General features: G+C 63.4%; 170 protein-coding genes, 2 tRNA genes and 1 riboswitch (2 of these 173 cut by a window edge). Of the genes, 89 read left to right on the plus strand and 83 right to left on the minus strand.

Features of this window, described 5'->3' with window-relative positions:
* From OKA05_RS05755 to OKA05_RS05765, 3 genes are all read right to left on the minus strand, one after another.
* On the minus strand, positions 1-791 hold the 5' portion of the coding sequence (locus OKA05_RS05755) for a hypothetical protein (RefSeq protein WP_264486158.1). 292 nt of this gene lie to the left of the window's left edge; 791 of the gene's 1,083 nt are visible here — the first part of the coding sequence; its start codon is at positions 789-791; its stop codon lies beyond the left edge, outside the window.
* A gap of 9 nt (positions 792-800) precedes the next feature.
* Positions 801-1,910, minus strand: a complete 1,110-nt coding sequence (locus OKA05_RS05760; RefSeq protein WP_264486159.1) for a hypothetical protein — start codon at positions 1,908-1,910, stop codon at positions 801-803.
* 74 nt (positions 1,911-1,984) lie between these two features.
* The gene (locus tag OKA05_RS05765; protein ID WP_264486160.1) at positions 1,985-4,012 is read right to left on the minus strand and encodes a hypothetical protein; all 2,028 of its coding nucleotides are present in this window, start codon (positions 4,010-4,012) and stop codon (positions 1,985-1,987) included.
* Between the two features lie 164 nt (positions 4,013-4,176).
* Here OKA05_RS05765 and OKA05_RS05770 point away from each other — a divergent pair, with 164 nt between their 5' ends.
* Positions 4,177-5,004, plus strand: a complete 828-nt coding sequence (locus tag OKA05_RS05770; protein ID WP_264486161.1) for an LOG family protein — start codon at positions 4,177-4,179, stop codon at positions 5,002-5,004.
* 5 nt (positions 5,005-5,009) lie between these two features.
* On the opposite strand, the gene OKA05_RS05775 is transcribed toward OKA05_RS05770, so the two are convergent.
* The gene (locus OKA05_RS05775) at positions 5,010-5,633 is read right to left on the minus strand and encodes a GNAT family N-acetyltransferase (RefSeq protein WP_264486162.1); all 624 of its coding nucleotides are present in this window, start codon (positions 5,631-5,633) and stop codon (positions 5,010-5,012) included.
* 89 nt (positions 5,634-5,722) lie between these two features.
* Here OKA05_RS05775 and OKA05_RS05780 point away from each other — a divergent pair, with 89 nt between their 5' ends.
* Positions 5,723-6,457 (plus strand): copper homeostasis protein CutC, encoded by a 735-nt coding sequence (locus tag OKA05_RS05780; RefSeq protein ID WP_264486163.1) that lies wholly within the window; start codon positions 5,723-5,725, stop codon positions 6,455-6,457.
* 5 nt (positions 6,458-6,462) lie between these two features.
* Here the strand turns inward: OKA05_RS05780 and OKA05_RS05785 are convergent, their stop codons facing one another.
* The 4 genes from OKA05_RS05785 to OKA05_RS05800 all read right to left on the minus strand — a co-directional run bounded on the left by OKA05_RS05785 (position 6,463) and on the right by OKA05_RS05800 (position 11,372).
* On the minus strand, positions 6,463-7,749 hold the full coding sequence (locus OKA05_RS05785) for a WD40 repeat domain-containing protein (RefSeq protein ID WP_264486164.1): 1,287 nt from the start codon (positions 7,747-7,749) through the stop codon (positions 6,463-6,465).
* A gap of 20 nt (positions 7,750-7,769) precedes the next feature.
* Positions 7,770-8,840 carry a hypothetical protein gene (locus tag OKA05_RS05790; protein WP_264486165.1) on the minus strand — a complete coding sequence of 357 codons (1,071 nt, stop codon included), beginning with the start codon at positions 8,838-8,840 and terminating at the stop codon, positions 7,770-7,772.
* Complete coding sequence (locus OKA05_RS05795; RefSeq protein ID WP_264486166.1) at positions 8,837-10,420, minus strand: LamG-like jellyroll fold domain-containing protein; 1,584 nt, start codon at positions 10,418-10,420, stop codon at positions 8,837-8,839. The genes OKA05_RS05790 and OKA05_RS05795 overlap by 4 nt, the downstream gene beginning before the upstream one ends.
* Before the next feature lie 217 nt (positions 10,421-10,637).
* On the minus strand, positions 10,638-11,372 hold the full coding sequence (locus tag OKA05_RS05800; RefSeq protein WP_264486167.1) for a helix-turn-helix domain-containing protein: 735 nt from the start codon (positions 11,370-11,372) through the stop codon (positions 10,638-10,640).
* Between the two features lie 140 nt (positions 11,373-11,512).
* Between OKA05_RS05800 and OKA05_RS05805 the strand changes: the two genes are divergently transcribed.
* Both OKA05_RS05805 and OKA05_RS05810 read left to right on the plus strand, forming a co-directional pair.
* Positions 11,513-12,751: a putative DNA modification/repair radical SAM protein gene (locus OKA05_RS05805; RefSeq protein WP_264486168.1), complete on the plus strand. Its 1,239-nt coding sequence runs from the start codon at positions 11,513-11,515 to the stop codon at positions 12,749-12,751.
* The gene (locus tag OKA05_RS05810; RefSeq protein WP_264486169.1) at positions 12,738-14,177 is read left to right on the plus strand and encodes a UdgX family uracil-DNA binding protein; all 1,440 of its coding nucleotides are present in this window, start codon (positions 12,738-12,740) and stop codon (positions 14,175-14,177) included. The genes OKA05_RS05805 and OKA05_RS05810 overlap by 14 nt, the downstream gene beginning before the upstream one ends.
* 22 nt (positions 14,178-14,199) lie before the next feature.
* Here OKA05_RS05810 and OKA05_RS05815 read toward each other — a convergent pair whose 3' ends face one another.
* Positions 14,200-14,748 (minus strand): hypothetical protein, encoded by a 549-nt coding sequence (locus OKA05_RS05815; protein ID WP_264486170.1) that lies wholly within the window; start codon positions 14,746-14,748, stop codon positions 14,200-14,202.
* A gap of 385 nt (positions 14,749-15,133) precedes the next feature.
* On the opposite strand from OKA05_RS05815, the gene OKA05_RS05820 reads away from it, so the two are divergent.
* The 5 genes from OKA05_RS05820 to OKA05_RS05840 all read left to right on the plus strand — a co-directional run bounded on the left by OKA05_RS05820 (position 15,134) and on the right by OKA05_RS05840 (position 21,321).
* Positions 15,134-15,799 (plus strand): SMI1/KNR4 family protein, encoded by a 666-nt coding sequence (locus tag OKA05_RS05820; RefSeq protein ID WP_264486171.1) that lies wholly within the window; start codon positions 15,134-15,136, stop codon positions 15,797-15,799.
* Between the two features lie 562 nt (positions 15,800-16,361).
* Positions 16,362-17,948 (plus strand): DUF4331 domain-containing protein, encoded by a 1,587-nt coding sequence (locus OKA05_RS05825; protein WP_264486172.1) that lies wholly within the window; start codon positions 16,362-16,364, stop codon positions 17,946-17,948.
* A 98-nt stretch (positions 17,949-18,046) separates the two neighbouring features.
* A complete protein-coding gene (locus OKA05_RS05830; RefSeq protein WP_264486173.1) occupies positions 18,047-19,486 on the plus strand; it encodes a tetratricopeptide repeat protein in 1,440 nt (479 codons plus the stop codon).
* Positions 19,483-20,574 (plus strand): HupE/UreJ family protein, encoded by a 1,092-nt coding sequence (locus OKA05_RS05835; protein ID WP_264486174.1) that lies wholly within the window; start codon positions 19,483-19,485, stop codon positions 20,572-20,574. The genes OKA05_RS05830 and OKA05_RS05835 overlap by 4 nt, the downstream gene beginning before the upstream one ends.
* Positions 20,575-20,601: 27 nt before the next feature.
* Positions 20,602-21,321, plus strand: a complete 720-nt coding sequence (locus tag OKA05_RS05840) for a uracil-DNA glycosylase family protein (protein WP_264486175.1) — start codon at positions 20,602-20,604, stop codon at positions 21,319-21,321.
* 7 nt (positions 21,322-21,328) lie between these two features.
* On the opposite strand, the gene OKA05_RS05845 is transcribed toward OKA05_RS05840, so the two are convergent.
* From OKA05_RS05845 to OKA05_RS05865, 5 genes are all read right to left on the minus strand, one after another.
* On the minus strand, positions 21,329-22,060 hold the full coding sequence (locus OKA05_RS05845; RefSeq protein ID WP_264486176.1) for a 3-keto-disaccharide hydrolase: 732 nt from the start codon (positions 22,058-22,060) through the stop codon (positions 21,329-21,331).
* Positions 22,061-22,159: 99 nt separating this feature from the next.
* Entirely contained in the window at positions 22,160-23,530 is a 1,371-nt protein-coding gene (locus tag OKA05_RS05850) for an L-serine ammonia-lyase (RefSeq protein ID WP_264486177.1), read from the minus strand.
* A gap of 165 nt (positions 23,531-23,695) precedes the next feature.
* Positions 23,696-25,183 carry a sulfatase family protein gene (locus OKA05_RS05855; RefSeq protein ID WP_264486178.1) on the minus strand — a complete coding sequence of 496 codons (1,488 nt, stop codon included), beginning with the start codon at positions 25,181-25,183 and terminating at the stop codon, positions 23,696-23,698.
* A gap of 148 nt (positions 25,184-25,331) precedes the next feature.
* A complete protein-coding gene (locus OKA05_RS05860; protein WP_264486179.1) occupies positions 25,332-26,900 on the minus strand; it encodes a LamG-like jellyroll fold domain-containing protein in 1,569 nt (522 codons plus the stop codon).
* Entirely contained in the window at positions 26,897-27,487 is a 591-nt protein-coding gene (locus OKA05_RS05865; RefSeq protein WP_264486180.1) for a sigma-70 family RNA polymerase sigma factor, read from the minus strand. Before OKA05_RS05865 ends, OKA05_RS05860 begins: the two co-directional genes overlap by 4 nt.
* Before the next feature lie 151 nt (positions 27,488-27,638).
* Between OKA05_RS05865 and OKA05_RS05870 the strand changes: the two genes are divergently transcribed.
* The 4 genes from OKA05_RS05870 (at position 27,639) to OKA05_RS05885 (ending at position 35,041) form a co-directional block, all read left to right on the plus strand.
* The gene (locus tag OKA05_RS05870; RefSeq protein ID WP_264486181.1) at positions 27,639-28,373 is read left to right on the plus strand and encodes a hypothetical protein; all 735 of its coding nucleotides are present in this window, start codon (positions 27,639-27,641) and stop codon (positions 28,371-28,373) included.
* Positions 28,374-28,462: 89 nt separating this feature from the next.
* The gene (locus OKA05_RS05875; protein ID WP_264486182.1) at positions 28,463-32,029 is read left to right on the plus strand and encodes a hypothetical protein; all 3,567 of its coding nucleotides are present in this window, start codon (positions 28,463-28,465) and stop codon (positions 32,027-32,029) included.
* Positions 32,030-32,075: 46 nt separating this feature from the next.
* Positions 32,076-34,469 carry a hypothetical protein gene (locus tag OKA05_RS05880; protein WP_264486183.1) on the plus strand — a complete coding sequence of 798 codons (2,394 nt, stop codon included), beginning with the start codon at positions 32,076-32,078 and terminating at the stop codon, positions 34,467-34,469.
* A gap of 77 nt (positions 34,470-34,546) precedes the next feature.
* A complete protein-coding gene (locus OKA05_RS05885) occupies positions 34,547-35,041 on the plus strand; it encodes a hypothetical protein (protein ID WP_264486184.1) in 495 nt (164 codons plus the stop codon).
* Between the two features lie 5 nt (positions 35,042-35,046).
* Here the strand turns inward: OKA05_RS05885 and OKA05_RS05890 are convergent, their stop codons facing one another.
* On the minus strand, positions 35,047-36,498 hold the full coding sequence (locus OKA05_RS05890; protein ID WP_264486185.1) for an arylsulfatase: 1,452 nt from the start codon (positions 36,496-36,498) through the stop codon (positions 35,047-35,049).
* Between the two features lie 126 nt (positions 36,499-36,624).
* On the opposite strand from OKA05_RS05890, the gene OKA05_RS05895 reads away from it, so the two are divergent.
* Complete coding sequence (locus tag OKA05_RS05895) at positions 36,625-37,221, plus strand: TetR/AcrR family transcriptional regulator (protein ID WP_264486186.1); 597 nt, start codon at positions 36,625-36,627, stop codon at positions 37,219-37,221.
* Between the two features lie 79 nt (positions 37,222-37,300).
* On the plus strand, positions 37,301-38,380 hold the full coding sequence (locus OKA05_RS05900) for a class I SAM-dependent methyltransferase (RefSeq protein ID WP_264486187.1): 1,080 nt from the start codon (positions 37,301-37,303) through the stop codon (positions 38,378-38,380).
* A gap of 155 nt (positions 38,381-38,535) precedes the next feature.
* On the opposite strand, the gene OKA05_RS05905 is transcribed toward OKA05_RS05900, so the two are convergent.
* The 4 genes from OKA05_RS05905 to OKA05_RS05920 all read right to left on the minus strand — a co-directional run bounded on the left by OKA05_RS05905 (position 38,536) and on the right by OKA05_RS05920 (position 42,845).
* Positions 38,536-38,961: a hypothetical protein gene (locus OKA05_RS05905; RefSeq protein ID WP_264486188.1), complete on the minus strand. Its 426-nt coding sequence runs from the start codon at positions 38,959-38,961 to the stop codon at positions 38,536-38,538.
* Positions 38,958-40,046 carry a class I SAM-dependent methyltransferase gene (locus OKA05_RS05910; protein ID WP_264486189.1) on the minus strand — a complete coding sequence of 363 codons (1,089 nt, stop codon included), beginning with the start codon at positions 40,044-40,046 and terminating at the stop codon, positions 38,958-38,960. Before OKA05_RS05910 ends, OKA05_RS05905 begins: the two co-directional genes overlap by 4 nt.
* Positions 40,047-40,132: 86 nt before the next feature.
* Positions 40,133-42,073: a helix-turn-helix transcriptional regulator gene (locus OKA05_RS05915; protein WP_264486190.1), complete on the minus strand. Its 1,941-nt coding sequence runs from the start codon at positions 42,071-42,073 to the stop codon at positions 40,133-40,135.
* A gap of 40 nt (positions 42,074-42,113) precedes the next feature.
* Positions 42,114-42,845 (minus strand): N-acetylmuramoyl-L-alanine amidase family protein, encoded by a 732-nt coding sequence (locus tag OKA05_RS05920; protein ID WP_264486191.1) that lies wholly within the window; start codon positions 42,843-42,845, stop codon positions 42,114-42,116.
* A gap of 98 nt (positions 42,846-42,943) precedes the next feature.
* Here OKA05_RS05920 and OKA05_RS05925 point away from each other — a divergent pair, with 98 nt between their 5' ends.
* The 3 genes from OKA05_RS05925 (at position 42,944) to OKA05_RS05935 (ending at position 46,305) form a co-directional block, all read left to right on the plus strand.
* The gene (locus OKA05_RS05925; RefSeq protein ID WP_264486192.1) at positions 42,944-43,306 is read left to right on the plus strand and encodes a hypothetical protein; all 363 of its coding nucleotides are present in this window, start codon (positions 42,944-42,946) and stop codon (positions 43,304-43,306) included.
* A 61-nt stretch (positions 43,307-43,367) separates the two neighbouring features.
* The gene (locus OKA05_RS05930; RefSeq protein ID WP_264486193.1) at positions 43,368-44,054 is read left to right on the plus strand and encodes a tetratricopeptide repeat protein; all 687 of its coding nucleotides are present in this window, start codon (positions 43,368-43,370) and stop codon (positions 44,052-44,054) included.
* A 4-nt stretch (positions 44,055-44,058) separates the two neighbouring features.
* The gene (locus tag OKA05_RS05935) at positions 44,059-46,305 is read left to right on the plus strand and encodes a ComEC/Rec2 family competence protein (protein ID WP_264486194.1); all 2,247 of its coding nucleotides are present in this window, start codon (positions 44,059-44,061) and stop codon (positions 46,303-46,305) included.
* Here OKA05_RS05935 and trmB read toward each other — a convergent pair.
* On the minus strand, positions 46,294-46,869 hold the full coding sequence (trmB, locus tag OKA05_RS05940) for a tRNA (guanosine(46)-N7)-methyltransferase TrmB (protein WP_264486195.1): 576 nt from the start codon (positions 46,867-46,869) through the stop codon (positions 46,294-46,296). The two genes, OKA05_RS05935 and trmB, sit on opposite strands and share 12 nt — an antisense overlap.
* Before the next feature lie 234 nt (positions 46,870-47,103).
* Here trmB and accB point away from each other — a divergent pair, with 234 nt between their 5' ends.
* From accB to OKA05_RS06005, 13 genes are all read left to right on the plus strand, one after another.
* Positions 47,104-47,571 carry an acetyl-CoA carboxylase biotin carboxyl carrier protein gene (gene accB / locus OKA05_RS05945; RefSeq protein WP_264486196.1) on the plus strand — a complete coding sequence of 156 codons (468 nt, stop codon included), beginning with the start codon at positions 47,104-47,106 and terminating at the stop codon, positions 47,569-47,571.
* Between the two features lie 89 nt (positions 47,572-47,660).
* Positions 47,661-49,013, plus strand: a complete 1,353-nt coding sequence (accC, locus tag OKA05_RS05950) for an acetyl-CoA carboxylase biotin carboxylase subunit (protein WP_264486197.1) — start codon at positions 47,661-47,663, stop codon at positions 49,011-49,013.
* A 113-nt stretch (positions 49,014-49,126) separates the two neighbouring features.
* Positions 49,127-49,699, plus strand: a complete 573-nt coding sequence (locus OKA05_RS05955; RefSeq protein WP_264486198.1) for a hypothetical protein — start codon at positions 49,127-49,129, stop codon at positions 49,697-49,699.
* A 100-nt stretch (positions 49,700-49,799) separates the two neighbouring features.
* The gene (thiE, locus tag OKA05_RS05960; protein ID WP_264486199.1) at positions 49,800-50,429 is read left to right on the plus strand and encodes a thiamine phosphate synthase; all 630 of its coding nucleotides are present in this window, start codon (positions 49,800-49,802) and stop codon (positions 50,427-50,429) included.
* 52 nt (positions 50,430-50,481) lie between these two features.
* Complete coding sequence (locus OKA05_RS05965; RefSeq protein WP_264486200.1) at positions 50,482-51,417, plus strand: PfkB family carbohydrate kinase; 936 nt, start codon at positions 50,482-50,484, stop codon at positions 51,415-51,417.
* Positions 51,418-51,859: 442 nt separating this feature from the next.
* Positions 51,860-52,930 (plus strand): TIGR02597 family protein, encoded by a 1,071-nt coding sequence (locus OKA05_RS05970; protein WP_264486201.1) that lies wholly within the window; start codon positions 51,860-51,862, stop codon positions 52,928-52,930.
* 37 nt (positions 52,931-52,967) lie between these two features.
* The gene (locus OKA05_RS05975; RefSeq protein WP_264486202.1) at positions 52,968-53,615 is read left to right on the plus strand and encodes a hypothetical protein; all 648 of its coding nucleotides are present in this window, start codon (positions 52,968-52,970) and stop codon (positions 53,613-53,615) included.
* Between the two features lie 281 nt (positions 53,616-53,896).
* Positions 53,897-54,526 carry a PEP-CTERM sorting domain-containing protein gene (locus tag OKA05_RS05980; RefSeq protein ID WP_264486203.1) on the plus strand — a complete coding sequence of 210 codons (630 nt, stop codon included), beginning with the start codon at positions 53,897-53,899 and terminating at the stop codon, positions 54,524-54,526.
* A gap of 112 nt (positions 54,527-54,638) precedes the next feature.
* Positions 54,639-55,286: a PEP-CTERM sorting domain-containing protein gene (locus OKA05_RS05985; protein WP_264486204.1), complete on the plus strand. Its 648-nt coding sequence runs from the start codon at positions 54,639-54,641 to the stop codon at positions 55,284-55,286.
* Between the two features lie 118 nt (positions 55,287-55,404).
* The gene (locus tag OKA05_RS05990; protein WP_264486205.1) at positions 55,405-56,061 is read left to right on the plus strand and encodes a PEP-CTERM sorting domain-containing protein; all 657 of its coding nucleotides are present in this window, start codon (positions 55,405-55,407) and stop codon (positions 56,059-56,061) included.
* 1,083 nt (positions 56,062-57,144) lie between these two features.
* Positions 57,145-58,314 carry a sensor histidine kinase gene (locus tag OKA05_RS05995; RefSeq protein ID WP_264486206.1) on the plus strand — a complete coding sequence of 390 codons (1,170 nt, stop codon included), beginning with the start codon at positions 57,145-57,147 and terminating at the stop codon, positions 58,312-58,314.
* Between the two features lie 21 nt (positions 58,315-58,335).
* Complete coding sequence (locus OKA05_RS06000) at positions 58,336-59,004, plus strand: response regulator transcription factor (protein WP_264486207.1); 669 nt, start codon at positions 58,336-58,338, stop codon at positions 59,002-59,004.
* Between the two features lie 383 nt (positions 59,005-59,387).
* Positions 59,388-60,047 carry a GDSL-type esterase/lipase family protein gene (locus OKA05_RS06005; RefSeq protein ID WP_264486208.1) on the plus strand — a complete coding sequence of 220 codons (660 nt, stop codon included), beginning with the start codon at positions 59,388-59,390 and terminating at the stop codon, positions 60,045-60,047.
* Positions 60,048-60,158: 111 nt separating this feature from the next.
* On the opposite strand, the gene prfB is transcribed toward OKA05_RS06005, so the two are convergent.
* Positions 60,159-61,302 (minus strand): peptide chain release factor 2 gene (prfB, locus tag OKA05_RS06010; RefSeq protein WP_264486209.1). Its coding sequence is split into 2 segments (ribosomal slippage): positions 60,159-61,223 and positions 61,225-61,302, totalling 1,143 coding nucleotides; the frame shifts between segments, so codons are not numbered across the junction.
* A 121-nt stretch (positions 61,303-61,423) separates the two neighbouring features.
* Here prfB and OKA05_RS06015 point away from each other — a divergent pair.
* The 8 genes from OKA05_RS06015 to OKA05_RS06050 all read left to right on the plus strand — a co-directional run bounded on the left by OKA05_RS06015 (position 61,424) and on the right by OKA05_RS06050 (position 69,292).
* Positions 61,424-63,058: a DUF4139 domain-containing protein gene (locus tag OKA05_RS06015; protein ID WP_264486210.1), complete on the plus strand. Its 1,635-nt coding sequence runs from the start codon at positions 61,424-61,426 to the stop codon at positions 63,056-63,058.
* A gap of 53 nt (positions 63,059-63,111) precedes the next feature.
* Entirely contained in the window at positions 63,112-63,387 is a 276-nt protein-coding gene (locus OKA05_RS06020) for a metal-sensitive transcriptional regulator (RefSeq protein ID WP_264486211.1), read from the plus strand.
* A gap of 5 nt (positions 63,388-63,392) precedes the next feature.
* Complete coding sequence (locus OKA05_RS06025; protein WP_264486212.1) at positions 63,393-65,834, plus strand: copper-transporting P-type ATPase; 2,442 nt, start codon at positions 63,393-63,395, stop codon at positions 65,832-65,834.
* Between the two features lie 68 nt (positions 65,835-65,902).
* On the plus strand, positions 65,903-66,277 hold the full coding sequence (locus OKA05_RS06030) for a hypothetical protein (protein ID WP_264486213.1): 375 nt from the start codon (positions 65,903-65,905) through the stop codon (positions 66,275-66,277).
* 87 nt (positions 66,278-66,364) lie between these two features.
* Positions 66,365-68,497 carry a multicopper oxidase domain-containing protein gene (locus tag OKA05_RS06035; protein ID WP_264486214.1) on the plus strand — a complete coding sequence of 711 codons (2,133 nt, stop codon included), beginning with the start codon at positions 66,365-66,367 and terminating at the stop codon, positions 68,495-68,497.
* Positions 68,498-68,526: 29 nt separating this feature from the next.
* On the plus strand, positions 68,527-68,769 hold the full coding sequence (locus tag OKA05_RS06040) for a hypothetical protein (RefSeq protein ID WP_264486215.1): 243 nt from the start codon (positions 68,527-68,529) through the stop codon (positions 68,767-68,769).
* A complete protein-coding gene (locus tag OKA05_RS06045) occupies positions 68,766-69,071 on the plus strand; it encodes a hypothetical protein (RefSeq protein ID WP_264486216.1) in 306 nt (101 codons plus the stop codon). The genes OKA05_RS06040 and OKA05_RS06045 overlap by 4 nt, the downstream gene beginning before the upstream one ends.
* 71 nt (positions 69,072-69,142) lie before the next feature.
* Complete coding sequence (locus OKA05_RS06050) at positions 69,143-69,292, plus strand: hypothetical protein (protein ID WP_264486217.1); 150 nt, start codon at positions 69,143-69,145, stop codon at positions 69,290-69,292.
* A 10-nt stretch (positions 69,293-69,302) separates the two neighbouring features.
* On the opposite strand, the gene OKA05_RS06055 is transcribed toward OKA05_RS06050, so the two are convergent.
* The gene (locus OKA05_RS06055; RefSeq protein WP_264486218.1) at positions 69,303-70,565 is read right to left on the minus strand and encodes an MgtC/SapB family protein; all 1,263 of its coding nucleotides are present in this window, start codon (positions 70,563-70,565) and stop codon (positions 69,303-69,305) included.
* Between the two features lie 273 nt (positions 70,566-70,838).
* Between OKA05_RS06055 and OKA05_RS06060 the strand changes: the two genes are divergently transcribed.
* Both OKA05_RS06060 and OKA05_RS06065 read left to right on the plus strand, forming a co-directional pair.
* A complete protein-coding gene (locus OKA05_RS06060) occupies positions 70,839-72,656 on the plus strand; it encodes a hypothetical protein (RefSeq protein ID WP_264486219.1) in 1,818 nt (605 codons plus the stop codon).
* A complete protein-coding gene (locus tag OKA05_RS06065) occupies positions 72,638-72,934 on the plus strand; it encodes a hypothetical protein (RefSeq protein ID WP_264486220.1) in 297 nt (98 codons plus the stop codon). Before OKA05_RS06060 ends, OKA05_RS06065 begins: the two co-directional genes overlap by 19 nt.
* A 49-nt stretch (positions 72,935-72,983) precedes the next feature.
* On the opposite strand, the gene OKA05_RS06070 is transcribed toward OKA05_RS06065, so the two are convergent.
* The 3 genes from OKA05_RS06070 to OKA05_RS06080 form a co-directional block, all read right to left on the minus strand.
* Positions 72,984-73,058 (minus strand) — tRNA-Glu (locus OKA05_RS06070).
* Positions 73,059-73,200: 142 nt separating this feature from the next.
* Entirely contained in the window at positions 73,201-75,348 is a 2,148-nt protein-coding gene (locus OKA05_RS06075) for a tetratricopeptide repeat protein (RefSeq protein ID WP_264486221.1), read from the minus strand.
* 22 nt (positions 75,349-75,370) lie between these two features.
* Positions 75,371-76,363 (minus strand): YybH family protein, encoded by a 993-nt coding sequence (locus tag OKA05_RS06080; RefSeq protein WP_264486222.1) that lies wholly within the window; start codon positions 76,361-76,363, stop codon positions 75,371-75,373.
* A 392-nt stretch (positions 76,364-76,755) separates the two neighbouring features.
* Here OKA05_RS06080 and OKA05_RS06085 point away from each other — a divergent pair, with 392 nt between their 5' ends.
* Positions 76,756-78,339: a hypothetical protein gene (locus OKA05_RS06085; RefSeq protein ID WP_264486223.1), complete on the plus strand. Its 1,584-nt coding sequence runs from the start codon at positions 76,756-76,758 to the stop codon at positions 78,337-78,339.
* Positions 78,340-78,945: 606 nt separating this feature from the next.
* Here the strand turns inward: OKA05_RS06085 and OKA05_RS06090 are convergent.
* A complete protein-coding gene (locus OKA05_RS06090; RefSeq protein ID WP_264486224.1) occupies positions 78,946-79,251 on the minus strand; it encodes a hypothetical protein in 306 nt (101 codons plus the stop codon).
* Here OKA05_RS06090 and OKA05_RS06095 point away from each other — a divergent pair.
* Positions 79,229-80,719: a tetratricopeptide repeat protein gene (locus OKA05_RS06095; protein WP_264486225.1), complete on the plus strand. Its 1,491-nt coding sequence runs from the start codon at positions 79,229-79,231 to the stop codon at positions 80,717-80,719. The genes OKA05_RS06090 and OKA05_RS06095 overlap by 23 nt on opposite strands.
* 83 nt (positions 80,720-80,802) lie before the next feature.
* Here OKA05_RS06095 and urtA read toward each other — a convergent pair whose 3' ends face one another.
* The 10 genes from urtA to OKA05_RS06145 all read right to left on the minus strand — a co-directional run bounded on the left by urtA (position 80,803) and on the right by OKA05_RS06145 (position 87,916).
* Entirely contained in the window at positions 80,803-82,062 is a 1,260-nt protein-coding gene (urtA, locus tag OKA05_RS06100) for an urea ABC transporter substrate-binding protein (RefSeq protein ID WP_264486226.1), read from the minus strand.
* 114 nt (positions 82,063-82,176) lie between these two features.
* Positions 82,177-83,022, minus strand: a complete 846-nt coding sequence (locus tag OKA05_RS06105; RefSeq protein WP_264486227.1) for a hypothetical protein — start codon at positions 83,020-83,022, stop codon at positions 82,177-82,179.
* A 195-nt stretch (positions 83,023-83,217) separates the two neighbouring features.
* Positions 83,218-84,057: an urease accessory protein UreD gene (locus tag OKA05_RS06110; RefSeq protein ID WP_264486228.1), complete on the minus strand. Its 840-nt coding sequence runs from the start codon at positions 84,055-84,057 to the stop codon at positions 83,218-83,220.
* Complete coding sequence (locus OKA05_RS06115; protein WP_264486229.1) at positions 84,054-84,689, minus strand: REP-associated tyrosine transposase; 636 nt, start codon at positions 84,687-84,689, stop codon at positions 84,054-84,056. The genes OKA05_RS06110 and OKA05_RS06115 overlap by 4 nt, the downstream gene beginning before the upstream one ends.
* Before the next feature lie 88 nt (positions 84,690-84,777).
* A complete protein-coding gene (gene ureG / locus OKA05_RS06120; protein ID WP_264486230.1) occupies positions 84,778-85,413 on the minus strand; it encodes an urease accessory protein UreG in 636 nt (211 codons plus the stop codon).
* Positions 85,391-86,029: an urease accessory protein UreF gene (locus OKA05_RS06125; protein ID WP_264486231.1), complete on the minus strand. Its 639-nt coding sequence runs from the start codon at positions 86,027-86,029 to the stop codon at positions 85,391-85,393. Before OKA05_RS06125 ends, ureG begins: the two co-directional genes overlap by 23 nt.
* A 139-nt stretch (positions 86,030-86,168) precedes the next feature.
* A complete protein-coding gene (locus OKA05_RS06130; RefSeq protein ID WP_264486232.1) occupies positions 86,169-86,582 on the minus strand; it encodes an urease accessory protein UreE in 414 nt (137 codons plus the stop codon).
* A gap of 56 nt (positions 86,583-86,638) precedes the next feature.
* The gene (locus OKA05_RS06135) at positions 86,639-87,064 is read right to left on the minus strand and encodes a VOC family protein (RefSeq protein WP_264486233.1); all 426 of its coding nucleotides are present in this window, start codon (positions 87,062-87,064) and stop codon (positions 86,639-86,641) included.
* A gap of 16 nt (positions 87,065-87,080) precedes the next feature.
* Positions 87,081-87,476, minus strand: a complete 396-nt coding sequence (locus OKA05_RS06140; RefSeq protein WP_264486234.1) for a hypothetical protein — start codon at positions 87,474-87,476, stop codon at positions 87,081-87,083.
* Positions 87,473-87,916, minus strand: a complete 444-nt coding sequence (locus OKA05_RS06145; protein WP_264486235.1) for an SRPBCC family protein — start codon at positions 87,914-87,916, stop codon at positions 87,473-87,475. Before OKA05_RS06145 ends, OKA05_RS06140 begins: the two co-directional genes overlap by 4 nt.
* A gap of 275 nt (positions 87,917-88,191) precedes the next feature.
* On the opposite strand from OKA05_RS06145, the gene OKA05_RS06150 reads away from it, so the two are divergent.
* Positions 88,192-91,329 carry a PVC-type heme-binding CxxCH protein gene (locus tag OKA05_RS06150; protein WP_264486236.1) on the plus strand — a complete coding sequence of 1,046 codons (3,138 nt, stop codon included), beginning with the start codon at positions 88,192-88,194 and terminating at the stop codon, positions 91,327-91,329.
* Positions 91,330-91,387: 58 nt separating this feature from the next.
* Here the strand turns inward: OKA05_RS06150 and OKA05_RS06155 are convergent, their stop codons facing one another.
* Entirely contained in the window at positions 91,388-91,747 is a 360-nt protein-coding gene (locus OKA05_RS06155; protein ID WP_264486237.1) for a hypothetical protein, read from the minus strand.
* Between the two features lie 222 nt (positions 91,748-91,969).
* On the opposite strand from OKA05_RS06155, the gene OKA05_RS06160 reads away from it, so the two are divergent.
* From OKA05_RS06160 to OKA05_RS06195, 8 genes are all read left to right on the plus strand, one after another.
* The gene (locus OKA05_RS06160; protein WP_264486238.1) at positions 91,970-93,328 is read left to right on the plus strand and encodes a hypothetical protein; all 1,359 of its coding nucleotides are present in this window, start codon (positions 91,970-91,972) and stop codon (positions 93,326-93,328) included.
* Between the two features lie 311 nt (positions 93,329-93,639).
* On the plus strand, positions 93,640-94,428 hold the full coding sequence (locus tag OKA05_RS06165) for a hypothetical protein (RefSeq protein WP_264486239.1): 789 nt from the start codon (positions 93,640-93,642) through the stop codon (positions 94,426-94,428).
* A gap of 184 nt (positions 94,429-94,612) precedes the next feature.
* Positions 94,613-95,656: a hypothetical protein gene (locus OKA05_RS06170; RefSeq protein ID WP_264486240.1), complete on the plus strand. Its 1,044-nt coding sequence runs from the start codon at positions 94,613-94,615 to the stop codon at positions 95,654-95,656.
* Positions 95,657-95,678: 22 nt separating this feature from the next.
* The gene (locus OKA05_RS06175) at positions 95,679-98,252 is read left to right on the plus strand and encodes a hypothetical protein (RefSeq protein ID WP_264486241.1); all 2,574 of its coding nucleotides are present in this window, start codon (positions 95,679-95,681) and stop codon (positions 98,250-98,252) included.
* A gap of 35 nt (positions 98,253-98,287) precedes the next feature.
* Positions 98,288-107,029 carry a hypothetical protein gene (locus OKA05_RS06180; protein WP_264486242.1) on the plus strand — a complete coding sequence of 2,914 codons (8,742 nt, stop codon included), beginning with the start codon at positions 98,288-98,290 and terminating at the stop codon, positions 107,027-107,029.
* 43 nt (positions 107,030-107,072) lie between these two features.
* A complete protein-coding gene (locus tag OKA05_RS06185) occupies positions 107,073-109,676 on the plus strand; it encodes a Calx-beta domain-containing protein (RefSeq protein ID WP_264486243.1) in 2,604 nt (867 codons plus the stop codon).
* Positions 109,677-109,694: 18 nt separating this feature from the next.
* Positions 109,695-110,675, plus strand: a complete 981-nt coding sequence (locus OKA05_RS06190) for a peptidyl-prolyl cis-trans isomerase (RefSeq protein ID WP_264486244.1) — start codon at positions 109,695-109,697, stop codon at positions 110,673-110,675.
* Positions 110,676-110,701: 26 nt separating this feature from the next.
* Positions 110,702-123,661, plus strand: coding sequence for an Ig-like domain-containing protein (locus tag OKA05_RS06195; RefSeq protein ID WP_264486245.1), 12,960 nt, complete (start codon positions 110,702-110,704; stop codon positions 123,659-123,661).
* A gap of 174 nt (positions 123,662-123,835) precedes the next feature.
* Here OKA05_RS06195 and argJ read toward each other — a convergent pair whose 3' ends face one another.
* A complete protein-coding gene (gene argJ / locus OKA05_RS06200) occupies positions 123,836-125,089 on the minus strand; it encodes a bifunctional glutamate N-acetyltransferase/amino-acid acetyltransferase ArgJ (RefSeq protein WP_264486246.1) in 1,254 nt (417 codons plus the stop codon).
* A gap of 43 nt (positions 125,090-125,132) precedes the next feature.
* Entirely contained in the window at positions 125,133-126,179 is a 1,047-nt protein-coding gene (gene argC, locus OKA05_RS06205) for an N-acetyl-gamma-glutamyl-phosphate reductase (protein WP_264486247.1), read from the minus strand.
* An 84-nt stretch (positions 126,180-126,263) separates the two neighbouring features.
* Between argC and OKA05_RS06210 the strand changes: the two genes are divergently transcribed.
* Together OKA05_RS06210 and OKA05_RS06215 are read left to right on the plus strand one after the other, a co-directional pair.
* A tRNA-Pro gene (locus OKA05_RS06210) sits at positions 126,264-126,340 on the plus strand.
* Positions 126,341-126,521: 181 nt separating this feature from the next.
* On the plus strand, positions 126,522-126,797 hold the full coding sequence (locus OKA05_RS06215; RefSeq protein ID WP_264486248.1) for a hypothetical protein: 276 nt from the start codon (positions 126,522-126,524) through the stop codon (positions 126,795-126,797).
* 108 nt (positions 126,798-126,905) lie between these two features.
* On the opposite strand, the gene OKA05_RS06220 is transcribed toward OKA05_RS06215, so the two are convergent.
* Positions 126,906-127,790, minus strand: a complete 885-nt coding sequence (locus OKA05_RS06220; protein ID WP_264486249.1) for a PEP-CTERM sorting domain-containing protein — start codon at positions 127,788-127,790, stop codon at positions 126,906-126,908.
* 212 nt (positions 127,791-128,002) lie between these two features.
* Between OKA05_RS06220 and OKA05_RS06225 the strand changes: the two genes are divergently transcribed.
* A complete protein-coding gene (locus OKA05_RS06225; RefSeq protein ID WP_264486250.1) occupies positions 128,003-129,715 on the plus strand; it encodes a cation:proton antiporter domain-containing protein in 1,713 nt (570 codons plus the stop codon).
* 17 nt (positions 129,716-129,732) lie between these two features.
* Positions 129,733-130,452 carry a metallophosphoesterase family protein gene (locus OKA05_RS06230; RefSeq protein ID WP_264486251.1) on the plus strand — a complete coding sequence of 240 codons (720 nt, stop codon included), beginning with the start codon at positions 129,733-129,735 and terminating at the stop codon, positions 130,450-130,452.
* Between the two features lie 211 nt (positions 130,453-130,663).
* On the opposite strand, the gene OKA05_RS06235 is transcribed toward OKA05_RS06230, so the two are convergent.
* The 8 genes from OKA05_RS06235 to OKA05_RS06270 form a co-directional block, all read right to left on the minus strand.
* Positions 130,664-131,119: a Crp/Fnr family transcriptional regulator gene (locus tag OKA05_RS06235; RefSeq protein ID WP_264486252.1), complete on the minus strand. Its 456-nt coding sequence runs from the start codon at positions 131,117-131,119 to the stop codon at positions 130,664-130,666.
* Between the two features lie 37 nt (positions 131,120-131,156).
* The gene (locus tag OKA05_RS06240; protein ID WP_264486253.1) at positions 131,157-131,513 is read right to left on the minus strand and encodes a DUF3307 domain-containing protein; all 357 of its coding nucleotides are present in this window, start codon (positions 131,511-131,513) and stop codon (positions 131,157-131,159) included.
* On the minus strand, positions 131,510-131,998 hold the full coding sequence (locus tag OKA05_RS06245; RefSeq protein ID WP_264486254.1) for a Crp/Fnr family transcriptional regulator: 489 nt from the start codon (positions 131,996-131,998) through the stop codon (positions 131,510-131,512). Before OKA05_RS06245 ends, OKA05_RS06240 begins: the two co-directional genes overlap by 4 nt.
* Before the next feature lie 56 nt (positions 131,999-132,054).
* Entirely contained in the window at positions 132,055-133,869 is a 1,815-nt protein-coding gene (gene glsA / locus OKA05_RS06250) for a glutaminase A (protein WP_264486255.1), read from the minus strand.
* Between the two features lie 91 nt (positions 133,870-133,960).
* A complete protein-coding gene (locus OKA05_RS06255) occupies positions 133,961-142,039 on the minus strand; it encodes a cadherin-like beta sandwich domain-containing protein (RefSeq protein ID WP_264486256.1) in 8,079 nt (2,692 codons plus the stop codon).
* A 4-nt stretch (positions 142,040-142,043) separates the two neighbouring features.
* Positions 142,044-143,165 (minus strand): hypothetical protein, encoded by a 1,122-nt coding sequence (locus tag OKA05_RS06260; RefSeq protein ID WP_264486257.1) that lies wholly within the window; start codon positions 143,163-143,165, stop codon positions 142,044-142,046.
* Between the two features lie 277 nt (positions 143,166-143,442).
* Positions 143,443-145,515, minus strand: a complete 2,073-nt coding sequence (locus OKA05_RS06265; RefSeq protein ID WP_264486258.1) for an adenylate/guanylate cyclase domain-containing protein — start codon at positions 145,513-145,515, stop codon at positions 143,443-143,445.
* Between the two features lie 10 nt (positions 145,516-145,525).
* Positions 145,526-149,137 carry a TonB-dependent receptor domain-containing protein gene (locus OKA05_RS06270; RefSeq protein ID WP_264486259.1) on the minus strand — a complete coding sequence of 1,204 codons (3,612 nt, stop codon included), beginning with the start codon at positions 149,135-149,137 and terminating at the stop codon, positions 145,526-145,528.
* 221 nt (positions 149,138-149,358) lie between these two features.
* Here OKA05_RS06270 and OKA05_RS06275 point away from each other — a divergent pair, with 221 nt between their 5' ends.
* From OKA05_RS06275 to OKA05_RS06290, 4 genes are all read left to right on the plus strand, one after another.
* The gene (locus OKA05_RS06275) at positions 149,359-150,381 is read left to right on the plus strand and encodes an A/G-specific adenine glycosylase (RefSeq protein WP_264486260.1); all 1,023 of its coding nucleotides are present in this window, start codon (positions 149,359-149,361) and stop codon (positions 150,379-150,381) included.
* Between the two features lie 55 nt (positions 150,382-150,436).
* A complete protein-coding gene (locus OKA05_RS06280; protein WP_264486261.1) occupies positions 150,437-151,198 on the plus strand; it encodes a S1 family peptidase in 762 nt (253 codons plus the stop codon).
* A 21-nt stretch (positions 151,199-151,219) separates the two neighbouring features.
* On the plus strand, positions 151,220-151,615 hold the full coding sequence (locus OKA05_RS06285) for a hypothetical protein (protein WP_264486262.1): 396 nt from the start codon (positions 151,220-151,222) through the stop codon (positions 151,613-151,615).
* A gap of 65 nt (positions 151,616-151,680) precedes the next feature.
* The gene (locus tag OKA05_RS06290) at positions 151,681-153,774 is read left to right on the plus strand and encodes a TonB-dependent receptor plug domain-containing protein (protein WP_264486263.1); all 2,094 of its coding nucleotides are present in this window, start codon (positions 151,681-151,683) and stop codon (positions 153,772-153,774) included.
* A gap of 97 nt (positions 153,775-153,871) precedes the next feature.
* Here OKA05_RS06290 and OKA05_RS06295 read toward each other — a convergent pair whose 3' ends face one another.
* The 8 genes from OKA05_RS06295 to OKA05_RS06330 form a co-directional block, all read right to left on the minus strand.
* On the minus strand, positions 153,872-156,178 hold the full coding sequence (locus OKA05_RS06295) for a transglycosylase domain-containing protein (RefSeq protein WP_264486264.1): 2,307 nt from the start codon (positions 156,176-156,178) through the stop codon (positions 153,872-153,874).
* Between the two features lie 206 nt (positions 156,179-156,384).
* Positions 156,385-162,165: an alpha-2-macroglobulin family protein gene (locus OKA05_RS06300; RefSeq protein ID WP_264486265.1), complete on the minus strand. Its 5,781-nt coding sequence runs from the start codon at positions 162,163-162,165 to the stop codon at positions 156,385-156,387.
* Between the two features lie 116 nt (positions 162,166-162,281).
* Complete coding sequence (locus OKA05_RS06305; RefSeq protein ID WP_264486266.1) at positions 162,282-162,782, minus strand: hypothetical protein; 501 nt, start codon at positions 162,780-162,782, stop codon at positions 162,282-162,284.
* Positions 162,783-162,927: 145 nt separating this feature from the next.
* The gene (locus OKA05_RS06310; protein ID WP_264486267.1) at positions 162,928-164,859 is read right to left on the minus strand and encodes a right-handed parallel beta-helix repeat-containing protein; all 1,932 of its coding nucleotides are present in this window, start codon (positions 164,857-164,859) and stop codon (positions 162,928-162,930) included.
* Between the two features lie 64 nt (positions 164,860-164,923).
* Entirely contained in the window at positions 164,924-165,529 is a 606-nt protein-coding gene (locus tag OKA05_RS06315; RefSeq protein WP_264486268.1) for a DUF6940 family protein, read from the minus strand.
* Positions 165,530-165,560: 31 nt separating this feature from the next.
* The gene (locus tag OKA05_RS06320) at positions 165,561-166,928 is read right to left on the minus strand and encodes an MBL fold metallo-hydrolase (protein ID WP_264486269.1); all 1,368 of its coding nucleotides are present in this window, start codon (positions 166,926-166,928) and stop codon (positions 165,561-165,563) included.
* Between the two features lie 279 nt (positions 166,929-167,207).
* Positions 167,208-168,827 carry a SpoIIE family protein phosphatase gene (locus OKA05_RS06325; RefSeq protein ID WP_264486270.1) on the minus strand — a complete coding sequence of 540 codons (1,620 nt, stop codon included), beginning with the start codon at positions 168,825-168,827 and terminating at the stop codon, positions 167,208-167,210.
* Between the two features lie 18 nt (positions 168,828-168,845).
* Positions 168,846-169,211, minus strand: coding sequence for a hypothetical protein (locus tag OKA05_RS06330; protein ID WP_264486271.1), 366 nt, complete (start codon positions 169,209-169,211; stop codon positions 168,846-168,848).
* Positions 169,212-169,322: 111 nt separating this feature from the next.
* Here OKA05_RS06330 and OKA05_RS06335 point away from each other — a divergent pair, with 111 nt between their 5' ends.
* Both OKA05_RS06335 and OKA05_RS06340 read left to right on the plus strand, forming a co-directional pair.
* Entirely contained in the window at positions 169,323-170,018 is a 696-nt protein-coding gene (locus OKA05_RS06335; RefSeq protein WP_264486272.1) for a 3-keto-alpha-glucoside-1,2-lyase-like domain-containing protein, read from the plus strand.
* A 422-nt stretch (positions 170,019-170,440) separates the two neighbouring features.
* Positions 170,441-173,500, plus strand: a complete 3,060-nt coding sequence (locus OKA05_RS06340; RefSeq protein WP_264486273.1) for an anti-phage protein — start codon at positions 170,441-170,443, stop codon at positions 173,498-173,500.
* A gap of 46 nt (positions 173,501-173,546) precedes the next feature.
* Here OKA05_RS06340 and OKA05_RS06345 read toward each other — a convergent pair whose 3' ends face one another.
* The 9 genes from OKA05_RS06345 to OKA05_RS06385 all read right to left on the minus strand — a co-directional run bounded on the left by OKA05_RS06345 (position 173,547) and on the right by OKA05_RS06385 (position 179,348).
* Entirely contained in the window at positions 173,547-173,813 is a 267-nt protein-coding gene (locus tag OKA05_RS06345; protein WP_264486274.1) for a hypothetical protein, read from the minus strand.
* A gap of 251 nt (positions 173,814-174,064) precedes the next feature.
* Positions 174,065-174,679, minus strand: coding sequence for a hypothetical protein (locus OKA05_RS06350; RefSeq protein ID WP_264486275.1), 615 nt, complete (start codon positions 174,677-174,679; stop codon positions 174,065-174,067).
* Positions 174,680-174,854: 175 nt separating this feature from the next.
* Positions 174,855-175,385 carry a hypothetical protein gene (locus OKA05_RS06355; RefSeq protein ID WP_264486276.1) on the minus strand — a complete coding sequence of 177 codons (531 nt, stop codon included), beginning with the start codon at positions 175,383-175,385 and terminating at the stop codon, positions 174,855-174,857.
* Between the two features lie 31 nt (positions 175,386-175,416).
* The gene (locus tag OKA05_RS06360; protein WP_264486277.1) at positions 175,417-175,953 is read right to left on the minus strand and encodes a hypothetical protein; all 537 of its coding nucleotides are present in this window, start codon (positions 175,951-175,953) and stop codon (positions 175,417-175,419) included.
* Positions 175,950-176,363, minus strand: a complete 414-nt coding sequence (locus tag OKA05_RS06365; protein WP_264486278.1) for a hypothetical protein — start codon at positions 176,361-176,363, stop codon at positions 175,950-175,952. Before OKA05_RS06365 ends, OKA05_RS06360 begins: the two co-directional genes overlap by 4 nt.
* A gap of 190 nt (positions 176,364-176,553) precedes the next feature.
* Positions 176,554-177,216: a hypothetical protein gene (locus OKA05_RS06370; RefSeq protein WP_264486279.1), complete on the minus strand. Its 663-nt coding sequence runs from the start codon at positions 177,214-177,216 to the stop codon at positions 176,554-176,556.
* On the minus strand, positions 177,213-178,217 hold the full coding sequence (locus OKA05_RS06375) for an MlaD family protein (protein WP_264486280.1): 1,005 nt from the start codon (positions 178,215-178,217) through the stop codon (positions 177,213-177,215). Before OKA05_RS06375 ends, OKA05_RS06370 begins: the two co-directional genes overlap by 4 nt.
* A gap of 63 nt (positions 178,218-178,280) precedes the next feature.
* Positions 178,281-178,550, minus strand: a complete 270-nt coding sequence (locus tag OKA05_RS06380) for a hypothetical protein (protein ID WP_264486281.1) — start codon at positions 178,548-178,550, stop codon at positions 178,281-178,283.
* A gap of 48 nt (positions 178,551-178,598) precedes the next feature.
* Positions 178,599-179,348, minus strand: coding sequence for an ABC transporter ATP-binding protein (locus OKA05_RS06385; RefSeq protein ID WP_264486282.1), 750 nt, complete (start codon positions 179,346-179,348; stop codon positions 178,599-178,601).
* Positions 179,349-179,681: 333 nt separating this feature from the next.
* Here OKA05_RS06385 and OKA05_RS06390 point away from each other — a divergent pair, with 333 nt between their 5' ends.
* Entirely contained in the window at positions 179,682-181,028 is a 1,347-nt protein-coding gene (locus OKA05_RS06390; protein WP_264486283.1) for a glutamate--tRNA ligase, read from the plus strand.
* 205 nt (positions 181,029-181,233) lie between these two features.
* Here OKA05_RS06390 and OKA05_RS06395 read toward each other — a convergent pair whose 3' ends face one another.
* The gene (locus tag OKA05_RS06395) at positions 181,234-181,836 is read right to left on the minus strand and encodes a class I SAM-dependent methyltransferase (protein WP_264486284.1); all 603 of its coding nucleotides are present in this window, start codon (positions 181,834-181,836) and stop codon (positions 181,234-181,236) included.
* Positions 181,837-182,001: 165 nt separating this feature from the next.
* Between OKA05_RS06395 and OKA05_RS06400 the strand changes: the two genes are divergently transcribed.
* Positions 182,002-183,156 carry a phosphotransferase enzyme family protein gene (locus OKA05_RS06400; protein WP_264486285.1) on the plus strand — a complete coding sequence of 385 codons (1,155 nt, stop codon included), beginning with the start codon at positions 182,002-182,004 and terminating at the stop codon, positions 183,154-183,156.
* A gap of 9 nt (positions 183,157-183,165) precedes the next feature.
* Here the strand turns inward: OKA05_RS06400 and OKA05_RS06405 are convergent, their stop codons facing one another.
* Entirely contained in the window at positions 183,166-183,903 is a 738-nt protein-coding gene (locus tag OKA05_RS06405) for a cupin domain-containing protein (RefSeq protein ID WP_264486286.1), read from the minus strand.
* Positions 183,904-183,970: 67 nt separating this feature from the next.
* A complete protein-coding gene (locus OKA05_RS06410) occupies positions 183,971-184,297 on the minus strand; it encodes a DMT family transporter (RefSeq protein WP_264486287.1) in 327 nt (108 codons plus the stop codon).
* A gap of 21 nt (positions 184,298-184,318) precedes the next feature.
* Positions 184,319-184,388, minus strand: a riboswitch (guanidine-III (ykkC-III) riboswitch).
* Positions 184,389-184,575: 187 nt separating this feature from the next.
* Between OKA05_RS06410 and OKA05_RS06415 the strand changes: the two genes are divergently transcribed.
* Positions 184,576-185,925: a PQQ-dependent sugar dehydrogenase gene (locus OKA05_RS06415; RefSeq protein ID WP_264486288.1), complete on the plus strand. Its 1,350-nt coding sequence runs from the start codon at positions 184,576-184,578 to the stop codon at positions 185,923-185,925.
* Here OKA05_RS06415 and OKA05_RS06420 read toward each other — a convergent pair.
* Genes OKA05_RS06420 through OKA05_RS06435 form a run of 4 tightly spaced genes read right to left on the minus strand, consistent with a single transcriptional unit; the run spans position 185,922 to position 189,249 of the window.
* Positions 185,922-186,200, minus strand: a complete 279-nt coding sequence (locus OKA05_RS06420) for a class I SAM-dependent RNA methyltransferase (RefSeq protein ID WP_264486289.1) — start codon at positions 186,198-186,200, stop codon at positions 185,922-185,924. The genes OKA05_RS06415 and OKA05_RS06420 overlap by 4 nt on opposite strands.
* A gap of 36 nt (positions 186,201-186,236) precedes the next feature.
* Entirely contained in the window at positions 186,237-186,605 is a 369-nt protein-coding gene (locus tag OKA05_RS06425; protein WP_264486290.1) for a hypothetical protein, read from the minus strand.
* Between the two features lie 10 nt (positions 186,606-186,615).
* Positions 186,616-187,830 (minus strand): class I SAM-dependent RNA methyltransferase, encoded by a 1,215-nt coding sequence (locus OKA05_RS06430; protein ID WP_264486291.1) that lies wholly within the window; start codon positions 187,828-187,830, stop codon positions 186,616-186,618.
* 48 nt (positions 187,831-187,878) lie between these two features.
* Positions 187,879-189,249: a hypothetical protein gene (locus OKA05_RS06435; RefSeq protein WP_264486292.1), complete on the minus strand. Its 1,371-nt coding sequence runs from the start codon at positions 189,247-189,249 to the stop codon at positions 187,879-187,881.
* A 117-nt stretch (positions 189,250-189,366) separates the two neighbouring features.
* Here OKA05_RS06435 and ahr point away from each other — a divergent pair, with 117 nt between their 5' ends.
* A complete protein-coding gene (gene ahr / locus OKA05_RS06440) occupies positions 189,367-190,377 on the plus strand; it encodes an NADPH-dependent aldehyde reductase Ahr (protein WP_264486293.1) in 1,011 nt (336 codons plus the stop codon).
* A 210-nt stretch (positions 190,378-190,587) separates the two neighbouring features.
* Here the strand turns inward: ahr and OKA05_RS06445 are convergent, their stop codons facing one another.
* From OKA05_RS06445 to OKA05_RS06470, 6 genes are all read right to left on the minus strand, one after another.
* Complete coding sequence (locus tag OKA05_RS06445; protein WP_264486294.1) at positions 190,588-191,583, minus strand: autoinducer 2 ABC transporter substrate-binding protein; 996 nt, start codon at positions 191,581-191,583, stop codon at positions 190,588-190,590.
* Positions 191,584-191,644: 61 nt separating this feature from the next.
* The gene (locus tag OKA05_RS06450; RefSeq protein ID WP_264486295.1) at positions 191,645-192,640 is read right to left on the minus strand and encodes an ABC transporter permease; all 996 of its coding nucleotides are present in this window, start codon (positions 192,638-192,640) and stop codon (positions 191,645-191,647) included.
* Positions 192,641-192,654: 14 nt separating this feature from the next.
* Positions 192,655-193,593: an ABC transporter permease gene (locus OKA05_RS06455; protein WP_264486296.1), complete on the minus strand. Its 939-nt coding sequence runs from the start codon at positions 193,591-193,593 to the stop codon at positions 192,655-192,657.
* On the minus strand, positions 193,590-195,095 hold the full coding sequence (locus OKA05_RS06460; RefSeq protein ID WP_264486297.1) for a sugar ABC transporter ATP-binding protein: 1,506 nt from the start codon (positions 195,093-195,095) through the stop codon (positions 193,590-193,592). The genes OKA05_RS06455 and OKA05_RS06460 overlap by 4 nt, the downstream gene beginning before the upstream one ends.
* Positions 195,096-195,234: 139 nt before the next feature.
* Positions 195,235-196,434, minus strand: coding sequence for a TIM barrel protein (locus OKA05_RS06465; protein WP_264486298.1), 1,200 nt, complete (start codon positions 196,432-196,434; stop codon positions 195,235-195,237).
* Between the two features lie 91 nt (positions 196,435-196,525).
* Positions 196,526-197,113, minus strand: coding sequence for an NlpC/P60 family protein (locus tag OKA05_RS06470; RefSeq protein ID WP_264486299.1), 588 nt, complete (start codon positions 197,111-197,113; stop codon positions 196,526-196,528).
* 151 nt (positions 197,114-197,264) lie between these two features.
* On the opposite strand from OKA05_RS06470, the gene OKA05_RS06475 reads away from it, so the two are divergent.
* The 7 genes from OKA05_RS06475 to OKA05_RS06505 all read left to right on the plus strand — a co-directional run bounded on the left by OKA05_RS06475 (position 197,265) and on the right by OKA05_RS06505 (position 205,106).
* Positions 197,265-198,677 carry a PQQ-dependent sugar dehydrogenase gene (locus OKA05_RS06475; RefSeq protein ID WP_264486300.1) on the plus strand — a complete coding sequence of 471 codons (1,413 nt, stop codon included), beginning with the start codon at positions 197,265-197,267 and terminating at the stop codon, positions 198,675-198,677.
* Between the two features lie 4 nt (positions 198,678-198,681).
* Complete coding sequence (locus OKA05_RS06480; RefSeq protein ID WP_264486301.1) at positions 198,682-199,203, plus strand: hypothetical protein; 522 nt, start codon at positions 198,682-198,684, stop codon at positions 199,201-199,203.
* 16 nt (positions 199,204-199,219) lie between these two features.
* The gene (locus tag OKA05_RS06485; RefSeq protein WP_264486302.1) at positions 199,220-200,620 is read left to right on the plus strand and encodes a PQQ-dependent sugar dehydrogenase; all 1,401 of its coding nucleotides are present in this window, start codon (positions 199,220-199,222) and stop codon (positions 200,618-200,620) included.
* A gap of 317 nt (positions 200,621-200,937) precedes the next feature.
* Entirely contained in the window at positions 200,938-202,446 is a 1,509-nt protein-coding gene (locus OKA05_RS06490) for an efflux transporter outer membrane subunit (protein ID WP_439331376.1), read from the plus strand.
* Complete coding sequence (locus OKA05_RS06495) at positions 202,443-203,606, plus strand: HlyD family secretion protein (protein WP_264486304.1); 1,164 nt, start codon at positions 202,443-202,445, stop codon at positions 203,604-203,606. Before OKA05_RS06490 ends, OKA05_RS06495 begins: the two co-directional genes overlap by 4 nt.
* A 7-nt stretch (positions 203,607-203,613) precedes the next feature.
* Positions 203,614-204,663 carry a DUF2955 domain-containing protein gene (locus tag OKA05_RS06500; RefSeq protein ID WP_264486305.1) on the plus strand — a complete coding sequence of 350 codons (1,050 nt, stop codon included), beginning with the start codon at positions 203,614-203,616 and terminating at the stop codon, positions 204,661-204,663.
* Entirely contained in the window at positions 204,660-205,106 is a 447-nt protein-coding gene (locus tag OKA05_RS06505) for an ion channel (protein ID WP_264486306.1), read from the plus strand. The genes OKA05_RS06500 and OKA05_RS06505 overlap by 4 nt, the downstream gene beginning before the upstream one ends.
* Here the strand turns inward: OKA05_RS06505 and OKA05_RS06510 are convergent.
* Together OKA05_RS06510 and recQ are read right to left on the minus strand one after the other, a co-directional pair.
* On the minus strand, positions 205,069-206,211 hold the full coding sequence (locus OKA05_RS06510; RefSeq protein WP_264486307.1) for an AI-2E family transporter: 1,143 nt from the start codon (positions 206,209-206,211) through the stop codon (positions 205,069-205,071). The two genes, OKA05_RS06505 and OKA05_RS06510, sit on opposite strands and share 38 nt — an antisense overlap.
* A 317-nt stretch (positions 206,212-206,528) precedes the next feature.
* Positions 206,529-208,712: a DNA helicase RecQ gene (recQ, locus tag OKA05_RS06515; protein WP_264486308.1), complete on the minus strand. Its 2,184-nt coding sequence runs from the start codon at positions 208,710-208,712 to the stop codon at positions 206,529-206,531.
* Positions 208,713-208,990: 278 nt separating this feature from the next.
* On the opposite strand from recQ, the gene OKA05_RS06520 reads away from it, so the two are divergent.
* From OKA05_RS06520 to OKA05_RS06580, 13 genes are all read left to right on the plus strand, one after another.
* Positions 208,991-209,386: a Fur family transcriptional regulator gene (locus tag OKA05_RS06520; RefSeq protein ID WP_264486309.1), complete on the plus strand. Its 396-nt coding sequence runs from the start codon at positions 208,991-208,993 to the stop codon at positions 209,384-209,386.
* Between the two features lie 24 nt (positions 209,387-209,410).
* Positions 209,411-210,169, plus strand: a complete 759-nt coding sequence (sufC, locus tag OKA05_RS06525) for a Fe-S cluster assembly ATPase SufC (RefSeq protein WP_264486310.1) — start codon at positions 209,411-209,413, stop codon at positions 210,167-210,169.
* Positions 210,170-210,188: 19 nt separating this feature from the next.
* The gene (gene sufB / locus OKA05_RS06530; RefSeq protein ID WP_264486311.1) at positions 210,189-211,625 is read left to right on the plus strand and encodes a Fe-S cluster assembly protein SufB; all 1,437 of its coding nucleotides are present in this window, start codon (positions 210,189-210,191) and stop codon (positions 211,623-211,625) included.
* 161 nt (positions 211,626-211,786) lie between these two features.
* Complete coding sequence (locus tag OKA05_RS06535; RefSeq protein ID WP_264486312.1) at positions 211,787-212,239, plus strand: hypothetical protein; 453 nt, start codon at positions 211,787-211,789, stop codon at positions 212,237-212,239.
* 12 nt (positions 212,240-212,251) lie between these two features.
* Positions 212,252-213,559: a Fe-S cluster assembly protein SufD gene (gene sufD / locus OKA05_RS06540; RefSeq protein ID WP_264486313.1), complete on the plus strand. Its 1,308-nt coding sequence runs from the start codon at positions 212,252-212,254 to the stop codon at positions 213,557-213,559.
* Between the two features lie 41 nt (positions 213,560-213,600).
* Positions 213,601-214,686: an ankyrin repeat domain-containing protein gene (locus OKA05_RS06545; protein ID WP_264486314.1), complete on the plus strand. Its 1,086-nt coding sequence runs from the start codon at positions 213,601-213,603 to the stop codon at positions 214,684-214,686.
* A gap of 106 nt (positions 214,687-214,792) precedes the next feature.
* Complete coding sequence (locus tag OKA05_RS06550) at positions 214,793-215,248, plus strand: thiol-disulfide oxidoreductase DCC family protein (protein WP_264486315.1); 456 nt, start codon at positions 214,793-214,795, stop codon at positions 215,246-215,248.
* 28 nt (positions 215,249-215,276) lie between these two features.
* Entirely contained in the window at positions 215,277-215,714 is a 438-nt protein-coding gene (locus tag OKA05_RS06555; RefSeq protein WP_264486316.1) for a hypothetical protein, read from the plus strand.
* The gene (locus tag OKA05_RS06560; protein WP_264486317.1) at positions 215,711-216,115 is read left to right on the plus strand and encodes a hypothetical protein; all 405 of its coding nucleotides are present in this window, start codon (positions 215,711-215,713) and stop codon (positions 216,113-216,115) included. Before OKA05_RS06555 ends, OKA05_RS06560 begins: the two co-directional genes overlap by 4 nt.
* On the plus strand, positions 216,112-216,555 hold the full coding sequence (locus tag OKA05_RS06565) for a hypothetical protein (RefSeq protein WP_264486318.1): 444 nt from the start codon (positions 216,112-216,114) through the stop codon (positions 216,553-216,555). The genes OKA05_RS06560 and OKA05_RS06565 overlap by 4 nt, the downstream gene beginning before the upstream one ends.
* Complete coding sequence (locus tag OKA05_RS06570; RefSeq protein ID WP_264486667.1) at positions 216,555-217,466, plus strand: MBOAT family protein; 912 nt, start codon at positions 216,555-216,557, stop codon at positions 217,464-217,466. The genes OKA05_RS06565 and OKA05_RS06570 overlap by 1 nt, the downstream gene beginning before the upstream one ends.
* 213 nt (positions 217,467-217,679) lie before the next feature.
* Complete coding sequence (locus tag OKA05_RS06575) at positions 217,680-220,322, plus strand: AMP-binding protein (protein ID WP_264486319.1); 2,643 nt, start codon at positions 217,680-217,682, stop codon at positions 220,320-220,322.
* A 186-nt stretch (positions 220,323-220,508) separates the two neighbouring features.
* Positions 220,509-222,713 carry a hypothetical protein gene (locus OKA05_RS06580; RefSeq protein ID WP_264486320.1) on the plus strand — a complete coding sequence of 735 codons (2,205 nt, stop codon included), beginning with the start codon at positions 220,509-220,511 and terminating at the stop codon, positions 222,711-222,713.
* A gap of 36 nt (positions 222,714-222,749) precedes the next feature.
* Here the strand turns inward: OKA05_RS06580 and OKA05_RS06585 are convergent, their stop codons facing one another.
* Positions 222,750-224,318 carry a hypothetical protein gene (locus OKA05_RS06585; RefSeq protein ID WP_264486321.1) on the minus strand — a complete coding sequence of 523 codons (1,569 nt, stop codon included), beginning with the start codon at positions 224,316-224,318 and terminating at the stop codon, positions 222,750-222,752.
* 115 nt (positions 224,319-224,433) lie between these two features.
* Between OKA05_RS06585 and recJ the strand changes: the two genes are divergently transcribed.
* Positions 224,434-226,131, plus strand: coding sequence for a single-stranded-DNA-specific exonuclease RecJ (gene recJ / locus OKA05_RS06590; protein ID WP_264486322.1), 1,698 nt, complete (start codon positions 224,434-224,436; stop codon positions 226,129-226,131).
* 61 nt (positions 226,132-226,192) lie between these two features.
* On the opposite strand, the gene OKA05_RS06595 is transcribed toward recJ, so the two are convergent.
* Entirely contained in the window at positions 226,193-226,654 is a 462-nt protein-coding gene (locus tag OKA05_RS06595) for an aminoacyl-tRNA deacylase (protein ID WP_264486323.1), read from the minus strand.
* 375 nt (positions 226,655-227,029) lie between these two features.
* Between OKA05_RS06595 and lpxK the strand changes: the two genes are divergently transcribed.
* The gene (gene lpxK / locus OKA05_RS06600; RefSeq protein WP_264486324.1) at positions 227,030-228,241 is read left to right on the plus strand and encodes a tetraacyldisaccharide 4'-kinase; all 1,212 of its coding nucleotides are present in this window, start codon (positions 227,030-227,032) and stop codon (positions 228,239-228,241) included.
* Positions 228,242-228,289: 48 nt separating this feature from the next.
* On the plus strand, positions 228,290-229,045 hold the full coding sequence (locus OKA05_RS06605) for a hypothetical protein (protein ID WP_264486325.1): 756 nt from the start codon (positions 228,290-228,292) through the stop codon (positions 229,043-229,045).
* Here OKA05_RS06605 and OKA05_RS06610 read toward each other — a convergent pair.
* Positions 229,026-230,686 carry the 3' portion of an FdhF/YdeP family oxidoreductase gene (locus OKA05_RS06610; RefSeq protein ID WP_264486326.1) on the minus strand. Its footprint extends 571 nt past the window's final position, so 1,661 of the gene's 2,232 nt are visible here — the last part of the coding sequence; its start codon lies beyond the right edge, outside the window; it ends in the stop codon at positions 229,026-229,028. The two genes, OKA05_RS06605 and OKA05_RS06610, sit on opposite strands and share 20 nt — an antisense overlap.

Consider the following 230,686-nt stretch of genomic DNA (forward strand, 5'->3'; position numbering starts at 1 on the left):
TCGTGATCGCGACCGTTGGCGCCGATGCGCTCGCGGGCAAGCAACCGGAACCCGCCCTCGCCCTTGCCCTTGCCAGAAAGGAACAGGACCCAAGGCTCGCTGCCAGCCCGGGTGAATGCGTGCCAGTCGATCTTCCACTCGCCCGCTTCTTCAAAGAAGACGCCCTCCATCTGTTTGCCATCTTCCTGCTTCCACATCGTCTCGATTGCCGGGCCGGCCGGTGTGTGGATGACCTGATGGAAGAGCGGTGAAATGGGGGCCTCGGTCGCGAAGATCGGACTGAACTGTAGCGCGCGCGCCATTTCCGGTAGGATCTTGTCCGCTCTCAGCACGTGGGGGGATTGCCCGCCGATATTGGTCGCTGAAAGAAACTGGTTCATCCGGTCCGCGCAGCCTTGGAGTTCATCCTGGATCAGGCGCTGGTCCTCCATGGCCTGACCGCCGATGGACTGCGCCTCCACCAGCGAGGTGGCCTCGCTGGCGTCCGGCGACATTCTCCTTAGCCAAACCGCCAGGGTGCCGAGCAGGACCACCCAGACCACCACGAAGATCGCCAGTGCGCGTGCCTTGCCTTTACCGCGACGGTGGCGCTTGGGCCGGCCCGGCTGCTCCTTCGGCTTGCGGACCTTGCGGCGGATGCGGACTTGGGCTGGCGCTCCCGTCGTCTCGTGGCCGGTTACCGGATCAGCGCCGCATTCCGGGCAGAGGCCGCGCTGATCCGCATCCGCTGCTGCACGGAATAGCGTGCCGCAGCGGGCGCAATGGAACCAGGCACCAGGAATGTCGCTCACGGCTTCTGGTTACGGGCTGACCCAGCCTTTGTGAAGCATCTCCGTGATTTCAAACAGGTGCACACCTTCACGTAGCGGGCCGGAAATCCTCAGCGTCGCGGGAATTGCGTTGGTCTTCTCAAGCAGCACGGAGCTTTCGTTGAACTCCGCCTCAAGCAAACCCGCCGTGCGCGAGGAACGCCGGACAAAGGCCCACACGAACTCCTCGCGCGCCCCATCGAGCAACTGATAGGACCGGAAGTCCGACTCCGGGAACTCCGGCGTGTAAAAGCCGCCCGGTTGGACCACCACGCGAACCTTGGCACCCTTCACCACCGCTTTCGAATTCCGCAGTTCCGGGAGCTGGGCCTCGCCGATGCCAAGGCTGGCCTCCCAATCGATCTTCAGCTGGCTGCCCTCGCGGACAAAGACCAACTCGAAGCGGGTAAAGTCCGCCTTGGTGCCGGTCAGAATGAGCGCCGGGCGGGCTTCGCTGTCCGAGATCAGGGTTTCGACGGGTAGATCCTTTGCCAGACTACCCATCGGTTGCCAGAGCGCGGTCAGGCGCTCCCTGACGCGTGACGCATCCCTTACCAGCGGCAGCACTTGCTCCGCTGACGTTGCCGCCGAGTATTGTTCCAAAAGGACTTCAGCCTCGCGGGTCAGCGCGCCCGTGTGCTCGAGGAAGTACGCTTTCTCTTTGCCGAAGGATTCTTCGGGCACAAAGGTGATGGCGGATTCCGGGGTTTGGGATTGCTTGGCCCTTGCCACCATGACTCCCGTGACGGCGGCGACCGCGAGCGTACAAGTTCCCGCCGCCATCCACACGGTCCAGGTGGTAAGGCTCCGCTTTGTTCTTTTGCGCCGCGGCACGTAGGGCGCTGCCGGCCCCAGCTCGCTCATTGGGCGAGCGCGCAGGGGTTCTGGCGCTTCCTCCACTTCCAGTCGATGCACCGGGCCGGTCGCTCGGCGGTCGGGCCCGGCATTCGTTTGACCGGGCCCGATCTGTAGGCCGATCTCCAGACGATTGCCGTTTTCAGGCACGGGAGCTTGCCGGCTCTCGCCGATCACTCGGACCTCGAATCCCGCGCGCAGTCCGTCACTTTCGTCCTGCGCTTCGTTTTTCTTATGCGGCAGCATGCGCTGGGCGGGAAGGTGTCACGCACCTCTGTTTCCGCAAGCTTTTGGCGGTTAAGTGGGCTTTTCGCAATGATTCATGGCTTTTGATAGACCGTGCGCCCCGTTGAAAGTTTGTAGAATTGCCCCGATTTCAATCCCGCGTCGCTGTCCGCGGCAGCGTGACCGGAGTAAACCGGGAGCTCCGCCTTGAGCCGCGCAAAGTCGGCAGACCCGTCTTTTGCAATGCCCGCTGCCCGCGTTCCTGCGGAACCGGCACTGGCGTCCTTGAACACCGCAAAGACATCACCGGTGTGCGCGCTGGTCGACGATACTGCCAGCGAGGGCGTGCCGGTGCGATCTCCCGCGAAGAACTCGGCACCGGCGCTCGCCCCCCGCCAGGCTTGCGGCAAGCCGTCTGCCCAGCCGGAGTTCGAGTTGTTCCAGAGCAACCTGCCCCCGTTGCCGATGATGGCGAAGCAGCGGTTGGAATTGCCGCTGTGGAGGCCGATCGTCTCCGTGTCGTCGAGTTTGGATACCGCGAACATCGGCCGGTAGTTCACGCCGCTGTTCACGCTCGACCAAAGGTCCAGCATCATTTGTGGCCCGGCTGCGCCGACGATTCCAAGGGCATTGCGCCGGAAGCGGGTGCCGTATTCAAAATCCGCCCGGTTCACCATCCCGCCGTTGGCCGCGGACGGCTTGAGGGCGGCCGACAGGGCGTCCATGATGATCTGGTTTTGATAGTTGTTCCCCAGCGCCGTGAGGTGCACGTCACCGTCGGCGACCAGGCGCAGCTCGATCATCGTGTCGATGTCGGGGAACATGCTGCGCGCATTGATGAACAATTGTCCTTTCGCCAGCGCGAAGTCCCTCAGGGCGAGATCTTCGGTGACCAACTCGTTTCCAGCGGCATTCGGCGGGTAATAGGCGGCATTCATCGGGTGGCGTGACACCATCACCCAGTCCATTGGCCAGGCCTGTTGGATCCTGCCGTAGTATTCGCTGAACTCGTCCGGCTTCCATAGGTCCAAGGCCTTGTAGGTGCAGAAGTCGGGCTGGATATTGCGCAAGATGGTGTCCCAAACCCCCTGCGGCGTCTCGCCTCCCCTGAACACTTCGATGCCGCCCTGCGCGAGATCGTGAACGGCACAGCCACCCCGGTTGACGGCCGCATTATCGCGGATGTCCGAAAGCACGAAGCCCAGCACACGGACGGTGCCGGATACCCATTTTGCACGCACTCGCCGCCGTTCGGTCGAAGAGAAGTCGTAGCTGAAGACACCGGCTCCAACGCCTTCCGCCGATGCGGTTGTAATCGATGGCGGACCGTTCACCTGCTGCCAGGCCCCGCCGTTCGTGCTGGTCTCCAAGGCAAAGGATCCTCCATCCGCCGCGGTGGAATAGAACACCTTGATCCGATAGGCTTCGATCTCCGGCGGAAACTGTGCGGATTGGCCGTTGCCATCGAGCTTCCAAACCGTGCCGGTGGGAGCCAGATCGAATCGCTCGAACTCCGCCGTGGCGCCACCTTCCATCACCGCCACCGGGCCAAATCCAAGCTCGCGCACCGGTGCCACCTGGGAATCGAGCACCCCGCGCAAGTCTGCCACGTAGGAGTCGCCGAGCAGCAGGCAGCTCAAGCGAAATGCCTTCGCACCTCCGTTAAGACGGTTGGCGAGGATGCGGCCTTGGGTCCGGGGCAGCACCGGCGGTGAAACGATGTCTTGCGGGTTGGTGGCGGTGCCTCCTCCCGTCACCGTTGGCCCCCATTGGCCGTTTATGGAGGCGAGGCCATAGGGTCCGTAGGGGCCATAGGGTGCAGCGCTTTCCGCGGAAGCATCATCCCGTAGCCGGAAGTAGGCGCGTTCCAATCCACGGTTCGAGAGCACCGCCGACATCCGGCCGCCGGTTCCCCGGAACGCGTAGCCCTCCCGGTCCCAGTGAAAAAGATCGGCCGATATTTCGAATTGATACACCTTGGTATCGGTGGAGGCGAAGGCGACCTGCACGGCCGACCTCTTGACTTCGCGGATCTCGAGATTCGGCCCGACTGCCACATTCTGGGCGGTAAGCGGCCCGATTAGGGCGAGCCATGCAATCATCAGGAATGCGTCGAACTTCATGGGATAGGGATCGGTGGTGATCTGAAAAGCGGACGGAATCGCGCCGCGGATGTCGCCTGCAAGCGTCCGCGGGACGATGGTGAACGCAAGGCTTCGTTGCGAGTCCGGAAGTGCTGGGGATTCCCCGTGGCATCGCCTTGAATGTCGTGTTAGAGAATCCCCTCATGAGCCCGCCCGACTGCCCCGACCTTCCACAACCGACCGCGGAGCACGCGATCAGCCCGGAAGCGATTCGCGAAGAAGAGCGCTTCGAGTTGGAAATCCCCGAACGAGGCTTTCTCGCCGGGCCGCGCTCTCGCTTGCACGATCTGGGCACCATCTTCCGCGTCGGCTTGGATTTCGTGCGGGCATTCCGCACCCTGCATTTCGTGGGACCGGCGGTCACCATCTTCGGGTCCGCCCGCACCCAGCCGGCCACGACCTATTACGAAATGGCCCGCCAGATGGGCGCGGCGATCGCCGAGCTCGGCTTCACCGTCATGACCGGTGGTGGCCCTGGCATCATGGAGGCGGGAAACCGCGGCGCGCACGAGGCTGGCGGCCGCTCCATCGGCGTGAATATCGAGCTACCCTTCGAGCAGCATCTCAATCCCTATGTCGATCGCTCGGTGACCATGCGCTACTTCTTCACGCGCAAGACCATCCTGATCAAATACTCGTACGCCTTTGTTGTCCTTCCTGGCGGGGCGGGGACGCTTGACGAGATGTTCGAGACCATGACGCTGATCCAGACCGGCAAGATCCGCAATTTCCCGATCATCCTGATGGGGAAGGACTACTGGCAGCCGCTGATGGACTTCGTCTATCACATGGCCGAGGCCGGCACCATCAGCCCGGGCGATCCCGAGCTGATCTTCCTGACCGACGATGTCACGGACGCGATCGCCCACCTTCAGCGCCACGCCGTTCGTCAATTCGGACTGCGCCGCCAAAAGCTGCCGAAACCGAGCGCGCTCTTTGGCGAAAAGGGCGTCGTGAAATCCCCCGGCTGACCAGCCTACAACATCACCGGCGAAAGCTCGGCCAACCGCCCGGCCAAGTCCGCTCCGGCGGGTGTCGCCGGGATCGCATTCAGGTCGCCGAGCGTCCAGCGAAAGACCGCATTGTAGCCGTCCCACTCGCCCGCGGCGCCGGTGTCGCGCATCCACCGCAGCGCCCGCGAATTCTCCGGCATCGTGTAGCCGGTGAGCGTCTCGATGCCGCAACGGAATGCGACCAGCCATAGGATGGAAAGCAGCAGCGTCGCCACACCGCGGCCTTGATCGGCATCCATGACGGTGACCGAGAACTCCGCTTCCAGCGGATCATTTTCGGACCGCCAGAAACTTGCCGCGCCCAGTCCAGGAAAGCCCTCCCGGGTCGGATCGAAGACCGTCCAGATCGCGTGCTCGGGCAACCGGCCGGAGAGCAGGCGGTCCAGCATCGCATCCCCGATGATTTCTCCCTGCCGCACCCAGAACCGCTGGTAGCGCGCTTCCGGTGAGAGGAGCCGGTAGCCGTCCGCCACATAGTCCCGGTCGGCCGGCGTCAACGGCCGCGCCACCACGGGGGTGCCGTCGTGCAGGTGAACGTCGAGCCGCTCGGGAATCATCGCTGCTATCCAAGCGCATCTTCGTCTCATGTGCCACTCGTGAGTTTGGGAGATTCGGGATGGTAGATAGTAGATGGGAGGTGGTAGATGCCCGCGCCGCTGGCGCTTCCCCGATTCCCATGACCCTTGAAATCTGCGTCGATTCCCTCGACTCCATCCTCGCCTGCGCCGAAGCGGGTGCCGACCGCATCGAGCTCTGTGCCTCGCTCACGGAAGGCGGCCTCACGCCCAGCGGTGGCATGGTCGTCCAGGCGCGGACTCTCTTTCCCGGCGAGATCGCGATGATGATCCGCCCGCGCGGTGGCGACTTCCTCTATCAGCCGGAGGAAATCGCAGCCATGTGCGCCGATATCGAACTCGCCCGCGACCTCGGGGCTGATGCCGTCGTCTTCGGCTGCCTCTCTCCGGATGGCTCTCTTGACCTTGCTGCCATTGAAACGTTGCTCGATGCCTGCGACGGCTTTCCCGCCGTGTTTCATCGCGCCTTCGATGTCTGCGCCGATCTTCCCGCTGCCTTGGAAGCGCTCGCCGAACTCGGCTTCGAGCGTATCCTAACAAGTGGCGGCGCGCCCTCCGTCATGGAGGCGCTCGATCCCATTGCTGCTCTCGTGCAACAAGCCGGGGATCGTCTCGAAATCCTTCCCGGCGGAGGGATCAAGCCGGAGTATGTCGCGGAGATCATCCGCCACACCGGCGTGAACCAGGTCCACTTGTCCGCCCGTTCCGTTCAGAACAGCCCGATGACATTCCGCCGTCCCGAGATACCGATGGGTGCGACGACGGTGCCGGCCGAATACGAACGCCGCGTCGCCGATGCCGCGCTGATTGCCGCGGCCCGTTTGGGCCACGGCTGACCGTCTCACGGTGCCTGCTTGAAAACGCCGCGGCGGGCAAATTTCAGGTCGCCGTTCATGGAGTCCGAGTAAGCGATGGCAGGCTGCCCATCGTGGCCGAAGACGATCGAGCTGGAAGACCCGACGATGTAGGAGCCCCCGGTTCCATCGCCATCCACCATGCTGATGGTCCACGTGCTGCCATCGAAGCGGGCGAATTTCAGATCTGCCGGTCCGGTGTAAAAGTAGGAGGCCGCCGGCTGTCCATTCGGTCCAAAGGCGAATGCGGCGTTGCCCGTGACAGGATCACCGCCGCCGTCGAAGGATGTGCCCGGCCATGTCTGGCCATTGAACCGGAAAACCCAGACCGTGCCGTTCGCAATATGACGGCAGCAGATCGCGGGCCGTCCGTCCGGTCCGAAGGCGAGCGAGCTGAACCCTCCGGTCAAGGATGAGGTGGAAGTCACCGGCTCCAGCAGCCAGGAGCTGCCGTTGAACCGGGCATACTTCAACTGGGCACCGGTCTGGTTGTAGTAGGAGATTGCCGGCTGCTGGTCGGGACCGAAGGCCAGCGAGGCATGCCAACCCACCGTTCCCGCATCCTCATCCGGAGAGGAGAAGACCCAAGAGCTTCCATTGTAGCGGGCGAATCGGAGGTTGGTATTCGTCGAGTCGAAGTAAGCGATCGCAGGCTGGCCGTCCGGTCCGAAGGCGAGGGAGCAATAGGTGCCCACATTGGCGATGGGATCGGGCACCGCACCCGTGCTCCAGGCGCTGCCATTGAATCGCGCGAACTTCAGGTCGGCATTGGTCAAGTCGTAGTAGGCGATTGCGGGGTGGCCATCCGGTCCGAATTTCAGCGATGACTTGTTACCGACGTCGCCTGCGTTGACGTCCACGGTCACCGTGGCCCAGGCGCTGCCATTGAAGCGGGTGAACTTGAGATTGGTATTCGTGGAGTCGTAGTAGGAGATCGCCGGATGACCGTCAGGGCCGAACGCGAGCGATGAGGCTCCACCCACGTTGCCGGTGCTGTCCACCGTCTGGATGTTCCACGCCATCTCGACGTTCGATGCGGCGAGTAGATTGATGAGGCCTTGATGGTCTTCCTTCAGCCGGGTGAGATCCGTGCGTGCCGCGGTGAGGTCGGCCTGCGTTTGCGCCGCCTGGGTCTCGAGCGTGCCGATCTTGTCCCAAAGCTGCTGGAGCGTCTTCATGCTCGCGGCGGGCGCTCCCGCCGGCGGCGTCAGCGGGCCTTGGGCGAAGACCGGCGGCAACAGCAACGAGGCGATGGCGAGGAAGGGAGCTTTCATCAGGAGGCTGCTGTTAGATCTCATGGCACACAGTTCTGTTTCACGGTGGCCGTGATGGCTTGTCCGGCGGGTGCCGTGCAGCCGGTCGCCACGACGGCTTCGATGGCGGTCCCGCCTCCGGAGCTGCGTTCGCCGCGGCTGTTGCTCACCGTGCCATTGGAGGCCCAGATCGCCCGCGATCCACTGGCAGTGATGCCGGTGCAATTCGTAATCGTGGAGCCGACGATGGCATTGCCCGAGGTCACGGTGCTCTTGCTGTTAGAAATCACGTCCGCGAAGATTCCCGCGCCGCTGCCCGTATTGGTGACCACGCAATCGGTCACGCTGTCGGCGGTGATTCCCGTGCCACCGGAGGTGCCGGCACCCTTTGCGTGGCAGTGGCTGACCTGTCCGCCACGGATACCCGTCGGCGCACCCGGCCCGCCTCCGAGCGACTCGGAGGTGCAGCCGCTCACCCTGTCGCCCTCGATCCCGGTGGCTTCGCAGACGAAGGCGCTGCTATCGACGACACTCGCCGCACGGATCCCGTGGGAGCTGCAGAGGCTCACCGTGCAGTCCTTCACCACGCTGCCGACGATCACTTTCACGTCGATCCCGTACTTCGCCCCGGAGACGCTCACTCCTTCGATGATCACACCAGTGGTGCCATTGGATCCTACGATTCCCTCGAAATTTCCCGCGCTGAAAACTCCGGATGTCCGCGTCACACCTCCCAGGATTTGGCCGTTCTTGATTTGCACGTTGCGCGCGGTGGAACTCATCACGATCCCGTCGCCATCGGCATTGCTGCGCGCGTCGATGGTGAACCCGTTCAAGTCGAGCGTGATCCCGGCTCCATTGATGCTAAACGCAGTGCCCGAAGCCGACGTGATATTGCCGGTGAGATAGTAGGACCCCGGGGCGTTGAGTGTCGCGGGTGCGGAAAGCGGGATGCGCTTCTCCACCGGTTGGCCGTTCACCTTGTCCCAGATCTCTTGCAAGGTCTTCATCCCTGCCGTGGGGACACCGGGCGGAGGGGTGATCGGTCCTTGGGCTCCGGCGAGAAGCGGAAGCAGGAAAATCGAGGCGATGGCAAAGTGGAGGCGGGTCATGGCTGAAGGGGTTTCGCGACTTGGACGCGGAAGAAATTCCGGGGTGAAGGCTGGACAGAGATTCCTTGTGAAGTGGTGGAGCCGGATGAGCCGGGGAAGAGGGACGTCTCGCTGTACCAAGGTGTTACCCCTACATCAGGGGACGTCTGGTAGCGGTAGAGTCGCCGCGGTGAACTGGTGAAGGTCGCATCCCAGCTATTGTATCCTTCGCCGGGGAAGAACCCGAGTTGCTGGCTGACGATTCGCAAGCGGCTGTTAGAGTCGTTGGGATTCGAGTCGGCAAGATGCTCGTCCTTGTCGGACACACTGTCCTTGTCCGCATCCGTCGTGGCGCTGGCGGCAGTGAGACTGCCGAATTTCTCGCGCTCCCAGGCATCCGTGATGCCATCGCCATCGGTATCCGGCGCATGGAGGGTGGCGGTCTTGAGACTGGAGAGATCGATCCAGCCGACATTGGCCCCATAGGCGAGGCCGGCAAGCTGGCCGGTCAGGAGATCGAAACGTGGCCGGTTGGCGTCGGTCGTCGGCCGCGGGGAACCGGTGGCATCGAGTCCAAAATTGATCCACCCGAGATTCGCGCCCCACGCGAGGCCGGAGAGGTTTCCCATGCCATCGTGATTCACGCCGCTATCGTTGCCGTCCGCGTTCGAGTAGCGGATGCCATTCACCGGCGTCCCATCGCCGAAATGGATCCATCCACAGTTCGCGGCGTGAGCGTAGCCGGAGCTGGCGTATTCACCGATCACGACGCCATTGACGGGAGCCGCCGCGTGGATCCAGCCGATGTTCGCTCCATGGATGTAGGGCGAAGCCGCGGCAACGGTGGTGGGCACCGGCAGGGTGATCCCCTGCGGCGTGGGCCCGCCGAGCGACGCAATGTCCGCGGCGCTGAGTTCCTCCGCCCAGAAGCCGAGCGTGCTGAGCTTGGCGGGCTTCAGTTCGGAGCCTCCCACGGTATTGTCCGAGAAGAGCAGGAAGGAGGATTGCAGGGAGAATGCGCCGTCGAAGGAACTGGTGCGCGGGGTGCCGTTCGGCACGCCATTGAGGTAGCACTTCATCGTCGTCCCCCCACCGTTGCCATCGTTCCCGCAGGTGATGGCGAGCCGGTACCATGTGTTCACCGCGATAGCGCCGGATGAACTCAGCCCCGAGTTCAAGCTGCCGGTCAGGTTATTCGTCGAGAAGACATAGATCGAGACGTCGGTGTCATTGAGCGGATTGAAGTGGATCAGCCCGGCGTAAGTTTGCAGCGCATCCAGCTTCACATCCATGACGATGCTCCACTGATTCGTCCGGGTCGCACCCGGGCCGCCATTCGGTCCGGCGGCATTCGTGACGATCAAGCGCTTGGCCGGAGTGGAAAAGGGCTGGGTCTGCAGGAACTGGTAGCCGGAGCCATCGGTGCCAAAGCTGTAGTCTACCCCCGCGGTTAGAGTGGAGGCATCGAGTACGACATGGGATGGCAAGGTACCGGCGAAGCCCGAGTCCAATTGCCAAACTCCCTGGGGAGTGAAGATCCCGGCTTCGGCGGTGCAGGCGGCGAGTGCCACGCAGGCAGGTAACAAGCGGGTGGGGTGCATGGGTGATAGCGGGAGACTGCGGCAGGGATGCCGCGCCCTCCGCCGGGTGAGAGGGCGGAGGGCGCGGGTCAGGCGATGAAGCCAGACATTCCGCCGTGGCATTCCCGGAGGTTCACTGGGAGGGGAAAAGACGAACCAACGCGATGGCCATGGATGAACCATCACAGTCTCCTAAAAATCAGCTCTCGTGAAAATACGCAGGACAGCGTACGCGGCGTCACTCGCCGCGAGTCGCCCTTACCGCCGCAGTCCGGGTCTCCGCGCCGGTCTTCCGCAGGATGTTTTCCACGTGCTTGTCGATCGTCCGGGACGAGCAGCCGAGTATGATGGCGATCTCCGAATTCCGCTTACCTTCGCGGAGCCAGCCGAAGACCTCGACCTCGCGCGTCGTGAGCGATTCGCCCGTACCTCCCTGGCGCAGGCGGTCGGTCAAACAGGCCTGCCGGTGCGCCAGCCGGATGTGGCGGCTCGCCAGCTCGAGCATCGTTTTCGAGCGACCGTCGATCGCGCGGTCCCGGTTGATCGTGAGGGAATTGATCCACCCTTCGCGTGACAAAAGGACGTTGACCTGATGCTTGATGCCGTGGGGGCGGAAGATGTCCTGATAGAAGTCGGTCTTGTGAAACTGACGGCGCGGCATCAGGTCGGAAATGTCCACCACCGGTCCCGTCCCGCCTCCCTGGATGTAGCTGTAGACCGGATTCTCGCGATAGAGTTCAGCGATGCGGGCCGCCATGCGCATCTGATCGGCGGCGTCCAGTGGAACATTGTGGTCGATGGAATACTGGCTGTCGGATTCGCGGATCTGGTCGAAGGCGATGGTCGCCCCTGGCAAGAGCTCGGCGGTCAGCGCCACGATTCGCTCGCCGAACGCGCCCACCGGCATCGGCTCTTGCAGGCCGGCGACGAAGTCGAGCAAGCGCCGGTAATCGGAATGCCGCAATCGTTCCATGGGGGACGCCAGTCTAACGGCAAGCGGGCAGCAAGCAAGCGACTGCGAAAGTCGTGCATTCTGCCGTTCTAACTGCTGCCTCCCTTCTTAACTTTTCCTTCGCGATTCCACCCGCTTGGAATACTGTCCGCACGAACAGTATGGATCTCGACCAGAAGCTTTCCATCTTGGCGGACGCCGCGAAATACGACGCGTCTTGCGCAAGCTCCGGTGCAAACAAGCGCGACTCCAGCAATGGGAAGGGCTTGGGCTCCGCAGGTGGCGCAGGGATTTGCCACAGCTACGCTCCGGACGGCCGCTGCATCTCGCTGCTGAAGATCCTGCTTACCAACCGCTGCCTCTACGATTGCCACTACTGCATCAATCGTAGATCGAGCAACGTTCGACGCGCGGCCTTCACGCCGGAGGAGGCGGTGAAGCTGACGCTCGACTTCTACAAACGGAACTACATCGAGGGCCTCTTCCTGAGTTCCGGCATCATCCGCAGTGCCGATTATACAATGGAGCAGGTTGTGAGCGTCGCCCGGACGCTGCGGGAAGAGCACGATTTCCGCGGCTACATTCATCTCAAGACCATCCCCGAGGCCTCGCCAGAACTCATCGAGCAGGCTGCCCGCTATGCCGACCGCATCAGCATCAATCTCGAGCTGCCCACCCAACAGAGCCTCGACCGCCTTGCTCCGGAAAAGAACCTCGGCCGCACCAAACAGGCGATGGGCCGGATCCGCGTGAAGCTGGACGATGCGGCGGACCGCAAGCGCGGTGGCGATCGCAAGCTGCGCCATGCCACCGGGCAAAGCACCCAGGTGATCGTCGGCGCGGATGCCTCCACCGATGCCGATTTCCTCGCGCGGTCCGACGAGCTTTACAGGGCCTACCGGCTGCGGAGGGTCTATTACTCCGCGTTCAGCCCGATCCCCGAGCCATCGTCCATCTTGCCGCCATCGGCGCCGCCGCTCATGCGGGAGCACCGGCTGTATCAGGCGGATTGGCTGATGAGATACTATGGATTCAGTACTTCGGAGATCCTCACACCGGATCAGCCGAATCTGGATTTGACGCTCGACCCGAAGCTCGCTTGGGCATTTCGGAACCGGCACGAATTCCCGCTCGATCTCCAGACGGCACCCCGCGACCAGCTCCTGCGCGTGCCGGGCCTTGGCGTGAAGAACGTGGACCGCATCCTGTCGATCCGTCGGCTCACGATTTTGCGCCTAACAGACCTGGCGCGGCTGCGGATCTCGCTGCCCAAGGTGAGGCCTTTCATCATCGTCGCGGACCATCATCCGGCGCGGGAGGGACTTGATACCGATCGCCTGCTGGCGCGGTTGGCACCGCGACCGGTCCAACTCGATCTCTTCGGCGATGGACTGCGTTGATCCCGGCGATTCCTTTGTGTCGTGGCGGGCCGCGGCGCGCGGGCTTCTGGCGCGGGACATTTCTCCGGCGGAGGTGATCTGGGAAGCTCCGGCGGGCAGCTTGTTCGAGTCCGCACCTGTGGTTTCAATGGTGTCCGATTCCATTTCGGTGCCGCCCGCTTTCGTGGATCTGGCCCGGAATGCTGCCTGCCATGCCGATCCACGTCGCTGGGCGCTGCTCTACCGCATTCTCTGGCGAATTGTGAAAGGGGGCGAGCGGAGGCTGATGGAAATCGCCAGCGATGCGGATGTGGCGATGGTGCGACTCTTTGCCAAGAACGTCCGCCGTGAGATCCACAAGATGCATGCCTTCGTGCGCTTCCGGAAGGTCGGGGAAACGGAGGATGGCCGCGAGCGCTTCGTCGCATGGTTCGAGCCCGACCACTTCATCGTGGAAGCGGCCTCGCCGTTTTTCTGCAAGCGCTTCGCGAACATGGACTGGTCCATCTTCACTCCGAAGGGCTGCACGCACTGGATCGGTGGCGAGTTCAAGCTGGCACCCGGTGTGACGCGGAATCCGTGCGATGATCCGGACGCCCTCGAAGGCATCTGGAGGACCTATTACCGCAGCATCTTCAATCCCTCGCGGCTCAAGCTGAAGGCGATGCAGTCGGAGATGCCGAGGCGCTACTGGAAGAACTTGCCGGAAGCCGACTTGATCGACGAACTGTCACGACACAGCGCATGCCGGAGCCGCGCGATGATCGACGGTCCGCTCCGCGACGTGAAGAGGGCGCCCGCGAATGCCTACCTCGATCGGCTGCGTGAGCAATCGATGCCAGTGGAGGTGCCGGAGAATCCTCCATCGTTCGCCGAATTCGGAGAGCTCAATCGCATGATCCACGCGTGCCGCCATTGTCCGCTTTGGGAGCACGCCACGGCGGCGGTGCCAGGCGAGGGGCCGGAGACTGCGCGCATCATGATCGTGGGCGAGCAGCCTGGTGATCGCGAGGATCTGGAAGGCCGTCCCTTTGCCGGGCCGGCGGGGAAGCTGCTCGACCGTGCCTTGGAAGAAGCCGGCCTCGACCGGTCCGGGATCTACGTCACGAATGCCGTGAAGCACTTCAAGTGGACGCCGCGCGGCAAGCTGCGCCTTCACCAGAAGCCGGACGCCGGGGAGATCGATGCCTGCAAGCCGTGGCTGCTGGCAGAGCTATCCCACATCGCACCAAGCGTCGTGATTCTGTTAGGCGCTACCGCCGCGCGCTCGCTGTTAGGTCCGGGCGTGCAGGTGACCAAGCAGCGGGGACTCGTGGCCGCGCCGCAACTTGCCGAGCGAGTGATCCTGACGGTTCACCCTTCGTATCTGCTGCGGGTGGACGAGCTGAGGAAGGAAGTGGAATACCGGCAGTTCGTCGCGGACCTGAAGCTCGCGCAGGACGATTGATGCGACATGGCGCGCAAACCCGTCAAAGAATCCCCAACTCGCGCGCTCCGACACTTTCGGTCCCGAATTTGTCCTTCAGCTCTTCCCTCCGCAGGGCATTCTCTTCTTCCAGGCGGGCCAAGTGCTCTTCGCCACGACGCTGCCGGCGACCTTCCAGTCGGCGTAGCCCGGTCGTCACAGCCGCGACCCCGGCGAACACGACGGACCATGCGACCACTCGCGAGAGCAAGCCTTCCGGCAGTCCCTTGGAGCAACACAGGGTTAGCAGGATCGCCTGAATCGCGGCCAACTGACCCCAGTGCTTCGCTTCCACCGACTCGGACCGCACGAAAATCATCCCCGCCCAAAACATCAGCACGCCCTGCGGCAAGATCGCGCCGACCCACATGAGAAAGCCGGGTACCGAGGCGACCTCACGGAAGCCGAAGGCTCCATCTCCTGTCTTGGTGCCGGCCCACAAGCCCGCCGCGCCAATCAATACTCCCGTCACGACCGCCAGCACGAAAAGCCCGGCCTTTCCCAGCACCCAGCCAAAGGCGTCCGCGAAGATATCAATGATGCCGCTTTTCATGATCCGGTATCCTGCAGGAATCGCGCCGCGAAAGCAAGGACGCCGGAGGGGTTGATTGGTGACTGCCACCCGGGACCGCTCAACCGGATGACCTGGTTCAGTGCGAAACCGTCCAGCGCCAACGAAGCGCCGTGACAAGGTCGAGCCGATGCTTTAATGCGGGAACCGACCCCAATAAAATCAAGCCGGAGCATGTTGCGGAAGCCATCCGCCGTACCGGCGCGAACCAAGTCCATCTCTCCGTCCGCAGCGTTCACGAAAGCCTCATGACCTTCCGACCTTCCGGAGTCCCGACAACCCGATGGGGGCGCTCACCGTGCCCAGCGAATACGAGCGCCGCATCGCCGATGTCGCGCTCATCGCGGCGGCTCGCACCTTGCTATGAATGAATGCCCTGCTCTCCAAGCTGACGGAAAGAGTCGCGACACCGCGTCGCTACACGAAGGATGATGGCTGGTGGTTGGTGGCCATGAAGGAGCAATATGCGGAGATGAAGTCCGCTGGCGGGCGCGATTTCGCCGGGGCCAAGCCGGCGAAGGGTCCGCAGCGCGGCACGATCGAATACAGCGATCTTTGCATCCGCGGTGGCGGAGCTCAGGAGGAGTTGGCGGAGGAGCTGGGGTTTCCTTTGCCGGACGACTACCGTTTCTTCTGCTCCATCTTCCGCGAATACCTCATCGCTGGAAGATCCATCATTCGCCTTTGGGATGCGGAAGACATCAGGGACGACATCGAGGGCTGGGATGTGCCGCGGAACGAGCCGGTGACGCTCTTCTACTTCGCCCGCCTGCCACAGGAGACTGCGCGCTTTGCCCTCCGGCGAAAGCCTGACGGAGAGGTGGATGTGGTCTTCTCGTGGGACTACGGCGACCTTGGTGAACCGGTCATTTCCTCGGACCAGGAAGACAAGTTCCGCTGCGATGTTTCCTTCTCCACTTGGCTGGAGCGGATGATCGGGACGGATGGCTTTCCGCTGTTCCCCGGCGGATCGGTTCCGACGTCCGAGGGATGGGGGGAGAGGGACCACCTGAAGCCTCCCACGGCGACGTAGCGGATTCTGCTAGAGGATGCCTAGCTCGCGCGCTCCCACGCTTTCGGTGCCGAACTTCGCCTTCAGTTCCGCTTTCCGCAGGACATTTATTTCCTCAAGCCGGGCCAATGCCAATGAGGTCAGTCCGCGCATCGAAACAAATCCCGTTGCCGCTTGAGTTCTGGGCGGGATTTGTCGGAGGATGGGTCGCCCTTTGCGTAGCGTTGTCTCACTTGATGGCCCGTGGAGGGATTGATTTCCCGAGAAAGCAAGGACGCGGGAGGGATGGTTGATTAGGGCCTCAGCTTTAAGAAAGACGCGGGAAGCCGGAATGGAGGGATTCGAGCTCGGCTTCACCGGCTCAAGATCGGTGCCCGGAGACGGCCCGAATAGGGGCATGCCGATTTTGGATCGCTACCCTGTCGACGGTCTGCAGTCCCGCGGTGATCGTGACTTCCTAAAACCATAATGGTTTAGCAAATCGATTATTCAAGCCACCTAACTAATAATCATATATTACGGGATTATTACTTTTCTTGAAGCATTCGCTTCACCCCCGACAAACCCCAATCAACTGAAAATCATGAAATCACAACCGACCGAGCCGAGCCGATTAGAGAAGGCGGCCGCTATTTTGACCCCGATCAAATCCACGGCAGGCCTCGCCCTCGCCACTTTCCTGTTGTCCGGCCCCATCCAGACGGCGACCGCTTCCAGCCACAGCGACGCCCCGCTGATCAAGCAAGATCCGCAGGCGAATCTCACCGACCTATACGCTTTCGTGCGTGCCCGTCCGACCGGCGAGCGGGTGTTGGTTGTCCAAGTCAGCGTCCGCCCCTTCTCGGAACCCGGCGACGGTGCAATGTACGAAGCCTTTTCATCGGACGCGCGCTACAGCATTCACATCACCAATCCGGTGACAGGCGTGGAGGCGCTGCGCTATGACTTCCAGTTCTCGCCCGTGGATTCGAATACCGGCGACTACAAGAACTTCGACACGATCCTTCGCTACGGCCGCGGTGCAAATATCGCTGGCAACCCGGACGCGGGCGCGATTCAGACGATCGGCGACGCACACCAGAATTTCGTCCAGACCTACACGGTCACGATGACCGATACCCGACCGAAGAAGGACATCGTCACGCGTCTCGACAGGGGCTTCAGACTGATCGTGGCACCACCGAACACCGGCCCGAACATCACCCCGAGATACAACGATGCGAATGGCTTCGCCGTTTCCGGAGCGATCAACCGGGCCGCGCTGGACCCCTACACCAATCAGGCAACGTATGATCTGTCCGGCGGCACCACCGTCTTTTGCGGACCGCGTGAAGACGGCTTCTACGCCGACACGCCGGCAATCTTCGATCTGCTCGACGGGCGGATCCTCGACAACAACGGCACGCCGGGCTTCGGCCAGGACGGCAATGGCGTGGATGGATTCAAGGGCTTCAATACCCTGCACTACGCGATCGTCATTCCGCTGACCCAACTGCCCAGTTATGAATACACCGGCGCCCTGCAACCGGCGAGCACGGGTGTGGGCGTCTATGCCTCGGTCAGCCGTCCGGAGATGACGCTCCGCCGCACCACCTTCAACAACCGCGACAGCGGTGACTGGATCCAGGTCAACCGCCTCGGCAATCCCTTGTTCAACGAGGTGCTCGTCGCGATCGGTGACAAGGACCGCTACAACCGCACCCAGCCGAACGAAGACAAGAAGTTCTTCCAGAAGTATGCGGAGAAGCCGGAACTCGCGGTACTGGTCAATGCCCTCTACGGCACGAGCTTCCAGACCATGAACCGTGCGGACCTTGTGGGCATCTTCATTCCGGACGTGGTGCGGGTGAATACCACCACCAATGCGATCCGCACCGCGGGTGATCCCGGCTTCAATCGCCTGAGCTTCATCGGCGGCGACACGGTCCCCACGAACCTCGGAGCGGGCCCGGCGATTCCGTCCGGATGGCCGAATGGCCGGCGCTTCGGCGACGACGTGGTGGATATCGCCCTCACGGCCTTGGCCAATGGTCCTGCCTTCGCGGCCCCTCTGACCGTGGTGGGAGATAACGTGGACACCAACGACCAGCTTTACAACCGCACCTTCCCTTACGCCGCGACCCCCCACTCGGGCCTGCGGAACCAGAAGGACTCCGGCGAAAACAACTGAGCGGAGCGAATCGGTTCGAATGACCTGACAACATCATGCGGATGCCGGCACCAACCTCACGGGAGGTGCCGGCATCTCTTTCAACTCGCGCCTTCCCCATGGATTCCATCCCGCAAGACACCTCACCCGCTGCCAGCAGATCGGGGACATGGCGGATCCCCGCGCTGCTGCTCTGCATCGCGGCAGCTTTCGCCGCGGCCTACCTGCAGAAGAAACACGATTCCGTGAGCGACCCGTCGGAGTCAAAGGAAGTGGCTCAGCCCGCGCCGATCCGCACAGCAACCGATATCCTCGCGGCGATTCCGCGAACCGATGATGGCAAAGCAACCGATCAGGCCTTGGCCAAGTGCCTTGCCACGGTTTCCGCGAATCCCGCACTGGCAGACCCGTGGGTGTCTCTCGGCGACATCCTCGCGCAAAAGCAGCGCGATACCTCTGACCCCGGCTACTACGCGCACGCCGAGTCGGCCTACATGAAGGCGCTGGAGCTCGATCCGCGCAGTGTGGATGCGATGGGCGGGCTGGCATGGGTTACCGGTGGCCGCCACCTCTTCGACAAGAGCATCGCATGGGCAAACCAAGCCCTTGAGATCGATCCGGGCCACATTGCGGCGACCGGCATCATCGGCGATGCGGCCCTGGAGCTGGGCGACTACGAAAAGGCCTATGAATACTATCAGAAGATGATGGACCTGCGCCCCGATCTCTCCTCGTGGAGCCGCGGCGCCTACCTGCTCTGGCTGACCGGTGACAAGATGAATGGCACCGCCCTGATGGACAGGGCGATCAAGGCCGGAGCCCCCTATGGGGAGAATACCGCATGGTGCCGCGCGCGGCTGGCGATGATGTATTTCAACGATGGTGCCCTGCTCCCGGCGCAGCAGGTGCTGGCACCGGCCTTGGAAAAAAATCCACCGAATCCCCATGTGGTCCTGGCCGCGGCGCGGATCGAGGCCGCCAAGGAAAACTATCCAGCGGCCATCGCCCTTTGCGAGCGCCTGTTAGAAAGTGAGCCGCATCACGAGGCGCTCGTTATTGCCGGAGATTGCCAGGCAGCCGCAGGCGACGCCGTGGCTGCGGAAGCCTACTACGCGCGGGTCGAGGACTTCCATGCGCAGCAGGAAGCCAAGGGTGGCCACGGCCACATGCAGATGGCCCGCTTCTATGCCGACCACGATCGGAATCTGGTGGTCGCCTTGCGGATGGCGGAAGAGCACAAGCTCACTCGCAATGTGGTCGAGGCCGACGTGCTTGCCTGGTGCTATTTCAAGAATGGCAACCTCCCGAGGGCCAAAGAGGTGATGAAGGTGGCACTCTCCCAGAACACGCCGGACGTGGAAATGGAGTATCATGCCGGCATCATCGCCGCGGCGAGTGGGCAGCCGCAGTCGGCCAAGAAGCACCTGCGGCTCGCGCTTTCCCGCAATGCCGGCTTCAACCCGCTGCAGGGACCGAAGGCCCGGGCGGCCTTGGAGAAATTGAGCACCGGTGCCTCCATGGCAGCGGAAAGCGATCACCCCACCCCTGCTGAACAGTGAGTGCCTCGTGTTGGTTTGGCCGCGGTCTTCGCCATCTCGGTGCCGTCCTGTTTTTACTCATCAGCTTTGCCCGTCCTGCGCTGGCGCATGACGAGCCGACGAGCTTCGTGGATCTCAAAGTCAGCGGGCAGGGAGTGGATGCCAGCTTGGTTGCCTCGGTCACGGATCTGGCTCACTACATGCCGGACACCGAGCCGGCGATGTTGCTCGCCGTGCCGCTCACGGAGGCCCGGCGGCTGGCACTGGCCGAACTTGTCACCAGCCGCTTCAAGCTGGGCGCCGATGGCGCACCGGTGACGCTCCGCCTGGTCGATATGGTTCCCTTTGCGGACAAGCGCGATTTGCGCCTGGAGTTCCATGCAGATTGGACAGCACCGCCGAAGGCTCTCCGGATCGAAAGCAACCTCTTCCCCTACGATACCCGGCACCGCACGTATCTGAACGTCTACACCACGGACAAGCTGGTCTATCAGCACGCCTTTGAAAATGGCTCACCGCCCCTTGAGTTGCAGGTGGGCGCGACGCAGGGATTGGGAGAGGTGATCCGCGAGTTTGTCTATGAAGGCATTCACCACATTTTCATTGGGCCGGACCACATCCTTTTCGTGATCGGTCTTCTGCTATTAGGCGGCAGTCTGAAACATCTTCTGAAGATCGTCACGGCCTTCACGATCGCTCACAGCATCACGCTCTGCCTTGCAACTTTCCGGGTCCTGACGCCGCCCGCGACTGTCATCGAGCCGGTCATCGCCCTTAGCATCGTGTTCGTCGGCGCGCAGGCATTGATGGGGATGCAGCATCGCGACCCGCGCTTGATCTTCGCTTTCTGTTTCGGGCTGATCCATGGCTTCGGCTTCGCCAACGTGTTGCAGGAAATGATGCTGCCCCCCAGCCAGTTGGGTTGGTCGCTTTTCTCATTCAATGCCGGCGTGGAGATCGGTCAGGCGTGCATCATCCTGGCCGTCGCACCGCTACTTTCCGTGATAAGGAAGCGAGATCCCAAGGTCGCCCGTAGCGTCGTTTCAGCGGCAGCATTGTTGGTGACGACCGCGGGAGCGTTCTGGTTCTTCCAACGGATCTTGCCGTAAGCGATCAAACCACGCTTGAGTCGCCGCGTGTCCGATGCCCTGATCGCCGCTTCCCGCACGCTTGCCGACCGCTTGCGACCGTTGACCTTTTCCACGGCCAGCCACGTCTATCTGCCGCTCGACTACGCCCGTGAGCCGCATGAGCTCTACCTCCAGCGCTTCGGTGGCGGGAAGAAGCGGGTGGTCTTCCTGGGAATGAACCCGGGGCCGTTCGGGATGGCGCAGACCGGGGTGCCGTTTGGTGAGATCCCGGCGGTGCGTGATTGGATGGGGATCTCCGCGCCTGTTGGCAAGCCGGCGGCTGAGCATCCGAAGCGGCCGGTCCAAGGATTCGATTGCCCGAAGTCCGAGGTCAGCGGCCGCCGTCTGTGGGGCCTCTTTGCGGAGCGCTATCCTGTGGCGGATGATTTCTTCCGCGAACACTTCGTGCTCAACTACTGCCCGCTCGTCTGGATGAGTGCGACCGGGGCGAACCTGACTCCGGACAAACTTCCATCCAACGAGATGGAGGCGGTGGAAAGCGCCTGTCTCGATCACCTCGCCGCCGCTCTGGAAGTACTGGATCCGCAGTATTTGATCGGTGTCGGCGGCTACGCTGAGGAACGCCTCAAGGCCGCGGCCGAGCGCACCGGCACGAAGGCAACGCTCGGTCGCATTCTGCATCCGTCTCCCGCCTCTCCCGCCGCCAACCGCGGCTGGGGCGAGGCCGCGACCAAGCAGCTGCTCGCGCAGGGAATCTGGACGTGATGGCGGGCTACTTCGCAATCACGGGGGCAGTCTGCTCCGCGGTCGCCATGCCACCGGGCAACTCGAGCAAGCGGATGTTCCGGAAGTGGATCTCCGAGCCCTCCGCCTCCAGGCACAGGTAGCCCTTTCGCACGCTCGCCTGGCTCATGCCGTTCACGAACTTGCCGTTGATCGACAGCTTGATCACGCCATCGACGCAGACGACTTCATAGCGGTTCCATTCGCCCACGCCGTTGCAGCGCATCTCTTTGGACATGCTGCGTTCCCCGCGCGGGAAATCCGGCACCGCTTGCAGGCCATTGGCTCCGAACAGTTCACCGGAGACGTAGCCGGGGTGGTTGGGTGAGCCGTCGGCCTTCGGATTGAGCCGCAGCCACTGGAGTTCCAGCATCTGGACCTCCATGCCCTTCGGCAGCCGCTGGCCCGGGGCGGGCGTGCCTTCGCTCCACACGAAGACGCCGGAGTTGCCACCCTCCTTCATGTGCCGCCACTCGATCTGCAGGATGAAGTTCTCATACTGCTTCTCCGACCGCATCACGCCGATCGGGTTGCCGGTGCAGATGAGCAGGTCGTCCTTCACCGTCCACGTCGCGGGCGAGGTATTCACATCCACCCAGCCGCTGAGGTCGCGGCCGTTGAAGAGAGGTTGGAAGGCAGGTGCCTCGTCCGCTGCCGCGAGGGGCGTCGCGATGAAGACGAATGGGAGAACGAACGAGGAAAGAATAGGTCGGACGGGCATGCTGGGAAGACTACGTGGAAAAGCGTTCCATTCTTTTAAATGAACGAACGTCGCGTGCCAGCAACCAACTCCCGCGTGCCGAGCTTCCCCGTCGGCATTCTAACACTCCACGACATTCACCGCCAGGCCGCCGCGGGACGTTTCCTTGTACTTGCTCTTCATGTCGCGGCCGGTGTCGCGCATGGTCTTGATGACCTTGTCGAGCGAGACGAAGTGCGAGCCATCGCCTGCCAGGGCGAGGCGTGAGGCATTGATCGCTTTCACCGAGGCCATCGCGTTGCGCTCGATGCAGGGGATCTGGACCAAGCCGCCGACGGGGTCGCAGGTCAGGCCGAGGTTGTGCTCCATGCCGATCTCGGCGGCGTTCTCGACCTGCTTGGGGGTGCCGCCGAGATACTCGACCAGTCCCGCGGCAGCCATCGAGCAGGCGACGCCGACCTCACCCTGGCAGCCGGCCTCCGCACCGGAGATGGAGGCATTGCGCTTGTAGAGCATGCCGATCGCGGCGGCTGTGAGTAGGAAGCGATGCACGCCATCCGGGTGGGATGGGTGACGGAAACGCGCCGCATAGTGCAGCACGGCGGGGATGATGCCGGCGGCACCGTTGGTCGGGGCCGTCACCACGCGGCCACCGGCGGCGTTCTCCTCGTTCACCGCGAGCGCGTAGAGGTTCACCCAATCGAGGATGGTCAGCGGGTCATTCAGACAGGCTTCCGAATTGCTACGAAGGTTCTCGTAGATCGCCTTGGCGCGGCGCGTCACCTTCAGGCCGCCGGGAAGCGTGCCTTCCTGCGAGCAGCCGCGCTTCACGCAGGCCTGCATGGCCTGCCAGATGGCGTCGAGGCGCGCGCGGGTTTCAGCTTCCGGCCGCAGCGCGTTCTCGTTGGCGAGCAGCAGCGAGGCGATGGACAGGCCCGTCCGCTCGCAGTGCGCCATCAGTTCCGCGGCATTCGTGAAGGGATAGGGCTGTTCGATCTCGGCCGCGGGCGGAGTTTTCATCTCGGCCTCGCTGGCGATGAAGCCGCCGCCGAGTGAGTAGATCACCGCATCGGCGAGCGGCGCTCCGTCTTGATCGAGCGCGGTGAAATGCATGCCGTTGGGATGCAGCGGCAATGGCTTGAGGCGCTTGAAGTCGAGGTCGCGCTTCTCGTCGCAATCCAGCTCGGCTCCCCACGGCGTGAGTAATTTCCCCGCACGGATCGCGGCGAGCTTTTCGGGAATGGAATCGATGACGACCGTCTCCGGCTCTTCACCGAGGAAGCCTAACAGAATTGCGGTATCCGTTCCGTGGCCCTTTCCCGTCGCGGCGAGCGAGCCGTAAAGATCGCAACGCAATCTCGCCACGCGCGAAGCGAGACCATCCGCCTCGATCTTTCGAACAAACCGGCACGCGGCGCGCATCGGCCCCACGGTGTGGGATGACGACGGGCCGACGCCAATGGTGAACAGGTCGAGAGCGGAGAGGGTCATGGTGCCGCCGGGCAGCGTGAGGGTTCGCGCGGATCGCCGCAAGAACGCGGGGGAAAATTGACCGATTCCGCGCCGGGAGCTGCGGGTTGATGTCAATGTGCCTGCCTTCAGGATCTTGCGTCGGCAGGAATACCTTGCCGGACAACAAACATCCGGCGCTCGTCCTCATTCATACCGCCACTTCAGCACCCAAGGATCCGCGGTCTCCTTTTGGGCCGCCTTGAGCCGCTCCTTCAGCCCGGTGAGCTGAGTGGCGAATGCCGGATCATCGGCCAGGTTTTTCGACTCCGCCGCATCGGCGATCAGGTCGTAGAGCTCGAACTTCGGCCGCTGGATATAGGAGCCGACGGTGCGCTTGCCGTACGGTGCCTCGACGCCCTTCTGGTATTGGGCTTGCCATGTCGATGCGGCCCACAGGTCCGACGCAAAGGGGTAGGGAAGCGGCGAGGCGATGTTCCAGATCAGCTTGAAGCGCCGGTCACGGATCGCACGCATCGGGTAATACATCTGGATCTCGTGGAAGGTGTGCGAGGCGATCACCTCGTCCCAGCCCTCGCCGTGTTCCTTTCCTAGCAGACCGGTCCACGAGCGCCCGTGATAGCGCGCGAACTTGGGCCCCGCGTTTTCGCCGACACCCAGCGTCGCGACCGGAAGCAGTTGCTTCGGGCCAGCCTTCTCCGCGTCGTAGCCGCCCGCGGCATCGAGCAACGACGGCGTGATATCGGTGTGGGAAATCATCGCGTCGTTTGCGATCCCTCCGGCCGTGCCGGGCATGCGGACGATGAACGGCACGTGAAGCCCGGCTTCATAGACGGTGGTCTTGGCACCGGGAAAAGCCATGCCGTGGTCGGCGGTGAAGACGATCAGCGTGTTGTCGTACTGCCCGGCTTCCTTGAGCGCGGCGATCAGCGCGCCGAGGGCTTTGTCGGTGCGCGTCACGCTTTGGTAATACTGGGCGAGCTCGCGGCGGCATTCCGGAGTGTCTGGCAAAAAGTCCGGCACCGGCAGCTTTGCCGGGTCGTAGGTGACTTCCTCCGTGCCCGGATACGATTCACCGGCTGGCGGATTGCCGAAGCGGTTCGGCTTCAGCTTCTCCGGAGCGCTTTCATCGGTCGCGCCGCTGCGGTGCGGATCATTGGTCCAGAAGCAGAGGAAGAATGGCGCGTCGGATTTCTCGGTGAAGAGCGGCTCGCAGGATTCGATCCACTTCGGCGTGTTGCTACCGCCGCCAGCGGGCTTGAGGTACTGATCGAAGTGATAGACCGACTCCGGTGCCACGTGGAGCTTGCCGATGTGCGCGGTGCGGTAGCCGAGCGACTTCAGTTGCAGCGGCAGGCTGAGCGCGGCGCAGCTCGCGAAGGTTTCGAACTTGTGGTAGTCATGCACGTGGCCGAACTGGCCATTGGCGTGGTTGTGCAGTCCGGTAAGGATGACCGAACGACTGGCCGAGCAGGACGCCGTGGTGGCGAAGGCCTGGGTGAAGCGCGTGCCTTCTTTCGCCAGTGCATCCAGATGCGGCGTCTGAATGATCGGCGAGCCGTAGCAGCCGGCGATCGGGCTCTGGTCGTCGGTAACGAAGAGCACGATATTTGGCCGGGCACCGGCTATGCCGGCCAGCAAGACGGCCACGACGACGGATAGGATCGCGTTCACGATCCCAAGAAGGCTCTAAGGCGGAGGGAATGACAATCCGTCTTAGCTCCTGGGCGATTTTAGTAAGGCACGCGTTGAGAATCGTCTAGACATGCGGACGCGGGCAAAGCGCTGGTCATGATGCTGAGGCCGGAGAGCGCGGGGCATCTCATGGTGGCGTCTCCGGCATCTCATTGCGAGTCTTCAGCGCGAGAATCTCGTCGTGCGAAAGGGCAGTGTCGAAGATGAAGACCTCGTCCACCTCGCCGCGGAAGAATCCGCCGTGATGGTGATCTGGAACACTCTGGTTGTAGGCGACGTTCCGCCCCAGCCAGACGCCGTGGCTCGCGCCTTCGGTTCGCGTGTTCAATGCTAGCAGGGAACGCCGCGAGATCGGCTCCAGCTCACCGTCCAGATAAATGAGCACATGCTTGCCAATGTCCGCGTGCGACGCTTCGAAGAGCACCACGGCGACATGGTGCCACTGGCCGTCGCGCAAATCAGTCGCGCCGACGATCTGGCCTCCGTGCGCGCCGACGCGCAGACGGCCCACCGGACCTTCCTCTAACAGCGGGTTGACGGAGACCTGCCAGACGCCGCCGTGGTTGTCGCCCGCAAATTGGCCCCATGAGACGATGCCGAAGCCTTCGCGCGTGCTGAAGTCCTGCGGCACCCTCACCCAGAAGCTGACGGTGCGCGGTTCTTGTCCGCCGATGCCGGGGAAGTCGCTCTCGGCATAGCCACCCTTGCCATCGAAGGCGAAGGCGGAGTCAAACACGCCCGGCACCGCGGAGGGTGCCTTGCCTTGCTCCATGGCACGGAGCTGCAGGTCGTAGCCGGTTCCCTGGAAGCCACGGACTTGCGCCGCATCCTTGCCGGTGGCGGCTCCTTCCAGCGGCCAGTGGATCGCCCGTGGCGCCCCCGAGCGCTGCGGCGGCAAGGCGGTGTAGAAGGATCCGGTGTCAGCGGCCATGCGTTCACCTCCCTTGCCGTCGAAGCGCAGGGCGTCGTTCTTCTTCAGCAGCACCATTTCACCGCCGGTCGGGATGGCTTCCACTTCGCCTTCGAGCACGTGAGTCTCCACCCCCTCGTTGCTGACGGAGACGCCGAACTCGGTGCCGTGGTCGACCGTGCCTACCGGCGTATTGAGCCGGTAGCCGTGACCGGCCTCGGTGAAGCGCATGAGCACACGGCCACGGTGAAGAACCGAGCTCATCGGTCCGGCGAATTCCAGGTCGGCGGGACCTTCCACGATCATCCGGCCACGACCGCCCATCTCCAGCTCCACCAGTCCGCTCTGGAAGCGCAGGCGGGTACCCGGCTTGAGCGCTTCTCCTTCCGTAAGTTGCGCGGCATCGCTCCAAGTGACCGTTTCGAGACGGCTCACGCTGCCCATCTTCTCCGGCCGCATGAACAGCCAGGTGGAGAAGCCGAACACGACCATCGCGGCGATCGCCGTGACGCGGTTCCGCCAGCTCCGGCGGCGGATCTTACCCCGCACGCCGGAAAGAAACTCGTCCTGATCTACGCGGTGCAGTGCCGCCATCAATTTCCCGTGACGGCGCTCGGCCGAGAACTCGTCTTCGAGCGCCACGCCTAACAGGCCCTCGACAACCGCGTGTCCGCCGAGGCTTTTGAGGGCCTCCGGGTCGGTGGCGAGTTGTCCCGCGAGTTCTTGCCGCTCCGCTTCCTCCAGATCGCCGGCCAGCAGCCGCGCAATGTCTTCGTCCCGCTTCATGATTCCCGCACCTCCATTTTCCGCTGCACGCATTCTGCCAAGAGTTCCCGCAGCCTGTGAAGCTGCATCGTCAGCGCCGAGTAGCCCCTGCCGCTCTCGGCGGAAATCTCGCGCACTGTCTTGCCCGTCACGTAGCGCTGATTGAGCAGCTCTCGCGAAGGACCATCGATCTTGCCGAGGCAGGTGTGCAGTGCGTCGAGCGCACCGCTTTCATCGCCGCTGGCAAGGAAGGTGTCCGCACCGCGGTCGATCAGCGCCTGCAGTTCGTCGTTGCCGCCGATGCATTGCTCGCGGCGCTTTCTCACGAAGTTCCGCAGGTGATTGATGGCGATCCCGCGCAGCCAGCCCTCGAAGCTGGCGTCTCCGCTGTAGGTCTTGATGCGGCGGAAGGCGGTGACGAAGACGTCCTGCGCCAGATCGTCCGCCGCGGCCCAATCGCGGATGCGCGAGCGGAGAAATCCACGCACCCAGCCCTCGTGGAGCCGCACGAGTTCCCCGAAGGCTTCCATCCAGCCGGGGCCGCGCGCTTGCATCCGCTGCAGCAAGGCATCCGAAGAAGAAGCCGGTGAGTCGAAGACAGGGTTCACAAGGGGCAAGTGTGTTGTGCCTCACAGGGTGCCACAAAAAATTTCGCGGCGGCGAAAAGAATCCCGAGCCGGGAGTTTTTCACTCCGGCGATGTGTTACCCGAATGGCCTGGCGACAAGTGACCGGTGACCCAACTGAGAGACCCTATTGCATGATCAAGAAAACAACCCTCCTGCTCATCGCCGGCCTTTGTGCCGGTACCACCAGTTCCCATGCTGCCTACGTCCTGATCAATGGCAGCTTTGAAGACACCTCGCTGCCCTTTCCCAATGGCTGGACGCCGGGAGGAACGATCACCGATCCCGGCGGCGCAGGCTTTGCGAATGGAACCGCCGACGCTTTCATGGATGCTGGTGAATCCATCACTCAGGACTTCAGTGGCGGGGTCACCACCGCCACCGCGGAGAACTACAACTTCCAGCTCGATTTCGCGTTTCGTTCGAGCTCGTTGAGCACCACCTCGGACCAGCGCTTCCGGCTGCGGGACCACAACAACACGGGAGAGATGATTTCCCTCGGTTTCGAGACGGCTGCGACCGGCGGTGGGACGGCACTCAGCTACTTCAATGGTAGTAGCTGGATCACCGCCATCGACGCCGCCTTCTCCCTCAGCACCACCTACTACTTCCGGGTGAACGGCTACAACTTCGACCAGGCCGGCCGCGACTACACCGTCGGCTACTCGACGGACGGGATCAACTTCACGACCGGCGCGAACATCACTGGCTTCCATGGCACCACCTTTGGGGCTGATTTCGAGACTGTCCGCTTCGAGTCCGGTGGCTCGCAGATGCGGATCGACGCGGTGTCCATCGTGCCGGAGCCCTCCGCCGCCTTGCTCGGCGGCTTGGGCTTGCTCGCCCTGCTGCGCCGCCGGCGTTCCTGAGCCGCCGTGGATTCCGCACTTCCATCATCGGAGCTGCCTTTAACCCGGGCGGCTCCGCTTTTTCCCAAACCCAAATCGACCTCTTACCGATGTCCCGTCTCCTTGTTGTCATCCCGCTGCTAGGCACGCTTCCTGCCGCCGAGCTTCTCCATAATCCCGGCTTTGAAACCGCGCCCTTTCCCGCCTCCTGGACTTCATCCGGCGGAGCCGTATCGGCGGCCGGGCTGAATGGCACCGCGGCTGCCGCCCGGCTGCCCTACAATACAATGGCCACCCTCTCGCAGATTACGGGATCGGGGGTGGCGGACTTTACCTTCGACGTCTGCTTCCAGATCGCGGGTACGAATGAAGCACAGTCGTTTCGCATGACCCTGCTTGCGGGCGGCGAGGATGCCATTGACCTGCGCACCGCCACCAGCGGCGTGCTGGAAGTGGGGATCGGCAATACCTCCCAAGTGCCGCTGACCGCCATCGCGGACGGTTCCACCTCGAATGTGCCGGTCAGTCAGACGGTGAAGCTGCGCGTCATTGGCCGGGGCTTCGGCACGGCCAATGCGAAGTATGACCTGCTGTGGACCGCGCCCTATACCGGCGCCAGCGTGCCCGCCTTCACGCGGGCTGCGCTCGACCTGTCCTCGTTCGGCGGGCCCTCTGCCACCACCTCGCCACTCAATGGCGTACGATTCCAGCGCAATGTCACCGCCGCGAATTCCTTCTCCGTGGACGGTCTTTCCCTTCAGGATGATGACGTGGTCCCTGGGATCGCCGCTACCCATCAGCTCATCGTCCCGCCGCCGGACAAGGTGGTGAATATCTCCGGAGTCTATCCGCACCTTGTGATGACTAACAATCACGCGGAATGCGGTGTGGGCGCGTTGGTACCGTGGGCGGGGAAATTGTGGGCGATCACCTATGGCCCGCACCTGCCGTATGGCTCGTCCGACAAGCTCTATGAGATCTCGTCCGATCTTTCCCGCATCGTGCGCTCGGAGTCGGTCGGTGGCACCCCGGCGAACCGGTTCATTCACACTGCGTCGAACCAGCTCAACATCGGACCCTACTTCATCGATGCCGACCGCAACGTCCGAGTGCTGCGCACCAACGGGGGGAGCGGTGGATTGGTGACGGGCCGCTTCACCGGCAGCGCCGCGCACCTCAGCGATCCGAACCGCATGTATATCTTCACCATGGAGGACGGCCTTTATGACGTGAATCCGACGGACCTGACGCACATCGTTCGCTATCCCGATGTGCAGGGCACCGGCGACAAGTTCCTCCACGGCTATCACGGCAAGGGCTGCTATACCGGCCAGGGGCGCTTCATCGCCACCAACAACGGCCGCAACTGGGACAATCACGTGCCCACCGGCCCCGGCGGCGTGCTCGCAACCTGGGACGGCACCACCGTGCAGCAGAATGGCGGCAGCTATCTCAGCGGACCCGGAGGATTCTTTTACTCTAACAATCGCGACGGCGGCACCCCCGCCACCCCCCAGCCCGATTACATGGCCGGCTGGAATCAAGTCTCCCTCACCCAGCACTGCGAGGCCACCGGCCCCGGCGGCATCTATGGAAATCCGAATCCCGCGACCGATCCGGTCTGGTCCACGGGCTTCGATGCGAAGTCCATCCTGCTCCACGTGATGGAAGGCCAGCAGTGGAACCTGTGGCGTTTGCCGAAGGGCTCCTACTCGCACGATGGCTCGCACGGCTGGCACACCGAGTGGCCGCGCATCCGGCAACTCGATCCGGCGGATCCGCAGGGCATCTACCTGATGCACATGCACGGGCTGTTCTTCGATTTCCCGAAGACCTTCTCGTCTAACAATTTCGCCGGTCTCAAGCCGATCTCGTCGTACTACAAGATGCCCACCGACTACTGCGAGTTCTCCGACGGCCGCATTGTGATGGGCAAGAACGACGCCTCGCAATTCAGCAATTCCCTCGCTTTGAAGGACCAGTCGAACTTGTGGTTCGGCACCATGGAGGATATCGAAAACTGGGGCGCACCCTCCGGCCATGGCGCGGTATGGATGAACGACAGCGTCACCGCGGAGCAGACCTCCGATCCCCTCTTCATCGATGGATTTGTCCAGCGCACGCTGCACTTGCGCAACCTCGGCGCCTCGCCGGTCAGCGTGGAGATCCAGACCTCCACCGGCACGCCCACCTGGACTCCGGTGCGCAGCGTGAACGTGCCCAGGAATGGCTACATCAATGAAATCCTCAGCGATCTCGCCGCCCCGTGGGTGCGCCTGAAATCGTCCGCGGCGAGCACGAATCTCACGGCCTTCTTCCACATGGGTTCGCCGTATCCGCACGGGACCCCCGCATCGGTGCACACGAATGAGTTCGCCGCGCTGGCTGACATCCGCGACACGCGCTCGATTTCCGACGGCATCGTCCGTGTGATGAATGATCCCGCGCTGCCGCTCGAATTCGCCTCGTCCCGCACCGCGTCCAATGGAGCTGCATCGAGCCACCGCTACCACCGCATCGGCGGCGACATGACGCTCAATGACGTGACCAATGCCACCGCTGAAAGCGCTTTGCGCACCTCGGCCGCGCTGACCCAGGAGTTCGGCTCGGATGCTGCCTCGGCGTGGATCGTTGAAGGAGCGACGCGGTTCCGGGTGCCGAAGCTGGATCCGCTCTATGACGCACCCTTCGCCGCCGGCTGGGCCCGCGGCATCCGCGAGACTGTCACCGAGCGCGAGATGCTGAATTGCCACGGCACCTTCTACGAGGTCCCGCGGGACAACTCCGGCGGCATGCGCAAGATGCGCGCGCTGGCCACCCATGGCAAACGTATCACCGACTTTGCCTCGTGGCGTGGATTGCTTGTTCTAACAGGTGTGCTCGACGATGCCCCGGCGTCCGACAAGCTCGTTCGCAATGCCGACGGCACCGCCGCCTTGTGGCTCGGGGAGATCGACGACCTCTGGCGCATGGGCGAGCCTCGCGGCAAGGGCGGCCCGTGGATGAATACCGCCGTCACCACCAATACCGCATCCGATCCTTTCCTGATGTATGGCTACGATCGCAAGGAACTGACGCTCACCGCCGCCGCGGCGACCACGATCACGGTGGAAGTGGACTTCCTCGCCGACAACTCGTGGTCCGTTTATCGGACCTTCCCGCTCGCCGCGGGTGAAACGGTGAACCACGTCTTCCCTGCGGGCTTCCACGCCCACTGGGTGCGGGTGATATCGAGCGCTGCCACCACGGCAACCGCGCAATTCATCTACGGCCCGGCAGATGCCCGCGATGCCTTCCTCGACTGGTCACGCGAGAATGAACTCGCCACCGGCTCCGGCCGCAGCGCCTTGGCAAATGCCGACATTGATGGCGATGGCCTGGGCGAGCTCGCCGAGTTTGTGTTCGGCACCGATCCTCAGATTCCGGATGCCAACCCCGTGCATGCGGCGGGCGGCTTCGCAGAGTTCTTCCAACGCAATCTACAGCCATCGGATGGCATCGGTTGCGAGTTCGAGTCTTCAATGACGCTTGAGAATCCGTGGACACCACGTCCCGACCTCAAGCTGGCGACGGTCGATCAATCCGGCGTGCCGGCGGGCTTCACCCGCGTCCGCTATCAACTCGAACCGGGACACGAGAAGTTCTTCGTTCGGGCTAGGACGTCACTTTCACCATAAATGGAGGTCCGGCGTGATACCCGGCCTTGTTCAAGACACTCTACTGATGATGCGAAGCTTCCTGACCACCCTTGCGTTCCTGACCACTCCGCTGGTCGCCGAGCCCGTCCAACTTTCCGGCATCTATCCGCAGCTTGCCATGTTCAATAACGAGGGCGAGTGCGGCACCGGGGCGGTGGTGCCGTGGGCGGACCGCCTGTGGGTGGTGACCTATGCTCCGCACGCGCCGAAGGGTTCGTCGGACAAGCTCTACGAGATCACCCCTGACCTTGAGCAGATCGTCCGTCCCGAGTCGATTGGCGGCACGCCGGCGAACCGGATGATCCACCGCGAGTCGAACCAGCTCTTCATCGGGCCATACGCCGTCTCGGCGGAAGGGAAAGTACGGGCCATCCCGTACTCGAAGATGTTTGGCCGACCGACCGGCAATGCCCGCCATCTCACCGACCCATCGGGCAAGATCTACTATGCCAGCATGGAGGAAGCGCTCTACGAGGTGGACGTGAAGACGCTCGAAGTCACCGAGCTATTCCGCGACGAGGCTGCGAAAGGCGGCCACAAGGCGAACCTGCCGGGCTATCATGGCAAGGGCCTCTACTCCTCACAGGGCCTGCTGGTGTATGCAAACAATGGCGAGTACGGTGGGGCCGCGCAGAGCCTGCCGGAGACTTCGTCCGGCGTGCTTGCCACCTGGGATGGAAAAGCCAGCGGCTTCGATGTCGTCCGCCGCAACCAGTTCACCGAAGTCACCGGTCCCGGCGGCATCTACGGGAACTCCAGTAGCAAGGATCCAATCTGGACCATGGGTTGGGACCATCGTTCGTTGATCCTGATGCTGCTCGACGGCGACCAGTGGCAATCCTTCCGGCTGCCGAAGGGATCGCACTCCTACGATGGCGCGCACGGCTGGAATACCGAGTGGCCGCGCATCCGCGAGATTGGCGAGGGCGACAAGCTGCTCGCCACCATGCACGGCACCTTCTGGACCTTCCCGAAAACCTTCTCCGCGAAGAACACCGCCGGTATCGCTCCTCGCTCGAACTACCTGAAGGTGATCGGCGACTTCGCCCGGTGGAACGACCGCATCGTCTTCGGCTGCGATGACACCGCGAAAGCCGAGTTCCTCAACAAGCGCAAGGCCAAGGGCGAGATCGCGGCACCGCAGTCGCAGTCGAACCTCTGGTTCACCGAGCCGGACCAACTCGACCACCTCGGCCCGGTGATCGGCCGTGGCGCGCTGTGGGTGCGGGAGGACGTGAAGTCTGGCACGACCAGCGATCCCTTCCTGATCTCCGGCTATGCACGCAAAGGGCTGCACCTTGCCAGCGCCAGCAAGTCCGCCATCGCGCTTGAAGTGGATGAGGATGGAACCGGCTCGTGGAAGAAGGTCCGCGAGATCGAGCATGCCGGGGGTTGCCAGTGGATTGACCTTTCCGGTCTCAAGGGCACATGGCTCCGGCTGATTCCTTCGGCCGAGCTTTCCCAGGCCACCGCTTCGTTCGCTTTCTCGAACTCCGACGAACGTAGTAGTTCACCGGATCCGATTTTCAACGGCCTCGCCAGCGCCGACGAGAAGAACGTCACCGGCGGCCTGGTCCGTGCCCGCGAGGGGAACAAGCGCACGCTCGCCTTCGCCGCCATGGGGCCGGACGCAAGGAATATCGGATGCTACGAACTCCAAGCCGACCTGACCTTGAGTCCCGCCGATGACAAGTTGCTCGCCCACACCAACGAGCACACGAAGATCCCCGTCGGCGTGATTTCCTCGGATGCCGCTTCGGTCGTGTTTGTCGACGACAATGGCAAGCGCTGGCGTTTGCCGAAGGGCGATGCCGCCTTCGATCAAGCCGGTCCGCTTGGCGACAGCCGTGCTGCCCGCGAAGTCGCCACGGAGCGCGATCTCTTCAATGCCCACGGCACTTTCTACGAGCTGCCAGCCAACAATGCCGGCGGCTTTGCCAAGCTCCGCCCGGTGACCACGCACAACCGCCGCATCCACGACTTTTGCTCGTATCGCGGCCTCTTCATCATGACCGGCGTCGGCGCGGAGGCATCGCAGGAGAACCAGCACCTCATCCATTCCGCCGATGGCAAGGCTGTCCTATGGGCCGGCGCGATCGACGACATCTGGAAGATGGGCAAGCCGCGCGGCCAAGGTGGGCCATGGAAAGACTCAGCCGTGACCGCCGGTGCGGTATCCGACCCCTACCTGATGACCGCCTACGACAAGAAGTCGCTGACGCTCGCCAGCGACCAGGACGCCACCATCACCGCCGAAATCGACATCAGCGGTGATGGAAACTGGGTGACCTATCAGAGCTTCAAGGTGACCGTCGGCAAGCCGCTCGCGCACGAGTTCCCGGATGCCTTCTCGGCCTACTGGATCCGCTTCACGAGCGACAAGGGCGCGAAGGTGACCGCGCAGCTCGACTACCGCTGAGCTTCGGTCTTCTGGGATCTTCGCGGGAAGATCCCGTTCGGTGGGGCGTCGTTTCGGGGACTCTGTGACTTCAATGTATGAGATTGCGCCGCTTTGGCGGAGATATCAGGCTTCCCTTCGTACTTCAGAAATTCGAAATGCAACGTCTGCGCGTCATTCTTCTTGCGATAGCCTTTGGTCTGGTGGGTGGACTCGCTGAGGGCAGCGATCAAGTGGATGAGGTTGCGGTAGGAGGTCGCATAAAGAAGCCGGGACATTATGATCGTATCGAGAATGAATCCCTGGCAGCCCTGATCAATCGAGTTGGTGGCATCCCTGCAACCCAAGCGGAGCTTGAACAGTATGAGCGTGGCGAACGGGTGTTAGGCGTTAGAATCTTCCTTTATCGGAAGGGTAAAAAGAGGGAGATCAATATCGACGCCAAGAGCAATGAGCTGTGGGAACTGAAGATCCTGCAGAAGGACGCGGTCATAGTAGCACGAGCAGAGCCATTGGAAGGGGTCAAATATCCAGCCGCGATCATCCTCAAGAAACAAGTGGCTGCACAAGGCGGCCGAGAAAGTAAACCGTGAGCCAGTCATGCTCCGGCACCCGGGATCTTCACGGGGAAGATCTCATTCGGTGTGGCCTCGCGTTTCAAGATCTCTGCGGCTTGCTCTATTAGCTCGGGATGCGCGGCGGACACGTCGGTGGTTTCGTTCGGGTCCTTCGCGATATCGAAGACTTGCCAAGGGCCGGGCTTCTTCCGGTTGAGGTTCGTCCGGATCACCTTGAAATCGCCCAGGCGCACGGCGACCTGGCCGCCGTACTCGGGGAAGACCCACAGCATCGGCTTCGCGCGTTCGACCTTGGCATCACTTGTTAGAGCGGGCCACAGATTGAGGCCATCGAGGCCGTCGGGCGCCTTCAAGCCGGTGGCGGCGCATAGCGTGGGGAACCAGTCGGGGAAGAAGCCGGGCGTCGCATTCTCCGCACCGGCCCTCACCTTGCCGGGAAGTCGCACCAGAGTCGGGACGCGCAGGCCGCCTTCATAGACGGAACCTTTCCGGCCGTTGAGTTCGCCGACGCTATTGAAAAATTTCGTGTCGGCACCACCGACATCGTGCGTCGCGCCGTTGTCGCTGGTGAAAACGATCAGCGTTTCATCCAGCACGCCCGCCTTCTCCAGGGCCTCCCGCACCGCCCCGACATGGCGATCGAGGTCGCTGATCATCGCCGCATAGGCTGCGTGCGGGCGGGGATGGGGCACGTAGCCCTTCTCACCGCGATAGGGCGTGGTGTCCCACTCCTTCGGATACTCGTCCAGCCGGTCGAGCGGCGGGTGAATCGCCACGTGCGGCTCGATGAAGGCGAGGTATAGGAAGAAGGGCTTCGCCTTGTTAGACGAGATGAACTCGCGCGCTTCCTTCACCATCAGGTCCGGCGCGTAGGTCTTCCCGATCCATGTTTCGGCCTTCACGTCGCCCTCGGGCTGCTTTGCATTGCCGGGGATCGGGGTGGGATTGATCTCCACCTGCTCGCCATTCCGCCACAGGAAGCGCGGGTAGTAGGAATGCGCGACGGCCTGGCAGTTGTAGCCGAAGAACAGGTCGAAGCCGTGCTTGTTCGGATCGCCGGTCGAGCCCGCCGGACCGAGGCCCCACTTGCCGATCGCCGCGGTGGCGTAGCCCGCCTTTTGAAAGGCCGCCGGCAGCGTCGCGATGTCCGCCGAGATCGGGTGCTGGCCTTCCTTGAACTGCGGGAAGGAAACCTTGGCCTGGCGGTTGCCGCGGATCTCGGCGTGGCCGAGGTGCTTGCCGGTCATCAGCGTGCAACGCGCCGGCGCGCAGACCGGGGCGCCGCTGTAGTGGTGGGTCAGCTTCGTCCCCTCCTTGGCGAGCCGGTCGATGTTCGGCGTGTGGATCTTCTCTTGGCCGAAGCAGCCGAGTTCCCCGTAACCCAGGTCGTCGGCGAGGATGAAGACCACGTTGAGAGCAGACGCCGGCAGTGCGCAGGCGAGCGTGGCGGCGAAGAAAAGGACGGGGCGCATCGGGATCAGGCTGGAGAAATCGCGGGAGGCTGTCTTTCCCAATTCGCGATCCGCGGCTTTGATTTTGCGCAGTGGGAAAAAGAAGCCGCTTGACCATACCAACCAGTTGGTCTAGTCCTCCCCGGCGTGTCCCTGAGCGAGTCCAAGGAGCGGATGTTGGCAGCAGCTAAAGCGCTGATGCTCGCCCAAGGCTATGGCGGAACGACCGTGGATGCGATCTGCGAAAAAGCCGGCCTGACCAAGGGCAGCTTTTACCACTTCTTCAAATCGAAGGAAGACCTCGGCCTGGCCGTGCTGGAGTGGTCGCTGACCAAGGGCGGCAAGCTGCTTTCCGAGGGTCCCCATGCCGCGATCGCCGATCCTGTGGCGCGGGCCTTCGGCTTCTTGGATCACGTGGAGGCTTGCGGAGCCGAGTTGTGGAGCGAGGGTTGCCTGCTGGGCACCTATGCCTCCGAGCTGGCCTCCACCAATGACCGCGTGCAGGCCACCGTGGCGCGGATGTTCCGCGAGGTCGGTGCCTATTTCAGCTCCGAGCTGGCGCCCTTGGTTGGCGCGGCACCCAAAGGCAGCCTTCCCGACGCGGAAGCGCTGGGAGAGCAATTTCTAGCACTGCTGGAAGGCGCTATTATCCTCGGCAAAGCCTACCGCGACCCCGCGCGCATCCGCGTGGCTGTCCAAGGCTTCCGCGAGAACATGCAGCGCGCGCTTGCCCTCCCTGTTTGATTTTTTTTGCCCAAGGACCATACCAACTGGTTGGTATGGTCGATTTAGAAGTGAACCGAACGAAACCAACCCATCCCAGATGAACTCGACCCTTGATGCTCCTGCGGCGGAAGTCCGCCCGGAACTCCTTGAAGCCTTCGCCGGCAAAGTCCTGAACGACCTCGGTGCCGCCGCCAGCGGTGCCTTGGTAGTGCTCGGCGACCGGCTGGGCCTCTATCGCGCCCTCGCTGAGGGTCCCACCACCTCCGCCGGCCTCGCCCTCCGCACCAAGCTGGATGAACGCTACCTGCGTGAATGGCTGTGTGCCCAAGCGGCCGCCGGCTACGTCGATTGCGATCCGGAAGCCGGCCTCTTCTTCATGTCGCCGGAACAGATCGCGGTGTTTGCCGATCCCGACCATCCCGCGGCGATGACCGGGGGCTTTTACACCATGGCCTCCGTCTACATCGACGAGCCGAAGGTGGCGGAGGTCTTCCGCACCGGTGCCGGCATCCCTTGGAGTGATCACCACAATTGCCTCTTCTGCGGCGTCGAGCGGTTCTTCCGCCCCGGCTACGCCGCGAATATCGTCCAGACATGGATTCCTGCCCTCGATGGCGTGGAGGAGAAGCTGCGTGCAGGCGGCCGCGTCGCCGACATCGGCTGCGGGCACGGGGTGTCCACGATCCTGATGGCGCAGGCCTATCCCGCGTCGCGCTTCAGGGGCTTCGACATTCATGAAGGCAGCATCGAGTCGGCCCGCCAGCATGCGGCCGAGGCCGGCGTGACCAATGTCGATTTCCAAGTCGCCACGGCGAAGGACTTCCCCGGCAACGACTACGACTTCGTGACGGTCTTCGATGCCTTGCACGATATGGGTGACCCGGTCGGTACGGCGCGTCACATCCGCCAAAGCCTGCGCCCCCATGGCACGTGGATGATTGTCGAGCCGATGGCCGGCGACTCGCTGGCCGACAACCTCAACCCGGTCGGCCGGATCTACTACAGCGCTTCCACCATGATCTGCACGCCGGGTTCACGCAGCCAGGAGGTGGGCCTCGCGCTCGGTGCCCAGGCGGGTGAGAAGAAACTCCGCGAAGTGGTCACCCAAGGCGGCTTCACCCGCTTCCGCCGCGCCGCCGAGACACCGGTGAATCTGATCCTCGAAGCACGGCCCTAACAGGTCCCCCGGGAGCGCCGGTCTTCAGACCGGCCCGAACGGTCCCTCCAAGCCGGTCTGAAGACCGGCGCCCCCTCGGACCAGAATCATCCGCACGCAGGCGGAGAGCCACAAATGATCGATCCCGGTCGGAGTGTCCGGCCGGGATCGTTCTGTTAGAAATACTGGCAGTGATCCGCGGCGAGTGCCTTCTCGCGCAGAAACCAGCCCGGATCGACAATGCCATCCGCTTCTTCGACGAGACCGTCCTCGCCCACATCGAAGGTCATCGCGGCATACTTGCAGCCGTAGAGCCGCACCTTGCCAGTGTCTTTCAACGCGGCCAGGAAGTCGCGAAGGTCGGTGGGATCGCCATCGCGCTCCAGGCGTTCACGAAGCCATGCTTCCTGATGCGCATGATCCTGGCTCATCCTCGTGGACTGGAGGCCGTCTGCGGTGAGCAAGCGCACCGACCACAGGGTGAATAGCACATCGACCTCGGTCCCTTGGCGCGCTTCGAGGAAGGCGAAGGTCAGCGGCGTGAGCACACGGTCGAAGGCATCCTCGCGGACGACAATGGCGAGTCGTTCGAGTGTTTTCATGGCTTCACGAGGTAGTAGTAGTTCTGGATGTCGTGCGGCAGCGTGTGGCGCGCGACGCTTGAGAACCCGGCGTTCGTCAAGAACTCGCGCGTCATCTGCTCGCCCCACATCGCGCCAACGCCAAGGCCGCCTTGAGACAACGAGACGGTCATGCAGTGCGTGCAGGAAAGGCTGTAGAGCAGCGTCCCTATCAGGTGATCACGGTTCTCCGCGACATTGCTGGACGCACCGATGTCCTGCATGAGGAACACCCCATCCGGCCGCAACGCACGACGGATGCCGGCCAGCACGTGGTCGGGCCGCGCCTGGTCGTGGATCGCATCGAAGGCGGTGATCAGATTGAAGTCCGCGGACGGCGCGGTTTTGTCAAAGTCCGAGAGATCTCGTACTTCGAAGCGGACATTGGTCAGGCCGAGCGCATGGGCCTCGTTCGCGGCATCGCGCGTCGCTTCCGCGCTGAGATCCCAACCGGTGAAGCGGCTATTCGGGAACTGCTTCGCCATCGCCAGGAGCGCCTTGCCGCGGCCGCAGCCGATGTCGAGCACGTCGATGCCGTTGTGAAGCGACAGAGCCAGCCCGGGAACCAGCGGCAGGATGTGCTCGAACAAGGCGCCAACCACCGTCTGCGCGCTGTCCTGCGCCATCACCTCGTGGAAGCGGGGAAAGTCGGAGTAAGGAATGCCGCCCCCGCGATGGAAGCAGTCGATGATCTTGTCTTCCACCGAGCCCATCATCGCGACGTACTGCGCGAGGTAGGCGAGATTCTCCGCGCCATCGCTGCCGGTCAACGAGGCCGAGGCGGCGGGGAGCAGGCTGAAGACGCTGCTGGTTTCATCGCAGGTCGCGATGCCGCCGCAGGTCATGGCGCCGAGCCATTCGCGGACGTAGCGTTCGTGGAGACCGGCGGTCTCCGCGAGTTCGTGGCTGGTGGCCGGACCGGCCTTGCGCATCGCGGCGAAGAGGCCGGTGCGGTAGCCGATGGAGATCATCACGGCGAGCGCGCCGTGGTTGAGGATGTCGAGGTAACGGCCGCCGAATTCGTCGAGCGATTCGGCGCTGAGTTTGGTATCACAGGCGAGGCACATGGTTGGCAGTGGGGTTGTGCCTCCCACCGTGCCGGAAAACCTCCCGCCGGAATAGATGTCGGAAGTACGGTATCCGCCGCGGCGGACTACGGTAGCTTCAGCCAGCCGCGCGACTGGGCGAGCGCCACCGCCTCGGGGCGCGTCCGGCAATTCATCCGCTCCAGCAGACGTCCCACGTGCATCTCGACGGTGCGCGTGCTGAGCTGCATCCGGTCGCCGATTTCCTTGCTCGTCAATCCGCTGGCGAGGAGGGAAAGAACCTCCACCTGGCGGGGCGTGAGATCGTTGCCATGGCCGTCCTTCAGCAGGGAAAGCAAGGGCCGCGCGCCAAGGCGGGTGGCGATCGCGATTGCCTCACGCCGGTCATCGGCAGTGCGGCGGCATTCGATCCACAGTTGTTCCAGTGGCAATCCCGCCTTGGCTTCGAGTCCGGCGGCTTCCTTCAAGTCGGCATCGAAACGTGAAGAGTCACCTTCCAGCTTTGCCTGCTCCGCGCCCAGCACCAGCAAGGCCGCGCGGCATTCCGGCAGGTCGTTGCGACGGCGGATGTGATTGAGGATGTCGATGCAGTCCGCGAGCTGCGCGGGCTTGCCGCGCTCGGCGTAATGAGCGCCGGCGAAGAGCAATCCGGGAATGGCATCGTGGAGATCGTCGGTCTCGCGCCACAACGTACGAATCTCATCGTAGCTCGCCGTGGCGGCATCCGCGTCGCCATTGGTCTCGTGCCAGTAGCCAAGCGACCACAGGCTCAGCAATTCCATCCCGACCATCCCCTCGGCGCGCTGGTATTTCAGTGAGTCGCCCAAGTGGCGCCAGGCCGCCGAGCGCTCGCCGCGGAAAGTCGTCACGAGACCGAGTACGCCGCAGGCGATCGCTTTCAGCGCCGGATGCAAGTCGGGAACGACAAGCACCTCGCGGGCGGTATCGACCGCGTCCTTCCAATCGCCAGTGCGGAAGCACGCATAGGAAAGGCAGCCCATGCAGACGACCTCGCTGCCATCGCCCGCGTCGCGGCAATAGCGGATGGCCACCCCATGCGACTGCTTCTCTAACAAATACTCGCCTGCGTAGTCGGCGATGTTCGCGCGGCGCTTGTAGGCGATTGCGGTTTGCTCCGGCAGCTCGTGGGCGATGGCCACGCGCAGGCTTTCCTCCACGCAATGTCTCGCGGTGTCCGCTTCACCTGCCATGGCCGCCAGTAGCCCCTTCCAGCCGAGCATTTCCGAACGCAACGCCGGGCTGCCGGACTTTTCCGCCGCGTCTTCCATCAGGCCGAAGGCCTGCCGTGCCGCAGCGATGCGGACGCGATTGCACAGGTGATCCACGTGAGCGAGCGCATGGTGCCATGCCTCGGCGGGTGGAAGTTCACGCGCCGCGACCTCGGCGGCCTCGGCCAGCAAGGTGCCGGTTTTGGCGACATCGGAGGAAAGCGCCGCGAGTTGGTGCAGCGACTCGGCGCGCAAGCCGTGATGGCCGGTATCGAGCGCGTGATCGGCGAGTTCCTCCCATGCCTTGCGGGCGGCATCGCAAAGCCGCGCATTGGCAGCACAGCGCGCCATTTCCCGCAGCACGCGCACCCGATCATCCGGCGAGTCGTCCCACGGCCAGAGTGCCAGGCAGCGGTCGATGTGCTCGAGCGCCTTGCGATAGTCACCGGCCGAACAAGCACACTCCCCGGCCTTCAGCCACTGCGCCCGCGCTAGGTCAAAGCGATGTGCCGCCTCAAAGTGAGCCGCCACGGTTTCCGCAGGCAGCCGTTGCTGCTTCGCCGCCTCGCCCAGCGCGAGGTGATGATCGCGGGCCCGCGACCACGGAATTGCGGCGACAAGCTTCTTCGGCTCGGCCGCGTTGGTGAAGCGGGCGAAGCCCGGTTGTTTGCCATCGGCCAGTGTGCCCGCGTCGAAGAGCGCGGCGAGATCGCTTTCCGAGACTCCGGACGAACGAAGCAAGGCCAGCGGGAACTCGCGGCCGAGCAAGGCCGCGCGTTCCAAGGCGGCGGTGGCATCGATCTTGGAACGGCGGCTCATGGGACGGCATTCGCGAATCGAGGAATGGCTCCGGGCGGTCTTACGATCCCGCCGGATCGGTCGGCCGGCTGGGCGGAGCGTTGATCGGGCGGGGCAGGGGACCGGTGCCGGCATCTCCTTTCGCCTGCTGGTCGAGGATGGCACGGGCAATCGCGGCGGCCATCTTGTCGCGATACGCCGGGTCGGCGCACAGCTTCGCCTCGGCGGCATTGCTGAGGTAGCCGAGTTCCAGCAGCACGCACGGGATATCCGGATTGCGGGTCAGGCGCAGGCGGCGGCGGACCAAGCCACGATTGCCGGATTCAGCGGGAGAAACCGCGGCCATGGCCCGCTGGAAACGGGTGGCCAGACCATGGCTATCCACCCGCCAGTAGTAAGTCTCCGGCCCACGGATACCGGAACTACTGGAGTTGTAGTGGAGGCTGACGAGAATCGTGCCGCCCTTGCCACTGGCGCGGGAAGCACGATCGTCGAGCTCGATGAAGCGGTCATCGCTGCGCATCAGGCGGGTCTTCACCCGGCCGCCGAGCTGGCGCTGGAGGCGCTTGGCGGTATCGAGCGCCAGGTCTTTCTCCTTCTGGCCCGTGGCGCGGGAAACCGCGCCGGGGTCCTTGCCGCCATGGCCGGCGTCGATGATGACAGTGTCGAACCCCTGCGGACCGGGGCGGTGGCCCCATTCATCGGGGCGACCATTGTTCGAGGTGCTCGAGCCGGGACCGGCGCAGGAGGCGGCCAGCAGGCAGGCGAACAAGGGGGCGAGTCGGGATTTCACGCCGCGCAGCATCGGCGGGCGAACAGGCGGAAGGCGATGAAAAAGGCGCGGTCGAAATTGGGGTTTGAAATTGCAGCCCGGGATTCCAGTTTGCCGCAGTGTTCCAGATCGTCTTCAATGAAATCAGCGCGGCCGAGATTTCCCGCCTCGACACGCTCGAGCAGCTCGACTTGCTCGACGAGTTCAAGGTGACCGAAAAGGACCTGGAAAGCCTCGACGGCGACCGCTTCGGCAAGATCGAGCGCGACGGCAAGACGCTCTATCGCTTCCGCGCCAAAGACTGGCGCTTCTACTTCGAGGTGAAGGACGGCCAGGTGATCGTCCACCGCGTGCTGCACAAGGGGACCTTCTCCGACTTTGCCTTCCGCTCGAAGATCCCGATCGGCGAGGACGAAGAGCTGGCGAAATCGAAGCACTTCTGGAAACTCATCGATGAAGGGCGGGCCGCGCGGCGGCTGTGAGTGACAGCGGCGGATTTTTAGCTTCCCGGCGGGTGCGGGCAGTTTCTTAGTCTCGCGACATATGAAGTGGGGTTTGTATGTCGTCTTGGTGCTCGTCACGCTGTTCTGCTGGGCAAATTTTGTGAAGGCAGGGAAAGAGGTGACGGAGAGCCAACAGAAGTTGGAGCAGGTGAGGAATGACGGCGAGGAATCCGAAGAGGTTATCAAGGGCCTCGATTCAAAGGTCCAGAACGCGGCAGGTAACCGGTTCGTGAACGGGCTTTTGCTCACTTTCCTTAGCGCGGGCCTGATCGGCATCGTCTTCGTCATCCACGTGCTGCCGATGCTCGCCCACCGCGTCACCCACGCCGTCTATGACAGTGGCGAGGAGGTGGAAAAGGATCCAATGCACGATGCCCGCTCCAAGGTCGCGCAGGGCGATTGGGAAGGGGCGATCGAGGCGTTCCGCCAAGCGGCGGCGGCCGATCCGCTCAACCGCCTGCCCTACGTCGAGATCTCGAAGATCCAGCTCGAGCAGCTTGAGGACCCTTCCTCCGCGGTCCAGACGCTGCGCCAGGCGATCGAGGGCCAGGAGTGGCAGGAAAACGACGCCGCATACCTCATGTTCCGCTTGGCGGGAATTTACGACGAACACATGCAGGACCGCACCTCGGCCGCGACCATCATGCAGCAGGTGATGGAGCAGTTCCCGGAAAGCCGCCACTCGGCCAACGCCCGCCACAAGCTCCACGAGTGGGGGCTTGTCTGAGGTCATGCGTGCCAAGCTCCGCCACTGGGTGGAGCTCCACCCCCTCCTGTGGGCCGCGCTGCTCGCGGTCGCGGCGGTGGCGGTGGCCGATGGGCACGTGGTCGCCGGGGTAGGGATGGGCCTGCTGATCTTGGCGGCGATCCTGTCGGCCGGGCGGGTCCATATCGCGGTTGCGGCCATCGGTTTCGCGGTCTTGGCCGGCTGGCTTCACGGCCAGCGGGTGGTGCCGCAGAGGGCCGCGCAGCAATGGGTGGCGGATTCCGGCGGGGTGTCGGCCACCGCGACGGCGAGGGTGCTTGCCGAGCCGCGGGGAACCGGCGGCGGCTGGTCGGCACTGGTCCGGATCGAGAGCGGCGGCCCGCCGGGGAAAGTGTCGTGGCTGGGGTTCGGCCCGGCGCCCGGGAAGGGCGCGAAGATCGAGGCACGCGGGCGTTTCCTGCCCTTTCCGACGAAAAGGAACCCGGGTGAATTTGACGTGGCGAGCTGGCTCCACCGTCAGGGAGCGTGGGGCACCTTCGAAGCGGGCGGCCTCGCCAAGCAGCTTGAACCTCCATCCGCCCTCGACCAAGCGGCCGGCAAGGCGCGGGCCTGGTTCCGCGAAGCGGTGACCGCCGGGCTGGACCCGCAGGGGCAGGAGGCGGCGGTGATCCGGGCGATGGTGCTGGGCGAGATGCCTCAGAACGAGGACGTGATGATCGAGGCGTATCGCCAGAGCGGGACGCTCCATGTCTTCTCGGTCAGCGGCATGCACGTGGCCATGGTCGGCCTGATCGTCTGGTGGGTCCTGCAGCTCTGGGTCCCGCGGCGGGTGGCGGTATTCGTGATCATCGCGGCGATGCTCGGCTATGTGTGGATCACCGGGATGAAACCTCCGTCCGTGCGTGCGCTCACGATGGCGACGGTGGTACTGGCTGCGTTCGTATTCCGACGACGCCCGGACCTGCTCAATGCGCTGGGCCTCGCCCTGCTGGCGGCGCTGCTGGCTGATGGGCACCTGCTTTTCCAAGTGGGCGTCCAGCTTTCCTTCGGGGTGGTGGCCGCCATCGGGATCGGCGCGGGGCTGACACGGCCGTATTTCGCCTTTTTGGTGAGAAAGGAGCCCTACCTGCCGAGGCAGCTCTACGGGCGCTGGCGGAAGGCGTGGCTGTGGTTTCGTCAAAAATGCGCGTCCGCGATGGGTGCGTCCACGGCTGCCAGCCTCGGCTCCTTGCCGCTGACCTTCTGGCATTTCGGGTTCGTCTCGTGGGTCTCGGCGCTGGCAAGTCCGCTGATCGGGCTGCCGGTGCTCGGGCTGATGATCCTGGCGCTGACTGCAACGGCACTGGCGCCCTTTCCCGCCGCCCAGCAGCAGGTCAATCGCCTGAACGGGCGCATGGCGTGGTGCTGCACCAAGCTTGCCACCTTCTTCGCCGCGATCCCCGCCGGGAATACCACTCGCCCGCGTGGCCGGCCGGCCGACGATTTCCTGATCGTCTATGACACCGGCTACGGCGGCGGGACGGCCTGCCTGCATGACGGGGAAACGTCGGTGCTCTTCGACACGGCCCACCGTCCGGGATTCCACCGGACGGTGCTGCCCTCGTTGCGGACCCTTGCGCTACGACCGCAAAGCATCGTGCTGAGCCATCCGGACGGCGGGCATCTCGGAGGCACGGTGGAGGCGCTCGATGCGTTCCCGGTGCGGCAAATCCTCCTGCCGGTCGAGCGGGCCCGCAGCACGGGCTTCCGCGACATCATGGCCGTTTCGCGGGACCGGGGAATTGCCACGTCGCTTGGTGCCAAGGGACAGCGATACACCATTTCTCCCGAAGCGTGGTTCGAGGTTCTTCATCAGCCCGACGCCCGCAATTGGAATGCCGTGGCAGACGAGCGGGTGATGGTCACGCGGCTTCACTGGCGCGGCTGGCGCGTCCTTTTCACCGCGGACGCCGGCCTGGCCACCGAACGCGCGATGCTGGAAGCCGGCGGCGATCTCCAAGCAGACGTGATTGTGGCGGGGCGGCACGGGAATGATTCCTCGCTCGGGGATGACTTCCTCGCGGCGGTGCGGCCAAAAGCCATCATCGCCGGTCACGCGGATTTCCCGCCGGAAGAACGGATACCGGCCGATTGGGCGGCGGCCTGCGAGGAGCAGGGAATCCGGGTCTTTCACCAAGGCCAGACCGGCGCGGTTACATTGGTCGTGGAGGAAGACGGCGCGCTGGTGATCCGCGGATTTCTGGATGGCTCCGAGCTGAGGCTACGCCGGTGATTTCCGCAGCCACAGCCCTTGCAGAGTCTTGCCCTCGCTCTCCCACAGGAGCTGGAAGTCGGTCTTGGGGTAAAAGAACGCGTCCTCCGGCCAATCGAGCCGCTCGAACTTGCCGAACGCCGCGACCTTTCCCTCGACCCACTCGAAATATTCGGGGTGGTCGGTCTTGAAGAGAAATTCGCCGCCGGGTTCGAGCAGGTCCCAGATCGCTTGCAGGAATTCCTCCTGAATGAGCCGCCGCCGGTGGTGGCGCAGCTTCGGCCACGGGTCCGGGCACAGCAGGTGCAGGCGGGAAACCGACTCGCGCGGCAGCAGCCACTCCGCGGTGTAGCGGCTCTCCAGGCGCAGCACCCGGGCATTCGTCAGGCCGAGCTTGCCGATGCGCTTGCAGACCTTCCGGACGCGGCCGAGCAGGCGTTCCACGCCGATGAAGTCGCGCTCCGGATAGCGGGCGGCCATTTCCAACAGGAACTTCCCGTCGCCGCAGCCGAGGTCGATTTCCAGCGGCCGTCCCTCGCGGACGAGCTCGTGCTTCTCCAGCCGCCGGAAATAATCGGCGGGCACGAATTCCTGGGGATCGGGGACGCGGTCAGGGCGCTGTGCTTCCATCGCACCGCGTTTCCAGACCGTACGAGCAAGTCTTTCAAGGCTTTCTTGGAACTTGGAACTTCTTACTCGGCACTTCAGGCTTCCGGGTTCCCGCTTGACGCTGTTTCCACCCATTCCCTAGCCTCCGCAACCGTGGCGCTGGCACCAATGCCGCCCGGGTCTCCTCAACCTAACCGCTTTCACACCGCCGTGGACCTCAAGGAAATCCGCAAGATCGTCGAACTCATGAACGAGCACGGGCTCACCCTCTTCGACATGTCGAAGGAGGGCTTCCATCTGAAGCTCCGCAAGGGCCAGGATCTCGAGTCGCTACGCGGACTCCTCGGCAGCCTGCCCATGGCCGCCCCCGGATATGCTCTTCCCCCCGCCGCCGCGGGTCCGGCCGCCGCAGCCTCCGCCCCGGCCGCCGCGCCTAAGGAAGATGGCACCGCCATCACTTCCCCGATGGTCGGCACGTTCTACCGCAAACCCGATCCGGAGTCGCCGGCTTTCGTCAGTGTCGGCGATGTCGTCAGCGAAGGCCAGACGCTCTGCATCATCGAGGCGATGAAGGTCATGAACGAGATCAAGGCGGAGAAGTCCGGCACCATCACTGCGGTGCTAGTGGACGACTCCACGCCGGTCCAGTACGGCGACGTCCTCTTCCGCATCAAATGAGTTGAGTGTCTTTGGTTGAGAGCCGAGAGCCCCGCTCCGGGCTTCCCGCCGCTCTCAACTCTCAACAACCCACCTTCAACTGATCCTTCATGTTCAAGCGCGTCCTGGTCGCCAACCGCGGTGAAATCGCCCTCCGCATCATCCGCGCCTGCCGCGAACTCGGCGTCGAATCCGTGGCCGTCTATTCCGAGGCCGATGTCGATTCGATGCACGTCCAACTCGCCGACGAGGCGGTCTGCATCGGCCCCGCGCCGAGCAAGGAGAGCTACCTGAAGCCCGACCGCATCATCGCCGCCGCCGAGATCACCGAGGCGGAAGCGATTCACCCGGGCTACGGCTTCCTTTCCGAGAACGCCCGCTTCGCCGAGATCTGCGAAAGCTGCAACTTCCAGTTCATCGGGCCGTCCGCCAAGGTCATCTCGATGATGGGCGACAAGGCCACCGCCCGCGCCACCGCGGTGGCGAATGGCGTGCCCGTAACACCCGGCTCCGAAATCCTGGCCGATGCCAAGGAGGGCCTCTCCGAAGCCAAACGCATCGGCTTCCCCGTGATGATCAAGGCCACCGCCGGTGGTGGTGGCCGCGGCATGCGCCCCTGCTTCAAGGAAGAGGAGTTCGAAGCGCAATTCCGCGCGGCTTCGGGTGAAGCGCTGGCGGCCTTCGGCAATGGCGAATGCTACCTTGAGAAGCTGGTGCTCAATCCGCACCACATCGAATTCCAGGTCATCGCCGACCGCCACGGGAATTTCATCCAGCTCGGCGAGCGCGATTGCTCGATGCAGCGCCGCAACCAGAAGATCATCGAGGAATGTCCGTCGCCGCTGCTCGGGCCCGAACTCCGCGCCCGCATGGCCGAGGCCTCGGTGAACCTGATCAAGAACATCGGTTACGAGAACGCCGGCACCATCGAGTACCTCGTCGATGAGAAGGGCGAGGACTTCTACTTCATGGAGATGAACACCCGCATCCAGGTGGAGCATCCCGTGACGGAAGAGGTGATGGGCTGCGAACTCATCAAGGAGCAGATCCGCATCGCCGCCGGCGAGCCACTCTCCGGCCATGTCCTCAATGCAGCACCGCGAGGCCACTCCATCGAGTGCCGCATCAATGCCGAGGACCCGTTCAACAATTTCTGCCCCAGCCCGGGCAAGATCGATATGTGGTATGCCCCGGGTGGCAAGGGCGTGCGGGTCGATACCCACGTCTATTCCGGCTACGCGGTCCCGCCGAACTACGACTCGATGATCGCCAAGCTCATCGTCACCGGTGCCAACCGCGAGATCGCCATCGCCCGCATGAAGCGCGCCCTCGGCGAGTTCATGATCCGCGGCATCAAAACGACGATTCCATTCCAGCAGGAGATCATCGCCCATCCCGACTTCGCCGCCGGCACCTACGACATCGGCTGGGTCGCCCGCTACCTTGAGGAGCGGAAAGGTTGATGCCATTTCCATGAAACGATCGAAGCGCGGGCCCGTCCTGCTTCCGGGATGGCCAATCAGATTTCATTCGCGGGCGGCTTGACCGGGTGGCAAGTGTCTTTCATTCCTCTAGTATGAAAAGAATCTGGCTCGTGGGGATACTGGCTCTGCTTTCAGTCGCATGCCAGCGCGAGGAGGAGGCCAGCTCGGGAGCTTCCTCCAAGAAGAAGCCCGGCCAGTCCGGTGGGGGAACGAGTGAGATGCCACCCGGAACGAGGTCGGCGAAAGCCACCAACCGTGGCGAATCAAAAAAGCCCATTCCAACTGCGGAAGCCGTGCCGGATCAGCCGGGCTTCGTGAAAAGCCCTTACAATGGCGAAATCGTTGACGTGACTGGCGTTCCCGCCGGAACCGTGGTCGACGACCCGGGTTATCCGGCCGAGGAAGAAAAGCAATTTCGCGTGCCGAAGATGGCAGAGGCGGGGGAGGACGAGATTCTACCTCCTCCCGATATCGAGGCGGCCAAAGCCGAAGCGCGCACGGCGAAGGTCGTGCCAGGCAAGCCGGGTTTCATCGTCTGTCCTTGGGACCAAAGCGAGTTCGATGCCTCCGGCTTCGAAGCTGGCGCGGTCATCATGGATCCCAGCTCCACGCCAGAGACCCCTCGCTTTCTCACGGTGCCAGATGATCACATCCAACCCGAATAGCGGGACTGGCTCCCCCTTTCCGGCACGGTAAACTGCAACGTTCTCTTCCGCTCTCACTGGACACCTGCGAGCCGTTCCGGCAGTGGAGGCTCCGCAGCTCATGAAACTCGTCGGCCAGTTCTACGCGATCCTCGATCTCGGGTACGTTGCCGCGGCCGCTGCCGAAGCGGTCTCGCGCGCACTTCTCGCCGGTGGTGCGGATTTGCTTCAGCTCCGTGCCAAGGGTCATCCCTCCGTGGAGATCGAGCGACTTGCCCGCCGCCTGCTGCCGCTCTGCCGCGATGCCGCGGTGCCCTTCATCGTCAATGACCACCCCGAGATCGCAATGGCGGTCGGCGCGGATGGCATCCACATCGGTCAAGACGATGGCAGCCTCGCAGCGGTTCGTGAGATCGTCGGCCCCGGCATGCTGGTAGGTCGCTCAACCCACTCGCCCGACCAAGCCCGCGCTGCCTTGGCGGAAGGCTTCGACTACATTGGCTTCGGCCCGCTTTTTCCAACGCCCACCAAGCTTGGCCGCCCGGGCATCGGCCTTAATAACATCGCTGCGGTCCAAGCGGAAGTCGGCTCGCGGATCCCGGTCTTCTGCATCGGCGGGATCAAGCGCGAAAATCTCCCAGAAGTCCTCGCCGCCGGCGCTCGGAACGTTGTCATCGTTTCCGACCTCCTCACCGCTGAGGATGTCGCCGAGGCTGCGCGCGGCGTAAAATCGGCGCTCGCGGGTTGCTGAAAGGCTGCTCTTGGCACTTGGCACGTTTCGCCCGGACCTTCAGCTTCCGCGCATGTCCAGCCCGCTCCCCATCGTCGTCGGAGGAACTATCGCCATCGACAACGTCAAGACGCCCTTCGCCGACGAAACCAATCTCCTCGGAGGCTCCGCTGCCTATGCCGCCCTGGCCGCCTCGTTTTCCGGCGTGCCGGTCCATCTCATCGGCATCGTCGGCAAAGATTTCCCGGCCCCGCACCTCGCCATGCTTGAAGGCCGCGGCATCTCCCTTGATGGCGTCGAGCGTTCGACCGGCGACTCCTTCACCTGGTCCGGCGAGTACTTCAACAACATGAACGAGCGCACGACCCACCGCGTCGGCCTCAATGTGCTTGAGAGCTGGCAGGTCAAGGTGCCGGCCAGCGCCGCTTCCGCCGCCTTCGTCGTGCTCGCGAACATGTCGCCGGACAACCAGCTCCAGATGCTGGCCCAGTGCCAAGCCACCGAGCGCTTTGTCATCGCCGATACCATGGACCTGTGGATCGAGATCGCCAACGAGCGCCTCCACGACGTTCTCAAGCAGCTCGACCTCTTTGTCATCAATGACAGCGAGGCCCGCGAGTTCACCCGCACCACCAATCTCCTCCAAGCCGGCCGCCAGCTCCTCGCCAAGGGCCCGCGCCACGTCGTCATCAAGCTCGGCGAATTCGGCGCCATGCTCTTCTCGGCGAATGGTGGCGAATTGCAATTTTTCCGCAGCCACGCCTACCCCATCGAAGAACTCGCCGATCCCACCGGAGCGGGCGACAGCTTCCTCGGCGCGCTGGCCGGCTACTTGGCTGCAAAGGGCTCCGCGGACCCGGATTTCAATAGCTTGCGGCAGGCCGTCGTCCACGGCTCGGTGGTCGCCTCCTTCACCTGCGAGTCCTTCTCGACTCGCCGTTTGGAAGAGCTGGATGCCACCGGTCTTCAAACGCGTTTGAACCACTTCCGAGCCATCACCGTTTGGTGAGGATCACGCCCTCGGCGAGGGCCCGAATCGGTTCAAACTACCCCTTCGCGGATTCCATCTCCGCTGTCCCTCAAAAGCGGGACAGCGGAAAAATGGACGGGGCACTTTTAGAGCGGAAAAACACCATTTTTCGCCAAGTGCGCGCCGAATTTGAAAAAACTCTTAGCCACTCGACCGCTGATTTTTGCGTCGACGCGCATTTTGTGAGCCAGATCGGAATCGGACCGCCCAGGACGCGGCTGAAAATGCAATGTAAGTCTTTGAAAATAAAAGGGCGGATGGGAAACCAAAAACTTTCTTGCTTAGCCCCCAAGAATCGTCGTCAATGCAGTTAATGAAGAAAATTTCGCTGGGCAACCATGTCTCATGACGAACGCGTCACGTTTCCCCTCCGCTTTTTTCCTCGACGAAACCCCAAACCAGACCTAAACCCACACTCGTCATGAAACCAATCATTCCCTTTGCGCTTCTCGGGGCGCTTCTTGCTGTCGGGGCAGTGAAAGCTGCCGAAACCACTCCAGTGGGCTACACCGTTACGACTTGCCCTTCCAACTCGGACACGATCGTTGGACTTCCGCTGCGCGTTTCCGCTGCGGCCGCTGGTGCGCTGACCGCTGCTCCTAGCAGCACGACCGGCACTCCGGATCTTACTTCCAGCACCGCCGCTTTTCCGGCTGTCGCCAACACCCACTATGTCAAGTTCAAGTCGGGTGCGAGCGATGGTAAGTGGTATCCGATCACCGCAAATACCGCGACAACGCTGACGATCAATCTCAATGGCGACACGCTGGGTGCTGTCTCCGGCGACACCTTCGAGGTGATCAAGTTCTGGACGCTTTCGGAACTCTTCAATCCCGCCACGGCGACCTCCGATCCGCTGACCACTCCGCACGCGATCGTCGCTTCGACCAGCCAGCTGGCCGCCGGCCGCCGCACCGAAGTGCTCCTCCCGAACCTCACCGGGGTTGGCATTAACTTGGCAGCGTCGACGACCTATTACATCAACGCTGGCATTTGGAAGAAGGCTGGTTCCGGTGCCACCGACTTCGGTGCCGACCAGCTCTGGCCTGATTCGTACTTCATCATCCGTAACCCCACCGCGGTGGCTTCTCCGACCACTTATACGATCGTGGGCGAAGTGGAACCGAACAAGTTCGGGATCGCCTTGAGCGTCGATCCGGTCAGCAAGCAGGACAACTTCATTGCCTTGCCGCGTCCGATTGACATCGCTCTCAACGATCTCGGCCTTGCTAATACTGCGGCCTTCGTCGACTCCACCAGCCAGCTGGCGGCCGGTCGTCGCGATGAGCTTCTTGTGTTCGACAATGCCCTGGCTGCTCGTAACAAGGCGGCTTCCGCCACCTACTACCGTAACGCCGGAATTTGGAAGAAGGCTGGTGGCGGTGCCACGGATTTTGGCACCGACAAGATCCCGGGTGGTTTTGGATTCATCATCCGTAAGTTCCCATCAGCAGGCGGAACAGTGTTCTGGAGCAACGCCCCAACCTACTAAATCGACTGACGTAACTAATAGAATCTCCCATTAAGATATGAAATCGAAATTACTGCTTGCTGCGCTAGCGGCGTCACTCATCGGTAGCGCTGAAGCTACGATTGTCCTTAATACGCAATTCGGAACCGCCTTCAACTCGGGTGGCGCTCCTGTCGCGGCGGGAACCCTCTATGCGCTTGTCATCGACACCGATAACAATAGCACTTTCGCCGGCGGTTTTGGCGTGAATACTACCCTCGGAGCTGTGGGAGCGAATTCGGTATTCACCACTGGTCAACAGCTTACCTTGGGCCAAACCTTGGGTGGCGACACCATCTTTCATCTCGGCGCATTCGACGGTGCCGGTGAAGGTATTACGGCTGAAGTCCTCTCATTGACCCTTGGCGTCAATGGCGTCCTTAACGGTCGCAGCTTCGCGATCTACTGGTTCCCGGGCGCGACGCTCGCTAATCGGACGGTTGGCACGCAAGTGGGTGGTATGAATTCCAACTTGCCAGCCGATGGCGGTCTGGACCCGATGATTATGCCTGCTGACGGTGCTACGGTGAACATCGGAGCCGCTACCGCTGATGGCAGTGGCACTCAGCCGAATATCCGTTTCACCGCTGTCGATTTGGTTCCTGAGCCTTCGGCGGCTCTTTTGGGCCTTCTCGGTGCTGTCGGTTTGATCCGTCGCCGCCGCTAAAGCACGGAAACAAAAGTTTGTTGATAAAAGGTGGGATGCCCAGCGGCATCCCACCTTTTTCTTTTTATAGAATGTAGTTGTTTCCCAAGAAACAATCCCCTCTTGGATCTATTGCTGGGTTGGCGAACCCCGCTCGGCAGCGGGTACTCCCGCGTCCTAGCATTTTGCCATCTTTTGTCTTAGCCGCCCAGTTCGAGCCCGTCCGTTGCATCGCTAAAGTATTCATAGCCATATATAACTAAAAATCTAAAAATATTAAATCGAAATTACTAGTTGCCGTTGTGGCGGCATCCCTCGTCGGCGGCGCTGAAGCTACCATCACCCTTAACACTCAATTCGGCACGGCCTTCGACTCTTCCGGACAGCCTGTCCCGGCAGGCACGCTTTACGCGCTCGTGATCGACACCAATCTCAGTGATACGTTTGCTGGTGGTTTCGGCCTTCAAGAAAGCCTTGGGAAACCGGGAGCGGATGCCGTGTTCACTCCTGGCCAAACCATCTCGCTCGGCGGGAATCTATCGGGAGATACCATCTTCTATCTGGGCGCATTCGATGGTGCAGCCGAGGGGATCACTGCCGAAACGATCCAATTGACCGTGGGTGTTAATGGCGTTGCTACAATTCGCAACTTCGCGATCTACTGGTTCCCGGGTGCGACGCTTTCCAGCGCCAATAGCGCCACGATCGGAACTCAAGTGGGTGGCATGCACGCTTTTAGCGAGCTAGGCACTGGTTTGGAGTCGATGACAATCCCTTCGGATGGTTCACTTGTTAATATTGGAGCTGCCACCCTTGCGGGAGGTGGAACTACTCCTCCATCTCGATTCACCGCGGTGGATCTGGTTCCGGAGCCTTCTACCGCTTTCTTAGGCATTCTCGGTGTCTTTGGCCTGCTCCGTCGCCGCCGTTGATTGGGGGTCGCGCAATCGGGGCTGAGCTTCAGTTTCTTGAACGCGAGGCTCTATACACTCTATCACCATTTTTTTATCTGAATAAGCCTAAATAACATTACCCGCTCGAGATATGAAATCGGAATTATTGCTTGCCGCGTTAGCGGCCTCGCTCATCGGCAGCGCTGGGGCGACGATCACCCTCAACACTCAGTTTGGCACGGCCTTCGACTCCTCCGGGAACCCTGTTCCAGCAGGCACGCTTTACGCGCTTGTTGCCGACACTGATAACAACAATGTGTTTGCTGGAGGATTCGGCCTCAACTCCAGCCTCACAGCAGGGGGGGCGGCTAGCGCGTTCACTAGCGGCCAAACCCTCCTTCTTGGCGGGCTTTTGGGGGGAGATACCATCTTCTATCTGGGCGCATTCGATGGCGCTGGCGAGGGCATTACAGCCGAAACGATTCAATTGGCCCTCGGCGTCAATGGCGTCGCTCCGGCACGCCGCTTTGCCTTTTATTGGTTCCCGGGTGCCACGCTTGGGAGCGCAAACAGCGCCACGATTGGAACCCAAGTGGGTGGCATTCATACGGGAGTGGCGGAAGGCGGGTTGGAAGGCATGGTGTTTCCCTCTGATGGATCTCTCGTTCCAATCGGGGCTGCCACATCAGCCGCCGGCGGTACTATCCCCGATTCACGGTTTACCGTGCCTGTGCCGGAACCCTCGACCGCTTTCTTGAGTCTCCTTGGAGCTTTGGGTCTGATCCGTCGCCGTCGCTGATGGCGCGGGGGCCGGGCAACCGGAAGTGAGCTTCAGTGTCTTGAAGGAAGGGCCTTACAAGCCCGTGTCGCGACCCATTTATAAGAAATAAACGTAAAGCACATTTCCCTCTGAAGATATGAAATCGAAATTATTGCTTCCCGCAATAGCGGCCTCGCTCATCGGTAGTGCTGGTGCCACGATCACCCTCAACACTCAGTTCGGCACGGCCTTCGACTCCTCCGGGACGCCTGTTCCGGCGGGAACGCTTTATGCGCTCGTCATCGACTCCGATAACAACAATACGTTCGCAGGCAACTTCGGCCTGAATTCTAACCTCGGGATTGTGGGGGCGAGTTTGGTATTCACCCCTGGGCAAACTCTTACGCTGGGCGGTTCTCTGGGGAGTGACACCATCTTCTATCTGGGCGCTTTCGATGGCGCTGCCGAGGGCATCACAGCCGAATCGATCCAGTTGACCCTCGGCGTCAATGGCGTCGCTTCGGGACGCAGCTTTGCATTTTATTGGTTCCCGGGTGCCACACTTGGAAGCGCAAACAGCGCCACGATTGGAAGCCAGATCGGTGGCCTTCACACGACGGGGACGGCGGAAAGTGGGTTGGAAGCCATGATGATACCCGCTGATGGTGCTATCCTTGCAATCGGAGCTGCCACATCAGACGCTGGCGGTACTATTCCCAATGAGCAGTTTACCGCGAACGGTTGGATTCCGGAACCCTCAACCGCCTTCTTGAGCCTCCTTGGAGCTTTGGGTCTGTTCCGTCGCCGCCGCTAAAGCGTCTTGCAAAACTTCCTTCAAAAGCCGGGATACTTCGCGGCATCCCGCCTTTTCTATGTCAGGTGACCCTCGCAAAGCGGAATTTTATCGCGAGCACCCTGCCCCGATCATCGTGCAGGCGGCGAAAGCTGGTGTGACGAGCCGGGTTTTTCTAGCTTCGGGCATCTCATGAGAAGATGCCGCGGATGCCGATGGTTCTACCTGCTCTTGCTTTTGGCCGACGCCTCAAGTGCTGCGGAGGAAGGCTGGGAGCATCAATTGGCCCGGCGCTTCTCCCGAAGGCTGGCCGGGATCGAAACCGAGACCGGGAAGCTCCGGGCGGAGCTTCCACGTCTACCGATGGTTCCCGTTTCAGATCAAGGAGGGACAGGTGGCTTTGCCTGTCTCCATCCAGCGGCGGAGCCGACGACTCCGGGTGAGTATTCGGTAACTCTCGACTTTCCGACGGTGGGACTTGTGGACTTGATCGCCTTGGTGCCGGCACGGCGCTACGGGGTCGGCGGTCTGGAATCGCAGTTCGGGTTACCGGATGGGTTTGAGGTCGAGCTGATGGACGGGGAGGGGAATGTGCTCCGCACCTTGGCGAAGGAAGACGGTCTTTGGTCAGAGCCGGTGCGTGCCGGGCATCCGTTTGTTTACCCGGTGCAACCAGCGATTGAAGCGGCGGGCCTGCGGATTTCCGCCCGCCGGCTGCGCTTGGATCCGGATGTGTCGAACGAATATGTACACGCTTGGGCGGAGGTCTTTGCCTTCCAGGGAGAGCGAAATCTGGCCCGGGGCGCGAGAGTGAACAGTTCGAGTGGAGTTCCTCCGTCCGCTCCGTGGCAATGGAATTACGCCTTCCTCGTGGATGAACAGACTCCTCTGGGAATCCCCGAGATGCCTGCGGACGGAGCCAGTTGTGAGGGATGGATTTCGCTGCCCCGACAAACTGCTGAGGATTCGATGTGGATTGAGGTGGATCTGGGCCAAGAACAAGGTTTCGACGCAATCAAACTCTACCCAGCGGCGCGCCCGACTTCTGATTTACCCAGCGGATTCGGATTCCCGCGGCGATTCACGATTTCGTTACCTGGTGAAGTGGCTTCCAAGGATCCGGGCGAATCCACGGATTGGGAAGTGGCGACCACCAATCCCGGGAACAATCCCTTTCTGGTGCAGTTCGACCCACTCCGGTCGCGGCGAGTCAGGATTGGAATCAGCTCGCTATGGAAGGCCTATGACAGCTTCCCGGCCTACGCCGCCTTCTGCGAGATCGAGGTCTTGGATGGAGGAAAGAACATTGCCCGGGGGGCGCCGGTTGGGAGCTCCGAGAGCGCGATGCGAATTGGCAGGACTGAGTCTCTGGCACCCACGGAATCCACGCTGACGGATGGGCTGGGCCAAAGGGGCCGCTTGGTGTCCAGCCGCGAGTGGTTGTTGGGGCTGGACCAGCGGCTAAAGCTGGAAAGGCAGCTCTACGGCTTGCAGCAGGAGAAAGCGGCCATTGCCAAGGACTGGCGGATCACCGGTTGGATTGTTTTGGCGGTGCTGGGAGGGGTGGGGACTCTGGTGCTCATCGTGTTGCCGGTTCGCTATCGGTTGCGGGAAAAGCTCCACATCTCCCAAGTGCGCGACCGCATCGCCAGCGATCTCCACGATGAGGTGGGCAGCAATTTGGGCAGCATCCAGATGCTCGCGGACCTCGCGGAAGGCCATGCCGCGGGGACTGGACCTACCAAAGAGCTGAAGCGGATCCAGCGGATCGCGGCGGAGACGGTCAGCGCGGTGCGCGATATCGTCTGGCTGCTGCGGCCGCAGGGCGATCACCGGATTGGCACGGTGGAGCATCTGCGGGAGACCAGCTCGATCATGCTGGAGCCGCTGGAGTGGGAATTCACTGCCAACGAGGCGGCGTGGCAATGCGAGATGTCCGACGAGTCGAATCGCCACCTCTTCCTCTTTTTCCGGGAAGCCCTGCACAATCTGCTACGGCATTCCGGCGCGAAGAAGGCGACCATTCGCGTCGAGTGCGATGACCAGCGGTTCCACCTCACCGTGGCGGACGATGGCTGCGGGATTCCACCCGAGAAGCTGGAGCGCCCCTCCACTTTGCGCGCGCTGAGGCAGCGGGTAGAGGCTCTGGGTGCCGAGTTCAAGGTCGACACCCGGCCCGGCGAGGGCACGCGCTTGGAGCTCGGCATTCCATTGGGGGTGAAGCCGAGGAAAAAGCAGGCTGCGGCAGCGCAGCCCGGCATTGCGCCCGGCTGAACGCGGGCGTTCAATGCCTGTGTGGCCGCCAACAAGACCGCTGATTCCAAGCCGATCCGCCTGATCCTCATCGAGGACCACGCCGACTTCCGCGAGTCGGTCTCGATGGTGCTGACCGAGCGCGGGTATTCCTGCGTTGGCGAGTTTTCCACCATGGAGGACGCGATCGAAGCGATCCGCGGCGGCTTGGAGGCGGACCTTGTGCTTTCCGATCTTGGCCTGCCTGGGATGAGCGGCGTGGAGGGGATCAAGAAAGTCCGCGAGCTGCTGCCGAAGGTTCAGGTGCTGGTCCTCACCGCCTTCACCGACAAGGCCAAGGTCTTTGCGGCCCTGGAAGCCGGGGCGCACGGGTATTTGGTGAAAGCGGGTAGCGCGACCCGGCTGATCGCTACCTTGGAAGAAGTCTTGGCCGGCGGCACCCCGCTCGACCCGAAGATCGCCGGGATGATCCTCCAGACCTTCCGCCAGCTCAGCCCGATTCAGGGGGCCGAAACGCTCTCCGCCCGCGAGGCTGAGGTCCTCCAGCTTTCCGCGAAGGGCTTGACCCGCCAGGAAGTCGCCGACCAGCTCGGCCTCAGCCAGCACTCGGTGACCGAATACATCAAACGCTGCTTCGACAAACTCCACGTCCGCAACCTGCCCGCAGCCGTCAGCGAGGCGATCCGGCGCGGGTTGCTCGACCTTTCCTAACGGTGTCCCAAATCTTAGGGACATGACAGATCCCGCATTTTCGGGCAGAGTCTACTCATCCGAAGGGCCTCCGGCCCTTAGGGAATGAAAATTTCATGACGAAATTCATTGGGGCCGCATGAGTGTGCGGCCCCTTTTCGTGTCCGGATGGTGGGTTCGCCGGAAGCAGGGGTGTCCCAAATCTTGGGGACATGACAGATCCAGCATTTTCGGGCAGAGTCTTCACATCCGAAGGGGCTCCGGCCCTCAGGGGGTGAAAATTTCATGACGAAATTCATTGGGGCCGCATGAGTGTGCGGCCCCTTTTCGTGTACCGGCGGTGGGTCGGCGCGATGACCAGATCCGGTGATGAAAGTTGGCAGGTGGTGCGGTAACGGGGTGGCATGAAGCGCCTGCTGTTCCTTTTCCTGTCTCTTCCTTTCCTCGCGCTGGCGGCCCCCGACCTGGATCCGGCGCGCTTTGCCAAGGAGATCGACGCCTTCGATGCCGCGGATGCGAAGGCTCCCCCGGAAAAAGGTGGCATCGTCTTCACCGGTAGCTCGAGCATCCGGATGCTGGACCTGAAAAAGGTGTTCCCCGGCCTCAAGGCCCTGAACCGCGGCTTCGGCGGCAGTCACACCTCGGACTTGAACCACTACCTCGACCGCTGCCTGCTGCGCTACGAGCCGTCACTGGTGGTCTTCTACTGCGGGGGGAATGACCTGTGGGACAAGAAGTCGCCGGAGCAGGTGGAGGAGGATTTCTCGGAATTCCGCCGCCGCTTGTTCGAGCGGTCCCCGGAGGCGAAGCTGATCGTGATGGCCGTGCGACCGAGCCCGGCGCGTGTTTCGATCCGCGACAAGGAAGCGGATCTCAATGCGCGCCTCAAAAAGGCAGCGGAGGCCGACAAGCGCATCGTCTATGTGGCCGGTTCTTGTGACAGGTTTTTGGACAAGACGGGCGAGACAATCCGTGAGCGCTTTGTCGAAGACGGCTTGCACATGAGCGATGCAGGCTATGCGATCTGGAAGGAGCTGCTGACGCCGCTGCTGCCGAAGCACTGAAACGTAGCTGGGCCATCTTGGCCCAGTTAATTGAGGGGGCGTCCCCGCCCCCTTGGAGAGCCGAGGCGAGACGCCTCAGCAACGGACTGGAGCGAGACGCTCCAGCTACCGTTAGTCGTCGTCGTCGTTGTTGCCGCCCTTCACGCGGACCTTGCCGCGCAGCTTGGCCTCGATGTAGCCATCGATGTCACCGTCCATGATGTTCTGGATGTTGCCCGATTCGTAACCGGTGCGGAGGTCGAGCACCTTTTGATAGGGCTGGAAAACATAGGAACGGATCTGGTTGCCCCAACCGATGTCGCCCTTCTCCCCGTAGGCGCGCTCGGACTCGGCCTTGCGCTTGTCCTCCTCGAGCTGGAAGAGCTTCGCCTTGAGGATCTCGTAAGCCAGTTCCTTGTTGGCTCCCTGCGAACGCGCATTGGTGGAGCGGATGAGGATGCCGGTCGGCAAGTGACGTAGCAGCACGCCGGTTTCCACCTTGTTCACGTTCTGGCCGCCTTTGCCGCCGGAGCGCATGGTGGTGATCTCGATGTCCTTGTCGTTGATCTCGATCTTGATCTCGTCGTTCACCTCGGGAGTGGCATCGACCGAGGAGAAAGAAGTGTGGCGTTTGCCCGCGGAGTCGAAGGGCGAGATACGGACGAGGCGATGCACCCCACGTTCGTTCTTCAGGTAGCCATACGCGTAGTCGCCAGTGATCTTCATAGTCGCGCCGCGCAGCCCGGCACCGTCGCCGTCCTGCCAGTCCACCGTCTCGCAAGCGAAGCCTTTCCGCTCCGCCCAACGCTGGTACATGCGGTAAAGCATCTGGGCCCAGTCGCAGGCCTCGGTGCCGCCGGCACCCGCCTGGATGATCAGGTAGCACGAGGCCATGTCGCCCGGCTTGTCGAGCAGGGTGATGAGCTCAAAGGAAGCGATGTCCTTGTCGAGTTCCTCGGCCAACTTGAAAGCGTCGGCCTTGGCATCGTCGTCGTCGAATTCCTTCGCCAGCTCGATGCCGGCCATCAGGTCGTCGTAGCGCCCGCTGAGCTTCTCGAAGGCTCCCAGCTTCTTTTTCAGTCCGGCGATCCGCGTGTTGGTGGCGCGAGCCTTCTCCTGGTTGTTCCAAAATTCGGGGTCACCCATCGCGGCCTCGAGCGAGGCGATTTCGCGTTCCAAGGTGGGGACGTCAAAGATACCTCCCGAGCTGGGTCAGACGGCTCTTCAGAGCGTCCGTATCCAGCGCCGAGAGGTCGGCGGTATGAGGTTCAGCCATAAGGTGGGCGGAAGGTGGGGACGCAACCGGGGGGAGTCAAGGAGTGTGTCGCAGGCCGCCGACCCCTACTTTTACCGAGCGTTTACGGACAGGCGGCCGCTCGCGGGCTATTCCGGGGACGATGAAACTCGCCTTTGCCCTCGCGTCCCTCTTCGCCGTCTCGCTCCATGCCGCCGAGGAGCTGCCGGTGATGCCGCAGATCGATTCGGTCGGTCTCTTCAAGAACGGCGTGGCCGTGGTCCGCGCGTCGTTTGAGGCTAAGCAAGCCGGCAACTACCGCTGGGACGAACTGCCGCGCAGCATCCACGGCAGCTTTTGGATCGAAAGCGATGGCGTCGTGATCGTCCGCGCCACCACCCGGATGATCGATGAATCCGCCGCCGCACCCACCGGCAACCTGCAGCGCGATCTCGCAGGGCAAGCGGTGACCCTTCGCCTGAAGAAAGGCAGCGAGGGCGGCGAGGCGCCGCTCGTGTCGGGCAAGGTGTGGGCGCTACCCGAGCAGCCGGTGAGTAAGTCGTGGGACAGCGGCTTCTTCAATGCATCGAATCCATGGATGGCGGCGACCCAGTCTCGCACAGAGACGCCGGCGACCACGGGAAATTTCCTGGTGCTCGAAAGCGAGCGCGGCCGGCAATTCGTGGAACTCCATTCGATCGCCTCGGTGTCGGTCGATGGCCCGGCGGTACTCGCCCCGCGCAAGGTCGAAAAACCGGTGATGGTCTTTGAAGTGACCGAGCCGCCACGCGATGGCGGCCGCGTGCGCATCACCTACCTCGCCCGCGGCCTTGCCTGGGCGCCCTCCTACCGCATGGACTTGGGAGCCGGCGGCAAGCTGGCCATCCGCCGCAGCGCGATGGTGCGCAATGAATTGATCGCGCTGAAGGAGACCGAGGTGCAGCTCATCTCCGGCTTCCCGAATATCGAGTTCGCCCACGTCGATTCCGCGCTGTGGGGTGGTGCCACGCTCACGGCCTTTTTCCAGCAGCTCGGCCAGCAGCCGGGGAGCGCGCGCGGTGCGGCGTCGCAGCAGCTGGTGATGTACAACGCGATCGCTCCCGCCGCGGCCACGTTGCCGGATCTCCAGGAGACGGGCGCGGGTGATGACCTTCACTATGAAGCGATTGGCAAGCGCAACCTCGAGCCGGGAGATTCGCTTTCGCTCGATCTCTCCGCGACCGAGACCAAGTGCGAACGCGTGGTCGAGTGGGTGGTGGAGGATCCGCGCGATGGCAATGGCCGCTACCACCGTTCCTCGAATGACGAGCCGAAGGAAAGCAACGAGCCGTGGGATGCGCTGAAGTTCACCAATCCCTTCGACTTTCCGCTCACCACCGCTCCCGTCGTGATCACCGAGGCCGGGCGCTTCCGCGGCCAGAGCCTCAGCCAGTGGGTCAATCCCGGCCAATCTACCTGCCTGCGGGTGACCAAGGCGCTCAGCCTGCAGACGCGTTCCGCGGAGACGGAAGAGGAAGGCCAGCGCGAGGTCGTTTGGGTGGGTGGCAATGACTTCCGGCGCACCAAGGTCAAGGGCTCGCTGGAGCTGCACAACTTCCGCAACAAGGAGGTGACGCTCGATATCCGCGCGGGCTTCTCCGGCGAGATGCTCGAGGCTGAAGGTGCGCCGACGACCCGGCTGCGCACCGACGGCGTCACCAGCGTCAATCCGCGCCGCGAACTCGTATGGTCCGTGAAGCTGGCAGCGGGCGAGGAAAAGACCGTCACCTACCGCTACTCGGTGCTGGTCGATCAGTAGCCGCGAAAAAAATCCAGTTGCGCAGTTTACCCATACCCCCTATGGGTATATTCATGGAGCGCGACTGCCACCAGAGCAAGCCACTGATCGGCCGGGTTAACCGGATTGTCGGCCAGGTCCAAGGGGTTGCCCGCATGATCGAGGAGAACCGGGAGTGCCCGGAAATCCTGCACACGATCTCCGCGGTGCATGCCGCCTTGCGTGGCCTTGAGGCGAAGTTGCTTGAGGATCACGTGAAGCACTGCGTCACCGATGCCGCGGCGAATCCGCAGCAGCTCGACCGTCGCTTGGAGGAACTCGTCGCCCTCTACAAACGCCGCCTCGCCTGATCACCATGAAATCCTGCTGTCATTCCGATTCACCGGAGAAGGAGCCCGAAGCTTCCACCAAGGAGGATCCCGCCATTCAGCGTCTGCCCGAAATCAACACGATCGAGCGGGCTGCATCCGGTCCTTCGTGCTGCGCGCCGCTGAAGGAAACCAAGCCGTCCTGCTGTGGCGGTCACCATCATCACAACCACGGCACTGCCGTTGGGACGGATGCCGAGCCGGGGCAGTTCATCTGCCCGATGTGCCCCGGGGTGGTCTCCGATGAGCCGGGCGACTGCCCGAAGTGCGGGATGCCGCTGGAACAGGTGCCGCCGGCAGTATTTGGGCCGACGATTTACACGTGCCCAATGCACCCGGAGATCGAGCAGGATCATCCCGGTGATTGCCCGAAATGCGGGATGCCCCTCGAGCCGAAGGTAGTGCCGAACGCTGGCGACGAGCACGCCCGGCGGGAGATCCGCGATTTATCCCGCAAGTTCTGGGTCGGCCTTGCGTTGACGCTGCCGGTTTTCCTGCTGGCGATGTTGCCGATGCTTCCCGGCCTCTCGCTGGAGGCGTGGATTCCAAAGCCAGTGTCCAAGTGGATCGAATTCGCGCTCGCGACGCCGGTGGTGTTCTGGGTGGGAGGCAGCTTCTTTGCGAAGGCATGGCGCTCTTTAAAAGGGTGGAACCTCAACATGTTCACCCTGATCGCGCTCGGGGTCGGGTCTGCCTATCTCTACAGCGTGGTGGCGGTGCTATTCCCGTCGTGGTTCCCTGGGGCGTTCCGCCACCACGGTCAGGTCGAACTTTACTTCGAGGCCGCTGCGGTGATCACCGTGCTGGTGCTGCTAGGCCAGCTTTTGGAAGCCCGCGCGCGCAGCCGCACGGGCCAGGCGATCCAGGCCTTGCTGGGACTGGCGGCGAAATCCGCCACCCGCCTGACTGCTGATGGCCGCGAGGAGCAGGTGGGGATCGACCGCTTGCAGGTTGGCGATCGTTTGCGCGTCCGCCCGGGCGAAAAGATCCCGGTCGATGGCACGGTTGTCGACGGATCCAGCCACGTCGATGAATCGATGATCACCGGAGAACCCGTGCCGGTGAAGCGAGGTGCGGGGGATCCCGTGGTGGGCGCGACCATCAACCAGACGGGAGCTTTCATCATGACCGTGGGCAAGGTTGGTGGGGAAACGCTGCTGGCCCAGATCGTACAAATGGTAGCCAAAGCTCAGCGCAGTCGTGCGCCGATCCAGAAGGTGGCCGACACCGTCGCGGCTTGGTTTGTGCCGGCGGTGGTGGCGGTGGCCATCTTGACCTTTGCGATTTGGGCGCTGTGGGGTCCGGAGCCAGCCATGGCGCTCGGTTTGGTCAATGCGGTTGCCGTGCTGATCATCGCGTGCCCGTGTGCCCTTGGCTTGGCCACGCCGGTTTCCATCATGGTCGGCGTTGGCCGGGCGGCCCGTGAAGGCATTCTAGTGAGGGACGCCGAGGCCATCGAAACCGCGGAAAAAATCGACACCTTGATCGTGGATAAGACCGGCACCCTCACCGCTGGCAAGCCGCAGGTCACCGCGTTCGAACAGGCGGAAGGCATTGAGGCCGATCGCGTACTCGCCGTTGCCGCCGCTTTGGAATCCCACAGCGAGCATCCGCTCGCCCGTGCGGTGGTGGCGTTTGCGGCCTCGCGTGGCCTCGCCTTGCCCGCTACCGCGGATTTCGAATCGACCACCGGCGGTGGCATTGCCGGCACGGCGGATGGCCATGCTTGGAAGATCGGCAAGCAGGCCTTCGCTGGCGAGCAGGCTCCCGCTGGACTGGCTGCAGCGGCGGCGACTGAACAGCGGCAGGCCAAGACCATCGCCTGGGTCGCCCGGGATGGTGAAGCTGTCGCCTTTTTTGCGATCTCCGACCCGGTCAAGGAGAGTACCCCGGCGGCGGTCGCCCGCCTGCATGAGCTCGGTGTGAAGGTCATCATGGCCACTGGCGACAATGAGCAGACTGCTCGTGCGGTTGCCGGAAGCTTGGGGATCGACGAAATCCATGCCGGACTTTCGCCCGCCGACAAGATCGCGCTGGTCCAGGAGCTCAAGGCCAAGGGTCGCCGGGTGGCGATGGCGGGCGATGGCATCAATGATGCGCCCGCTCTGGCTGCTGCCCATGTTGGCATCGCCATGGGCACGGGCACCGATGTCGCCATCGAAAGCGCCCACCTCACGCTGGTGAAGGGTGACCTTTCGGGGATTGCCCGCTCCTTCCAAGCGAGCAAGGCGGTCATGCGGAACATCCGCCAGAACCTGTTCTTTGCCTTTCTCTACAATGTCGCCGGCATCCCGATCGCCGCAGGCGTGCTGTATCCGCTCACCGGAACCTTGCTCAGCCCGATGATCGCTGGCGCGGCGATGTCGCTGTCATCCGTCTCGGTCATCTCCAACGCCTTGCGGTTGCACCGAATGAAGTTTGATTCCTGAATCAGATTGCTTTGAGCCCCTAGACTGGAATAGTGCCGTAACTAATCCGTCTCATCCTTGTCCGTTCCATGAACCTGCTCCGTAGCATCCTCGCCGTGCTGTTCGCGATTGTTATCGCGAACCCGGCCTGCTGTTGCACGGTGCGGAAAGCGGATGAGCCAGCGAAGGCCAGCCACTGCTGTGGTGGTGGCGGGACCAAGAAGGAGAAGGAAGAAAAGCCCTTCCACGAATCTTGTGCCTGTGCGGCCAAGAACCCGAAGCAGGTGCAGGATCCGCCGGTCCTTCCGGGAATCACGGTGGTGGATCTGCCGCCGTTGCTTCCTTCCACGATCGCCATCGTACTTCCGCCGGTGCCGGTTTGCGAACTGCCGCAGCCGGACTTTTTCCACGATACCGGCCCGCCGCGGCGGCGTCTCGTGATGCTCCAGAGGTTCCTGATTTGATCAAGCGATGCCGCATGGCCGTTCGTCGCGCCGTGCCCCATGTGTTTGCCGTGCACCTTCGTGCCCGCACCCGAACCGCATCGCTTCATGAAAACCATCCTCTTTCTCCTGCTTTCTCTAATCGTCGGCCACGCCCGCGTGGTCGAATACGACCTTCACGTCTCCGAACGGAAATGGGCTCCGCCCGGCCACCGCGAGGCGCGTGCCATCACCATCAATGGCGGCATTCCCGGCCCGACCATTCGCTTCCGCGTCGGTGACACCGCCCGCATCCGCGTTCACAACGAGCTCAAGAACGAGGAGACCTCGATCCATTGGCACGGCTTGCTCTTGCCAAATGCCCAGGACGGCGTGCCCGGCGTGACCACGCCGTCGATCCTGCCGGGCACCACGCACACCTTCGAGTTCCCCATCGTCCACGCCGGCACCTACTGGTATCACAGCCACACCGGCTTGCAGGAACAAGAGGGAGTCTTCGGCTCGATCGTCATCGCGCCGAAGGGCGGTGAGCCGGTGAAGGCAGACCGCGATCATGTGGTCGTCCTCTCCGACTGGACCCGCGAGCCGGCGGACGAGGTCATGCGCACGCTAGCCCGCGGCAGCGATTGGTATGCCTTCAAGAAGGGCACCACGCAAAGTCTAACAGGTGCCGCGAAGGCCGGGGCGCTTGCCGAGTACTTCGATCGTGAAAAAGGCCGCATGCCCGCCATGGACATTTCCGACGTCGGCTACGATGCCTTCCTTGCCAATGGCAGCGAGTCGCTCGATCTCCCCGGCAAGCCTGGCGAAACCTTGCGGCTGCGTTTCATCAATGCCGGCGCCTCCACCTACTTCTACCTCCAGTCCGCCACCGGACCGCTGAAGATCGTGGCTGCCGACGGACCCGCCGTGCAGCCGATCCGCGTGAAGCGCCTGCTCACCGGCATGGCGGAGACCTACGACGTGCTTGTCACGGTCCCGGCCGCCGGCAAGTGGGAGATCCGCGCCACGGCGCAGGATGGCTCCGGCCACTCCTCCGTGTGGATCGGTGAAGGCGAACCCCATCCCGCGCCGGACATTCCGAAGCCGGACAACTACCGCATGGACTCCCACCTCATGGCCGCGATGGAGGACATGGATGCCAAGCCCGTGAGCGATGCCGAAGCGCTCGCGAATGAACCCGAGCGCCCGCTTGCCCCGTATGCGCGGCTGCGTTCGCCTCATTCAACCGAGCTGCCCGCCAAGCTCCCGCGCCGCACGCTGACGATGCGCGCGACCGGCGACATGGAGCGCTACGTCTGGTCCTTCAATGGCAAGACCTTCGCCGAGGACGGCGTCATCCCGATCAAGCGCGGCGAGGTCCTGCGGCTGGAGCTCATTAATGACACGATGATGCATCACCCGCTGCACCTTCACGGCCACTTCTTCCGCGTGCTCATGGGGCAGGGGAAGTACTCGCCTCTCAAGCACACGATCGACCTGCCGCCGATGGCGCGCCGCACGATCGAGTTTGAAGCGAGCGAGTCCGGCGACTGGCTGTTCCACTGCCACCTGCTCTACCACATGCACGCCGGCATGACGCGGATCTTCTCCTATCAGGACCCCTCGTGGCAGGCACCGGGCAAGCTCAAGGAAGGCACCAACATCGTCTGCAATGACATCTGCTGCCTGCCTGGAAATCCGGATGCGAAGACCGGCACGGTCGATCCCCGCCAGCTCGGCCACGTCCCGCATGCCGGCGGGCACGATCACGACCCGCTCTACCTTTACCTCGATGGCAGCCTGCAGAGCCACCTGAGCGACGGCCGCCTCACACTCCGCAATGCACGGAACGATTACTACGCGGACTGGCTGCTCGGCTACGGCGATGATGAAGACGAATACGAAGTCGATGTCGCGTGGAGTCGCTACTTCAACCCGAACTTCTCCACCGTCCTCGGCGCACGTTTCACCGACAAGGAGGACGAGGAGAACCGCGCCTTCGCCGGTGTGAACTACCGCCTTCCCTACCTCATCGACAGCTTCGCGCAGCTTGATAGCGAAGGCGACCTGCGCGTCGGACTCGGCAAGTCGATCCAGGTGACCGACCGTCTCGGGATCTTCACGGAGATCCAATACGACACCGGCAGCGAATGGGAGTGGAGCGCCGGGGCCGACTGGATGCTCAACAAGCAATTCTCCCTCACCACCCAGTACCACTCCGACTACGGATTCGGCGGGGGCATCCGCTTCCGCTTCTAACAACCAAGAAACACAACCACGACACGATCATGAAAACGATACTGACCCTGATGACCGCCGCCCTTCTCGCCTCTTGCGCAGGCACCGGTGCCACCGCCTCGAATGTGAAACCCTACACCAGCAACATGTGCGCGCTGACCGACAACAAGCTCGGCTCCATGGGCACCCCCGTGACCAAGGTGTATGGTGACCAAGAGGTGAAATTCTGCTGCAAGCCCTGCATTGCGAAGTTTGAAAAGAACCTCGATGCCAACCTCGCGAAACTTCCATGAAATCCGCAATCCTCACCCTGCTGGCGATCGGCCTGGCGTCCTGCGCCACGCCGACGCCAGCGGCGCCTACCGAGAAGGCTCCTGCTTCCACCAAGGTCGCGAAGAAGGCCGCCGCGCCGAAGCCCAAGCCCTACCCGCTCAAGACCTGCCTCGTCACCGGCGATGGCCTCGATGACATGGACGAGCGCGTGTCGGTCGTCCATGAAGGCCAGACCTTCGAGTTCTGCTGCAAGCCGTGCGTGAAGAAGTTCTACAAGAATCCCGGCAAGTACGTGAGGGCACTGGAGAAAGCCAAGGGCTGACCCGGGATTCCTCAGCTTGCGAAGGGGCGGGATGGGGCCATCGTTGGCATTGAACCCCATTCCCTAAAGCCATGGGCGATAAGAATCCAAAAGCGAAACGGAAGCTTCAGGAGCAGCACGATCTGCAAAAGAGCCTCAGGGCAGAACAGCACCAACGCCATCAGCAGCGTCTTCACGAGCTTCACGAAGTGAAGCATCCGCACGAAGACCCGCACGGCTGAGCTGGCTGATTCACGGCCACAGCATCAGGATCGCAACGCCGCCTGCGAGGGCGGCGGTGAAGCCGGCCAGCACCGGCCTGCGGAATCCTTGTGCGCCGAGACTCAAGGCGAGCCCGGCCTTGAAGACGAGATTGGCGAGTCCTCCAAGGAGGATTACCCGCCAACCGGTTCGCGGATCGACGTCTCCCGAGTTCACCAGTCCTGAGGTGGAGAGGGTGATGGCGTCCATGTCGGTCAGCCCGGAAATTGCCGCCACGACGTACAGGCCTGCGTTGCCGAAGTGCTCCTTGGCGAGTGCCACGCCATAGAGCACCGCGACGTAGAGCAGCCCGAACATCACCGCTCCCTTCAGTTCGGAAGGCGGACTCTCTTCCTCAGGCGGACTTCCGGCCTTCGCGGCGAGGCGATGGATGACCACGGCGACCACGGCGGTCCAAACCATCATCGCCACCAAGGGCGGCAGCAGCTCCCGGAACTGGGCCGGTGCGGCGACCACGACCTCGGCGATCACGCGGATGAAGACGACCGACGAGGCGGTCATGACGATCGCCGCCAGCATCATCCCGCCAGTGCCGGCTGCCCGGCTGCGACGTGCCACGCTGGCCGTGGTGGCGGTGCTTGAAATCAGGCCCCCGAGAATGCCGGCCAGCGCCGCTCCCTTTGCCCCGCCGAAGAACTTCCTGATCAAATACGCCACCAAGCTGATGCCGACGATCAGCACCACCATCAGCCAGACTTTGAAGGGATTGAGCACGCCGAGGTAACCCATCTCGCGGTTCGGCAGCAGCGGCAGGATCACCAAGCCCGCCAGCACCAGCCGCGCGATTTCCCGCAGGTCCTCTTCACCGATCTTCCGCACCATGCCGTGCAGCCAGTCCTTGCTGTGGAGCAGCACCATCACCGTGCCGGCGCACACCACCGCCTCGATGATGTAGCCGGTCATGCACGCGGCACCGATGACGAACATCACCAGAATCGCGATCTCGGTCGTGAGGCCGGTGTCGGGATTGGAGCTGCGCAACTCGGCCAGATTGCCGACGATGACCATGGCCACGCAGGACAGCAGGGCGGCCGCGATCACCCAGCCGCCGAAGGTCAGCGACAGCAGCCCGCTGAGCGCGCCGAACAGGCTGATCAACGCGAAGGTGCGGATCCCGGCGACGCGGTCGCGCGTCCACTCGCGCTGCAGGCCGACCAGCAAGCCCAGACCAAGCGCGGTGCCCAGCGACTGGAGCAGCTCGGTGGTACCGGGGATGGAGGCGGGATCGGGCATGGCGGGGTCTGCCATGTTAGAGCGGCTTGTCCCGTGTTGCAAATCCTCATGAGGTCACGGGACCTGACAAGAATGGCACGGGACTAAGCCTGTGGACGGAGCGCCGTGGCACACTGGGAGCGCGGAATTCATTCCGCCTGGAAGCCTCGGCGAACCCACCGTCCCCCCTTCGCCAAGGCTACGGTGGGCAAGCCGGGCGGAATGAATTCCGCGCTCCCAGTAAAAGGCACTTTGGCTTGCCGGGGTTGGGGCCGGCCGATAGGTCACAGTGAAGTGATCGGAAAGGCCTATCTCCTGGTGCCGCTGGCCCTGACCGTAGGCTTTGCCTGTGGCTTCGGGTCCCGGCATTTCCATGAGAGTCCGCCGCAGGAATCGACCGCGACCCAGGCTGCGTCGGCACCAGGCACGGGCGGGCAAACGAGTTCGGGCGTCCCGATAAAGTCGAGATCCACGGACACCGTGGAAAGCCTGCTCGGCCTCGATGATCATTCGCTGTACCAGCGGCTGGCGCTATGGCTGCTGGACGCGGACGAAACCGGGATCAGGGCTTTTTTCGAACGTTACCAGAATCTGCCGGAGGCGGATGAGGACGTGTTGAAGCTCTTGTTCGCCCGTTGGACGAAGGTGGATCCGGCCGGCGCGATCAGAGCGGCGACGGCCACCTACCTTGAAGGACTGGCATGGTGGGCGTGGACGCTGAATGACCCCGAGCTGGCGGTCCGCGAGGTCCCCGAAGACTTCTTTGACGAAGTCATGCAGGCCTTGGCCCGCTTTCATCCCGAGCGGGTCGAGGCGGCGTTGGCGGCTCATCCGGAGTTCAGCATCAGGTCGGATCGCGAAGAGATCGCGCGGGAGCTGGCCGCCAGTGATCCCGGTGCAGCGCTCCAGCTTTTGCGAGAGCACGACGGAGAGTCCGAGAACGAGGTCATCGAGGAGTGGACCCGCCAGGATCCCCACGCGGCGCTGGCGTGGCTGGAGGAGCATCCGGACCGCACCGATGGATCGTTCGAGGAAGGCTTTCTTGAAGCGCTGGAGAAGGAGCATCCCGAGTTGCTTGCCGAGCTGGCCGCGCGGGCGAGGTCCGGAAAGCTGAAGTGGGAGCTGGAAGGAGCGGCTTTCCGGCATCTGGTGAAGGAAGATCCCGCCGCGGCGCTGGCGATGGCGGAAGCGACCGAATCGCTGCGGGTGAAAGCCGAGCGACTCGCGGCGCTTGGGCGGGAAGCCATCGCTGCCGATCCCCAGCAGGCCTTGGCGCGGTTCGCAGAGGTCTTCCAGACGCTCCCGGATGCCGCGGACCGCACGGCCTATGTCCGCTTTGCCGACGATAGCGACAATGGTGGCGATGGCGGGGATGCCATCGCCGGGCTCGATGACTTCGTCGAGGAACTGGTGGCGACCGATGCGCTCGCCGCGATGGACACGGCCGTCCGCCATGGCACGGAGATGGCGAAGGTGGTGGCGGACGAGTGGTCATCCGAGGATGTGGACGGCCTTTCGACGTGGCTGCTGGAGCAACCGCCCGGACCGATCCGTGATCAGGGGGTGAATTCGGTGGTGCACAAACTCGCGAACTCGTCCGATTTTGCCGCGGCCATCCGGTGGGAGTCGGAAATTTCCGGGGCAGATGCGCGGAGCGAGGCCCGCAGGAAAATCCTTACCTGGTGGGTGCCGGAAGAGCCGGACGCCGCCAAGGCGTGGCTTGAAAGTGCGGACCCCTCAGAATGGCATGGTCGGTATCGCTGGAAAAGCTCGCGATCCATTCGGGTATGGATCGCGCCTGCAACGGAGGCGTCTTCGCGCCAGCGTCCTCTATTTGTTTCCGGGCTAACGCGATCTGTTCCCGGGCGAGCGCGATTTCGTCAGGATCCGAAAGTTGGCCCAGCAGCTCTTCCGCTCGTTCAGGGCTTTGCTCGAGGAGCGCCTCGAACGATGACTGCACCACAGTCTGACGCTCTGCCTCGATGGAAGCCACTGCGGCTTTCGAGGCGCTTCCGGCGGAGAGGAAGGGACAAATCGCCGGGAACCTGCTGGGGGAGGCGGAGAGCGAAATTCCACCGGAGCTCGCGGCGGCGGTGGCCCAGTATCTCCTGATTCATCCCCTCGCAGCAGACGACGTCACTCCGGACGATGTGGAAACTAGCATCTGCGAACTCGCAAGCGACTGGGGGAACCGTGATCCGCTGGCGGCGAGCCGCTGGGTCGCCACCCTGCCCGAAGGTTCAGCCCGCGTGTGGGCCGCGAAAAACCTGGCCGCCCGCTGGGCCGAGTATGAACCCGCCGCCGCCCGCCTCTGGGTGTCCACGCTGCCGGTAGGTGACCGTTTCGAGGTGGTGGACTACCTCGACAGCGGCGCGGCTTGGAAGGAGTGAGCGTCGCGCCACGAAAAAAGCCACTCTCCGGAGAGAGTGGCTTGGAAAGTGGCAACCCGTAGGGGAATCGAACCCCTATTGCTAGAATGAAAATCTAGAGTCCTAACCGTTAGACGAACGGGTCTTGTTAATGGCGCCGCGTGCGGCGGGCGGGAAATTAGTCACGCGGATTTCAGTGGCAAGACAATTTTGACCCAAAAATCCCGGACTACGGGAAATCCCGGCCCGCCACCGCAGAGCGGGGCGGGCCGGAAGGTCAGGCACGCTCAGAGTGCCTTGTCGAAGTTCAGGCCGGGATCGCCTTGCGGGCCGCCTGCCAGCACGAAGTTCAGCTTCGCGTCGTCCGGCAGCTTGATCTCGCCGACCATTTGCGAGTCCTCGCTGGCGAGCACCAGCAGCCCGCGCTCGTCGATGCTGAAGGTGCCGGCGAGGTCGTTGCTCTTGCCGTCCTTGGCGAAGGCCCAAGTGAACTTGCCGTCCGCGCCGAGCGTCAGCGTCACCTTGCCCTGCGCGCCGCGGTCGCTGACCCAAGTGCCGACCAGCTTGTCGGCAGGCACGGGCGGCGGGGCGGGGGCTTTCTCGGCCTCGACCGGCGGATCCGCCGGGGCGTCGTCGCCCTTGGCGGGAGTGACGGATGACTTGCAGAGATCGCGGAGCTGGGCGGCGATGGTGTCCGCTGGCTGGAGCGCGGCAGCTTGCTCGAATTGCTCCCCGGCGCGGTCGAGGTGGCCGCAGACGAGGTAATGGTAGCCGAGCAGGAACCGGGTGGCGGCATCGGAGGGCTTCGAGCGGGCGTAGTCCTCCAGCTTGCGGAGCTGTTCCGTGTAAACGGTCTGCGAGCTGTAGAGGCCGGTCATGGTGGTCCAGTCCCAGCCCGGGCCGGAGGCAAGCACGGGATTGAGCACGCCGGCGGCCTCGCCGTATTTCCCGAGGGCGAAGAGGACCAGCGCGCGGTACTCGTGGAGCGCCGTGTCGCCGGGCACGTAGGCGATCGCCTCGTCCACCGACTTCATGGCGGCGAGGTAGTCGCCCTGCTTGAAGGACGCGCGCGAGGCTTCCAGCGCGGCGCTGGATTTCTCCTCGGCGGTGGCTTCGGCGGCCTCGTCTCCCGGCGGCATGGTGCCGGCGGAAACGGTGATCGGCTCGCTGTAGTTGATGATCGTGGTGCCGGTGCTGCTCTGGACCGGCGGGGCCGGGTAGGGATTGCTGTAGCTCTGGTAGCCGATGTTGTAGATCAGGTTCCCCAAGCCCCAGGCGGCGATGCCCCAGGCAACCCCTTCGGCGAGGTCATTGTCGTGATAGTAGTAGCCGGGCCAAGGCCGCGGGCGGTAGCCGTGGTAGTGGCCATACCAGCGCTTGTTCCATCCGTAGTTCCAACAGCCGTGGTGCCAGCCATGGTAGCGGTTGGCATTCCACCACGGGCGGCTGCCCCAGTAGTTCGGCCGGTAGCCCCAGTTGTTGTAGCGGCGGAAGTTGTTGTTGATGTTGAGATTTACGTTGTTGCCGATGTTGACGTTGTTCCCCCAACCCGGGCGATTGCCAGGGCGGGTGCCGGGCCGGTTGTTCCAGTTTCCCCAACTGCCCCAGTTGTTGCCCCAGGCGGGACGGTTCGCGGGGCGGTTGTTGAAGTTGGGGCGGTTGATGACCGGGCGGTTGTTGATGATCGTATTGCCGCCACCGGGACGGATGACCGTGTTGCCGCCGCCCGGGCGGATGATGTTGTTATTGTTGCCGCTGCCCGGACGATTGCCGGGGCGTGGGTAATTGACGTTGCCGGGCCGGGTGTTCGGACGATCGGGCAAGGGCATCGGCTTGACGTTGCCATTTCCGGGACGCTGGACACCGCCGCCACCTGCGCCGGGCCGCGTTCCGGGACGCTGGACGCCTCCACCACCCGCACCGGGTCGGGTTTCGGGGCGTTGGACACCACCGCCGCCAGCACCGGGTCGGGTTTCGGGACGTTGAACGCCGCCGCCGCCTGTACCGGGCCGGGTTCCGGGACGTTGAACGCCGCCGCCTGTACCGGGCCGGGTTTCAGGACGCTGGACACCACCGCCCCCGGCACCAGGCCGGGTCGTGGGCCGTTGGGTGCCACCTCCGCCGCCACCGGGGCGGGTTTGCGGGCGCTGGGCCGGACGGGTGGAGGGCTGTGGACGCGACGCAGGGCGGCTTTGCGGCCTGCTTTGCGGGCGGCTCATCCGGGAGCCGGTCATCGGGCTGCGGGAGGCTTGGCGGCTGGCTCCTCCACCACCACCGCCACCACGGGAAAATCCGCCGCCACCACCACCACCGCCGCGAGCGCCGCCGCCGCCACCACCACGGGCACCACCGCCTCCGCCGCCGCGGGCTTCCACGTCGGCGACGATGAGGGAAAGCACGGTCACGAAAACCATGAAGGGAGTGAAGAGTTTCATCGCTGGAAAAGGGGCAAGAGGTTCATTTGGTTTCGGGCTCCTCGGGAGTTCCCGCGAGTGGATCGGCGTCCGGATCGGGCGCGCGGCGGACGAAGCGCACCTCGATGTCCGGCAGGTGCTCGCCATCCAGCACCCGGTCGGTGGAGCTCCACACGATCGTGTCCTCGCCATCGAAGCTGAGCTTCTGGGTGGCGGCGTTGGTTTCGGCGTCGGCGGTGATGCCGCTGGTGCGGATCAGCCAGCCATCGCCACTGCGGGTCCACTGGCCGGTGGCGTTTCCGCCGTCGCTGTCGAAGGTCCACCAGAAGAGCGACGAAGTGGCAGGGTTCCAGCCGATGCGGACGCTGGTGGTCTGGATGTCGCCATCTTCGTCGGTGGCCACGGCGTCACCGAGCAGGAAATTCCCGCTGTCGTCGAGGTCCATGGCGAACTCGGTGCGGACGCCATCGTCTCCCTCGTAGGTCCACTCGCCGACCAATCCGCCGAGTGGCTTGAGATGTTCCGAGGGCGGCGTGACTTCGAGTTGGTCGCGGGTGCTGGCGATGAGCCAGGAGCCGTCGGCCTGTTTCACCTGGGTGGCGGTGTAGCTGATGGACTTCACCGGTTCGCTGTCCGAGACCGTGAAATGGACCACACCTTCCTCGATGGCGACGCCAGGGGCGACGAGATGCACCGAGGAGGCCTCAAGCGCGACCTGCGGGACGTCCTCGCCCTCGAAGATCTCCTTGTAGCGCGCCTCGATGGCCTCGCGGCCCTGGTAGGTCTCGCCATCCCGGCCGATCATTTCCCCCTCCGGGAGAAAGAGGCCTGCGATGGTGGCGGCATCCTTGGCATTGAAGGCGGCGACGAAGCGGGCGGCGGCCTTGCCGAGGGACTCGACATCGGCATCTTCGGTGGACGCCTCCCCGGCGGGCGGGGTGGCGGGTGTGGCCGGTTCTTGAGCGGGCGCGAGGGCTGGCAGGGCGGCGAAGAGGGCGGCGAGTAGTGGCCGCCGGAGGTAGGTCCGGAGTTTCATGGCGATCTCGGGAAGCGTGAAACCCTCATCTAACGGACGAGGGCAATCTAGTTGATAGCCCAAGGAATTTTCCGGGCCATGATTTTTTTAAGATGTCCCGGACAGGCGCAGCCGAAGCACCGCAGTCAGGCCTCGAAATCACCTCCAGCCCGCAGAAAAGACGTCCCAAGTGAGCACCAGAGAGCCCGAGTGGCCTCTGGCGTGCGTCGATTTGTTTGAGGGCGGGCACGCTTCGATTCGCGACTGCTTCCGCGCCCTTTAAGGGACAGCTGGGAACATCATTGGAATGTAAGATAATCAGGGGAATTTAACTGTTAGGCTGATTATTGACTTTCCCCGATTTTTTTACTTCAAGCTGAAGGGTCGCCATCACCCTACACACACACTGATAAATGAAACTCCCACTCCCGGGATACGGCCTGTGCCTGGCACTCACAGCCGTGATCTCCTCCCTGCCGGCCCTCGCCCAAGAGCCGACATTCACCCTGACCCCGTCCGCGGATCACCAGCAGCTCGGAGCCAACTATGTCGCCGTCGGTGACATCAATGGCGACGGGACCGTCGACCTCGCGATCTCCGATCCGGGCTACCGTGCTGATGGCAACTACAGCGCGGGCATCGTCCATCTGATCAGCGGCGCCGATGGCACCACCTTGCGCGGCTACCAGGGAAACATCGCCGGATCCCAGTTCTTCGGGCTGGGGCTCGCCGCACTCGACGTGAATCGTGACGGCGTCGCCGACCTAGCAATCGGTGCGCCGGGACAATCCGACGCGAGCGGCGGCTACGGAGCAGGCGCAGTCTGGATTTTCTCCGGCGCGAGTGGTGCCGTGCTCTCCACCACCGCGGGACCTGCGGGTTCGCAATACGGCGGGGCGATCGAAAATGCCGGCGACCAGAATGGCGACGGCGTCGATGACCTCTACGTCGGGGCGCCCGGTGCCGGTATCTATTATGGAGCCGTCCACGTGCAATCCGGGGCCGACGGATCGACCCTGCGGGTCATCAATACCACGGACTCCTTCACGAACTTCGGCACCATTCTGGCCACCGTTGGCGATGTCGACGGCGATGGCCGGGCCGATGTGGCGATCGGTGCCCCCGGATTCCGCGTCGCGGGGAACTACGCCGGCAAGGTCTCGATCGTCCGCAGTTCGGACGGAGGCACCGCGGCGGAAATCACTGGCACCGCGGTGTATCATCGCCTCGGGGAATCGCTTGCGGCGGTTCCGGACGTCAATGGCGATGGCCTGGCGGATCTCATGGTCGGCTCCTATTCCAGCGGTGGAGCGATCGTCGTCTCCGGACGCGATCTCACCACGCTGGTGGATCTCTCGCTGACATCGCTACCGGCTTACCAGCAGGTCCATGTCGGTGGTGGTCTGGACTATGACCATGATGGCACCATCGATTGGTTGATCGGCTCGCCGGGACTGGTCGCCAGCGGAAGCGGGCGCACGGGCGGCATCCGGTTGATCTCGGGGGCCGACAGCTCGACTCTCGTGGAGTACACGACGAACGCGCCCTACACCGGACTTGGCTTGAAGCCACGCGTCTTGGCGGGCCTGGGTTTTGCCGCGGGTGAGGACTCGCTGCTGGATCCCGAAACCAATGGCCACGGCTTCGCCCACGTCTGGCGGGCGACCCAAGTCATCATCGAGATCCCCGATACCGATGGTGACGGCGTGAAAGACGACATCGATGCCGTGCCAAACTCCATCCTCACCGCCACGGTGAAGATCCTCGGCATCGACAGCACCGTGAAGAACACGGTGGACGCCACCGGCACCTCGTTGGCCGACCGCTTCGCCAAGCTCGGCAAACTGTCCGACTACCGGAAGCCGGCGCTCTACCTCGCGAACGCGACCCTGCTGGCCGTGAATCTTGCCCGCGACAAGGTTGTCACGACCAAGGAAGCCGTGCGACTGACGGCTACGGCGGCAGTCGGCACCCTGCTGGGTTCGCTCCGTCGCTGAGGTCCCTGCTTTGGTTACTCGTTCCTTTGTGCCCCGGAGCATCCCGCTCCGGGGCATTTTTTGGGCTCTTCGTCCAATAACCGGCTTATTCCCAACGAGCCAGTTTGTATGAAGCGCTCCGTGAGAGAAATGAGTGAGTATTCAAAAACCCGTTGCGGTGCACAAGGGAGCACGACGAGAGTGAAAATGGGATGAATGGATGGGGCCAGCTACTCGTCTCATTATGGCCCAAGGGTAGAAATACCCGAACCCCACTCCTCGCATTATGAAAGCGCCATCCAACTGGATCGTTTTATTGGCGGTTCTGTCCCTCTTCGGCTCCGGCGTCGCTCCCGCCCAACGCGTGGCGGGACGCGGAGCCAACCAGCCGTCGGCGGGCCGCTCCGCCGCGCCCGCCCGCTCGGCCCCGTCGGTCCGTTCGGCACCGAGCTATCGGCCTGCGCCGTCGGTCCGCTCGGCACCGAGCTATCGGCCTGCGCCGTCGGTCCGTTCGGCACCGAGCTATCGACCTGCGCCGTCAGTCCGCTCTGCTCCAACCTATCGGCCCACGCCGTCTGCTCGTCCGGCACCCTCCCGGCAAGTGACTCCGCGCCAGATCGCTCCTCGTCAAGTCACTCCCCGGGTCACGCCGCAGCGCTCGACGCCCCAGCAACGGCCGACGGTGCGACCCACCCCGCAGCGCCAGATCACCCCGCGGCAAACACCTTCGCGAGTGCAGCCAAATGTGACGCAGACACCGCGGCCGACGGCCCGGCCGGGATCCACCGTCACGCCGTCCGCACCCCGGCAGTTGACGCGCCAGCAGCCATCGACCCGGCCGATGCCGCAGGTAGGGAAAGTAACGAAGCCGGGCGGCGTCGGATCTCTCGACCCGAACCGTTTCAACCGCGTGCCCACCAAGCTTGCGGCCACGGGGCGGCAGCTTCAGACCAACCAGCCTTCCCTCGCTCGACGTCAGGTGGGCTTCGTCCGCCCCGATGGCAAGCCTGGCCGGCTCACGCTGAGCCGGCCTGCCGACCGGACCGGCGTGCTGGCCCGGAATACCGGGCTGGATCCCGTGGCGCAGAAAAAGTGGGGGAACTGGGGCAAGTGGTCTTCCATGCCGCGTGACGGCACACCTCGGGTTGGCCTGCCGGGGGGCATGACGCGGCGAGGTGGCTCGCTCGATGCCGCCCTGATCAGCCCGAATTTCCGGCGCTCGGTGAACTGGAGCTACCACCCGAGCTGCTGGGGTTCGAATCCATGGTGGACTGCCAGCGCCTCCCATCGCGGCTGGTATCACAGTCACTGGAACTACTGCTGGAGTCCTAGCTGGTACCGCCGCTGTTACAGCAATTGGTATCCGTCCTGGTATCCTGGCTACTCCATCCGCTCCTACCCGGTTTCCTGGGGCCTCGCGTGCTGGGGCCTCGGCAGCGTGATCTACGACACCGGCTACTACTCTTATATTAATCCCTACACGCCCGAGCCCTACCGCTACGAGAGCACGGTGATCGACTACGAGCAGCCGATGTCGGTGATCGCCCGCGAGTACACCTCCGGCGACGAAATCGCCTCCAATCTCAGCGCCAGCCGTTCTGCCGATATGCTGGATCGCTCGCGCTCCGCCTTCCGCGACGAGGATTACCTCACAGCGCTGACCAACGTCGACGAAGCGATCTCCTATCAGCCGGGCGACTCCGCGCTCCATGAGTATCGCGCGCTGGTGCTATTCGCGCTTGGCAAATACCGCGATGCGGCAGGCGTGCTTCATCCACTGCTCGCCTCCGGTCCAGGCTGGGATCGTGCGACCATGACCGGCCTCTACGGCGCTGAGAGCAGCTACCTCACGCAGCTTGCCAAGCTGGAGAATTACGTGGCCTCCACGCCTGACCAGCCCGCCCCGCGCTTCCTGCTCGGATATCACTATCTGGTCGGCGGTGAACTCGATCGCGCCGCGAGGGAGTTCGACGAAGTCGCACGGTTGCGGCCGGACGACAGCATCAGCCGCCAGCTTCGCGATCTTGCGCGCTCGTCGGTGCAATCCCAGAGCGACGAACCGGTCCCTCCGCCCGCCGCCGCCGATGGCGAGCCAGCGGTCGAAGGTCCTTCCTCGACGCAACTCATCGGCACATGGCGTAGCAACCGCGCCGATCAGGGAGTCGTGACGCTGAGCCTGCGGCAGGACGCAGGCTTCACCTGGAACTTCACCAAGGATGGGACCTCAGCGAACGAATTGGCCGGCACGTGGGAGATCAACGACCGCGGCCTGCTTGTCCTCAGCGCGGACAACGCCCAGATGGTCGGCGAAGTGAAGTTCAGCCCGGAGCAGAAGATGACTTTCATCCTCGCCGGTGGGCCGGAGGGTGATCCGGGCCTGACCTTTGACCGCGTGCCTTGATGCAAAAACACAAACCCCGTCCCGCGGGAGCACGGGACGGGGCTGGTGGCGACTATTCCGGGGGGAGAATAAGTGTCCGTTAATTACTTCTTGTAGGTGCCCTTCAGGAAGGGCTCGCCAACGACGCCCTTGTATTCCTTGAGGATCTTGAACTGACCGTCGGCGCGCGTTTCGCCGATGTAGACGTTCTTGGTGAGGTGGCGGTTCTTCTGGGTGGTGACCTTGCCGCCGGGGCCGTCGAAGGAGATGCCGGCTTCAAGCGCGGCATTCACCTTGTCCACGTCGAAGGAGCCGGCCTTCTCGACCGCGGCCTTCCAGAGGTAGACGCCGTCGTAGCTGAGCACCATCGGCGAGCAGGTCACGCGGCCTTCCTTCACGATGCCGGGAGTGTCGGTCTTCTTCAGCCAAGCCTGGAAGCCATCGGTGAACTTCTTGTTCGCCGGCGACTTGATCGACTGGAAGTAGGTCCAGCAGCCGAGCTGGCCGACCAGTTGTTTCGCGGGCAAGCCGCGGAACTCGTCTTCCGAGATCGAGAAGCTGACGACAGGGCAGGTCTCGGCGGTGAGACCGGCGGCGGCGTACTCCTTGAAGAAGGGCACGTTGGTATCACCGTTGAGGGTGTTGATCACGCAGGCGCTGCCACCGGCGGCGAACTGTTTGATCTCGGCGATGATCTGCTGGTAATCGGTGTGGCCGAATGGCGTGTACTTGCCGGCGGAGACGATCTCGTCGCCTTCCTTGCGGAAGCCACCGCCAATGTTCTCAAGCGGCACGCCCTTGCTGAGCAGGTATTCGAGCAGCACCAGGTTGGTGGTCTGCGGATAGACGTAGTCGGAGCCGATCAGGTAGAACTTCTTCTTCCCTTCCGCGAGCATGTAGTCGACGGCCGGGGTGGCCTGCTGGTTCACGGCTTCGGCGGTGTAGAAGATGTTCTTCGACATTTCCTCACCCTCGTACTGCACGGGGTAGAAGAGAAGGCCCTTCTTTTCCTCGAAGACGGGGAGCACCGACTTGCGGCTGACCGAGGTCCAGCAGCCGAAGGTCACGGCGACCTTGTCCTGATCGAGGAGTTGCTTGGCCTTCTCGGCGAAGAGCGGCCAGTTCGAGGCGCCGTCCACGACGACGGGTTCGATCTTCTTGCCCATCACGCCACCGGCGGCGTTGATTTCATCGAAGGTGAAGAGCAGCACGTCGCGCAGCGAGGTCTCGCTGATCGCCATGGTGCCGCTGAGAGAGTGAAGGACGCCGACCTTGACAGTGTCTTGGGCGGTGGAGGGGGAAGCGCCGAAAGCGGCGGTGAGCGCTGCACAAGCGAGCAGGCGTTGGAAGACGGAGCGGGTCATGAATTTGGGACAGATGGTGTTTTTAGAGCAAGCGGCGAAAAGGCCCGTTCCTGGAGGGAACCGGGAACGGACCTTCCCGCTGCAACCGATTGATACCAAGGAAGGGGGGGTGGCCTAGAAAGCGCAGCCGATGCCGATGTTGGCGGTCAGGAAGTCATTGTCCGGACGGCCGGAGCGGCTGTTGCCGACGACATCGCTGTCGGTGAGGTAGTAGGTGAAGCCGCCGTGGATATTCCAGGAGCCGTAGTCTTCACCAAGGAAGTCCAGGGCGTAGGTGGCGTTGACGCCCAGCGAACCGTAGCCCAAGCCGCTGTCGATGCTGCCTGGGTGGAAGTCGTCATCAAGGAAGTAGGCGACGTTCAGCGGGAACGAGAAGGTCACCGGACCGGCTTCAATCGAGTGGGAGATACCGGCCACGATGACGGTACCATTGTTGCCGCCGGACGCACCGGGATCGACGCGGTTGTGGAACGTCAGCGAAGGATTGAGGAAGCAAGCGTAGGCGAACTTGATATCGACGATCTGTTCGTTGCCGCTGGCATAATACCAGTTTTGATAGAGGCCGGTGATGCTGAGATCACCGATCTTGTAGCCAAGTCCGGCCCAGATATCGACCTCCTGGAGGGAACCACCGATGGAGGAGGGAACCTTGTCGTTCATGTCCCACCACGTGCCGAGGATGAAGCTGAAGTTCGCTGGCAGGGACCACGTGAATTCGAGGGAAGGGTTGAAGGTGCCGCCTTCGAGGTCGTTGCCATCGCCCCAGACGTCCAGGCCGTAGGAAACGAAGTGCGAGTTAAGGTCGAGGTTCAGGGTGCCGGCCCATTTTTTCTCAGACTCGGGTGCCGCGGTGATGGTTGTCGTGGTGGTTTCGGCATCGCCCGCCATGGACGCGGCCGTGCCGAGCAGGGAGGCGATCAAGACGCTGGCGAACACGGAGGACTTCACAGGTTTCATCATGGTTGTTCGGTATGGTTGGTGCGGTGGGAGACTTCCCCGCCAAACCGCAGGAGCATTCGCGTGGCCATCCGTGCCAACTGCGGGATGTACATGACAGGAAACCGAATCCTGCCTAACAGGCGGATTCATGCGCCATCCTCATGCATCTGGAGATTGCGGTACGATGCGGCAGGAATGGCGTCGAAACCCGCAATTTCATGCAATGAGCCTGCCGAGCCGCGGCATCGGCTGGTGGCTTGCTTCATAGAGCAAGCGCCGCAATTCGCCGATCAAGGCGCGCGCCGCGAGGCTATCGGCACACAAGGCGCGCACGATGTGGACGCTCTCAAATAGCGGTCCGTGGCCGAGGTAAGTGCGCTCGCCATGGAGCGCATCGAGTTCGGCGGCAGGCCATGCGTCGGCAGCCATGGTGACGTAGACGGTCACGTAGTGCGCCGCGGGAAACTTCTCGCGCAAGGCGGTGAGGCTATGATCGCCGGGCTTCAGCTCGAAGCGCTCGCGGGCGACTAGCTTCCCCTGGGCGATGAGGTCGAGTTCCCAGCGCAGGCTTTCATAAGCGAAGACCTCACCGCGTGCGACGCGACCGGGTGCGATCCATTCGAAGAAGAGCAGGTCGGCGTTTTCCTCGAGTTGAATTTCCGTGCGTTGGAAGTAGCGCGCTCCCGCCTGTGGAATGAACGGCTCAGGAATCCATTCCATGAACGCGCCGCTCTCGACCGTCAGCCGCTGTTGGCAGACCGCCGGACTCTCACTGCGAGCGCGATAAACGCGCGAGGAACCCGGCGTGCTGAGGACAAGCCGAGTGCTTTTGCCAGCTGTAATATCGAGGTCGAGCCGGTCGCCATCGAAGAAGCCCGCGGTGGGATTCACGAGATGAACAAGCAGCGACCCCGACTCCACGTGCGCCTTGCTGAGATGGATCGGTGCGCGGAAGGACTGGCGCGAGAGGAATGGCGTGCCGTCGCCCCGCACATCGCTGCGGAGGTCGAGGTGGCCGCGGATGCTGCGACCTGTCACTGGGAACGCGGAATTCATTCCGCCCGAGTCCTCCCTTCATGCGGACTTGATCCGGTGCCCCAACCTATTCCGGCGCTGGAGAATCTCCATTCAGCAGGCGTCTTACACAGCCCCGCCTTCACGGGATTCTCACGGATGTATGCCACCGCGTTATGAAAGTGGTCCAAGTCCCGGATAAACCGGTCGTGATAGTCCTCCAGCCACAATGAGCCGCTGCGACCAAGCAGCCGGTTGATCTGAATGGCGGCCGGAGCTTTCCAGCCTTTCACGATTTGTCCCAAGGCGATTTCACCCGTCAAGCGAACCAACACATGCACGTGATTCGGCATGATGCACCATTCGATGAGCTTGTAGGCTCCATCGTGGCCGGCTAGAAGCAAACCTTGGACGATTGCCGCGCACTCGTGCATTGCGAGCACGCCTGAGCCGTGGCCGGCATCTTCGTAACGCGCGATGCGGCGATGCAGGTCTGTCTGGGCCCGCGGGGAAAGATGTCGCTCCGAACCTCCCAAGGAACCGGCCAGCTCTCTCCTCCACTCTTCGATCACAGACGTAGGGAGCGCGTCGCCCAGCCTGAACGTGATGGCCTGCACCGAGTCTTCGAAGTCCCAGTGAGGCAGGTAGCCACGATCATGGATGCCCTTGTGCACCGTGGAGATATTTGAAGAATGGGATTTATTCCGCGAGTTCGAAAAAGGCGAAAGACAGGCGGAATAAATTCCGCGCTCCCAGTGGGCATTAGACAAAGAGATACTCATGCTTCAGCCAGGCGAGGAGCTCGTCCTTGCCCTTCTCCGATTTCAAATCCGCGAACAGGAAGGGCCGCGTGCCGCGCTGCTTCGCGGAATCGGCCGCCATCACCTCGAGGTCCGCACCGACGTAGGGCGCGAGCTCGGTCTTATTGATGAGCAGCAGGTCGCTGGTGCGGATGGCGGGGCCGCCCTTGCGCGGGATCTTGTCTCCCTCGGCCACGTCGATGACGTAGATGTAGGCATCCACTAGTTCGGGGGAGAAGGTGGCGGAGAGATTGTCGCCGCCGCTTTCGATGAGGATCAGCTTCAGGTCCGGGTGCGCGCGTTCGAGGTCCACCACGGCGGCCATGTTCATGCTGATGTCGTCGCGGATCGCGGTGTGCGGGCAGCCGCCCGTTTCCACGCCGCGGACGCGGTCGGCGGGCAGCACGCCGGCACGCAGCAGGAACTCGGCGTCCTCGCGCGTGTAGATGTCATTGGTGATCACTGCGAGCGAGAGCTCGTCCTTCAGCCACTGCGAAAGCCGCAGCACGCACATCGTTTTGCCGGAGCCGACGGGACCACCGACGCCGAGGCGAAAGGGACGCTTGGGGGTAGATTCAGGAGATGAAGAGTCGGGCATCGGCACGGGCATGGCGGAGCGAGGCAATTTCTAACAGAGGATTGAACCACCCGTCGGGCGGACGGGAGAGCGAGCAGTCGAGATCAGCACCAAGCCGGTCGAGCGTGCGGCGGACGATCGACTGGCAAGCGGTCTGGCCGATCCGCAGCAGCTTCATCGACGCCGTCGCAAAGCCGGTGACCGTCTGGAACGCGAAGGCCCGCGCCGCGAAGGCGACCGGCAGTGATGAAAGCTCGATCGCGGTCACCACGAGATGGTGGCTGAAAGGGCAGGCGGCATGGTGGCTTTCCACCAGCGGCGATGGCGAAAGCTGCCGTAGCAGCTCCAGCCGCCGCGAGCCGATGCGCCGAGAAGCATCGCGCGTCTCGGCGGGCAAGCGCCAAGCATCCAGCTCGGCATCCAACTCTAACAGACCCGCGGCATCCTCCTTCAAAGCCGCCTCATGGGCCCGAAGGAAGTAAGGCAGCTCGAAGGTGAGCAGAGCCGGCACGATCTGCGTTTCGAGAAATCGCTCCAGTCCCGCGGCGTCCTTCACCGTTCCGCACTCGACCAATTCCTCCAGCCCGAAGGAATGCGCATACGCTCCCGAGGGATACTGGGAGTCGTTCGCCTGCATCAGCCACAGCAGCGCATCTCTTTCGTGGCGGAACGACTGCGTCGTTCCGGCTGGGGGCGGCGGGTCCAGAGACTCGGAAGTCCGTGATCCGGGTGGCCTCTCCTCACGGAACGGCGCAGCCGTTCCGCTAGATGACGGGTCAGACGGCATGGGCCATGGCCTTGAGGGGTTGGAAAAGCACGGCCGGCTCGGTGAAGGCCCAACCTTCCCGGTCTAACAACTGTGCCATCGCCTCATCGTGCAGCACGCGGATGCGGTCATCGAAAATCTGTGCCGGCAGATGCAGGTTGCCGGTCTTCCATGCAACCAGCGCGGCATGGGCCGGGCTTTCGAATGGCACCTCGTACACGACCTCGGGAAGCTGCCGGACGATGTAGTCCTTCCCGTCCTGCTGGAAGACCACGCCGCCATCGGCGAGCCGGCTTTCCAGATCGAAGCCGAACTCAGTGCCATCCTCCGCGATGCCGCGCCAGCGACGCTTCAGGAACTGGCGGCGCTCCGCAGCCAGCACCACCTGCTCCTCCGGCGGGCGGGAGGAGGCAGGTTCAAGCATGCGTGTGACGAGCTGCATCATCGGCGGGATCGCCCATGAGCAGCCCTCATGCCGAATTAGGATTGCTGCGTGTCCACCAGCACCATCCACGACACGCCGAAGCGGTCGATCAGCATGCCGAAGGCCGGCGAGAAGAAGGTTTCCACCATCGGAGCGCACACCTGCCCGCCGTCGCTGAGCACGCCGAAGATTCGCTCGGCCTCGGCCTTTTCCTTCACGGAGATCGAGAGCGAAAAGCCGTCGAACTTGGTCTTGCCCTCACAGTTGCCGTCGGAGGCCATGATCAGGCTCTCGCCGATCTTGAAGGAGGCGTGCATGATCTTTTCCGGATCGGGCGCGTTTCCACCGGGGCCGCAGTTGGCGGGCACCGGGCTATCCTTGAAGCGCATCGCCATCACCACCTGGGCGCCGAGGTTCTCCTGATAGAAGGTAAGGGCCTCCTGGCAGCGGCCGTCGAAGAACAGGTAGGGTTGGACGATCATGATTGGGTAGGAGATTTCAGCGGTTGGCGAGTCCGGCGAATTGCTTGCGAGCGACCCACAGCAGGTAGAGGGCGGCCACACAGGCGATCGGGGTCAGGAACGGCTTCTCAAAGATGCCCGCTCCGTTGGTGACGAAGATGTGGAAGGCGAGGATGTTGATAAGGATGGGGCCCAGGATCAGCAGCCCGAAGTTCCGGGTGCGCGGGATGATGACAAGGATCGCGCCGATGAGCTCGAAAGCCTTCACGAAGGTCATGTAACCCGTCGGCCCAAAGGCGGCCATGAAGTGTGCGGGCGGGCTTCCTTCCGGCGGAAGCGGTTGGTCCGGCATGAGCTTGAAGAAGAACATCAGAGAGGCCATCAGGAAGATGGCCCCGAGGAGGCCGCCGGCGATGCAAGGCAGGTATTTCATGGTGTGGATTTCAGGTGGTTTTCGAGGCGGTCGAAGTTTTCCTCGTTCGCCTTCAGGATGAAGTCGCGGATCTTTTCACCGGCCGCGGCGGGTTCAAATGCCATCTTCCAGGTCAGCCGCGTGCCGCCGGCTTCCTCCTCCCAAGTGATGGTCATGGTGAAGTCGTGCATCGGCTGTGAATGCCGGAAGACGACGCGCTCCGGCTCCACGACTTCGAGGAACTCCTTGTCGTTTTCGTAGTTCGCGCCGTCCGGGCCGTGCAGGGTGAGGCGGAAGCGCCCGCCGGGCCGCAAGTCGAATTCGTGGATCGTGCTGGTGAACCCATTCGGTCCCCACCAGAAGGCGAGGCGGGCAGGGTCGCGGAAGGCATCGAAGACCGCGTTCCGCGGGAACAGGATCAAGCGGGTGGAAACGATGCCGGGGGCGGAGGTGTCGGTCATGGCCGGATGCGGATGCAGAGGTTCGAGTTCCCGACGTTTCACGACGGCTGAACAGGACACATTCAGCACAAAAACCCGTCGTCGGAAATCCCGAGCGTGTCACGGGCTCAACCGAATCCGTGCCCCGGGCGATGTTTAAGGCAATAATCGGCATTGCCGGAGAGTGCGTTTCCACATTAAGCACTTGGATATTTGGCGAATCAAAGGCGTTTGTCGGAGCTGTTCGACAAAAAGCTGGCCTTCGCGCGGTATCGCAATTCACAAGAATCATCATCATGAAGCAAACCCTGCTATTCGCGATGGCGGCCATCGTCGCCCAACCCGCCGCATGGGCCGCCACTCCCCCGAAGAATGGCGAGCACATCGTCCTCCTCGGCAATGGCCTCGGCGAACGTTTCATCGACCACCCGTATTTCGAGGCGGATTTGCAGATGCGCTTCCCGGACAAGCAGCTTGTGGTGCGCAACCTGTGCCGCGTCGGCGATACGCCCGGCTTTCGCCCGCATCCCTCGCGCAAGTCGCAGTGGGCCTTTCCCGGCGCCGAAAAATTCCACCCGCAGCACCAGATCCATGCCGGCCAGGGCAATCACCCGACGCCCGACCAGTGGCTCACGACGGTGAAGGCGGACACCATTCTCGCTTTCTTCGGTTACAACGAGTCCTTCGACGGCCCGGCCGGCCTGGAGAACTTCAAGGGCGAGCTGGACGCCTTCATCACCCACACGCTCGCCCAGAAATACAATGGCAGCGCGGCCCCGCGGCTGGTGCTGGTTTCGCCGATCGCCTTCGAAGACCTTTCCGCGAAGCGCGACCTGCCGGATGGCAAGAAGGAGAACGAGAACCTCGCGCTCTACACCAAGGCCATGGCCGAGGTGGCCGCGGCGCGGAAGGTCGAGTTCATCGATCTCTTCGAGTCCACTTCCAAGCTCTACGCAACGCTGGACAAGCCATTCACCCGCAATGGATTCCTACCCAGCGACGATGGCTACAAGCTGCTCGGCCCGGCCGTGGTCGACCAGGCCTTCGGCAAGGTCCCGCGCAAGGCCACTGGGAAGCCGGCCAAGATCGTCGAGGCCGTCCGCGACAAGGATTGGTTCTGGTTCAATGACTACCGGATGCTCAATGGCGTCCACGTCGATGGCCGACGCTACAATCCCTTCGGCCCGCAGAACTATCCCTTCGAGACCACGAAGATGCGGGCCATGACCGAGGTCCGCGACCGCGCCGTGTGGGCGATCGCCAATGGCAAGGGCTTCGACCTCAAGACCGCCGACCATTCCACCCCCCCCCTGCCGGAGGTGAAGACCAACTATCAGCCCGGCGGCAAAAACGGCGATCCGGACTACAAGGAAGGCCGCGAGGCGGTGAAGGCGCTCGCCGTGCCGGAAGGCTACAAGGTCGAGCTCTTCGCCTCCGAGAAGGAGTTCCCGAACCTCGCCAACCCGATGCAGATGTCCTTCGACAACAAGGGCCGGCTGTGGGTGGCGACGATGCCCAGCTATCCACACTATCGTCCCGGCGACGAGCGGCCGAATGACAAGATCCTCATCTATGAGGACACCAACAACGACGGCCGCGCCGACAAGGAGACCGTCTTCGCCGACAAGCTGCACCTGCCGATCGGCATCGAGTTCGCGCCCGAGGGCGTCTATGTCGCGCAGGAGCCGCACCTGATGTTGTTCAAGGACACCAATGGCGACGACAAGGCGGACTCCAGCGAGGTCGTGCTGACCGGCTTCTGCACCCACGACACCCACCACGCGGTCAGCGCCTTCTGCGCCGATCCGTCCGGGTCCTTCGTGATGGGCGAGGGCGTCTTCCTCCACTCGAATGTCGAAACGCCCTACGGCCCGGTGCGCGGTGTCGATGGCGGCTTCTTCCGCTTCAGCCCGCAGCGCACGCATCTTGAGCGCACCGCGCAGCTCTCCATCCCGAATCCCTGGGGCATCGCCTTCGATGACTGGGGCCAGGACTTCTTCCTCCACACCTCCGGCCCGGGCATCGAGTGGATGCTGCCGGGCTCGCTCAAGACTCCCTATGGCGTCAAGAACCCGGGCTCACCCAATCTCGCGCCGAAGGGCAACGAGGTCCGCCCGACCTCCGGGCTCGAATTCGTCTCGTCCCGCCATTTCCCGGATGAGGTGCAGGGCGACATGCTGCTCTGCAATGCCATCGGCTTCCTCGGGATCAAGCAGCACAAGATCGAGGACGAACCGACGGGCTACAAGACCACCTTCCGCCAGGACCTGCTGAAGTCGTCCGACGGCAACTTCCGCCCCGCTGACCTTGAGTTCGCGCCGGATGGTTCGCTCTTCGTCATCGACTGGCAGAATGCGCTGATTGGCCACATGCAGCACAATGCCCGCGACCCGCATCGCGACCACGAGCACGGCCGCATCTACCGCATCACCTACCCGTCGCGTCCGCTGGTGAAGCCAGCCAAGATCGCCGGTGCCCCGTTGGCGACGCTGTTCGAAAACCTCAAGCTGCCCGAGTATCGCACCCGCTACCGGACCCGCCGCGAGATCCGCGGTCACTCGGCCGATGAGGTGCTGCCAGCGCTCCAGCAGTGGGTGGCCAAGCTGGACCCCAAGGACTCGCGCTACGAGCACCACCGCCTCGAAGCGCTGTGGACGACCTGGGCTCTAAACAAGGTGGATACGAAGTTGCTCGGTGAGCTGCTGGTGTCGCCGGACTACCACGTCCGCGCCGCGGCGGTCCGCGTGCTGCGCTACAATTTCCGCAGTGTGCCGAATCCGGCCGCGCTGCTGAGCAAGGCCGCGAACGATGCCGAAGGCCGCGTCCGCCTGGAGTCGATCGTCGCCGCCACATGGCTGGATAGCGGGGCTGCGAAAACGGTGGTCGAGCAGGCTTCCAAGCAGCCGCTCGACCGCTGGAGCCAGAATGCGGCGAAAACCGCCGCCGCCCGCCTCGCCGGTCGCGCCGAGGAAAAGATCGAGGAGCATCCCGCGCCAGCCGCGCCCAAGCACCTCATCGCCGCGGACCAGCAGCGCTATCTGGCCGGGCACGCGATCTACAGCCGCGAAGGATTCTGCCTCACCTGCCACCAGGCCGATGGCAATGGCCTGCCGTCCGCCGGCTTCCCGCCGCTCTCAGGCAGCTTCTGGGTCACGGGCAGCGAGGAGCGCCTGATCAAGGTCACGCTCCACGGCCTGATGGGTCCCTTGGAACTCAAGGGCGTGAAGTATCCCGGCCAGGTGCCGATGACCCCGTTCGCGGGAATGCTCAATGACAAGGAAGTCGCCGACGTCCTGACCTACGTCCGCAACAGCTTCGGCAACCAAGCCGCGCCCGTCACCGCCGAGACCGTGGCCAAGGTCCGGCAAGCGGCAGGCACCCGCTCGTTCTACACGCCGGAGGAGTTGCTCAAGGAGCACCCGCAGGAGAAGTGATCCCAAGTGAAAGGCCGGGGAGGGTGACCTTCCCGGCTTTTTCGTTTCGAGGAGAGCCTCACTGCGCTTTCACCGCCAGCACGTAGGAGAGCACCGCCTTTTCGTCGTCCGGCGCGAGACCGGCGTGGCGGATCATCTTGGGCATGGCGTCCTCCCATTCGTCCACGTCGACGTCCTTGGGGATCATGTAATTGTGGCACTCGCCGCATTTCAGCATGTAGGTCACGTGGCCGTGCTGTAGCTTTTCGAGCGAGGTCTTGCTCTTCGCGGCCATGGCTGGCGTGGGATTCGGCACCTCGGAGATCCCGCCTTCGGCTGGCTCGGCACCCGTTTGGATGTTCCCGTCGGTGGGAATGCCGGTGCCGCCGCAGCCGGTGAGGATGGCGACGAGCACCAGGGAGCCGAAAAGATTGCGCATGGCTCAGGCTAGCGGGGGAATGTTCCGGCTGAGAAGCGCCAAGTCTCGCGAGTGACTGGGAGATTGCACCCGGCGCGGATGCCGGAGAGCATGGAGGGAACGATGGCGCTCTCCGACATCTGGCGTTCGATCGCAACCCATAGCCTATGTGGGATGGCCGGGGTGGTGCTGTGGCATGCGTGGAATCTTCAATCCCCCCCGCGGTCCGGACCGGTGAACGAGATGTCCGTCCCCACGGAAGACCGCCGCCAGGCGGTGAATCGCCGGGCTCGGGAGCTGGTCGATCAGGCGATCCTGACTGAGAGCCCGCGGCCTAGGGTGGCGACGAAGGCAAAGCCCCGAAGCCCGCGGTCGGCAGCGGAGGAAGCGCTGGCGAATCGGGCCGGCATCCTCGCGGAGTGGCAGGGTAAGGTGGACGCCTTCTTGAAGGCGGCAGCGATTCATCAGGCCGACGGGCAACTGCTGGAGAAGATTGAGGACAAGCTGTTCCGGAACGATGAAGAGGACTTGTCGGCCATGGTGCTGGGACTCTTTCTCCAAAACGAGGACCGGGCACTTGCCGAAGTATGCCAAAGGGAGGCGCTGCACGGCACGGATGCGATCGAGGATGCCCTTGAAGCGCTGTCCGGGTCCACATTGGAGCGATGGGCCGCGGACCCGCAGGTTCCCCTGACAATCCGCGTTCAAATGTTGGCTTCCTTGGGGCAGCGAATGGGTCGGAACGGCGACCTCGAGGGGCTGCTCCGGACTTGGACGAATTCACCGAAGGCCTTTGACAGTTATCACCACGGCTCCTTGGTACGGGAGTTCCTCGGCGAGTGGATTTGCACCGACCCGGGCGAAGTGGTTCGCCGGATTTTTCAAGACTGGCCGGAGGACCTGCGGCTGGAGTTCCTGGAACAAACGAGCGAACACCCCATCTGGACCGATGCGCTCGCCTCGGCCATGCGCGAAGCACCGTGGGAACGGGTGCCGGAGGATTTGAAGAAAGAGACGATGGAGGCCATCGACACCTCGGACGATCCTTACCAGGAACTTCCGGCTCAAATGGGTCGGGCACCGGACAAAAGCTTGCCGGAGGGCTTGGAGCCGAGGGATGCACGGAGAGCGCTCACCTCTCACATGGAGCGGCTTCTAGACCGTGGGCCGGACATGATGGAGCAGCTCGCCGACGGGAGGATCGCGGTGGACGAGGTGGCGCGGGACTTGGCGTCGCGGTTGCCGGGTTCTGAACACTATCCGGAACTATTCGCCGAGGCCGTGTTTGAGGAGGCAGTGTCGACCGATCCAGCGGGTGCCCTGAAATACGCGGAGGGGAAGATCAGCCCCGAGCGCTTGGAGCAATTGGGCCAGGAAGCGTTGCAGTCGATGTTCTACAACGAGCCGTGTTTGGAACGGATTTTCGAGGCGGCGGCCTTGCTTCCAGCGAACACCTCGGAGCCCGGCTCGCTCACCGGAGACTTCATGTCGTGGCAGGCTTGGGCTCCGGACCAGGCCGCGGCGGCCTTGGACAAGCTGCCTGCCCGGCATCCATTGCGGCGGCGGATCGAAGAAGCGCTTGCGGGAAAGGAGGAGCCGTGAAACGGGCCGCAGGATACTTGCTATCGGCGCTCGTCGGCTTCCTGGTGGCGGCTTCCTTGCAATCGGAACGAGCGGGGAGACAGGACGAAGAACGTCGTAAGCCCCGTTCCTCATCGGGATCGGGCGTGGACCAGGAGGAGGGGACCTCGTTTTCCTTGGCTTGGCGGCTCTTGGCAGAACGGGATCTGGATCCTTGGGCCCGCTATCATTCAAGGGGTGAGTTACTCGGCCGGTGGGCAAGGGAGGATCCCCGGCATTTCCTACGTTTCTTCGAGGGCCGTGCGGCTCCCCGAGGCTGGAAAGATTTGGTGGTGAGCGAGATTGGGACGGAGCGACCGGAGTTACTCGCAAGGTTCGCCAAGGACCATGGCGGCATGGGTCTGATGGGGGAGATGGCAGGGCATCTCGATCCGCGTCGTGCATTTGAGGTCTTTGGAAGCGAGCCGGGAATCCCTCCGGCCCATTTCATCAGCATCGCAGCACGGGGTGCGGCGGTGGATCCGGAGTTCATCGGCCGCCTTGAGGAACTGCCGGATGGGCCGGCAAAGGATGCCTTTCGCGCCGGCGTCATGGAAACCCAGTTGGAAGCCGGGCGTTGGACGGAAGCCGTAGAGAACCTGAAGAGCTTGGAGGCACTGGGTCCGCCGATGGCGAAGGAGTTCGGCGAGGCACTCTCTGCCGAGGTGGCGTGGATAGAGCGGGGTGAGCTGATTCTGGCAGTTCCCGAGCCTTTCCGCGACGAGGCCTTTGAAGGGGCCATGTCCGCGTCCGATGAAGAGATGGAGGCGGGCTCCACCGACGCTTCGCAGATTCAAGGCTTTCTTGAGTCGATGGCGGCGGCCGGCCTCAGGGCATGGGTATCAGAATCCATCGAACTCTCCCCGGCCGATGCTTCGGCTTGGGGAACTTGGGCCTTGGAATTGCCGGAAGGCGGAGAATGGGAAGCGCTGCGCGCCTCGAGCTTGGCACTCTGGCTAGCGAACGATGAGTCGGCAGCGACCACGCTTCGCGATCTTCCACCTGGTGCCGTTCGGGAGACAGCCATGAGAGTGTTGGAGCGCGAGCTCGCCAAGGAAGGGGAAGATTCGTCCGCCGAGTGATGCTTTTCCGGGACACTTGCACGCTTTCGCAAAATGCCCGCGGGGAATTTAAGACGGGGAGGGGGAAAATCAGCCATATGATTAAGATTCCTTGAATATTTGACTGAAGTGGATAGCTAAGCGCGTCTCAGCTTCGGCGGCACCCATCTCCACACGCCGATTCTGCTCCCACCCTTCCTCCTCCATGATCCGAGCCGCGCTCCGGGCGTACGCCCGTCCCTTCGTCCTGTCGTCGATTTTCGCCGCGGGGAGCGTTTCCCTTCATGCCCAGGATGAGTTCCCCGGCCACCAGCGGACACAGGAAATTACTCTGCACAAGGGTTGGAACGCGGTCTACCTCGAGGTCGATCCAGCCGATGATGCGCCCACCTCGGTGTTCGCCGGGGTGCCCGTCGACAAGGTGGCGACGCTTTTCAAAAACCCGGGCAACCAGCAATTTGTCACCGATCCCGCCGTCAATCTGACCAAGGCACAGGGTTGGGGCGTGTGGTACGCGCCAGAGCTGCCGGAAGCTTTCCTGAAGTCGCTCGATGCGATCGATGGCAACCGCGCCTACCTCGTCCACGCGAAAGCGGATTGCCAGTGGCGGCCGAAGGGCCGGGTGACCGGTGATGCGGTGGCTTGGCAGCCCGATGCCTTCAATTTCACCGGCTTCCCAATCGCGGCGGTCGGTGGCCCGACGTTCGCCCAATTTTTCGCGGGCTCGAAGGCTCACAAGAACCAAGCGATCTATCGCCTGGTCAATGGCCGCTGGAAGCAGGTGCTCCAGCCTACCGCCGAGTCGATGCGCTCGGGTGAGGCCTTCTGGATCTACTGCAAGGGCCCTTCGGACTACCAAGGCCCGCTGCGCGCCGAGGTGACCGGTGGCGTGCTCGCGCTGGGCAAGGGACCGGCCGATCTCACCCTTCGCAATGAAGCTCCGCATCCGCTGACGCCAACGATCCATCACATCGCGGGCGATGCCTCACCGCTGCCGCTTTCGATCCTGATCAAGACTTACGGCGACCCGGAAGCCCCGGTGAAGTCGGTGCCCGCGAACCTGCCCGCCGCCGCGTGGCAGCAGCCCCTGCCGGCGCTCGAGATCGCCGGCGCGATCGCCATTCCTTTCGAGTGCCGCAGCGGCGAACTGCTCCGTCCGCTGCAGGGCTCGCTTTTGAAAATCACCACCGATCTCGGGACGGAGACCTGGGTGCCGGTGTCGGGCCGCCGCGACGATCTTGGCGACTGATTCTTCCCTCTCCTCCTTCGACATGAAGTCCTCCTTTTCTCTCTCCTCGTTGCTGGCGTGTGCCCTTTGGACCGCCGCGACGGCGAATTCATCCGCCGAATCCAGCCCCTACCGCGGCCTCTGGGTCGGCGAGGTGGCGCTCGGCAAGGTCAACGAGGTGACCGTGCCGCTCGATGCCCAAAACATCCCGCGCGCACCCGACCCGAACACGCCCACGCCGACCTTCGACGCCGCGAATTTCCGCGTGATCGTCCATGTCGATGCGATGGGCCGCGCCAGCCTGCTCAAGCAGGTGGCCATCCTCGCCCGCAAGTCCGACCTCCAGAAGACCGAGAGCGACATGGCGCTGGTGACCGATGAGCGGCTCTACGGTTCCTTTCCTGCGCAAGCGGCCAGCCGCATCTCCAGCGTGGTCTTCGACTTCGGCGATGCGAAGGCAACCGCCGCGGTGAATCAGGTCATCGAGCGTGCCGCGGCCGCCGCGACCACCGCTGCCACCCAATCCGGCGCCACCAAGGCCACTGTCAAAACCGCGGCCCAGAATGCCGCCACGCCGGTCATCACTCAGGCTGATGCCGCCGAGGCGTTTTCGAATTTCCTGCAAGCCAATCTCGACGCGATCAAGGTCCGCGCGATCGCCAATGGCACTTCCACATCCGCCGCCCGCAACGCGGCGAATGCCCTCAAAAACGGCTCCTTCTATCAGGACACCCGCGGCATCGAGATGATCGATGCGATCGAAGCCTCGCTTGCCGCCTTGCCGCCGTCGGCGACCCAGCAGCAGCGCGAGCAAGCAGCGCTCAATACCGCCGCCGCTTTCGCCGAGACGGATCAGGGCTACGACCGCTTCCTCGCCGGCGAGTTGCTGGGCGACGCGATCGAAGCCGCTGCCGGGAAAGTCGCGAGCACCGCGGAAGGCATCGCCTTCAAGCCGATCAGTACTTTCCAAAGCGCCGACTCCGGTGCCGCCGTGGCTGCCGTTTCCACGGCGCACGGCCTTGTCAGTACCGACGAGATCGCCATTCAAGGTGCCGCGATCTCGGCTTACAACGGCCTGCACAAAATCATCCGCCTCGACAACGACACCATCCGCATTGCCACGCCCTTCGTGGCCGGTGGTGCGATCGGTGGCTTCGCTCCTTCTAACAGCATCGCGCCGCTCCGCGTGAGTTCGCCGGCTCACGGCCTGAGCGATGGCGAGCGCATCACGGTGCGCGGCTCGCTGGCCGGCTACAATGGCAGCCACCTCGTCACGGTGGTCGATGCGAATACCTTCACCATTCCCGTCGCCTTCGACTCCGATCCACTCAGCCGCGGCGTGTGGTCGTCCGAGTCCGGCGATATCCTGAACTTCGAAGGCACCGGTGGCGGCAGCTCGGGCGTGAAGATCACCAGCCCGAACCACGGCCTCGACAATGGCCAGGTCATCGAGATCCAAGGCGCGGGCCAGGCCTCCTACAACGGCCTCAAGACGATCACGCGCATCGACACGAACTCATTCTCGATCCCTGTCGCCTTCGGCGGAAATCCCGCGATCAAGGGAAGCTGGGACATCCCCGAGGAAATCACCGCCTTCGCGCCGCCAGCCGCGGTGCCGACGCGGATCTCCTTCACCAACCACCGCCTCACCAGCGGTGACCGCATCGTGGTCTCCGGCTCCGGCAAGGCGGATTACAATGGCGAGCAGGTCGTCACCGTCGTCGATGCGAACTCCTTCTCAATCCCGATCCCTTGGGATGCCTCGACCGGCGATCCCGGCGTGAAGGGCACCTGGGCTCCTGCGTCCGGGGGCCAATGGCGCAAGACCGCCGCGATCCGCGCCGCTCTCGATCAGGTTGCGAAGGTTTCCGAGGCCCGCACCAAGGCGCTCAATGTGAAGCTCACGTCGTACTCCGACACCCGCGCGCCGGATGCACTGGAGCTGGTGCTCTCGTCCATCGTCGCCGAGGCCGCGTTGTCCGACTCGCCGCTGTCCTCTGAGATCGCCACGCTGGCGGAGAAGGCCGGCCGCGAAGCGCTGTCCGACTCGGTCGTCCGCTACCCTCGCGCCGCTGCGATTCCGTCCACGGACTACACCGACTTCGTCCGCTCCTCGACCTTCGCGGGCAGCGTCGCCACCGCCGCTGAAGCTGCCGCCACCGCGGCGCTTAAGGAGAAAGCCGACCTGCTCGCCACTCCGGCATCGATCAAGGACAAGGCCCGCGAAGCGGCGATCAATGCGCTCGCGCCGGTGCTTGCCGCTGCCTCGCGCTCGCTGCTCACCGAGCTGCCGATGTCCGGCAATTTCGGTGCCGCACTCGCCACCGAGGTCGTGCTGCCGGCGAATCACCCGACCAATCCTTTCCGCCACCGTCGCCATCCGGATCACACCACCGGCTTCGACATCCGCCGCCTGGTGAACCTCACCTTCCAGCCCGTCGATGGCCAGTTGCTGTCGCGCACCGGCTACGGCGTGGACCGAATTTCCGGAACCTACGCCGAGGAGATCTTCGGCCTGCACAAGCCGCTCGGCCCGTCGAAGAACACCGGCCTCAAGGTCGCCGGCACCTTCCAGCTTCATCGCGTCAGCCTGATCGACACCCTCAACGGTCGCTGAGCTCTTCCCCACCCGCTTTCGTTTTCACCCTTCCCATGATCCCGCTTTCGAATTTCCGCACGCTGTTTGCCGGCCTGTTGCTAGGTCTTGCCACCGCGTCCTCCGCGCGGGCGGACGTTTCCGATCTCCTCTTCACCGTCAAGATCGAGGGCGACACGAACGTCCCGACGATCCTGGTGACGAACAACTCGCCGAATCTGGAGATCACCCGCTTCGACTTCACCGTCGGCAATACCGCGAAGAACTTCGACGGCTACGAGCAGGCCATCACCGCACCACCCGGCGGCACCGCGGTCCGCGTCCAGCCGCTGCCCGGCCTGCGCAGCGATGTCGTCTCGTTCAATCTCACGAACTTCGGCCCCGGTGAGACCTTCACCTTCAAGGTCGATATTGACACCGACGGCTCGGATGACGTCCAGAACTTCAACAACGTCTTCTTCAACAACGGCAGCGCGGCAAACTCCGTCGCCACCGTCTACGCCGGTGCGGCCAATGCCTCGCGCACGCTGAATGACAACCCGGCATCGCTGACCTTCCGCGGCCCCAGCCGCTTCCTCCGGGTCATCAGTACTGAGGAAGAAGGCGGCGGTCCGGCCGTGCGCGGCGTCATCGTGAAGCGCGATGGTTTCGTCATCGCCGACGACGAGACCGAGTACAACAACATTCAGGTGGCCCATGGCGACCGCATCCAGATCATCGCCGAGCCTGAGGTTTATAAGAACATTCACGCCCAGTACATCAGCGACCCGGAGACGGTGAAGAACCAGGCCGAGGAGCGCTTTGTGGCGATCGGCATGTCGGTGAACAACATCGCGCAGACCGCGGACCCGACCAACTACGACTTCGAGATCACCCGCGATACCGACGTGCAGGTGAAGTGGCAGCACTACTATGCGTTGACCGTCCGCCACGACTTCAGCAAGACGCAGAGCCAGGAGATCATCGCCGGCACACCATGGGCCGGGCCGCTCGCCTCGGATGCCTCCGGTAATCCGAGCCCGCCAGCGAGCCGCCAGTGGGTGCTCAAGGGCGGCCAGCCGGTCGTGCAGATCGACGGCTACGTGCTCGACAATTTCAGCCACCCCGGCCTCGACATCCGCCACGTGGTGAAGGGCTACCGCGCCTACGGTCCGCCTAACAGCTTGGTCAGCAGCACGCAGAACAACGCCCGCTTTGCCCCGAACCTCGTGGACATCCGCGACTCGAGCGGCGGCACCGTCACCAACTATGCCGCCGGCGGTGGCGGCACGGTGGTGACGAATTCGCAGAATCATTCGGTCAAGGTTGGCGACTTCATCGAGATCACCGGCAGTGGCGATGCTGCCTACAATGGCACCTTCCCGGTCACGGCGGTCACGGCGACGACCTTCACGCTCAATGTTCCCTACAGCACGGTGCCGGTCGCCAAGGGCCTGTGGCGGAATGTCACCTACCTGAAGTTCTTCGGCTTCGCGACCGTGGAGCCGCGCCAGCAGGTGAAGCCGAACTTCCTGATGTATGGCCCCGCCGGCATCACCTACGTCTGGCAGATCCAGTACGGCGTGCGCCTGAACGCGGATGACCCAACCCGCGTCGGGCTGACCAAGGTCTATGAAGTCACCCCGGGTGGTGATGTCGATCGCACGATCCAGGACGGCGTTTCGTGGTTCGATCCCGGCACCCGCGTGAAGGTCGTATCCGCCGCGCAGGAGCCGGTGGCCAATGGCCTGGCGCTCACCGGCTGGGTGAATGGTGACGGCTACTACTTCGCCGCCATGGGTGAGATCGATCCCGCCAATGGCATCCCGACCACCGGCAGCCCTGCGATGGTGAATGGCAGTCCGGTGGCCACCTGGACCACCAGCGGCCCCAATGCCACCCGCGGCTACGAAATCGCGAATCTCCAGCGCCCGGTGCGCACGCTGTGGCGCTACGGTGCCGGTGCCATCGTGGTGAATGTCACCATCGGCAAGCACTGCTTCGAGGACTACCCGCAGTACGCCGCGATGTTCACACGGGCACCGAACCCGATCATCAACGCGGTGCCGGATCCGATCGCGATCGCTCCCGGCGGTGCCACGCCCGGCGCGGAGCTGATGGCGGAGTGGGACCCGGTCAGCGCCCGGCTTTACCCGACCATTCCCGGACGCTTCACCGTGCCGTGGAGGCCGGGAACGACCTCTAACAACGCGGTCGAGGTCCGTGTGATCGCCACGCTGCCGTTTGACCCGCAGCGCCAGATCCGCGGCCACTACCCGCACATCCAGGGTGCGCCGGCGGTCGCGCTCGATCCGGACTCCACCGACAGCTACAGCTTCAAGTCGATCAAGTACTCGACCGCCGGTGCAGCGGTGGATTCCAACAAGAAGTTCACCACCGAGCGACCCGGCATTTCGGTGCTGCTGTTCTCGCAGATCCAGAGCGGTGGCCGTGGCCAGCCGCGTGAGTTCCTCCAAGTCCGCGTGGTGGATACCCGCCCGTGGGATACCAACCTGCCGGCCATTCCAACGCAGGTCACCGTGGGCTCCAAGATCCTCGATCCATCCGTGGACCTCGCCAACCTCGGCACCGGCTACGTCTTGGACCTGACCGGCCGCGCCCGCTACAATCCCTTCATCTATAACGGTGCCAAGATGGACGGCATCGCCGCCAAGGACGTCTATGACATGGAGCTGCTGCGCGCCGACACCTCCTCGCTCAAGGTATTGAACAAGTCGGCGCTGCCCGGCCCGGTCATCGCGGTCAACGAACACCCCGGCGTCGCCGATCGCGAGCTGCCGATCATCGTCTGGTACGACGATCCTCGTAGAAACGACACGCTTCTGTGGCCATACGTTTCCCGCATCTACAAGCCGGTCTGGCCGGCGGCGAACACGCTGCCGCAGATCGTCATCGCCAGCCAGCTCGGCAGCGATGGCAAGAGTGCCACCAATCTGGACCAGATGGTCGCTCCGGCGATCGGCACCACCACGCCTGTGGCGACGACTTACGATCCGTCGCGGATCCAGGCAGTGCAGATTTACAATCAGCCGGACTTCAATGCACCGGGCTACAACCCGAACGAAGAGCACGCCTTGGTCGCGCCGTCGCTGCGCTTCCTCGATGTCTCGCCGCGTCCGCCGGCGATCTACGCGCTGCGTGCGGGTGACCTGAACTATTCGAACAACACGATCACCAGCGGCGTCGCGCGCTACACCTCGCACCCTTACGTGCTCGCCCAGTTCTTCGACGTGGCGGCGGACGAGGTGAAGATGAAGGCCTACGCGATCAAGAAGGAGAGCGCGAATGGCGAGAATCCGGCCTACCGCTTCGCGAACAACTTCACCGCCAGCACCACCAACCTGAAGACCCAGCCCTTCGTCTCGATGAAGGCGGGTGAGCCGGTGATCCCATTCTATCCGCTCGGTGTCGCAATCGGCGCAAGCCCCGCACCGGAGACCTTCGGCAACAACTTCTTCACCCAGGAAGCCTACTGGGAAGATTGGCGCGGCTCGTACTGGTCGATCTCCGGTGGCGACAAGGCGTGGTTCAACGTTTCCTTCTACTACCCGCTGGCCCCTGATTTCTGGTGGCCGCCGACGGTGCAGGTGCCGCCGGTCAAGGTGAACAAGAACGGCGCGACCTACACCGCCGCCTACGATAGCTCTCGTAATCCGAAGGTGCCGGGCGTCGGCGATTCAGTGGCCTTCCTGCCGTCTTCGGTGAAGACCAGCGCTGTCGCGAGCAATCTCCAGCAGCACCTTCCCAACAAGGTCATCTACAAGTCCGAGTGGCCGGACAATCCGGCCACGCTCAAGGCGGGTGAAACGCTGACCTTCTCCGGCGGCGAATTCCGCGCCGACAAGCCGACACAAGTGCTCGTGAAGGACGGTGTCTCGACCACCGTGCAGACGCCGGGCTTGCCGCAGTTGACTGCCTTCGCCTCGGCCGAAGTGGTGTTCGACTCGCTCAATCCGGACGCGCTGCCTGACCAGTTGAAGTCGCGTTGGACCGCCCGCGTGGTGCAAGCGCTCGACAAGCGCACCGCCGCGCTTTCCGTCGGCAACTTCCCGTCGGAACTCCAGCCCGCCAGCGGTCGCACGACGGTGAAACAGGGCAAGTATGTCTTCAATGAACTGCCAGCCTCGCTGCAGAAGCGCCTGCGCTACGACCCGCTCTCGACGCGCCCGGTGACAGTGGACGGCGTGACCAGCCAAGTGCCCGGCATCCTGGAATTCTCCGGCCTGCTCAATGACAAGGCCATCGGCGACGCAACGCTGACCGCCTCGCCGCCGGCCGTCTATTCGCTGGAGCCGAACATCCTCACCGCCGTGGAGCGCGATGCGATCCTCGCGCTGGTGGACGTCGGTTCATCTGCCCGCACCGCATGGGTGAATGCCGTCACGGATCTCTACAACACGACCCGCAATCCCGAGGGCGTTCCCAGTGCCGGCGGCGATTACCTGACGGGCCTGATGAAGACCCCGCAGTACGGTCCCGATGGCAAGATCCTCAAGGACCAGCTCGGCAACGTGCTCTACGCCAGCCCGGTCACCCCGTCGCCGATGCGCGCTTACGGCCCCGGTCTCGCGCTCGTGCCGAATGGCGATTTCCTCAACCCGCTCGGCACCTTGGCCGATGGCTCGCAGTATCCGGATGAAAGCTGGGTCACCGTGGTCGAGAACAACGACCCGACCCTCGGTGGTTCGCCGATCACGCCGCACATCGTCAAGGTGGACCGCAAGCAGCGCTACCGCGGTTCCATCCAGACCGTTCTTTCCGACAATGTCTTCGACGAGAACATCAACCTGCGCTCCACCGGTGACTTCGGTGCGAATGCCGACGACCTCGTCTTCGAGTGGTGGTATCGCCCGGACGATGGCAGCCTGAACGTGCCACCGCCCGACCTGATCCCGTCCGGCCAGACGAACCCGTGGAAGCTCTTCCCCGACCCGACCGGCCAAGCCGGCAAGGCGCGCTATCAGATCACCCTGAAGGGCAATCCGAACGCCCCCGAAGCGCTGCTCGCCGATACCTTCTGGTTCGCCCGCTACCGCCACAAGAACGACACGGCCAGCGGCACCAACTGGAAGCTCACCCAGCCGAACGGTCGCCAGGGCGTGAACTTCACCTGGGCCGGCGCTGGAAACTCGCAGCCTTTCGTGGATGCCGAACTCGATGGCTTCCCGGACTTCCGCGCGCAACTCGCCCAAGGCTGGATCAAGCGCGTGCTCGACGCGGTGAACCCGTATGAAGCCCGCATCCGCGATTTCGAAGGCGACGCCCCGTCCACGCTGGCCTCGATGGTTGCGCAGTTCGGCGCACGCTATGAAGGACCGGTCGCACTCAATCCCGCGAAGAACGTCATCGAGAATGTCGGCCTCATCGAACTCTATCAGACCGTCCTCAACCGCGGCCGGAACCTGAGCATCGATCTCTCGACGCCCGTTTCGACGCCGGCGATCTCCAACGCGTTGCAGCTTGCCGCCACCCGCGTCTCCGACTTCTACACGCTGCTCGGCAACGAGGCGTATGTGGATGCGCAGGACCCGACCATCGGCCACGGCAGCGACAGCGCCGACTACGGCAGCCTCGCGACCTCGGTCTTCACCTTCCAGAACCAGATGTCCTCGCCGATCGAGGAAGAGCTGGGACTGCTTCGCGGCGTAGACGACTTCTTCGCGCGGCCGGTTTACAACCGCCTGTTCTGGAACTTCACCAAGGGCGAAGGCGAAGCGGCTTATGCGACGAGCTACAATGTCAGCGACGTCAATGCCGACGGCTTCATCGACGAAGACGACGCAATGCTGATGTTCCCGCAAGGTCACGGCGACTCGTGGGGCCACTACCTGACCGCGACGCGCTCGACCTACGAGTTGCTCCGCCATCCTGCCTTCAACTGGGTCTCTCGCGCGGAGTCCTACAACCTGCAGGACATTGTGATCAGCGTGGACTTCTTCGATGAGCGGAAGTTCGCCGCCACCGCCGCCGCGAAGGCGAAGGCCGCCGCGGAGATCGTGAACCTCACCTACCGCGACCGCTACGTCGCCGATCCGAAGGCGCAGTGGCAGGGCTACACCGATAGCAATGCCGACCGTGCCTGGGGCGTGGACGAATGGTCGCGCCGCTCCGGCCAAGCCGCCTATTTCGACTGGGTCACCGCGAACGCGCTGCTGCCATCGCAGCACCCGAACACGAACTTGGAAGGCGTCCGCAAGGTGGACCGCCAATCCAATGCCGACATCCCCGTCATCTCCGCGAACCTCAATGCGATCCAACGCACGATGGATCAGGCGGACCATGGCTACAACCCGCTCGGGCTGGCCAATGGCGCGCAGGTCTTCGACCTGGATCCGGCGATTCTCGAGGGCGCAGGTGCCTCGCACTTCGACCAGATCGAAGAGCGCGCCGCCGGCATGGTCGAGAACGCCACCACGGTCTGGGACAATGCCAACACCGCCAGCAACATGCTGCGCCAGATCGGTAACAGCGAGGCGGACTTCCGCAACTCGACCTTCCAGGAAGACCTCGCCTACCGCAACCAGCTCATCTCGATCTTCGGCAAGCCGTATGAAGGCACTGTCGGACCCGGCAAGCTCTACCCGGCTGGCTACAGTGGCCCCGACCTCGCGCTCTACATGTATGTGCCGGTGCGCCAGATCAATAAGGACACTGTGCCCGGCCCGGCCGCGAGCTTCGCGACCTTCAATGACAGCGGCGCGCTCAATGGCGGCGATCTTTACAATGCCTTCCTCGCTTCCAAGCCGGACGGCAGCGGCAGCAGCGTGCTGAACAAGGAGACCGCGCTGAAGGATGTGAGCGTTGGATTGCGAAACATCTTCGCGCCGACCTTCGCGAGCGCGACGAACGAGCTGAGCTACGCGGCCGATACGACCAGCGGTGCCTTCGCGGTGAACTACATGGACCTGACGAATCCGAAGGTCGACCTCACCAACTTCAACAACCTGATGCCGGTGACCGCCGCGGGCTACACCTTCCAGGCTCCGCCGAATTGGGGCAGCCGTGCCTCGACCGGCCAGCTTCAGGACCTGATCAACCAGATGATCCAACAGGAGGCCGCCATCGCCGAGGCGATCGCCGCTTATGACGGTGTCACCGGTGAAGCGGTCAGCGTGCTGCGCATGATCAACTCGCGCCTCACCACCAGCGGCCGCAACCAGGGTCGCAACGAGATCTTCACCCGTGTGAAGTACTCGGTGAACAACACGATCAAGGTCATCGAAACCGCCAAGCAGGTCATCGACGCCGCCGAGCAGCTCACGTGGGAACTAAAGGAAGCGATCGTCGAAGGCGTGCCCGTCAACCTGCCGACCGGCGGTCTGGCGATCTCGCCGGGTGACGCGCTTTCGCTCGCCCGCTCCGGCATCGAGTTCACCGCCACCGGCACCCGCGCCGGTCTGTTCACGGCGGATAGCGCGCTGACCATCGGGAAGCTCATCGCTGAGATCTCGCTCGATATCGCCGAGAACGAACTCGCGCTCACCCAAGCCGACGAAGAGCGGACGCAGGAGATCCGCGAGTGGCTGAAGGAAGCCGAGGACGCGATCGGTGACGAAGGCATCATGCGCGTCGCGATCTTCAAGGAGATCCAGGCGCTGCGCGCGCTGTCGGACCAGTATCGCAGCCTGCTCGATGAAGGTGGCCGCCTGATTGATGAGCGCGCTGCCTTCAACAAGCGCGTCGCCGCCCAGACCCAGCGCAACCGCTACCAGGACATGACCTTCCGGGTGGCCCGCAATCACGCGCTGCAGACCTACCGCAGCTCCTTCGATCTTGCCTCGCGCTACGCTTACCTCGCGGCATCGGCCTACGACTACGAGACGAATTACTCGCTCACCGATCCGGCTTCGCCCGTCGATGCCTATGGTGACATCATCAAGGCCCGCAGCATTGGCGCCCTGTCGCAGGTGCTCACCCAGCTCAAGGCGAACCATGACTCGCAGCGTAGCTTGCTCGGTCTGAACAACATCCAGCGCGAGACCGGCGACATCTCGATGCGCCGCGAGTTCAAGCGCATCCTCGAGGGTGGCGAAACGCAGCCGGGCAGCCCGGTGAATGACTTCCCGGCACCCGGCGAGGATTCCGAGACGGTGTGGAAGCAAGAGCTTCAGAAGTCCCGTGTGGCCGACTTGTGGCAGGTGCCGGAGTTCCGCCAGCATTGCCGTCCGTTTGCCTCCGCGGTCGATGCCGCGGGCAAGCCGGTCCCGCAGCCGGGTATCGTGCTCCGCTTCTCGTCCGACATCAGCACCGGCAAAAACTTCTTCGGCAAGCCGCTCAGCGGTGGCGACCACGCCTACAGCACCAGCAACTACGCGACCAAGATTGGCAGCGTGGGTGTGGTCTTCGACGGCTATCGCACGGACAACGTCCTCAACGATCTGGCCGCCGCGCCGCGGGTCTATTTCATCCCGGCCGGCATGGACATCATGCGCGTCTCACGAACCGATGATCCGAACGAGCGCCGCTCGTGGCACGTCGTCGAGCAAGCGATTCCGGTGCCCTTCCCCGCGACCAGCTCGCAGATTAGCAAAAGCGGCTACATCCCGCTGCTGGATGGCGTGAATGGCCGACTTGGCGACACCCGCCGGTTCTCCGACTTCCGCGCTTATCCGGACAGCAATGAATCGCCGACGAGCGACATGCGTCTGCTCGGCCGCTCGATCTGGAACACCCAGTGGCTGCTCATCATCCCGGGCGCGACGCTCAATGCGGACCCGAACACCGGCCTCGATCGCTTCGTCGATCAGGTCTCCGACATCAAGCTGATCTTCGACACCTACGGCCAGAGCGGCGGCTGAGGCGGAAACATCGAACGCACCTAACACCCACCCCGATTTTTCCATGACTCCCAGGAACCGCTTCTCCCGACCGGCGCGAGCCGCCGCGATGCTGCTGCTCGGCACCTCCGCCGCGCACGCCTTCATCAGCGAGCCGGAGACCCTCGTTTACGGACGCATCCTCAACCGCGCCAATCCGAACCTCGAGCATCTCGTCACCGCAGGCACGCTGCATTGGACCATTCAGAAGCCGGATGGCTCCTCCGTGGTGCTGACCGGTGAGGTCGATGCGCTCGATGGCGGTTCGTTCTCCTACCTCGTGCGGATCCCGCACCAGGCGATGATGCTCGGCCAGCAGGCTTCGCCGCTGGTGCTGCCGCTCGGCACCACCACGACCACGGCATCGCACTCGTCGATTGCCTTCAATGGCGCACCGGCGAAGATGTTGGTGCCAGCGACCTCCGTCTTCGATCTCGACCAGTTGCTGCGCGCCTCGGCGATGCGTGTGGATCTGGAGATCAATGCCACCTTGCCCGATGAAGACGGCGACGGCATGCCGGACTGGTGGGAAGACGAGCATGGCCTCGACAAGCAGAATGCCGGCGATGCGCTGGTCGACGCGAATGGCAACGGCCTGAACAATCTGGGTGAATACCGCGCCGGCAGCGACCCGGCTCACAACAGCACGCACCCGCTGTTGCTGACCCACGAGGTGGTCGCCTATTCCGAGGCGGAGTCGCTTGTTTTGTTAGAATCGGCGGACAGCGATAGCACGCCGGCCCAGCTCACCTACACGCTTCACGCGGCGCCGACTGGCGGAAAGCTGGTGCTGCGCAATGCCGCCCACCTCCCGGCGCAAACTTCCGTCGAACTCATCTCCGGTGCGACCTTCACCCAGGCCGATGTCTCGGCGGGTCGCCTGGTCTTCGAACATGCCACCGGCGAAACCCCGGGCTCCTTCGAAGTCGGCGTGCGCGACCAGACCGCCGGTAACCCGGAAGCGCGAGGTCCCGTGCAGGTGATGCTCTTCGACCCCGCGGACAATCTGGTTGCGGCCACGGCCGAGGAAAGCGTGCGCCTGGAAGCTCGCCGCCTCGCCATCGATCACGGTCATCTCGTCGCCGACCTCGGTGCCACGGCGGGCAAGCACAAGCTGTCTGCTCCGACCGCCGGTCTCTCGGCCACGGCCTATGCCACGCACGCCGGGAACTACGGTGAGGAAACCCCGCACGTCTTCCTTGGCGGTCCCGCGGATGATACCTTCGCGGGCGGTGCCGCAGCGGACTACTTCCACGGTGGTGCCGGCGCGAACACCTTCACGGGCGGTCCCGGCGCGGACTCATTTATCTTTACCGGCACCTCGGCCTCGGTGGAAACGATCACCGACTTCGCGCCATCGCAAGGCGATGTGATCGACCTGGCCGGCGTGCTCGATGGTCTTTCGACGAAGCTCACCGACTACGTCCGCATCCGCCGCAGCGGTGCCGATGCCTTGATGGAGATCTCGGCAGCCGGATTGAACTCCGGCTTCACCGATCGCGTGATCCGCCTGCAGAACTCGACCTTGCAGCCGGCCGACGTCTTGAACCTCCACTACGCTGGCAACATCGAATCCGGTGCGATCACCCTGCCGCCGCGCGTGACCCTCACCGCGACAACGCCGCAGGCGAGCGAGAATGGCCCGGTGGCCGGTCAGTTCACGATCACCCGCGAGGGCGATTTCGATCTGCCATTGACCGTGAATCTTTCGATCAGCGGCAATGCCACCAATGGCATGGACTACCAGAGTGTCGCCTCGTCGATCACCATTCCGGCAGGTCAGGCAGGTGCCGTGATTTCCATCCTGCCTTATGCGGATTCGACACCCGAGTTCAATGAGACCGTCTATTTCGAGATCGCGGGTTCATCCGGCTACCTGCTGGGCAGCGCGATGTCCGCCCAGATCGTGATCGAGGATCTCAAGCCGCAGATCTCGCTTGAGGTGATCGAGGGAATTGCGGGGGTTGCCGGTGACGCGCGGGGCGCGGTGCTCATCCGCCGCAGTGGTGTGCTTTCGTCGGAGGTCTTCGTGAATTTCACCCTCGCGGGCACGGCAAAGAGCGGCACCGACTACAATACGGTCACGCCTTACGTGACGTTTAACGCGGGCCAAGCGACGAAGGTCATCGAGTTCGTGCCGAAGCCGACCGTCAACTTCGCGGGTGCCGATGCGAAGACGATCCGCATGACGGTGAAGCCGGATTCCGCCTATGCGAGCTTGGTGCCGGCTGCCGAGCTGGTGCTGGTTCCGCAGCGCCTCAGCTACGACGAGTGGCTGGCCGCACGCGGGGTGCCTGCTTCGGATGAAGCGCTGCTGCACTATGGCTTCAGCCAGACCACGCAGCCCGGCGACAACTCGATGTTCACCCGCATGCCGAAGGCGACGGTCGAGAACGGCTACCTCACGCTGCGCTTCCGCAAGAAGCCGGGGGTCAGCGACATGGGCTATCAGGTGCAATATTCCACCAACTTCACCCAATGGCAGACCGGTCCGGATGCCATCGAGGACATCACCTCGCAGGTCGCTCCGAACGATCCCGGTGCCGCGGTCTTCCGCTCCAAGCAGCCGATGTCCGCCGAGAAGGTCGCGGCCATGCGTGTGGAACTGCTGCTCGAAACCAACGACTGATCCCTGTCTCGCTTGCCCATGCTGCTCCGATCCTTGCCCCGCTCCATCGCCCTCTGCACGGCTGCCTGTCTCTTAAGCCAGTGCGAGAAACCGGCGGCGACGGGAGTTCCGGCACCAAACGCGCTCGCCACCGTGTCAGGCCAGGCCATTACCGAGAAGGACTTGGTGGAAGAAGCGGAGTGGCGTCGGTCTAACAACCAAGCGGTGCCCCCGGCACCGGAGCTGTTGAAGGAGATGGCCAACCGCCTCGCGCTGGTCGAGAAGGCCAAGCAATCGGGCATCGCCGACGATCCGGAAACGCGCCGCCGCGTCCAGAGCGTGATCATCGCACGGCTGCGCGAGAAGCAGCTCGATGTCGAACTCGCCAAAGTGGCGGTGACCGATGAGGAGCTCAAGGCGACCTTCGATTCACGGAGTGCCGAGTTCGCGCGCAAGCCTCTCGATCGCTTCGCCATCCTTTTCCAAGCCGCCGACGCGAAAGCTTCCGATGCGCGCAAGGCCGAAGCGAAGAAGCGTCTGGAAGACGCCCTCGCGCTCGCTGACGCGAACCCCGGGGGGGGCGAGGGCAGGGGAGCGACGACCGGTGGCTTCGGCCCAGTGTCCGTCCAGCATTCCGAAGATCAGGTTACGCGCTACCGTGGCGGCGACGTCGGCTGGATAGAGAGCGATGCAAAAGAAACCCGCCTGCCCGCGAATGTGATCGATGCCGGCCGCGCCCTGGAAAAAGGCAAGCGCAGCGGCGTCCTCGAAGCCACCGATGGCTTCTACGTCATCATGAAGACCGACGCGCGTGACGGTAGCGCACGTCCCATGGAGGAAGTCGCTGACAACCTCCGCCAGCAACTCCTGCGCGAGAAGCGCCGCGCGCTTGAAGAGCAATTCCTCGCCGACGCCTTCCAACTTTCCAAGGCATCCATCAATGCCGACGCCGCGGCCAAGGTGACCCTTCCCGTCACTCCCGCGCCCGCACCTGCCGCTCCCGAACTTTCGCCTCCTTGACCCTCTCCCATCTGCCTTTCACTCCCATGGACCTCCCTTCGCGCCTGCTTTCCCTTCTCGCGTGCCTCGCATTGACCGGCGTCGCCTCCGCCGTCGCGCCGAGCCTCACAAACATTTCCACCCTCGACGGGGGAAGCGAGGATCAGGATACCACCATCAGCTACGATGACCTCGCCAACGAGGCCAACGAGTTTGATGGCGACGGGGACGTCATCGTCTTTCGCTTCAAGTCGCTTTCCAGTGGCACGTTGAAGAAGAACGGCACGGCAGTGGCCGTGGATGGTACTCTCGCCGCGGGCGAAGAATGGGTGTGGACGCCGGCTCCCAATGCCAACGGCACCCTCGAGGCTTTCACCGTGCGGGCCTTCGCCGGTGGCCAGGAATCCTTCGGCGATGAGCCGGTCGACATCGCCGTGGACGCCGTGAATGACGCGCCGTCTTTCACCGCCGGTGCCAACGTCACGGTCAACGAGGATTCGGGCGCTTACTCGCAGAATTGGGCCACCGGCATCAGCCCGGGTCCGGCCAATGAAAACTCGCAGGATGTTTCCTTCACGATCACGTCCAACTCGAACGCCGCGCTCTTCTCCGCAGGACCCGCGGTGAACGACCTCGGCCGCTTGACCTTCACTCCCGCAGCGAACGCAAACGGCACCGCAACCATCGGGGTCCGCGTCGTTGACAATGGCGGCACTGCGAATAGCGGCACGAACCAGTCGGCCATCCAGACGTTCACCATTAACGTCAATCCGGTGAACGACGCGCCGTCCTTCACGGATACGAATGTGAATGTCGCGGAGGACTCGGGTGCCTTCTCGCAGGCCAACTGGGCAACGAACATCAGCCCGGGCCCGGCGGACGAGAGCGGCCAGACCACGAGCTTCACCATCACGAATAACACCAACGCGGCGCTCTTCTCGACCGCTCCTGCCCTCACCGCGAGCGGCACGCTGACCTTCACGCCGGCGGCGAACGAGAACGGCAGCGCCACCATCAGCGTCCGCATCAACGACGACGGCGGCACGGCCAACGGCGGCGCGAACCAGTCCGCCGTCCAGACCTTCACCATCACCGTCACCCCGCAGGACGATGCGCCGACGATCACGGCGACGATGAATGGAACCGCCGCCGCGCCATTGCTCGACACCGCTTCCACGCTCCCCGGCGGTGAAGCGGGTCCGGTGCCCGCCCAGAAGGTGTTCCAAGACGCGACGATCGCGGACGTCGATCACAACAAGCCGAGTCCCGAGAGCCTCATCGTCGTGGTGACGGTCCCGAGCATCGCGGAAAGCTACGGCACCTTCGCGCTGCCGGGCTCGACGGTGGCCAACGTTTCCGGTGGCAAAACCTACACCTTGTCCGGGCAGTCGCCTTCGAATGCCACGGCTGACATCAAGCTCGCGACCTTCACTCCCCTCTCGAATGCGCATCCGGTCGGTCTCTACAACTTCGGCATCACGGTCGCGGTGCGCGATGGCACCCCGCTCAGTGCCACGCCACTGACGCCGACCTTGAACGTGAAGTCGGTCAGCGACCTGCCCACGGCGAATGCCTCGCTGGCGGTCGCGTCGATCACGGATGCGGGACCGGTTTCGCCCTTCCGGCTCACGGTCAATGATGTCGATGAGGGGGACACCTTCTCCGTCACCATCACGGAAACGAGCACCACCCTGCGTGGCGCACTTTCGGCGACCACTGTGACTGGAGCCGCCGCGCAGATCGGCACGGCGATCCAGAACCTAGTTTACACGCCTTTCCAACAGAACGCCAACCAGACGGCGACCTTCGACTTCGATGTCACCGACGTCCACCCGGACGGCAGCACCGGCACGGTGGGACCACCGGCCACCCCGGTGAAGCGCAGTGTCTCACTGCCGATCACCTTCGTGAATGATGCGCCGGAGTTCACGGGCCTGACCACGTCCTTGATCCGCATGACCGATGATCCGGGCGCGCTGCCGGTCTATCCGTTCTCGTCCATCTCGATCATCGATGGCGATCCGGCACAGGTTGTGACCGTCACGCTGTCGCTGGGTGACCAGGCACAGGGCAGCTTTTCCGGCCCGGTCGGGACCTTCAGCTCGACCAACGTGATCACCGGCACCGTCTCCGAGATCACCACGAAGCTGCGCCAAGTCCGCTTCGTCCCGACGCCGGGACGCATCCCGGTGAACTCCAGCGAGACCATCACCATCACCATCACGCTGAACGACGGCACTGCTTCCGTCTCCAACAATCAGACCCAGGTCGAGGTCACCGCCGTCGATGGCGCGCCGAGCCTCCTGTGGAATGGCAATCCGGTCTTCCCGCTGTCGTCGAGCCCGGCCTTGATCGATCCGTCCACCGGTCCGAAGCCATTCGCGCAGGTGACCATTTCCGATGTCGGCCAGGTCGAGGTGACCGTGGCGCTAGATACCGTGGCCAAGGGTTCGCTGAGCAATCTCGGTGCCTTTGTCGAAACACCGGCCGGCTCGCGCAGCTATCGCTTCACCGGCACGGCGGCCGCGGCCCAGACCGCGATCCGCGCGATCAACTACGACATCAACCCGAACTACCTGTTCCCGCCGAACCAGCCGGGCCGCACGGACTTCACCATAAGCGCGACCGACTCCGCGCTGAATTTCACCTCGCGGGTGCTGCCGATCCTCCTGACCAGCGATGCCCGCAGCTTCCTCGTCACCCACTTGCTCGACGATGAAACGGTGCCCGGCACGCTGCGCCACGCCATCACCCACGCGGTGAACAATGACGTGATCGTCTTCGCGCTGCCGAGCTATCCGGCGACCATCCGCCTGAACAAAACGAAGGGCCCGCTGGTTCTCACCAAGCACCTCTCGTTCCGCGGCCCCGGCGCCGACAAGCTGACCATCACCGGCGACTCGAACGCGAACGCCACGACCGACTCGGGCGACGTGCAGCTCTTCCGCATCTTTGCCAGCGTGCAGATCCAGGGCGTGCGCCTAGCCCGCGGCTTCGCAGACACCGGCGGTGCTGCATTCGTCGGCCGCTTGGCACCGACCGCCTCGCCCGGCTCGCTGGTGATCGAGGATTGCGTGATCGCGAACTGCCTCGCCAGCCAGTGGGGTGGCGCGATCGACGTCTATGATGGTGCGCTGAAGGTCTCTCGCTCCGTCTTTGAAAACAACGCCCTCAACGCGTCCGCCGGTCTCGGCGGCGGTGCGGTCTCGCTCTTCACGAACCACGCCTGCTCCTTCACCAACACCACTTTCTCCGGCAACTCGCAGCCCGCTTCCACCGGTTTGGGTGGCGGTGCCCTCTACGTGGAGAACGACACGCCGACCCAGTTCGTCCAGACCACCATCAGCCACTGCACGTTCGCGGGCAATGCCGACGCGGCGATCAGCGGCGGCGATCCGGACCTGGGTGCCAGTTCGTTGTTCAACAACGTGTCGAACTCGCGGGTGCTGCTCGCGAACAACATCTTCGCCGACTTCTCCACCCGCAATCTGAAGGTCTATGGCAGCGCCGAGATCGTTTCGAACGGCGGCAACATCTCCAACGACAACACCACCACCGAATTCCTTCAGGGCGGCACGGCTGACAATACCGTCTTGCTCGGCCACATCACCGACAAGCGCAACCTCGATCCGAAGCTTGCCCCGATCGCCACCCTCGAAGGCACTACCCGCGGGCATCGCCTGCTGCCGGACAGCCCGGCCGTGGGCACCGGCATCGCCGGCGTCTCCGCAGTGGACCAGCGCGGCGTGATCCGCAACGCGACCTGCGACATGGGTGCGATCGATGCCAACGCGCTCGGCAAGCTGATCGTCCACGAAGTCTTCCCGGCCACGAACCCGAACCAGCAGTTCATCGAGTTCTACATGCCGCGCGACCAAGCGAGCCTCGACCTCACCGGGTATGAAGTGTGGATCGATGGCGAGAAGCGCCACACCTTCACCGCGCAAGTCATCGCTCCCGGTCATGGCCTGGTGCTTGCCGAAACCCTGATCACCGCGGCGGGCTCCACGCCGGTCATCGTCTCCGACGAAAGCCTCGATCTCTTGCAGCGCGGCCGCATGGAGCTGCGCAAGCCATTCGCCGCGGGCAATGCCGTGGTGGAAGCCGTTTCGTTCGTCGCCGCCTTTGCGAATGCCACCACGCCATCGGTGACCGATGACTACTCGACCGGTTCGATCACGCTTGCCCCGCAGTATCAGGGGGCGGCCTTCGCCCCGCATCGCCTGGTGCAGGCTCCACCCACCGGCGGCATCTTGATCGGGGCCAACGGTGCCGCGACTTCGCCGGGTGCAGACACCGCGGGCACGCCATTCGGTGAGGACAATGCCTACCCGATCGCGACCATCGATAGCTTCGAGATCACGGAAGACGTGGCCCAGACGCTCATGGTCCGCGCGAACGACCTCGACGCCGATGGCGCGGACGAGTTGTTCATCGTTGATCTGAATCAGACGCTGTCCGCGATCCCGCCGGTGTCGAACAAGTCCACGATCTCCACCACTTCCGGAGCGACTGTCACCGTGACCCCGGCCGGTTCGCCGCTGCGTGGCACCGCGGTGAATTTCGACCCGCGCGTCGCCTTCAATCACCTGCCGGAAGGCGCCCGCTTCACCGACACCTTCGCCTACTCGATCGTCGATGTCGGTGGCGGCGCGGTCGGTGGCTATGCCGACGGCGGAACTACGAAGACTCTCGTAACAGCGCCTGCCCACCGCCTGGTGACCGGTGCCTCGGTGACCATCCGCGATGCCGGATTCGCCGGTTACAATGTGGCGCACACGATCACCGTGGTGGACGATGACCACTTCAGCATTCCCGTGGCCTTCCTCGGAAACCCGGCCCCGCTGCTGCGCGGTCGCTGGCAGGCCGCCGCTCTCCGCACGCCGAGCGCGCGAGACGAGGCACTCGTCCAGGTCTCGGTGCTCGGTCGCAACGACCCGCCGACTCCGGCCGCCGATTCCGTCGCGACGAATGAAGATACCATCCTGCGCGTCTTCGCCGACCCGCGCGTTTCGAACATCGCGCTCGATACCGATGCGCTCTACCCGGCACCGCGCACCTTCAATGGCACCGGCATCCTTGCCAACGACACGGATCCTGACACGGACGGCAATCCGTTCACGCAGCTCAAGGTCATCGGCGTCTGCCAGGCCAAGGCGATCGGCGGCTTCAGCGGCACGGCAGGAGTTTCCCCGGTGACCGTCACCGCCCCGGGCCACGGTTTGTCGACCGGCGCCACGGTCCTCATTTCCGGCTACGGCGGCCATCCGTCCTACAACGGCTACCATGTGGTGACCGTCGCCAGCGTGGACACCTTCACGCTGCCCATCGCCTTCGTCGATGACGCTGCGACCAAGGGCCTCTGGGCCGTGCTGACCAACGAAAACCGCCTGTCCACCACCAGCAAGGACGGTGCCGCGGTGACGCTCGAGATCCGCGCGAACCGCAACCAGACGAACCTCGTTTACAACCCCCGCCCGTCGGCCTTCCTCGATGGCCTCGCCGATGGCGAAAGCAGCACCGACACCTTCTACTACGCCGCCGAGGACAACCACGGCGCGGTTTCGCTCGCCCAACTCTCGGTCGTCGTCGCCGGCGTCAACAACGACCCCGTGCCCAGCGACAACCCGCCGGGACTGGCGGCGCTCGATCCGCTGCTCACCGGCGGCCTCACCGCACCACAACTTCTCGATGGCTCGGCGGTGCTGCACTTGCTGCCCGCTTCCGGCACGCCCGGCCGCGTGAATGTCTCGATCCGTCCGCCCGGCGGTGCCTTCGGCGACATCATCGTCATCGATGGCCTCGACCAGACCGATGAAGACACCGAGCTCGACCTCGTCAGCGCCGACATCTTGGCCAACGACTCCGATATCGATCGCACCGACGTGCTGAGCTTGGAAATTCGTGCCGGCCAAAACGTCAGCCGCGAGGGTGCGGCGATCAGCCTCAGCCCCGACGGCGCGACGCTGACCTACGATCCGACCGGTTCGGCCACCTTGCAGGCACTGGCCTTCAAGGAGCGCGTGATCGATACCTTCACCGTCACCGTCTTCGACGGCATCGCACGGGTGAACACACTCATCGCCGTGATGGTGGAAGGTCGCAACGACTCGCCGACCACCAACAACCTGGCGCTGACGATCAACGAGGAGACCTTGCTTGAAGTCCCGACGCCGGGCCTGCTGTTCAGCGGCCTCGACATCGACCAGAACACGCTACTTCCCGACAACCGCAAGTTCCTCAAGCCGACCGACGCCTTCCCGACGAATGTCTTCGCCGCGAAGGTCAATGTCCTGCTCGATCGCCGCGATGGCTCTATCGATACCTTCGCTTCCATCTCCGGCACGCCGGGTGCCACCGCTGTAGTTTCCACCGATCACGGTCTGGTTTCGGGTGAGGAAGTCGTGCTGCTCGGCAGCGGCGCGCTCACCGGCCAATTCGTGGTCACGAAGATCGACGGCAATACCTTCAGTGTGCCGGTCGCTTACAATGCCGCCTTCGCCTCGCTGGGTGGCGGCACTTGGACCGTGCTCGCCAGCACCTTCCAGTATGACCCCCGCGAGTCGGTCTTCTCCGATCTCCCCGGCGGTCCGACCTACACGCTGCAGGGCCTCGCAGTGGGCGAGACCTTCGTGGACAGCTACACCTACACGCTGCAGGACGGCAGCTTCCTGTTCGCGAACGATGACATCTACCGGATCGAAGCCGACCGCTCGGACATCGAGCTGAAGGTCTTGCTGAACGACGTGAGCCTCGAAGGTCTGGCCACCGGCCGCCGCATCGTGGCCGTCGGCCCGCTCAGCGGTGCCGGCACTGCGGTGCTCAATGGTGATCAATCGCTGATCTACACGCCGGAAACCGGCTTCGTGGGCGACGAGGTCTTCTCCTACACCATCGAAGACAACCTCGGGAACCGCGACACCGCGATGGTCACCGCCCGCGTGACGATCGATCGCCTGAATGGCAACCTGCGCGCGAACGACGATCAATTCACCGTGGCGGCCGGTCAGGCACCGCTCGTCGATGTGCTGGCGAACGACAGCATTATCCCCGCGACCGGCGACCCGCTGACCTTGGCTTCGATTTCCTCCGCTCCAGATGAAGGAGGCCTGGCAGTGATTGAGAACGGCAAGGTCCGCTACACGCCGAACCCATCGATCACCACCTTCCCCTACACCGAGACCTTCGAATACACCATGAACGGTGGCGGCACGACCGCCGCGACCGCCACGGTGTCGATGCTGGTGGTCAACCGCGCCAACACGCTCAACGTCCGCGCCGATGCCTTCAGCGTGCCGGTCGGCAGCGTGTCCAACACGCTCAACGTGCTGGAGAATGACAACATCCTGCCCGGCAACGGCGAGAATCTCGACATCGTCTCCGTCACCACCGCCGCTCATGGCACGGTGACCGTCATGAATGGCGTCGCGCTTTCCTACACGCCCGCCGCTGCGTTCCTCGGCACCGACAGCTTCTCATACTCCGTGACCGACGGCCTCGGTGGCACCGGCATCGCGTCGGTGACGGTCAAGGTCGGCTACCTCACGATCAACAGCGACATCTTCAGCGTCGCCTTCGACGATCCGGGCAAGCTCACCGACGACGGCACGACGGTGCTCGACGTGCTGGCCAACGACAACGTGCTTCAAGGCGGCAGCGGCCAATTGACGATCACCAATATCACCCCGGCCAGCGCCGCGGTCGGTGCGATCAGCGTCACACCGGGCGGCACCTCGCTGACCTTCAATCCCGCCGCAGGCGCGACCGGCCAGCAGGACTTCACCTACACCGTGACCGATGTCGGTGGCCGCACCTCCACGGGCACCGTGACCGTCGTGGTCATCGCCGGTGGCATCCGCGCGAGCAGCGACTACTTCACCGTGCAGGGCGACAGCCAGTCCACCGAGTTGACGGTGCTGTCGAACGATCTCCGCATTTCCGACCTGCCGGGAGCGCTCTCCGTGGCCTCCATCGGCACCGGACTCGATGCCCCGGACCAGGGCGGCACCGTGGAAGTCAGCGCCGACTTCAAGAAGCTCGTCTACACTCCGGCCACCGGCTTCCGTGGCGTGGAGTCCTTCACCTACACGGTGACCGATGGCGACTCGACCGACACCGCGCGCGTGTCCGTCCGCTCCACCGATGGCGAGATGGTGGCGGGTGATGATGCCTTCCTCGTCTTCCGCGGCAGCTCGGAGAACCGCTTGCCAGTCCTCGCGAATGACCGGGTGATTCCGGATGGCGGCCAGCAGATCTTCATCACGGCGGTCGGCGATGATCCGTCGAACGTGTCGAATCCGGCTTATCGCGGCACGCTGGACATCATCGAGGATGGCGCCGCGCTGCGCTATACGCCGAATGCGCTGAATCCGGCCGGCAACTACATCGAGACCTTCACCTATGAAATCTCCGCGGGTGGCACTGATCGCCGTGAGGCCGTCATCAGCATCGAAGTGCTGAACCGGGCCGGTGCCCGCGACCTCGAGACCAATCACGATCGCTTCTCGGTCCGCAGCGATTCCACCGGCACCCTGTTGCCCGTGCTCGCGAACGACAGCGTGCTGCCTGCCAGCGCGAGCGAGTGGATCATCACCGAAGTGACCACGCCATCGAATGGCGCGGTGCAGATCGTCGGCAGCAATTTGCTCTATGCACCGCAGCCCGGGTTCGTGGGCACCGAGGTCTTCACCTACAAGGTCTCCGATGGCTTCGGCGGCACCGGCCAGGCCGATGTCACCGTGAAGGTGGGCGACATCAGCGTGAGCGATGACCACTTCACCCTGATCGCCGGTGACGGCGTGGTGGCCCTCGATGTCACTGCGAATGATGGCATCCTCCGCACTTCGTTCCCCGAGACGCCGCTGCCTTCGCAGGCGGACTTCACGCTGACGACCGCACGAGCGATCACGCTGGATCCGGTGAACGCCGGCACCGCCGTGGTTGCCGATGGCAAGGTCAGTTACACGCCGGATGCCTCGTTCACCGGTCGGGCCGCCCTGACCTACTGGGTCCAGGACGACAGCGGAAACGAGTATCCGGGAGTCGCCCACATCGACCAACGCACCGCGGGTGAAGACCGCGACAGCGCCACCGTTTCCATCACCGTGACCGGCGTGAACGACGCGCCGCGCATGGTGAATGCGGAAACCAACGGGCTGAACGACAAGAGCACGCTGCATCCCTTCCCGAACGTCACGGTGATCGAATACGACAGCCAGCGTCTGGAGCCGGTGGTCATCCGGGTTTCGTTCGCAGCCGAGCGCGGCATTCTTGCGGGCGGTGGCTTCACCCTGGTTTCGCCGGGCGTGATCGAGTTCACCGGCACCGCGGCGCAAGCGACCATCGCGTTGCGCGCCTTGGTCTTCACTCCGACCATCGACCGCATTGTGGTGGGCACCACGGAAGACACGCAGTTCACCGTGAGCATGGATGACAGCTACGTCACCACGCCGGTGATCGAGGACTCGACCGTCACCACCGTCACGCCGGTCAATGATGCGCCCACGCTGCTGAATGCGGTGACGAGTGCCACGAACGACAAGACCCCGATCAAGCCGTTCCCGGCGTCGACCTTCGTCGAGATCGACGACCTGACCGTGCAGCCGCTGGAAGTGATTGTCACCTATCCCGGCGACCGCGGCACCTTGGCCGGTGCTTTCACCCAGATCTCTCCGGGCGTGCTGAAGTTCAATGGCACCGCGGCCCAGGCGACCACCGCGCTGCGGGGCTTGGTTTACACGCCGGTTGAGAATCGCATCACCGTTGGCACCACGGAGAATACCAAGTTCACCGTGAGCATCGACGATGGCTTCACCACCGTGCCGGTGATCGTGGACACCGCGATCATGACCGTGACCCCGGTGAACGACGCTCCGGTCCTGACCGGAACCGCTCCCGGCGCGACGAATGACAAGACTCCGGTGAAGCCCTTCCCGAGCGTGACGCTCATGGAAGTGGACGATCTGACGATCCAGCCGCTGGAAGTGACCGTCAGCTACGAAGGTGACCATGGCACCCTGGCCGGCACCGGCTTCACCCAGATCGTGCCCGGCACGCTGGTCTTCAATGGCACTGCCGCCCAAGCGACCACCGCGCTGCGCGGCCTGACCTACACGCCGTTCATCGACCGCATCTTCATCGGCACCACGGAGGACACGCATTTCACCGTGGATATCGATGACGGCTTCACACCGGCACTTATCACCGACGATGAAACCGTCATCACCGTGACTCCGGTCAACGACGCACCGCAGTTGCTCGGTGCGATCCCGGGAGCGACCAACGACAAGACCGCGATGAATCCCTTCGCCACCTCCACGGTGATCGAAGTGGACAATCTCGCCGGTCAGCTGGTGCGCGTCCGCGTCACCTTCCCGGCGGATCGCGGCACTCTCTCCGGGCCCGGCTTCACGCTGATCGCACCGGGTGTGCTGGAGTTCTACGGCACCGCTGCGAATGCCACCATCGCCATCCGCGGGCTGGTGTTCACGCCGTTCCTCGACCGCATCACCGTGGGCACCACCGAGCAGACGCGCTTCACCGTCAGTCTCAATGACGCGGTCGTGAGCACGCCTGTAATCGTGGATACCGCGGTCGTCACGGTGACGCCGGTCAATGACGTGCCCGTTATCACCGGCACGGTGGATGACCAAGAGCTCTACCAGCGTTCCTCGCTGCGTCCGTTCGTAGGGGTGAACATCACCGACATCGACGATCTCGCGGTGCAACCGTTGACCGTGACCATCCAGATCGACAACGCGATCAAGGGAACCTTGTCGAACCTCGTTGGCTTCACCCTCCTTTCGGAAGGCAGCGGCACCTATCGCATGACCGGCAGCCCCGCCGCGGTCTCCACCGCACTGCGCGGCCTCGTCTTCACGCCTACCCCGGGCACCCGCATCACGCCGACCGCTCCGGAAATCGCCCGCCTGACCATCACCATCCAGGACGGCTTCGCCGCCCCGGTGATCGATGACATCACTACGATCGAGATCCTGCATGCGGAAGTCGATCAACTGCTCGCGCTGGGGGCCACCGGCCTCGATGCCAGCCAGACCGGTGCCGGCTTCGGCACCAGCTCGGCGATCAGCAAGGACACGCTGGTCATTGGCTCGCCGCTGCGGGATACCCCGTCGGTCGATGTCGGCCGGGTCCAGATTTACGAGCGCAGCTCCGGCTTTGGCGCTCCCTGGGGACAGGTCGCGGATATCGGCGGCACCGATGCGGGCGCGGGCGATTTGTTCGGCCAGGCGGTAGCCATTGATGGCGACTACATGGTGGTCGGCGCTCCCGGCTTCGACCAACCCGGCGGCAGCAATGCCGGCGCGGCCTACATCTTCCAAAGGAATCCGACGAATCAGAACGCCTGGACCCAGGTCGCGAAGATCAATCCGCCCGTGATCAACGGCTCCGGTGGCGATGCCTTCGGCAGCGCGGTCGCGCTGCAAGGCGACACGGTGCTCATCGGCGCCCCGAACGCCAACCTCACCGGAGCCCCGCGTTCCGGCCGGGTGTTCGTCTTCAAGCGTGGTGCCACCCCGAGTGCCTGGACTTTGTCGCAGACCCTCGTCGCCGCCGACAACCGCGTCAGCGGCCAGCTGAATGACTCCGAGTTCTACGGTGCGGCTGTGGCGATCGATGGAAATACCGTGGTCATCGGTTCCCATGGCGCGAACTACGCCGGCAACAGCACCCTGTGGAATTTCGGCGCGGCTTACATCTACACCCGCCCGACAGCCGCCGGCGGCTTCACCGAATTCAAGCGCCTCGATCAGTTCGACGGCACTGAAGCCAAGGCCTACGGCGGCTTCGGCTATGCGGTGGATATTTCCGGCGACCGGATCGCGGTCGGCGTTCATTCGGTCAATGCGCCCTTCGGCGGACTCAAGCCCGGCCGGGTCCGCATCTATGAGCGCGACTCCGGTGGCGCGAACCAGTGGGGCCTCGTCCGCGAGGCAGCCCCGGCGGACGGCGTGACCTCACGGTACTTCGGCTACTCAGTGGCGATCTCCGGAAACCTCCTGCTTGTCGGTGCTCCCGCTGGCAGCGAGGGCTCGCTGGAAACCCGCGGTTCCGTGGAAATCCTCCGTCGCAGCTCGGGCACGGCCGATTGGCTCGCCATCGACCGCATCACCCACGGGGCGTCGGCCTCCGGCAATCGCTACGGCAACTCGGTGGCGCTCGACGGCTTCTCCGGCGTGGCCGGTTCCAGTGCTGACAGCGTGAATGCGACCGGCGCAGGCGGCGCCGGTAGCGCACGGGTCCTGCAGCTCCAGTATGACCTCGGCCCGCGTCTCGCGGTGCCGGTGCTGGATCAGCTTGCGGTGGAAGGCTCACCCTTCAGCTTCACGGTGAATGCGGCGACCTTCGGGGATCCGGTCTATCCGGGCCAGCTCACGCTTGCAGTCCGGTTGAGCGATGGCAGTCCGCTGCCGCCCGCTGGCTGGCTCTCGTTCAACCCCGCTACCGGTGCCTTCACCGGCACTCCGACCGCCGTCGAAGGCCGCGACTATAGCCTCCAACTCGTGGCGACCAATCCGCTCGGTTCGCAGGTCGTGTCGAACGTCTTCCGCGTCTATCAGAACCGTGCATCAGGCTCCTTGGCAGCCGCCTACGCCGGTTGGGCTACGGGACAATTCACGCCCTCCGTGCTCTCCAACTCTGCTCTGGAAGCGAGCGTCTGGGGTATCAACGCGGACGCCGATCACGATGGCCGTGCGAACGTGCTGGAGATGCTCTTTGGCCTGAATGCCAACCAGCCGGATCAGCCGCAGCTCGTCTTCACACGGATCAGCGCGACGCAGTACACGTTGAGCTACCCACAGACCGAGCAATTCCCGGCAGGCGAAGTGGCGGTCGAGTGGTCGATCAATGGGACGACTTGGACCACCACTGGTGTGGTGCTGACCCCCGGACCGGCGGTCAGTGGCATCATCCGCGTCACCGCGTCGATCACCTCGCCGCTGGCGCAGCAGAAGGTCTTCGTCCGCATCGTGGCAGGCGATTGATTTGAAAACGGGGGCACGCTGGTGCCCCCCGCTCTCCGTCAAGGTTTGGCGATCAAAGCGGTGCATGCCTCCGGCGTGCAACAGGTCCGGCAGACATCCTGTCTGTCGCCCCCCAGGATGCGGGCGATCCTTTCGCACGCCAGAGGCGTGCGCCACGTTCGGACGATGCCCCTTCTATACCAGCCCGTCCTTGCGCGCCTGCTTCCAGTAGGCGTACTCGGAGCGATTGAAATCGATGTACTCGGGCGAGAGGTCGCTACTATACATGCAGTAGTCGGCGTCGCCCTGGTTCAGGTGGATCTCGATCTTGAACTCTGGCTTGGCGGCGATCTCGCGCAGCTCGTCCATCGGCGTGGTCGCTTGCAGGCCGCCGAGGCAGGCGGGCTTGCCGTCGTAGAAGATGTCCACGAGTTCCTCGCGAATGCGAGCGCGCGAGTAGCCGACGGCGTGGAGCACGCGGCCCCAATTCGGGTCGCCGCCGTTCCACGATGACTTCACCAGCGCCGACTTGCAGACCGCCTCGGCGACGAGCTTGGCATCCAGATAGGTGCGGGCGCCCTTCACCTCCACGGTGACGAACTTCGTCACCCGCTCGCCATCGCGGACGACCGCTTGCGCAAGCTCGAGCATCACGTGGCGCAGCGCCTGGCGGAATTGGCGGCACAGCGAGCTGTTACGGCGGATCGGCGGCATGCCGGAGCGGCCGTTGGCGAGCACCAGCACCGTGTCGTTGGTGCTCATGTCGCCATCGATGGTGATGCGGTTGAAGCTTTCATCGACCCCCTCGAGCACGCCCTTGCGCAGCGTGTCGCGCGGGACATTGGCATCGGTGGTGATGAAGCACAGCATGGTGGCCATGCTTGGCGAGATCATGCCGGCGCCTTTCACGCAGCCGCCGATGCGGACGCGGTGGCCGCCGAGGTCGAAGGAAATGGCGATCTCCTTGTGATGGGTGTCGCTGGTGATGATGGCGCGGGCCACCTCGGTGCCACGGCCACTGCCGAGACCCTGGACGAGATCGTCGAAGCGCGACTCGATCCGCACCATCGGCATCGGCAAGCCGATCACGCCCGTGGAACACACGCCGATCTCGCTGCGGTTCAGGCCGAGCGGGGTGGCCACGCCCTTGCACATCGCCTTGGCGTCGTGGATGCCTTGGACACCGGTGCAGGCGTTGGCGTTGCCGCTGTTGGCGACGATCGCGCGGATGTCACCCTTGCGCAGGTGGGCTTGGGACAGCTTCACCGGCGCGGCCTTGACGCGATTGATGGTGAAGGTGCCGGCCGACGTACACGGGCTCTCCGAATAGATCAGCGCGAGGTCGAGACGTTCGGCGGCAGGGTTCTTGATGCCGCAAGATAATGCGGAGCACTGGAAACCGCGCGGCGCGCCGACGCCGCCTTTGATCCGGGTGACGGGAAAGTCCATGGGTGGGTTTGCAAGGGTGTGGGGCGGAGACGCTGAACAAATCTCACGCCGTTTGCAACCCGGCGGTCTCCGGGAGGCCGAAGATGAGGTTGAATGACTGCACCGCCTGCGATCCCGCGCCCTTGCCGAGGTTGTCCTCCGCGCTGGTCAAAATAACACGACCGGTCCGCGCATCGTGCGCCCAGCCGATGTCGATGAAGTTGGTGCGCGTGACATTCTTGGTGTCGGCACAGCCGCCCTTGCCTAGCAGACGGACAAACGCCGCGTCCCCGTACGCACTTTCCAGCGCCTCGCCGATCGCGGCGGGATCGATGCCTTCCGTCAGCTTCGCCGTGGTGGAGGTGGCGATGCCGGAGTTAACCGGGACCAGGTGCGGGATGAAAGTGATGACCACGCTTTCACCGGCCGCAATTGATAGCTCCTGCTCGATCTCGGAGAGGTGGCGGTGCTTCGGGATGCCGTAGGCGCGCACGCTCTCATTGCACTCGCAGAAGAGCAGCGAGACATCGGCCTTCTTGCCGGCTCCGCTGACGCCGCTCATCGAGTTCGCCACGATCGTGGCCGGATCGATCAGGCTGGCCTCCAGCAGCGGGATCAGCGGCAGCAGGATGCTGGTCGGGTAGCAACCGGGCGAGGCGACGAGCCGCGCCTCCCGGATGGCACCCGCCCGGATCTCCGGCAGGCCATAGACCGCCTCATCGAGCAGCGCCGGTGCTGGATGGGGGTGGCCGTAGAATTCCTCGTAAACGTCGGCATCGCTCAGCCGGAAATCCGCGCTCAGGTCGATGACCTTCAGCCCGCGCTCCAGCAGCGCGGTCGCGATTTCCGCCGCCACCCCGTGCGGCAGCGCGAGAAACGCCGCCTGCGCACCGGTCGCGGCGATGGCATCCGGATCGGGCTCCATAAACGGCAGCTCGGCCCCCGGCAGCTTGCGGAAGCGCGGAAAGACGGCGGACAAGGGCTTGCCGGCCTCCTGGCGGGAGGTCGCGGCCACCAATTCGACCTGCGGGTGGACCAGCAGCAGGCGCAGGAGTTCCTGCCCTGTGTAGCCGCTGGCTCCGACAATCGCGCATTTGATCCGTTCCGTCACGGCGCGGAAAATGCATGATTTTCAAGGCTTGCCAACCGGGATTTGCCCTGATTGTCTGCCCGCCCCGTCGCCAACGTGGTTAAACGGGCTGTAGCGCAGTCTGGTAGCGCACCTGCCTGGGGGGCAGGGGGTCGTGGGTTCGAATCCCGCCAGCCCGACCACCAAAGCCCGGCACCCAAGACTTTGGGTGCCGGGTTTTGGCCGGGACGCGTGGTTACGAGGAGAAAATGACGCGTTGCGTTCCTCGGACGGTGCTTCAAAATCCCGCTCAACGTCGGGGAGAAAGGTGACGTAACGCATCCACGGGCACCAAGTCTCCGAGCAGACGCAAATCCTTTCCCAATGGACCCTGACAATTCCCCTCCGTTTCTCGTCCCTGTTCTCCAGATCGTGGCATTCATCTGTGGCTTTGCCGCTGTCCTGCTGCTGCTGGGCGCGTTTGGCAGTGCCAAGGATATTGCGAAGGCCAACTTTGTGCATGCACTCATGTGCTTGGGCTCGGGGATCGGCCTCCTGTGGATGGCCAAGGTGTTAGAACTCTTGCACAAGATCGCGTTCGCGAAGAGCGGACTGCCAGATGCAACGGCTCCCCCTGCCGAGCCCGTGACGAGGATGTAGGAGCCGTTCACCTTACGGCGGCAGACGGCACGAATCCATTGCGACCTTGGGATCTCCGGGCGCGCCGTGGAGGTGAAAGCGCACGGGCGGCTTTCCGGCTTCCAGCGCTCAGTTCGACTTGCGGCGGCGCAGCAGCATGAGGGCACCCATGCCGCCCAGCAGGGTGAGCGGGGTCGAAGGCTCGGGGATGACGGTGATGAGGACGCCACCCTCCGATTCCACGGCGCTGAATGCGGTTGGGTCGATGGCACCATCCCACTGGAGCGTGCCATTGGTCAGGAAGCCGTCCTCGGCCAAGGCCGTGAGACTGTAGTTCCGGAAGAAGAGGGAGCCGGTCGATGCGGTGCTGAAGTTGAGCGACTGCGATCCTCCGCCGTAGAACCCGCTGTAAAAGCTGCCTCCGTCCACGGAGATCGTGCCGCCGGTGAAATCGATGATTCCCGGGCCGTCGGCAAATGAGATCATGGTGGCGCTCAAGGTGCCCCCCGTCATCGTGAACGAGCTGATGGGTTTGAATTCGTTGGCGATGTTGACCGTGCCACCGGTGATGGTGAAGTCGCCGAAATCCGCCCGGTTGAGAAAGTTGCCGCTGAAATTGGCAATGCCGGCGGAGACCGTGATGTTAGAGTCGCTGTTGCGGACGATGTTGTCGGAGGTGCCTTGGTTGAAGGTGCCGCCCGCCACGATTAGCGATCCGCTGCCAAGCTGGATCCATGCGTTGCCTCCGGCTTGGGTCCAACTGCCGCCGTTGAGCACGAGTGCCCCTCCGTTGTGGATCGCCAGGTCACCGCCCGGGGTGTAGGTGACGGCACCTGAATTGATTTCGGCCGTGTTGCCGCTCGCGGTTCCGGGCACTTCACCGCCCTCCCAATTGCCCCCCGTAAGATAGTCGCCGGTCCCGCCGCCCCATACTACTGTGGCAGCCGACAGGCCGTTCATGGGGAGAAAGGTCAGGAGTACAAGAGGTGCAACGACACGGCAGACGGATTTCATGGGGGCAGGGTTAAAAGGGTTTGCGACTGCAATTTAATGCAATCACGGGTGGAAATGTCAGCAATTATTTCTCGGAAGTGTTAATGACTCCGTTTCTTCCGATAGGAGACATCCGGAAGGCGCTTTGTTATGCCCTCACGCTGGCCCTCAGTACCGGGGTCCGCAGAATGCTGCATCGACGCGGCGGCTTCGGTGGCTAGCGTCGCCGGTGCGTGGACCACGGAATAGTCACTGACATCGCGACGTGCATCATCGCCGCCTGGGTGGTGGGGGTGGTTTGCCGGGTGGTGCGGCAGCCGTTGCTGATCGCGTATTTGGTGGCGGGGTTTGCGATCGGGCCGAATGGGTTGCGCTTCATCACGGATCCGGAGTCGATCCGGACGATGTCCGAGATCGGGTTGGCGCTGCTGCTGTTCATGATCGGGCTGGAGATGGACCTGAAGAAGATGCTGGGGTCCGGGCGGGCGATCACGGTGACGGCGCTGGTTCAGATCATCGGCGGCGTGGCCTTGGGGTGGCTGCTTTTCGGCTGGCTGGGCCCGGCGGCGACGAAGCTGGAGGCCCTCTACCTCGCGGTGGCAGCGGCGATGAGCAGCACGGTCATCATCGTGAAGCTGCTGCACGACAAGCGGGAGCTGGAGACCCTCGCCGGGCGCATCACGATCGGCATTCTGGTCCTGCAGGACGTCTTCGTGATCCTGTTCCTCGCCGTCCAGCCGAGCCTCAAGGATCCGGCGTTGGCACCCCTGGCCTTGGCGTTTGGCAAGGTGCTGCTGCTGGTGGGCGTGGCCTACACCGTCAGCCGCTTCGTGCTGCCGCCGGTCTTCAAGCTGGTGGCGCGGCAACCGGAGCTGGTGTTGGTGGGCGCGCTGGCGTGGTGCTTCGCGTTGGCCGGCTTCGCGAGCTACCTTCACCTGTCGCGGGAAATGGGCGCACTGCTTGCCGGCGTGTTGCTGTCCACCTTCCCCTACACGCTCGATGTGGTGGCGAAGGTCACCAGCATCCGCGATTTCTTCGTCACCCTGTTCTTCGTCTCGCTCGGCATGATCATCCCCCTGCCGACGTGGGACTACCTGCTGTGGATGCTGGTCTTCAGCGCGGTGCTGGTTGCCACCCGGCTGCTGAGCGTGACCCCGGTGCTCCTGAAGTTGGGCCTCGGGCATCGCATGAGCCTGCTGCCGGCGATCAATCTCAGCCAGCTCAGCGAACTCTCGCTGGTGCTGCTGGCGATCGGCAAGGCCAGCGGGGATGTGTCCGACCGCACGATCAGCATCACCGCCTTCGCCTTCGCGTTCCTCGCGGTGGGATCGACCTATGGGATCCTGCGGAATGATGGCATCGTGCGCACCGTCTCGCCGTGGTTGACGAAATTCGGCATGCCGGACTTGCCCGAGGGCAGTGGTGAAACCGGCCACGACACTCAGGCGGGGACCATCTTCGTGCTCGGCTTCTCGTGGACCGCGAGTTCCATGGTGGAAGAAATCGAACGCGAGCGGCCGACGCTGCTGCCGCGGCTCAAGGTGATCGATTTCAATCCCGAAACGGTTGCGAAACTCCGCGCTCGCGGGGTGTCGGTCGTCTATGGCGACGTCAGCCAGCGCGACGTGCTGGAGCACGCGGGCATCGCGGAGGCGGAGGTGATCGTCTGTTCGCTTTCCGACAGCGTGCTGCGCGGTGCGAGCAATCTCCGGATGCTCCGGCAAGTGCGCGCCCTCAGCGAGCGCGCCGAGATCATCGTGCACGCCGAGCGTCTCGACGATGCCGCGGGCCTTTACGCCGCGGGGGCCAGTTACGTGGTCACGCCCCGGCTGTTGGAAGCCCGCGAGCTGCTCGAAGTGCTCGATGCGGTGGACAACCACCTCATCGCCGAAAAGACCTGTGAACAGCTTGCGCGCTTGGAAAATCGCAGTGAAGTGATTCCCTGATCCCCCTCCTCCTTGCTGTGAAAATCCTCTTCGCCGCCGACCTGCACTACGCGCTCAAGCAGTTCGACTGGCTTGCCGCGAATGCCGGGGAGTGCGACGCGCTGATCATCGGCGGCGACTTGCTGGATCTTGGCGGGAACCTCGACACCGACCTCCAGGTGGTGGTGGTGGAGAAGTATCTCCACAAGCTCAGCAAGCTCACCCGTGTGATCGTCAGCTCCGGCAATCACGACGGCGACCATCGCGATGAAAACGGGGAGTCACGCGCGCGCTGGATTGGCGAGATGAAGGACGATCGCCTGCACGTCGATGGCGACTCGCTCGATGTGGCCGGCATGCGCATCACCGTGTGCCCATGGTGGGATGGTCCGGTGACGCGGGCGGAGGTGGAGCAGCAGTTGATCGCCGCCATGCCGCCGGCGGGAACGCCGTGGCTGTGGGTCTATCATGCCGCACCGGAGGGACCGCTGAGTTGGACCGGGAAGGAATTCATCGGTGACGCGACCTTAACCGCATGGATCGCCCGGTTCTCGCCGCGCATCGTGATGTCGGGGCATATCCACAATGCTCCCTTCTACGCGCAGGGCTCGTGGATTGACCGGATCGGCGAGACGTGGGCCTTCAATCCGGGGCGACAGATCGGAGGGTGTCCGGCGGTGCTGCGGTTCGACTTGGACCGGCAAGAGGTGGCCTGGCACTCGCAGGAGGGGGTGGAGGAGCGGAGCTTGGTGGGGTAGGTGTTCGCGTAGGCGCACTGGTGACAGTGCGGAGCGGTTCCTGAAAGCGGACTGCTCACGTGCTTCCGCGTTGTCACCAACGCGCCTACCGAGGTATGGAATGCCTTTGGCGTAGGCGCACTGGTGACAGTGCGGAGCGGTTCCTGAAAGCGGACTGCGCACGTGCTTCCGCGTTGTCACCAACGCGCCTACGGAAAGACGATGCTCATTCTCAACTCTTCGCCCGGCGTTTCGGCTGGCGGTGCATCAGGGTGCTCAGAACGTCATCCACCATCCCGATGTGGTCGTGGCCGTCGTATTGATGCTTAACGTCCACGAGGTAGCGGTTGAGCGCGTCGATGCGGTGCGCCAGCAGCTCCGCGATATGGAGGCAGGCGGCCGGTGAAGAGGCGAGAAACGCGCGCGGTTCATCGACGGAGGTGATTCGCGACGGAACCAGCGTCCGCACGCTGGCGGTGCAGGGTCCGCCTAGGAGCAGGGACATCTCCCCGAAGACAGCACCGCTTTCAGAGATCTTCGCGACGCGGACATCATCGCGCAGGACTTCCACTTCCCCTTCCAGCAGGACGTAGAGGGCGGCGCAGGGATCGTCTTGCTGCAGAATGAACTCACCCGCCGCGAGTTCGCGGACCGGATGGCCGGCGATGATGTCGAGGAACGGGTTCATCGCTGGAAAACGGAGCAAATCCGGGGCCAGACTTCCGTCAAACGGGAAGCCATCCCTTCACCATCACGATCACGAAGATGACCTTGCAACTGAGGTGCAGTGCCTGGTCGGTGGCATAACCGTAAAGTCCTTCGCCCTTGCCGAGATCGATCAGCCAGTGGAGCACCAGTTCCGCCACGGCGATGATGGCGCTACCCGAGACGATCCAGACCCCGCCCGCGTGAATGAGCGAGTGGGCCGTAAGGGAGATCAGCCACTCGGAAAGATTCTTCGCTTCCCTGCGCTGCTTGGTGCGGGCCAAGTAGTCGCCCTGAAGGGGAAAGTCCGCTAGCGCGTGCGATATGGCGAACGCGAAGAACAGGGCGAGCGGACCGCTCTGGAGAAGGATGCTCACGCCGTCGGTCTCCAGAAGCTGTGCAGTGCTGACTTTTCTTCGGATTCGGCAAGCTTGGCGTTCATGGCCCGGATCCGCTTTCCTTCGAGACGGAGCAGGCCCTTCATGAACTCGATCCCCCCCACGGGATCATCCTGGAAGAAGCCCTGCAATTCGGCTTCCGAGATCTGCCAGATCAGGCACTCGCTGCGGGCGATCACCGAGGCACTGGCAGTGCCCGGATCGAAGATATTGACCTCGCCGAGCGAATCACCGGCTCCGAGGCTCGCGACCAACAGATTCCGGCCGCCGGCGTGGGATACCACATGCAGCATGCCGGACAGGATCAGGTAAAGGTTTGGCTGCGGCTTGTCTTCTTCGATCAGCGATTCGCCATCGTGGGGACGGACGAACTTTCCGAAGGATGCGAGAAACTCGCGGTGGGAGGAATCCATGTCGGCGAGGAAGCCGATGGCGGGCAGTTCCGGAAGGGGAGACGAACTCATGGGAATCGACCGACGTTGGCGGGTTGGGACGCCCACGACTAGCAGGAAATTGCAGGTCAGCCGCGCAAGGCGGAGATCTCGATATTCGCCTGTCGCAGGCGTTCGCAGAGCAGCAGGGCGAATTGGTGAAGGATCTTGGCCTTGAGCGCCGGGTGTTCGCGACCGAGGACGTCGAAGAGCGAGCGCCGGATGACGCGGCAGGTCACCGGTGCCGTCGTCACGACGTCGGCCGACCGCGGCGAACCATCGAGGAATGCGAGCTCGCCGAAGCTCATGCCGGCGGAAAAGACGTCCAGCCGTTGATAGCGATTGTTTCCTAACAACAGCCGGACCTCGACCGTGCCGTCGCTGAGCACGAAGAGTTCGTCGGCCGTGCCGCCGGTGTGGATGATGGTTTCACCGGTGGCGAAGGAACGGTGCTCCATTCGCTCCTCCAGAAGCTGGAGCTCATCTTCATCGCAGGTGGAAAAGAGCGAGCACTTCGAAAGAGCCACCGGTGGGACGTCCGGGGTGTGATGCGGCATCACCTTTTCCAACACGGCGTCCTCACAAGCCTCGAGCGCGGCGTCCTCGCTCGGGAAAAGCGCGTCCTCGCCGAGCCCTGCGACCTCGAGTGCCTTGCCGTGGCGTCCGGCGTGGCAGCACAGCAGCCGCACGCCGGTGTCGTCGAGCTGCTGCCGCACTTCGCGCAGCATCCGCAGCGAAACCCCGTCCACGGAGAAGACGTTGGCGAAGTTCAGGATCACGTGCTGGCAGTAGGCGGCCTGCTTCACCAGCTCGCGGATGACGGGCTCGAAGGTCGAGAACAGCAGCGGCCCTTGCAGCTCCATCACGCGGATGCGATCGCCGTAGCTGCGCAGCGCCTTGAATACCGGTGCCGGCAGCCGCCGTCGCGAATTCACCTGCGAGGCATTGTAGCTACGGCGCAGTGCCGGCTGCGGCACCGCGCTGGGGTTGAACATGTGCAGTGCCAGCTCGCGGGCGAGATCCATGCAGACCTTGATGCCGCGGACGCTGTTGCCCTGGTCATCGAGCGGCGGGGAAAAGACACCGATGCCGAGCTGACCCGGCAGCACCGCGAGGATGCCACCGCCGACCCCGCTCTTCGCCGGCAGGCCGACCCGATAGATCCACTCCCCGGACCAATCGTACATCCCGCAGCTCGCCATCACGCCGAGCACGTTGTCCACATACTCGTGAGCGATCGCCCGCTCGCCGGTGACGGGATTGCAACCTTGGTTGGCAAGCGTGGCCGCCATCACTGCAAGGTCGGCACAATTCACGCGCAGCGAGCACTGCTGGAAATAGGTCTCCAAGATATCGCGGGGCTCTTCCTCGATGATGTCGAAATTCCGCAGCATCCAGCCGATCGCCCGGTTGCGGTGGCCGGTTTGGCTTTCTGAGCGATAGACGTCCTCGTCGATGTCGAGCTGACCGATCGCGCAGCGTGAGAGATACTCGCGGATCCGGTCGATGCGGGTTTGACCGTCCTTCTTCAGGACCTGCCCGCAGGTGGCGATCGCGCCGGCGTTGATCATCGGGTTGAACGGCGCGCCGTTGCCGGGCTTCAAGCTGATGGCATTGAAGGCATCGCCCGATGGCTCCACGCCGATCCGCGAAGTCACATGGTCCTCGCCGCGGTCTTCCAAGGCCAAGCCATAGGACAGCGCCTTGGAGATCGATTGGATGGTGAACTTGTGTCGCGTGTCGCCGACCTCGTAGAGATGCCCGTCCCGGGTCGCGATGCAGATTCCGAAGAGCTTCGGATCGACTTTGGCGAGCTCGGGGATGTAGTCCGCTACCTTGCCGTCGTGGAGAGACGCATACCGCTGATGGAGGTTCTTAAGGACTTGGGTTACGGGGGATTTCATGCGATGGGTCGGCTGCCAAGAGCAGGTGGGATACCCATTCGCCAGCGCCGGGCCAAAAATCGGCAAACCCGGTTGGCGAATCCCGTCATCGTCACGGTAACAAGAGTTCCACCGTCACCCGGTAGAAGGCCCGGTCGCCACTCAATGCAGGATCGGTAAGGTTAATATCGCCGTTCAGCAGGGCGGGACCGGAGGTGGCGACGTCTTGCCAAAGCCCCGCGGCGGGATCGGCACAGCGTTCGAGCGTGTAGAGCCGGCCAAGCTTGCCGGGCACGACCACCGAGAAGGTCGTATCCGTTTTTGTCGCCGCACTTACACGGAAGACATCGGTGGGGTCATTCGGATCGGTGCCCGCCGTGTATTCGTCGATGTTGATGATGCCGTCGCCGTCGGGATCCTGGCTGTCGGAGCCGGTGCCGGCATTGGTCGACGAACCGAAGTTGGTCGTGCGCCAGAGGGCGAGCGCGGAGACCGCGGGCTGATAGGTCACCGTCACCGTGAGCAGGTTGTTCGCCAGCACCGCGACGGTCTGTTGCGGCGGAGCCACGAAACCGGGCAGCGCCTTGAACTCGAGCGCGTAGTTGCCCGCGGTCAGGTTGTTCTTGCGGGCACTGGAAATGACGAAGCTCGAATCGGTGCCGAGCTTCCACAGCGCCCCGGCCAGTCTGGCCTCGGCTGGCTCCAGGATCACGGTGAGCGCGCCGCGGTTCGTGGTGGTGGAGACCGCGGTGTAGCTGGTCAGCGAGATGCCGCCGGAGGTATTGTTGTCGCCGGTGTTCGCCGTGATCTCGGCACGACCGAAGAGATCGATCACCCCGTCATCGATCGCGCGGACATGATTCTCCGTGTTGTTTCCGCCGAGATAGATGCCGGCCGGGAAGTAGCTTCCGCCGTCGCGTTGGGCGCAGACCGGACCGCCGAGCATCCCGTTCAGCCCGTAGATCTGGAGGGTGGAGAAGACCCCGCCCGACACCGGCACGTAGGCGGCGGCCTTGGCCCGCGAGGCGTTCATCTTGCCGCGTCCATCGGTCGAGCCACCCCCGCGCACGGGATAGCCGACCACCGTCTTGAGTGTCGTAGCATCGGCCAGCGGACTCGTCGTCGCATCCGTGGCGAGGAAGCCGGAGTAGCCGCCGCGACCTGCCTCGCCGAGGAAGTAGAGCGCCGCGACGTCGAGTTTCTGGGATTCCAAGCTCGGCTGTCCCGGTGTGTTATCCACCTCCCGCTGGGCGGCGTAACCGGTGAAGGCATAGAAACCGCGGGGTGTCATGGGCGCCGGCTCGTGAATCTCCAGCGACCGCTGGAACAACCACTGGGCTCCCGGCACCTGGGCCAGCGTGACTTCGTCAAAGAGCGCCTGCGCCACGGTAGCGACGACGCGTGGCTTCACGACGAAGCCGCTGAACGAGCCGGAGTCGGTGCGGAATTGGCCCACATAAGCGTAGGCCAGATTGCGGCGGGTGGAAATGTCGCTGAATGGCAGTTCGCGCAATGAGCTGGATGGGACATCGAGGTCGGGATTGTAGGCGAAGGCGAACGTGCTCGTTTGGCCATCCGTGATCAGCACCTTCGCCGGAGGTGGTGCATCGAGGTCGAGTGCGGCCTTGAACTCCACCAAGTGATTGCCCGGGGCGATGCCGGTGAGGGCGTGCCCGGATTCGTACCAAGGACCACCATTGAATCCCAAAAGACGCCACTGCGCCCGCTGCGACAGCGGCACCGTGGTGCCGGTCCTCGAGGCGGGCTCGAGGAAGACCTGGATAGCACCGCTTTGCGGAGTCGTGGTTTGGAAGTATTCGCGCGTCAGCACCAACCGCGGAGTGCCGCTGATCAGGCCGACGAGTTCGCGGCCCGGTTGCAAGCATCCGGGCACCGGGAAGAATTCGATCTCGCGGTCGCCGGTCGCCAATCCCTTCGCGATGGCACCGGATGCGCGCCAGTCGATCTCGCCGACGAAGCGCCATTTGCCGGTGCCGAGGGGGATGAGGTTCACTTGAAGCTCACCCGCATGGGCGGTCGCATCGATCTCGCGCGGGAACTTCTGGAACAGGCCCGCAAGCGCGTCGCTCCGGAAGGTCTTCGTCTCGCCGACTCCGACTGAATTCGGATCGCTGGTGCGGATCGCGATCACGCGGTAGTGATAGGTCGTCTGCGGCAGCAGGTCGTCCAGCGAGACACTCACCGGGACGTTGCTATCGCCATTCACCGTGATCTGGGTCGCCCGGATCCGGTCGGGGAAGGAGATGCCGTCGGTGCCATACTCGAAGAATACATCCGCCGGACCGCCCCGTGCGCGAACCGTGCCGGCCACGCCGATGCCGCTGACTTCCAGCGGCATCGCGGCACCCGTCGTCGCGAGTGGTGACTGCAGGCCGGTGACGAAGGTGAGGTCCTCGCCGAAGCTGATGCCCACGCTGTTGAAGGCGACCACCCGGTAGTGATAGGTCTGGCCCGGCAACAGGCCCGATACCTCGCGAGCCACCGAGGCACCTTCCGTTCCGCTGCCGATGCCACGCGCGGGGGTGCTGCTTCCGTAGGTGGAAGTCAGGCCATACTCGAAGCGCACGAAGGTCGTCCCTCCCTGTGGATTGACCGTGCCGAGGAGCAGCGCGGTCGAGTCGGTGATGTCGAGCGCGTCGAGCGTGGTCACGACGGGCGCGGCCGTCGGGATCCCGGTGCCGGACCCACTTTCGCCGACCACGAAGTAGACAAACTCGCCATAGGACGACCCGAAGGAGCTGCTGCCGATCAGCCGGTAGCTGTAGAGCCCCCCAACGTCCAACCCGGTCACCGTGGCGTCGATGTCCACCACCGCGCTGCCACCGGGAACCTGTTGCACCGGCGTGGTTTCAGGGACCCAGGATGGCCCGTCGAACTTCCCGTACTCGAAAAACACCGAGGTAGCCGTGCCGTTCGGATCGACCGCGCCGACCAGTTTCACGCTGCCGGTGTCGGTGTCCACGTCGATGGCCTGGCCGGTGGCGAACAGCGGCGGAGCCTGGGTGGTCGTAAAGGTATTGGTAGCTCCGAAGATCGTGCCCGCGCCGGTGGTGATGCCGATGCGGAAGTGATAGGTCACCTGCGGCTGCAGCCCGAAAATCGGAGCCGTGATGGCCTGCGCCGCATTCCCCGAAATCACCTGTCCGGCCGTCGCGTTGCCGAAGGCGGGAGTGGTGCCGTATTGGAAGAATACGGTGGCAGGTCCATTCGGAGTGGCTGTGCCGCGCAAGGTGGCGGTCGAGTCTGCGGCGTTAGTCACCGTGCCGCTGACGACCGTTGGCGGCTGCGAGCGTCCCACCGTGAGGGTGTAGCGCTTGGTCACCGAACCATTGCCCGAGGTCACGTCGATCGGGATCACGGTATTGCCGACCGAGAGATTGACGGGGTCGCTGGCGGCATCCGTCGGGACGAGGTGGCCGGCCACTTTCACGGTGGACTGGGCAACTTCCACCAGCGGGGTGATCTGGATGGCCGGCACATCATTCGGCACGGTCACGAAGTAAGCGGTCACCCCGAAGTTGAAGGCCGGCGTCACGATCCCTTGGCTGGTGAACAGGCCGATGAGATTCGCGTTCGAAGACGGCAGGATGGTGATGACCGTGGCGCTGCTGTCCGCGCTGCCGCTGATGCTCGAGGCCCGTGCCCAGAAGCGGGTATTGCCGGTGAGCGGCGGAGTGGTGAAGGTCGGCGAGGTGGCACCGAGCACCGGGGCGTCGGTGTTTCCACTAGGCCCTTCGTACCATTGGAACTCCGGTTCAGGCAATCCGGTGGCGGCGACGATCAGCGTGGTCGTGGTGCCGAATTGAAGACTGCGCGAGGCGACCGGGTGCTGGGTGATCACCGGCGGGGTGCCAGTCACGGTCAGCGTTAGCGTTGCGTTCGACGAAGCGCCGAGCGTGGTGACGGTCAGCGGGATCGAATAGACGCCGGGAGTGGTCGGCGTGCCGGAAATCACGCCGGTAGCCGGGTTGATGGAAAGGAACTGCGGCAAGTCGGCCGCCGCCCATTGCGTGCCGCCGCCGCTTTCGCTGGAGACGATCGCATACGACATCGGCACCAGATAGGGAACAGTGGCCGCTTGGTCGGCGATCCCCGGAAGCGAGGTCAGCACCAGCGCCTTGCTATCCGCGCCGCCGGAATTGCTGGCACCGATGGTAAGCTCGAATACCCCGGCCTCCAGAGGCGTGCCGGAAATGAGGCCGCTGAGCGGCTCGAAAGTCATGCCGTCCGGCAGCACGCCACGCAGCGTGAACAGCACCGGCGAGTTGTCGGCGGTGATCTGATGGGAAAGCTCCTCGCCCTTGCTGCCGGTGACCGTGCCCAAGGAAGTGATCACCGGTGCCGTGACCACCGACTCGTAGGTGAAGGTCAGCGTGGTGAGCAACCCGGCCTCAAGAGTCACCGGCTGCATCACCGGTGGCAGGAAACCGGCAATGGTCGGGAAGCTGATGTTGTAGAGGTCCGGCGCAAGGTCATCCAACTGCGCGCCCGATGGCAGGTAAGGCGACGCGGCATTCGTCCGCCAACCCGCACCCGCGTCACGGGCCGCGGCAGGTTCGATGATCACCTTCAGGCCGCCGAGAAATTCTTCCTCATAGGGCTCCGTGGTGGTGCCGGTTTGCGAGCCGCCGCTGGTGCCGACGCCATCGCCAGCGCTGTCATTGGCGAAGCCGATCAGCTCGACCACATCGCTGTCGAACGCCCGCACCACCGTTTGACCGGTGCCGCCGAGATAGACTGCCGCGGGGTAGTAGGCACCGTTTTCCGAAAGCACGCAGACCGGTCCGCCGGACGCCCCGCCGCTGGCGCGAATGTCGGAGGTCGTGAAGGTGCGGCCAAAGGCCGGCGCGAACGCCACATCCGTCGCGGGAGTCGCATGCAGGCGGTCGAGATCGGCCTCCGCGATGCCATCGATGGGGTAGCCGACGAGGGTCTTGAGCGAGTTGGAGAGCAGGAACCCGTTGGTCAGGTTGTCGCTCGCGAGGTAGCCGCTGAAGCCGCCGCGGCCGACCTCTTCCAGGAAGAACATCGTGGCGACATCGAGGTTCTGCGATGCCGGCGAGGAAACGCCGGGCGAATTGTCGAGCACCCGCTGGGCGGCATAGCCGGTCATCAAGTAGTGGCCGCGCGGCACCTTTGGCACCGGGTCATGGACGCCGCGGTCATGCTGGAACAACCATTGCAGGCCGGTGGCGATGGAAAGCGTGCCGTCATTGAAAACCGCGTGGCCTACCGTCGCCACCACCCGCGGGCGGACGACGAAACCGCTGCCCAAACCCGCATCGCTGCGGATCTGGCCAACGAAGGCATTCGGCAGCGCGGTATCGGTCGAGAAAGTCTCGAAGGGCACCATCGTGGCCGGTGTGCCGATGGGATCCTCGGCGATGAAGTAGGTGATGTTGAGCGTGGTGGTTTGTCCCTCGTCCACCGTCGCGGTCACCGGGGCCGGGGTGGCGCGGCCGGCGATGGGCTTGCAATGAATGACGTAGCTGCCGGGAGCGAGGTCGCTGACGGTGACGCCGCTTTCCCGCCAATCCGCCTCTTCCTCGCCGAAGAAGCGCCAGCGCGCGGGTGCCTCCCCCTCCGTGAGATCCTGCGGCTTGAGGATGACGGTGAGGCTGCCGCCGACGGTGACACCGGCAGGCGTGTAAGTGCGGGTCAAGGCGAGCGGGGTGACGCTGCTCGCGACCGCCACGGCCTCGGTAGCGGGCTGAACGTAGCCGGCGACCGGGCGATACTCGATGACGCGGTCGCCAGCGGTCAGGCCGGTGGCCGGGGCACCGGACTCGCGCCAGAATTGCTCACCTGCGAAACGCCAGCCGCTGCCGATGTCGGGCGGGCTCAGCGTGAGAGCGACCGTGCCGCGCCGGTCGGCGAGCGGCACGGCAGGCGGGTATTGCTGGATCAAGCCGGAGAGCGACTCGACATTGAAGGTCTTGATTTCGCCGACTCCTTCGCCGCCCGGGCCGACGGCGCGGACGCGGTAGTAGTAGGTCACGCCTTGGTCGAGTTCGTCCACTTCGGCGCTGACCGGAGTGACTTGGTCGCCGCTGACGGAGACCGGCGTCGCCTGCACGCTGTCGAAGGAAACGCCGTCGGTGCCGTAGTCGATCCACACCTCCGCGAGAGCGCCGCGGGCGCGGGCCGAGCCATCGATGCGCACGCTGGTCGTCGTCAGCACGGTCGAGTCGCCGGTGACCGCGGTGGGGGGGGGCGAGTCCGTGGTGAAGGTCAGGATATCGCCGGGCGTGGTGCCGAGGCCATTGGATGCCGAGACGCGGTAGTGATAGGTCGAGCCGGGCAGCAATCCCTGCACCGGAATTGCGACATCGGCCGCGTCGTCGCCATTGCCGATGCCTTGGAGCGTGGTGGCGGTGCCCAGCGAGTCGGTGAGCCCGTATTCGAATTTCACCAGCGTGGTGCCGCCATTCGGGTTCACGGTGCCCCGCAGGATGGCAGTCTCGGTGGAAATCCCTGCGGCATCCACGGTGGTGACTACGGGCGGCGCGGTCGGAGCGCCGGTCCCGCTGCCGCCGCCGACGGTCACGGAGAAAATCACGTCATTGCCCAGGGCAGTGCCCGCGCTGTTGCTGGCCACCAGCCGGTAGTGATACGCGCCGTTGGCGATCAGCGAAAGGTTCGGTGCTTGCACCCCGACCGTGGCGAAGCCCGCGGGGATCTTTTGCACCGGCGTGGACTGCCCGTAGGCCGTGGTGAGGCCGTATTCGAAATACACCGAGGCCTGGACGCCGTTCGGATTCACCGCGCCGACGAGCGTGGCGGTGGAGGCGGTGACGTTCGCCGGTGCACCGGTCGCGGCCACCGGTGGATTCGGCGCGGTGGTGAACTGCCGGGTTTCGCCGTAGATCGTGCCAGCGGGATTCACCAGCACCGAGCGGAAGTGATACGTCGTCGCGCCGCTCAAGCCGCTGACGCCGGCGGCAAACCCGCCCGCTCCGGAAACATCGCGATCCGGGGTGCGGCTGCCAAAGCCCGCGGTCGGGCCGTATTCGAAATAGACCGTCGCGGCACCGTGGGGAGTGGTAGTGCCATTGAGCGTCGCCCGCGAGGAGTCGATGACTACCGCCGGAGAAGTGCCCACGACCGCGGCCGAGCCACGGCTGACATTCACCGTGTAAGTCCGCGTGGTGATGCCGTCGAAGGCGCGGACCTGCGTGGTGATGAGGTTTGGTCCCACGCCGAGCGCAATCGGATTGCTGGCGGCACCCGGGGTGACGCTGTTGCCATTGACCGTCACCGTCGCGCCTTCTCCCGAGACGGTCGGCGTCACGGTGATGGTGGAAACCGTGTTCGGGACGCTGGTCGAGTAGCTGCCGGTCAGGGGGCTGAAGGATGGCGACAACGACGCGCCGCTGATCGCGAGCGACGACAGCCTTGCATCCGACCAAGTCGGCGGGGTCACGACCAGCAAGGAGCCGGTGCCGGTGATCGCGCCCCCACTATTGGCGGCATCGTAGAGACCGTCCGGCTTGGAGACTCCGGCGAGCAGCAGCGAGGCGACGGTGTCGCTTCCGGTGAAGGTGAGGTCGAGCGCGGCTCCCGCGGCGATCGAGACCACGGACTTGTCGTTGCCGGTGTTCGGCTGGGCGAGCCGCAGGATGCCTTCGGTGACCGTGGTATTGCCGCGGTAGCTGTTCGCAGCGGTCAGCGAGAGCAGGGCGGGGCCGCCTTTCGTGAGGCCGCCATTGCCGGTAAGTGCGCCATTGAGCGTCACCGTCGCGGTGCCAGTGCCGCCGAAGCTCAGATCGACGCCGAGCCCGAGCGGTGTGTCGAGGACGACCTCGGCATCGCCGTTTTGCCGGATCTCGGGGAGCGACGCGCCATTGGTGACGAACTGCAGCGCATTCCCGGACAAGGTCACCGTGGACCCGCCGAAGGTCAGCCGGTTGAGCAGAAAGCCAGCGTTGAGGTCTTGGTTGGCGGCGTAGGTGCCGGCGGGAGAAAAGTCGAGCTCATAGGTGGCGAGCCCTGTCGCGACCGGCGCGCTGCTGTCGGCGCTGGTCCATTTCGTGGCGTCGCTCCAATCGCCCGCCACGGCATCGGTCCAGGCGAATGGCACCGGCTCGGCGGCCGGTGCGATGGCAGCAAGCAGGGCTGCCCATCCGAAGACGGCGCGGAAGACACGCGTGAGGTGGGGGAATCGGAGCATGGCGCTATTCGGGGGGAGGAGAGTTGCCATCGCGGGAACCAACGAAGCCGTTGAGACGGGAGGCCATGGCGGCAAGGTGTTCCTTCACGGGTGAAAACGCGGGGTCCTGCTGCCAAGCGGCGATCACCGCCAGGGCCTCGCGGTCATGCGCCGCGAGATCGTCGCCGCTCTGGGTCGCCTCGCGGGTGAGCAGGTTGTTTGAGACGAAGTGGTTGTTGTTCGGATAGACGCCGGCGAAGGACCGCAGCTCGGCGGGCTTGCGCGCGGGGTCGAGCAGCCAGGCTTTCACCAGCGACTGCTGCGCGGAATCGCGGAGGTCGGCGCGGGCGAACTGCTGGGCGACCATTTCCGGCCGGCTCTCCTGGAGCGCCGTATCGGCCGCGAGCCGCGTGAGTTCGTCAACCGGCTGGCGTTGGACGAGGCGGTCGAGCGTGAGGAAGCCGGCGTGGGCGAGGTCCTTGCGGTCCTTGCGCTGGATCAGCGAGGAAAGCAGCGGCGTGCTCTCGGTGGAGCCGATGTGAACGAGCACGTCGAAGGCATTGAGGTAGCCGATCGAGGGATTCGCCTGCCACGCCGGGTTGGCGATGAGTTCTTCCGTCTTCGAGCGGAGAAAGCCGGTGTCGGGATCAGCGCGGGCGACGTTGCGCAGGGCCAGCGCCCACTCGTCCGCCGAGGTCGGCTTGGCGAGGATCTCGCGGGAAAGGGCAGCGGCCGCGGAGGGGTCGAGGGCGAGCAGCGCATCGATCAGGAATGTCCGCAAAGTCGGCCACTCCTTGAGCGACCCATCGCCAGCGATTTCGAAGGAAAGCCCGGTCGTGCGGTCTTCGCCGCGGGCAAGGTAGCTGCGGATGAGAGCGACGGCCTCGTCCTTCGGCATGGAAGCAAGCGAGCGCCTCAATTCCTCGAACTCGCGCCGGGCATCCGCAGCGACCGGCTTTCCGCTGAGAAAATCCATCACCGGCGAGATCGCATCCGCGGAGGGCGAGGAGGATCCGGTTTTTGCCGGTGCCGTGGATCCGGCGGCGCTCCGGGGTTCATCCCGGGTGGTGGCTTTCCATGCCCATACCCCCACCAGGCCCGTGGCAAGCAGGGTCAGCGCGGCCGGCATGATGGGAATGCGACGCATGGCTCGGGGGAGGGAAGGCGAGGGTTTCTAACCGGGGACAAGCGACGGCAAACGGCCGCGGCGCCAGCGGCTCAAGTCGCCGGCCGTGGCAAATGCCTCAAGTAAAATGGGTGCGATGCGGGGCATCGCGACGGGTGAGTCGGGGTGATTCATCGGCTGGGGGGAGCCGTGTGGGGTGAGTCCGGGCGTGCAGAACGCGCCAACGAACGTGTCACTTTCAAGAACGTGCACAATCTTACAAGTTCAAAACCCGTAATGATAGCTGCTTGGGATAACTTTACTTTTCCGTCATCTCGATCACTCCACCGGATATGAGCTCTCCGGCATCAAGCCGTTTCATGAAGAACTGACTAGGACCGTCAGTTTCTCCCTTGCTGGCGGATGTCTTCATGAACAACTCGCATGCATGCTTGGGCGCATCGGCCTCCAAGGCCGCGAGGGCTTCGTGATAAAATGCGATCCATGGCGGTATGCCGCTATCCGCCGGGCCAAGTAATTCGTGGATCACGGTGATCTCGCGGCGACCCTTCACCCGAAAATTGCCAACCTTCCGTGTGACGAATTCGTTGCCGAGGCGGCGGCAAACCTCATCACTCATGAGGATGGAGGTTCCGAGTGCCTTGTTCAGCGACTCCAACCGCGCCGCGAGGTTCACCGCATCGCCGATCATCGTGTAGTCGACGCGCCGGACGCTGCCGATGTTGCCCGCCACGACTTCGCCGAAATGCAGGCCGATGCGGGTGTTCAGGCGTTCGCCGTTGATGACCTCGCGGCTGCTTTGGGAGAGCTTCCACGCCGCGCGCGCCGCCTTGGGCGCGGCTTGGGGCTCCGGCAGGGGCGCTCCCCACGCCGCGAAGATGGCATCGCCGATGAACTTGATGACCACGCCATCGTCATCGAAGACGTGGCTCGTGGTGCGCTCGAAGTACTCGTTGAGCGTGCTGACGATCTTCTCCGGATCACCGACGCGCTCGGACATGTTGGTGAAGTCCTCGATGTCCGTGAAGAGGATCGCGGCCTCGATCTTCTCGCCACCGACCTTCATGCGGAATCCCTCGGAGGTCAGCCGGTCGAGCATCTGCGGCGAAAGGTACTTCGCGAAGGCCTCGCGGAGCTGGCGTTGTTCCTCGGTCAGCTTCGCGCGGAAGAAACGCTCGATGTAGAAGTGCGAGGCGGTGCCCCAGACGAGCGCGACGGGGATTTGGAGAAAGGCCACCACGCTCCAGGGAAACCAGAAGCGGTGGTAGTTCATCGAGAGGGTGCCTGCGCAGATCAAGCCCGCGATCATCAGCGACGCGAGGAGGAAGCCACGGGCGGGACGCAGCCAACTGAAGAGGATGCCGGCGAGCAGGCCGGCAATCTTGATAAGCCAGGTGTCGCTTCCCGCGGTGGAGCTGGTCAGCCAGTTGTTGCTGAGAAGGTTTGCGAGCAAGGTCGCCTGCACTTCCACACCGCTCATGAGATCGAGGTCACCGCGCAGGTCGAGGCGATGGTAGGGCGTGGAGAACAGGTCGACTCCCGCGGCGGCACCCGCCATTCCCGGCTTCGCTCCCACGACCACGACCTTGTCGCGGAGGAAGGTGGGGAGAGGTCCAGCAAGCAGTCTGGAGGCGTCGAAAGTGGGGATTGTGTTCGGACGTCCGGCATAGTTCACCCAGCGCGGCGACTCCCGGTCGGCCTCCGCGAGTGGCGCACCGAGGGCTACCGCAGCTTTCCACGTCAGCGACGGCTCATCGGGGGTGCCGGTGCTGAGTTCGCGCACGGTGAACTTCTTGTCATGCATGAGAGCCACCAGGCCGAAGTCGTCGGCGGCGGCGAGCAGTTCGTCATTCGGCGGAATCAATTGTTCGCCAATGACGCTGACCTCCTCTGGCGAGGCGGCGGCGTGATTCAGCGCTCTGCGCCCGCAGGCGAGCAGGATGGGGCGTTGTGTCTTGCCGGGAATCGGAGTGAGGTTTTCATCCACACCGCGGAAGCGCAGCATGGCCGCTGCGAATTCGCGGTCGATCGACGGATCCTGGGAAGGCGCGTCGAAGATCAGGTCATAGACGACCGCCCGGGCGCCCGCCTCGTTCAGCTTGTCGAGCAGCTTCGACTGCGCGCTGCGGTTCACGAAGGAGCCGTCGAGTTCGTCGATGTAAACGATGCGCACGTCATCGACCCCGCCGTAGCTGTGGTGACTGATTGTGAACGGCAGGTCATAGCTCAGCGTGCGGGCATCCCCGCCGAGCCGGAACAACGCGAGGTAACCCGCGGCGACCGCCAGCGCGACGCCGACGAATCCGGTGGCGAGGCGGAGCAATCGCTCGGTCCGGTTGGCCGCGGCGATCGACGTGGGTGCGTCCAGCATCGCGGTCTTGTTAGAACGTGAAGCGGCAGCGGATCACCGCGGTGCGGTCGCGCACGATTTCCGAGTAGGGATTGAGCGAGCTCAATTGATAATCGGTGTCGCCGATATTGAGGATGCCCGCGCTGACCTCGCACTGATTGTTGAAAAAGCGATAACCGGCCAACGCATTGAACTGCCAGAACGCATCACCCGAGCGGAACGGTGTGCGCGACGGATCTTCCTCAAGGTCCTGCGAGTAGTAGTTCGCTTCCACGCGGGCGAAGAGACCGGTCGGCGAGTTCCAATTCGCGCTCAGCATCACCTCGGTCAGCGTGGCTTCGTCATCCAGATTGGCGAAGGGCGTGGCACCGGCGAGTGCCGGCAAAGTCGTCTCCAATTCCGATTGCGTAACGCGCAAGCCCGCGCCCACCGAGAACTGGTTTCCGATGAGCTGGTTCAGCGTGAAGGCCACCGACTGCTCCTCGTAATCGAGCTGCTCTCCCGTGCTGTCGGCGAAGTAGGCCGGCGTGGAAGGGAACACGCCCGCTTCGTAGCCGGTGAAGATGCCGCGGGTGCGATCCACGTTTTCCTCAATCACATTGACGGAGGCTCCCCACCAGGTCCGCGTGGTCAGGCTGCCTTCGGCGCTGAGGCCCCAGATCTCATACTCAGGTGCCTCTACGGAGCCGGCAATCGATTCGGAAATGACGGTCCGGTAGGCTTGGTTGAAGCCGGCGAGTTGGACGGGCTCCAGGCGCACGCTTTCGTCGAAGGTCACGCCGCCGAGACCCTCGCTATACATCCCGCGAACGGTCAGCCAACGCGCTGGCGCGTAGGTGAAGCCGAGCTTGCCGGAGAACTTGTCGTCATCGCGCTGGCTGCTGTTGACCGGCGGGTTGCGGAAATTGTCAGGATACTCGATGCTGTCCCATGACGCGCCGCCGATCAGCGTCAGGCAAGGGGTGACCTTCCAGTAGTCGTAGGCGTAGAGACTCAAGCGGTCGAAGTCGACCGACGTGTGCTGGCTCACCGCGGGCGTCTCGAAGCCGCCATTGAAATTCGGACGCTCGGCGAACATCCGCGTATCGGTTTCGAACTCGCCCGACTGCCAGCGAGCGCCGGCGATCAGCAGGTTCGTTTCCGTCTGGAGGATGTGCTGGAGCTCCGCGGTCGCGATGTCGAAGCTCCGCCGCGTTTCCAAGGCGAAGGGTGCGCCGCTCACGCTGAGCACGTCGCCACGGCCAAGGTAGGGTTGGATCGCCCGCAGCAGGTCGCTGGAGTAAACGAGCGACTCGCCATCGGGACCGACGGTCACTGAGCCATTCAGAGAAGGATCGGTGAACTGGTCCATCCCCCCGACGTTTTCGATGAAGCCCGGCCGCAAGCCATCGGCATCGCGCTGGACAAGGAGCACGTTTGCTTGGGGGTTGCGCAGGACCTGCTCAGCGCTGAGATGGCCGCCTAGGAATAGCGTGTGGGACCCCGGTGCCCAGCGGTGGTTCCAGCCCGCGAGCAACAAGCCCGGCTCCTGGGTTTCGCTGAAATCGACATAGGGCTCGAGCGGACGGTTGTCGTAGGTGTCGAAGTTGTCGCCGGTCTGGGCGTCCTGCCACTTGCCGAGGAAATAGAAGATGTCATCCGGCGTGACCTGCCATTTGAACTGGCCGTAGAGCTCCGCCAGTTCGCCGCCGTTGTTGAAGCGGTCCCCGCCGTTGTTGTCCCGGTAGTAGGCGTCGAGGCCGTAGCTGAAATTGCCTGACTGCCCGAAGACCGATGCCGCGGTGCGTGATTCGCCATCGCTGCGGATCTCGCTGATCAGGCTGCCGCCGATGCCGTCCGACTCCAGCATCTTCGAGTATTCCTGCTGGGAAACGAACTGGGACAAGGGCCCGCCGCCGACCGGTGAGAGCAGGTTCGCCAGCAGCAGCTCATTGAACCACGGCGTCTCGTAGCGAAGCTGGATGCGCTTGGGATCGCGCAGCGCATCGAAGGAGTTCGCCAGGAAAAGGTGGGCGGAGGGATTGGTGTAATCGCTTTCCACCGCGCGGGTCGCCTCGCGCACGGCGACATCCTGCATCCCGGCGTTCTGATAGATATTCGCGAGGTTCGCGCTGCGCACCGCCTTGTCCTGGTCGAGCAAGAGCTGCGAGCGATAGACGCGGCGGTTGTCGTTGAGGTCGATCGAGCGTTCCAGGTCGGCGATCGCCTCGTTCGGGCGGTTCTGCTGCTGGAGCTCGATCGCCGAGTACAGCCACGGCGTCGGGTCGTTCGGATCGAGTTGCTTGGCGAGGTCGAGGTCCTTGCGGGCTTCCTCGGGCTTGCGTTCCATGCTCAGCGCCTTGCCGAGGTAGCTGTGGAAGACGGACATCGTCGGTTCGACGGTCGCGGCGGTCTGGATGTCCGCGCGGCCACCGGCGAGATCGCCGCGCTTCGTCTTGGTCAGGCCGAGGCCCAGCCAGCCATTGCCGAAGGAACCGTCGAGTTGAACCGCTTGCTCGAAGGATTGCCGCGCCGCGTCGATCTCATTGTCCGCACTCAGGATGAAGCCTTGCAACGCATGCGCGCGGGCATTCCGCGGAGTCAATTCCAGCCCCTTGGCCAAGGCGTCACGGGCGGCCTTGGTGCGGCCGAATGAAAACTCCAGCTCCGCCAGCCGCGTCCACGCATAGCCGTTGTTAGGAGAGCGTTCGGTGGCGATGCGCGCGGCTTCGCGGGCGCCTTTGAGGTCGGAGCGCGACTGACGGTAATAGCTTTCCGCCATCGCCTCGCCGGCCGTATCGAGGCTTTCGTCCGGCCATGGCTCGCGCTCGCGGAACTTCACCGCATCGATCATCCGTTCGAGCGAACGGCGGCCGTCGTGATCCGCGGGCACGCCTTTCAAGTCCCGCTCGGCTTCATCGAGACGACCGACCGCCAGCAGCACCGAGGCGCGATACAGCTTGCCGTTCGCGCCTTCTCCGCCGCCGGAGTAGCTTTCCATCGCACCTAGCAGATCGCCCTGGCGATACGCGGCGACCGACTTGCCCTGGCCTTTCACGCCAAGCTCGTCGGCATCCAGCACCGCCGGATAATAAAGCGCCCACTGGAGCAGGTTCGTCGCCTCGATCACCGCCGTTCGCCGCGGTGCGCGGCCATGAGCGGTTTCCCCGGCCTCGCCGGCGCTCAGCAGCAGCTTGCCCTGCGGATTCTCCAGCTCGACCTGACCTTCGAGGACTTGGAACTGCGAGGTGCCGTCGGCGGCCACCCGGACAAAAAGTTGGGTGCCGCGCATCGCGCCGTTGGCGGAGGGCGTCTTGATATCGATCTCGCCGCTCTTCTCGCGGCTGAAGATGAAGGCCGCACCCGCGCCGACATCGAGCCGCGGCTTGCTTTCATCGAACAAGCTCGGCGCGATCTCGACCGTGGAGAACTGCTCCAGCCGCATCGTGTAGAGTTCGGTCAGCCGCAAGGTCGCCCGGCTGCGTTGGCGGGTCCGGATCCTGTCGCCGATCGCCAGCGCCTGCTCCTTGGCCGCCGGGGTCCAATTCCCCTGCGCTCCCTTCTTGGATGCTTGGACGATGTTCTCGATCTCAAGCACTTTCGCATCCTGTCCGGCCGCAGCGGCGGCAAGGCAGACCCACAGAAAAACGGCGCGGCCTTTCATGATTCGGGGAGGGGGTCGGGAGACAGGACGACCGGGCAATCGTTTGGGAAACGAGATATCCCGGGGTTTCGCGGGGACAGTGGGTTCCCGCGAAGTTGGAGCACATTGATGGCCAATTATTCGGGCGGGCGCGAACAAACAAGCTGAAACTCGGTCTCCCAAGTTTCGTCACGGCAGCTTTGCGGGGTGGCAGATCCCGGATTTCCGGTCATCTTCGGCGCGTGCTGAAGCCCGTCGCCCGCCAGTCCCCGACCGATGATCCCGCGGCATTCCGGGCGGCTTTGGGCGGCTGGTTTGCCAAGCACGGCAAGGATTACCCATGGCGGCGGACCAGCGATCCCTACGCGGTGCTGGTGTCGGAGGTCATGCTCCAGCAAACCCAGATCGCCACCGTGCTGGGGCGCGGCTTTTACACCCGCTTCCTGGAGCGCTTCCCGGATGTCGCCACGCTGGCGGCGGCGGAGGACGAAATCCTGCTGAAAACCTGGGAAGGCCTCGGCTACTACCGCCGGGCCCGGATGCTGAGGGAGTCGGCGAAAGCCGTGCTCGAGCGCCATGGCGGCAACTTCCCCGGCGAGCTGGAGCCCCTGCTGGCGCTGCCCGGCATCGGCCGCTACACGGCGGGCGCGGTGCTGTCATTCGCCTTTGACCGGTCCGCGCCGATCGTCGACGGCAATGTCGCCCGGGTGCTGGCGCGGTTGTTCGACCGCGCCGATCCGATCGATGCCGGCCCGATGCAGAAGTGGCTGTGGGAAACGGCGGATGTGTTGCTCGATCGCGACCACCCCCGCGCCCATAACTCTGCTATCATGGAGCTCGGCCAGACGCATTGCCGGCCGGGCGTGCCGGATTGCCTGTCGTGCCCGGTGGCCGTGTTTTGCGCGACCCGGGATCCGGCATCGCTGCCCGTGAAGGCCAAGCGGCAAGCCATCGAGGAAATCGACGAGCACACCGCGCTGATCCGCCGCGAGGGACAGATCCTGCTATCCCGCCAAGGCCGCGGCCGTCGCGAGGGAATGTGGCGGCTGCCGGTGCGCGAGAAGGCCGATCTTTCCCCGCTCCCCCTGCTGCATCGCCGGAAATACGGCATCACCCGCTACCGCGTGAGCCTGCACGTCCATGACTGTCCGGCCGGCCACCCTGCTGCAATCGAGGCGGAGGGTGATGAGTGGGTAGGGCTTGATCGTTGGGCGGAGTTGGTGATTCCCCCGGCCGACCGGGCGGCGCTGGAGGCGGTTCTTTGAGAGATAAAAGAAATCGCGTGAGCGGCGGCAGGTCTTTTGCTTTATTTCGTCCCGGATGCTTTCGCTTGCCCGCCTGTTCCCGATCGCCCTCGCGGCGATGCTTTTTCCGGCGTGCACCGCCGTCCCCGACGCACCGCCGCCGGATGCCACCCCCCCCGGCCGCGCCGTCCGCCGGATGGCCGCTTCCCGCCTGACCGCGGTGGTCATTTCATCGAAGGACGAACTCTCGCCGTGGGTGGAAAGCCGCTTCACCCAAGGCCAGGGACCGGACGATGCGGACGGCGGCTCCGCGGTGCCAATCTCGCCGGATGGCTATTTCATCACGGCCGATCACGTCCTGGCTCGCTCGGCCGGGCGAAATATCTTCATCATCCACGGCCAGCAGGGCGGCTTGAAGGCGACCAAGGCCCGCATCATCTGGCGGTCTGCATCGGCCGACCTCGCGCTGCTGCACATCCCGGTCGCCACGCCCAATCATTACTCGTGGACCCCCCCTAATCAGTGGCTGCCGGCCGGCACACCGGTGATCCACTCGGGGATCGCGACCGGCTTCCGCAGCGAACCGGGGAAACTCGTCACCGCCATCCCGCCGGGCCGCGGCAATGCGGCGCGGTTCAAGCACGACATCCCGCTTGAGCCGGGCGATAGCGGCGGCGCGGTGATCGATGCACGTGGCCAGCTTGTTGGCGTGAATTCCGCAGTGGAATTCCTGGTGCCGCTCGAGACCGCATTTTTCATTGAATCCGAGGCAAACCGTCCGAACGTGCGGGCACTTCAGCGTGCGATCGAAGCCGACCGCCGGAGTAATCCGCTCTGATTTTCGACGTAACTGCTTTCCATGAAGCTCGCCGCCCTCGCCGCCCTTGCCCTCTCCTCCTGCGTCCCGGTGTCGCAGGGCTGGAATGCAGGCTGGACCGAGCGCGCGGCCCAGGACCGGATCATGCTGGTGCGAAACACTCCGGAGACGCTCGGCCACCGCCGGCTGGTGTATCAATCCGCGGCGCATCCGGACCTCGGGACCTTCCTGGAGTCCCGCGGCATGCCGGATTTCATTGCCGAGACCTCCAGCGACGACCGGCAGTACCTGATCCTTTACTATCTGGAAACGCGCCGGGCTTTTGCCTGCCGCACCCGCCGCAGCAACGGCAGTACCATCGACTTCGCCGGCCCCTACCAGATGACCGAGCGGGAGACGAAAACCCTGCGGGACCTCAAGAGCGAGAGCGGGACCTGAAAAAATTCATCCGACAGGAGAATTTCCCCCAAAGAAATCCGCGCGTCGGTCGTTGAAGCCGACTCATGCGCAAAATCCTCCTTTTACCGTTGGTTCCTGTGGCCGTTCACGCCCAGGACCTCCTGGACCCGCTCATCACTACCGCCTCCCGCATCGAGGCGCAGGAAAGTGCCACGCCCTACACGGTCACCGAGATTTCCGAGGAGTACATCGAGCAGAACACCCGCCGGACCCTCCCGGAGGCCCTGCAGTTCACGCCCGGCGTGCTGGTGCAAAAGACCGCCAACGGCCACGGTTCGCCCTACGTCCGCGGATTCACCGGCCGCCAGAACCTGCTGATGATCGATGGCGTGCGGGTCAACAACTCCGTCTGGCGCAGCGGCCCGGTCCAGTACTGGAACACCATCGATCCCTACTCGATCGACCACATCGAGCTGGTGAAGAGCCAGGGCTCGGTCCTCTTCGGCTCGGACGCCATCGGCGGTACCGCCAACGTTTTCACCAAGTCGTCCGGCTTCGAGGACGAGACCGACGGTGCCTTCTTCACCCACGGCGCGGCCTACTACGAATACCGCAGCAATGGCGACGACTCGCACATCGGCCGCATCGAGAGTTCGTTCGGCGTCGGCGGCAAGTACGGCGTGATGTTCGGCCTGACCGCGAAGGATTACGGCGATATCCGGGATTCCGCCGTCGGCCTGATGCGCAATACCGGCTACCCGGAGCAGGACCTCGACTTCCGCTTCGACTTCGCGCTCAACGAGCAAACCACGCTCACCCTGGTCCACCAGCAGGTGAATCAGGACTCGATCTCGCGCTGGCACTCCACCGTCTTCAATCCGGGCTGGCAGCACTCCGGCCACATCATCCAGCCCGGCACCTGGCTCGCCCGCACCTACGATCAGGAGCGCTCGCTGACCTACGCCCGCATCGAGCAGGAGAACGACGATACCGCCTTCATCAAGCGCTGGAACGCCACCGTTTCCTACCAGACCACGCGTGACTCCGAGGCCCAGTACCGCTCGGCCACCGACCGCCGCTATCAGATCACCGAGGTCGATACCGTTGGCTTCGACGTCTCCTTTGAGTCGCCGATCGGCAATGGCTCGCTGGTTTATGGCCTCGACTACTATCAGGATACGGTCGAGTCCGAAGGCTACCGCAAGCGCGGCGCCAACCCGCTGCTCTACGACCCCACCACTCGTCCGATCGCGGACGATTCGACCTATGACCTGTTCGGTGCCTTCACCCAGTACGTGTGGCGGCCGTCGGATGCCTTCGAGTTCACCGCCGGTGCCCGCTACACCTACGCGGAGGCAGAACTCGGCCGCTACTATGACACCACCGCTGCCGCCGATGTGTATAGTGCCGAGCGCGATTGGGATCACGTCGTGGGCTCGCTGCGCGCGCTCTATCGCATCAATCCGTGCTGGAGCATCTATGGCGGTGCCTCGCAGGCCTTCCGTGCGCCGAACCTGGATGACCTTTCCGGCAACCTCACCGCCCGCTCCGGCGTCGCCGCGACCGGTTCGGTCGATGTCGATCCCGAGGAATACCTGACCTACGAACTCGGCACCCGCCACACGACGGACAACACCTCGCTGAACTTCTCGGTCTTCTACACCGACATCGACGATCTGATCGTCGGCGTGCCGATCACCGCCGGCAATGCCACCACCGTGGCGACCAACGGCCGCGACGGCTACGTCTATGGCGTGGAGCTTGAGGGCGCCTGGCGCTTCCACCCGCAGTGGACGGTTTCCGGCTTCGCCGCATGGCAGGACGGCCGCACCGACACCAGCGCCTTCCTTGGTGGCCCAATTGTCGATGAGCCGGGTTCCCGCTTGCTGCCGCTCACCGGATCGCTGGCGCTGCGCTGGACCCATACCTCGGAGAAGTTCTGGGTGGAAGGCCGCGTGCTGGCCGCCGGAGAAGAAGACCGCCTGACCGCTTCGGATCGCGCCGACAACCAGCGCATTCCATCGCTCGGCACCCCGTCGTACATCACTTACATGCTGCACGCCGGTTGGCTGGCGACGAGCAACCTAGAGTTGACCGCCGGTCTCGAGAACATTTCCAACGAGGACTACCGAAATCACGGATCCGGCCAGAACGAGCCGGGCTTCAACGCCATCGTGGGCGCGAAGGTGATGTGGTAACCGCTTTTCTCCCCCGCGCATACGAGGTTGATCGGTAAATGCAGGGTCGCGGGAGGCATCCCGCGGCCCTTCTTTTCATAAGGGGTGCCGACGCCCCTTACCGCTGCTCCACCTTGATCGTCACGTCGTGCTGCACTCCGGTGCGCTTGTCGGTGGCGATGAGGATGTGGCTGCCGGGCTTCAACTTGGCCACCGCCTCGGTGCCGCCGGAGGAGACCTCCAGGGTCTTGCAGGACCAGACGACTTCGCCGGGCAGATTTGTGGCGAGATGGAGCACGCCGCCATTCGGCAGTTCGGGATCGAGCACGTAGGTCATGCCATGGCGCGGGGCGAGGATACGCAGGGGTGCCTCCGCCGGCATGCCCTCGGCCAGCGCGAAGACATCGCGCCGCCGGTTATAGGACGAGGCGAACCATTCCGCGTACGACGAATCTAGTAGCACGCGGCCCGAGGAATCGCGGTCGGTGGTTGAAGCGAAGAGAGGCAAGCGATCGCTCTGGATCAGCGAGAGAGGACTTTTCAAATGCCGGATGGCAACGGGAAAGGTGGTCGAGTCCGGTTGCTTCTCATCTGCCATCTGCCATCCGCCATCTGCGATCCGCTTTCCCGTGAGCGGATCGATCGCCACCGCGACCAAGCCCTCCGGTCGCTCCAGCCACTGGGGCTTGCGGTCGCGGTGCAGCCGGACCATCGCGGCATGGAAGATCGGCCCGGCTCCCGCGACGCCGGAGACGCCCTTCATCGGCGAGTTGTCGAAATTTCCCGCCCACACGCCGACCGTGAAATCCCTGGTGAAGCCCAGGCACCAGTTGTCGCGGAAGTCGGACGAGGTGCCGGTCTTCGCCGCGCAGCGGAACGGCAGTTCTAGCGGTCCGGCGCGGCCGAAGGAAGGCGCGCGTGCAATCGGGTCGGCGAGGATGTCGGCGATTAGAAAGGCGGAGATGGCAGATGGTGGAAGGGAGATGGCAGATGAAGAATCCGCGTCCGCTTCGTTGGCCATCCAAAGCCTTGCCTGGCGATGCTTGCCGCCTTCCGCCAGCGTTGCGTAGGCATTGGTTAGATCCAGGAGGCGCACCGGGGCATTGCCAAGCGTGAGGCCGAGTCCGTAGGACGTGGGGTCCGAACCGATCGTATCGATTCCGAGTTCTAACAAAAGCTCGTGCAGCGGCCGCACTCCGCCGATGTCGTTGAGGGCACGCATGGCGGGAACATTCAGCGAGCAGGCGAGCGCCTCGCGGACACTGACCGGGCCGCGGAACGTGCGATCGTAGTTCTCCGGGGCATCGAGCCCTTCCTTGGTGCGGAAGCGGGTGGGGATGTCCGCGACGATCGAGGCGGGATGCAGGCCACCTTTTTCGATGGCGAGCAGCCATGTGAACGGCTTGAGCGCGGAGCCCGGCGAGCGGGGAGTGAGCGCGCCATTGATTTGTCCGCCGTTCGGATCATTCCAGTCTCCCGAGGAGACGAGCGCGAGGATCTCGCGGGTTTCATTGTCGAGCACCACCACCGCGGCGTGCTTGATGTGCGAGCCCGCCAGCTTGGCGAGTTCCTCGCCGACGATTCCTTCGAGATCGCCTTGGAGGTCCACATCGATGGTGGTCTGCGCGCGGGTGATGGGAAGGCCGCTGTCGAACGATGGGAGCCAAGGGGCGACTTCTTTTTCCGGCAATGGGCGCAGGGTGAGCGCTTCGGAGCGCGCGGCTGAAGTACGAGAAGTGTCGTAGTTCTTCGCCAACCGGTGGAGGACGATGTCACGGCGGGCGAGTGCACGAGCGGAGTGCTTCACCGGGTTCAGCCGGCTGGGAGCCTGCGGCAATCCTGCGAGCAGGGCACTTTCGCCGAGCGAGAGGTCGGCAAGCGGCTTCTGGAAATAGAAGCGAGCGGCTTCGGCCGGGCCAGTACGGTGGTTGCCGTAGGGAAGGCGGTTGAGGTAGGCGACGAGAATCTGATCCTTGCTCCACTTCATCTCCAGATGCCGGGCAAGCAGGGCCTCGCGAACCTTGGTGCGCAGGTCGCGCTTCGCCGGCGGGGAGGAAAGCTTGATCAACTGCTGGGTGATCGTGGACGCGCCGGAGACCGCGCGCCGGTGAAGCACCGCGTCCTTGGCTGCCCTCGCGGTGGCGAGGAGGTCGATGCCGCCGTGCTGGCGGAAGCGCTTGTCCTCTGCGGCAATGGTGCAGGCGATCAGGTCCGCCGGGACTTCAGCGAGTGAAACCGGCGCACTGCGCGTGAAGTCGGGCAGCACGAGGTGGTGCAGCGGCTTGCCATTCCGGTCGAGCAGGACCGGCGACGCCGGGACTTCTGTTAGCCCGGCGGGCAAGGGGACGCACCAGGGCAGCACGAACCACGCGAAGAGCCCGGCAGCCAGCAGCACCGCGGGGATCATCACGCGCTTGCGACGCATGATCCGCGGCGCAGCCGCCCTTGGACTGCTGTGATCCTTCACAGCTTTCGAATGTAGCCCGGAGTTGTTAGCTCGTTCGATTTGAACCGGGCTTGCAGGATCGCCACTTCCCGCCGGAGAAGCGGACTCCACCCTGCACTCGGAAAGCTGTGAAGGATCACAGCAGTCCGAGGGCCTGCGGCTTTCATCCGGCGGAGTCATTAGGGTCAGAACTCGCGCGAGGCCGAGAGCGCAGTGTTGTCCGGGTCATACATCGACTCCACCTTCGCAGGCGGGGCGACGGCCTTGCCCTCCATGGTGCAGCGGGCGAGGTAGGTGATCTCCTGCCGCCCAGCTCGCCAGACGCGGTCGTAGAAGAACACCGCACGGTCGGAACGCAGCTCGCTGTGCGAGATGCTCCAGTCCTTCTCACTCGTCTTGCCCGCATTGTCGTGGGCCGACTGGCTGGCGAAGTCGCTGTTCACCGTCTCGAAGATGGCGGGCAAGTAATCCTCCACAACGAGATAGCGCGCGTCGTCTTCCGGCAGGATGACCTGCAAGGTCACCTTGACCAGATCGCCCAGCTTCGCAGCTTCCAGCGGCTCGGTGGTGCCGTCCGCCTTCACCCGCTCGTAGAAGCGCGTGATCTCCAGGCCGTTCTTCGCCACCGGCTTTTGTGGCGCGATGGCTGGCTTCGAGGCGAGCTTCACGCGGACATACGCGCGCTGGTCCGAGGTCGCGGAAAGCGCGAGCTTTCCACCGAGCGGGAAGTCGAGCGACACGGCGGGCTTGCCGGCTTCGAGCGTGATCGCCTGCGGACCATCGGCGCTGGTCAGTGTCACGGTTGCGGGCGTCTGTTCGTCGTGGTGTTCCGCGTAGGTTGCCAAGGCGAGCAAGGACCAGGCATTGACCCAGGTAGTGCGCCAGTGGCCATACGGGCTGCGCTCCTGGATCAGCTTCTCCAGCGCTTCGGAAGCCTCGTTGCTGTTAGAGTCCACGGCGGACCACGCGAGCAAGGAGAGCGCGTGATCGTTCTGCCACGTCATCCAGCCGTCGTCTTTCAAGCGCAGCTTGGTCTTGTCGCGCAGGATGGCGGCGGGGTCGCCGGTGCCGGAGGCCTTCGCGGCCAAGGCGAGGAAGGAGCGGGCGCGCGGCGTGAGATCAGCCATGCGGTCCTTCAGGGCGTTCACGTAGGCGGCAGGTTTCCGCTCCGTCATCGCAAGGATCCATGCGGCCCGGCAGGCATTCTCCAGGTCGTAGGCGGAGGTCGAGGCACCGATCCCGCGAAGCCCGGTTTCGAGGTGAGTGGACAGCGCGGCGAGGGCGGCGTCCGGAACTTCCGCCCCGGCCTTCTTCGCGAGGACCAACCCCATGCCGGCATAGGAAGATGCCCACGGCACCACCTCGCGGTCGCCCGGCCAGTAGCCAAAGCCACCGTCCGGCGTCTGCATCGTGAGCAGACGGTTCACGCCCTTTTGCAATGCCTTCTTCACTTCCTGAGGCGGGTGCTTGGCAAAGGCCGGCACCACATTGCGGAGCTGGTCCACGGCCAGCCACGGCATCATCGAGGACGTGGTTTGCTCGACGCAGCCGTACGGATACTGGAGCAGGTAGTCAACCGAGCCGCCGGCTTCTAACAAACGGGAGCGGGACAGCTCGAGTTCGAGTTGTCCGCGGCCGTTCAGCAGCGCGGGATCGAGCCCGTCGAGCAAGTTGGCGTTCTTGTTATCGAGCTTCACCAGCTTCGCCTGACGCAGCAGCGGAACCGGATACTGAACTTGGAAACGCGACTCGACGCGGTCGGCCAGCTTGTTCGCCAGCACCGGCGTGAGTTGCGCGCCATCGAGTGAAACCGGCTCGGCCTTCCACGAGAAGACGGCCTCGCCGGTGTTCTTGAACGACACCGGGAAGATCACCGTTGCGGAGCCACCGGCAGTTAGAGTGATCGTCTTCTCGGTCTCCGCACCGGCGAGCACCGCGACCGGCTCGGAGGCGGGAGGGTTCGGGGTGAAGGTGATCTTCCACGTGCCGTTGAATTCCGACGCGTTCTGCACCAGCGCGCGGATATCGAGCGTGTCGCCTTCATTCGCGAAACGCGGTGCCTGCGGCTCGACCATCAGCGGCTTGTTCACGACAAGGTTCGCCTGTGAGTGACCGAAGCGGCTCTCCCCGTGATGCGCCACCGCGATCACACGGTAGCGGGTCAGCGTGTCCGGCATCTTGAAGGTGGTGGTGAATTTACCCGCCGCATCCGTCACCAGCGCGGGCTGCCAACCGGCGCAGGGATTGAAGTCGCGGCGCAGGGCAGGGGGCATGCTGCCGTACTCGCCATCCCCGCCGCCGATGAAGAAGCCCTTGTTGTAGAAGCTCTGCTCCTCGGGCGATTCGGCGACGAAATGGTCCAGCGTGGTGCCGCAATCCACCCTCAAGCTGCGGGGATCGTAGAAGTGCGCCATCGGGTCCGGGGTTTCGTAGCCCATCACCGCGAGCGTGCCTTCATCTTCCGCATAGAGCGTGACTTCGGCATTCGCGGCAGGCTTCCCGTCGGCCTGAAGGACGCTGCCGTAGATCTGGACGTCCTCGCCCGGCAGCACGCTGTCCTTCGGAATGCCAAGCGTCACTCCCAGCTTGTCGCGGCGGTTCTCCACCATCAGTTCGCAGTAGCCCAGCCGAAGCTGCGGCTCCTTGAACTGCCGCGCGCTGTCTTGCGCGCCCTTGATGACCAGCACGGACACGTAGGCATTCGGCGCGTCGTCGTCGCTGAGCGGGATCTCGACCACCGGCTTGTCCGCCTTCAGCTCGATCATGAACGAACGCAGCACCTTCTCACGCTCCACGGTCACCAGCGCGGTGCCTTCGATTGGCGAAAGCACCAGCACGCGGGCGGTTTCACCGGGCTGATAGAGTTTCTTCTCCGGCACCAGCTTGATCCGCACGCCGTCCTCATAGGCCCACGGGTATTCGTCGCCGCCATAGACGTGGATCGAGGTCGCGGTGGCGAAAGCGCGGCCTTCCGCATCGGTGCCGCGCAACTCGATCTGATGCAGGCCCGGCTGCTGCGGGGCAAAGAGGAACTCGGTGCCCTTGCCGCCGGCGAGGGTCAGCTCGGTGGTGGACAGGTCCTCGCGACGGCTTTCGTTACGCACCGCGGTGCCGCCGTGCTCGTCAGCCAGCCTTACCTGGTCATTGACCTCTCGCGAGAGCTTCGCGGTCAGCTTCAGTTCACCCTCGAAGGCATCGCCTGCCGGTGTTACCGCCACAATGCTGAGCGGAATGCGGTCACCCGCCCGCACCAGTTGGTCGAGCCGTGAGACACCGACATAGACGGACGACGGATGTACTACGGTTTCCGTACGTTCGTTCAATGTCTGGCGGTTCGCGTCGGTCACCTCGGTGGAGATGGCGACCTCGCGGGCCATCGGGAACTCGGGATCGGGCAGCTTGGCCACGATGCGGGCGGTGCCATCCGCGGCGAGCTCGGCCTTGCCGGAGTCGCTGTTGGAGTGGCGCGAGCCGTGGTCATCATCCCAGCGGTAGCCGAAGTAGTGATACCAGTAGCCGAAGTCCTGCGTGCGGTGATCGCCGAACAGGAAGTCGCGGAACTTTTCCGGATAGAAGTTCGTCTCGCTGACAGACGTGAAGGTCTCCACGGCACCCTTTGCGACCGGCTGGCCTTGGTAGTAGGAGGCCTTCACTTGCAAGGCCACTTCCTTCGCGCCGATCTCAGGCTTCTCCAGGGTGTGAGCGATCTCGAAGGCATTGCGCCGGAATTCCTCGACGCGGATGCCGAGGTCGAAGGTGGCATTCTGCTGGATCAAGGACCGCTCCGACCAATCTTCCACGTTTTCGAGCTTCGCGAGCTCGTCGGGATACTCGAAGCGGACGCGATGGTAGCCGGTCGTTTCCGCGGGCAGCTCGAAGCTCACGTCGAAGCCGCCGGTCGGCGAGATCGCGACGTCGCGGCGAAGGATTTCCTTGTTCTTCGGATCGGTGACTACCAGTTGCGCCGGCTTGGCGGCCTCGGCGAGGATGGCATTGCCATTCTGATGGCGGACGATGCCCTTCAGGTGAACGGTTTCAGCCGGCCGGTAGAGCGAGCGATCCGTGAAGAGGAACACGCGGCGCATTTCCATCGGCGTCTCTTCCCACGAGTAGCGGACCGGGAAGCGCCACAGGCCGACGGTAGGCAAGGTGCTGTCGTAGGCCACGCTGTAGCGGTCGGCACCGAGGCTTGCCTGAAGATGGCGTGCGGATTTGTCGCGGGGAATCACCGCCATGCCGTCGTTGCCGGTCTTCGTTCGCTGCAGGCCCTTCGCGTCTTCGCCGAAAGTTGCCAGCTCGACGTCCGGCAGCGGCTTGCCGGTGAGGCAGGAGAAGGCGAACACGCGCGCTTCGCCATCGATGATCTTCCAAGCGAGGCCGATGTCGGTGAGCTGCACGAGTGCCTGCACCACCGGAGACTTCGCCATCGCGTCATCGGAGTCTTCCGCGCCGCGGTCTTCCTTGGCGAGCGGGATGCCTTCTTTCGGCGTGCCAGCGATCTCGATGAAGAAGGCGGCGGGGGGCTGCGGCGCCGGGGTGGCGGGATCCGCTTCCTTCGGGAAGCCGAGGGTGTAGGGCGTTGCATCACCGGCCAGCACCTTGTCCCAATCGAGCACCAGTGGCTGGGTGGTATCGAGCCCGTTGGGGAAGGGGATATCGAGATCCACGAGGGTCTCGCCGCCGAGCATCTCGTAGGGGATCGGGTGGGTCGGCTTGATCTGCTTCCCATCGTGCCCGCTGCCGGTGTAGTGCCGGTAGCCTTGCTGGGCGCGGATCAGATCGGTGCCGGCGAGCCGCTTCACCCGCAGCTTCACCGACGCAAGGTTCACGGTTTGGATCCGATACTTGCGGTTCCCGGAGGCGAGTTGGCTCTCGTCCTGGCTCGGCAGGGCGAGTTCCGGCTTCAGCGGCTCGAACTTAACCGTCTTGGTGGTGGCCATCCCGAGCGCCCGTCCGTCTTGGGAAGCGATCGCACCATTCAGGGTGATCTCCCAACCATTGTCGGCGGAAAAGTCACCGAAGACGTGCAACTGGTCCCCGCGCACCTCGATCCGCTGGTCCTTCAGCTCCGGCTGGATCGTCACGAGACCCGCGGGAAGATCGACCGGTAGCTTCGCATTGAAGTCCACCACGATCCGCCGCGGTTCATCGGCGATCACGCGAGCCGCGAGTTCCTCGACCTTCAGTGCCTCGATATTCCCGATGTGACGCGTCGCGTCCGCCGGAAACTTCGCCTTGCCGCTGGTGTCGGGCAGGCCGGCGAGCATCGACAGCCGCCAGTTGTTTCCCACCGGCAGCGGCTGGAGCGGCGTGACGATTAGCCCGTTCGGCAACTCCGTCTCCGCCTTCATCTCCGGCTGCGGGGGAGCCGCTTGACCACGGCGGGCAAAGCGCTCGCCCCACGAGGCCCCGAGATAGCCCGGTTGCTTCAGCCGGCCGAAGGTCGCGCGCTCGGTCTTCGCGGCGACGCGCTTTCCACCGTCCGCCTCGAAGAAGAGAAATGGCGAGGCCTTGTCGGGCATGACGTCGCCATTGAAGCGCAGGAAGAACGCGGCGGTGCGCGGCGACCAGTCATCCACATAGCGGTCGAGCAGCGCGGCGTAGTCCACTTGGAAGGGATCGCTCGCGACCTTCGCCAGCTCGACGTTGGGAATCGCCGAGCCATCGAGGTGGGAGTGCTTGCCGGTCAGCTTGAAAACATACGTCGCCCCCAGCGCCGGCGTGGCGGCCGGGCGGAATTCGAGAACGTTGGCCTCCTTCCAGAAGAGGGTGCCGGACCAGGATGGCTGGATGTCCAGCCATGGTGTTTTGACTTCTTTGCCGATCCGGTCCGGGCCGGCGACGGCTCGGTCGAGGACCAATTCAATCGTGCTCTCCGGCGTCAGGGACGCCGTCGATACGTGGAGACGAGGTGCGGCGGTGGCACCGGATACGAGGCCCGCCAACAAGACGGCAATGGGGCGCATGGACGTGTGGATATGGTTCCAGCCGATGATACGAGATCAGGACCGGTAGACATGTCATGCACGGCGGAAATATTTTTCAATGAAAGCCTTTGTGAAGATTCCGTGAATCAAGTGCCTCACTCCTTCTCCTGGTCCATCGAGAGCGTGAGCTTCTGGTCGCCTTTCTGCCAGAGGACGACCTTTTTGCCGGGCGCGATTCGCACGGTCGTCCGAAGGACCAGGTCACGATACTCGACGTTTCCACTTTTCGATCGGATAGGGCTCCGGACGCCCAGGGAGATCACGGCCTGCCAAGGGTCACCGGGAGTCAGGACCGCTTGGAAGGTGCCGATCATCGGCTGTTCTTCCGCCACGCCGAGCTCAAGGTCGGCAACGACATCGCGCCCGCCGGTCGTGATCGATTGATCGGTGGTAACGGCACCGAAGACGCTTCCTTCGAGGTGAAGTTTGACGTTGAAGGGTAGAAGGCTTTCGGCCGGTTCCTGGCCCCCTTGCACTTGCCCGGGCTGATTGAAGTTCGGAGGGGCGGGGACCACCCGGGGGCGGCCGGGTTGCTGGGCAATGGCGGAGGCTCCGAAGGCCGTGGCGAGAAGACAGGAGATGACGATGCGATTCATGGCGAATGCTCTGAAGCAGGAATCTGGGTTTTCATTCAAAGGAACTTTCCTGCCGGTGGTTTCTTTCCTGAGTGGCTGGCGATGGCGAAAGCTGAACTCAGCCGTCAGAACTGCTTCAACCGCACACAGAGTGTGCGGACCACGTTCATTGCGAAACCGCGAGTCGCACGAAGCGACTGCCGCCCGCCATCGGGAAGTCCCGCCAGTAGCTGCCGCTGCCGTCGCTTTGCTCCGGCGGGATCGCTGCGGGCCAAGCGCCGAGGTCCACGGAGGACTGCACTTGGTAAGCCAGCTCGGGTGCCTGCTTGCGGTAGCGGAAACGGAAGATGCTTCCCGCCGCTTCACCTGCCGGGCTCAGGTGGAGATCGGGCAACACGGGATTCATCCCTTGCGAGTATTCCACCAGATTGCGCACGCCATCCGCATCCGGGTCGTCGTCATTGCCGGCCGGGGGACCGCCGTCGGGGAGGCTGAAATGCGTGTCGCGCCACGCCTGCAAGCCGGTCATGAATTCATGCGCTCCGATATCGACCCGCCCGTTCGCCCGGCGCGATGCGTTGAAGAAATCCTTCTCCTCCGCGGCGGGGATGAATGCCGGATCGCCGCGATCTTTCGCGAACGAAGAGGCGGTGATCTTGAAATCCGCCGCCGCGGGGTTCACCCCCGGAACCGCCACCGCGAATCCCGGATTACTGAATACCGAGTTGGCGTCGCTCCCCACGGCCGTGCGCCACGCCGCAAGACCGTTGTATGACTTGTTGCCTTGGTCGGCCCCGTTGCCGGTCGGGTTCAGGCCAAACTCGATGCCCGACTCGTTTCCGCCGCAGAAGTAGAGATTGTAGTCGAAGACATTGCGCGGCCCGAACGCGCGCTCTGTCGCCGTGCCGCCTTTGACGTAGTGGACGACCATCTGCTTGGTCTCCTCATTGGCCCACACGATGTTGTTCTTGAAGGTGTTGTCCTCCAGATAGAACTGCAGCGTGATCTGCCCGCCAAAGGTCTTCGCCGTGTCGTTGCGGTAGAGCGTGTTGTTCCGCACCTCGCAGTTCCGCGTCGTGCCGCGCTCGTGGTCGTAGCCGCCCATGATGATCCCGGCGGCGTGGTTGTGGTGCAGCAGGTTATTCCGCAGGCGGATGTGGTCGGTGGAGCCAGCGGCTGCCTCGCTGGCGAGCTCGATGCCGAAGTTGCAGCCATACACCCGGTTGCGCTCCACCGTGATGTTGGTGCCGCCATCGATATAGATTCCGGCCGCCGACTGGTCCCCGCCGCCGGTGGTGAAATTGCCGCCGTAGCCAGGGTTGAAGGCGCTATCGATCCCGTGGACCAGGTTCTCCCGCACCACGCCATCGCGAGCCCGGTCGAGCGCCGTCGTCGGGGCCGAGCCCTCGTAGCCGATCAGGTCGATGCCGATGTTGTTGCAATCGTGGACGTGGTTCCGGCTCACCGTGAAGTTCGTCACGTTGCCGTTCAGCACCAGCGACTCGCTTTGTCCGGTGCGGAGGTGGTGGACCTCGTTGCCATCCACGACCAAGCCGGTGATCGGCGTGGTGGAGGTGCCATACACGCAGATCCCGAAGCCGTTCGATTCCTCGGCCGTGCTGCTTTGCCAGATGTTGTGGACCTTGCAATCGAGCACCTTCAAGCCGCTGCCGCTGCCCTCGATCTGGATGCCGGCCGGGGTGCGCGCCGCATTCGTCGTCTTGTAATTCCGCACCTCCAGGCCGCGGAGGTGGACGTGGTTGCAGTTCTCCACCACCACCAGTCCCACCCGCCCCCCGGCCGGCACGGTGAGCGCGCTGCCATCGATTGCCGGCGCTTCGTTCTCCGCGGCGCGGATGACAATGGGTGCCTCGGCGGTCCCGCTTTTGCCGGAAAGCACCAGCCGCTCCGGATAAGTCCCGGCATGCAGGTGCAGCGTGTCCCCGGCGGAAAGCAGCGGCACGGCGTGAGCGAAAGTCTTCCATGGCTGCTCCGCGCTTCCCGCCCCGGCATTGCTGCCCGTCGGGCTCAAGTGGTAGTCCGCCGCAAACGACGGCACGGCCAGCAGGGTGATCAGCGTCGAGACCCGGAACAACATGCTCCGATCACTGTACATCAATCGCGGGGAGGCGATGATGTTTCGCCGAACTCCACATTTTGTGTCAGGAATCCCAGGTGGCGTAGGCCTTGTGCCGGTAGTATTTCGGTCGGGAATCGAGGCGGAAGTGGAGCCACGAGACGCCCATGCCCGCGGTGCTCAGCCAGAGGGGTGAAGTCGAAACGCGATGCCGCATGCATTTCCCCAGGGTCTGCCAAAAGGCGTCGATCTGGGAGGAGGGAGCCTCGCGCAGGAAGCGCCCCAGGTGAGTATAGTAACCCCAGTCCGCCGCAACGGGTGTCGGGACTACCAGATGGGCGTCTCCACCGAGGTTGGGGAAATCGATCACGCTGTCACCCGCCCGGGCCGCGAAGTGCCCGGAGAATGGCTTGGGGTCGGGCCTCAGGAATTCCAAGGAGGCCCCTTCCACCACCACGAACTCGAAAGGCCGGTCCGCGGTGGAGAAGGTGACCGGCGGAGCCTCCCAGAAATAGGAATCATAGCCGGCTTGCTGAACCGAGAGCGTGAAAAACTCTCGGAATTCCGCGTCGGTTTCCAGCAGCCGCATGACCTCCGAGAACGAGAGCGGAGCTTCCGCCAGAAGGGATACCTTTACCGTGCGATGATCCAATTGCCGGGCCTCAGCCTTCCACGGATGTCGGGCAGACATGAGCGCAGGGTGAGGTGAGGCTCAGGGAGAATCAACCAATCCGGTAATCCTTCCCCGGCTCGGGGATGATCGTCTCGGTCTTCGGCAGCTTGCTGCGGAGCTGATCGACGAACCAGGTGCTGGCCCGCGGGTCGCCGTGGACGAGGAATGCCTTCTTCGGCCGGACCTTGAGGATGAATTCCAGCAGTGACTCGCGGGTGGCGTGGCCGCTGAAGTCGAAGATCTCCATCTCGCACTCGCGGGCGACGGGGGGGTAGCGGGTGTCGAGCACCACCTTGTCCCCGGTCTGTCCGGCGCGCAGATGGCCGGCGGGGGAGTCGGGATCGGCGTAGCCGACGAAGTGCAGCGAGTTCTTCGGATTCTCGAGGAAGCCGGCTCGGGCGAATCCGTTCGAGACCGTGTTCTCGCTCATCATGCCGCTGGAGAGGCAGTAGATGGCGCCGGGATTGAGCGGGATCGGGCCGGCTTTCTTGCGGTTGCCGGCTTGGAGATCCATGTCCTCCAGGATGCGGAAGCCATCGTCGCTGCGGCGGGTGCGGCCCTTGGCGTACTTGTCGTAGATGACCGTCATCTTGGTGCTGAGACCGCCGATGTAGATGGGAGTCTTCTTCGGAATCAGGCCCGCCTTCTTGAAGCGGTGCAGCATGGTCAGCACCTCCTGGGTCTTGCCCATGGCGAAGACCGGGATCAGCACGCTGCCGCGGCGGTCGAGGGTGCGGGCGATCGCCTCGGCGAAGCGCTGTTCCTCGCCCTTCCGGGTGTAGTCCGGCCGCCGGACGCTGTCGCCGCGGGTGGTCTCGATGATCAGGGCATCCACGTGGTCCTCGGGAAAACGGGCGCCCTTGATCAGGGTGGAGTCCTCGAAATTCACATCCCCGGTGTACATCACGCGGTGGCCATTCGCCTCCATCGTGATGCCGGTGGAGCCGAGCACGTGGCCCGCGTCATGAAAGGTGCCGATCAGGCTGCCTTCGGAATCCAGCTCGAAGGGGCGCTCCAGCGGGCGGGTTTCGAAGACCCGCTCGAGGTCATCGATGCCGCGGTGGGTGAAAAGGGGATACTCGACGATGCCGAGCTCGGTGCGCTTCGACTCCATCACGTTCACCGAGTTGTGCAGCATCGCCGTGGATAGCTCGGCGGCGGCCTGGCTGAAGAATGCCTTCGCCTGCGGCTGCCGACTCAGCAGCACCGGCAGCGAGCCGATGTGGTCGAGGTGCGCGTGGGTCACCACCACCGAGTCGATCGAGCCGGCTTCCAGCAGCTCGTAGCGGGGCAGTCCTCCCAGGCCGTCGTGTTTCGGGTGCAGTCCGGCGTCGAGGACCACGCGAGCTTTACCGGTGTCGAGAAGATAGGAGTTGGCACCGATTTCGGCGTTGCGGCAAAGACTGCGAAAAAGCATGAAGGGAAAAACGGACTGGACGCCCCGGAACCATGGAGGCCGTCCGGGAAATGTCGATGGCTGATTTCCAGCGGGATGCGGCGGGCTGAAACAACGGCTCCAGCTTTTCGGGCGACCCGGACGGCTGAAGTGAACCACGAAATCACGCGAAAAAGCGCGAAATCTAAAGGCAGGAGAAGATCTTCATTCTAACAAATTTCGCGTCTTTTCGCGTTCTTTCGCGGTCCAAATTCTTCGCCCGAGCCCGGCTTGGAAGGCCACGTCTCCAAGCAAAGGGCTCTAAAGTCCCACGGTGGCAGGGACGGGCAGCACCTCGACACCCAGCAGGCAGACGTCGTCGTCGAAGTGGTGGCTGTCGGAATACTGGAGCACGCGGTTGAGGACGAGGTCGAGCATCTGCTCCAGCGTCTCGCCATTGCAGCCGCCGGCGGTTTCCATGAGGCGCTTTTCGAGGAAGGGTTCGCCGTCGGGGTTCTCCGCTTCGAGGATGCCGTCGGTGAAGAGCAGCAGGCGCTTCACGCCCTCCAGCGGGATCTCCCCGGCGGGGTAGTCGGCCTTGGCGATAAGTCCGAGTCCGGGGCCCTTTTGCTTTTTCCCGGCGGCAAGTTGTTGAACGCCAGCGGATCCGGTGGCGATGCCGCCCGGGTGGCCGGCGCTGGCGTAGCGCAGCACGCCGCCTTTGAGGTCCAGCACTGCGTAGAAGGCGGTGGCGAACATGGTCGCTCCGGCGCGGTCGAGGATGGAGTGCAGGCCATTGTTCAGGCCGCGCAGGAAGGCGGACGGGTCGGCGGCGCTGCGGCGCTGCTTTTCCAGCAGGCCACGCAGCATGGCGACGATCAGCGCGGAGCGGACGCCGTGGCCCATCACGTCGCAGATCAGCATGCCGACCGAGTCATCGGAAATGCGCAGCACCTCGAAGAAATCGCCGGCCAGCCCGGAGATCGGCAGGTAGCGCGCGCCGAAGTGCAGCGCCGCGCGCTCGGTCGAGACTTCCGGGAAGGACGAGCCGGCGAGGGCGTGCTGGATCTCGCGGGCGAGCTGGAGTTCCTCCTCGTAGGCTTGGTTGCGGATCTGCAGCTCGGCGGCCAGCTCGGTGGCGGCCTGCCGGGCGGTGACGAGTTCGGTCACGTCGCTCGACACGCCGAAGGTGCCCTTCACGTGGCCATTGCGGTCGAACCACGGGAACTTGGAGGTCAGCACCCAGGTCACCTTGCCGTCCTCGCGCACCTCGCGCTCGACCTTCTCGGTGACGGCCTGGCCGCTCGCCATGATCTCCTTTTCATCCGCCTCGGCCTCCTGCCAGTGGGCGGAGGCGAAGAAATCCCGGTCGTGCATGCCGATCACCGCCTCGGGGCCGGGCTGGCCGTTCCACTCGGCCATTTGGCGGTTCACCAGCACGAACCGCGATTCCAGATCCTTGAAATAGACCTGCAGCGGCACGCAATCGATCAGCGAGCGCAGGATGTGGCGCTCGTCCTCGATCTGCGCCTCGGCCTGCTTGCGCAGGGAAATATCGATCATCGAGCCCGCGATGCGGACCGCCTCGCCATTGCGACCGCGGACCACGGTGCCGCGGATGCGCAGCCAGCGCCAATGCCCGCCGCCGGTCTGGAGCCGGCAGTCGATCGCGAAGAGCTCCGGCCCCGAGGGATTCAGCACGTTTGCCAGCGCCCGGGCGAAGCGGTCGCGGTCGTCCGGGTGGATCTGTCCGTGGGGCGGCAGGAAGATATTCGGCGAGGCCCCCTCGCTGCATTCCAGGAACTCCAGGATGCGGCGCGAGTAGTGGACATCCGGCTTGCCGACCCACCAGTCCCAGATCCCTTCATTGGAAGCCTTCAGGGCGAGGCACAGGCGCTCGGTGTCCTCGGGCGTGAATCCGCTGCTTTCCGACGAGGTCATGGACCTTCAAGACAAGCATCAGCCCGCCGCGGCGGCAACCTGTTTTCCCGCCTGTATCGGGGAGCCGCCCTTGGAAATCAGAACCGCGAATGGACGTGGATCGACGCGAATGGGATTTGGCCAGAACAAGGGCGGGCTGAAATCGCGGCGTGGCTTCTCGGAAAGAGAATCAACCGCAGATGAACAGGATGCACGCAGATCAAGAACCGAGGATGAGGGCTCGGGATCGAGCAGGATGGACAGGATGAATCGGATCGGAAGATCTCGTAAGCCACAGGCATCCAGCTGGTTCGCTCGCCGGGAAAATCTGCCTTTATCTGCGTCAATCCCGTCCATCTGCGGTTGAAATCCATCGCGGCCGAGTTCCCCGAAATTCGCGTCCATTGGCGTCCATTCGCGGTTTTCAAAATCGAATCCAAAGCCGAACCCAAAGTCGATTCGCGGTCGCCCTGCCGGCTGCTTGCTTTCCCCGCCGGGCGTTTCATCGTCGGGGGAATGAAAGCTGCCGCCTTGCTGTGCCTGCTCGCCGTCACCTGGCCACTGCCGCTGACCGCCGCCGAACCGCCAGAGGTGACGGTGCCGCCGTGCTGCACGGGCAACAGCCGCGCCACCGCGATCGAGAGCGACCTCTTCGCCGATCCCGCCAAGTGGACCTTCGGAGATGCGAAGGCGTGGAAATGGAGCGGCGAGGGCAAGGACCGCGTGCTGCAACTGGTGGCACAGAGCACCGTGAAGCCGAAGGTCCGCAGTCCCTTCAATCTCGCGTGGTTCGAGGGGCGGGAGTGGAAGGACTTCACCCTGACCGCGGAGCTGCGGCTGACCAAGTTCGACGCCGGCAACAATGACCTCTGCATCGCCTTCGGCCGCGCCGCGGAAGATCGCTTCTACTACGCCCACCTCGGCAAAAAGGCGGATGAACCGCACCACCAGATCCACCTCGTGGACCAGGCCGACCGCAAGCCCATCACCACCTTCCGCACCACCGGCACCCCGTGGAAGGAAGGCACCTGGCACACGGTCAAGATCGTCCGCAACACCGCCACCGGCGACATCGGCGTCTGGTTCGATGACATGGAGAAGCCGGTCCTGACCGCCAAGGACAAGACCCTCGACTGGGGCAAGATCGGCCTCGGCTCCTTCGACGACCTCGGGGAGTTCCGGAACGTGAAGGTGAAGGGGACGTCGCGGTGATAGGCGAATCGCTCCTCACACGGGCCTCAAGACCCTCCCACCCACCAAGCTTCGAACAATCGAGAAAAGCCATCAAAGGAGCAGCGCGGGCCCATGGCCAACACCACCAAAAAACGCTCTGCATCATTGGGCACGATGATCAAAAGCGGGATTTGTGAGGCGTGCCAATAAAACGACCACGCATAGCACTAACTCTAGCAGCTATCTTTTTAGAAAAGGCACCCTTAATACGGGGTCGCCTTTTTGCTTCCTTCTTTCACTTGCCGAGCCACTCTGCCCTATTCTTCACGGCTGAGATCGCTTTGAAAGGCTGAGAAAATCAGTAATCAAATTTATCAGCCTGCCTCTTGTTTTTCGGCTCGATTTCTGAGCAATTAGTCTGCACGGATAGAGCTACCTATACCCCCAATTTGAATTAAGCTATGAAATACCTAGGGCTTCTCCACCTGAGCGATATCCACTGCGGCCGCGCTAACGACCAATTAGCCAAAGCCATGGCATGCGTCCCAGGCATTCTCAAAGATCCGGAGATGGCTGAAATTGAGAAAATTGTAGTTCTGCTCACCGGGGACCTGACTTTTTCCGGATCAAAAAAGGAATTCGGAGAGGTTGCGGTAATGCTTAAGAAGCTGCGGGCCGAGTTGGGTGACAAATATTGGACTACCGTTATGGTGCCCGGAAATCACGATTGTGATTTTTCTAAACCTCAAACAGTTCGGAATATGGTACTCCGGCAGATCCCATCCGAATCGGAGCCGATTTTTCAAGAAGATCTCGTCACTACATGCACCGCAGTTCAAGACGAATTCTTCGCTTTCATGAATGAATTTTGTGAAAATGCTCCAATCAATGATAAGCTCCGATTGTACTGGGAAATTCGCCTAAATGACGGTGATGTCGCTGTGACATTGGATTGCTACAACACTTCTTGGACATCACAACTACATGAAAAACCGGGGACTTTGGCTTTTCCTCGCTCGCTACTAAAGAAACTAGGCGACGGCAAAAATGTAGACCTTCGAGTAGGACTTTTGCATCATCCAACAAACTGGATTACCCCGATGCGCCGCCGCGCTTTGGATTCACATCTTGAACGAACTTGTGACATTGTAGTATCTGGTCACGAGCATTTGGTAAAAGCTTCTTCCATCCAAGATTTTAGTGGTCACATCACCAATCATATTCAAGCCGGAGTATTCCATGAGGGGCCCGGGGATACGCCGGGTGAATTTTCGCTGATTCAAGTGGATATTGAAGAGCGGAAATTTCGTGTAATAAAGTGTCGCTCAGTTAGCTCCAGGGATTATACAGAAATAGCCCGACCGGTTGATATTTTTCGTCCTTTCCGTCGAGATCGCTCGCGTATTGCACATGGCTATCAGATCAGCCCGGATTTCGAAGCGTTTATTTCAAATCCAGGAGTGGAATTTACACATCCATCAGGACGCCAAATTACGCTAGAAGATATTTTTGTGATGCCCGATTTCCGGAGCGTTTCAAAGGCTTCCGAAGAAGACTCAATCACGTTCCTTCCAGGTGAGCGGTTACATCAATTCATCGACGACAATAAGTTGGTCTTCGTATCAGGCGGCGAACTTGCCGGGAAAACCTCGGTTGCCAAAAAAGTTTTTGTTGGAAGCCTTCAATCAGGAGCCCTTCCTATTTGGATCAATGGTTCCGAAATAACTAACAATACGGCATCCGATGTCTCAAAGTTGATAAAGAACGGGATCAACCGATGCTATTTGAATGCTGAGTTTGATGAATTCGTCCAGTCTGAAAACAGCGAGTTGAAAGTGCTTATTATAGAGGACTTCAACAAATCGAAAATCAATTTAAAAGCTAAAAATGACCTACTCCAAGAACTGGAAAAGAATTTTTCATCCATCATAGTTTTTGCAGATCCTTCTCTTAGTCTTCGTGAGCTGACGCTAACTGATTTAGAGTTGGACTTTAGACAGCGTTACGAACAAATCGAAATTTGTGAGTTTGGCCCGTCCCGGCGACGAGCATTGGCCGAGAAATGGCTACTCCTTGGAAATGAAAAAACAATTTCCTCAGATCAACTTCGCCAAAAAGTGGAGGAGGCAGAACAGGTTTTTAAACTGCTCCGAGGCGACAGCTATTTTCCTTCGCTACCGTTTTTTCTACTCTCAATACTTCAAATTAAGGATTCCTCAGCATTGCGTGACGGGGTTGGAAAATACGGATATCACTACGAATCTTTAATTAACGATGCGCTGTTAAATTCTTTCGGGAAGGTAAGTGAAGACGATAGGCGAAACTATTTATCCCTGTTCGCGTATCAGTTATTCACCAACAAATCCGAAAGTCTTTCTGACCAGGAATGGGAGTTGCTGCATCGGAACTTCCAGACCACCTACAAAAAATCTGTTTCGAAGAGCGAAATCGAGAAGATCGTCCTAGGATCCAAACTAGTTATTCAAATCGAGGGCGTCTGGAAGTTCAGGTACCCTTACGTTTATTATTTCTTCGTTGCGCGGTATTTCCGGGATAGGTTACATGATGGGAGAATTCTGGAGATAGTTGAAAGCTTGAGTTCAAATTTTCATACCGAACTGGCGACAAATATATGGATGTTCTTGGTGCATCAGTCAAAAAATCCCATTCTCTTGGGAATTCTCATCAAGCGAGCGAAGTCACTTTTGCCACAATATCCAGAGGCAGAAATGGACAACGATTTGCGCTTCTTCTCGAAGATCGGACAGAAACCAGATGAGTTAGAAGCTTACGTCATTGATACTCCACAGGAGAAAAGAGAACGCTTGAGGGACGACGACCGAAACGAAGCAATCAACGGGGATGGGGAGAAGTCTACTTCAATTCCTGAGACCGACTCTATTTTCAAGGAGATCGATGCTAGCCTAAAAACGGTTCAAGTTCTAGGGCAAATGCTTAAAAACTTTTCTTATGAAGGAGACACCAAGATAGACCTTGTGAGGCAGGGGAGTTTGTTGTGCTTCAGACTACTAGGGTTTTTACTCTCTGCTCTGGAAAAGCAGCACAACGAATTCATTGATTTTATTGCAAAGAAGCTTGCTAAACTAAACTCTGGAACTCAGAGCTACGAAGAAGCGCGCCAAGAGGTCACTCGGAATGTTGTGCGTATTGCGAGGATGAATATCCTAGGTATATTTAGATTTGCCGCAGTCGCCTTGGGTTCGAAGGATGAGGAGGAAGTCTACGATGAATTCACTAAAGAAGTAAAATCAAACGCCGGCGATTTGCTCGCTATGGCAATCAAGCTAGAGTCCGCCAAACTGCCAATAAATGAAATCAGTAAACTAGCGGCAAAACTCAAGAACAACTACATTGCAGAGTCCACATTGAAGCTTTTGGTTATACATCACTGCTATGTATTCGAGCCTAAAATATCCGATCTCCAAGCTGTCTGTGATTCTCTCGGCTTGAAGGCCAAGTCCCTTGAAACTAAGAGAACTCTTAAAGCTCTTCAAGGGTAGTTGAATTGAAGTAAGGCCCTGTCCAGTTGGACAGGGCCTTTACTCATTAATTCCGGCTGAGGTAGGCCACGACCGGAGTCATCAAAACCACCCCATAAGCGGCTGCCCCTCCGAACGCATAAAGCGATAAGGTCGCCACGAGGCAAAGAAACCCAAGCCAGAATTTTCTCGATTCTCTTTTTGCTTCGGTATTTATCTTTATGATAGAATCTACAATTTTCGGTAGATCTTCAATGGTGAGGATGTGAGGATCCTTTTTAACGTAATTACGTTTTTTGAGGGATTTTTCCCGCGGTTTTTTCTGGGAGATCATTTTGTATGGAGCTTTCCAGACACGGCATCGCGACCTCGCGAAACGATCCTTCTTTGTGATTCATAGAAGCAATCACATTGCCCGATCGAGTTTCACGGATAGCCCACGCGATCAACGTCAATGCGTTGTCGAGGAGCTCTTTTCGAGACGACATGCCAGTTATTGAAACAAGTCTATCAATGCTATCCAATCGCTCCTTAGTCATATCGACTTGGAGACGAACACGTTCATTCGAACCCGAATTATCCAGCTTACGCGACTCCATACAAAATATCTTCCCGTGGTTTTGGAACCAAGAACTTAATGAAAAAATGGTGGCAGCTCTTATTAGCTGAAAGTCCCAATTTCCTAAAATTACCGCAGCACACTTTAAGGACGCCAACTAGCGTCTTGTGAAGCCTCATAGCTGCTTGGCGAAACTCCTTAATCAGCGCCCCGCCAATCTCATGCTTGATGATCTTCTTAAGCTGGCGAAGAGCCTGATTAAGCGAAACTCTGATTCGCTCAATATGGCGCTCTCGCTTATCCCGTTGAGGGATGAAACAAAGGGCTTCCAAGTTATCCGCGATCCACTCAAAGAACTTTGAAAGACTGGCCCTCAGACCGGTATCCTTCTCGGGATTAAGGAGTTGAGAGAATGTGTTTGACCCAACCAAGAACCACAATTCCCTGATTGAGCAGGCCAATTCCGGTCGATTCGCCGACAATGCGTATTCGTGTGCTTCCGACAGCATTTCTAACAACGGCTCGCCCCGGCCCTCTAGCGATTCACGCTGAATCGGCGTGTTGAACACGACCTGGTGGCTTGAGGCTTCCATTGCTTCCTCACATCTACCTCGGATTTGGTTCCATGCAAGGAATTTCACCGAGGAAGTGCAGAATCGAATGGAAGCAGTCCCAGCCCAATCCCATTATCCGGCTATCAGGCGCCTTTCCGTTTGGATGAGCGGTCATCCTTCGCTTGGCGAGGATCGGCCGCGGCCCGCACTAGTGCGTTCAACCCGTTCCGGAGAACTCCGCACCCGGTCCCGGTGCCAGCTCTCACTTCTTCTCCCTAGGCAGCAGCTTCGTCAGCTCGCCGAAGTAGGTTTTGTCTTCGATGTCGGTGTAGACCGTGCCGCCGGGGCCGAAGTACTTCCACTCGTGGCAGCCGTAGCAGATCTGGAGGACGCGGCGCTTGCCGCCCTGGGTCCAGACGAGCGCGTAGTCGGGGTGGAAGCCGGCGCAGGTGGTCTTGGTCGCGAGCGCCTCGTGGGAGGCGGAGCGCTTGTAGATCGCCAGCACCTTGTCGGCGGTGCCGGCGGGAAAGGAGGCGGGTTCGGCCTTGAACTTGAAGCCTTCGAATTCGACCCAGCCGCCCTTCTTCACCTGGCTGTTGTAGCGCGCCTTGTCGGCGGTGGGATGGGCGAGGCCGCGGTAGATTTTGACGTCACGGGCCGACTTGTTGATGTCCACCTCGGCACCCCATTGGGCGTGGGTCTCCGTCTCGCGCATCGGGATGCCGCCCTTCCAACAGGTGGAAGCGCTGCAGGAGGCCAAGACAAGAGCGGCGAGAGCGGCGAGGGCTTTCATGAGCGGGAAAGTAGCAGCGAGGAGGGCGGTGTCACGCGGCGGATTCCCCGTCATCACTTCCGAAATCTTTGAGACGGGCGAGGAGGCCGGGAGAGATCCCACCGATCCGGTACCAGCCACCGTGAAGATGGGTGATGCGTGGAAGGTAGCGACTTTGCCAAGAAGCCCCCACAATTCCGAGGACAATCACGAAGCACGAAACCGACACGCTGAGCGGCGTGGCGGAACCGTCGTCGATCATGAGAATCGAACTGATGACTCCGCCTGCGAAGCCGAGCACGATACTGCCGAGAACGCCGGCGGACCGCCTGATGTGCTCACGCCGGGATTCGAATACTTCGATCCGGATATCGTCCAGCATCCGAAAACCCGATGATAAATGGAGAAGCAATGGGGTTCGTTCGACAGGATGGCTGGGGTCGCCTCCCAATATGCAAATTTCAGGAAGAACGGCCCCATTGCAGACTAAGAGGCTACCATTTTCAATTCGCCAGCCATGTCCCGGATCTGTAATCGCGACAGCCGTCTCGTTGCTAGGCGGTGCATAGGGATTGCATTCACCGTTCATCGCCTTTCTTCGCTCAAAGAAGGGAGATTAACAGACGAAAGGGAGGTGTCACGGTCCGGATTCGTAGCGGAGGCGTCGCCCGCTTCCTTGAGCCGGGCGAGCACGCGGGGCGCGATGGATTCCACCCGATACCAGCCGTCGCGACCCTTGGTGAGGCGCGGAAGATGCCGACACTGCCAATAGGCCACCACAAAGCCGAGGACGATCACGAAGCACGAAACCGAGATGCTGGCCGGGGTGGCGGAATCATCGCCGCTCATGACGGCCAAACTGGCGACCCCACCCGCGAATCCGAGCACAATACCACCCCAGCAGCCGAAGAATCGTTTCAAGTAGGTGTGCCGGGATTCGAAGGTCTCGATCCGGATTACCTGCCGCGATAGGAAGCCGGACAGCGTGTTCAGCCGCAAGAAGGACGGTTGGAGAGGGCGTTTTGGATCGCCTCCCAGAATACAGATTTCGGGAAGAACTGCGCCGTCGCGGACCCAGAGCCGGTCGCCTTCAATCCGCCAGCCATGTCCCGCCTCTCCAACTGCGACCGGAAGAGCCGCTTCGGTCCGGGGCGCTGCGTAGGGATTGACTTCCTCCTTCATCGCATCCTCACGCACTTGCTGTGGTTTGCTTTCGCATGATCTCCTCAAGGCGCGCGATTGCGGCCGGGTGAACGTTGCCGAGCGCGAACCAGCCCTCGTGATAGCCGAGTGCCCGCACCCCGCGCCGCTGCTGGAGACTGACCATCACGAGACCGACCACGCCACCAATCGCTCCTGCCCTTCCTTGGGCGAGAAAATCCGGGGCGATCCGATGGATCAGAAAGCCTGTCCCAATGGCGACAGCAGTTACGGTCAAAATCTCGAGAGAGAACCACCGGACTTCGTTCCGCGCGGCTTGGGTGGATCGGAAAGTATGCAAGCGCCCGCGTTTGCTCATCTTCCTACCAAGCGCGACCAGCAGCATCACCGCGGCGACCAACCCAAGGACTTCCGGTTTTCCGACGGAGAAGCTGGTGGTCCAGACCAGGTAGCCGATGATAGCAACCAGCGGCAAGGTTCGGACCCAGGCAGGTCCCCAACCGATTGTCAGCGTTTTCCGTTCTCCAGGCTCGCCGGGAGATGCGCCCGAAAGGCACACATCCGGCAGGCTCGCCCCGTCGCGGACGTGGAGAACGCCCTCTGAGACATACCACAGGGCGGCTCGCGGCGGATCCGCCTTGGTCAAGGCGGGCGCCAGCGGGGTCGCGTAGGGATTTTCCTCCGTGCTCACCGCCGTCTTCCCCGGAAGCGGCTCCGCGGGTCGTCTTCCGGCGTTTCCTTGTCGCGGTAGCGGAGGATGCCTTGCTGGCGGAGGTTGCGGATGAAGACCTTGGCGTCGTCCGTGACATCGCGGTCGTAGGCGAGCGTGCCTAGCAAGCCTTCTCCCTCCTGGGCGCGGTCGATCGCCTGGCCGGCCTTGTCGGCGGCACGGGAGATCGAGGCCACGGCCTTCGGCACCTCTTCCAGCGCGGGCTTCAGCTCGTCGATGCGCTTGTCGGCATTGGCGAAGGTGCCTTGGGCGCTGCTGGAGGCTTTCTCGAAAGCGGCGATGGCCTCGCGCGCCTCGGTCACGGTCGGGGCGAGTTCGGCGGATGCCTTCTCGAAGTTCGCCAGCGTGCCGTCGATGCTTTTGAGGTTCTTCTCGGAAAGGATGGAGTCGTTGATCTTGTCGAGCGTGGCGGCCAGCCGGCCGGTCACGGCCCGGATGTCGTCGATCCCGGCGTCCACCTTCTTGAAGGCCACGCCGGCATCCTCCATCAGCTTGCGCGCGTCGCGGCTGATCGATTCGGCGTTATTCTGGATGGCATCCAGACCCGATGGCCCGCCGCCGCGGACGACGGCACCGGATTCAAGGAAACGACCGGTGGATTCCGCCTTTGGTGGCGGGGCGATCACGATCATCTTGTCCCCGAGCAGGGTGGCGGAGGCGATCTGGATCATCGAGTTCTCCGGGATGCGGATCGCCTCGTCGATGCTCATCACGACCCGGACCTTGACGTCCGAATTCAGTTCCGGGTGCTCTTCCACCTTACCGATGCGGGCGCCGCCCATGCGGATCTCCGAGCCCTTGATGAGGCCGGAGGCATCGTCGAAGACGACCATGATCTGGTATTTCCCGTGCAGCCGGTCGCCGAAGCGGCCGAACTGGACGATCAGTCCGCCGAGCAGGGCGAGGCCGATGAACACGAACAGCCCGACCCAGAGCTCCGTCTTCTTGGAGGATTCTCCCATGTGCGGGAAGCATTCGCCCGGTCCCGCCTTTTGGAAATCAAAAATCCTCCGGCTGGATACGGGTCAGACCGCTTCGCCGTGGGTGTCGCGAACTGTCACGGGGGAGGGTTTCCGCGACCGTTTTTGGGGTTTGATCCAGCATTGGAGCAGCAGGCAGGTCAGCAGGAGGGTCCCACCGATCATGCCGCAGACGATGGCGGAGGCGTCGTCATCGCGGCGCAGCACGAAATCTAGCAGGACGAATAGTGGAACCGGCAGCGCGAACGCGGCGACGAACACGCGCACCTGCCAGCGGCGGACGAACCAATTGAAGGCTTCCTGGGAAGGTTCCATGGCTGATCCCTAGCAGGTGAAGACGGCAAAACAAGGATCGCCTGAGCCTCACGTGGCCCACGGTTCGCCGGAATCGCCGTCGATGAACGGCCGCAGGATGGGGTCCTCGGTGGCTTTCAGCTCCTCAGGGCTTCCCGTCCAGTGAATGCGGCCTTCCTGGATGAAGGCAACCCGGTCGGCGATGTGGAAGACGCTGCGCATGTCGTGGGTGACCACCACATTGGTCATGCCGTGGCCGGTCTGGAGGTCCTTGATCAGGTGATCGATCGAGTCCGCGGTGATCGGGTCGAGCCCGGCGTGCGGCTCATCGTAGAGCACGCAAGCCGGCCGGCCGACGACGGCGCGGGCCAGCGCAACGCGCTTGCGCATGCCGCCGGAGAGCTCGGACGGCATCTTTTTCTCCTGTCCGGGCAGGCGGACGATTTCGAGCGCTTCCGCGACCCGGTCGCGGATCCCTTTCTTCTCGCCGGCCTCCCGCAGCGAGAAGGCGACATTCTCGCCGACGGTCAGCGAGTCGAAGAGCGCGCCGCCCTGGAACATGATGCCGACCTTCCGTCGGTAGGGCGCGAGCTGGCGTTCGGTCAGGGTGGAGATGTCCTCGCCATCGATCTCCACGGTGCCGCGCCACGGTTGCAGCAGGCCGGGCAGGTGCTTGAGCAGCACGGACTTGCCGCCGCCGGAGCCGCCGAGGATGACCAGCGTCTCGCCGCGATGCACCTCAAGGTCCACGCCGCGGAGCACGTGCTGGGAGCCGAATTTCTGCTCGAGCCCGCGAACGCGGATGAAAGGGTCGGCCATCGCGACGGAGCATCGGAAATCCCGGCGGCATGTGGCAAGCGCGGCGGCCAGCGTTCCTGCGTCACGTCAGGGATGGGGCGAAGAGAAACCGCGGATTACGCAGGTGGCGCGGATTTCCGCAGATTCGGAGCTTGGGCGGGAGGGCTGGATGGGGAATCGGCTTGGACCTTCCCTCATCGGAATGTGTCCCGACCGCGAGACAGCCCGGAAATCTGCGCAAATCCGCGAAAACTGCGGCCGATCCAGACTCTACTGCCAAGGTCGGCCCACTGGCACCACGGCCCCGAAACCCCCTCTCGACTACCGCGTTCCGCCGCCTAGAGTCCGCCTCCCATGTCCGTCCGCACGCGCTTCGCCCCATCGCCCACCGGCTACCTCCACGTCGGCGGCGCCCGCACCGCCTTGTTCAATTACCTCTTCGCCCGCAAGCACGGCGGCACCTTCGTCCTGCGCGTGGAAGACACCGATGAAGCGCGCAATACCCAGCCCGCCCGCGACGCGATCTTCTCCGGCATGGAGTGGCTCGGCCTCGATTGGGACGAGGGCGAGGGCAAGGGCGGCGACTACGGCCCCTACAACCAGAGCGAGCGCACCGCGATCTACGACAAGTGGTTCGAGGTCCTGCGCGAGAAGGGCCGCGTCTATGAAGAGGAAGGCGCGTGGCGATTCCGCTTCGAGCGCAAGCCGATCACGATGAACGACCTCGTCTGTGGTGAGGTCACCATCGACTACCGCGACGAGTCGAACACGCCGGACATGGTCATCCGCCGCTCCAATGGCGGGTATGTCTTCCACTTCGTCAACGTGGTGGATGACCTCGAAATGAAGATCACCCACGTGATCCGCGGCGAGGACCACCTCATGAACACCCCGAAGCACTTGCAGCTTTTCGAAGCGCTCGGTGCCCCGGCCCCGCAGTACGGGCACATCCCGCTCATCCTGAATGTGGACGGCTCGAAGATGTCGAAGAGCGACAAAGGCGCGTCTGTCGGTGATACGCCAGCCGTCGGGGATATTCCAGCGAGCCCGGGTTATGAGCGGCAGGGTTTCCTGTCATCGGCGGTGGTGAATTTCCTCGCCCTGCTCGGCTGGTCGCCGAAGAGCGATGAGGAGATCTTCACGCTCGAAGAACTCGTCACCCGCTTCTCGATCGAAGCCGTGAACCGCGCCCCGGCCCGCTTTGATGCGGAGAAGTGCGCGTGGCTCAATCAGCAGCACCTGCTCAAGCTCTCGCCCGCCGACTTCGCCGAGGCCGCCAAGCCCTTCGTCGTCGAAGCGGGCCTGCCGATCGACGACCGCTACCCCGCCGTCGCCGCGGTGGTGCGGGAGAAGGTCCGCCTGCTTTCCGAAGTCCCGGCCGCGATCGGCTTCCTGCTTTCCGATACCTTCGACCTCGACCCCGAGGCCGTCGAAAAGGTCCGTGGCAACGCCGCCGCGAAGGACCTGCTCGCCGCGCTGGCCACGGACTTCGCCGGACTCTCTGAGTGGTCCGCGGGGGCCGCGAAGCACCGGATTGGCGAGACCGCCAAAGCTGCGGGTGCCAAGGCGGGCCAGGTTATGTTCCCGGTCCGCGTCGCCCTCAGCGGCAGGTCCGGCGGGCCTGACTTGGGTGATATTCTCGTTTTGCTCGGCCAAGAGAAGAGCGTGGCGAGGTTGCAGACGTTCGCGGGCGTGCTCTGATAGATCGTAGCTGGAGCGTCTCGCTCCAGTCCGTTGCCAGGGCGTCTCGCCCCGGCTTTCAAAAGGAGGCGAGACGCCTCCTCAACGGACTGGGCCAAGATGGCCCAGCTACGGTCTTCGTAGCGGAAGCGCTGCGCGCTTCCGGCGGGGCGGGGCTTCTTTTGAAATCGCGAGTCCGATTCGATTGGCGGACCGCACTCCGCTACTATTTGGAAAAAACCGCCAGCCGCCGGTCCACCGACTTTTTCGGCGCATCGTCCAGCGGCCGGCTGTGCGGATGCCGCAGGTCGGCGAGCTTCCGTGCACCGCATTGGACGAGGCAGGCCATCGCCAGCTCGTGCTCGCGATCGAAGTAGGAGGTAATCACCAGCAAGCCGCCAAGCTTCAGCCCATCCAGCGCGTTGCGGAACAGCACCTCCCACACTGTTTGGTCGTGCCAGTAGTTCTGGTGGCGGATGAAAGTGAGGTCGAAGGGCGGCAATTGCTTCATCCGGTCCGTCCGCGAGGCATCCCCGGCGCGGAAATCGAGCTGCCAGCCCGGCGGCGCATTTGGGATCCAGCGCGCCTTCGCCTCGGCGATCTCCGGCGGCCGCAGGTCGATCCCCAAGTAAAACAGCTCCGCCGCCCGAGGAGCGACCGCCCCCAGCAACACCCCCGTCTCATCCGCCCGCCCGCAGGCCAAGTTCAGCACCGCCGCCTTTTCCGGCTGCTGCCACTCGGCCGCCCGCAGTCCCAGCGCCAGCAAGTCCCCCAGCCGGCGGACATCCGCGGCGATTCCCGGAAAGCTGAATGGCACGGCAGGCGTCACGCGCGGGGAGCAAAAGGCCGGTCGCTCCCATCGGGCAAGGCTTTCCCACGGTCCACTGGCTGCAAAACGCCATGTAATCCGCCGGTTTTACTGCTGGAATTCCAGTTTGTCTTCCCGGTGAAACGCCGTTACAACCCTCGCTTTCCGCCCCGAAACCTGCGCCACATGGTACCTAGCACGTCGCCCGTCCATCCCGTCGATCCCGCCCTGCAAGAATCGATCGCCCACATTTCGAACCAGTTCGCGATCGAGGGCGAATTCATCGAGGGGGAGGAGATCGAAAGCGGCCACATTAATTCGACTTACCGGGCGACCTTTGAGTCCACCTCGGGCGCGCGCCAGCGCTACATCCTGCAGAGGATCAATGAGAAGGTCTTCAAAAACCCGGTCGCGGTGATGCGGAACGTCGAGTGCGTGACCCGCCACATCAACTGGAAGGTGCTGCGGGTGAAGAAGGACCTCGGCGGCCAGACGCTCAGCCTCTATCCCGGCCGCGGCGGCCGGTCGTGGGTCGTCGGGCCGAATGGGGGGATCTGGCGCTGCTACAACTCGATCGAGGGCTGCGTGACCTACGACATCATCGAAAACACCCGCCAAGCCTACCAGGCGGCGCGAGCTTTCGGGTCATTCCAGGATCTGGTGAGCGACCTGCCGGCGAGTGAGATCGAGGAAACGATACCTGATTTCCACCACACCCGGAAGCGCTTCCAGCGGCTGATGCGGGTGGCCGATGCCGACCCGCACGGCCGCGCCGGCTCGGTGGGCCCGGAGCTGGATTTCGTGCGGCAGCGGGAGAAGGACGTGGACGTGATCATCGACCTGCTCGCCACGCATTCGATTCCCACGCGCATCACCCACAACGACACCAAGATCAACAACGTGATGATCGACACCGACACGGACGAGGCGGTGTGCGTGATCGACCTCGACACGGTGATGCCGGGTGCCTCGCTCTACGACTTCGGCGATCTGGTCCGCACCGCCACCAGCCCGGCGGCGGAGGACGAGCGGGACCTTTCCAAGGTGGCGATGCAGATGCCGATGTTCGAGGCGCTGGTGGATGGCTACCTCGATGCGTCGGATGATTTCCTCAACGACGCCGAGATCGAGCATCTCGCCTTCAGCGGCAAGCTGATCACCTTCGAAACGGGCATGCGTTTCCTGACCGACTTCCTCGAGGGCGACGGCTACTTCAAGATCCACCGCGAAGGCCACAACCTCGATCGCTGCCGCACGCAATTCAAGCTGGTGGCCGAGATCGAGCGCCAGCAGGAGGCGATGGAGAAATTCGTGCGGAAAGTGCGGCGCGGGAAGCGGTAGCACTTCCTCTCAAGTGATCCGCGCCTCGAAGACGTCCGGGCTGCCGGGTCGTGCTTCGGCATCGAGCTCGAACCAACGGCTCTGCTCGCTGCGCTCGTCGTTGTAGGGCGGGGTGAAGACGTCCACCAGTTGCGTCACCTTCCGGGCGGTCAGGGTGTGGATGTTCCGTTCCTTGGCGGTGAGCGTGGAAAGGTCGTTTTTGCGCAGCACGTTCTTCGCGACGCGGCGGAGCAGGCAGTGCCCGGCTTCCAAGGTCTTTCCCTCGGGAGGTTCGACGACGTTGTAGTTCGTGGTCTCGATCTCTCCGGAGGCGCAGAGGATCATGCCGGTCATGCCTGGGTGGTCGTGAGGCTTGATGATTTGGCCGACGTCGAATTGTACGAGGCACAGGCTGAAATCCACGCGCTTTTCGAGGTAGTGGAAGTCCACGTCGCCCTGCTTGAGGCGGGTATCGAGCTGCTCCATCGCCTTCAGCATCACGGGGTCTTCCATGTGAAGCTGGCGGGCGAGCTTGCCGATGGATTCGACGTAGCTCTCCTGATTCCAGGCATCCAGGTGTTGCTTGGCGGCTTCTTTGGCGACGGCTTCGAGAAAGGCCTCCCAGTGCATACTGCCGTCGGCGGGGAGCCTGCCATCGCTGGCGTTGGCCCGGGTGGCCAGGGCGCAAAGCGATGGCATCGCCAGCATCACCCCGAGGAACCCGGGCAGGCTGAGGCTCAAGAATTCGCGGCGGTCGTAGTCGTCCATGACGGTCGGTACCCTAGGAAAGCGTGGTGGCGCTTCCGCAGGCGAGCGGAAAGACACGGATTCGCGATCAATGCGCCGTCGAGGTGAGCTTGAGCCCGATGATCGCCACCAGCAGCAGGCCGAGGAAAGCGGCCCGGGCTGGGGTCATGGTTTCGCCGTTGAGGAAGACCGCGGCGATGGCCGCCCCTGCGGCTCCGATGCCGACCCACACGGCATAGGCAGTGCCGATCGGCAGTTGTTTCACTGCGATCGAGAGCAGCACGAGGCTGGCGACGAGGGCGACGCCGACGAATACGGACGGCCAGAGCCGGGTGAAGCCATCGGTGGATTTGAGGCCGAGGGCCCAGCAGATTTCGAGCAGGCCGGCGAGGACGAGTAGGATCCAGGAATTCATGAGCACTTGAAGCAGGGTTCAGGTGCGTCGTCTTTTCCTTCAACCGGGTACGGCGCGTCTCGTCCGGGCGGCGGGACCAAAGCCCCGCGGCAGCCCTTGGTCAAGCGGAGAAGAACCCGGGCGCGTACGGTGTACTACGGCGCCTTCCCGCGCAAGATGCATGCGGTCCAAGGGCACGATGCAGCCTGGCAGCAAGAGCCCGCCGTGCAAATCCTAGGGAAAACAGGGTCCGCGCAACTGAACGCCGTGGCACAGGTCTTGTTAAGACGCGCGGCAACATGATGATCTCTCGCTTCGCCTCACTGTTCTCTCTCTTCAAGCGCCGGCAGCGTTTGGCTCCTCCCCGCCGCTTCCGCCGCGTGCGGATGTTCAATCTGATTCTCATCGGCGCAGCTCTGATCGCCGTCGGTCTCGAGGGGGAACTCAGGGCGGAGGAAGTGAAGACCGTCCCCTTCAAGCCGGAGCCGATCAAGGTGACTCTCGATGATCTTCCCGCACCGACCCCGGACGACAGCCCGAGCAAGCGCCCGAAGGTCGATCCCGTGCCGGGCGAGGCCACGCTGATGGCACCCGAGGGCTTCAAAATCTCGCTCTTCGCCAAGGACATGAAGCAGGCGCGCTGGCTCGCCCTCACGCCGGATGGCGACGTCCTGTTGGCCCAGAGCAAGGAGGACAAGATCTCGATCCTGCGGGATACCGATGGCGACGGCAGCATCGACTCCACCACCACCTTCGCCGACAAATCGAACGAGACGAACGTGCCCTTCGGCATGGCTTTCGTGGACGGCTATTTCCTGTTGGGAAATACCGATGCGGTGCGCCGCTATGGCTGGAAGAAGGGCCAGCTCAAGCTGGAGGGCAAGGGCGAGCAGATCACCGAACTCCCCGGCGGTGGCTACAACCAGCACTGGACCCGCAACGTGGTCGCGGACGGGAAGGGCGAATGGATCTACGTTTCCGTTGGATCGAAGTCGAATGTGGACGTCGAGGAAGAGCCTCGCGCCAGCGTCCTGCGGATGAAGCCCGATGGCTCCGACCGCAAGGTCTTCGCCCGCGGCCTGCGCAATCCCGTCGGCCTCGCACTGCATCCGGCCAGCGGCGATCTCTTCGCCACCGTGAACGAACGCGACCGCCTCGGCGACGACCTCGTTCCCGATTATCTAACAGAAGTCCAAGAGGGGGGCTTCTACGGCTGGCCCTACACCTACCTCAAGCCGGAGAACCTCGACCCGCGGCGCATGAAGGATGGCAAGAGCGAGAACCCCGAGCTGGCCGCCAAGACCCTCTCGCCCGACCTGCTCTTCCAGGCTCACTCCGCCGCCCTCGGCATCTGCTTCTCCAAGGGCGACAAGTTTCCCGCGAAATACCGCGATGGCGCGTTCGTGGCCTTCCGCGGCAGTTGGAACCGCAACGCGGGCACCGGTTACAAGATCGTCTTCGTTCCCTTCGGTTCCAATGGCAAACCGGAGGGTCATTACGAAGACTTCGTGAAGGGCTTCATGACCGACGAATCCACCCCGCGCACCTGGGGCCGGCCGGTGGGAGTGATGATGCATCCCGATGGCAGCCTGCTCTTCACCGAGGAAGAGAACGGGCGGATCTACCGCGTATCCTATCAGGGAAACTAGGGCTGAGGCGCGCGCGTCAGGGTCATCATGCATTCCAAGTGCCGGGTATGCGGGAAGAGGTCGAACGGCTGCACCTTCTGGAGCTGGAAGCCGCCCTCCTTCAGGATGGCGAGGTCACGGACCTGGGTGGCCGGGTCGCAGGAAACATAGAGGACCCGCGACGGCCCGAAGGCAATGAGCTGCTCGAGGAACTCCGGTGAGCAGCCCTTGCGCGGCGTGTCGATGAGCACGGCGGTCTCGTCCGGGCGACGGGACCTAAGCCAGGCAGGGAACACGGGCGACGAAATGGAAGATCTCGGCGAACTACGCACCTAGATCTTCGTCGGGGGCCCCTGATAGAGGACCAAGCTGTCTGTGCGGGTTTCCTTGCCGCAATGCTGGCAGCGCAGGTGGAGGATTCCCTGTTTTGTGAAGGTCTTGCCCGCCGCCTGTCCGCAATGAGGGCACTCGAGGGCGTTGATCACCCGCTGGTAGTCTCGCTGGAGCCGCATGACGACAGGCAGCACGAAGATCAGGAACAGGACGAACGGAACCACCCTGAGCCACTGCCAATCCAACCACTCGGCAATGAGCTGGAAGACGAGAAAGACGGCAATGAATGCCAAGCCCAACCAGAATGACGGCTTCGGGTAGACTGCCCTGAGATCGTCCGCGCAACGCACCACTGGATCTGCCTTCACGTCGGCGAGGTTAGCATTTCGTGAGCGTCATCACGCACTCCAAATGCCGGGTGTGCGGGAAGAGATCGAAGGGCTGCACCTTTTGGAGCTCGAAGCCGCCCTCCTTCAGGATGGCGAGGTCGCGGACCTGGGTCGCCGGGTCGCAGGAGACATAGACCACCCGCGATGGCCCGAAGGCGATGAGCTGCTCGAGGAACTCCGGTGAGCAGCCCTTGCGCGGCGGGTCGATGAGCACGGCGGTCTCATCCGGCGGGAAGTCGATGTCGGCGAAGATGGTCTCCGCCGAGGCACCGAGGAAGGTCGCATTGGTGATGCCATTGGACTCGGCATTGCGCCGCGCCCAATCGGCGGCGGCTTCGCTGACTTCCACGCCCGCGACCTGCTCGAAGTGCTTTGCCAGCGTCAGCGCGAACAGGCCGGAGCCGCAGTAGGCATCCACGAGGAATCGTGCGCCGCCCGCTTTCGCTTCTTCCGCAGCATGGCCGGTGAAGGTAGGCAGGATGAAGGGATTGTTCTGGAAGAATTCACCGGCGAGGAAATCGAAGGAGAGCTCGCCGACGTGCTCGGTGACCACCGCATTCGGATTCGTTTCCACACGACCCTCGGTGGCGCGGAGGAGAAGCGTGGCACCTTTCTTGAACTGCTTACTGCGTTGCCGGGCCGACTCGCGCTCGCGGGGGAGGGCGGCATTGATCTCCTCCATCGCGATCGGGCACTGCGGGACATCGATGATCCCGCGGCGGCCGTTCGGCATGAAGCCGATCGGACCGATGACTCCATCCTTCGGGCGATCAAAGTGCGGCGTGATCTTGGACCGGTAGTTCCAGATCTTCGGCGACGGGATGCAGGGCTGGACGGGAAACTCGATGCCGGCCATGTGCTGCAGCAGCTCGCCGACTTGCCGCGTCTTCCAGGCGAGCTGGGCGTCGTAGGAGAGGTGCTGGTACTGGCAGCCGCCGCAGGTGCCGAAGAGCGGGCACTTCGGATCGCCGCGCTCCGGTGACGGTTCGAGCACCTCAACTAGGTCCGCATTCGAACAATTCTTGTCATTGCGGAAGACCCGCGCCTTCACCAGTTCACCCGGCAGGCAGAAGGGCACGAAGACCACCCAGCCGTCCACCCGGCCAATGCCCACGCCCAGATTGCTGAGCGCGTCGATGCGCAGCTCGATCTCCTGATGGTACTCGAAAGGGTGGGGGTGGAACTTTTTCGGCGGACGCTGCACGAACCGGGGTTACGGGGCGGCAGCGCCTTTGCCAAGCGCGGGGTGAGCTTACTCAAGCTCGAGATTTCCCTCGACCCGGTTGCCTTTCACCTTGGGAGCGGGCGAGTTTTCCTTGCTCTGGAGGTTGCCTCCGACGCGATTTCCGGTGATCGAGCCGCTTCCCTGATTCTTGAAGAACTGGAGGTCGCCGGTGATTGTGTTGCCAATGACGGTGTAGGGGCCGGCAGGATTCTCCATGAACTGGAGATTTCCTCCCACGGTGGTGCCATTCACGCGGAGGATGCCGCTGCCTTTCTCCGCCTGGATGTTTCCTCCCACGCTGGACCCTTGGACCACGAGGGCCGGGGTGCGTCCATTGGCGTTCGCTTCCTGGAGCTGCACGCTGCCATCCACGCGGATATTACCGCGCAGGAGGATCGAGCGGGTGCCGATCCCCTGAACATTGCCGATCACGCGGGTCTTGCCCTTCAAGTCCACGGTGGCTCCCTGGGACGCTTGGATATTGCCTTCGATCCTCGCGCCGATGGCCACGACGGTTGCTCCCGCTTCCACGATCACATTTCCCCTGACCGTCGTTCCCTTGAGCATGCGGGTGGTGCCAGCCGCGACCGTGAAATCATCATCGATGGTGATGGGCCCTATTTTTCCCTTCGGATCCCCGGCGGGTGGTGGGGTGCCCGGGTCGCCAGGGCCGGGGCCGGGGCCAGGACCGGGTGATCCAACTGGGACGCTGTCGATCTCGGTGTCTCCCTCCACAATATTGTCCCCGACCTGGGGCAACGGGGTGTTCTCGTCTCCCTGGAGATTGCCTCCTACCCGGTTGCTGGTGATCACGCCCTGGCCGCGGTTCTTGAAGAACTGCAGGTCGCCTCCGATCGCATTGTCGTCGATGGCGTAGCTGCCGGTCTTGTTTTCGACGAACTGGAGATTGCCGCCGATGGAGTTGCCGAGGGCCTTGAGCATTCCGCTGCTTTTCTCCGCCTGCACGTCACCTTCCACCGTGGCACCCTGTACCAGCAAGGCGTGGACGTTCTTCGGCGTGTTCGCTTCCTGGAGCTGCACATTGCCGGAAACACGAGTGCCGCTGCGGACGAGGATCGAACGGGTGGCATTGCCTTGCACGTCGCCTCCGACGCGGGTCTCGTCATTGAGTTCGATCAGGGCACCGCCTTCGGATTGCACGTTGCCGTCGATGCTGGCGCCGTTGCTCACCAGCTTGGCGCCTTTGCGGATGAGCAGGTTGCCCTTGATGATGGTGCCATTGAGAATGCACGAGGTGTTGGGCGCGATCACCACCGTGTCGTCGATGGTGTTGTTGCCGATGGTGCCTTTGAGAGTCACATCGGCGGTAGCAACGGCCAGGAATGCGAGCGAAGCGAGTCCGGCGAAGATCCTGCATGCGGGATTTCTGGTTTTCATGGGATCGGTCCGACCCCGAAGTGTGGGTGATTATTCACGGCATTTTGTGACAATGCCGCTGATGCAAATTGTCATCAGTGCCCCTTGCGAAATCGGTGCAAAGTGCCATGGGAGAGTATGGCCGATACCTTCCACGCTTGGGCTGCCGCGGATCGCGGGGCGAAACTTCAGCCGTTCGACTATCAGCCCGGCCCCCTCGGGCCGGAGCAGGTTCAGATCCGCATCGAGAGCTGCGGCCTCTGTCATTCCGATCTCTCGATGCTGGATAACGAGTGGGGAAACTCCGTTTACCCGCTCGTGGCCGGTCACGAAGCGATCGGCATCGTGGAAGCGGCCGGGGATTTCGCGAAAGGCGTGAAGGTCGGCGACCGCGTCGGCCTCGGCTGGTTCGCGGGGTCGTGCATGCACTGCCGCCCCTGTCTCTCCGGTCGCCACAATCTCTGTGCCACGGCCGAGCAGACCATCGTGGGACGGCATGGAGGCTTCGCGGATCGCGTGCGCTGCCACTGGAGCTGGGCGCTGAGGCTGCCGGACGGCATCGATCCGAAGAAAGCCGGACCGCTTTTCTGCGGTGGCATCACGGCCTTCGGTCCGATCGCGGAGTTCGGCGTGAAGCCGACGCACCGGGTGGGCGTGATCGGCATCGGCGGCTTGGGGCACCTCGCGCTGCAGTTCCTTTCGAAGTGGGGCTGCCACGTGACCGCCTTTACCTCCAGCGACTCGAAGTCGGAGGAGGCCAAGGCCCTCGGTGCGAATGCCGTGCTGAACTCGCGTGACAGCTCGGCGATGAAATCTGCGACGGGCAGCTTCGACTTCATCCTCTCGACCGTGAATGTGCCGCTCGACTGGAACGCCTACCTGAACTTGCTCGGGCCGGACGGCCGCTTGCACTTCGTGGGTGCGGTCCTCAAGCCCGTCCAAGTGCCGGTCTTTTCACTGATCGGCGGCCGCAAGCGCATCTCCGGCTCGCCGCTCGGTCCGCCCGCCACGGTGCTCGACATGCTGGATTTCTGCGCCCGCCACGGCATCGCGCCACAGACGGAAAGCTTCGCGATGGCCGATGTGAATGAGGCGCTGGAGCATCTCAAGGCAGGCAAGGCGCGGTATCGTATCGTGCTGGAAAACTAAAGCGACGGCTACAGCGGTGGAGGTCGAGGCGGAAGGGGCATAGTCTCATTTGATACTATCACCGTGTGCATGCTGCCTCGGTGGAGGTAGTGGTGTTCCGCGGTGACTTGGTATTCTCATGCCCGCCTCGGTTAGCCTCAGCCGTGTACGAAAAGGCCGGCACCCGCGGACGGGAGCCGGCGTTGAGTGGGGAAGGCGGAGCTGCGAGCCTCAGAAATCGAACTGGTCGATGTTCTCCTTCGTGAACGCGAAGGGCGTGCCGAGAAGGATGTTGTCGCCTTCGATCTTCATGGTGCCGAGCTTGCCGGCATTGAACTCGCTCGCGCCGGGCTTGAGCTCGCCCTTGGCGAGCGCGGCGGCGGCTTGGATGGTGAGGTAGCCGAGGTCTTCGACTTTCCACAGGATGACCGCCTGGGTGACGCCTTCCTTGACGTAGGCCTTGTTCTCGCTGGGCAGGCCGAGGCCGACGACTTTCACGGTGCCGGTCTTGCCGGCTTGCTTCACCGCTTCGGCCGCGCCGGGGACGCCGGGCGAGCAGACGGAAATGACTGCCTTGAGATTCGGGTGGGCGCTGAGCAGGTTGGTGGTTTCCTGCTGGGCCTTGTCCTTGAGGTCATCGCAGGGCTTGATGTCCACCAGCTTCATGGCGGGATACTTCTCGGCCTGGCGGGCCTTGATCGCGGCGATCCAGGCATTCTGGTTCGCAGCGGTGAGGTTGGCGGTGATGATGGCGAACTCGCCTTCGTTGCCGACCAGCGAGGCGGCGTTGTCGAGCAGGGCATCGCCGATGCCTTTTTCGGTGGCCTGATTGACGAAGAACGAGCGGGCGTCGTTCTGGGCGTCCGCATCATAGGTGATGACCTTGATGCCCGCGTCCTGGGCCTTGCGCAGCGCGGTGGAGAGGCCGTCCTTGTTCTCGCAGGCGGCGGCGATGACGTCCACGCCGAGCGAGATCCAGTTCTCGACGATCTCGTTTTGCTTCGCGGGATCGGAGTTGGTCGGGCCGTCGAAAAGGAGTTCGGCACCGAGGTCCTTGGCGGCGGCGCGGGCACCCTTTTCGCAGGTGACGAAGTACTGGTTGCCCTTGCTCTTCGGCAGGAAGGCGATGGTGAGTTCTTCGCCACCGCCGGCGGATTCACCGGACTTCTTGCAGGCGGACAGGAAGGGGACGGCGCAGAGCGCGAGCGAGCAGAGGATGCGTTTCATGGGTTGGTGAGTTTCTAACCGCGAATGGCCGGGAGGGAACGTGAATTCTCGGTACGGGTTTTCAGGTTTTAGACCGCGATCGTCGGGCGGAAATGGCTTTTCCGACCGGCACGGCAGCGAGGGCGACGAGCAGCAGCAGGCCGGTGAGCATGCCCGACATCTCATTGGAGACACTTGAGATCGGCCGCTCGAAGATGTCGTAGGCGGTGATGCGCTTGAGGCCGTTGTTGAGGATCGCCACCGCGAGGTAGCCGAGGAAGGTCCCGCAGACCGTGCCGGAGCCGCCGAAGATGCTGGTGCCGCCGAGCACCACGGCGGTGATCGCGAGCAGCTCGTAGCCAATGCCGGCGTTCGCGCGGGCTTCGCCGAGACGGGCTACGAAGATGACCGCGGCGAGCCCGGCCACGGCACCGGCGAGGATGTAGGCGAGGCTCAGGTTTCGCTCCACCGGGATGCCGGCGTAGCGCGAGCCCTCCGGCGAATAGCCGATGGCGCGGAAGGAGCGGCCGATGGTCGTGCGATGCACCAGCAGCCCGATGCCCACCGCTACCGGCAGGAAGATCCAGAGCTGCATCGGGATGCCAGCGAGGTCGGAATTGCCGAGCGCGAGGAAGGACTTGGAGAAGCCGGAGTAGGATTTCGAGCCCTCGGTGAGTGCCTCCGCAAGACCGCGGAACAAGGAGAAGGTGCCGAGCGTGACGATCAGCGGCGGCAATTTCATCCGCGCGATCAGGAAGGCATTCAGGCCGCCGCCCAAGGTGCCGATGCCGACGGAGAGAATGCCAGCGACCAGCGGCGACATGCCGGCCTCCTTCACCAGCATGCCGAAGCACACGGCGCACAGGCCCATCATCGAGCCGACCGACAGGTCGATCCCGCCGGTGAGGATGACCGGCGTCATCGCGAGGGCGAGCAGGCCGATCTCCACCGAGTGGCGGAAGATGTTCGACACGTTCGACCCATCGAAGAAGCGGCGGCCCAGAAAGTGAAACAGCAGCAGCTCCAGCACGATCACGCCGAGCAGCACGAACTCGTGCCGGGCGAACAGGCTCCTCATGGATTTTGCGGAACTCATGCGGCGGATGTTTTCTTCGAGCGCTTGAGGCCGTCGGCGATCACGGCGAGAAGGATGACCAGGCCCTGGATCGCGCGCTCCCAATACGGCGGCTGGTGGAAGTGGGTCAGGGCGGGATTGACGTTGGCGAGCAGCAGCAGGCCTAACAGCACGCCCCACAGGTTACCGCGACCGCCGGTGATGGCGACCCCACCGACCACTGCGGCGGCGATGACTTTCAGCTCCAGGCCATCGCCGGCATTCGGCTGGACCTGCGGCGATTGGACGAGGTTGAGCACGGACGCGGTGCCGGCCAGTGCACCCATCAACACGAAGACGCCGAAGGTGGTCCACTTGGGGTTGATGCCGGCGAGGCGGGCCGCTTCGGCATCGGTGCCGACGGCATAGACGTAGCGTCCGGCGGCGAGATTCTTCATCGCCCATGCCGCGGAGAGCAACAGCACGACCGCGACGGCGATGACGATGCCTTGCCCGGAGGCTTGGTTGAGGCCGAACCACTGGAAACCGGCCGGCAGGTTCATCAGGCGGCCTTGTTGCCACAGGCGCAGCAGCTCATTCCAGGTCACCATCGTGGCCAGCGTCACCACGATGCTCGGCAGCCCGAGCCATGCGACGAGCAGTCCATTGAAAGCACCCATCGCGACGCCGGTGGCGACGGCGGCGAGCACTGCCACGCCGAGCGGCATGCCGGCCGCGGCGACGATGCCGGCGACCACGCCGCACATGCTGAACTGCGCGCCGATCGAGATGTCGATCTGTCGCGTGATGATGACCAGAGTAATGCCGATTGCCGCGACCAGCGCGGGCATCTGTGAAGTCAGACGCGAGAGCAGCGGCTGCAGCTCGAAGAAATTCGGCGCGAAGATAGCGAGCGCCACCATCAGCAAAACCAGCGCACCGGCGACGGTGATCTCGCGGGAGTATTTGCCGCTCATGCGACCTCCTTTCCGCTTTTCTGGCCGAGCGCAGCGGCCATCACGTCGTGGGCATCGGTGCCGCCGGGAAGTACGGAAGTCACCGTACCTCCGCGCATCACCGCGATGCGGTCGCTCATGCCGAGCACCTCGGGCAGGTCGCTTGAAATCATCAGCACCGCGAGGCCTTCCTTGGCGAGACCGCGGATGATTTTGTGGATCTCGCTCTTCGCGCCGACGTCCACGCCTTGGGTCGGTTCGTCGAGGATGAGAAGCTTCGGCTTCGTCGCCAGCCAACGCGAAACGCTGACCTTTTGCTGGTTGCCGCCGCTGAGGCTGCCGCCGGGCGCTTCGGGCCCGTAGGCCTTGATGCCGAGGTCGCGGATGAAATCCTTCGCCATTTCCGTCTCCGCCTTGAAACGCAGCCAGGTGCCGGGAAACAGCACCGGATGGACGGCCATGGTGATGTTCTGCGCGATCGGCATCTCAAGGATCACGCCGTGGCGGCGGCGGTCTTCCGGGACGTAGGCAACGCCGTTCGAGATCGCTTCACGGGGATTCGAAATGGACAGCTTCTTGCCGTTCAGCGCGATCTCGCCGGAATCGGCGGGCGTGATGCCGAAGAGCACCCGCGCCAATTCCGTGCGGCCCGCGCCGACCAAGCCGGCCATGCCGACGATCTCGCCGGCCCGCACTTCGAGGTTCACACCCTGCACGCCACCCGCGGCGCAGGTGACGTTCTTAAGCGAAAGCACGACGTCGCCGGGTTGGCCCTCGGCCGGTGGATAAAGCGTGGCGACCTCTCGGCCGACCATCAGCTTGATCATCGCGGCCTCGTCGAGGTCATCGACGCGGTTGGTGCCGACGCTTTCGCCATCGCGCAAGACGGTCACACGGTCGGCGAGAGCGAAGATTTCTTCCAAGCGGTGCGAGATGTAAACGACACCGACGCCATTCTTCCGTAGATCGCGCACCACGGCAAAGAGGAGGTGCTGTTCCTTCTGCGTGAGCGAGGCCGTCGGCTCGTCCATGATGACGATGCGTGCGCCAGAGCCGAGTGCGCAGGCGATCTCGACGAGCTGTTGCTCGGGCATCGAAAGCGAGCGGACTTCGGCATCCGGGGAGATCTCCGCGCCGATGCGCTTCAGCAACTCGAGCGCCTTCGCGCGTCGTTCGGCATGGTTCACCTTGGCGAAGGCGGATGTCTTCTTGAGTCGCAAGCCGATGTTCTCCGAAACCGTTAGATCCGGGAAAAGCGCGGGCTGCTGATAGATGCAAGCGATACCAAGTTCGCGGGCATGGGATGGCGTCAGCGAGCGCAGCGTTTCATCTCCGACCGACAGCGTCCCTTCATCCGGAGCATGCGCACCCGTGATGACCTTGATCAGCGTGGACTTGCCCGCGCCATTCTCGCCAAGCAGCGCATGGACCTCGCCCGGCAGCAGCTCAAACGACACGCCCTTCAAGGCGCGCACGGCACCGAAGGATTTCCGGATGTCGGAGAGTTGGAGGAGGGGTTTCAAGGCGGCGGATCAAGGGCCAGTTTCTAACAACGAAACGAGCGAAACGAACGAAAAATATGGAGCTTTCGATTTACGGATTCCCCAGATCATCTGCGTTTCAGATTTCGCGGAACTTCGTCCGTTTCGTTGTTCCCCAATGTCACGCGTAGCTGTGCTCCGTCGCGATGCCCAGCTCCTGGCGGCGCTTTGAGCGTTCGGCGGCGGCCTTTTCGGCGTAGCCGGTGGCGCGGTGGGCGATGAGCGGGTCGGCTTCGAGGCCCTTGGAGGCTCGCCACGCGGCGATGCCGTCGGTGACGTCGGTGTTGAAGGCCTTCTTCAAGCACAGCTCGGAATCGACAATGTTGCCCTTCTTCTGCGCGGCGAGAAGCGCCTCGTGATCGACGAGTGCGGCCTTGGCGTAGAGTTCCTGGGCGGTGCAGACGGTCTGGAGCATCGCCTCGATCTTCGGCTTCAGGTTGTGCGACTGGTCGATCATGTACTCGATCTCCGGGTAGAGGCCGCCGCGCTCCCAGGCGAAGAGGTGGATCTCGTGGAAGATGCGGAAGATCTGGTAGGGATCGATCGAGCCGAGCGTGAGGTCATCGTCGGCATAGCGGCGGTCATTGAAGTGGAAGCCGCCGAGCATGTCCTCATCCAGCAGCCACGCGACGATCTGCTCGATATTCTGCGAAAGGTAGTGGTGGCCGGTATCGACCAGCACCTTGGCCTGCGGGCCGGCCTTCTTCGCGGTGAGGAAGGACATTCCCCAGTCGGCGAGGTCGGTCTGATAGAAGGCGGGCTCGAAGGGCTTGTATTCCACCAGCAGGATCTGGTCCTTCGCGAGGTGGCCGTGGGCTTCCTTGAGCGCGGCCTCGAAGCGGTGCTTGCGGGCCCGGATGCTGTCCTGGCCGGGGTAGTTCGTGCCATCGGCGAACCACAGCGAGACCGCCTTGCTGCCGGTGACCTGGCCGAGCTTGATGCAGTCGATGATGTGGGCCAGCGCCTGATCGCGAGCCATTTCAAAAGGGCTGCCGACCGAGCCGAGCTTGTAGATCTGGTCTTGGAAAAGGTTCGGATTGATCGAGCCGATGGAGATTCCGAGCGACGCGGCCTTCGACGCCACCACGGCGGCATCGGTGCCCGGGGAAAAGTCCCACAGCACGTGGGTCGCCACCGTCGGGCAGCAGCCAGTCAGGCGATGGACGTGCGCGGCATCAGCGAGCTTATCGTCGAGGTCGATTGCCGCGGCGGGCTGGTGGAATTTCCCGAAGCGGGTCCCGGTGTCGGAGTAGCCCCACGACGGGGTTTCGATGCGGAAGGAGTCGAGGACGCGGTGGATGGTTTCCGTGGGACTGGACATGGCAGCGGGCTTGGGTTCGGCAGCGCGAATGCACTAAAAGTATCGTTTCTTATGAATTCGCAAGAATTTTCAAGTGGCATACCCGAACGGGTCATTCCGCGGTCGCCGGGAACCCGTAGCCGAGGAACTTCGCCTTCGACCCGGCCTTCGGCAGCTTGAAGTCGAAGACGCCATAGCCCTCGCGCTTCGTGCCGCGGTAGGTCCGCCCGTCACTGGAGCCGACCATGACCGGGGCACCGGTGATCTTTTCGTGGCCGAGGAAAATCTGGACGTGGGACACGGGCACCTCGCGGCCGTCGGTTGGTTGGTAGGTGCCGGACCAGAAGAGCAGATCGCCCGGCTTGAGCCCCTTCAGGGAGGCGTCGCCGGTCGAGGTGATGGACGCAGGCACTTCCTTCAGGGTGCCGCCTTTTTTCACCCATACGAACTGCGCCGCGGAAGATCGAGGAGGCTGAACGCCAGCCTGTTGCAGCAGGAAATAGACGGCCCCGGAGCAATCCAGCCCGCCGCTCTCCGGCGCGGCACTGCCGAAGCGATAGCGCAGCCAGGTTTCACGGGCCGCAAGAGCCAGAGACGCATCCACGATCTTCTTTCGCGTGCCGGTGAGAGCGGCGTATTCCTTCAGTTCGGGACCCGTCAGGCGGCCCGGGCGCGTCGTAGGCGCAGGTTCCGCGGTCATGGCAGGCAGGGATGCCAGCATCAGGAAAAGCGAGACCTTCATCCCTCACCCTAACACCGCTTCGGGGCCCGGGCGACCGGAGAGTTTTTCGGGTGGAAACACGGTGGGAATTTGAAATCCCCAACCGTTCTCGTATGCGTCTCCACGCCTCATGAACCGCGCCAACCTCCTCACCATCGCCCTCGTCGCGCCGCTAGCGGCCCAAGATTACTCGAAAATGAAGACCGACAAGGTCTTCGAGCAGCTTTGCTCCGGCTGTCACGGCGCCGATCTGAGCGGCGGCCAGGGAGGATCGCTCGTCGATGGCGAATGGAAGCACGGCAGCAGCGATGACGAGCTGCTGAAGTCGATCAAGGAGGGCAACGCCCAGCTCGGCATGACCCCTTTCAAGACGGTGCTCGACGACCGCCAGATCCGCTCGCTGGTGATTTTCATCCGCGAGAAGGAGAAGCAGGCGAAGGAGAAGGGGATGGAGTTCCCGAAGCCGGAACCCGGCAAGATCACCAAGACCCAGCACGAGGACTACAAGATCGAGATGGTGGTCGAGAAGGGCCTGAAGAACCCGTGGGCGATCGCCTTCCTGCCGGACGGCCGCAAGCTGGTCACCGAGAAGCAAGGCCGCCTGCGGGTGATCGGGGCCGACGGCAAGCTGCTCGATGAACCGGTGCAGGGCATCCCGAAGATCATCGACCACGGCCAAGGCGGCCTGATGGAAGTCGCCATCCACCCGGACTACGAAAAGAACGGCTGGATTTACCTCGGCTTCGCCGATGGCACCAAGGAGGGCGGCGAGACGAAGACCATCACCGCCTACGTCCGCGGCCGGATCAAGGACGGCCAGTGGGTCGATCAGGAGTGGATCTGGAAGGCGGATCCAAAGTTCTACACCGGGGCAGGCGTCCACTTCGGCACCCGCATCGTCTTCGACAAGGGCTACATCTACTTCCCCGTCGGCGAGCGCGGCGGCTGGCAGGAGGCGCAGGACGTCGAGAATGCCAAGGGCAAGATCTACCGCCTGCACGACGATGGCCGCGTGCCGAACGACAACCCGAAGTTCGATGGCAAGACTCCCGTCTCCGGCCTGTGGTCGTACGGCCACCGCAATCCACAGGGGCTGGACATCGATCCACGCGACGGCTCGATTTACAACACCGAGCACGGCCCACGGGGCGGCGACGAGCTGAACTGGGTACAGCCGGGCCACAACTACGGCTGGCCGGTCATCACCTACGGGATGAATTACGACGGCACGCCGATCACCGGCATCACCGAGAAGGAGGGCATGGACCAGCCGGTGATCTACTGGCAGCCGAGCATCGCCGCCTGCGGCCTGTCCTTTTATCGCGGCGACAAGTTCCCGAAGTGGAAGAACGACCTCTTCGCCGGTGCCCTCGCCCAGCAAGAAATCCGCCGCCTGCGCCTCGTGGATCACAAGGTCACCGAGCAGGAAGTCATCCTGAAGAACATCGGCCGCGTCCGCGACGTGACCGATGCGCCAGACGGCTACATCTACGTGATTCTCAATGGACCGGACCGGATCATCCGGCTCGTCCCGGCGAAGTGACGCCATGACCATTCCGGTTCGCGACGAGGAGTATCCGATTCTGGCGTTTGCCATGCACTGGATGATTGAGAAGGGCATCGCATCCTTCTCTTGCCTCCATCGTCCCCAGCGTTGCTGGTTGGAGGAACGTCCGGCGATCGGAGAGGGGAAAGGTGACCTCATTCTCTGGTGGCATCGTAGCCGGGTCGCATTTCCGGATTTCGACGAAATGGCCAGGATCGACCTGATCCAGCGAAGCAAGGAGAATGCACTCTTCACGCGAGGAGAAATGGCGCGGTTCAAGGAAGTCCCCACCACTATAGGGTTCCCCGCCGCTGAGGGGGCGGTGGCGGTTGAATCGGATTGGTGGTTCCACGCTTCCCGCGTTGGGATCGCGCCGTCGTCCCGGCAGGCGGTCCTCCATCTGGTTGCTGTCCCCTGCGCCAACCACTGGCTCAATTTCGGCTATCTGCTTCTGATCGGATGGCACGAGGATGGTATTCTGCGCGTGAATCATGAAAAACCGACTACAAGATTCGGGAAGTAGGCGGTGCCTGCTTGGAATGATCATCGCCGCCGCGGTCATCCCGGCGTCTGCAGCGCCGCTTTCCATTTCCGCGCCACCGGATGCGGCGCTCACCACGCCGCACCGGATCGAGGTGCTGGCAGAGGGGCTGAAGGTGCCGTGGGAACTGCGTTTCCTGCCGGGTGGCCGGCAGATCTTCACCGAGCGCATCGGTCGCGTGCGGATGATGGAGCAGGGGAAGCTGCTGGAGGAGCCGGCGCTGACCCTGCCCGCGGCGCAGGGGAACAAGATGGGGCTGTTAGGGTTGGCGGTTGCTCCGGATTTCAGGACGACCGGCCACTTGTTCCTCGCGTGGGACAAGGCGCTGGGTGACCGCCGCTTCGAGCTGCGGATGGAGCGTTACCGGCTCGATGGCAAAAAGCTGGTCGAGCCGAAGACGATCATCGAGGGCATCGCGGCCAACCAGAATCACACCGGCTGCCGCTTGGAATTCGGGCCCGATGGCATGCTTTACATGACCACCGGCGACGCGGACCAAGCCGAGGGCTCGCAGAAGCTCGACCAGCTCCACGGCAAGATCTTGCGCTTCAATCCCGATGGTTCCGTGCCGCAGGACAATCCCTTCGTCGGCAAGGAGGGCGCGCGTCCGGAGATCTGGTCCTACGGCCACCGGAATCCGCAGGGCCTCGCCTTCCAGCCCGGCACGGGCCAGCTCTACGAGTCGGAACATGGTCCGCTGCACGGCGACGAGGTGAACTTGATCGAGAAGGGCGCGAACTACGGCTGGCCGGTCATTTCCCACCGCCGCGAAAGGGAAGGGATGCGCGCGCCGCTGCTCGAGGTCACGCCGGCGGTCGGGCCGGGGCGCTTGCTGTTCTATCAGGGCGCGGCCTTTCCGGAGCTCCGCGGCTCGCTGCTGCTGTGCTGTCTGCGTGGCTCGGCAGTGTTCCGAATTTCGCTCGGAGGCGACGGCTTGCCGACGCACATCGAGCGCCTGTGGCATCAGAAGTGGGGCCGCATCCGCTTCATCAACGAAGCGCCCGATGGCTCGCTGTGGCTCGGCACCTCGATGCAGGATCCACCGGAAGGCAAGCCGGGCGAAGGCGACGACAAGCTGATCCGCATCATCGCCGATCCTGCGGGAACGGTGGACGCGATTGCCGGCAAAGCTGCCGACCAAGTCCTGCTCACTCCCGACACGGTCGATCCGGAGAAGATCATCGCCTCCGCTTGCGCCGCGTGTCACGGCCCGGGCCTCGCCGGGGGTGAGAAGCGCGGCCTGCTTTCCGGCGAGTTCAAGCACCTCAAGGATCCCGTCGAGCTTGAGAAGGTGATCCGCGACGGTGTCCCCGCGGCCGGGATGCCGCCCGCGTCCGGCGTGCTCAGCGAAAAGCAGATCGGCCTTGTCGCGGATTACCTGCGCGCGAAACGCCGTTGATTCGACCCGGCTTTCATCGCGCTGTTCGGGAGTCAGCCCGTTGATCTGTTAGCCTTTCCCTATACGAAGGTATAATTGGAACATCCTTTGCACGGAGGCCCCGGTCGCTTGACTCTCGCACGATAAACCAGATGCTACGGACCTCTTGTGGCGATGGCTACAAGCCGGTTCTCCGCCAGTCTTCACTTCGGTCCATTGCTACCCCGGTAGCTCTTGCTGCCCCTCTCCCGGCATCTGCCATGTTACCGTATTCCGGCTCCATCCATCCAGAGCGTCAGCGGCCTCCCGCCGCTCGCGAGGTCTTGTTTGGGGTGTCGATGGCTTCCTGCCTGCTGATTTCGGGGTGCGCCCCGCTGGGTCCGGAGTTCGTGCGCCCCGAGGTCTCCTGGCTCGACGCGTGGGCGGCGCGTCCCTTGGAACAGCCCACACCGCCGCTGACCGGGCCGGCGAGCGTTTCCGCCGAGCAGTGGTGGCGGAACTTCGATGACCCGGTGATGGAGAAGCTGGTCGCCGAGGCTCAACGGCTCAATCCGGGCGTGCGCACGGCGGGTGCGCGCATCCTGGAGGCCCGTGCGCTGGTCGGTATCGCGCGCAGCGGACTCTACCCGCAGGCCCAGCAGTTCACCGCGAATCTGTTAGGCGCGGGCCAGGAGCGGTCCGCGGATCCGGACATCGACTTCACGACCTATGGCACCGGCTTCTCCATCGGCTGGGAGCTGGATTTCTGGGGCAAGTTCAGGCGCGGCGTCGAGGCCGCGGATTACAACTACCTCGCGAGCATCGCGCGCTACGATGACATGCAGGTGCTGGTGGCGTCACAGGCGGCGAGTCTCTACAGCTCGATCCGCACCATCGAGCTCCGCCTGCACATCGCCAAGGAGAACGCCGCGCTGCAAAAGCGCAGCCTTGAGATCACGGAGGAACTCTTCCGCAGCGGCAACGACACCGAGCTGGATGTGCAGCAGGCGAAGGCTCTCTATCTCAGCACGCTCTCGATCATTCCGGAGCTGGAAGCCGCACTGCGCCAGACGCACAATGCGCTGGGAGTACTGCTCGCACGGGCACCCGGACTGCTGCCGGAACTGGCCACCGGCGCGCAAAAAATCCCGCGGGTTCCCCTAGGCGTGATCGTGGACATGCCGGCCGGGCTGCTCCGGCGCCGCCCCGACGTCAGGGCGGCCGAGATGCAACTGGCGGCGCAGTCGGCCCTGATCGGCGTGAGTGAAGCTCAGCTCTACCCGTCCATCGCGCTGGGAGGATCCGTTGGCCTGGCACCCACCTCGCCTGCCACGCGCGGCTGGTCGGCGAATACCTTGGAATGGGGCCTGGGTCCCAGCCTGGTGTGGAACGTCTTCGACCATGGACGGCTGAAAAACCAGGTGCTGGTCGAGGATGCACGCTTCCAACAGCTCTACGAACAATTCCAGGAAACGGTCCTCAGCGCGGCCCGGGAAGTCGATGACTCGGCGGTCGGATTCGCCCGCAGCACGGTGCAGATCACGCTGCTCGATCAAGCAGTCGAGGCAGCACGGCGCTCGCTGGAAATCGCCACCATTCAATACCGCGAAGGCCTCGTCGATTTCCAGCGCGTGCTCGACTCGCAGAAGACCCTCTTCAGCCAACAGGAGCGGCTGGTCACCAGCCGCGGCGAGGTGACCCAAAGCCTGATCGCACTTTACAAGGCGATGGGCGGTGGCTGGCAATCCGGCCGCGGCCGCACGCTGCTCGACGAGGCGACGCGCACCACGATGCGTGATCGCAGTGACTGGAAGAACCAGTTGGACGCGCCGCTGCCCGCGGCATCCCCGAAGATGCGAATGCGATGAGTGACGGACCCACGACTACGGATGAAGGGCAAGCGGCGAACGCTCCAGCGACACCGCCCGCAGCGCCGGCCGTGAAGAGCAAGCGGTCCGGTTGCGGCACCAAGATTGGCGCCTTGATCCTGCTGCTGCTGATCGTGGGCAGCCTGGTGCTCTATTTCATCGCGGACCGGCTCACGCCCAGCACCTCCCAGGCCCGGATCCAGGCGTTCGTGGTGCCGGTGGCCGCAGAGGTCGCGGGCAAGGTGAGCGAGGTGAAGGTGGGCAACAACGATGAGGTGGAGGCGGGGACCGTCTTGTTCGTCATCGACAAGGGTCCCTACGAGATCGGCCTGCAGAAAAGCAAATCGGACTACGAAACCATCCGCCGCACGGTCAATGGGTCGGTGGCGGCGGTCGAGTCGGCCGAGGCGGCACTGGAGGCGGCACAGGCCGGCAGCAAATTGGCCGATGTCGATGCCACGAGGCAGGAGCGGCTGTATGCGGAAGACCCGGGGGCGATCTCGGTGCGGCGGCTTGAGATTGCGCAGGCGACACGCGTCGAAGCGGTCAGCCAGGTGAGAAAGGCCGAGGCGGATCTGCGCAAGGCGAAGGAGTCAGCAGGCGACGCGGGCGAGCGCAACGCGCAACTGCTGAGTGCCAAGGCCGCCATCGAGAAGGCGGAACTCGATCTCGCGAATACCACGGTAGTCGCTCCGGTGCGCGGAAGGGTGACCGACTTGCAGGTGGAGGTCGGCCACTTCGCCCAGCCCGGCGCACCGCTGGTCACGCTGATCGCCGGCAACAATCTCTGGATCAGTGCCGACATGACCGAGAACAACCTCGGTCACCTCGATGTCGGCGACAAGGTCGCGATCGCCTTGGATGTCTTGCCCGGCCGCGTGCTGAAAGGCCGCGTGCGCAGCATTGGCAACGGCGTGAGTTCCGGCCAGGAGGCGAAGCCGGGTGCGCTGCCGCCGATCGAGAACAACCGCGACTGGTTGCGCCAGGCGCAGCGCTTTCCCGTGGCCGTCGAGTTTGATCCCGCCGAGCACGACGCGCTGCGCCACGCCCGCATCGGGGGGCAGGCCGAGGTGCTTGTTTTCACCGGTGACAATCCGGCGATGAACGAACTCTCGTCCGCCTGGATCTGGCTGAAGAGCCAGCTCTCCTACCTTTACTGATCGAGCCATGGGAGAAGGCGCTGACAAAGCGGTTCTCAGATTGGCGGTCGGCCTCGGGCTGGCGGCGTTCATCGCCTATGGGGGTGGCCTGCCGATGCCTTTCCTCGTTTGCCTGGTGGCGGTGCTCGTGCTGTGCAAGCCCGGTCCGCCACAGCCTTTGATCAAGGGGATCATCGTCGCGGTGATCTTTGCCGCACTGGTGGCCGCGGGCGTGCTGATGGTGCCGCTGCTCGAGCACTATGCGCTCAGTGGACTGCTTCTAACAGCGGTGGTGCTGCACGGGCTCTTCTACACCGGCATGCTCCGCGCCAACCCGCTGACGATGGTGTTGGTCATCGCCTTCACGGTGATTCCCGTGGTCGGTGTGATGGACCAGGGAATGGTCGGGATGATGAGTCTGACGCTCGCGGTTGGGCTCGCCACCGGCACTTTTACCAGTGGCATATCTCACGCATTTTTCCCCGATCCGGGGGGGCCGAAGGCTGCGCGGCCCGCGGCTCCGAGGCCGGATCGCGAGACTGCCGCTTGGATCGCGCTGCGCGCCACGATCGTCGTGATGCCGGTGTTCATCTTGGCGCTGATCAATCCCTCGCTCTACATGGCAGCCATCCTGAAAACGGTGGCGCTCGGCCAGCAGGCGGGCGAAACCGATGCCCGCTCGGGCGGGCGCGAGTTGGTGGGGTCCACCCTGATGGGTGCATGGATCGCCGCGCTGCTGTGGGCCGGGCTCTCGTTGTGGCCCAGCTTGTGGATGCTGGTGCTGTGGTTGATGGCTGCGGCGCTGTGGGCCGGCTCGGGAATCTTCCGCACACGCCACACGGCATTCCGGCCCTCGTTCTGGAGCAATGCCTTGATCACGTCGCTGCTTCTGCTCGGCCCGGCGATCGAGGACAGCGCGATTGGCAAGGGCGTCTTCGAGGCTTCCGCGATCCGCGTCGCCCTGTTCGTCGGCGTGGCGCTCTACGCATGGGGCACCATCTGGATCCTCGAACGCTGGCGTGCCGTTCGCACCGGGACGCCACTGCCCGGACAACACGGAAAGGAACTACCCCAATGACCTTGGTCAACATGCTGGTCGGGTTGCCGATGATGATGCTGTGCCTAGTGATCCAGACCGCGTCGGCGTTCTGGAGCGTCCGTCACTTTGTGCGCCGGACGGACCGCTTGGGTGACCGCGGCGGCTTCCTCGCTTCCACCCGTCCCTTGCTGAGCGCCCTGATCTTCATGATGCTCGGCAACTTCGCGCAGATCCTGCTGTGGGGAGTACTGTTCGTCATGCTCAAGGAGTTCACCAACTATCACACGGCGGTCTATCACTCGGCGGTGAACTTCGCCTCGCTGGGCTATGGGGACATCGTCATGAGCGAGAAGTGGAAGATGCTCGGCGCTCTGGAAGCGGTCGTCGGCGTGCTGATGCTCGGCATGACCTCCGCCGCGCTGATGGCGATCCTGTCGCAATTGATCAAGGTCCAGCGGCGGGTGCTGGGCCACGAGGAGTAGACGCGGCGACACTCTCCTTGTTGGAGTTGTTCGACACCCAGCTCATGAAAATCTGATAGCCTAGCGCCAACAACGTGGCGCCCACGAACATGCCGAGGATGCCGCCGGTGGCCATGCCGCCGAGGGCGCCTAACAGGATGATCGGCATCGGCGCGTCCACGCCGCGACCGAGCATCAGCGGCTTGAGGACGTTGTCGGCCATGCCTGCGACGAAGAGCAGCACGCTATACGCGACGGCGGCACCGGTGCCATAGGTGCCGCTGGACCAGATGTAGATGATGGCAGGCAGGGTGACGATCACTGCCGGCACTTGGGCAATGCCGAGCACTAACACGATGGCAGACAGCACGCCCGCCCAAGGCACGCCGCAAATCAGCAAGCAGATGCCAATAATGATGGCCTGGATAAAGGCCACGCCGATGACGCCCTGGGCCACGGCGCGGATGGTGGCGGTGGACAACCTGGCGAATTCACCACCGTGCTCCGGTCCGATGATGCGATTGAAGATCGCCAGACAGCCGGCCTCACCACTCCTGCCGAAGGCCATGATGATGCCGGCCACGATGAACGAGGCCAGGAACATCAGCAGCCCGCCGCCTATCGCGGCGACGAAGCCGAGCGCCGTCTTTGCAAGGTCGCCGATCTTGGGTTGCAGGCTCTTCACGAGTCCGGGAAAATCATTGTGAGCCTGGGTCCACGCCGCGTGGACCTTCGGCCCGATCACCGGCCACTTGGCGACGCTTTCGCGTGGCGGCGGGATTTCCACCGAGTTCGACTGCACGTTCTCGACCAGCCCCCTCACCGAGTCGCCTAGCGAATTCATCAGCACGGCGCACGGTGTGACGATCAGGATGAGCCCGATGAGCACCAGCGTGGTGGCGGCAAGCCCCTGCCGGCCGCCCATCTTGCGGGCGATCGACTGGTGCAGCGGATAGAGCGTCACGGCCAGGATCAGCGCCCATACCATCAGGACCAGGAACGGCGAGAACACCTTGTAGCAAATCATCACCAGTGCCAGCAGCAGCCCGGCGCGGATCAATGCTTCGAGGAAGCTGGCTGTGAGGCGCGACTCGACAGCGGCTTCGGATTCAAGTTTCGTGTCCATGGCTGATTGTTGGACTGGCTGTTGGGAAACGTCTGGCGAACGATGCAAAGGGAGGTTCCGGGCTAGCCGTGAACGTGAGTGGAGGCAGCCGGGCAAACCGGCTCGCAGCCTTCGCCGCAAGAGACTCGGAGCTTCTGCTTCACCGTGCGAAAGCGTAACTGGCTGCGAGGCGTTGCAAAGTACGCTTTCGCTCGTTATACCTTTGTATATGAGAAGGCTACGAAGCCGGGATTCGCCGGATCGATAAGCCCTTTCTCGCTCCCGCAAGGCGCGGAAGAGGAGGGGAGCGGCTGAAGCGTTCCCAACTTCAGACTACATCATTTCGTCTCGAGCCGGGATTCGATGGCGCGGAAAAGCCTGAGCTTCCCGTAGCTGATGCGGCCGCTGAGGTGCTCGTGGACGGGCTTGAGCGAATCCTCGGTGTAGCCATCGAGGGCGGCGCGAATTTCAGCTTCCTCCCCGGTGGAGTAGAGGCGTTGGGGATCGACGGGCTCACCGTTGGCGATCGCTTGGGCGAGATGGTTCTCGATGGTGGAGGCGGCCAAGCCGCGTTCGGCGGCGATCTCGTCGATGTATTTGCCGGAGCGCCAGAGCTCGACGGTAACTTGGGCGGTGGCGTTGACGATCGGCTTCGCGAGCTTTGGCGTGGCCGCAGAAGCAGTTGTTAGAGGCGCGAACTCGTGGCGCGGATGGGCTTCGAGCCATGCGGAAATTTCCCGCAGGAAGCCGGGGCCGAAATCGGCGAGCTTGCGATCACCGACGCCGGGGATCTTCAGGAAAGCGGCATCGTCGGTCGGGTAGGCGCGGGCCATGTGGCGCAGCGCCACATCGGAAAAGACGACATAGGGCGGCACCCCGGCGGCCTGGGCCACTTCCTTGCGGTGGGAGCGGAGTTGCTCGAAGAGTTCCGCGTCGCACTCGATGTCTCCGGCGCGTTGGCCCGCGGCGGGTTTTTCCACGGCCATCAGGCGGCTGAGGGACACCGTCCGGCGCTCGCGCAAGAGAGCGGCACCTTCATGGGTGATGGTGACGGTGGGATAGGTGCCGCCATCGACGGCGATCCAACCCTTGCGTGCGAACTGCCGGGCGAGTTCCGCCCAGGTCGCGGCGGAGTGCTCCTTGCCGATGCCGTAAGTACTAAGTTTATCGTGGTTGCGGGCGAGGACCTTTTCCGCGCGGGATCCGGCGAGGATGTCGGAAAGGTGGCGGATGCCCACGGCGGAGCCGCCGTTTTGCTTCACGCGGAGGATGCAGCTCAGGAACTTCTGCGTCTCCACCGTGGCGTCCCACGATTCCCGAGGGGCGAGGCAATTGTCGCAGGCACCACAGTTTCCCTCCGGCCACGATTCGCCGAAGTAGCCGATCAAGTCCACCCGGCGGCAGGCGTCGCTTTCGGCGAAGTCAGCCATGCGCTCGAGCTGGAGGCGCGCATGATCGCGCGCCTCGCCGTCCGGGATTTCATCGATGAAGCGGAGGACCTTCGTCACGTCGCCGCGGGAGAAAAGCAGCAGGCAATCGGCGGGCAGGCCGTCACGGCCCGCGCGGCCGGTTTCCTGGTAGTAGCCTTCGAGGTTCTTCGGCAAGTCGGCGTGGATGACGAAGCGGACGTCGGGTTTGTTGATGCCCATGCCGAAGGCGACGGTGGCGCAGACCACGCGGACCTCATCGCGCAGGAAGGCCTCCTGGTTGCGGGCCCGATCGGCAGCCTCGAGGCCGGCGTGGTAGCAGACGGCGGTGATGCCTGCGTTGCGAAGGCAGGCGGCGAGTTCCTCGCTGCGCTTGCGGGACTGGGCGTAGACGATGCCGGAATCCTGGCCGCGCCCGCCGATGAACTCCACGATGCGAGACACGGCGTCCTGCTTCGGCTCGACGAGGTAATTCAGGTTCGGCCGGTTGAAACTGGCGACGAAGACGGCGGGATCGCGCAGCGCGAGCTGGCCGAGGATGTCCTCCCGCACGCGTGGCGTGGCGGTGGCAGTGAGGGCAATGACGGGCACCTCCGGCAGGGCCGTGCGAAGCTCGCGCAGGCGGCGGTATTCCGGGCGGAAATCATGGCCCCACTCGCTGATGCAGTGGGCCTCGTCCACCGCCAGCGCGGTGACGTTCCACGTCCTGACCACCGAGAGGAAATCTCCGGACATCAGACGCTCGGGCGCGAGATAAACGAGCTTCACCTCGCCGGCGAGGATAGCATCGAGACGGCGACGGTTTTCCTGCGGCTCCAGCGTGGAATTGAGGAAAGTGGCCGAGACCCCGCTGGCGGTGAGCTGGTCCACCTGGTCCTTCATCAGCGCGATGAGCGGGGAAATCACCAGCGTCACGCCGCCGCGGGCGAGAGCAGGGAGCTGGTAGCACAGGCTTTTGCCCGCACCGGTGGGCAGGATGGCGAGCACGTCGCGCGGGGCGAGCGCCTCCTCCATGATTTCCCGCTGCAAGGGGCGGAAAGCATCATACCCGAAGTCCTTCTTCAGCAGCGGTGACAATTCCTCGGCCACAATCATGGGTACTATCAGAAAATAGTTCTTATGAACAGTTCAAGAAATTTATCGGGACGTTATGCCGGCAACCGGAAGGGACATGTCGTCAGAAATGCCTGCGCGGGGTGAAAGAAAGATAAAAGGATTGCCGGTCGCCGGGATTTCGTGCGACGCGGTGGCTCCGCGCTCATCCATGAGCGGGCGAGAATTAAAATTAGAATTATTCTTGCTAGGCCCGGGTGCGGGGTTAATTTCCGCTGCCCCGCATGGTCCACCACTCGCCAGATAGTCTTCCGGATGACATGCCGGCCGAAATTTCCGGCCTGCGCATGACCCGCCAGCGCTGGGAGGTCTACCGCCTGCTCATGGAGCAGCGGGACCACCCGACCGCCAATGACGTCTTCATGCGGATCAAGGACCGGCTGCCGAACATCTCGCTGGCAACCGTTTACAACTGTCTCGAAGGGCTGGTGCAGCATGGCGTGATCCGGCAGGTCAATTTCGAGCGCGAGTCGTCCCGCTTCTGTCCGAATCTCGAGGAGCACGGCCATTTCCACGATAAGGCCAGCGGCAAGATCCACGACGTCACCATCAAGCCCGGCGTGAATCTCGCCGACGTCCTCGACCTCCCGCCCGGCACCGTCATCACCGGCGTCGAGATCACCCTCCGCGGTGAACTGCCTGCCCATCTTCAATAATCCATCTCCAATCGGCAATTCAGCATGTCCCTCGTCATTACCGACCTCCACGCGACCCTCGAAGACGGCACTGAGATCCTCAAGGGCGTCACCCTTGAAATCCCCGCCGGCGAAGTGCACGCCATCATGGGCCCGAACGGTTCCGGCAAATCGACCCTGTCGAAAGTCATCGCCGGCAATGAAGGCTACGTCGTCACCAGCGGCAGCGTGACCCTCGATGGCCAGGACATCTTCGCGATGTCCATCGACGAGCGCTCGCGGGCCGGCATCTTCCTTGCCTTCCAGTACCCGGCCGAAGTTCCGGGCGTGTCGAACGCCAACTTCATCCGCGCCGCGCTGCAGGCCCGCATGCCGAAGGGCGAGGAACTCGACGCGGTGGCCTATTACAAGAGCCTCTACTCGAAGATGGACCTGCTGGAGATGGACCGGAAATTCACCGCCCGCTCTGTCAACGAAGGCTTCTCCGGCGGCGAGAAGAAGCGAAACGAGATCCTCCAGATGATGATGCTGGAGCCGACCTACTGCATCCTCGACGAGACCGACTCCGGCCTCGACATCGACGCGCTCAAGATCGTCGCCAAGGGCGTGAACGCCATGCGCTCGCCGGCCCGCGGCATGCTGCTCATCACCCATTACCAGCGCCTTCTCGACTACATCGCACCCGACCACGTCCACGTGATGGCGGGGGGCAGGATCGTCCGCTCCGGCGGCCCGGAACTGGCGCTGGAGCTCGAAGAGAAAGGCTACGATTTCCTCAAGGAGGACGCCCTCGCCACCGCCTGAACCTCAACTTTCGCCCGCCATGTCCTACGACGCATCTAGTACCATCGACGCGGATACCCGCGAAGCGATCGACATCGACCGCTCCAAGGGCGACTTCAGCTTCCCGGAACGCCACAAGTTCGATGCCGGCCGCGGCCTCACCGAGCGCACCGTGGACTACATCAGCGAGGTCAAGGGCGAGCCGCAGTGGATCCGTGAGTTCCGCCACAAGGCGCTCAAGGTCTTCCGCGAGAAGCCGATGCCGACCCATTGGGCGACCAAGGACCTGGAGAACATCGACTTCGACGTCATCCGTTATTACCTGTCCGACGGCGAGAAGCCAAAGCGGTCATGGGACGAAGTGCCGCCGGAGGTGCTGGAAACTTTCGAGCGTCTCGGCATTCCCCAGCAGGAGCGAGCTTTCCTCGCCGGCGTGGAAGCCCAGTACGACTCCGAGGCCAGCTACTCGAACATGAAGGAAGAGCTGACCAAGCTCGGCGTGATCTTCGTGAACTCGAACGAAGGCCTCAAGGAACACGAGGCGATCTTCCGCCCATGGTTCGGCAAGGTGATCCCGACCGGCGACAACAAGTTCTCCGCGCTCAATAGCGCCGTTTTCTCCGGCGGATCCTTCATCTACATCCCGAAGGGCGTGAAGCTGAAGCAGCCGCTGCAAGCCTACTTCCGGATCAACTCGGAAAACTTCGGGCAGTTCGAGCGCACGCTCATCATCGCGGACGAAGGTGCCGAGGTGATGTACATGGAAGGCTGCACCGCGCCGAAATTCGAGACCGCCACGCTTCACTCTGCCGTGGTCGAACTCGTCGCGCTCAAGGGCGCGAAGATCCAGTATGTGACCGTGCAGAACTGGAGCAGCAATGTCTTCAACCTCGTCACCAAGCGCGGCCTCGCGATGGAAGACGCCGAGGTGCGCTGGATCGACTGTAACATCGGCAGCCGCCTGACGATGAAGTATCCCGGCGTGATCATGAAGGGCGAGCGCGCCCGCGGCGAAGTGATCTCGATCGCCCTGGCGAACACTGGGCAGCACCAGGACACCGGTGCCAAGATGATCCACGCGGCGAACAACACGACCTCGAACGTCGTGTCGAAATCCATCTCCGTTGGCCAAGGTCGCGCCACCTACCGGGGCCAGGTTCACATCCCGAAGCACCTCAAGGGCTGCAAGAACAATACCGAGTGCGATGCGCTGCTGATCAATACCCGCAGCCGCACGGACACCTACCCGGCGATCACGGTGAAGGGCAACCAGCACGCCACCCAGCACGAGGCCAGCGTCTCGCAGGTGTCGGAGGACATGCTCTTCTACATGCAGCAGCGCGGCCTCAGCGAAGGTGCCGCGATGTCGCTCGCGGTGAACGGCTTCATCAACGACCTCGTCCGCGAATTCCCGATGGAATACTCCGTGGAACTCAAGCGCCTGATCGACCTCGAGATGGAAGGGTCGGTCGGTTAATGTCACGACAATGAGTTCGCTCCGAAATGGTCCTGTGAAAGTTGCCTTCGTCACCCATGCGGAAGACGAAGTGGTTACTGCTGCCTATTGGAAATCCAAGACTCCTGCTGAGCGTCTCGCCGCCCTCGCCCTCCTCCGATCGCAGAAGCACCGAACCACCGATGGAACCCGACCAAGAGTTCAGGGAGTTTGCCGAGTTGTTCCTGTCCCATGGCGTTAAGTTCATGATCATCGGAGGTTACGCGGTCACTGCTCATGGGAATCCCCGTTACACCGGGGACATCGACTTCTTCGTCGAGAGATCGCAGGAGAACGCCGAACGAATTGTCGGGGCGATTCATGAATTCTTCGGCCCGCTGCCTGAGGTCAAAGTGGAAAACTTTCTCGATGATAGCCGCATGAGCCAGTTCGGCGTGCCGCCCTACCGGATCGACATCCTGACCAGCATCCTGGGCGTGACCTTTGAGGACTCGTACCCGCGCCGAGTGATGCATCCGCTGGCGGGCCTCGAGGTGCCGTTCATCGGACTTGAAGATTTAAAGCGAAACAAGCGCTCCACCGGTCGCCACAAGGATCTTGGCGATCTCGATGCCCTTGAGAAACTCAGCGATTGACCCCTTTTCCCCATGCCCGCCGTGCTCGAACACTTCGCTTCCCTGCTCGAATCCGCTCCCGAGACGCCTGCCGCTTTTCCCGCTTGGTTTGCCGAGCGCCAGCGTGCCGCGTGGAAGCGCTTTCTTGAAACGCCGAACCCAAAGCGCGGCGATGAGCCATGGCGCTTCTCAAGCATCAAGCAGCTCGACTTCGCCGGTTTTGCGACCGGCGAGGCACCATTGGGCTCCCAATTGGTCGAGCGATCGGTCTCGCTGGAAGCTCCGGTGGCGAAGTTCGTATTCGCGAATGACGCACTGCTTCATTCCGAATCGAATCTTCCGGCCGGCGTGATCTGTCTGCCTTTGGAAGAAGCATTGGTTTCCCACGGCGATCTGGTCCGCGAGCACTTCATGAAGCGCGACACGCGGCTGGGTTCCGTGAAGTGGACGGCGCTTCACGAGGCGAACGTGAGCAACGGCCTGTTCGTTCATGTACCGGCCGGAGTCGAAGTGGAAGGAACCATCGAAGTCTTCCACTGGATCGCCGGCGACAAGACCGCGATCTTCCCGCACACGCTCGTCGTGACCGGTGCGAATGCGAAGGTCCGCGTGGTGGACTACTTCCAGTCGGCCAATACGGATGAGGCCGGCCTCGCAATCGCGGTGAACGATCTCAACGCAGGTCCTGGCTCGAAGCTCGACTACATCGCGATCCAGGCATTCAACGAGAACACCAAGGTCATCCAGGTCAATGAGACCGGCGTGGCCAAGGATGCTTCGGCCATCGGCTTCATCCTCAATACCGGTGCCGCGTGGGCGCGCAATGAATCGCTCAGCCGCCTCGAAGGCGAAGGCGCGCGCTCCGACATGCTTTCCGTGAGCATTCCCGCGCGCGATCAGGAGTACGACCAGCGCACCTTCCAGCACCACGTCAGCCCCGGTGCCTACAGCGACCTGCTCTACAAGAATTCCTTGTACGATGAGTCTCGTACCATTTTCTCCGGCCTGATCTTCGTGGATGAAGGCGCGCACCGCACCGACGCCTACCAGACCTGCCGCAATCTCTTCATGAGCGAGAACGCCGAGGCGAACTCGATGCCCGGCCTCGAGATCAATGCCGACGACGTGAAGTGCTCGCACGGCAGCACCAGCTCGCAGATCGACGAGAGCGAGATCTTCTACCTCCGCGCCCGCGGCATTGACCCGGTCCGCGCCCGCCAGCTCATCGCCCGCGGATTCTCCGTGCAAGTCATCGAGCGCCTCGGCGACGAAAAGGTGGAGGAGATGGTGCTGCGCTTCCTCGATGACAAGTTCGCCCACATCGCCACCGGCGGGGCGTGAAGCTTCTTGGCCAACGGTCATGCCCGTCCTAGGGTCGGAGCATGATCGCGAAAGGTTTTTTCGGCATTTGGTTGGCCCTCTCCACGCCGCTGCCCGCGGAGGGAGAACCGGCGGCTCTTTCCCGCGAGGAGGCGCTGAAGCTTGCTCGTAGCTATGATGGGCGAGAGCTTGGCTCGCTGTGGTTCGATCATGGTGACAAGGCTGGTCCTTATCGTCACGCCGGCCGGGTGGTTCTCAGCCCGGGGGCGCACATCTCCTACGAAGTGGGTGAACCGGGTAAGGATCTGTCTTCCACGGGGCTCTACGTGGACGATGACGTTTGGGAAACCCACCTCGATTTTTTCACCGGTCCGACAGGTGCGGGGTGGGTGACGGCCCACAATTTCAAACCGGAGGTGGCACCGATCGTCCCCCGGTCCCGTAAAGATACACGCACGAAGCGGCAAATGGCACTCGGTCCTGCTGGCGCGCTCGCCATCGAGGAGGGGAATCTGGAGCTACTGAAGGTCCTGCTTGCCCAAGGCCTCGAGCTCAACGGTGTCCTCGATCTTAAAGACCGCATGACACCGCTCTACGCTGCTGTCTGGGAGCGCGAACTCGGCATCGCGAAATTCCTCTTCGAAAAGGGTGCCGATCCGGAAGTGCGGTCGCGTTCTGGCGAGCGTCCCATCGAGTTGGCGATCGAATGGAAGATGGATGATTTCATCGAATTGCTGGCAAAACCACTATCAGAAGAGAAGAGGATCGCGGCCGTACCGGAAGGAGCCCTCGCGAATATCTTCAGCCGGCAGGAGGCGGAGAAAATCCAGTTCATTCGCTGGCAAGGCGCGGACCCGCCGGAAGAATTGCTGACCTGGCTCCGGAAGGTGCTGCCCAATGCCAGGGCCGCGTCGCACATGGAGACGCTTGGGAAGCGGCCTCTTGGGGCGCACTCCTGGTATCGGGACAAGCTCGATGGCCGCTTTGGCTCGCTGTTGGAAGTGAAGATCGAGCCCGCAGGGGGCAGTTGGAAGGTCCACCTTCGAGATTCGGTTGGTCCTTTTCTGGCGGGTGGCGGCTGGGAAGCAGAGGTCTTCCAGCAGAAGGGCTATTGGTTCCGGAAGGACGAAAAGTCGTGGGCTGAATGACCCAACAGGATTCTCCTCCGCGCCCCAGCACGTGGGATCGAGATGGCAATTCTTCTTGCTCTTATCGAAGTTTCAGTAAATACTGAAAGCAACGAAAGGGAGCTGCATGGAACTGCCGACCAGCATCAAGGGAATCGAAGTCTTCTACGACGGGCGCTGCGGGATGTGTTGCAGCTTTCACGAGTGGATTGCCCGCCAACCGCGCGCCTTTCCGATCGGATTCATTCCCTATCAGTCGCCGGATGCGGAGCGGGTGTTTCCGGGAATTGGAACGCTCGATCCGGCCCGGGAGATGGTGGTGAGGACGAGCGAGAACAAGATCTTCCGCGGCGCGGAGGCTTGGGTCTGGTGCCTCTACAGTTGTGCGAATCACCAGCAGACCGCCCGCCGTTTGGCCGGCCCGGGGCTCTTGCCGATCGCCATCCGTGCCTGCCGCGTCCTCGCGGCGAACCGCCATGCGCTGAGCAAGGTCTTCTTCCGCGGCAAGGACCAGCAGGTCCGCAAGGAACTGCACCGCATGGAAGCGGTCCGCTGTGCGGATGCCTTCTGCGCGACGAAGTGAAGCCAAGAAATCCAACGAGCGCATCACCATGAACGTCACTCCCAGCGCATTCCGCCGAACGATCTATCCCACCTTGTGCCTGTCGTTGCCGGGCCTGGTGGCGGTCTGCTCCTTGTTCTTCGGGCTGAGCGGTGCCCTTCAAAGTTCCGCATACTACCAGGTCCAGATCGCGCTGGGTTATGCCGCGATGATCCTCGTCATTGAGTTGGTCGGTGTCCCGCTTCGGACGAGGCTTTGGCATTTTTGGGCGGGCATTCCGTTCTCGGTCTTCCTGTTTACCGTAGGTGTTTTCGCCGGATGCGCGGCCTCGATGCTCGTTTATCCGGACGTCGATTTCGTTCCTCACGTCTTCGCGCCATTCTTCTTGATCAGCGTCTACGGCTTCCTGCCAGCGACGGTCTTCGGAGTGATCGGAACCCTGATCTTAAGAGGGATCACACCGCGCGCACCTCACCTTGAACCATGAATGCGACTACCTTGGAAACCGCCCTGCGGCTCACGGGCCTGATGATGACCGGCTTGGTCGCGGCGAATTTCGTCGCGGCCAGGCGCTGGAGGTATCGTGAGAATCTGGTGAACTGCGAGGTGATGGTCCGGCAGGTCTTCCACGTCCATTGCGGCTACATCATCATGATCATCGGGGCGCTGGCGGTGCTGTGCCTGGGATGGCCCGGCCTGTTGCTTGCGGATGGGATGGGGCGGGTGCTCAGCGGCTTCTTTGGGATCTTCTGGGCGAGTCGCGTGGTGGTTCAGCTCGCCTACTACGACCCCGAAACGCGCAGCCGGGATCGTGGCTGGGATCTCTTCTTCCTCGGTGTGTTCGTGGTCATGAGCACCGTTTTCACCCTTGCCGCGATCTTCGGATGAAAGAGCTGCTACAAATCGGCCTGTGGATAGGCGGCGGGTCGCTGGTCGTGCTGGGCATTGCCAGCCTCTGGATCCCCAAGGCGCTCGGTTGGCGGGAGAAACTCGCTGGCTTGACCCCGCTGATGCGCGAGCTGTGGTGGACCTATTCGATCTATGTCTGGAGCAGCCACGTCTTCTTCTCCGTGCTAACGCTCGGCTTCGGCGACTGGCTGATGAGCCGGACCGGGGCGGCGGCCGCGATGTCCACGTTCATGCTGCTGTGGTGGTCGGTGCGATTGTGGCTCCAGTTCTTCGGGTTCGATCTGAGAGAGATCGAAGGAAGCAAGGCGAACCGGATCGCGAAGCACTTGCTGACCCTCCTGTTCATGGGGCTGGTCGTCCTCTTCGGGTGCCTGGTGGCTTGGAACGCGGGTTGGATCCCGGACGGAAAAATGCCGTGATGTGGGTGATTCCAGCTCTGGTGGCAGTCGGCATCGCCGCGGGCCCCTTGTTCGCGGAGGTCAGACTTGTTTGGGCAAGGCGCCTCGCGGGTTGGCTGTTGCTAGCTGCCCTCCTGATCGGGGCGGATCAGGCCTTGGCCGGTCATGAGTCGCTGCTCCGGATGATCGGCCTTTGCTGCGTGCTCCTCGGCGGCATGAAAGGCCTGGTCTATGCCGAATGGGCTCACGGGCGGCGGCTTTCGATGCCGCGATACGCGGTGTTCGCGTTCCTCTGGTTCGGGATGGACCCGGGAAGCTTTCAAGCACGTCGTGCGGGGTTGGATTGGAGGAGTGACGTCCGTCTGGGACTTCTGTTGATGGTCGTGGGAACGCTCGGCGCGTGGCTGGTGTGGTGGATGGAGTGGCGGCAGATCTTCCTGATGTTCCTGCCGATGAGCCTCGGTTTCCATTTTGGTGCCCTGCGGGTGCTGAAGGGAGCACTGCGGGCGGCGGGATTTCCGGTGCGGACGCTCTTTCCCAATCTGCTGGAAGCCCGCGGGATTGGCGACTTCTGGAGCAAGCGGTGGAACGTGGGCTACTCGCAGATGATGCAGCGGCTCGTGGGGAGACCCGTGCAGAAGGTGTGCGGGGAAAGCGCCGGGGTGATGGCGGTGTTCCTCGGCTCGGGAGTGTTGCACGAACTGGCGATCACTTTGCCCGTAAGATCCGGTTTCGGGCTCCCGACGATTTTTTTCACGCTCCACGGGGTGGCGACCGTGATGGAAAGGAAGCTCGGTCGCCCGCTCGGCAGAATTCCGGCCTTGCTGGCGGTGATTCTGCCGCTGGGAGTGCTTTTTCCTCCGGTTTTCCAGCGCGAAGTGATCGCGAGGTGCCTCGACGTCTTTGAACTCTGGCCAGCTTGGGCGCGGTAAGTGCCCCACGTTTTGGCGGGAATTTTCGCCGCGGGAGGGCCATTTTTGGTCGTTCGAGCGGCTTGGCGCAGCGAATGCGATAGAATTCTTGGCAATCCCAGCCTATTTGTTACGATTGGGGTAAGGAAATCGGAGATACGAGAGGTCTTCGAGTCCCACACCCGCTGCCGGCAGTTCACCCTCCGGCGGATCTCCCCCCACCCTTATCTCTCCATGGTATCGACGCTTGTACCCCCCGTTTCTACGGTTTCTACCCGGAAGCCGTTGTTCTTCTCTACCCTCGAGTCCCATGGGGACCGGGTGGCGATTGTCCTGCCGGATGGTCGTCATCTCTCCTACCGCGAGCTTGCGGAGGGGGCGGATGTCTACGCGCGGCAGTTCTCCCAAAAGCGCCAGCTTTTGGTGATCGAGATGCGCAACGACGTCGACGCGATCGCCGCCTATCTCGGGGCGCTCCGGTCCGGTACCCCCGCGATCCTGATGGCGGAGGGAGGAACTTCTTGGGAGCATCCGATCATCTCGACCTTCCGGCCGGAAAAAGCGGTGCTTTGCACCGAATCGGGCTGGAAAATCGAAACGCGCGACGAACAGGAGGACGATGCTGGCCTTCATTCCGACCTCGCGGTGATGCTTTCCACCTCTGGCACCACCGGCAGTCCGAAGCTGGTAAAGCTGTCCCACTCGAATCTCCACGAGAATGCCCGCTCGATCGCCGAGTATCTGGAGATCACCCCCGAGCGGCGTGCGATCACCAACCTGCCGCTCCACTACTCCTACGGCCTGTCGGTCCTCAATTCGCACCTCGCAGCCGGGGCCTCGATCGTGCTCACCGACTTGTCGGTGGTGGATGAGGATTTCTGGCAGCTCGTCCGTCGCGAGCAGGTGACGGATTTGCCGGGAGTCCCCTATACGTACGAGCTTTTCGAAAAAGTCGGCCTGCGCTCCGATCCACCGGAGAGCCTGCGGGTGATGACCCAGGCTGGCGGGCGCCTGCCCTCGAATCTGGTGCGCGACTACGCCGAATTCGCCCGCAACCAGGGGATCCGCTTTTTCGTGATGTATGGCCAGACCGAGGCGACCGCCCGGATGGCCTACCTGCCGCCGGAGCAGACATTGGAAAACTCCGACTGCATCGGCGTGGCGATTCCGCGCGGGAAATTCGAGATCCGCGACGAGACGGGAGCTGCCATCCGCAAGCCCGGCCAATCCGGCGAACTGGTCTATCAAGGCCCGAACGTGATGATGGGCTATGCGCTCAAGCGCGAGGACCTCGCCGCCCCGGCCAAGCTTTCCGAGCTGCTGACCGGAGATATCGCCCAGTGGTCCGAGGCGGGGTTCGCGAAAATCGTCGGGCGCTCGAGCCGCTTCAGCAAGATCGCGGGCCTGCGGATCGGGCTGGATGACGTCGAGCGGATCCTCCGTGAATCCGGCCGCCGTGCCTATGCCGCGGGAACCGACGAGTTCGTGGCGGTGGCCTTGATCGATCGATCGGATGCCGCGAGTGCCCGCAAACTGCTGGCGGATCGCTGCAAGCTGCCGGCTCACCACCTGATGGTTTTCAATCTGGATGAAGCGCCGACCTTGCCGTCGGGTAAGATCGACTACGTCCGGGTCCGCACCATGGGCGAGGACCTCCATCGCCAGGAGACGACCGAGGTGGCTTCCGGCGACGATCCGGTGCGAGCGCTCTATAGCAAGGCCCTGGGCCAATCGCGGATCGACGATGATGCCAGTTTCTCAGCGCTCGGCGGGGATTCACTCTCCTATATGATCGTGTCGCGGGGCTTGGAAAGGATGCTCGGCAACCTGCCCCAACACTGGGAGCGCCTCACCATCCGGGATCTGGACGCGATCCGGCACGACCGCGCCCTCAATCCGGTGAAACGCAAGGCGACGACCACGCTGTCGATCGATGCCGTGCTGAGACTGATCGCGATCTCGACCATCTTCATCGGCCACGGCGCTCCCGATCACACCGGGTGGCTGCGAGGGGGCACGACCATCCTGTTCTGCCTGGCGGGTTATTCGCTGTGCCGCTTCCAGCGGGAGCAGTTCCTGACCGGAAACGTGCTGCCGGCGATCAAGGGTGCCTTCCGGCGCATCGTCATCCCTTACCTGCTGCTGATGACTGCGCTGATCTTCCTCACGAAGATCACGCCGAATCCCGCGTGGTGGACGCTGACCAGCGTGTTCTTCGTGGATACCCATGACCGGGGCATCCTGTATTCCTTCTGGTTCATCGAGGCGCTGATGCACTGCCTGCTGATCATGTGCGCGCTGTTCCTGATCCCGCCGTTCCGGCGTTGGGCGGAGAAGCGGCCCTTCCACAATGGGCTTGCCTTGGTGGGGTTGGGGGCGGTCGCCTTCGGCGGAGGTCTCTTCATCCCGGATCACGAGAACTTCTCCCACCTGTTCGACGGCTGGTTCTATGTCTACATGCTGGGCTGGACGTTCCCCTTGGCGAGGAAACCCTGGCAACGGCCTCTCTTGGTCGCGATCGGCAGCGTGATCGTGTGCCTGCAGTTCGGGCTGGAGGGTAGCCGTGCCTACTGGTTCATGGGCGCGCTCGTGGTGCTGGCGCTGGTGAAGGAAGTCCGCCTTCCCGCCGCGATTGGTGGTATCGTATCCCAGCTCGCGGCGGCCAGCTACATGAGCTATCTGGCGCATCCGCTGGTGCTTCACGTGACCAAGTTCGTGCTGCCGACCCGCCACGACGTGGCCATCACAATTTTCCTGAGCTATTTTGGCACCTTGGCTGCCGGTTTGGTCGGGGCGGCGATCTGGCAGCAGATTTCCAAGGTGACTTTGGAAATCTTCAATCGGCGCTCGCAGGTTCAGGAACAAGCAACCGTCTGAGAAGTGCCGGGTTTTAAGCGAAGTTCGAGGCCGGTGGCGCTAATCACCGGCCTCGTCCCGTAAAATGCGGCCTTGATCGTCGCAGTTATGCAACTCGTGGAAAACGAGTTGCATTGATGCGTATTTCGAGGCAGCGTCACCGCCGCCCAAGGGCACTACCCCTCATTTTTTAAACCATTTCATGCCATGAAAGAGCCGCGCCGCGCTTCCTCGCCCCGTCCTCCGGGTTCCCCGGCCAAGACGATTGTGGTTCGAGGGAAGGGTTATCATGCAAACGCCTCGATGATGGCGGTGGCGCTTTTCATGGCGGCCGGTCTGGGCGGCATGTGGTGGGTCTTCGACCAGCGCGGCCAGAATGCCCCGCCAAAGACGGCGAAAAAGCCCGCGGCAAAGGTCGTGGCGGACGCTTCTCCGACTCCCGGCGCCGACCAAACGCTTGCGGCAGATACAACCGCCGCGCCGGACAAATCCGCCCCAGCCGTGGCGGCTGCGGATGTGCCTAAGGTCGCTCCCACGCCAGCACCCGCGGAAGAACCGGCGGCTCCCCCGACCGAGGCGGCGCTCTTCGCCACTCGCTTGGCGGGCGAACCGATCATGCCGTTGGTCGGCATCGATGCCACCCGGACTGACGAGGTGGCCCGCGCCAAGTCCTTGCTCGCGGATACGGCGCGGCACGGCGTGTGGAACGACTACAACCAGTTTCTCCAGCGCTCGCTTTCCGAAGCGGTGGGCAAGATCGACACCTCCAAGCTCCGCGACCACTTCGACCCGCTCTGGAAAGAGGAGGTCTTCTATCAGGTGTTCTTGCGCTGGCAGGTGCTGAAGCGTTTTTCCACCTCGGACATCACCGGGCCGACTTACGGCCACGAGCTGTTCTCCTGGCTGATGACGAACGACACGGCGATGGAGGAAGTCCTGCTGACCGTGAAGCCGAAGGATAACACCGCCAAGGTCGTCGAGATCATGGCCGATGCCTGGGGCGCGAACCGCGAGCAGGCGGAGAAATACTTCAACCTCGCGCTCGCTTGCGGCGTCGTCTTCGACACCGGCGAGATCAAGGCCCAGGTGGTCGATGAAGAATACGGCAACGCGGTCGTCGCACCGATTCCTCGCTACACCTGGTACGTCGATAAGAACGAGAAGGGCAAGCTGGCCACTTCCATCAACAAGCTCAGTGCCCGCGATCTGGTCTGGGTGGTCTGCGCGCCTGTCCCGGAAACCGAGCTGGAGTGGGCCGTGGACAAGATGCAACTCAGCCGCAAGAGCTGGGGCAACGCCTACGGCATGATCGAGTACCTGATGGAGCGGGCCGTGAAGGGCCTGAATCCCTATGAGGAGTACACCTTCGCAGAGATCCTCAAGGAAGGCGGCATCTGCGGCGACCAAACGTATTTCTGTGTGAACACCGCCCGTGCGCTCGGCATCCCGGCTATCGGGCTTTCCGGCGAGACCGATCTCGGCGGCCACGCTTGGGCCGCGGTCAAGACGAAGGACGACGAGTGGGATACCCACATCGGGCGCATCGGCGGCGCCGCCAATGGTGCCGGTGGCAACCCGCAGGTCGGCGGTCAGGTCAGCGAGCAGGAAATCTGGCTGTGGAACGACAAGGCCCAGCAAAGCCGCCTCCAGACCGTCAACGTCTTCCGCTACCTGTGGCTCGGCGACCTGATGGAAAATCTCTACCAACCGGAGTCCTCCGAGGCTGCGGTGCGCCTGGCCAATCACGTTGGCAAGGCGTTCTCCGAGACGTGGACCCGCCTGTATGACGTGCTGGTGACGAAGACCAAGGAGGCCAAGGAGCCCGGCGCGCCGGAGATCCTCGAGGCTTGGGATGACTTCGTGGACAGGATGCGCCGCGAATTCCGTGAGAACCCGCGCATGGCCCAGCTCGCGGCGAAGGCGGAGAGCGAATACCTTTTCCCCTACGCCAAGGAGGGCGATGCCCGCAATATGCTGCTGCGCGAACGCCGCCGCATCGAGCGCGAGGCTGGCGAGCAGAAGGACCTCGTGACCGACTCGCTCAAGCGCGAGGCCGACTTGATCCAAAAGAACAACGCCCCCGGTGCGGCGAAGGAGATTTCGAATCTCTACGACAAGTCGCTCCGCCAGTACGGCGGCAGCATCACCGGCTTCAAGCGGATGGCGGAGGACTACTTCTCCTTCTGCAAGGACGACCCGGAAACGGCCCGCAAGGCTGCCCGCGACATCGAACTCGCCTTCATGCGGGTGGTGGAAACCGGTTCAAAGGACTGGTTCCGCGCGAACACGGAGACCTCCATCTACAAGATGATCTGCTCCTACTACCGCACCGCCGGTGACGAAACGAAGGCGGTGAAGCTGGAGAAACGCTACGAGCGCCTGCTGCGCGACGCCGAACGCGGCGCGCTCTAACGGGCGTTTTCCGGTTCCGGGCTTGATCCGTGGCGATCAGGCCCGCGCCGGTGGCCAGTGCGCCGCTTCCCAGATGGCCGCGGCGAGCGCGGTGAAAAGCGCCTCGATCTTCTTCGGGCGGAGCTTTTTGCCGGTCTGCTTTTCCGTGAACATCATCATGTCCGCCGCCGCCTCGCAGAGCGCCGGCTGACGGGTCTCCGCAAAAATCCGGTCGACGTAGGCGCCCAAGCTCTCCTGGTCACCACCGGAGGAAATCCACGCGTCGTAGCGGGCGAGCATTCGCTCCGGGTCCGGATCGTAGCCCGGCGGCTGGTCGGGGTGCAGCGCACCGAGCGCGGCGAGGACGGTGCCTTGGAGCACCTCCAGTTCGTTCGCGTTCAGCTTGTCGGTCAGGTCGTTGAAGGCGTCCAGCACGTCGGCCAGGCGGATTTCGAGGCGGTTCCAAAGGGCCTCATCGCCGGTGGCCGCATGGATGCGGTCGTTGAGTTCCTCGCCATCCAACATTTCCTGTGAGGGTGGGGGATCGAGCGGGATCTCCTCGTCGTAATCCGCGTCGTCCTCGTCCAAAAAGCCTAGGGGTGGGGGAGGCAGGATCAACTCGTCGAGGCCGAGTTCGCGGAGCAGCGGATTGGAATCAATGTCCACGCCTTCCGTGCGGCGTTGCCGGTCGACGGAGCGGATGTGCTCCTTGAGGAGGCAGGCCACGCGTGGGCGTAGCGCCGGATCCGCTGCGGCCTCGCGCGGCGTCTTGCCATCGAGTTCCGGTAGGGGCTGGTCGGCCAGAGCCTCATCCGTTTCGTCCAAAAAGGCGGCGACGTTTCTCAACGCATCAGGGACGAGATCGAGGTCGTATCGGGTTGTTGGATCGAGGCGGGCGGACTCGATGGCACTGAACGCCTCCGCCAGCAACGGCAGGTGCTCGATCAGCCAGTGTTCGCGACCTTCCGCCGGTGCGTCTAGGTGATCGAGCAATGCCGCGAACGCTTCCGCCGGGTCCTGTGCGCCCATCGAGGGCATCGCCACCACTCCGCCACTCAGGCGTCTGCCGGCGGGCACTTCGTAAATGCAGCCCAGCGCGATTTCGTAACGGCCGATGCGGGCCGCCGCGCCCACGTCGATGACCGGAAAGGGGGGCAGTTCGGGTCGCAGCAAATCCACGGCCATGCTGGTCAGCTCGTCGCGCACTTCCCGGAATTCGAGCAGCACAGGCCGCAGGGTCGTGAAGTGGCGCAGCATCACGATCTCGTCGTTTTTCCAGTCCCGCGCGAAGCCGTCCGCCATCCATTTCGCCAGCCGTTCCTCGCCGAAAAGGTGCCAGGCAAGCAGCGCCTGGGTGGTGAAATCGTCGCCTTGATTCATCGCGTCGGCCAGTTCACGGACCTGCGACGGCGTGAGTTCGGCAATCAATTTGCGGCCGAGCAGTCCGAGGACCATGGCTTCGAGTGCCTCGAAGTGTTCGCGATGATTGACGTCCGCAAAGGGATTATGCGGGCACTCCACCGGGCAGGCGATGCTGCTGTTCCGGCCGCGCCCGCAGTCCTCCGGCGTGATGGTGCCGCCCTTGGCGGGGCACTCGCGCTGCTTTTTTCGTTTGGCCTCGCCCATGGCGGAAGGCTGCTGCGATCTGCCCCACAGGGTCGATGCCAAACCGCCTCAATCCCGCTGACGGACATGCGGGCTTGAGTGGCACGCGGGTCGCTGACTAAGGTCCGCAACCCGAATGCGCGCTCCTCCCGCCGACTGGATTCTCCGCGGCGACCCTTTCCACTCCAATGGCAAGGGTCGGGGCCACGCCTTTCCGGCCATTCTGGAACATTTGATCCGCCAGCGGGGACTTCCCGCAGGTGACGATCTCGAAACTTTCCTGCGTCCGAAACTGCGCGACCTCGCCGACCCGTTCGAGGTCACCGAAATGCGGCCGGCGGTGGAACGCATCTTTCGCGCGATCGACCGCAAGGAGAAGGTCTGCATCTACGGAGACTACGACGTGGACGGCGTGACCTCGATCGCCGTGATGCGCCGCGTGCTGCACGCCTACGGGCTGGAGCCGCGGCATTTCATCCCGCGTCGCAGCAGCGAGGGCTACGGCTTGAGCTGCGCCGCCTTGGCCCGCTGCATGGTGGAGGGGCCGAAGCCGGATCTCTTGATCGCCGTCGACTGCGGCACGGTTTCACTCGATGAAATCGCCGCCCTGCGCTCCGACGGCGTCGACGTCATCGTGGTCGACCACCACGAGCCGAGCCCGCGCGGCCGGCCGGACGTGGTCGCGCTGGTGAATCCGAAATGCGGCAGCGGCCCGACCTATCTCTGCGCTGCGGGTGTCTGCTTCAAGCTGGCCCACGCGATGATCAAGGAGCGGCCGGTGCCGAATTTCGACCTCAAGGAACTGCTTGAGCTGGTGGCCGTCGCGACCATCGCCGACATCGTGCCGATGATCGGGGAAAACCGCCTGATCGTCCGCCACGGGCTGAAGCGCCTGCCCCTGACGCTCAATCCCGGACTCCAGGCGCTCCAAGAGGTTTCCGGCATGAACGGCAAGGCGACCTCGATGGATGTCGGCTTCCGCATCGGCCCGCGCCTCAATGCGGCCGGGCGCATGGACGTGCCGGAGGACGCGCTCGCCACCCTCCTGACCGATTGCAAACGGCTGGCCCGGACACTGGCCGAGAAACTCGACGAGTACAACAAGCGCCGCCAGACCCACGAAAACCAGATCCGGCGCGAGGCGATGGAGATGCTGATGGCGACCTTCGATCCGGTGCGGGATCCGGTCATCGTGCTCGGATCGCGGAGCTGGCACCCCGGCGTCGTGGGCATTGTCGCGTCGCGATTGATGCGGCAGTTTCACAAGCCCACCTTCGTGATCGCCATCGATGCCGAAGGCGTCGGCAAAGGCAGCGGACGCAGCATCGAGGGCGTCTCCCTGGTCCAGGCGATCAATGCCTGCCGCGGCCACCTGCTTGCCGGCGGGGGTCACGATATGGCGGCCGGCCTTTCCATCGCCGAGGATTGCATGGATGCCTTCCGCGTGGATTTCGCCGACTTCGTGCTGAAAAACACCGCTCCAGAGCAGCGCCAGCCGAAGCTGCGTGTCGATGCCGAGATCACCTTTGACCAGCTCTCGCTCGAGTTCTTGGCGGACTACGAGCTGCTCCAGCCTTTCGGCAATGGCAACCCGCAGCCCATCTTCATGGCCCGCGCGGTGCATCTCAGCCGCCCGCCGGTGCACATGAAGAACCAGCACCTGCGGCTGAACCTGCGCCAAGGCTACCACGAGCAGGATGCCGTCTTCTTCGGCGGTGGCGAAGTCGCCCTGCCCGACCCGCCGTGGGACATCGCCTTCACCATCGACCGCAACTGCTTCCGCGGCCGGACGACCCTGCAGATCATCATCCAAGACGTGCGGGCGGCGCGGTGAGGCTGCTCACTTGTGGAAAAGCCGCCGCGTTTCTGCTGCGGCTTTGCCCTTGCCGGTGAATTCAGGTCGTGAACCTGGCCACGCGCGGCTTCACCAGCCGTTCGTAGTCGTGCCACGACATCTTGATCAGCTCGGTGTGCGAGCCGGCGTTGAAGGCGATCTCTCCTTCCGCCGCCAAGTCCGGGGAGACGTAGGTGGACATGTCGTAGAGATTGCCAAAGGGCGGCATGGCCCCGGCTTCGCAGTCGGGGAATCGGCGCTTGAAGTCGTATTCATGCGCCAGTTTCACGTCGTCGGTGGCGGTCAGATCGCGCAGATCTTCGAGCCGCAGCCGGCGGTTCGACGGCACCACGGCCATGGCCAAGGCCCCGTCGATGATGACCATCACCGTTTTCGCCAAGATTCCGCCCGGGATGTGGGCGCTCTGGGCAATCTCGGCGGCGGTGAAGGCCGGCGAATGACTGATGGTGATGTATTTGACGTTCCTCGCGTCGAGGAAGTCCCTAAGCTTTTTCGATAGCATGGCTGAACCCTCACTTTCCATGGGCCGGACGCTGTTAGCGGCGTCGCGGCGGGTAAAGAACTCCACGGCCGGCACGGGGACCGGGAAACGTCGGCCGACCGCTTTTGAACCTAGTCACCCGTAAGCGCGGGCGGTGCAGGGGTCAAATCGCCCGCGGGACAAAACAACGCCCGCTCCGGTGACCGGAGCGGGCGTGATGAAAGGGGTGAGCCGGGCGATTTTTCCAAGTCCTCGCGATCCTCTCTAGGCTTCGCGGGCTGATTCCGACTCGGTTCGTCCGGCTCTGGGAAACAGGTCGCATCGATCGGCCGCCGCGCAACGCGATTTTTCCAGAGTTGCGTCTCACTAGGGTTCCGGGTTCCGCTGGGCTTGCCGATGAAGGAAACGCTGGCCGAACTTGAGCGTTGGGGCGCCGACGTGATCTTCGGCCGCGCCAAGGGCTTTCGCGCCAGCATGATGCGGCTCGCGATGAGTGCGCTGTCCGGCGTCTATCGCGGCCTCGTCCAGACGCGGCTGCTCGTCTACCGGCGGCGCTGGCGACAGCAGCATCACCTCGGCACGCTGGTCGTCAGCATTGGCAATCTCACGGTCGGTGGCACCGGGAAGACTCCGGTGGTCGAATTGCTCGCCCGCACCTTGCGCGATGAAGGCCGCCGCGTCGCCATCCTCAGCCGCGGCTACAAGAGCCGCCGCCTGAAGACCCCGCAGAATTGGAAGGACAAGGACGGCAACAAGCTGCCCCCGGACAAGATGCCCAAGGTCGTCTCGACCGGCCGCGCGCTCTTGCTCGACTCGAAGTTCGCCGGCGACGAGCCCTTCATGCTCGCCCGCAATCTCAATGGCGTGGCCGTGGTCGTGGACAAGGACCGGGTGAAAGGCGGCCGCTTCGCCGTCGGCCAGCTCGGAGCCGACACGCTCGTGCTCGATGATGGCCTGCAGTACCTGCACCTCGCCCATGGCATCGATATCGTGCTGGTGGATCGCAGCGCGCCCTTCGGCACTGGCGCGATCTTGCCGCGCGGCACCCTGCGCGAGCCGCCGCGCAATCTCTGCCGCGCCAGCTACATCCTCATCACGAAGTGCGATGGCACGCCGAATGACGCGCTGATCGAACGCCTCCGCCGCTACAATCGCGTCGCGCCGATCATCGAGTGCACCCACGGCCCGCGCTATCTCGAAGAGGTCTTCACCGGCGAACACCAGCCGCTCGATTTCCTGAAGGACAAGTGGACCGCTGCCATCAGCGGGATCGCCGTTCCGGAGGGCTTCGAGCGCAGCCTGGAGAAGCTCGGCGCACGCGTGGAGATCCGCCGCCGCTTTTCCGATCACCATCGCTTTTCGCGCAAGGAGATCGACAAGTTCATGGAGCGCTGCATCGAGCGCGACATGGAGCTGGTGGTCACCACCGAAAAGGATGCAGTGCGTTTCCCGCGGCCCAAGGAAGTCATCGTGCCGGTCTATTTCCTCCGCATCGAGGTGGAGATCCTCAAGGGCCACGACGACTGGAGCGATCTCATCGCCCGGCTCTGCCATCCCGGCGCGCCGGGCGATCCGGTGCTGAGGCATCGCGATGCCTACGCGATGTGATCTGACTTCTCTCTGGCCAAACGATGCCGGTTGTCGAAAGTTTGGCTCATGTGTTGTTTCAGCGGCAATGTCACTTTCGTCCGGGGCACGCGGATCTTCTCACGGATCACCGAAGGCGGCCGGCAAGCCGTCGTCTATCAGATGGAGTTCGGCGCGAAGCAGGAGCTTGCGATGATCCTGCCGCTGCCCGTCGCCAAGGGCGCGGACGAGAAGGCGGTGAAGTTCATCGATCTCTCGGGTTACAAGGATTTGTTCCGGGACCTGCGCTCCGGGTTTCCATTCCCAAGAGCTGTCAGCCGGGGGAGGGATGAGCCCTTGGCCGCAGCCGCGGGCGGGCTACTGGAAGTGAAGCAGGTCGGTGCTTATGAAGCGTCCTTTGTTCCGACGGTGAAGGATTTCACACGGCTCGATCCGCGCTTCCGACTGCCGGCGGAAACATGGCAAGCGCTACCCGCCTACGCCGATCATGGCTTTGCCGTCTTCAAGCTCCGCGCCGGTGAACAGGAAGTCCATCCAATGGCTTTCACGTTTCCCACCCGGCATCCGGAGACCTTGTTCTTTCCGACGGTGCACATTCACGACGGCAAGGTGCATCCCGAGGAAGATTTCGATCATGACCTCTACTGCCAGGTCGCGCGCACCGGTCTGTTCGCGATGACCCGATGGCAGGAGAGTGAGCGCTTGGCCTCGGCTTTCACCAAGCCGGAGAACGCCGAGCAACTCATCGTCGGGGATGCCCACGTTTATCGCCGCAGCCTCGTCGGCAAGATGAAGAACGAGGACATCATCCTTGCGACGGCGTGATGCTCACCTCGATGCTTTTGCTCGCCGGCGTCCCGCTGCCTTCCGCCACGTGACCGACTGGCACCAGCACGTTCGCTTCGGGGAAGTAAGCCGCCGCCGAACCGCGCGGCATCTCGTAGGGGATGGCGCGGAAGCCATTCAGGTGGCGCTCGCCATCGCTCCAGTGGCTGGTCACGTCAATGCGCTGGCCGGGCTTCACGCCAAGGTCTGTTAGATCCTGCGGATTGAGGAAAACCAGGTCGCGCATGCCGGAGATGCCACGGTAGCGATCGTTCAGGCCATAGACGGTGGTATTGAATTGGTCGTGGCTGCGCAAGGTCTGGAGCAGCAAGCGGCCGGGCGCGGCATGGAAGGCATCGAGTGGCGCTAGGCTGAAGTTCGCCCTCTGGTTCGACGTGTTCCAGATGCGTTCCTTTGCCGCATTCGGCAGGTAAAAGCCGCCGGGTTCGCGAATGCGCTCGTTGTAGCGGTCGAAGCCGGGAACCACCGCTTCGATCCAAGTACGAAGTCTATCGTAGTCCGCTGCTAGCCAGCGCCAGCGAATGTTCCCGATGTCGCCGAGCGTCGCCTCCGCCAGCCGCGCGACGATTTCCGGCTCGCTCAACAGATGCTCCGACGCAGGCTTCAGTCGTCCCTGCGATGACTGTACGATGCCCATGGAATTCTCCGTGGAGACGAACTGCCCGCCATCCTCATCGCTGCGACCGAGGCAGGGCAGGATCAGCGCGAGTCGGCCGTGAATGAGATGGCTGCGGTTGAGCTTGGTCGAGACATGGCAGGTCAGCCGGCACTTTCTAAGCGCCATCGCGGTGAATGCGCTATCCGGCGTGGCCTGGGCGAAGTTCCCGCCGAGGGCGAAGAAGACCTTCGCGGAGCCTTCATGCATCGCCAGGATAGAGGCGACGGTGTCGTAGCCATGCTTGCGCGGCACGGGCACGCCGGCCTGCTTCTCCAAGGCAGCGAGGAACCACTCCGGCATCTTCTCGAAGATCCCGACGGTCCGGTCTCCTTGCACATTGCTATGGCCGCGGACCGGACACAGGCCAGCACCGGGGCGGCCGATCGCTCCTAACAGAAGGTGCACGTTGGCGATCTCACGGATGGTGGCCACGGCATTGCGATGCTGCGTGAGGCCCATCGCCCAGCAGGTGACCAGTCGCTTCTCGCCCGCACCCATCAAGTTCGCCAGCTCTTCGATCTTGTCGCGCGAGATGCCGGACAAGTCCTCAATGTCGTCCCATGCCGTGGCTACCAGCAAAGTACGATAAGCCTCGTAGCCGGATCCATGCTTGCGGATGAACTCGTGATCGATGGTTCCGGCGGCCACCAGCGCCTTCGCCACGCCGCGGAACAGGGCCATGTCGCCATTCACCTTCACCTGAAGGTAGCTCGATGCGAGCGGAGAGGCGTTTCCCAGCATCCCGCGCAAATGCTGCGGGTGGGCGAAGCCGAGCAGGCCCGCCTCCTTCAGCGGGTTGACCGCGACCAGGCGGGCACCCTTTTCCACCGCGTCTTCAAGAGTAGAAAGCATCCGCGGATGATTGGTTCCCGGATTCTGACCGACGCAAAGGATCACCTCCGCCTCCAGGAAATCCTCCGTCGTCACCGTGCCCTTGCCCACGCCGATGGCATCCCGCATGG

The sequence above is a fragment of the Luteolibacter arcticus genome, assembly GCF_025950235.1.
GTDB classification, from domain to species: domain Bacteria; phylum Verrucomicrobiota; class Verrucomicrobiia; order Verrucomicrobiales; family Akkermansiaceae; genus Haloferula; species Haloferula arctica.

Bases quoted from the DNA above. Each gene is read 5' to 3' on its own strand.
- OKA05_RS05760 (WP_264486159.1), bottom strand. From the start codon at position 1,910: ATGCTGCCGCATAAGAAAAACGAAGCGCAGGACGAAAGTGACGGACTG.
- OKA05_RS05765 (WP_264486160.1), bottom strand. From the start codon at position 4,012: ATGAAGTTCGACGCATTCCTGATGATTGCATGGCTCGCCCTAATCGGG.
- OKA05_RS05770 (WP_264486161.1), top strand. From the start codon at position 4,177: ATGAGCCCGCCCGACTGCCCCGACCTTCCACAACCGACCGCGGAGCAC.
- OKA05_RS05775 (WP_264486162.1), bottom strand. From the start codon at position 5,633: ATGAGACGAAGATGCGCTTGGATAGCAGCGATGATTCCCGAGCGGCTC.
- OKA05_RS05780 (WP_264486163.1), top strand. From the start codon at position 5,723: ATGACCCTTGAAATCTGCGTCGATTCCCTCGACTCCATCCTCGCCTGC.
- OKA05_RS05785 (WP_264486164.1), bottom strand. From the start codon at position 7,749: ATGAAAGCTCCCTTCCTCGCCATCGCCTCGTTGCTGTTGCCGCCGGTC.
- OKA05_RS05790 (WP_264486165.1), bottom strand. From the start codon at position 8,840: ATGACCCGCCTCCACTTTGCCATCGCCTCGATTTTCCTGCTTCCGCTT.
- OKA05_RS05795 (WP_264486166.1), bottom strand. From the start codon at position 10,420: ATGCACCCCACCCGCTTGTTACCTGCCTGCGTGGCACTCGCCGCCTGC.
- OKA05_RS05800 (WP_264486167.1), bottom strand. From the start codon at position 11,372: ATGGAACGATTGCGGCATTCCGATTACCGGCGCTTGCTCGACTTCGTC.
- OKA05_RS05805 (WP_264486168.1), top strand. From the start codon at position 11,513: ATGGATCTCGACCAGAAGCTTTCCATCTTGGCGGACGCCGCGAAATAC.
- OKA05_RS05810 (WP_264486169.1), top strand. From the start codon at position 12,738: ATGGACTGCGTTGATCCCGGCGATTCCTTTGTGTCGTGGCGGGCCGCG.
- OKA05_RS05815 (WP_264486170.1), bottom strand. From the start codon at position 14,748: ATGAAAAGCGGCATCATTGATATCTTCGCGGACGCCTTTGGCTGGGTG.
- OKA05_RS05820 (WP_264486171.1), top strand. From the start codon at position 15,134: ATGAATGCCCTGCTCTCCAAGCTGACGGAAAGAGTCGCGACACCGCGT.
- OKA05_RS05825 (WP_264486172.1), top strand. From the start codon at position 16,362: ATGAAATCACAACCGACCGAGCCGAGCCGATTAGAGAAGGCGGCCGCT.
- OKA05_RS05830 (WP_264486173.1), top strand. From the start codon at position 18,047: ATGGATTCCATCCCGCAAGACACCTCACCCGCTGCCAGCAGATCGGGG.
- OKA05_RS05845 (WP_264486176.1), bottom strand. From the start codon at position 22,060: ATGCCCGTCCGACCTATTCTTTCCTCGTTCGTTCTCCCATTCGTCTTC.
- OKA05_RS05850 (WP_264486177.1), bottom strand. From the start codon at position 23,530: ATGACCCTCTCCGCTCTCGACCTGTTCACCATTGGCGTCGGCCCGTCG.
- OKA05_RS05860 (WP_264486179.1), bottom strand. From the start codon at position 26,900: ATGAAGCGGGACGAAGACATTGCGCGGCTGCTGGCCGGCGATCTGGAG.
- OKA05_RS05870 (WP_264486181.1), top strand. From the start codon at position 27,639: ATGATCAAGAAAACAACCCTCCTGCTCATCGCCGGCCTTTGTGCCGGT.
- OKA05_RS05875 (WP_264486182.1), top strand. From the start codon at position 28,463: ATGTCCCGTCTCCTTGTTGTCATCCCGCTGCTAGGCACGCTTCCTGCC.
- OKA05_RS05880 (WP_264486183.1), top strand. From the start codon at position 32,076: ATGATGCGAAGCTTCCTGACCACCCTTGCGTTCCTGACCACTCCGCTG.
- OKA05_RS05885 (WP_264486184.1), top strand. From the start codon at position 34,547: ATGAGATTGCGCCGCTTTGGCGGAGATATCAGGCTTCCCTTCGTACTT.
- OKA05_RS05890 (WP_264486185.1), bottom strand. From the start codon at position 36,498: ATGCGCCCCGTCCTTTTCTTCGCCGCCACGCTCGCCTGCGCACTGCCG.
- OKA05_RS05900 (WP_264486187.1), top strand. From the start codon at position 37,301: ATGAACTCGACCCTTGATGCTCCTGCGGCGGAAGTCCGCCCGGAACTC.
- OKA05_RS05905 (WP_264486188.1), bottom strand. From the start codon at position 38,961: ATGAAAACACTCGAACGACTCGCCATTGTCGTCCGCGAGGATGCCTTC.
- OKA05_RS05910 (WP_264486189.1), bottom strand. From the start codon at position 40,046: ATGTGCCTCGCCTGTGATACCAAACTCAGCGCCGAATCGCTCGACGAA.
- OKA05_RS05915 (WP_264486190.1), bottom strand. From the start codon at position 42,073: ATGAGCCGCCGTTCCAAGATCGATGCCACCGCCGCCTTGGAACGCGCG.
- OKA05_RS05930 (WP_264486193.1), top strand. From the start codon at position 43,368: ATGAAGTGGGGTTTGTATGTCGTCTTGGTGCTCGTCACGCTGTTCTGC.
- OKA05_RS05935 (WP_264486194.1), top strand. From the start codon at position 44,059: ATGCGTGCCAAGCTCCGCCACTGGGTGGAGCTCCACCCCCTCCTGTGG.
- accC (WP_264486197.1), top strand. From the start codon at position 47,661: ATGTTCAAGCGCGTCCTGGTCGCCAACCGCGGTGAAATCGCCCTCCGC.
- OKA05_RS05955 (WP_264486198.1), top strand. From the start codon at position 49,127: ATGAAAAGAATCTGGCTCGTGGGGATACTGGCTCTGCTTTCAGTCGCA.
- thiE (WP_264486199.1), top strand. From the start codon at position 49,800: ATGAAACTCGTCGGCCAGTTCTACGCGATCCTCGATCTCGGGTACGTT.
- OKA05_RS05965 (WP_264486200.1), top strand. From the start codon at position 50,482: ATGTCCAGCCCGCTCCCCATCGTCGTCGGAGGAACTATCGCCATCGAC.
- OKA05_RS05970 (WP_264486201.1), top strand. From the start codon at position 51,860: ATGAAACCAATCATTCCCTTTGCGCTTCTCGGGGCGCTTCTTGCTGTC.
- OKA05_RS05975 (WP_264486202.1), top strand. From the start codon at position 52,968: ATGAAATCGAAATTACTGCTTGCTGCGCTAGCGGCGTCACTCATCGGT.
- OKA05_RS05985 (WP_264486204.1), top strand. From the start codon at position 54,639: ATGAAATCGGAATTATTGCTTGCCGCGTTAGCGGCCTCGCTCATCGGC.
- OKA05_RS05990 (WP_264486205.1), top strand. From the start codon at position 55,405: ATGAAATCGAAATTATTGCTTCCCGCAATAGCGGCCTCGCTCATCGGT.
- OKA05_RS06005 (WP_264486208.1), top strand. From the start codon at position 59,388: ATGAAGCGCCTGCTGTTCCTTTTCCTGTCTCTTCCTTTCCTCGCGCTG.
- OKA05_RS06015 (WP_264486210.1), top strand. From the start codon at position 61,424: ATGAAACTCGCCTTTGCCCTCGCGTCCCTCTTCGCCGTCTCGCTCCAT.
- OKA05_RS06020 (WP_264486211.1), top strand. From the start codon at position 63,112: ATGGAGCGCGACTGCCACCAGAGCAAGCCACTGATCGGCCGGGTTAAC.
- OKA05_RS06025 (WP_264486212.1), top strand. From the start codon at position 63,393: ATGAAATCCTGCTGTCATTCCGATTCACCGGAGAAGGAGCCCGAAGCT.
- OKA05_RS06030 (WP_264486213.1), top strand. From the start codon at position 65,903: ATGAACCTGCTCCGTAGCATCCTCGCCGTGCTGTTCGCGATTGTTATC.
- OKA05_RS06035 (WP_264486214.1), top strand. From the start codon at position 66,365: ATGAAAACCATCCTCTTTCTCCTGCTTTCTCTAATCGTCGGCCACGCC.
- OKA05_RS06040 (WP_264486215.1), top strand. From the start codon at position 68,527: ATGAAAACGATACTGACCCTGATGACCGCCGCCCTTCTCGCCTCTTGC.
- OKA05_RS06045 (WP_264486216.1), top strand. From the start codon at position 68,766: ATGAAATCCGCAATCCTCACCCTGCTGGCGATCGGCCTGGCGTCCTGC.
- OKA05_RS06050 (WP_264486217.1), top strand. From the start codon at position 69,143: ATGGGCGATAAGAATCCAAAAGCGAAACGGAAGCTTCAGGAGCAGCAC.
- OKA05_RS06055 (WP_264486218.1), bottom strand. From the start codon at position 70,565: ATGCCCGATCCCGCCTCCATCCCCGGTACCACCGAGCTGCTCCAGTCG.
- OKA05_RS06075 (WP_264486221.1), bottom strand. From the start codon at position 75,348: ATGAAACTCTTCACTCCCTTCATGGTTTTCGTGACCGTGCTTTCCCTC.
- OKA05_RS06080 (WP_264486222.1), bottom strand. From the start codon at position 76,363: ATGAAACTCCGGACCTACCTCCGGCGGCCACTACTCGCCGCCCTCTTC.
- OKA05_RS06085 (WP_264486223.1), top strand. From the start codon at position 76,756: ATGAAACTCCCACTCCCGGGATACGGCCTGTGCCTGGCACTCACAGCC.
- urtA (WP_264486226.1), bottom strand. From the start codon at position 82,062: ATGACCCGCTCCGTCTTCCAACGCCTGCTCGCTTGTGCAGCGCTCACC.
- OKA05_RS06105 (WP_264486227.1), bottom strand. From the start codon at position 83,022: ATGATGAAACCTGTGAAGTCCTCCGTGTTCGCCAGCGTCTTGATCGCC.
- OKA05_RS06110 (WP_264486228.1), bottom strand. From the start codon at position 84,057: ATGAATTCCGCGTTCCCAGTGACAGGTCGCAGCATCCGCGGCCACCTC.
- ureG (WP_264486230.1), bottom strand. From the start codon at position 85,413: ATGCCCGACTCTTCATCTCCTGAATCTACCCCCAAGCGTCCCTTTCGC.
- OKA05_RS06125 (WP_264486231.1), bottom strand. From the start codon at position 86,029: ATGCAGGCGAACGACTCCCAGTATCCCTCGGGAGCGTATGCGCATTCC.
- OKA05_RS06130 (WP_264486232.1), bottom strand. From the start codon at position 86,582: ATGCTTGAACCTGCCTCCTCCCGCCCGCCGGAGGAGCAGGTGGTGCTG.
- OKA05_RS06135 (WP_264486233.1), bottom strand. From the start codon at position 87,064: ATGATCGTCCAACCCTACCTGTTCTTCGACGGCCGCTGCCAGGAGGCC.
- OKA05_RS06140 (WP_264486234.1), bottom strand. From the start codon at position 87,476: ATGAAATACCTGCCTTGCATCGCCGGCGGCCTCCTCGGGGCCATCTTC.
- OKA05_RS06145 (WP_264486235.1), bottom strand. From the start codon at position 87,916: ATGACCGACACCTCCGCCCCCGGCATCGTTTCCACCCGCTTGATCCTG.
- OKA05_RS06150 (WP_264486236.1), top strand. From the start codon at position 88,192: ATGAAGCAAACCCTGCTATTCGCGATGGCGGCCATCGTCGCCCAACCC.
- OKA05_RS06155 (WP_264486237.1), bottom strand. From the start codon at position 91,747: ATGCGCAATCTTTTCGGCTCCCTGGTGCTCGTCGCCATCCTCACCGGC.
- OKA05_RS06160 (WP_264486238.1), top strand. From the start codon at position 91,970: ATGTCCGTCCCCACGGAAGACCGCCGCCAGGCGGTGAATCGCCGGGCT.
- OKA05_RS06170 (WP_264486240.1), top strand. From the start codon at position 94,613: ATGATCCGAGCCGCGCTCCGGGCGTACGCCCGTCCCTTCGTCCTGTCG.
- OKA05_RS06175 (WP_264486241.1), top strand. From the start codon at position 95,679: ATGAAGTCCTCCTTTTCTCTCTCCTCGTTGCTGGCGTGTGCCCTTTGG.
- OKA05_RS06180 (WP_264486242.1), top strand. From the start codon at position 98,288: ATGATCCCGCTTTCGAATTTCCGCACGCTGTTTGCCGGCCTGTTGCTA.
- OKA05_RS06185 (WP_264486243.1), top strand. From the start codon at position 107,073: ATGACTCCCAGGAACCGCTTCTCCCGACCGGCGCGAGCCGCCGCGATG.
- OKA05_RS06190 (WP_264486244.1), top strand. From the start codon at position 109,695: ATGCTGCTCCGATCCTTGCCCCGCTCCATCGCCCTCTGCACGGCTGCC.
- OKA05_RS06195 (WP_264486245.1), top strand. From the start codon at position 110,702: ATGGACCTCCCTTCGCGCCTGCTTTCCCTTCTCGCGTGCCTCGCATTG.
- argJ (WP_264486246.1), bottom strand. From the start codon at position 125,089: ATGGACTTTCCCGTCACCCGGATCAAAGGCGGCGTCGGCGCGCCGCGC.
- OKA05_RS06215 (WP_264486248.1), top strand. From the start codon at position 126,522: ATGGACCCTGACAATTCCCCTCCGTTTCTCGTCCCTGTTCTCCAGATC.
- OKA05_RS06220 (WP_264486249.1), bottom strand. From the start codon at position 127,790: ATGAAATCCGTCTGCCGTGTCGTTGCACCTCTTGTACTCCTGACCTTT.
- OKA05_RS06235 (WP_264486252.1), bottom strand. From the start codon at position 131,119: ATGAACCCGTTCCTCGACATCATCGCCGGCCATCCGGTCCGCGAACTC.
- OKA05_RS06245 (WP_264486254.1), bottom strand. From the start codon at position 131,998: ATGAGTTCGTCTCCCCTTCCGGAACTGCCCGCCATCGGCTTCCTCGCC.
- glsA (WP_264486255.1), bottom strand. From the start codon at position 133,869: ATGAAATCCCCCGTAACCCAAGTCCTTAAGAACCTCCATCAGCGGTAT.
- OKA05_RS06255 (WP_264486256.1), bottom strand. From the start codon at position 142,039: ATGCTCCGATTCCCCCACCTCACGCGTGTCTTCCGCGCCGTCTTCGGA.
- OKA05_RS06260 (WP_264486257.1), bottom strand. From the start codon at position 143,165: ATGCGTCGCATTCCCATCATGCCGGCCGCGCTGACCCTGCTTGCCACG.
- OKA05_RS06265 (WP_264486258.1), bottom strand. From the start codon at position 145,515: ATGCTGGACGCACCCACGTCGATCGCCGCGGCCAACCGGACCGAGCGA.
- OKA05_RS06270 (WP_264486259.1), bottom strand. From the start codon at position 149,137: ATGAAAGGCCGCGCCGTTTTTCTGTGGGTCTGCCTTGCCGCCGCTGCG.
- OKA05_RS06280 (WP_264486261.1), top strand. From the start codon at position 150,437: ATGCTTTCGCTTGCCCGCCTGTTCCCGATCGCCCTCGCGGCGATGCTT.
- OKA05_RS06285 (WP_264486262.1), top strand. From the start codon at position 151,220: ATGAAGCTCGCCGCCCTCGCCGCCCTTGCCCTCTCCTCCTGCGTCCCG.
- OKA05_RS06290 (WP_264486263.1), top strand. From the start codon at position 151,681: ATGCGCAAAATCCTCCTTTTACCGTTGGTTCCTGTGGCCGTTCACGCC.
- OKA05_RS06295 (WP_264486264.1), bottom strand. From the start codon at position 156,178: ATGCGTCGCAAGCGCGTGATGATCCCCGCGGTGCTGCTGGCTGCCGGG.
- OKA05_RS06300 (WP_264486265.1), bottom strand. From the start codon at position 162,165: ATGCGCCCCATTGCCGTCTTGTTGGCGGGCCTCGTATCCGGTGCCACC.
- OKA05_RS06305 (WP_264486266.1), bottom strand. From the start codon at position 162,782: ATGAATCGCATCGTCATCTCCTGTCTTCTCGCCACGGCCTTCGGAGCC.
- OKA05_RS06310 (WP_264486267.1), bottom strand. From the start codon at position 164,859: ATGTTGTTCCGGGTCTCGACGCTGATCACCCTGCTGGCCGTGCCGTCG.
- OKA05_RS06315 (WP_264486268.1), bottom strand. From the start codon at position 165,529: ATGTCTGCCCGACATCCGTGGAAGGCTGAGGCCCGGCAATTGGATCAT.
- OKA05_RS06320 (WP_264486269.1), bottom strand. From the start codon at position 166,928: ATGCTTTTTCGCAGTCTTTGCCGCAACGCCGAAATCGGTGCCAACTCC.
- OKA05_RS06325 (WP_264486270.1), bottom strand. From the start codon at position 168,827: ATGACCTCGTCGGAAAGCAGCGGATTCACGCCCGAGGACACCGAGCGC.
- OKA05_RS06330 (WP_264486271.1), bottom strand. From the start codon at position 169,211: ATGGACGCGAATTTCGGGGAACTCGGCCGCGATGGATTTCAACCGCAG.
- OKA05_RS06335 (WP_264486272.1), top strand. From the start codon at position 169,323: ATGAAAGCTGCCGCCTTGCTGTGCCTGCTCGCCGTCACCTGGCCACTG.
- OKA05_RS06340 (WP_264486273.1), top strand. From the start codon at position 170,441: ATGAAATACCTAGGGCTTCTCCACCTGAGCGATATCCACTGCGGCCGC.
- OKA05_RS06345 (WP_264486274.1), bottom strand. From the start codon at position 173,813: ATGATCTCCCAGAAAAAACCGCGGGAAAAATCCCTCAAAAAACGTAAT.
- OKA05_RS06355 (WP_264486276.1), bottom strand. From the start codon at position 175,385: ATGAAAGCCCTCGCCGCTCTCGCCGCTCTTGTCTTGGCCTCCTGCAGC.
- OKA05_RS06360 (WP_264486277.1), bottom strand. From the start codon at position 175,953: ATGAACGGTGAATGCAATCCCTATGCACCGCCTAGCAACGAGACGGCT.
- OKA05_RS06375 (WP_264486280.1), bottom strand. From the start codon at position 178,217: ATGGGAGAATCCTCCAAGAAGACGGAGCTCTGGGTCGGGCTGTTCGTG.
- OKA05_RS06380 (WP_264486281.1), bottom strand. From the start codon at position 178,550: ATGGAACCTTCCCAGGAAGCCTTCAATTGGTTCGTCCGCCGCTGGCAG.
- OKA05_RS06385 (WP_264486282.1), bottom strand. From the start codon at position 179,348: ATGGCCGACCCTTTCATCCGCGTTCGCGGGCTCGAGCAGAAATTCGGC.
- OKA05_RS06390 (WP_264486283.1), top strand. From the start codon at position 179,682: ATGTCCGTCCGCACGCGCTTCGCCCCATCGCCCACCGGCTACCTCCAC.
- OKA05_RS06400 (WP_264486285.1), top strand. From the start codon at position 182,002: ATGGTACCTAGCACGTCGCCCGTCCATCCCGTCGATCCCGCCCTGCAA.
- OKA05_RS06405 (WP_264486286.1), bottom strand. From the start codon at position 183,903: ATGGACGACTACGACCGCCGCGAATTCTTGAGCCTCAGCCTGCCCGGG.
- OKA05_RS06410 (WP_264486287.1), bottom strand. From the start codon at position 184,297: ATGAATTCCTGGATCCTACTCGTCCTCGCCGGCCTGCTCGAAATCTGC.
- OKA05_RS06415 (WP_264486288.1), top strand. From the start codon at position 184,576: ATGATGATCTCTCGCTTCGCCTCACTGTTCTCTCTCTTCAAGCGCCGG.
- OKA05_RS06435 (WP_264486292.1), bottom strand. From the start codon at position 189,249: ATGAAAACCAGAAATCCCGCATGCAGGATCTTCGCCGGACTCGCTTCG.
- ahr (WP_264486293.1), top strand. From the start codon at position 189,367: ATGGCCGATACCTTCCACGCTTGGGCTGCCGCGGATCGCGGGGCGAAA.
- OKA05_RS06445 (WP_264486294.1), bottom strand. From the start codon at position 191,583: ATGAAACGCATCCTCTGCTCGCTCGCGCTCTGCGCCGTCCCCTTCCTG.
- OKA05_RS06450 (WP_264486295.1), bottom strand. From the start codon at position 192,640: ATGAGGAGCCTGTTCGCCCGGCACGAGTTCGTGCTGCTCGGCGTGATC.
- OKA05_RS06455 (WP_264486296.1), bottom strand. From the start codon at position 193,593: ATGAGCGGCAAATACTCCCGCGAGATCACCGTCGCCGGTGCGCTGGTT.
- OKA05_RS06465 (WP_264486298.1), bottom strand. From the start codon at position 196,434: ATGTCCAGTCCCACGGAAACCATCCACCGCGTCCTCGACTCCTTCCGC.
- OKA05_RS06470 (WP_264486299.1), bottom strand. From the start codon at position 197,113: ATGACCGCGGAACCTGCGCCTACGACGCGCCCGGGCCGCCTGACGGGT.
- OKA05_RS06475 (WP_264486300.1), top strand. From the start codon at position 197,265: ATGAACCGCGCCAACCTCCTCACCATCGCCCTCGTCGCGCCGCTAGCG.
- OKA05_RS06480 (WP_264486301.1), top strand. From the start codon at position 198,682: ATGACCATTCCGGTTCGCGACGAGGAGTATCCGATTCTGGCGTTTGCC.
- OKA05_RS06485 (WP_264486302.1), top strand. From the start codon at position 199,220: ATGATCATCGCCGCCGCGGTCATCCCGGCGTCTGCAGCGCCGCTTTCC.
- OKA05_RS06490 (WP_439331376.1), top strand. From the start codon at position 200,938: ATGGCTTCCTGCCTGCTGATTTCGGGGTGCGCCCCGCTGGGTCCGGAG.
- OKA05_RS06495 (WP_264486304.1), top strand. From the start codon at position 202,443: ATGAGTGACGGACCCACGACTACGGATGAAGGGCAAGCGGCGAACGCT.
- OKA05_RS06500 (WP_264486305.1), top strand. From the start codon at position 203,614: ATGGGAGAAGGCGCTGACAAAGCGGTTCTCAGATTGGCGGTCGGCCTC.
- OKA05_RS06505 (WP_264486306.1), top strand. From the start codon at position 204,660: ATGACCTTGGTCAACATGCTGGTCGGGTTGCCGATGATGATGCTGTGC.
- OKA05_RS06510 (WP_264486307.1), bottom strand. From the start codon at position 206,211: ATGGACACGAAACTTGAATCCGAAGCCGCTGTCGAGTCGCGCCTCACA.
- recQ (WP_264486308.1), bottom strand. From the start codon at position 208,712: ATGATTGTGGCCGAGGAATTGTCACCGCTGCTGAAGAAGGACTTCGGG.
- OKA05_RS06520 (WP_264486309.1), top strand. From the start codon at position 208,991: ATGCCGGCCGAAATTTCCGGCCTGCGCATGACCCGCCAGCGCTGGGAG.
- sufC (WP_264486310.1), top strand. From the start codon at position 209,411: ATGTCCCTCGTCATTACCGACCTCCACGCGACCCTCGAAGACGGCACT.
- sufB (WP_264486311.1), top strand. From the start codon at position 210,189: ATGTCCTACGACGCATCTAGTACCATCGACGCGGATACCCGCGAAGCG.
- OKA05_RS06535 (WP_264486312.1), top strand. From the start codon at position 211,787: ATGGAACCCGACCAAGAGTTCAGGGAGTTTGCCGAGTTGTTCCTGTCC.
- sufD (WP_264486313.1), top strand. From the start codon at position 212,252: ATGCCCGCCGTGCTCGAACACTTCGCTTCCCTGCTCGAATCCGCTCCC.
- OKA05_RS06545 (WP_264486314.1), top strand. From the start codon at position 213,601: ATGATCGCGAAAGGTTTTTTCGGCATTTGGTTGGCCCTCTCCACGCCG.
- OKA05_RS06550 (WP_264486315.1), top strand. From the start codon at position 214,793: ATGGAACTGCCGACCAGCATCAAGGGAATCGAAGTCTTCTACGACGGG.
- OKA05_RS06555 (WP_264486316.1), top strand. From the start codon at position 215,277: ATGAACGTCACTCCCAGCGCATTCCGCCGAACGATCTATCCCACCTTG.
- OKA05_RS06560 (WP_264486317.1), top strand. From the start codon at position 215,711: ATGAATGCGACTACCTTGGAAACCGCCCTGCGGCTCACGGGCCTGATG.
- OKA05_RS06565 (WP_264486318.1), top strand. From the start codon at position 216,112: ATGAAAGAGCTGCTACAAATCGGCCTGTGGATAGGCGGCGGGTCGCTG.
- OKA05_RS06570 (WP_264486667.1), top strand. From the start codon at position 216,555: ATGTGGGTGATTCCAGCTCTGGTGGCAGTCGGCATCGCCGCGGGCCCC.
- OKA05_RS06575 (WP_264486319.1), top strand. From the start codon at position 217,680: ATGGTATCGACGCTTGTACCCCCCGTTTCTACGGTTTCTACCCGGAAG.
- OKA05_RS06580 (WP_264486320.1), top strand. From the start codon at position 220,509: ATGAAAGAGCCGCGCCGCGCTTCCTCGCCCCGTCCTCCGGGTTCCCCG.
- OKA05_RS06585 (WP_264486321.1), bottom strand. From the start codon at position 224,318: ATGGGCGAGGCCAAACGAAAAAAGCAGCGCGAGTGCCCCGCCAAGGGC.
- recJ (WP_264486322.1), top strand. From the start codon at position 224,434: ATGCGCGCTCCTCCCGCCGACTGGATTCTCCGCGGCGACCCTTTCCAC.
- OKA05_RS06595 (WP_264486323.1), bottom strand. From the start codon at position 226,654: ATGCTATCGAAAAAGCTTAGGGACTTCCTCGACGCGAGGAACGTCAAA.
- lpxK (WP_264486324.1), top strand. From the start codon at position 227,030: ATGAAGGAAACGCTGGCCGAACTTGAGCGTTGGGGCGCCGACGTGATC.
- OKA05_RS06605 (WP_264486325.1), top strand. From the start codon at position 228,290: ATGTGTTGTTTCAGCGGCAATGTCACTTTCGTCCGGGGCACGCGGATC.